The 211,873-nt window shown below is 60.5% G+C and carries 211 protein-coding genes, 7 tRNA genes, 1 other RNA gene and 1 riboswitch; of the genes, 174 read left to right on the forward strand and 45 right to left on the reverse strand.

Features of this window, described 5'->3' with window-relative positions; translation table 11 throughout:
* The 4 genes from JQM68_RS01100 to JQM68_RS01115 all read left to right on the forward strand — a co-directional run.
* On the forward strand, positions 1-539 hold a 539-nt coding region (locus JQM68_RS01100), incomplete at its 5' end, for an electron transfer flavoprotein subunit alpha/FixB family protein (protein ID WP_235221071.1).
* 214 nt (positions 540-753) lie between these two features.
* Positions 754-1,896 (forward strand): TRAP transporter substrate-binding protein, encoded by a 1,143-nt coding sequence (locus JQM68_RS01105; RefSeq protein ID WP_235221072.1) that lies wholly within the window; start codon positions 754-756, stop codon positions 1,894-1,896.
* A gap of 44 nt (positions 1,897-1,940) precedes the next feature.
* Complete coding sequence (locus tag JQM68_RS01110) at positions 1,941-2,492, forward strand: TRAP transporter small permease subunit (RefSeq protein ID WP_235221073.1); 552 nt, start codon at positions 1,941-1,943, stop codon at positions 2,490-2,492.
* Entirely contained in the window at positions 2,489-3,865 is a 1,377-nt protein-coding gene (locus tag JQM68_RS01115) for a TRAP transporter large permease (protein WP_235221074.1), read from the forward strand. The genes JQM68_RS01110 and JQM68_RS01115 overlap by 4 nt, the downstream gene beginning before the upstream one ends.
* A 59-nt stretch (positions 3,866-3,924) precedes the next feature.
* On the opposite strand, the gene tsaA is transcribed toward JQM68_RS01115, so the two are convergent.
* Together tsaA and JQM68_RS01125 are read right to left on the reverse strand one after the other, a co-directional pair.
* Positions 3,925-4,617: a tRNA (N6-threonylcarbamoyladenosine(37)-N6)-methyltransferase TrmO gene (gene tsaA, locus JQM68_RS01120; RefSeq protein ID WP_235221075.1), complete on the reverse strand. Its 693-nt coding sequence runs from the start codon at positions 4,615-4,617 to the stop codon at positions 3,925-3,927.
* Between the two features lie 117 nt (positions 4,618-4,734).
* Positions 4,735-5,097 carry a hypothetical protein gene (locus tag JQM68_RS01125; protein WP_235221076.1) on the reverse strand — a complete coding sequence of 121 codons (363 nt, stop codon included), beginning with the start codon at positions 5,095-5,097 and terminating at the stop codon, positions 4,735-4,737.
* Between the two features lie 174 nt (positions 5,098-5,271).
* Between JQM68_RS01125 and JQM68_RS01130 the strand changes: the two genes are divergently transcribed.
* The 6 genes from JQM68_RS01130 to uvrC all read left to right on the forward strand — a co-directional run bounded on the left by JQM68_RS01130 (position 5,272) and on the right by uvrC (position 9,458).
* Positions 5,272-5,664, forward strand: coding sequence for a Fur family transcriptional regulator (locus JQM68_RS01130; RefSeq protein ID WP_268821371.1), 393 nt, complete (start codon positions 5,272-5,274; stop codon positions 5,662-5,664).
* 22 nt (positions 5,665-5,686) lie between these two features.
* Positions 5,687-6,220 (forward strand): rubrerythrin, encoded by a 534-nt coding sequence (gene rbr, locus JQM68_RS01135; RefSeq protein WP_235221078.1) that lies wholly within the window; start codon positions 5,687-5,689, stop codon positions 6,218-6,220.
* A gap of 273 nt (positions 6,221-6,493) precedes the next feature.
* Positions 6,494-6,757: an HPr family phosphocarrier protein gene (locus tag JQM68_RS01140; protein WP_235221079.1), complete on the forward strand. Its 264-nt coding sequence runs from the start codon at positions 6,494-6,496 to the stop codon at positions 6,755-6,757.
* Positions 6,758-6,918: 161 nt separating this feature from the next.
* Positions 6,919-7,266 carry a DUF4234 domain-containing protein gene (locus JQM68_RS01145; protein ID WP_235221080.1) on the forward strand — a complete coding sequence of 116 codons (348 nt, stop codon included), beginning with the start codon at positions 6,919-6,921 and terminating at the stop codon, positions 7,264-7,266.
* Positions 7,256-7,609 carry a DUF2752 domain-containing protein gene (locus tag JQM68_RS01150; RefSeq protein ID WP_235221081.1) on the forward strand — a complete coding sequence of 118 codons (354 nt, stop codon included), beginning with the start codon at positions 7,256-7,258 and terminating at the stop codon, positions 7,607-7,609. The genes JQM68_RS01145 and JQM68_RS01150 overlap by 11 nt, the downstream gene beginning before the upstream one ends.
* Positions 7,610-7,628: 19 nt before the next feature.
* Positions 7,629-9,458, forward strand: coding sequence for an excinuclease ABC subunit UvrC (uvrC, locus tag JQM68_RS01155; RefSeq protein WP_235221082.1), 1,830 nt, complete (start codon positions 7,629-7,631; stop codon positions 9,456-9,458).
* Between the two features lie 33 nt (positions 9,459-9,491).
* On the opposite strand, the gene JQM68_RS01160 is transcribed toward uvrC, so the two are convergent.
* On the reverse strand, positions 9,492-10,007 hold the full coding sequence (locus tag JQM68_RS01160) for a hypothetical protein (protein WP_235221083.1): 516 nt from the start codon (positions 10,005-10,007) through the stop codon (positions 9,492-9,494).
* Positions 10,004-11,872, reverse strand: coding sequence for an LTA synthase family protein (locus JQM68_RS01165; RefSeq protein ID WP_235221084.1), 1,869 nt, complete (start codon positions 11,870-11,872; stop codon positions 10,004-10,006). The genes JQM68_RS01160 and JQM68_RS01165 overlap by 4 nt, the downstream gene beginning before the upstream one ends.
* A gap of 248 nt (positions 11,873-12,120) precedes the next feature.
* Between JQM68_RS01165 and JQM68_RS01170 the strand changes: the two genes are divergently transcribed.
* The 5 genes from JQM68_RS01170 to JQM68_RS01190 all read left to right on the forward strand — a co-directional run bounded on the left by JQM68_RS01170 (position 12,121) and on the right by JQM68_RS01190 (position 18,499).
* A complete protein-coding gene (locus JQM68_RS01170; protein ID WP_235221085.1) occupies positions 12,121-13,395 on the forward strand; it encodes an adenylosuccinate synthase in 1,275 nt (424 codons plus the stop codon).
* 74 nt (positions 13,396-13,469) lie between these two features.
* Positions 13,470-14,888 (forward strand): adenylosuccinate lyase, encoded by a 1,419-nt coding sequence (gene purB / locus JQM68_RS01175; RefSeq protein ID WP_235221086.1) that lies wholly within the window; start codon positions 13,470-13,472, stop codon positions 14,886-14,888.
* Between the two features lie 101 nt (positions 14,889-14,989).
* Positions 14,990-16,330, forward strand: a complete 1,341-nt coding sequence (locus JQM68_RS01180; protein ID WP_235221087.1) for an alanine/glycine:cation symporter family protein — start codon at positions 14,990-14,992, stop codon at positions 16,328-16,330.
* An 83-nt stretch (positions 16,331-16,413) separates the two neighbouring features.
* Positions 16,414-17,541 (forward strand): CobW family GTP-binding protein, encoded by a 1,128-nt coding sequence (locus JQM68_RS01185; RefSeq protein ID WP_235221088.1) that lies wholly within the window; start codon positions 16,414-16,416, stop codon positions 17,539-17,541.
* A gap of 25 nt (positions 17,542-17,566) precedes the next feature.
* On the forward strand, positions 17,567-18,499 hold the full coding sequence (locus JQM68_RS01190) for a TIGR03943 family putative permease subunit (protein ID WP_235221089.1): 933 nt from the start codon (positions 17,567-17,569) through the stop codon (positions 18,497-18,499).
* 100 nt (positions 18,500-18,599) lie between these two features.
* Here the strand turns inward: JQM68_RS01190 and brnQ are convergent, their stop codons facing one another.
* Complete coding sequence (gene brnQ / locus JQM68_RS01195) at positions 18,600-19,874, reverse strand: branched-chain amino acid transport system II carrier protein (protein ID WP_235221090.1); 1,275 nt, start codon at positions 19,872-19,874, stop codon at positions 18,600-18,602.
* A gap of 131 nt (positions 19,875-20,005) precedes the next feature.
* Between brnQ and JQM68_RS01200 the strand changes: the two genes are divergently transcribed.
* Positions 20,006-20,797 (forward strand): DUF4358 domain-containing protein, encoded by a 792-nt coding sequence (locus JQM68_RS01200; protein ID WP_235221091.1) that lies wholly within the window; start codon positions 20,006-20,008, stop codon positions 20,795-20,797.
* 51 nt (positions 20,798-20,848) lie between these two features.
* Here JQM68_RS01200 and JQM68_RS01205 read toward each other — a convergent pair whose 3' ends face one another.
* Positions 20,849-21,970: a DUF362 domain-containing protein gene (locus JQM68_RS01205; RefSeq protein WP_235221092.1), complete on the reverse strand. Its 1,122-nt coding sequence runs from the start codon at positions 21,968-21,970 to the stop codon at positions 20,849-20,851.
* A gap of 29 nt (positions 21,971-21,999) precedes the next feature.
* A complete protein-coding gene (locus JQM68_RS01210) occupies positions 22,000-22,413 on the reverse strand; it encodes a hypothetical protein (protein WP_235221093.1) in 414 nt (137 codons plus the stop codon).
* Positions 22,414-22,623: 210 nt separating this feature from the next.
* Between JQM68_RS01210 and murI the strand changes: the two genes are divergently transcribed.
* The 6 genes from murI (at position 22,624) to JQM68_RS01240 (ending at position 27,389) form a co-directional block, all read left to right on the forward strand.
* Positions 22,624-23,439, forward strand: coding sequence for a glutamate racemase (gene murI / locus JQM68_RS01215; protein WP_235221094.1), 816 nt, complete (start codon positions 22,624-22,626; stop codon positions 23,437-23,439).
* Entirely contained in the window at positions 23,426-23,869 is a 444-nt protein-coding gene (locus JQM68_RS01220) for a YwiB family protein (protein ID WP_235221095.1), read from the forward strand. The genes murI and JQM68_RS01220 overlap by 14 nt, the downstream gene beginning before the upstream one ends.
* 31 nt (positions 23,870-23,900) lie before the next feature.
* Positions 23,901-25,646 carry an arginine--tRNA ligase gene (gene argS / locus JQM68_RS01225; RefSeq protein ID WP_235221096.1) on the forward strand — a complete coding sequence of 582 codons (1,746 nt, stop codon included), beginning with the start codon at positions 23,901-23,903 and terminating at the stop codon, positions 25,644-25,646.
* A gap of 178 nt (positions 25,647-25,824) precedes the next feature.
* On the forward strand, positions 25,825-26,457 hold the full coding sequence (locus JQM68_RS01230) for an AzlC family ABC transporter permease (protein WP_268821379.1): 633 nt from the start codon (positions 25,825-25,827) through the stop codon (positions 26,455-26,457).
* Positions 26,448-26,783: a branched-chain amino acid transporter permease gene (locus tag JQM68_RS01235; protein WP_235221098.1), complete on the forward strand. Its 336-nt coding sequence runs from the start codon at positions 26,448-26,450 to the stop codon at positions 26,781-26,783. The genes JQM68_RS01230 and JQM68_RS01235 overlap by 10 nt, the downstream gene beginning before the upstream one ends.
* Positions 26,784-26,852: 69 nt before the next feature.
* Positions 26,853-27,389 carry a DUF6512 family protein gene (locus JQM68_RS01240; RefSeq protein WP_235221099.1) on the forward strand — a complete coding sequence of 179 codons (537 nt, stop codon included), beginning with the start codon at positions 26,853-26,855 and terminating at the stop codon, positions 27,387-27,389.
* Between the two features lie 32 nt (positions 27,390-27,421).
* Here the strand turns inward: JQM68_RS01240 and JQM68_RS01245 are convergent, their stop codons facing one another.
* The 6 genes from JQM68_RS01245 to JQM68_RS01270 form a co-directional block, all read right to left on the reverse strand.
* Positions 27,422-27,892, reverse strand: a complete 471-nt coding sequence (locus JQM68_RS01245) for a GNAT family N-acetyltransferase (protein WP_235221100.1) — start codon at positions 27,890-27,892, stop codon at positions 27,422-27,424.
* 1 nt (position 27,893) lies between these two features.
* Positions 27,894-29,474 carry a peptide chain release factor 3 gene (locus JQM68_RS01250; RefSeq protein ID WP_235221101.1) on the reverse strand — a complete coding sequence of 527 codons (1,581 nt, stop codon included), beginning with the start codon at positions 29,472-29,474 and terminating at the stop codon, positions 27,894-27,896.
* A gap of 135 nt (positions 29,475-29,609) precedes the next feature.
* Positions 29,610-31,247: an ABC transporter ATP-binding protein gene (locus JQM68_RS01255; protein ID WP_235221102.1), complete on the reverse strand. Its 1,638-nt coding sequence runs from the start codon at positions 31,245-31,247 to the stop codon at positions 29,610-29,612.
* Complete coding sequence (locus tag JQM68_RS01260; RefSeq protein WP_235221103.1) at positions 31,237-32,967, reverse strand: ABC transporter ATP-binding protein; 1,731 nt, start codon at positions 32,965-32,967, stop codon at positions 31,237-31,239. Before JQM68_RS01260 ends, JQM68_RS01255 begins: the two co-directional genes overlap by 11 nt.
* The gene (locus tag JQM68_RS01265) at positions 32,964-33,437 is read right to left on the reverse strand and encodes a MarR family winged helix-turn-helix transcriptional regulator (RefSeq protein ID WP_235221104.1); all 474 of its coding nucleotides are present in this window, start codon (positions 33,435-33,437) and stop codon (positions 32,964-32,966) included. Before JQM68_RS01265 ends, JQM68_RS01260 begins: the two co-directional genes overlap by 4 nt.
* 96 nt (positions 33,438-33,533) lie before the next feature.
* A complete protein-coding gene (locus JQM68_RS01270; protein ID WP_235221105.1) occupies positions 33,534-34,265 on the reverse strand; it encodes a heparan-alpha-glucosaminide N-acetyltransferase domain-containing protein in 732 nt (243 codons plus the stop codon).
* Positions 34,266-34,411: 146 nt separating this feature from the next.
* On the opposite strand from JQM68_RS01270, the gene JQM68_RS01275 reads away from it, so the two are divergent.
* The 7 genes from JQM68_RS01275 to JQM68_RS01305 all read left to right on the forward strand — a co-directional run bounded on the left by JQM68_RS01275 (position 34,412) and on the right by JQM68_RS01305 (position 41,845).
* The gene (locus tag JQM68_RS01275; protein ID WP_235221106.1) at positions 34,412-37,048 is read left to right on the forward strand and encodes a translation factor GTPase family protein; all 2,637 of its coding nucleotides are present in this window, start codon (positions 34,412-34,414) and stop codon (positions 37,046-37,048) included.
* Positions 37,042-37,458: a signal peptidase II gene (locus JQM68_RS01280; protein WP_235221107.1), complete on the forward strand. Its 417-nt coding sequence runs from the start codon at positions 37,042-37,044 to the stop codon at positions 37,456-37,458. Before JQM68_RS01275 ends, JQM68_RS01280 begins: the two co-directional genes overlap by 7 nt.
* Positions 37,459-37,526: 68 nt before the next feature.
* Positions 37,527-38,006, forward strand: coding sequence for an RNA polymerase sigma factor (locus JQM68_RS01285; RefSeq protein WP_235221108.1), 480 nt, complete (start codon positions 37,527-37,529; stop codon positions 38,004-38,006).
* Positions 38,003-38,845, forward strand: coding sequence for a hypothetical protein (locus JQM68_RS01290; RefSeq protein ID WP_235221109.1), 843 nt, complete (start codon positions 38,003-38,005; stop codon positions 38,843-38,845). The genes JQM68_RS01285 and JQM68_RS01290 overlap by 4 nt, the downstream gene beginning before the upstream one ends.
* Positions 38,846-39,019: 174 nt before the next feature.
* Entirely contained in the window at positions 39,020-40,198 is a 1,179-nt protein-coding gene (locus JQM68_RS01295) for a glycosyltransferase family 4 protein (RefSeq protein WP_235221110.1), read from the forward strand.
* On the forward strand, positions 40,195-40,779 hold the full coding sequence (locus tag JQM68_RS01300; RefSeq protein ID WP_235221111.1) for a TVP38/TMEM64 family protein: 585 nt from the start codon (positions 40,195-40,197) through the stop codon (positions 40,777-40,779). The genes JQM68_RS01295 and JQM68_RS01300 overlap by 4 nt, the downstream gene beginning before the upstream one ends.
* Positions 40,780-40,801: 22 nt before the next feature.
* Positions 40,802-41,845, forward strand: a complete 1,044-nt coding sequence (locus JQM68_RS01305) for a glycosyltransferase family 4 protein (RefSeq protein WP_235221112.1) — start codon at positions 40,802-40,804, stop codon at positions 41,843-41,845.
* Positions 41,846-41,881: 36 nt separating this feature from the next.
* Here the strand turns inward: JQM68_RS01305 and JQM68_RS01310 are convergent, their stop codons facing one another.
* From JQM68_RS01310 to JQM68_RS01320, 3 genes are all read right to left on the reverse strand, one after another.
* Positions 41,882-45,316: a GLUG motif-containing protein gene (locus JQM68_RS01310; RefSeq protein WP_235221113.1), complete on the reverse strand. Its 3,435-nt coding sequence runs from the start codon at positions 45,314-45,316 to the stop codon at positions 41,882-41,884.
* Positions 45,313-47,781: an efflux RND transporter permease subunit gene (locus JQM68_RS01315; protein WP_235221114.1), complete on the reverse strand. Its 2,469-nt coding sequence runs from the start codon at positions 47,779-47,781 to the stop codon at positions 45,313-45,315. Before JQM68_RS01315 ends, JQM68_RS01310 begins: the two co-directional genes overlap by 4 nt.
* Positions 47,782-47,957: 176 nt before the next feature.
* A complete protein-coding gene (locus JQM68_RS01320) occupies positions 47,958-49,382 on the reverse strand; it encodes a DUF1576 domain-containing protein (RefSeq protein ID WP_235221115.1) in 1,425 nt (474 codons plus the stop codon).
* 407 nt (positions 49,383-49,789) lie between these two features.
* On the opposite strand from JQM68_RS01320, the gene JQM68_RS01325 reads away from it, so the two are divergent.
* From JQM68_RS01325 to pyk, 8 genes are all read left to right on the forward strand, one after another.
* Positions 49,790-51,025, forward strand: a complete 1,236-nt coding sequence (locus JQM68_RS01325) for an ABC transporter substrate-binding protein (RefSeq protein ID WP_235221116.1) — start codon at positions 49,790-49,792, stop codon at positions 51,023-51,025.
* 106 nt (positions 51,026-51,131) lie between these two features.
* Positions 51,132-52,028 (forward strand): branched-chain amino acid ABC transporter permease, encoded by an 897-nt coding sequence (locus JQM68_RS01330; RefSeq protein ID WP_235221117.1) that lies wholly within the window; start codon positions 51,132-51,134, stop codon positions 52,026-52,028.
* Entirely contained in the window at positions 52,025-53,176 is a 1,152-nt protein-coding gene (locus tag JQM68_RS01335) for a branched-chain amino acid ABC transporter permease (RefSeq protein ID WP_235221118.1), read from the forward strand. The genes JQM68_RS01330 and JQM68_RS01335 overlap by 4 nt, the downstream gene beginning before the upstream one ends.
* Positions 53,169-53,945 (forward strand): ABC transporter ATP-binding protein, encoded by a 777-nt coding sequence (locus JQM68_RS01340; RefSeq protein ID WP_235221119.1) that lies wholly within the window; start codon positions 53,169-53,171, stop codon positions 53,943-53,945. The genes JQM68_RS01335 and JQM68_RS01340 overlap by 8 nt, the downstream gene beginning before the upstream one ends.
* A gap of 12 nt (positions 53,946-53,957) precedes the next feature.
* A complete protein-coding gene (locus JQM68_RS01345; RefSeq protein WP_235221120.1) occupies positions 53,958-54,662 on the forward strand; it encodes an ABC transporter ATP-binding protein in 705 nt (234 codons plus the stop codon).
* Positions 54,663-54,674: 12 nt separating this feature from the next.
* Entirely contained in the window at positions 54,675-55,298 is a 624-nt protein-coding gene (locus JQM68_RS01350) for a cytidylate kinase-like family protein (protein WP_235221121.1), read from the forward strand.
* An 88-nt stretch (positions 55,299-55,386) separates the two neighbouring features.
* Positions 55,387-55,809: an HIT family protein gene (locus tag JQM68_RS01355; RefSeq protein ID WP_235221122.1), complete on the forward strand. Its 423-nt coding sequence runs from the start codon at positions 55,387-55,389 to the stop codon at positions 55,807-55,809.
* 143 nt (positions 55,810-55,952) lie between these two features.
* The gene (gene pyk / locus JQM68_RS01360) at positions 55,953-57,692 is read left to right on the forward strand and encodes a pyruvate kinase (RefSeq protein WP_235221123.1); all 1,740 of its coding nucleotides are present in this window, start codon (positions 55,953-55,955) and stop codon (positions 57,690-57,692) included.
* A 73-nt stretch (positions 57,693-57,765) separates the two neighbouring features.
* Here pyk and JQM68_RS01365 read toward each other — a convergent pair whose 3' ends face one another.
* From JQM68_RS01365 to JQM68_RS01385, 5 genes are all read right to left on the reverse strand, one after another.
* Positions 57,766-59,439 carry a formate--tetrahydrofolate ligase gene (locus JQM68_RS01365; RefSeq protein WP_235221124.1) on the reverse strand — a complete coding sequence of 558 codons (1,674 nt, stop codon included), beginning with the start codon at positions 59,437-59,439 and terminating at the stop codon, positions 57,766-57,768.
* Between the two features lie 208 nt (positions 59,440-59,647).
* Positions 59,648-61,042, reverse strand: a complete 1,395-nt coding sequence (gene asnS / locus JQM68_RS01370; RefSeq protein WP_235221125.1) for an asparagine--tRNA ligase — start codon at positions 61,040-61,042, stop codon at positions 59,648-59,650.
* Positions 61,043-61,166: 124 nt separating this feature from the next.
* Complete coding sequence (locus JQM68_RS01375; protein WP_235221126.1) at positions 61,167-61,952, reverse strand: hypothetical protein; 786 nt, start codon at positions 61,950-61,952, stop codon at positions 61,167-61,169.
* Between the two features lie 53 nt (positions 61,953-62,005).
* The gene (locus JQM68_RS01380) at positions 62,006-62,836 is read right to left on the reverse strand and encodes a DUF3021 family protein (protein ID WP_235221127.1); all 831 of its coding nucleotides are present in this window, start codon (positions 62,834-62,836) and stop codon (positions 62,006-62,008) included.
* Positions 62,833-63,273 (reverse strand): LytTR family DNA-binding domain-containing protein, encoded by a 441-nt coding sequence (locus JQM68_RS01385; RefSeq protein WP_235221128.1) that lies wholly within the window; start codon positions 63,271-63,273, stop codon positions 62,833-62,835. Before JQM68_RS01385 ends, JQM68_RS01380 begins: the two co-directional genes overlap by 4 nt.
* A gap of 186 nt (positions 63,274-63,459) precedes the next feature.
* Here JQM68_RS01385 and JQM68_RS01390 point away from each other — a divergent pair, with 186 nt between their 5' ends.
* The 10 genes from JQM68_RS01390 (at position 63,460) to JQM68_RS01435 (ending at position 73,015) form a co-directional block, all read left to right on the forward strand.
* Positions 63,460-64,542 (forward strand): PfkB family carbohydrate kinase, encoded by a 1,083-nt coding sequence (locus JQM68_RS01390; protein WP_235221129.1) that lies wholly within the window; start codon positions 63,460-63,462, stop codon positions 64,540-64,542.
* A gap of 44 nt (positions 64,543-64,586) precedes the next feature.
* Positions 64,587-65,111, forward strand: coding sequence for a YgjV family protein (locus JQM68_RS01395; RefSeq protein ID WP_235221130.1), 525 nt, complete (start codon positions 64,587-64,589; stop codon positions 65,109-65,111).
* A 14-nt stretch (positions 65,112-65,125) separates the two neighbouring features.
* Complete coding sequence (locus JQM68_RS01400; protein WP_235221131.1) at positions 65,126-66,049, forward strand: pseudouridine-5'-phosphate glycosidase; 924 nt, start codon at positions 65,126-65,128, stop codon at positions 66,047-66,049.
* A gap of 62 nt (positions 66,050-66,111) precedes the next feature.
* Complete coding sequence (locus tag JQM68_RS01405) at positions 66,112-66,471, forward strand: DUF1294 domain-containing protein (RefSeq protein WP_235221132.1); 360 nt, start codon at positions 66,112-66,114, stop codon at positions 66,469-66,471.
* A gap of 12 nt (positions 66,472-66,483) precedes the next feature.
* Complete coding sequence (locus JQM68_RS01410) at positions 66,484-67,278, forward strand: ZIP family metal transporter (protein ID WP_235221133.1); 795 nt, start codon at positions 66,484-66,486, stop codon at positions 67,276-67,278.
* A gap of 14 nt (positions 67,279-67,292) precedes the next feature.
* Positions 67,293-68,570: an L-cysteine desulfidase family protein gene (locus tag JQM68_RS01415; RefSeq protein WP_235221134.1), complete on the forward strand. Its 1,278-nt coding sequence runs from the start codon at positions 67,293-67,295 to the stop codon at positions 68,568-68,570.
* Positions 68,571-68,765: 195 nt separating this feature from the next.
* A complete protein-coding gene (locus JQM68_RS01420) occupies positions 68,766-69,578 on the forward strand; it encodes an MgtC/SapB family protein (protein ID WP_235221135.1) in 813 nt (270 codons plus the stop codon).
* Between the two features lie 14 nt (positions 69,579-69,592).
* Positions 69,593-70,285, forward strand: a complete 693-nt coding sequence (locus JQM68_RS01425) for an MgtC/SapB family protein (protein ID WP_235221136.1) — start codon at positions 69,593-69,595, stop codon at positions 70,283-70,285.
* A gap of 27 nt (positions 70,286-70,312) precedes the next feature.
* Positions 70,313-71,194: a PfkB family carbohydrate kinase gene (locus JQM68_RS01430; RefSeq protein ID WP_235221137.1), complete on the forward strand. Its 882-nt coding sequence runs from the start codon at positions 70,313-70,315 to the stop codon at positions 71,192-71,194.
* Positions 71,195-71,429: 235 nt separating this feature from the next.
* Positions 71,430-71,522: riboswitch (glycine riboswitch) on the forward strand.
* Positions 71,523-71,617: 95 nt separating this feature from the next.
* Positions 71,618-73,015 (forward strand): alanine/glycine:cation symporter family protein, encoded by a 1,398-nt coding sequence (locus JQM68_RS01435; protein ID WP_235221138.1) that lies wholly within the window; start codon positions 71,618-71,620, stop codon positions 73,013-73,015.
* Between the two features lie 46 nt (positions 73,016-73,061).
* On the opposite strand, the gene JQM68_RS01440 is transcribed toward JQM68_RS01435, so the two are convergent.
* The gene (locus JQM68_RS01440; RefSeq protein ID WP_235221139.1) at positions 73,062-73,751 is read right to left on the reverse strand and encodes a DUF3298 domain-containing protein; all 690 of its coding nucleotides are present in this window, start codon (positions 73,749-73,751) and stop codon (positions 73,062-73,064) included.
* A gap of 185 nt (positions 73,752-73,936) precedes the next feature.
* Between JQM68_RS01440 and JQM68_RS01445 the strand changes: the two genes are divergently transcribed.
* From JQM68_RS01445 to JQM68_RS01480, 8 genes are all read left to right on the forward strand, one after another.
* Positions 73,937-74,227 carry a YerC/YecD family TrpR-related protein gene (locus JQM68_RS01445; RefSeq protein ID WP_235221140.1) on the forward strand — a complete coding sequence of 97 codons (291 nt, stop codon included), beginning with the start codon at positions 73,937-73,939 and terminating at the stop codon, positions 74,225-74,227.
* Positions 74,224-74,973, forward strand: coding sequence for a class I SAM-dependent DNA methyltransferase (locus tag JQM68_RS01450; protein ID WP_235221141.1), 750 nt, complete (start codon positions 74,224-74,226; stop codon positions 74,971-74,973). Before JQM68_RS01445 ends, JQM68_RS01450 begins: the two co-directional genes overlap by 4 nt.
* A gap of 4 nt (positions 74,974-74,977) precedes the next feature.
* Complete coding sequence (gene hslO, locus JQM68_RS01455; protein ID WP_235221142.1) at positions 74,978-75,868, forward strand: Hsp33 family molecular chaperone HslO; 891 nt, start codon at positions 74,978-74,980, stop codon at positions 75,866-75,868.
* A gap of 78 nt (positions 75,869-75,946) precedes the next feature.
* Positions 75,947-76,023, forward strand: a tRNA-Val gene (locus tag JQM68_RS01460).
* An 11-nt stretch (positions 76,024-76,034) separates the two neighbouring features.
* A tRNA-Asp gene (locus JQM68_RS01465) sits at positions 76,035-76,111 on the forward strand.
* Positions 76,112-76,196: 85 nt separating this feature from the next.
* Positions 76,197-76,272 (forward strand) — tRNA-Phe (locus JQM68_RS01470).
* 3 nt (positions 76,273-76,275) lie between these two features.
* Positions 76,276-76,351: transfer RNA gene (locus JQM68_RS01475), tRNA-Gly, on the forward strand.
* 91 nt (positions 76,352-76,442) lie between these two features.
* Positions 76,443-76,517, forward strand: a tRNA-Cys gene (locus JQM68_RS01480).
* A 133-nt stretch (positions 76,518-76,650) separates the two neighbouring features.
* Here JQM68_RS01480 and JQM68_RS01485 read toward each other — a convergent pair.
* The 3 genes from JQM68_RS01485 to JQM68_RS01495 form a co-directional block, all read right to left on the reverse strand.
* Positions 76,651-77,865 carry a tyrosine-type recombinase/integrase gene (locus JQM68_RS01485; RefSeq protein WP_235221143.1) on the reverse strand — a complete coding sequence of 405 codons (1,215 nt, stop codon included), beginning with the start codon at positions 77,863-77,865 and terminating at the stop codon, positions 76,651-76,653.
* 63 nt (positions 77,866-77,928) lie between these two features.
* Positions 77,929-78,123, reverse strand: coding sequence for a helix-turn-helix domain-containing protein (locus tag JQM68_RS01490; RefSeq protein ID WP_235221144.1), 195 nt, complete (start codon positions 78,121-78,123; stop codon positions 77,929-77,931).
* Complete coding sequence (locus JQM68_RS01495; protein WP_235221145.1) at positions 78,113-79,030, reverse strand: tyrosine-type recombinase/integrase; 918 nt, start codon at positions 79,028-79,030, stop codon at positions 78,113-78,115. Before JQM68_RS01495 ends, JQM68_RS01490 begins: the two co-directional genes overlap by 11 nt.
* 2,096 nt (positions 79,031-81,126) lie before the next feature.
* Between JQM68_RS01495 and JQM68_RS01500 the strand changes: the two genes are divergently transcribed.
* The 8 genes from JQM68_RS01500 to JQM68_RS01535 all read left to right on the forward strand — a co-directional run bounded on the left by JQM68_RS01500 (position 81,127) and on the right by JQM68_RS01535 (position 91,200).
* Complete coding sequence (locus tag JQM68_RS01500; protein WP_235221146.1) at positions 81,127-83,874, forward strand: leucine-rich repeat domain-containing protein; 2,748 nt, start codon at positions 81,127-81,129, stop codon at positions 83,872-83,874.
* Between the two features lie 22 nt (positions 83,875-83,896).
* Positions 83,897-84,646 (forward strand): FHA domain-containing protein, encoded by a 750-nt coding sequence (locus tag JQM68_RS01505; protein WP_235221147.1) that lies wholly within the window; start codon positions 83,897-83,899, stop codon positions 84,644-84,646.
* A complete protein-coding gene (locus JQM68_RS01510; protein ID WP_235221148.1) occupies positions 84,633-85,469 on the forward strand; it encodes a PP2C family protein-serine/threonine phosphatase in 837 nt (278 codons plus the stop codon). The genes JQM68_RS01505 and JQM68_RS01510 overlap by 14 nt, the downstream gene beginning before the upstream one ends.
* Positions 85,470-85,496: 27 nt before the next feature.
* Entirely contained in the window at positions 85,497-86,699 is a 1,203-nt protein-coding gene (locus JQM68_RS01515) for a trypsin-like peptidase domain-containing protein (RefSeq protein ID WP_235221149.1), read from the forward strand.
* Between the two features lie 3 nt (positions 86,700-86,702).
* The gene (locus JQM68_RS01520; protein ID WP_235221150.1) at positions 86,703-87,428 is read left to right on the forward strand and encodes a PP2C family protein-serine/threonine phosphatase; all 726 of its coding nucleotides are present in this window, start codon (positions 86,703-86,705) and stop codon (positions 87,426-87,428) included.
* Positions 87,425-88,927, forward strand: a complete 1,503-nt coding sequence (locus JQM68_RS01525; protein WP_235221151.1) for a VWA domain-containing protein — start codon at positions 87,425-87,427, stop codon at positions 88,925-88,927. Before JQM68_RS01520 ends, JQM68_RS01525 begins: the two co-directional genes overlap by 4 nt.
* Positions 88,928-89,456: 529 nt before the next feature.
* A complete protein-coding gene (locus JQM68_RS01530) occupies positions 89,457-90,497 on the forward strand; it encodes a hypothetical protein (protein ID WP_235221152.1) in 1,041 nt (346 codons plus the stop codon).
* A gap of 22 nt (positions 90,498-90,519) precedes the next feature.
* Positions 90,520-91,200, forward strand: a complete 681-nt coding sequence (locus JQM68_RS01535; protein ID WP_235221153.1) for a PspA/IM30 family protein — start codon at positions 90,520-90,522, stop codon at positions 91,198-91,200.
* A 62-nt stretch (positions 91,201-91,262) separates the two neighbouring features.
* On the opposite strand, the gene JQM68_RS01540 is transcribed toward JQM68_RS01535, so the two are convergent.
* Together JQM68_RS01540 and JQM68_RS01545 are read right to left on the reverse strand one after the other, a co-directional pair.
* On the reverse strand, positions 91,263-92,486 hold the full coding sequence (locus tag JQM68_RS01540) for a M20 metallopeptidase family protein (protein ID WP_235221154.1): 1,224 nt from the start codon (positions 92,484-92,486) through the stop codon (positions 91,263-91,265).
* Positions 92,487-92,600: 114 nt separating this feature from the next.
* Positions 92,601-92,676: transfer RNA gene (locus JQM68_RS01545), tRNA-Ala, on the reverse strand.
* 157 nt (positions 92,677-92,833) lie between these two features.
* Here JQM68_RS01545 and ffs point away from each other — a divergent pair.
* From ffs to JQM68_RS01565, 4 genes are all read left to right on the forward strand, one after another.
* An RNA gene (ffs, locus tag JQM68_RS01550) (signal recognition particle sRNA small type) lies at positions 92,834-92,933 on the forward strand.
* Positions 92,934-92,976: 43 nt separating this feature from the next.
* Complete coding sequence (dnaX, locus tag JQM68_RS01555) at positions 92,977-94,677, forward strand: DNA polymerase III subunit gamma/tau (protein ID WP_235221155.1); 1,701 nt, start codon at positions 92,977-92,979, stop codon at positions 94,675-94,677.
* A 14-nt stretch (positions 94,678-94,691) separates the two neighbouring features.
* Positions 94,692-95,054, forward strand: a complete 363-nt coding sequence (locus JQM68_RS01560) for a YbaB/EbfC family nucleoid-associated protein (protein WP_235221156.1) — start codon at positions 94,692-94,694, stop codon at positions 95,052-95,054.
* A 55-nt stretch (positions 95,055-95,109) separates the two neighbouring features.
* A complete protein-coding gene (locus JQM68_RS01565; protein ID WP_235221157.1) occupies positions 95,110-96,876 on the forward strand; it encodes a DUF4127 family protein in 1,767 nt (588 codons plus the stop codon).
* A gap of 50 nt (positions 96,877-96,926) precedes the next feature.
* Here the strand turns inward: JQM68_RS01565 and JQM68_RS01570 are convergent, their stop codons facing one another.
* Positions 96,927-97,664, reverse strand: a complete 738-nt coding sequence (locus tag JQM68_RS01570; RefSeq protein WP_235221158.1) for a hypothetical protein — start codon at positions 97,662-97,664, stop codon at positions 96,927-96,929.
* Between the two features lie 262 nt (positions 97,665-97,926).
* Here JQM68_RS01570 and JQM68_RS01575 point away from each other — a divergent pair, with 262 nt between their 5' ends.
* From JQM68_RS01575 to JQM68_RS01595, 5 genes are read left to right on the forward strand one after another with little or no spacing between them, the layout of a single operon-like run.
* Positions 97,927-99,003: an FAD:protein FMN transferase gene (locus JQM68_RS01575; protein ID WP_235221159.1), complete on the forward strand. Its 1,077-nt coding sequence runs from the start codon at positions 97,927-97,929 to the stop codon at positions 99,001-99,003.
* Positions 98,987-99,397, forward strand: a complete 411-nt coding sequence (locus JQM68_RS01580) for a NusG domain II-containing protein (protein WP_235221160.1) — start codon at positions 98,987-98,989, stop codon at positions 99,395-99,397. Before JQM68_RS01575 ends, JQM68_RS01580 begins: the two co-directional genes overlap by 17 nt.
* 9 nt (positions 99,398-99,406) lie before the next feature.
* Positions 99,407-99,922: a Gx transporter family protein gene (locus tag JQM68_RS01585; RefSeq protein WP_235221161.1), complete on the forward strand. Its 516-nt coding sequence runs from the start codon at positions 99,407-99,409 to the stop codon at positions 99,920-99,922.
* A 7-nt stretch (positions 99,923-99,929) separates the two neighbouring features.
* A complete protein-coding gene (locus JQM68_RS01590; RefSeq protein WP_235221162.1) occupies positions 99,930-100,922 on the forward strand; it encodes a 2-hydroxyacid dehydrogenase in 993 nt (330 codons plus the stop codon).
* Positions 100,923-100,935: 13 nt separating this feature from the next.
* On the forward strand, positions 100,936-101,556 hold the full coding sequence (locus JQM68_RS01595; protein WP_235221163.1) for a formate/nitrite transporter family protein: 621 nt from the start codon (positions 100,936-100,938) through the stop codon (positions 101,554-101,556).
* Between the two features lie 39 nt (positions 101,557-101,595).
* Here the strand turns inward: JQM68_RS01595 and JQM68_RS01600 are convergent, their stop codons facing one another.
* A complete protein-coding gene (locus JQM68_RS01600; RefSeq protein WP_235221164.1) occupies positions 101,596-102,870 on the reverse strand; it encodes a LysM peptidoglycan-binding domain-containing protein in 1,275 nt (424 codons plus the stop codon).
* Positions 102,871-102,997: 127 nt separating this feature from the next.
* Between JQM68_RS01600 and JQM68_RS01605 the strand changes: the two genes are divergently transcribed.
* Both JQM68_RS01605 and JQM68_RS01610 read left to right on the forward strand, forming a co-directional pair.
* Positions 102,998-103,897, forward strand: a complete 900-nt coding sequence (locus JQM68_RS01605) for a LysR family transcriptional regulator (protein ID WP_235221165.1) — start codon at positions 102,998-103,000, stop codon at positions 103,895-103,897.
* A gap of 109 nt (positions 103,898-104,006) precedes the next feature.
* Positions 104,007-104,741 carry a ZIP family metal transporter gene (locus JQM68_RS01610; RefSeq protein WP_235221166.1) on the forward strand — a complete coding sequence of 245 codons (735 nt, stop codon included), beginning with the start codon at positions 104,007-104,009 and terminating at the stop codon, positions 104,739-104,741.
* A 76-nt stretch (positions 104,742-104,817) separates the two neighbouring features.
* Here JQM68_RS01610 and JQM68_RS01615 read toward each other — a convergent pair whose 3' ends face one another.
* The 3 genes from JQM68_RS01615 to JQM68_RS01625 all read right to left on the reverse strand — a co-directional run bounded on the left by JQM68_RS01615 (position 104,818) and on the right by JQM68_RS01625 (position 108,413).
* Positions 104,818-106,323, reverse strand: coding sequence for a carbon starvation CstA family protein (locus tag JQM68_RS01615; RefSeq protein ID WP_235221167.1), 1,506 nt, complete (start codon positions 106,321-106,323; stop codon positions 104,818-104,820).
* Between the two features lie 306 nt (positions 106,324-106,629).
* On the reverse strand, positions 106,630-107,337 hold the full coding sequence (locus JQM68_RS01620) for a response regulator (protein ID WP_235221168.1): 708 nt from the start codon (positions 107,335-107,337) through the stop codon (positions 106,630-106,632).
* Positions 107,334-108,413, reverse strand: a complete 1,080-nt coding sequence (locus JQM68_RS01625; protein WP_235221169.1) for a sensor histidine kinase — start codon at positions 108,411-108,413, stop codon at positions 107,334-107,336. The genes JQM68_RS01620 and JQM68_RS01625 overlap by 4 nt, the downstream gene beginning before the upstream one ends.
* Before the next feature lie 203 nt (positions 108,414-108,616).
* On the opposite strand from JQM68_RS01625, the gene JQM68_RS01630 reads away from it, so the two are divergent.
* The 20 genes from JQM68_RS01630 to JQM68_RS01725 all read left to right on the forward strand — a co-directional run bounded on the left by JQM68_RS01630 (position 108,617) and on the right by JQM68_RS01725 (position 122,151).
* Positions 108,617-109,207: a hypothetical protein gene (locus JQM68_RS01630; protein WP_235221170.1), complete on the forward strand. Its 591-nt coding sequence runs from the start codon at positions 108,617-108,619 to the stop codon at positions 109,205-109,207.
* A 156-nt stretch (positions 109,208-109,363) separates the two neighbouring features.
* A complete protein-coding gene (locus JQM68_RS01635; RefSeq protein WP_235221171.1) occupies positions 109,364-109,819 on the forward strand; it encodes a terminase small subunit in 456 nt (151 codons plus the stop codon).
* Positions 109,812-111,056: a PBSX family phage terminase large subunit gene (locus JQM68_RS01640; RefSeq protein ID WP_235221172.1), complete on the forward strand. Its 1,245-nt coding sequence runs from the start codon at positions 109,812-109,814 to the stop codon at positions 111,054-111,056. Before JQM68_RS01635 ends, JQM68_RS01640 begins: the two co-directional genes overlap by 8 nt.
* A gap of 33 nt (positions 111,057-111,089) precedes the next feature.
* A complete protein-coding gene (locus JQM68_RS01645; RefSeq protein ID WP_235221173.1) occupies positions 111,090-112,229 on the forward strand; it encodes a phage portal protein in 1,140 nt (379 codons plus the stop codon).
* Between the two features lie 11 nt (positions 112,230-112,240).
* A complete protein-coding gene (locus tag JQM68_RS01650; RefSeq protein WP_235221174.1) occupies positions 112,241-113,083 on the forward strand; it encodes a hypothetical protein in 843 nt (280 codons plus the stop codon).
* 189 nt (positions 113,084-113,272) lie between these two features.
* Positions 113,273-113,617, forward strand: coding sequence for a hypothetical protein (locus tag JQM68_RS01655; protein ID WP_235221175.1), 345 nt, complete (start codon positions 113,273-113,275; stop codon positions 113,615-113,617).
* Between the two features lie 14 nt (positions 113,618-113,631).
* Positions 113,632-114,663, forward strand: coding sequence for a phage major capsid protein (locus JQM68_RS01660; protein ID WP_235221176.1), 1,032 nt, complete (start codon positions 113,632-113,634; stop codon positions 114,661-114,663).
* 67 nt (positions 114,664-114,730) lie between these two features.
* Entirely contained in the window at positions 114,731-115,093 is a 363-nt protein-coding gene (locus JQM68_RS01665) for a hypothetical protein (protein ID WP_235221177.1), read from the forward strand.
* Positions 115,090-115,410 (forward strand): hypothetical protein, encoded by a 321-nt coding sequence (locus JQM68_RS01670; protein WP_235221178.1) that lies wholly within the window; start codon positions 115,090-115,092, stop codon positions 115,408-115,410. Before JQM68_RS01665 ends, JQM68_RS01670 begins: the two co-directional genes overlap by 4 nt.
* The gene (locus JQM68_RS01675; RefSeq protein ID WP_235221179.1) at positions 115,407-115,901 is read left to right on the forward strand and encodes a hypothetical protein; all 495 of its coding nucleotides are present in this window, start codon (positions 115,407-115,409) and stop codon (positions 115,899-115,901) included. The genes JQM68_RS01670 and JQM68_RS01675 overlap by 4 nt, the downstream gene beginning before the upstream one ends.
* Complete coding sequence (locus tag JQM68_RS01680) at positions 115,898-116,959, forward strand: phage tail sheath C-terminal domain-containing protein (RefSeq protein WP_268821374.1); 1,062 nt, start codon at positions 115,898-115,900, stop codon at positions 116,957-116,959. Before JQM68_RS01675 ends, JQM68_RS01680 begins: the two co-directional genes overlap by 4 nt.
* 19 nt (positions 116,960-116,978) lie before the next feature.
* On the forward strand, positions 116,979-117,368 hold the full coding sequence (locus tag JQM68_RS01685; protein ID WP_235221180.1) for a hypothetical protein: 390 nt from the start codon (positions 116,979-116,981) through the stop codon (positions 117,366-117,368).
* On the forward strand, positions 117,365-117,664 hold the full coding sequence (locus JQM68_RS01690; RefSeq protein ID WP_235221181.1) for a hypothetical protein: 300 nt from the start codon (positions 117,365-117,367) through the stop codon (positions 117,662-117,664). The genes JQM68_RS01685 and JQM68_RS01690 overlap by 4 nt, the downstream gene beginning before the upstream one ends.
* A gap of 2 nt (positions 117,665-117,666) precedes the next feature.
* A complete protein-coding gene (locus tag JQM68_RS01695) occupies positions 117,667-118,194 on the forward strand; it encodes a hypothetical protein (RefSeq protein ID WP_235221182.1) in 528 nt (175 codons plus the stop codon).
* Between the two features lie 14 nt (positions 118,195-118,208).
* The gene (gene safA / locus JQM68_RS01700; RefSeq protein WP_235221183.1) at positions 118,209-118,793 is read left to right on the forward strand and encodes a SafA/ExsA family spore coat assembly protein; all 585 of its coding nucleotides are present in this window, start codon (positions 118,209-118,211) and stop codon (positions 118,791-118,793) included.
* Positions 118,790-119,737: a hypothetical protein gene (locus JQM68_RS01705; RefSeq protein WP_235221184.1), complete on the forward strand. Its 948-nt coding sequence runs from the start codon at positions 118,790-118,792 to the stop codon at positions 119,735-119,737. The genes safA and JQM68_RS01705 overlap by 4 nt, the downstream gene beginning before the upstream one ends.
* Position 119,738: 1 nt before the next feature.
* On the forward strand, positions 119,739-120,152 hold the full coding sequence (locus JQM68_RS01710) for a hypothetical protein (RefSeq protein WP_235221185.1): 414 nt from the start codon (positions 119,739-119,741) through the stop codon (positions 120,150-120,152).
* Positions 120,152-120,505, forward strand: coding sequence for a GPW/gp25 family protein (locus JQM68_RS01715; protein WP_235221186.1), 354 nt, complete (start codon positions 120,152-120,154; stop codon positions 120,503-120,505). The genes JQM68_RS01710 and JQM68_RS01715 overlap by 1 nt, the downstream gene beginning before the upstream one ends.
* A 13-nt stretch (positions 120,506-120,518) precedes the next feature.
* On the forward strand, positions 120,519-121,577 hold the full coding sequence (locus JQM68_RS01720; RefSeq protein WP_235221187.1) for a baseplate J/gp47 family protein: 1,059 nt from the start codon (positions 120,519-120,521) through the stop codon (positions 121,575-121,577).
* A 1-nt stretch (position 121,578) separates the two neighbouring features.
* Positions 121,579-122,151, forward strand: coding sequence for a hypothetical protein (locus JQM68_RS01725; protein WP_235221188.1), 573 nt, complete (start codon positions 121,579-121,581; stop codon positions 122,149-122,151).
* 275 nt (positions 122,152-122,426) lie between these two features.
* On the opposite strand, the gene JQM68_RS01730 is transcribed toward JQM68_RS01725, so the two are convergent.
* Positions 122,427-122,513, reverse strand: a tRNA-Leu gene (locus JQM68_RS01730).
* 194 nt (positions 122,514-122,707) lie between these two features.
* On the opposite strand from JQM68_RS01730, the gene JQM68_RS01735 reads away from it, so the two are divergent.
* The 17 genes from JQM68_RS01735 (at position 122,708) to JQM68_RS01815 (ending at position 147,515) form a co-directional block, all read left to right on the forward strand.
* Complete coding sequence (locus tag JQM68_RS01735) at positions 122,708-124,066, forward strand: FG-GAP repeat domain-containing protein (RefSeq protein WP_235221189.1); 1,359 nt, start codon at positions 122,708-122,710, stop codon at positions 124,064-124,066.
* 22 nt (positions 124,067-124,088) lie between these two features.
* Positions 124,089-124,775 (forward strand): response regulator transcription factor, encoded by a 687-nt coding sequence (locus JQM68_RS01740; RefSeq protein WP_235221190.1) that lies wholly within the window; start codon positions 124,089-124,091, stop codon positions 124,773-124,775.
* 355 nt (positions 124,776-125,130) lie between these two features.
* Entirely contained in the window at positions 125,131-126,573 is a 1,443-nt protein-coding gene (locus JQM68_RS01745; protein WP_235221191.1) for a sensor histidine kinase, read from the forward strand.
* A 67-nt stretch (positions 126,574-126,640) separates the two neighbouring features.
* A complete protein-coding gene (locus JQM68_RS01750) occupies positions 126,641-127,615 on the forward strand; it encodes a DUF1385 domain-containing protein (RefSeq protein WP_235221192.1) in 975 nt (324 codons plus the stop codon).
* 38 nt (positions 127,616-127,653) lie between these two features.
* Positions 127,654-128,520 carry a peptide chain release factor N(5)-glutamine methyltransferase gene (gene prmC / locus JQM68_RS01755; RefSeq protein ID WP_235221193.1) on the forward strand — a complete coding sequence of 289 codons (867 nt, stop codon included), beginning with the start codon at positions 127,654-127,656 and terminating at the stop codon, positions 128,518-128,520.
* Between the two features lie 40 nt (positions 128,521-128,560).
* Complete coding sequence (gene recA / locus JQM68_RS01760; protein WP_235221194.1) at positions 128,561-129,667, forward strand: recombinase RecA; 1,107 nt, start codon at positions 128,561-128,563, stop codon at positions 129,665-129,667.
* Complete coding sequence (locus JQM68_RS01765) at positions 129,657-130,277, forward strand: regulatory protein RecX (protein ID WP_235221195.1); 621 nt, start codon at positions 129,657-129,659, stop codon at positions 130,275-130,277. The genes recA and JQM68_RS01765 overlap by 11 nt, the downstream gene beginning before the upstream one ends.
* 38 nt (positions 130,278-130,315) lie before the next feature.
* Positions 130,316-131,638: a 30S ribosomal protein S12 methylthiotransferase RimO gene (rimO, locus tag JQM68_RS01770; RefSeq protein ID WP_235221196.1), complete on the forward strand. Its 1,323-nt coding sequence runs from the start codon at positions 130,316-130,318 to the stop codon at positions 131,636-131,638.
* A gap of 12 nt (positions 131,639-131,650) precedes the next feature.
* Positions 131,651-132,172: a CDP-diacylglycerol--glycerol-3-phosphate 3-phosphatidyltransferase gene (gene pgsA, locus JQM68_RS01775; RefSeq protein WP_235221197.1), complete on the forward strand. Its 522-nt coding sequence runs from the start codon at positions 131,651-131,653 to the stop codon at positions 132,170-132,172.
* 349 nt (positions 132,173-132,521) lie between these two features.
* Positions 132,522-134,315: a threonine--tRNA ligase gene (thrS, locus tag JQM68_RS01780; RefSeq protein ID WP_235221198.1), complete on the forward strand. Its 1,794-nt coding sequence runs from the start codon at positions 132,522-132,524 to the stop codon at positions 134,313-134,315.
* Positions 134,316-134,580: 265 nt separating this feature from the next.
* Positions 134,581-137,997 (forward strand): pyruvate carboxylase, encoded by a 3,417-nt coding sequence (locus JQM68_RS01785; RefSeq protein ID WP_235221199.1) that lies wholly within the window; start codon positions 134,581-134,583, stop codon positions 137,995-137,997.
* A gap of 252 nt (positions 137,998-138,249) precedes the next feature.
* The gene (locus tag JQM68_RS01790; RefSeq protein WP_235221200.1) at positions 138,250-139,275 is read left to right on the forward strand and encodes a TAXI family TRAP transporter solute-binding subunit; all 1,026 of its coding nucleotides are present in this window, start codon (positions 138,250-138,252) and stop codon (positions 139,273-139,275) included.
* 166 nt (positions 139,276-139,441) lie between these two features.
* Positions 139,442-141,457 (forward strand): TRAP transporter permease, encoded by a 2,016-nt coding sequence (locus tag JQM68_RS01795; RefSeq protein WP_235221201.1) that lies wholly within the window; start codon positions 139,442-139,444, stop codon positions 141,455-141,457.
* A gap of 206 nt (positions 141,458-141,663) precedes the next feature.
* Complete coding sequence (locus tag JQM68_RS01800; protein WP_235221202.1) at positions 141,664-143,334, forward strand: HlyD family efflux transporter periplasmic adaptor subunit; 1,671 nt, start codon at positions 141,664-141,666, stop codon at positions 143,332-143,334.
* 4 nt (positions 143,335-143,338) lie between these two features.
* Complete coding sequence (locus JQM68_RS01805; RefSeq protein WP_328283706.1) at positions 143,339-144,040, forward strand: ABC transporter ATP-binding protein; 702 nt, start codon at positions 143,339-143,341, stop codon at positions 144,038-144,040.
* A complete protein-coding gene (locus tag JQM68_RS01810; protein WP_235221203.1) occupies positions 144,037-145,290 on the forward strand; it encodes an ABC transporter permease in 1,254 nt (417 codons plus the stop codon). Before JQM68_RS01805 ends, JQM68_RS01810 begins: the two co-directional genes overlap by 4 nt.
* 14 nt (positions 145,291-145,304) lie before the next feature.
* Positions 145,305-147,515 (forward strand): S-layer homology domain-containing protein, encoded by a 2,211-nt coding sequence (locus JQM68_RS01815; protein WP_235221204.1) that lies wholly within the window; start codon positions 145,305-145,307, stop codon positions 147,513-147,515.
* 39 nt (positions 147,516-147,554) lie between these two features.
* Here the strand turns inward: JQM68_RS01815 and JQM68_RS01820 are convergent, their stop codons facing one another.
* Positions 147,555-148,493, reverse strand: a complete 939-nt coding sequence (locus tag JQM68_RS01820; protein ID WP_235221205.1) for an alpha/beta hydrolase — start codon at positions 148,491-148,493, stop codon at positions 147,555-147,557.
* A 76-nt stretch (positions 148,494-148,569) separates the two neighbouring features.
* On the opposite strand from JQM68_RS01820, the gene glpK reads away from it, so the two are divergent.
* The 4 genes from glpK (at position 148,570) to JQM68_RS01840 (ending at position 152,246) form a co-directional block, all read left to right on the forward strand.
* Positions 148,570-150,081: a glycerol kinase GlpK gene (gene glpK, locus JQM68_RS01825; RefSeq protein ID WP_235221206.1), complete on the forward strand. Its 1,512-nt coding sequence runs from the start codon at positions 148,570-148,572 to the stop codon at positions 150,079-150,081.
* Positions 150,082-150,195: 114 nt separating this feature from the next.
* A complete protein-coding gene (locus tag JQM68_RS01830) occupies positions 150,196-150,573 on the forward strand; it encodes a zinc ribbon domain-containing protein (RefSeq protein WP_235221207.1) in 378 nt (125 codons plus the stop codon).
* A gap of 108 nt (positions 150,574-150,681) precedes the next feature.
* Positions 150,682-151,788 carry an SLC13 family permease gene (locus JQM68_RS01835; protein WP_235221208.1) on the forward strand — a complete coding sequence of 369 codons (1,107 nt, stop codon included), beginning with the start codon at positions 150,682-150,684 and terminating at the stop codon, positions 151,786-151,788.
* An 80-nt stretch (positions 151,789-151,868) separates the two neighbouring features.
* Entirely contained in the window at positions 151,869-152,246 is a 378-nt protein-coding gene (locus tag JQM68_RS01840; RefSeq protein WP_235221209.1) for a hypothetical protein, read from the forward strand.
* Positions 152,247-152,283: 37 nt separating this feature from the next.
* On the opposite strand, the gene JQM68_RS01845 is transcribed toward JQM68_RS01840, so the two are convergent.
* Both JQM68_RS01845 and JQM68_RS01850 read right to left on the reverse strand, forming a co-directional pair.
* Complete coding sequence (locus JQM68_RS01845; protein ID WP_235221210.1) at positions 152,284-152,988, reverse strand: IMP cyclohydrolase; 705 nt, start codon at positions 152,986-152,988, stop codon at positions 152,284-152,286.
* A 12-nt stretch (positions 152,989-153,000) separates the two neighbouring features.
* Positions 153,001-153,516, reverse strand: coding sequence for a M48 family metallopeptidase (locus JQM68_RS01850; protein WP_235221211.1), 516 nt, complete (start codon positions 153,514-153,516; stop codon positions 153,001-153,003).
* Positions 153,517-153,690: 174 nt separating this feature from the next.
* Here JQM68_RS01850 and proS point away from each other — a divergent pair, with 174 nt between their 5' ends.
* The 35 genes from proS (at position 153,691) to JQM68_RS02025 (ending at position 173,337) form a co-directional block, all read left to right on the forward strand.
* Positions 153,691-155,130, forward strand: coding sequence for a proline--tRNA ligase (gene proS / locus JQM68_RS01855; RefSeq protein WP_235221212.1), 1,440 nt, complete (start codon positions 153,691-153,693; stop codon positions 155,128-155,130).
* 506 nt (positions 155,131-155,636) lie between these two features.
* Positions 155,637-155,948, forward strand: coding sequence for a 30S ribosomal protein S10 (rpsJ, locus tag JQM68_RS01860; protein ID WP_235221213.1), 312 nt, complete (start codon positions 155,637-155,639; stop codon positions 155,946-155,948).
* 263 nt (positions 155,949-156,211) lie between these two features.
* Positions 156,212-156,931, forward strand: a complete 720-nt coding sequence (gene rplC, locus JQM68_RS01865) for a 50S ribosomal protein L3 (protein WP_235221214.1) — start codon at positions 156,212-156,214, stop codon at positions 156,929-156,931.
* 18 nt (positions 156,932-156,949) lie between these two features.
* Complete coding sequence (gene rplD / locus JQM68_RS01870; protein WP_235221215.1) at positions 156,950-157,573, forward strand: 50S ribosomal protein L4; 624 nt, start codon at positions 156,950-156,952, stop codon at positions 157,571-157,573.
* Entirely contained in the window at positions 157,573-157,866 is a 294-nt protein-coding gene (rplW, locus tag JQM68_RS01875) for a 50S ribosomal protein L23 (RefSeq protein WP_235221216.1), read from the forward strand. Before rplD ends, rplW begins: the two co-directional genes overlap by 1 nt.
* Before the next feature lie 23 nt (positions 157,867-157,889).
* On the forward strand, positions 157,890-158,723 hold the full coding sequence (gene rplB, locus JQM68_RS01880; protein ID WP_235221217.1) for a 50S ribosomal protein L2: 834 nt from the start codon (positions 157,890-157,892) through the stop codon (positions 158,721-158,723).
* A gap of 14 nt (positions 158,724-158,737) precedes the next feature.
* Positions 158,738-159,001 (forward strand): 30S ribosomal protein S19, encoded by a 264-nt coding sequence (gene rpsS, locus JQM68_RS01885; RefSeq protein ID WP_235221218.1) that lies wholly within the window; start codon positions 158,738-158,740, stop codon positions 158,999-159,001.
* Between the two features lie 19 nt (positions 159,002-159,020).
* Positions 159,021-159,365 (forward strand): 50S ribosomal protein L22, encoded by a 345-nt coding sequence (gene rplV / locus JQM68_RS01890; RefSeq protein WP_235221219.1) that lies wholly within the window; start codon positions 159,021-159,023, stop codon positions 159,363-159,365.
* Between the two features lie 18 nt (positions 159,366-159,383).
* Positions 159,384-160,268: a 30S ribosomal protein S3 gene (gene rpsC, locus JQM68_RS01895; protein WP_235221220.1), complete on the forward strand. Its 885-nt coding sequence runs from the start codon at positions 159,384-159,386 to the stop codon at positions 160,266-160,268.
* On the forward strand, positions 160,268-160,690 hold the full coding sequence (rplP, locus tag JQM68_RS01900; protein WP_235221221.1) for a 50S ribosomal protein L16: 423 nt from the start codon (positions 160,268-160,270) through the stop codon (positions 160,688-160,690). Before rpsC ends, rplP begins: the two co-directional genes overlap by 1 nt.
* Before the next feature lies 1 nt (position 160,691).
* Entirely contained in the window at positions 160,692-160,895 is a 204-nt protein-coding gene (rpmC, locus tag JQM68_RS01905) for a 50S ribosomal protein L29 (RefSeq protein WP_235221222.1), read from the forward strand.
* Between the two features lie 17 nt (positions 160,896-160,912).
* A complete protein-coding gene (gene rpsQ / locus JQM68_RS01910) occupies positions 160,913-161,179 on the forward strand; it encodes a 30S ribosomal protein S17 (RefSeq protein WP_213039397.1) in 267 nt (88 codons plus the stop codon).
* A gap of 14 nt (positions 161,180-161,193) precedes the next feature.
* A complete protein-coding gene (gene rplN / locus JQM68_RS01915) occupies positions 161,194-161,562 on the forward strand; it encodes a 50S ribosomal protein L14 (protein WP_235221223.1) in 369 nt (122 codons plus the stop codon).
* 13 nt (positions 161,563-161,575) lie between these two features.
* Complete coding sequence (rplX, locus tag JQM68_RS01920) at positions 161,576-161,887, forward strand: 50S ribosomal protein L24 (protein ID WP_412758444.1); 312 nt, start codon at positions 161,576-161,578, stop codon at positions 161,885-161,887.
* A gap of 17 nt (positions 161,888-161,904) precedes the next feature.
* A complete protein-coding gene (rplE, locus tag JQM68_RS01925) occupies positions 161,905-162,444 on the forward strand; it encodes a 50S ribosomal protein L5 (RefSeq protein WP_235221224.1) in 540 nt (179 codons plus the stop codon).
* Between the two features lie 14 nt (positions 162,445-162,458).
* Positions 162,459-162,644: a type Z 30S ribosomal protein S14 gene (locus tag JQM68_RS01930; protein WP_235221225.1), complete on the forward strand. Its 186-nt coding sequence runs from the start codon at positions 162,459-162,461 to the stop codon at positions 162,642-162,644.
* Between the two features lie 310 nt (positions 162,645-162,954).
* Complete coding sequence (rpsH, locus tag JQM68_RS01935) at positions 162,955-163,353, forward strand: 30S ribosomal protein S8 (protein WP_235221226.1); 399 nt, start codon at positions 162,955-162,957, stop codon at positions 163,351-163,353.
* Positions 163,354-163,369: 16 nt separating this feature from the next.
* On the forward strand, positions 163,370-163,915 hold the full coding sequence (gene rplF, locus JQM68_RS01940) for a 50S ribosomal protein L6 (protein ID WP_235221227.1): 546 nt from the start codon (positions 163,370-163,372) through the stop codon (positions 163,913-163,915).
* A gap of 14 nt (positions 163,916-163,929) precedes the next feature.
* The gene (rplR, locus tag JQM68_RS01945; protein ID WP_235221228.1) at positions 163,930-164,289 is read left to right on the forward strand and encodes a 50S ribosomal protein L18; all 360 of its coding nucleotides are present in this window, start codon (positions 163,930-163,932) and stop codon (positions 164,287-164,289) included.
* Positions 164,290-164,307: 18 nt separating this feature from the next.
* Positions 164,308-164,808, forward strand: a complete 501-nt coding sequence (gene rpsE / locus JQM68_RS01950; RefSeq protein WP_235221229.1) for a 30S ribosomal protein S5 — start codon at positions 164,308-164,310, stop codon at positions 164,806-164,808.
* A gap of 13 nt (positions 164,809-164,821) precedes the next feature.
* Complete coding sequence (gene rpmD / locus JQM68_RS01955) at positions 164,822-165,004, forward strand: 50S ribosomal protein L30 (RefSeq protein ID WP_235221230.1); 183 nt, start codon at positions 164,822-164,824, stop codon at positions 165,002-165,004.
* 14 nt (positions 165,005-165,018) lie between these two features.
* Positions 165,019-165,459: a 50S ribosomal protein L15 gene (gene rplO / locus JQM68_RS01960; RefSeq protein WP_235221231.1), complete on the forward strand. Its 441-nt coding sequence runs from the start codon at positions 165,019-165,021 to the stop codon at positions 165,457-165,459.
* A gap of 1 nt (position 165,460) precedes the next feature.
* Complete coding sequence (secY, locus tag JQM68_RS01965) at positions 165,461-166,831, forward strand: preprotein translocase subunit SecY (protein ID WP_235221232.1); 1,371 nt, start codon at positions 165,461-165,463, stop codon at positions 166,829-166,831.
* 18 nt (positions 166,832-166,849) lie between these two features.
* Positions 166,850-167,482 carry an adenylate kinase gene (locus JQM68_RS01970; protein WP_235221233.1) on the forward strand — a complete coding sequence of 211 codons (633 nt, stop codon included), beginning with the start codon at positions 166,850-166,852 and terminating at the stop codon, positions 167,480-167,482.
* A 4-nt stretch (positions 167,483-167,486) separates the two neighbouring features.
* The gene (gene map, locus JQM68_RS01975; protein WP_235221234.1) at positions 167,487-168,239 is read left to right on the forward strand and encodes a type I methionyl aminopeptidase; all 753 of its coding nucleotides are present in this window, start codon (positions 167,487-167,489) and stop codon (positions 168,237-168,239) included.
* A gap of 16 nt (positions 168,240-168,255) precedes the next feature.
* Positions 168,256-168,540: a KOW domain-containing RNA-binding protein gene (locus JQM68_RS01980; protein ID WP_235221235.1), complete on the forward strand. Its 285-nt coding sequence runs from the start codon at positions 168,256-168,258 to the stop codon at positions 168,538-168,540.
* Positions 168,541-168,543: 3 nt separating this feature from the next.
* Positions 168,544-168,762 (forward strand): translation initiation factor IF-1, encoded by a 219-nt coding sequence (gene infA / locus JQM68_RS01985; RefSeq protein WP_091127896.1) that lies wholly within the window; start codon positions 168,544-168,546, stop codon positions 168,760-168,762.
* 51 nt (positions 168,763-168,813) lie between these two features.
* Positions 168,814-168,927: a 50S ribosomal protein L36 gene (rpmJ, locus tag JQM68_RS01990; protein WP_014116882.1), complete on the forward strand. Its 114-nt coding sequence runs from the start codon at positions 168,814-168,816 to the stop codon at positions 168,925-168,927.
* A 26-nt stretch (positions 168,928-168,953) separates the two neighbouring features.
* On the forward strand, positions 168,954-169,319 hold the full coding sequence (gene rpsM / locus JQM68_RS01995) for a 30S ribosomal protein S13 (protein ID WP_235221236.1): 366 nt from the start codon (positions 168,954-168,956) through the stop codon (positions 169,317-169,319).
* A 15-nt stretch (positions 169,320-169,334) separates the two neighbouring features.
* Entirely contained in the window at positions 169,335-169,742 is a 408-nt protein-coding gene (rpsK, locus tag JQM68_RS02000; protein WP_235221237.1) for a 30S ribosomal protein S11, read from the forward strand.
* 24 nt (positions 169,743-169,766) lie between these two features.
* A complete protein-coding gene (gene rpsD / locus JQM68_RS02005) occupies positions 169,767-170,393 on the forward strand; it encodes a 30S ribosomal protein S4 (RefSeq protein WP_235221238.1) in 627 nt (208 codons plus the stop codon).
* 87 nt (positions 170,394-170,480) lie between these two features.
* Entirely contained in the window at positions 170,481-171,431 is a 951-nt protein-coding gene (locus JQM68_RS02010; protein ID WP_235221239.1) for a DNA-directed RNA polymerase subunit alpha, read from the forward strand.
* A gap of 52 nt (positions 171,432-171,483) precedes the next feature.
* Positions 171,484-171,828, forward strand: coding sequence for a 50S ribosomal protein L17 (gene rplQ, locus JQM68_RS02015; RefSeq protein WP_235221240.1), 345 nt, complete (start codon positions 171,484-171,486; stop codon positions 171,826-171,828).
* Between the two features lie 141 nt (positions 171,829-171,969).
* On the forward strand, positions 171,970-172,353 hold the full coding sequence (locus JQM68_RS02020) for a hypothetical protein (RefSeq protein WP_235221241.1): 384 nt from the start codon (positions 171,970-171,972) through the stop codon (positions 172,351-172,353).
* Between the two features lie 267 nt (positions 172,354-172,620).
* Positions 172,621-173,337, forward strand: a complete 717-nt coding sequence (locus JQM68_RS02025; protein WP_235221242.1) for a polysaccharide deacetylase family protein — start codon at positions 172,621-172,623, stop codon at positions 173,335-173,337.
* A 36-nt stretch (positions 173,338-173,373) separates the two neighbouring features.
* Here the strand turns inward: JQM68_RS02025 and secG are convergent, their stop codons facing one another.
* On the reverse strand, positions 173,374-173,613 hold the full coding sequence (gene secG, locus JQM68_RS02030; RefSeq protein ID WP_235221243.1) for a preprotein translocase subunit SecG: 240 nt from the start codon (positions 173,611-173,613) through the stop codon (positions 173,374-173,376).
* A 234-nt stretch (positions 173,614-173,847) separates the two neighbouring features.
* On the opposite strand from secG, the gene lexA reads away from it, so the two are divergent.
* Positions 173,848-174,438 (forward strand): transcriptional repressor LexA, encoded by a 591-nt coding sequence (gene lexA / locus JQM68_RS02035; protein ID WP_235221244.1) that lies wholly within the window; start codon positions 173,848-173,850, stop codon positions 174,436-174,438.
* 26 nt (positions 174,439-174,464) lie between these two features.
* Here the strand turns inward: lexA and sigK are convergent, their stop codons facing one another.
* Positions 174,465-175,169: an RNA polymerase sporulation sigma factor SigK gene (sigK, locus tag JQM68_RS02040; protein ID WP_235221245.1), complete on the reverse strand. Its 705-nt coding sequence runs from the start codon at positions 175,167-175,169 to the stop codon at positions 174,465-174,467.
* Between the two features lie 112 nt (positions 175,170-175,281).
* On the opposite strand from sigK, the gene JQM68_RS13835 reads away from it, so the two are divergent.
* Complete coding sequence (locus JQM68_RS13835; protein ID WP_235221246.1) at positions 175,282-176,001, forward strand: pyridoxamine 5'-phosphate oxidase family protein; 720 nt, start codon at positions 175,282-175,284, stop codon at positions 175,999-176,001.
* A gap of 53 nt (positions 176,002-176,054) precedes the next feature.
* Here the strand turns inward: JQM68_RS13835 and JQM68_RS02050 are convergent, their stop codons facing one another.
* From JQM68_RS02050 to JQM68_RS13715, 5 genes are all read right to left on the reverse strand, one after another.
* A complete protein-coding gene (locus JQM68_RS02050; protein WP_235221247.1) occupies positions 176,055-177,581 on the reverse strand; it encodes an ABC transporter substrate-binding protein in 1,527 nt (508 codons plus the stop codon).
* Positions 177,582-177,604: 23 nt separating this feature from the next.
* Positions 177,605-178,405, reverse strand: a complete 801-nt coding sequence (gene pgeF / locus JQM68_RS02055; protein WP_235221248.1) for a peptidoglycan editing factor PgeF — start codon at positions 178,403-178,405, stop codon at positions 177,605-177,607.
* A 12-nt stretch (positions 178,406-178,417) separates the two neighbouring features.
* Complete coding sequence (locus tag JQM68_RS02060; RefSeq protein WP_235221249.1) at positions 178,418-178,639, reverse strand: hypothetical protein; 222 nt, start codon at positions 178,637-178,639, stop codon at positions 178,418-178,420.
* A gap of 268 nt (positions 178,640-178,907) precedes the next feature.
* Entirely contained in the window at positions 178,908-181,661 is a 2,754-nt protein-coding gene (secA, locus tag JQM68_RS02065) for a preprotein translocase subunit SecA (RefSeq protein ID WP_235221250.1), read from the reverse strand.
* Positions 181,662-181,871: 210 nt separating this feature from the next.
* Positions 181,872-182,003: a hypothetical protein gene (locus tag JQM68_RS13715; RefSeq protein WP_268821375.1), complete on the reverse strand. Its 132-nt coding sequence runs from the start codon at positions 182,001-182,003 to the stop codon at positions 181,872-181,874.
* Between the two features lie 172 nt (positions 182,004-182,175).
* Between JQM68_RS13715 and JQM68_RS02070 the strand changes: the two genes are divergently transcribed.
* The 13 genes from JQM68_RS02070 to tuf all read left to right on the forward strand — a co-directional run bounded on the left by JQM68_RS02070 (position 182,176) and on the right by tuf (position 201,739).
* Positions 182,176-183,777: an MBL fold metallo-hydrolase RNA specificity domain-containing protein gene (locus JQM68_RS02070; protein WP_235221251.1), complete on the forward strand. Its 1,602-nt coding sequence runs from the start codon at positions 182,176-182,178 to the stop codon at positions 183,775-183,777.
* 66 nt (positions 183,778-183,843) lie between these two features.
* Entirely contained in the window at positions 183,844-185,205 is a 1,362-nt protein-coding gene (rlmD, locus tag JQM68_RS02075) for a 23S rRNA (uracil(1939)-C(5))-methyltransferase RlmD (RefSeq protein WP_235221252.1), read from the forward strand.
* 68 nt (positions 185,206-185,273) lie between these two features.
* The gene (locus JQM68_RS02080; RefSeq protein ID WP_235221253.1) at positions 185,274-186,419 is read left to right on the forward strand and encodes a GGDEF domain-containing protein; all 1,146 of its coding nucleotides are present in this window, start codon (positions 185,274-185,276) and stop codon (positions 186,417-186,419) included.
* A gap of 215 nt (positions 186,420-186,634) precedes the next feature.
* Entirely contained in the window at positions 186,635-188,257 is a 1,623-nt protein-coding gene (locus tag JQM68_RS02085) for a sensor domain-containing diguanylate cyclase (protein ID WP_235221254.1), read from the forward strand.
* A 32-nt stretch (positions 188,258-188,289) separates the two neighbouring features.
* On the forward strand, positions 188,290-188,547 hold the full coding sequence (locus tag JQM68_RS02090) for a permease of phosphate ABC transporter (protein ID WP_235221255.1): 258 nt from the start codon (positions 188,290-188,292) through the stop codon (positions 188,545-188,547).
* Positions 188,548-188,611: 64 nt separating this feature from the next.
* Complete coding sequence (locus JQM68_RS02095) at positions 188,612-188,797, forward strand: hypothetical protein (protein ID WP_235221256.1); 186 nt, start codon at positions 188,612-188,614, stop codon at positions 188,795-188,797.
* Between the two features lie 305 nt (positions 188,798-189,102).
* Positions 189,103-192,804 carry a DNA-directed RNA polymerase subunit beta gene (gene rpoB, locus JQM68_RS02100; RefSeq protein ID WP_235221257.1) on the forward strand — a complete coding sequence of 1,234 codons (3,702 nt, stop codon included), beginning with the start codon at positions 189,103-189,105 and terminating at the stop codon, positions 192,802-192,804.
* Positions 192,805-192,860: 56 nt separating this feature from the next.
* Positions 192,861-196,646: a DNA-directed RNA polymerase subunit beta' gene (gene rpoC, locus JQM68_RS02105; RefSeq protein ID WP_235221258.1), complete on the forward strand. Its 3,786-nt coding sequence runs from the start codon at positions 192,861-192,863 to the stop codon at positions 196,644-196,646.
* 273 nt (positions 196,647-196,919) lie between these two features.
* The gene (locus JQM68_RS02110; RefSeq protein ID WP_235221259.1) at positions 196,920-197,159 is read left to right on the forward strand and encodes a ribosomal L7Ae/L30e/S12e/Gadd45 family protein; all 240 of its coding nucleotides are present in this window, start codon (positions 196,920-196,922) and stop codon (positions 197,157-197,159) included.
* Positions 197,160-197,257: 98 nt separating this feature from the next.
* On the forward strand, positions 197,258-197,674 hold the full coding sequence (rpsL, locus tag JQM68_RS02115; RefSeq protein WP_235221260.1) for a 30S ribosomal protein S12: 417 nt from the start codon (positions 197,258-197,260) through the stop codon (positions 197,672-197,674).
* A 143-nt stretch (positions 197,675-197,817) separates the two neighbouring features.
* The gene (rpsG, locus tag JQM68_RS02120; protein ID WP_235221261.1) at positions 197,818-198,288 is read left to right on the forward strand and encodes a 30S ribosomal protein S7; all 471 of its coding nucleotides are present in this window, start codon (positions 197,818-197,820) and stop codon (positions 198,286-198,288) included.
* Between the two features lie 15 nt (positions 198,289-198,303).
* Positions 198,304-200,433, forward strand: coding sequence for an elongation factor G (fusA, locus tag JQM68_RS02125; RefSeq protein WP_235221262.1), 2,130 nt, complete (start codon positions 198,304-198,306; stop codon positions 200,431-200,433).
* Between the two features lie 103 nt (positions 200,434-200,536).
* Positions 200,537-201,739, forward strand: a complete 1,203-nt coding sequence (tuf, locus tag JQM68_RS02130) for an elongation factor Tu (RefSeq protein ID WP_235221263.1) — start codon at positions 200,537-200,539, stop codon at positions 201,737-201,739.
* Positions 201,740-201,785: 46 nt separating this feature from the next.
* Here tuf and JQM68_RS02135 read toward each other — a convergent pair whose 3' ends face one another.
* Entirely contained in the window at positions 201,786-202,259 is a 474-nt protein-coding gene (locus JQM68_RS02135) for a DUF4830 domain-containing protein (RefSeq protein WP_235221264.1), read from the reverse strand.
* Between the two features lie 81 nt (positions 202,260-202,340).
* Here JQM68_RS02135 and JQM68_RS02140 point away from each other — a divergent pair, with 81 nt between their 5' ends.
* The 8 genes from JQM68_RS02140 (at position 202,341) to JQM68_RS02175 (ending at position 209,082) form a co-directional block, all read left to right on the forward strand.
* On the forward strand, positions 202,341-203,054 hold the full coding sequence (locus JQM68_RS02140) for a pseudouridine synthase (protein WP_235221277.1): 714 nt from the start codon (positions 202,341-202,343) through the stop codon (positions 203,052-203,054).
* Positions 203,055-203,215: 161 nt separating this feature from the next.
* Positions 203,216-204,307, forward strand: a complete 1,092-nt coding sequence (locus JQM68_RS02145) for a PucR family transcriptional regulator (RefSeq protein ID WP_235221265.1) — start codon at positions 203,216-203,218, stop codon at positions 204,305-204,307.
* Between the two features lie 338 nt (positions 204,308-204,645).
* Positions 204,646-205,338: a cell division ATP-binding protein FtsE gene (gene ftsE / locus JQM68_RS02150; protein WP_235221266.1), complete on the forward strand. Its 693-nt coding sequence runs from the start codon at positions 204,646-204,648 to the stop codon at positions 205,336-205,338.
* The gene (gene ftsX, locus JQM68_RS02155) at positions 205,331-206,218 is read left to right on the forward strand and encodes a permease-like cell division protein FtsX (protein ID WP_235221267.1); all 888 of its coding nucleotides are present in this window, start codon (positions 205,331-205,333) and stop codon (positions 206,216-206,218) included. Before ftsE ends, ftsX begins: the two co-directional genes overlap by 8 nt.
* A 10-nt stretch (positions 206,219-206,228) precedes the next feature.
* A complete protein-coding gene (locus JQM68_RS02160; RefSeq protein WP_235221268.1) occupies positions 206,229-207,452 on the forward strand; it encodes a murein hydrolase activator EnvC family protein in 1,224 nt (407 codons plus the stop codon).
* 50 nt (positions 207,453-207,502) lie between these two features.
* The gene (locus tag JQM68_RS02165; RefSeq protein ID WP_235221269.1) at positions 207,503-208,252 is read left to right on the forward strand and encodes a hypothetical protein; all 750 of its coding nucleotides are present in this window, start codon (positions 207,503-207,505) and stop codon (positions 208,250-208,252) included.
* Positions 208,253-208,399: 147 nt separating this feature from the next.
* On the forward strand, positions 208,400-208,717 hold the full coding sequence (locus JQM68_RS02170; RefSeq protein WP_235221270.1) for a hypothetical protein: 318 nt from the start codon (positions 208,400-208,402) through the stop codon (positions 208,715-208,717).
* Positions 208,717-209,082 (forward strand): hypothetical protein, encoded by a 366-nt coding sequence (locus JQM68_RS02175; protein ID WP_235221271.1) that lies wholly within the window; start codon positions 208,717-208,719, stop codon positions 209,080-209,082. The genes JQM68_RS02170 and JQM68_RS02175 overlap by 1 nt, the downstream gene beginning before the upstream one ends.
* 50 nt (positions 209,083-209,132) lie before the next feature.
* On the opposite strand, the gene JQM68_RS02180 is transcribed toward JQM68_RS02175, so the two are convergent.
* Positions 209,133-210,683: an ISL3 family transposase gene (locus JQM68_RS02180; protein ID WP_235221272.1), complete on the reverse strand. Its 1,551-nt coding sequence runs from the start codon at positions 210,681-210,683 to the stop codon at positions 209,133-209,135.
* A 207-nt stretch (positions 210,684-210,890) separates the two neighbouring features.
* Here JQM68_RS02180 and JQM68_RS02185 point away from each other — a divergent pair, with 207 nt between their 5' ends.
* Entirely contained in the window at positions 210,891-211,700 is an 810-nt protein-coding gene (locus JQM68_RS02185) for a hypothetical protein (RefSeq protein ID WP_235221273.1), read from the forward strand.
* Positions 211,701-211,873: the final 173 nt, after the last annotated feature.

Raw genomic sequence — 211,873 nt, forward strand, 5'->3', positions numbered from 1 at the left:
CCACCGTGCGTCCCGGCGTTATGAAGAAGAACGCCTTCGACCAGGCCAAGGCTGACGCCTGCGAGATCGTGAAGCCCGCTTTCTCCCTGACCGAGTCCGATATGAAGACCGAGGTCGTGGAGGTCGTGAAGGCCGCCAAGAAGCTGGTCGACCTGATCGGCGCCGACTACATCGTCTCCGTCGGACGTGGCATCAGCAAGGACGTCGAGGGCGGCATCAAGCTGGCTGAGGAGCTGGCTGAGGTCCTGGGCGGCGTTGTGGGCGGCTCCCGTGCCACCATCGACAGCGGCTGGCTGTCCGCTGACCATCAGGTCGGTCAGACCGGCAAGACCGTGCATCCCAAGGTGTATGTTGCTCTGGGCATCTCCGGCGCCATCCAGCACAAGGCCGGTATGCAGGATTCCGAGTGCATCATCGCGGTGAACAAGAACGACACCGCTCCCATCTTCGAGATCGCCGACTACGGCATCTGCGGCGACCTGTTCAAGGTCACCCCGCTGCTGATCGAGGCTATCAAGGCTGCCAAGGCCGCGAAGTAAGAACGGTCCTCGCAAAATTCTCCGAAATACTTTGTTCTTCAGCAAAATGTTACCTGTTTTATCCTCCCCGCGTCGGCGGGGAGGACAAAACGGGTTCGCTCAAAGCCCCGGCGATCTTGCGTTTGCCGGGCCATATTATAGCGGTAAATGCCGTTTTTTTCACAAACTTTTGTAAAAAACGGAATTTATAGAAAAAAGAAGAGGAGAAAGAAAAATGAAAAAGAAAATTTTCGCAATGCTGCTCTGCATCGCAATGGTTCTCTCCCTGGCTGCCTGCGGCGGTTCCTCCAGCTCCAGCTCCGGCGGCGCTCTGGATCAGGCTGCGGCCTCCAACAGCGGCTCCACCTCCAGCGGTACCAGCGACCTGCCTACCGTTAACTGGAAGATGGGTTCCACCTGGGGCGCCGGCAACGTGCACTTCACCGTTGACAAGCGTTTCGCCGAGATCCTGAGCCAGCTGACCAACGGCGGCTTCACCGTTACCAACTATGCCGAGGGCGAGCTGTGCTCTGCTTCCCAGCTGTTTGACTACGTACAGGATGGCACCATCCAGTGCGGCGGCGACTGGGGCGGCTACTGGTCCGGCAAGGACAGCGCTTTCGAGCTGCTGTCTACCATCATGGACGACTTCACCGGTCTGGACTACTACATCTGGATCTATGAGGCCGACGGCCTGCAGTGCTACAAGGACATGTACGGCCAGTACAACATGAACTACTTCCCCCTGGTCACCAACCCCTCTGAGTCCGGTATCCGTTCCGTGTCCCCCATCACCTCCATCGCTGACATGCAGAAGATGAAGATCCGTCTGGGCGGCATGATGGCTGGCAAGGCTGCTCAGAAGCTGGGCATCAACATCACTGCTGTTCCCGCTGCTGAGCTGTATGAGTCCCTGCAGCGCGGCGTTATCGACGGCGGCGAGTTCTCCGGCCCCAAGGCTGACGACTCCCTGAAGCTGCAGGAAGTGGCCAAGTACTGGTGCGCTCCCGCTTGGTATCAGTCCGCTGGTGTCAATGGCGTCATGGTGAACATGGACGCTTGGAATTCTCTGCCCGAGGAGTATCAGACCGCTTTTGAGATGGCCGCCCGTCTGTGCTGCGGTGAGCAGCTGGCCCGCTATTATCACAACGATATGGTCGTCACCAATCAGATGATCGACGAGCAGGGCATCACCGTTACCCACCTGAACGACGAAGACTGGCAGATCATCCGTGATACCTGCAAGCAGACCTACCTGGAAGAGTGCGAGATCAACCCCAACTTCAAGATGGTCTATGACTCCATGCAGGCTTACCGCGAGTCCGCTACCAACTATCGTGACTGGACCGCTGATTACGGCTTCGGCTTCAACAAGTAATTCCTCTTTCAACGACCCTGAAAAAACGTTAAAGAGGTGTATCGATGAAAATTGTCAAAGGTATCTGCAAAGGTATCGACAAGGTAAATGACGTTCTGGGCAACATCTTTTCTGTTCTGGTGCTGGGTATCCTTGCCGTTATCATTTGCGAGGTCGTTCTGCGCCGCCTGTTCAACAGCCCTCAGATTTGGACCCAGGACCTGATCGTGATGCTGTTCGCTGCGTATATCATTCTGATCAGTGCCTATGGTTTCCAGAAGAAGGCTTTCGTGGCGGTGGATGTGGTGTTTGCCATGCTTCCCAAGCTGGTGCAGCATATCCTGCATGTGGTGACCTATGTGTGCTTTCTGGTGCCCTTCGTGTTTTGGATCCTGCCCAAGACTTGGGCGTTCTTCCTGAAGGCCTATACAACCAAGGAACTGACCTATTCCGTGTGGGCCGCACCCACTTGGCCTGTGAAGCTCTGCTTCTTTGTGGGCATGCTGCTGCTGGCTGTCCAGTCTGTGTCTGAGATCCTGAAGGAGATCGTGGCAGCCGTCGAGACTGTCCAGAGCAGAAAAGCCCTCCCCAGTGACGGAAAGGAGGACCAGGCATGATCGGCATTTTGCAAAATCTGGTGGTCGCTCTGTCCGCCAATGCTGACATCAAAGTTGTTCTGATTGCACTGCTCTTCGGCCTGATGGTCGTGGGTCTGGTGTTGGGCCAGGAACTGGCCTTTGTGCTGGGCGGTGCCGGTGTTCTGATCGGTGCCATTGCGATGGGTGATTCCGGTGTTACCATCGCCATGACAAAGATCTACGACCAGATGCAAAGCTACTCCATGGTAGCTATCCCAATGTTCGTACTGATGGCAAACTTCCTGACACATTCGAAGGTAGCCGACGGCCTGTTCGAGTCCGTCCGTTACCTGTTCGGACCTGTCAAGGGCGGTTTGGGCCTGGCGGTTATCCTGGTCTCCACCGTGTTCGCCGCTACCACAGGTATCGTCGGCGCTTCCGTGGTCACCATGGGCATGCTGTCCCTGCCCATCCTGCTGCGCAGCGGCTATAAGCCCTCTCTGGCCTGCGGCATGGTGTGTGCCGGCGGTTCTCTGGGTATCCTGATCCCGCCTTCTATCATGCTGGTGTCCATGGGCTCCTATGCTGAGGTCTCCGTCGGCAAGATCTTCTTTGCCGCTATCGTCCCCGGCCTGATGCTGTCCCTGGGCTACATCATCTACATCATGGTCGTTACCCGCATCCATCCTGATTGGGGTCCGGCCATGAGTGCCGAGGAACTGGCGGAGATGCCGCTGAAGAAGCGCATCACCGGCTCTCTCATCAACTTGATCCCGCCCCTGATCCTGATCTTTGCTGTGTTGGGTTCCATCTTCGGCGGCATTGCCACCCCCACAGAGGCTGCTGGCGTGGGCGCCCTGTTCGCGCTGATCCTGGCTATCTGCTACAAGCAGTTCAGCCTGAAGATGCTGTATGAGTCTCTGATCGACACGGCCAAGACTACCGCTATGGTGTTCATCATCCTGTTCGGTGCTGCGGCTTTCACTGGCGTGTTCATGTCTCTGGACGGCGATGAGATCATCGCCAACTGGGTCATGAGCATTGGCATTGGCAAGTGGGGCGCTTTCGCAATTATGATGGTGATCGTGTTCATCCTGGGCATGTTTATCGACTGGCTGGGCATCGTTATGATCGTGTTCCCCATCTTCCTGCCCATTATGGACCAATTTGGCTTTGACCGCCTGTGGCTGGTGGCCATCACCGCTACCCTGCTGCAGACCTGCTTCATGACTCCGCCTTTCGGCTTCGCCCTGTTCTATGTCAAGGGCATCCTGCCGCCGGAAGTCAAGATACAGGAGGTCTACAAGGGCGTCATACCCTTCATTATCATTATTTGCATCGTGACCGTACTGTGCGCGGTGTTCCCGCAGCTGGTGACCTGGCTGCCGACCACCATGGCCGCAGGTGCTTGACCCCTATCTCAAGCAAAAAAAACTCCCCGAAGGACAAAAGTCCTTCGGGGAGTTCTGTTTTAGGGAGAAGGAAAGATATCTCTCACTGTCAGCAGATCTCCGTTTACGGCAAATTTAACTTCCATCCCGGCAAATCCAAATCCGTATATCCGCTCCGGGTCATCCTGATAGTGGGGCCGGGGATCCTGGGCCAGCACGCCCCGCAGGGCTTCCCTGCGGTCCTCCGGCACTTTTTCCAGCAGCTCGGGGGGAATGACGACCTTCAGCGTTTCCCCCGCCGGGACAGCGGCGAAGCCCCCCAGGGCTTCCGGGTGGCTGTCGGCGTAGGGAACGTAGGGCTTGATGTCCAGAATGGGCGTTCCGTCCATCAAATCGGCGCCCAGGACCCGCAGCACGGTGCCCCGGTCCGCCGTCTGCTCCATTCCCGCCAGCTTCACGCAGGAGAGGGCAATGGGATTGGGCCGGAAGGGAGAGCGGGTGGCGAACACGCCCATCCGGGTGTTTCCGCCCAGCCGGGGAGGGCGGACGGTGGGGGACCAGTCCTTCCGCACCGCCTGGTCGAAGACCCACACCAGCCAGATGTGGGAAAAGCCCTCCAGCCCCCGAAGGGCGTCCTCATTTTGAAATTCGGGCTCAAACACAATGGTGGACTCCAGAGCGTCTACCAACCCGCTCTGCCGGGGAACGCCGAATTTTGTGGAAAAATCGCTGTGGATGCGGGCGATGGGCCGCATGGTGAATTCCTGAGGCATACTGCACCCCGATTCTCATAATATAGAAGCATTATACAGGATTTTTCCGCAAAAGGAAATAAAAAAGCGAGGGGCCCCAGCATTTGCCGGAGCCCCTTACTGGCTTGCGAAGGGCGGTCAATACGCGCCGTTGGCAGAGCGGTTAACGGTACCGTTATTGCCGGTCAAAGCCCGGCCGGTATCGTCCAGAACATCTCTGGTGCCGTTTCCAATATCCTCCAGGACATCGCCGGTGTCATCAATCAGGCCGCCGTTGTGGTTGTCAGTGCCGTTGTTTGCGGTCTCATTGTTGGTGGTGCCGTTGTTAGCGGTTCCGTTGTTTGCATTCTCGCCGGCGCCGTAAGTCTCGTTGGTTCCGGCGGTGCCGTTCGTCGTGGCGTTGCCGTTTTGGTCGTTGCTGTTCTGGTTACTGCGGCCGCATGCGGTCAGAGAGAACACCAGAAACAGGGAGGCCAGCAAGAGCGTCAGACTTCTTTTCATGTCTTCTCCTCCTTTGCGCAGGTCTTTGCAAGCGCGATACCCGAATCCTATTGTGCCCGGAAGTGTGGGGAGAAGTCCTGAAAAAATTTTCCTGTTTTTCTAAAATCATGCTTGCGTTTTCGGAGAGAATATGCTATATAAATAATAGTAATTATTATTGATAAGGAGAGGGCCATGAAAGAGCAGCGGTTTTCGCAGCAGAGAGTGCGGATCTACCAGGCGGTCCAAAGCTCGATGGAACATCCCTCCGCCCAGATGGTATATGACGCCCTGCGGCCGGAAATGCCCCGGCTGAGCCTGGGAACGGTTTACCGGAACCTCCACCAGATGGCGCAGGAGGGCCGCCTGCGGGAGCTGGAGGGCCCTGTCGCCCGGTTTGACGCCGTGCTGCCGCCCCACACCCACATCCGGTGCGTCCGGTGCGGACAGGTGGCGGACCTGGCGGTGCCCTACGACCCGGCGCTGGACCGGGAGGCCGGCGAAAGCGGCTGGGCGGTAAATGGGCATGATTTGGTATTCAGCGGACTTTGTCCTGCCTGCAGGACGGAGCAGCCGTTAGAAAATTAAAGCGTATGAAAGGGGTATTTTTATGGAATTGAAGGGAAGCAAGACGGAGGCCAATCTGTGGATCGCCTTTGCGGGTGAGTCCCAGGCCCGGAACAAGTACGACTATTTTGCCAGCAAGGCCAAGAAGGAGGGCTACGAGCAGATCGCGGCCATCTTCCAGGAGACCGCTCTGAATGAGAAGGAGCACGCCAAACTGTGGTTCAAGGCCCTGAGCGGCATCGGCTCCACCGAGGAGAACCTGGCGGCTGCCGCCGCCGGCGAGAACGAGGAGTGGACCAAGATGTACGCTGACATGGCCCGCACCGCTGAGGAGGAGGGTTTTCTCGCTCTGGCCGCCCAGTTTGAGGGCGTGGCCAAGATCGAAAAGACCCATGAGGAGCGCTACCTGAAGCTGCTGGACAACCTGAAGAAGGGCGAGGTCTTCAAGAAGGGCGAGAAGGTCATGTGGTTCTGCCGCAACTGCGGTCATGTGGAGGTCGCCGAGAGTGCGCCCGCGGTCTGCCCCGTGTGCAATCATCCCCAGGCCTATTTCCAGGTAAAGGCCACCAACTATTGATCGCAGGCCAAGCTGCCTGATAAAAAACCGCCGCGTTTGCGGCGGTTTTTTCTGAATATCCCTGAAAGATGCGGGATTTTTGGCGTATGGTGTGGCACAAGTGGGCTAAACTACCAAAAAGCTGTTTTTCAATACCACAGTTTTCCCCAAACATTTGTGAAAAACGCCGTTGACGGAATGGGAAAAACCAGTTATGATGATACTAGTATCAAAAAATGACTTGCTATGCGAAGCTGTTGAGAATAACTTGGTATAGAAAAGGAGAGCTGTATCATGTATACACAGGAGATCACTGTCAACAACGAGGTTGGCCTGCACGCAAGACCCGCTACTTTTTTCATTCAGAAGGCCAATGAGTTCAAGAGCGGCATCTGGGTGGAGAAGGAAGACCGCCGCGTCAATGCCAAGAGCCTGCTGGGTGTTCTGTCTCTGGGCATCGTGAAGGGCACCACCATCACCCTGATCGCGGACGGCTCCGATGAAAAAGAGGCCGTGGCCGCTCTGGTCGATCTGGTGAACGACAATTTCGGCGAGTAAGACATACGGGAATCCACTGTGCGGCTCTGCGTTTGCGGGGCCGCATCTTTTATTGCACCGGGGACGCGGGTATGATATAATCAAATCCACAAAGGCGCATATGATAAGACAGAAAGGAACTCCGCGGCTTTGAAAAGACGCGGCGGAGGTGGGTAACGTTTATGCTGGAAAAGAAAAACATCGCGCTTTGTATCGTGTTTTCCGTTTTATCCTGCGGTCTGTACAGTCTGTACTGGCTGTACTGCCTGGCCGAGGATGTGAACCGGCTCACCGGCCGGGAGGGGGCTATGTCCGGCGGCATGGTGCTGCTGCTGTCCATTGTGACCTGCGGCATCTACGGCTGGTATTGGCTCTATGTCTCCGGCGAGGCACTGGATCAGTACAGCGTCAGCCGCGGCGAAATGGGCGGCGGACACCTGGGCATTTTGTATCTGCTGCTGGGCATCTTCGGCTTTGGCATCATCTCCTATGCGCTGATGCAGTCCGAGCTGAACAAGTATGCCGCGTAAGCGGTCAACGCTGTATCAAACCGGCGCGGGGATTCTCTGCGCCGGTTTGCTTTACGGATTCGTGCTGATCCCCCTGGGCGTGCGCATCCCCTGCCTGTTTTACCGCTTCACCGGCCTGCGCTGCCCTGGCTGCGGCGTGACGGACCTGTGTCTGGCCCTGCTCCACGGGCACTTTGCCCCCGGCTATAACTGGGGACTGGTGCTGGCGTCCCCGGCGCTGGTGTGGCTGCTGGTCCGGCTGTGGAAAAACGGCGATTGCGGGAAGGCGGAAAAGGCCGTCAGCGCCGCCCTGCTGGTATTTTTGCTGGCCTGGGGCGTGGCGCGGAATCTCTGGGGAATATAAACGAAAGGAGGCGTGTTCCGTGACAAAGAACGAGCTGAAGGAAAAGGCAAACGACCTGCCCCTCAGCCCCGGCGTCTATCTGATGATGGACAAGACCGGGAAGGTCATCTATGTGGGCAAGGCGAAAAAACTGAAAAACCGGGTCAGCCAGTACTTTCAGGACAGCGCCTCCCACACTGTTAAGACGCGGCAGATGGTGAGCCAGGTGGACCACTTCGACACCATCTTTGTCTCCAGCGAGTTCGAGGCTTTGGTGCTGGAGAATTCCCTCATCAAGCGCCATATGCCCCGCTACAACATCCTGCTGAAGGACGACAAGGGCTATCCTTTTGTCCGCCTGTCCCGGGAGGCCTACCCCCGGTTCACCATGACGAACCGGGTCGCCAATGACGGCGCCCGGTACTTCGGACCTTTCGGCGGGCGGTTTGAGACCCGGCAGGCCCTGGACGCGGTGCTGTCCGCCCTGCGGCTGCCCACCTGCAGCCGGAAATTCCCCAAGGACATCGGCGCGGAGCGGCCCTGCCTGAATTTCCACATGGGCCGGTGCGACGGCTTCTGCCGTCCCGACATGACGGCGGAGGAGTACAACCGCCGTATCCATCAGGCCTGTCAGCTGTTGGAGGGCAAGTCGAAGCAGCTTCTGCGGGAGATGACAGAGGAGATGGAGGCGGAGGCCGAGGCCCTGCGGTTCGAGCAGGCGGCGGCGCTCCGGGACCGCATCAACGCCATCAGCGCCCTTTCCAAAAAGCAGACGGTCATCGCGGGCCTGTGCGCCGACACGGACATCTGGGGCCTGTACCGGGGCAGCGGCAAGTGCTGCTACGCGGTGCTGCACATGGAAAACGGCAACCTGGCGGGCCGGGAGACGGAGCTGTTCACCGCCCCCATGGAGGAGGGCGAGGCGGAGATGCTCTCCGCCCTGACGGCCCAGTATTACCTGCCCCGGGCCATCCTGCCCCATGAGATTCTGCTGCCCTTTGAGACGGAGGGGTACTGCGACGACCTGTCCGAGGTCCTGACAAAGCGGGCGGGCCATAAGGTCTGGGTCCATGTCCCCCAGCGGGGCGAAAAGGCGGAGCTGCGGGCCATGGCCCAGCGGAACGCGGCGGAGGAGGCGGAGCGGGCCACCACCGCCGAGGAGCGCACCGCCCACACCCTGGAGCTGCTGGGCAAGCTGCTGGATTTGCCCACGCCGCCGAAGCGGATGGAGTCTTTCGACATTTCCAATACCGGAAAAAGTGACATCGTGGCCTCCATGGTGGTGTACAGCGGCGTCCGGCCGCTGAAATCCGCCTACCGCCGGTTCCGCATCCAGTCCTTGGAGGGGCATCCCGATGACTATGCCTCCATGCAGGAGGTGCTGACGAGGCGGCTCCAGCGGGCGGCGGACGGGGATGAAAAGTTCCTGCCCCTGCCGGATGTGTTCCTCATCGACGGCGGCGAGACCCACGCCCGGGCCGCTTTGGAGGTGGCAAGGAGATTTGATGTACACATCCCTATTTTCGGCATGGTGAAGGACGACCGCCACCGCACCCGGGCCCTGGTGACGCCGGACGGCCGGGAGATCGGCATCGGCAACTACCAGCCGGTCTTTACCCTCATCGGGCAAATTCAGGAGGAGACCCACCGCTTCGCCATCACCTACCACCATGAGAGCCACACGAAAAGCACCATGAAGTCGGCGCTGGACGGCATCCCCGGCGTGGGCCCCAAGCGGCGGGAGGACTTGCGGAAGCGATTTGGCACCATGAAAGCCATCAAGGAGGCGGATGTGGAGACCCTGGCCGCCGTGGTGCCCCGGAGCGCCGCAGAGGCGGTGTGGAAGCACTTCCACGAAAAAGAGCAGTAAAAAATTCCTGTCTGGAATCCAGACAGGAATTTTTTATCGAAAGAACCGCTTCCGCAGCTTGCGGTGCCACAGAAATGTCAGCCGTTCCAAGGCCCGGTCCATCACCAGAAACGTGACGTTGGCAAGGAGCAGCAACAGCAGATTCATCCAGCGGACGGCGTCCAGCAGGTCTGCCGTCAGGCCCATCAGCCGCAGGACGAGGCCGTACAGCACGGCGATGATGGTGTTGCACACCGCCAGCTTCACCAAAAGCCGCACCGGGCGGGAATGGATGCGATCCAGCCGGGGCCGCAGCAGGGGATACCAGCCGAAGAACGCGAATACCAGGGCGGTCTCCCGGTCCGGCACCAGCAGCACCGCCAGAATCGCGGTGGCGCCGTAGGCGACGGCGGCGGTCTTTGTGCCGTACTCCTCTAAAATGGGCAGGAGGACGGCCATGGCGAGAATGGGCCCGGCAAACATGCCGATGCCCAGCATGCCGCCCAGGAGCAGCATCGTCACCGCCAGGGCGCACAGCAGGCCACAGAGGGCAATTTGCTTGCTTTTCATCCGTGGATCTCCTTGTACCGCAGCTTGTAGTAGCTCCACTGCCGCCACTGCCGGATGGCGGCGGACAGGGATTCATCGGCGGTCTGGGTCAGTGTGCCGTCAGAGAGCAGGCAGGACTGCTTCTGCACCACCGGCGCCTCCCGGCGCAGGTCGTTCAGGAAGGAGAACCAGGCGGTGTCGTCGCCCCGGCCCGTCAGCTCCAACACGGCGGCCCCCAGGAAAGAAGCGGAAATTTGCTCCGGCAGCTCCAGGGCGGCGACGGCGTTCTCCCAGTCCAGGGCTTCCGCCGCCGCGTCGTTGGCCCAGATGACGTAGGGGGTCTCAAAGGAGGTCAGCTCCGCCCATCCCTCTTGCTCCGTGTAGCCCAGCTCGGCGTAGCCCTTCTGGTTGTCCCCCAGGTAGGGCAGGTGGTCGCCGAAGTACACCAGCACCACCGGCTCGTTCCGGGCGGCAAAATAATCCCACAGGCTGCCCAGCATCTCGTCGGCGTCCCGGACGCCCTCGGTGTAGACCCGCAGCATGGTCTCCACATCCTCGGACACGGAGATGTTCAGGTCTACCGGGGGAAAGTCGTAGCCCTCGCCGTACTTGGCGGTGGTGTAGGACATGTGGTTCTGGATGGTGGTGGTGAAGTGGAACAGGGATTCGCCGGACGCCATGGTCTCCTCGAATTCGTCCTGAATGAGGCCGATGAGGTACTCGTCCGCCACCCAGGTGCCCTTGTACACCGGGTCGGCCATCTGGTCGATGAACACCGTCTTTTCCGCGCCGAACCAGCGGTAGACGTTTTCCCGGTTGTAGAACCAGTCGTTGCCGGGGTGGAAGAAAGATGTGCGGTAGCCGTCAGCGTTAAACACCCGGAACAGGCTGTCCAGATTCCGGTTGATGACCCGCATGGCGGAGGTGGTGGTGGCGGACAGGGCGTTGGTCTGCATGCCTGTCAGCACGTCGAACTCCGTGTTGGCGGTGCCGCCCGCGAAGCCCGGCACCACCACATGGCCGGAGACGGCGTGGGGGTCGGCCTGCAGGGCATGGAAGTTCGCCAGGGGGTCGTTTTCGGCGGTAAAGGCAAAAGCGGGGCTGTCGGTGATGTCGGAGAAAGCCTCGTTCATCACCATGATGACGTTCACCGGCTTGCCGGGGACGCTGTCGGTCTCCTGGGCGTCCCAGCTTTCCGCGTCGGCCCTGCGGAAGCCCTCCGGCTTGTCCACGGGGTAGGTGGTGAACTGGTGGCAGAAGCAGTAGGGAAAGCCCAGCTCGTTGAACACCGAGGGGATATAGTAAGCATTGGTGACCCGGAAGGAGTTGTAGAGGTCATTGGAGGCGTAGACCGTCAAAATCAGCACCACCAGCACGGCGAAGCTGGCGGCGGCGCCCAGGAGACTGCCCAGCCAGCCCCGGAGCTTTTTCACGGGGAAGGGCTTGCAGCCGATAAAAATGCCCAGGGCAGCCAGCAGCAGGGTCGTGACCACCACCACGGCGATGACGCCCACGGGGAAATGAATGTCATAGGCGCCCATGGCGCTGCCGACTTCCTTCAACAGCCCGAAATCCCGGGGGAACACCGGCTCGTCCCGGACCTCCAGCTTGATGCGGTTGGCGATGGACAGGGCACAGACGCCGAAATTCACCAGCGCCGCGCCGAAAAAGACATTGCGGAACAGGCAGGTGAACAGCAGCAGGAGCAGGCCGATAGGCATGGCATTCAGTACGATCAGCAGGGGCTGGGCCTTGAAATGGGCCAGCACCACCCGCAGGGCGTTGGGCTGGCACCACAGGGCCAGCAGGGTGATGCAGCCCGCCAGCAAGACTGCCGCCAAAAGGGTCAGCGGCAGGGGGAGGCGGTATTTTTGAAAACGTTTCAATGCGGTAAGTCCTTTCACGATAATGTTTTTATTATAATGTCCGAAATGAAAAGCCGCAAGAGTGTTTTTGAGAGAAGGGGCCCCGCGAAAACCCAGCGATGCCGAAAGGTTGACCTATTAGCAAAATTTATCCTCGATATAACAAGTTTGTTCTTTACTTATGGGAAAAGTGCCGATATAATATCTTAGGTTGGGCTGTCATGCCCACGGACTGCAAAAGCAAAATAAAACCGGGAGGTTTTTTGATTATGTCGAATTGCGCCATCGTAGGCATCAACTGGGGCGACGAGGGCAAGGGCCGCATGGTGGACCTGCTGACCAGCGACTATGATGTGGTCGTCCGCTATCAGGGCGGCGGCAACGCCGGCCATACCGTCGTCAATGACAAGGGCAAGTTCGCTCTGCACCTGCTGCCCTCCGGCATTTTCCGTGACGGCGTGGTGAACGTCCTGGGCAACGGCGTGGCTCTGGACTGCGAGAACCTGTGGACCGAGATGACAGACGTCATTTCCAAGGGCGTGTCCATCACTCCTGACAACCTGAAGATCAGCGACCGCGCCTCCCTGCTGCTGCCCTGGCACCGGGATCTGGACGGCCTGGAGGAGGCCCGTCTGGCGGACAAGAAGTACGGCTCCACCAAGCAGGGCATCGCGCCTTTCTACTCCGACAAGTACCAGAAGAAGACCGTCATGGCCGGCGAACTGCTGTATCCCGACAAGCTGTGGGACCACCTGGAGGGCATTCTGGAGTGGAAGAACCTGACGCTGGAGCGGGTCTACGGCGCCAAGCCCTATACCATGGATGACCTGAAGGCCTGGGTAGCGGACTTCGGCGAGAAGATCAAGCCCTTTATCTGCGATACCGGCGCCTTCCTGCGCCAGGCCAACAAGGAGGGCAAGAGCATCCTGTTCGAGGCCCAGCTGGGCTCCCTCCGGGACCTGGACTACGGCATCTATCCCATGACCACCTCCTCCAACCCCATCGCCGCCTACGCTCCCGTTGGCTCCGGCTATCCCGAGGCCAAGATCGACAAGATCGTGGGCGTGGTGAAGGCCTACTCCTCCTGCGTGGGCGAGGGCCCCTTTACCTGCGAGTGGTTCGGCGAGGAGGCTGAGAAGCTCCGGGAGGCCGGCGGCGAGTACGGCGCCAAGACCGGACGGCCCCGCCGGGTGGGCCCCATCGACATCGTGGCCACCCGCTACGGCATCCAGTGCCAGGGCGCTACCGACATCGCCCTGACCAAGCTGGATGTGCTGAGCTATCTGGACGAGATCCCCATCTGCGCCCGTTATGAACTGAACGGCGAGCAGATCGACTATTTCCCCTTCCCCGCCGTTCTGCCCGACGCCAAGCCCGTCATGACCTCCATGCCCGGCTGGAAGTGCGACATCTCTGGCGTCCGCAAGTGGGAGGACCTGCCTGAGGCCGCCCGGAACTATGTGGAGTATGTGGAACAGCAGGTCGGCTGCCACATCACCTATGTCTCTGTCGGTCCCGAGCGCGATTCCATCATCATCCGATAATGAACCACCGCAAGAGGAGACGGCAGTCTCCTCTTGCGCCGTCTCACAACAAAATCAAGAAAGGTTGACCTCCTATGTCCAAAGACCGTTATGAATCCCCTCTGGCGTCCCGGTACGCCTCCCAGTTCATGCTGCACCTGTTCTCCGCCGATATGCGCATCCAGACTTGGCGCCGCCTGTGGGTGGCTCTGGCCCGGGCGGAGCACAATCTGGGCCTCCCCGTCACCGCCGAGCAGGTGGCGGAGCTGGAAGCCCACATCACCGACATTGACTACGACTGCGCCGCCGCGCGGGAGAAGGAAGTCCGCCACGATGTCATGGCCCATGTGTACACCTACGGCAAGGCGGCCCCTTCCGCCGCCGGCATCATCCACCTGGGCGCCACCAGCTGCTACGTCACCGACAACGCCGACCTCATCATCTATCGGGAGGGCCTGCGGTATCTCCGTGGCGAGCTGATCGCGGTGCTGGCGAACCTCAGCAAGTTTGCGGAGCAGTATAAGGCCACCCCCACCCTGGGCTACACCCACTACCAGCCCGCACAGCTGGTCACCGTGGGCAAGCGGGCCACCCTCTGGATGCAGGACCTGCTGGCCGACCTGGAGGAGCTGGACTTCGTGCTGGACAACATGAAGTTCCTGGGCTGCCGGGGCACCACCGGCACCGAGGCCAGCTTCATGGACCTGTTCGAGGGCGACGGTGAGAAGATCGACGAGATGAACCGCCAGATCTCCGCCGAGTTCGGCTTTGACAAGTGCTTCCCCGTCTGCGGTCAGACCTATCCCCGCAAGGTGGACAGCCGCATCCTGAACTGCCTGTCCTCCATCGCCCAGAGTTGCTACCGGATGGCCAACGACATCCGCCTGCTCCAGCATGACCGCCAGGTGGAGGAGCCTTTCGAGAAGAACCAGATCGGTTCCAGCGCCATGGCCTACAAGCGCAACCCCATGCGCTCCGAGCGCATCTGTTCCCTCAGCCGTTATCTCATGGCCGACGCCATGAACGCCCCCATGACCGCCTCCGTCCAGTGGCTGGAGCGGACATTGGACGACTCCGCCAACCGCCGCATCTCCATGCCCGAGGGCTTCCTCTGCGCCGACGCCATCCTGCGGCTGGCCCAGAACGTCACCGATGGCCTCCACGTCAACGAGAAGGTGGTGGACGCCACCGTCCGGGAGTACCTGCCCTTCATCGCCACGGAGAATCTGATGATGGAGGCCGTGAAGCGGGGCGGCAACCGCCAGGAGCTCCACGAGATCATCCGCACCTGCTCCATGGCTGCCACGGCGAAGATGAAGGAGGGCGAGAAGTGCGACCTTCTCAGCCGTCTGGCCGCCGAGCCCGCCTTCGGCATGACTGAGGCGGAGATGGAGGCCGTCCTGACTCCCAGCGCCTACATCGGCCGCTGCCCGGACCAGGTGGACGCTTTCCTGGCCCAGGTGAAGCCTCTGCTGAGCCAGGCCAGCGACGAAAAGCCCGAGATCAACCTGTAAGATGTTTTCCCCAGCCGGGGCCGCGTCAGCGGCCCCGGCTTTTGCATTTCCGCTCTTTTGCCCGCATACCTTGTCTATAACGGAAAAGGAGGGGACAGGGGATGCTGAACGCCGTCAATGAATTGCTGTGGGGCCCCGGCACCCTGGCGCTGCTGCTGGGCACCGGGGTATTTCTGACCGTGCGGATGCGGCTGCTGCCCTGGCGGCGGCTGGGCTTTGCCCTGCGCTCCGCCCTGGGCCGGGAGGCCCGGCGGACTGGTCGGGACGGCGTATCGCCCTTTTCCGCCCTGATGACGGCCCTTGCCGCCAGCATCGGCACCGGAAACATCGTGGGGGTCGCTACGGCTCTGGCGGCGGGCGGGCCGGGAGCGTTGGTGTGGATGGAGCTGTCGGCCCTGTTCGGCATGGCCACCATCTTTGCCGAGAGCTTTCTGGCGGTGCGGTACCGGCGGCGGGACCGGCAGGGCCAGTGGGTGGGCGGACCCATGTATGCGCTGGAGGCCGCTTTCGGGCGGAAGCACGGCGGAAGGCTTGGCGCCGTGTTTGCCCTGTTTGCCGTGGGAGCGTCCCTTGGCATCGGCAGTATGACCCAGTCCAATTCCATCGCCGGGGCGCTGGAAAGCACGTTTGGCCTGCCCGTGTGGACGGTGGGGGCGGTGACGGCGGGGCTGGCGCTGGTCATTATCCTGGGCGGCATCCGCAGCATTTCCAAAGTGGCCGCCGTCCTGGTGCCGGTGATGGGGGTTATCTACCTGGCGGCGGGGCTGGCGGTGATCATCGGCAATCTGGGCAGTCTGCCCGGCAGCGTGGCGGAGATCATCCGGTGCGCCTTTTCACCACGGGCGGCGGCAGGCGGTACTGCCGGATGGCTGGTGGCCGCCCGGTGGGGCGTGGCCCGGGGCGTGTTCTCCAACGAGGCGGGGCTTGGCTCCGCAGGTATTGCCGCCTCCGCCGCCGACAACGCCGACCCGCTGCGGCAGGGCTACATCAGCATGACGGGCGCTTTTTTCGACACCATCGTCATCTGCACCGTCACCGGCCTTGCCATCTGCTGCTCCGGGGTGCTGGGGACCGTGGACAGCGCTGGAGTGCCGCTGGACGGAGCGGCCCTGACCATTCGGGCATTTCAGACAGTGCTGGGGCCCTGGGGGGCCCGGTTCGTGTCGCTGTCCATCGTGCTGTTCGCCTTTGCTACCATCGTGGGCTGGGAGTATCAGGGAGAGGTGACCTTCACTTACCTCACCCGGGGCCGGGGACGGCTTTTTTACCGGCTGATGTACGTCCTGGCAGCCTTCCTGGGAGCGGGACTGGGATTGGAGACGGTGTTTGCCTTTGCCGACATCTGCAACGCCCTCATGTGCGGGCCGAATCTGCTGTGCCTTGTGGCGATGAGCGGTGAGGCATGTAGGGGCATTCGGAAAAAGACAGTGGAAAAGCTGTAAATTTTTTGTGATTTAGTTGCATTTTCCCGCTTTCGTGGTATGATAAGTTCTGCTATGAAATTTTGTGAAAAGGACTTGATACCATGACGAAAATTGACATTATCTCCGGCTTTTTGGGTGCCGGCAAGACCACGCTTATCAAAAAGCTGCTGGCGGAGGCGTTCCCCGGCGAAAAGCTGGTGCTCATCGAGAATGAATTCGGCGAGATCAGCATCGATGGCGGCTTTTTGAAGGAATCCGGCGTCCAGATCAGCGAGATGTCCTCCGGCTGCATCTGCTGCTCCCTGGTGGGCGACTTCAACAAGGCGCTGAAAGAGGTGGAAGCTCAGTTCCATCCCGACCGCATCCTGATCGAGCCCTCCGGCGTGGGCAAGCTCAGCGACGTCATCGTGGCGGTGGAGAACACCGTGGCCGACGTGCCCGAGATGAAGCTGAACAGCTTCGTCACGGTGGCCGACGCCACCAAGGTGAAGGTCTATATGAAGAACTTCGGCGAGTTCTACAACAACCAGATCGAGGCTGCCGGCGCCATCATCCTCTCCCGGACCCAGAAGCTGACCCAGGAGAAGCTGGAGGCCGCCGTCGCCCTGCTGCGGGAGAAGAACCCCGACGCCGCCATCCTGACCACCCCCTGGGACGCGCTGGACGGCAAGGTGATCCTCTCCGCCATGGAGAAGGTGTCCCTGGCGGACGAGCTGCTGGCGAAGATGCGGGAGGAGCATGAGGCCGAGGAAGCCGAGCATGAGCACGAGCATCATCACCACGACCATGACGAGGATGAGCACGAGCATCACCACCATGACCACGACGATGACGATGACGAGGATGAGCATGAGCATCATCATCACGACCACGAGGAGCATGAGCACCATCACGACCATGACCATGAGTGTGACGACCCCAACTGCTCCTGCCACCATCACCACCATCACCACGCCGACGAGGTGTTCACCTCCTGGGGCAAGGAGACGCCCAAGCCCTTTACCCAGGCTGACATCCAGCGCATCCTGACCGCCCTGGACTCCGGCGAGTACGGCAAGATCCTGCGGGCCAAGGGCATCGTCAGCGGCGAGAACGGCCAGTGGATCGAATTCGACTACGTGCCCGAGGAGCACGACGTCCGGACGGGCCATCCCGACTACACCGGGCGGCTGTGCGTCATTGGCGCGGAGCTGAAGGAGGACAAGCTGGCGGAACTCTTTGGGCTCTAATACCGGAAAGGGAACGAACTTTACTATGGCTGATATTCCTGTTTACTTGGTCGCCGGTTTTCTGGACGGCGGCAAGACCAATTTCATCAACGGCATCCTGGAGGACGGCTTCGCCCGCCAGGATAAGACCCTGCTGATCTGCTGCGAGGAGGGCGAGGAGGAGTACAACCCGAAGGCCATGGACAACGTGACCGTTGTCACCGTGGAGGAGGAAGAGGACTTGAAGTGCTCCCAGCTCAAGGCGTGGGAGAAGCAGTACAAGCCCAAGCAGGTGCTCATTGAGTACAACGGCATGTGGCAGATGGAACGCCTTTACAGGGAAGTCCTGCCCGCCAACTGGGTGCTTTATCAGATCATGACCTTTGTTCAGGCGTCCACCTTCGAGATGTACGCCAAGAACATGGGCCAGCTGATGATGGAGAAGATCACCAATGCCGATCTGCTGGTGTTCAACCGCTGTACGCCGGAGCTGCGGGACGCTCTGCGGAAGCGGAACCTCCGCATGGTGAACCGCCGGGCGGACATCTACCTGGAGATGGAGGACGGCACCAGCGAGGACTACCTCACCGGCGACGAGTGCCCCTTCGACCTGGACCAGGAGGTCATCGACATTCCTGATGACGATTTCGGCGTCTGGTATGTGGACGTCATGGACCATCCGGACCGGTACGACGGCAAGATGGTGCACATGAAGCTCATCATGTGCCACTCCAAGAAGTATCCCGGCATCCACTGCCCCGGCCGCTTCGCCATGGTTTGCTGCGAGAACGACGTGCAATTCCTGGGCCTCATCGCCAAGGGCGACACTCTGGACCAGTATGAGAACCGGGACTGGATCGAAGTGACCGCCAGAATGACGGTGGAGAAGCACAAGGCATACAAGGGCAAGGGCCCGGTGATGAACATTCTGTCCATCGCCCCCTGCGAAAAACCCGCCCAGGAAGTTGTCACATTCTGATACAAAACGTTATATTGCGGCACAAAAATACGAATTGCAATCAAATGACGCGCAAAAAAGAGGACCGGGAACTTTCCCGGCCCTCTTTTTGACGGCGCATTTATGCTGTTTTTCGACCTATCAGACCGCCGATAACGCCGAATATGGCAGCGGGCAGTACCCAGCCGAAGCCGTAGGCCGACAGGGGGAGGGCGTTCAGGAAAGGCATGGACGCTCCGAAGTCCGCCGTGGTCAGGAGGCTGGTGAGCAGAGCGCCCAGGGCCGCCATGCGGAAGACCCAGTCGGAGTGGATGTGCCTGTCAAAAAAGGACAGGAAGATCAGGACCAGCGTGGGCGGGTAGACGATGTTCAGAATAGGGGCCGCGATGGAGACGATCTGGTCCAGGCCGATGCAGGAGAAAACCGCGCTGAACAGGCAGATGGCGGCAGCCAGCCAGGAGTAGCGGAGCCGCCCGCCGGAGAGCGTGGAGAAGTACCCGGCGGCGGAGCTGACCAGGGCTACGGCTGTGGTGACGCAGGCCAGAGCAACCACTATGGAGAACAGCACGATGCCCGCGTAGCCCATGAGGTTGCGGACGATGGCCACCACCAGATACGTCCGCAGGACGGAGAGGTCAAAGAACCGGGACATGGTGACGCCCAGGTACGTCAGCCCCAGATAGACCACCAACAGGGCGGCGCCAGCCACTGCGCCCGCGCCCGCCACCACCCGGAACAAGGATTGCGGGTCCTCGTGGCCCTTGGCTTTGGCACTTTTCAGCACGATGATGCCGAACACCATGGCCGCCAGCACGTCCATGGTCTGGTAGCCCGCCTCGATGCCGGTCATGGGCACGTTGTCCACCAGCACCCGGTCGGGCACCGGGCCGATGGGGTCCATGACGCCCTTGACGATGAGGACGAGAAGCCCGATGAGAAGGGCAGGAGTCAGGACTTTGCCCACGATGTCCACCACAGCGGACTCCCTGACGCAGAGGAACAAAATGAGCAGGAAAAACAGGGCGGAGAACAGCGCCGGGCTGAAGCCGGAGACCAGCGGCGCCAGGGACATCTCATAGGTGGTGGCTGCCGTCCGGGGGATGGCCAGCATGGGGCCGATGCACAGCACGATGGCGCTCATCAAAATCGCGGCGGGGACCTTTCCCAGACGCCGGGTGATGCCCTCCGGCCCGCCCCGGCGCAGAATGGCGAACAGGGCCAGCAGTGCCAGGCCGATGTCCGCCAGATAGTAACAGACAAAGCCCAGAAACCACTGCTTTCCGCAGCCCAGGCCCAGGTAGGGCGGGAAAATGACGTTGCCTGCTCCGAAAAACATGGAAAACAGGGCAAAGCCAATGACAAAAATGTCCAGAATGTCTTTGCGGGTGCGCTTCATAGGGGGCTCCTTTCGTATATCTGAAAAAATATAAAAAACCGGGAACTTTCCGGGAAAGAATTCCGTCAGTAGAAGCGAGAGATGAAGGGCCGGGCCCTTCCGAAAATACGCATAAGAGGAGAACATACGCGATGAAGAAAAAACTGCTTGCCCTGCTGCTGGCCCTGTCCATGCTGGCGGCGCTGACCGCCTGCGGCGGAAAGAAGGATGACGCCGGGACACCGGAACAGGAAGTGACCGCCGGAGATGTGGACGGCACTGTTGACCAGCCCCAGGAAACTCCGGAAGCCGGGGAGGAGGCCAGCGAGATCCAGAACGCAGATGGCAGCACGGAAGACGGCGCGGTGGAAACCCTCCCCGCAGACCCGGCGGAAAAGGCGGAGGGCGGCAGCCTGCCCGCCGACACCACCCAGAAGCCGGAGAGCAAGCCGGTGGAAAAGCCCGTCCAGAAACCAGCGGAAAAGCCTGCTGAAAAACCCGCCCAAAAGCCCGCTGAAAAGCCCGCGGAGAGCAAGAGCGTGGACCTGGCGGCTTTCTTTGAGACGTTTGCCTCCGGTGAAAACCGCCCCGCCATGATGCAGGCGGACGGCGAGGTGCTGGACGCCTTCTATCCCGGCCTGACCGCCATCAAGACGAAGCAGTGCGGCGTGTACACCGCCATGATCTCCGCCGCCGTGGGCGAGCTGGCCCTGGTGGAGGTGGAGAACAGCGCCGACGTCCAGGCGGTGAAGGACATTTTTCAGGCCCGGATCAACTATCAAGTGGGTGACGACGAGAATCCCGGCGGCGCCTGGTATCCCCAGACCATCGAGGGCTGGAAGAACGGCTCCCGTATTGTCTCCAACGGCAATTATGTCATGCTGATTGCCCTGAGCGAGGGCGCGGACGATGTGGTGAACAGCTTCAACGCTTTGTTCGCATAAACAATATGTGCAAAAAGGGACTTCCGCCGGCAGGCGGAAGTCCTTTTTTGATTAGATCGTTACCAGCTCGTATGCCCGGGTGCCCAGGCCCAGCTTTTCGGCGTGCTCCAGACAGACCTCCCATTCGGTGTCGGGGTGGGCCTTCTGGAAATAGTCGCCCTCGTTGCAGGCGCAGTCCTTGTCAAACAGCACGGAGTTGGGGACAGCCGTCTGCGCCAGCACCGCGTCGGCACAGGCCTGGTCCAAAGCCACGGGGTCAAAGGAGGCGAACATGCCTACGTTGGGGACGATGGGCACATCGTTTTCCCCGTGGCAGTCGCAGTTGGGGGAAACGTCCATCACCAGGGATACATGGAAGCAGGGGCGGCCGTCCACCACGGCCTTCGTGTACTCGGCGATCTTCTTGTTCAGAATGGCCGGGGCCTCGTCGTACAAGCATTGGATGGCGTCCTTGGGGCAGATGGCCAGGCACCGGGCGCAGCCCACGCACTTGTCGGTGTCGATGCTGGCCTTGCCGTCCTCGCCGAACTGGGGCGCACCGTGGGCGCAGATCTTGGCGCAGGCACGGCAGCCCACGCACTTCTTCTGCTTGACGAAGGGCTTGCCGGAGTTGTGCTGCTCCATCTTGCCCGCCCGGGAGCCGCAGCCCATGCCGATGTTTTTCAGGGTGCCGCCCATGCCCGCCTGCTCATGGCCCTTGAAATGGGTCAGGGAGACGAACACGTCGGCGTCCATCACAGCCCGGCCGATCTTGGCGGATTTCACATACTCGCCGCCCTCCACGGGCACCTCCACCTCGTCGGTGCCCTTCAGACCGTCGGCGATGATGATGTGGCAGCCGGTGGAGTAGGGCGTGAAGCCGTTGACGTAGGCGGACTCGATGTGGTCCAGGGCGTTTTTCCGGCCGCCGACATACAGCGTGTTGCAGTCGGTGAGGAAGGGCTTGCCGCCTTGACTCTTGACCAGATCCGCTACCACCTTGGCCCAGTTGGGCCGCAGGTAGGCCAGATTCCCCGGCTCGCCGAAGTGCATCTTGATGGCGACGTATTTGTCCTCCATGTCGATGTCGCCGAAACCGGCGGTCATCATCAGGCGGGCCAGCTTCTGGGGCAGGTTTTCCCGCCAGCTGGGACAGCGGAAGTCGGCAAAGTAAACTTTGGATTTCTCAGACATTTCGTTCTCCTTTTCTTTCTCTTACGGGATTATTCGTCCAAGTCAACAGAGATGTTATCTGTTCCGTGCTGGTCAAATTCAGAGAGGTACGCGTCGATGCGGTCCATGAGGGCACCGTAATTCTCCCGGGTCAGGGGCTCGCCGTCCATATCCCGGAGGGCCAGCTCCTCCGCCAGTATTTCGTAGAACACCACGTCCTCATAGCTCTCGATGGCTTCATGGATGCCGCCGTCTGCAAAGGCCCGGGAGGGGATCAGCTCGCCATGGTACAGTTCCACCAGCTTGCTCATCTTGTGCTGAAGGCAGTGGGAGAAGACCAGACTCTCCACCTCGTCGTATTCCTTGATGCGGTCATCTTCCCGGGTGGAATTCATCACCCAGTTTCCTATGTAAACCAGATCCAGCAGATAGCGGTACTGCTGTTCTGTCAGTTCAATTTTCACGGATAGACACCTCCCCAAACGGGCAACAACAGTGTGATGCGGATGTTAGTATGATTATAGCAGAGTAGTAAGTAAAATTCTATATAAAAAACAGGGTAAAAAGGCTAAAATCTGTCTTGCGGCAAATCCTTGCTCATAGTATAATATATAATCCTGGTGTGATTCCGGTGCGGTTTGTGCCGGAACAGTATGGAGAAGGGAGGAGCGGACATGGATGCACGGCCCATTGGCGTATTTGACTCCGGTTTGGGCGGCCTGACGGCGGTCCACTCCCTCTGGAAGATATTGCCGGAGGAAAACCTGATTTATTTCGGGGACACCGCCCGGGTGCCCTACGGCGGGCGCTCCAAGGAGACCATTTTGAAATATGCCCGGCAGGATGTGCGGTTCCTGCGTTCCTTTGACCTCAAGGCCATCCTGATCGCCTGCGGCACTGTGACGACAACCTCCCTGGACACCCTCCAGGCGGAGAACGACCTGCCCATCGTGGGCGTGGTGGAGCCCACCTGCCGCCGGGCGCTGCTGGTGACCAAGACGAAAAAAGTGGGCATGATCGCTACCCTGGCCTCCGTCCGCTCCGGCGCTTACGAGGCCACCCTCCGGCGGCTGGACCCCACGGTGGAGGTCATCTGCAAGCCCTGTCCGCTGTTCGTGCCGCTGGTGGAGAACGGACGGTTCCGGCGGGGAGACATCGTTATTGAGACGGTGGCACGGGAGTATCTGGAGCCGCTGAAGGACACCGGCATTGACACCCTGATTTTAGGCTGCACCCACTATCCCCTGCTGACGGACATCATCGGAGACATCATGGGCCCCGGCGTGACCCTGGTTTCCGCCGGAGAGGAATCGGCTTTTGAATTGAAGCGGATGCTGAAAGCGGATGGCCTCCGGGCGGATGAGAGCCGCCAGGGGGAATCGGAGTTCTATGTCAGTGACCGGGCGGAGGATTTTGAAAACATCGCCTCGGTATTCCTGCAGGAAAACCTGCGCCACACGGCACGGAGGATTGACATTGACAACTATTGAATCGAAGAAGCTGCCGGTTCTGCTGTCCATCCGGGGCGAGCAGTATTTTGACGGCATCGACCCCGATGAAACGGAATTGATGACGGAGGGGACCATGGAACTGGCGGAGGACGGCATCGTGCTGTCCTACGAGGAAAGCGAGCTCACCGGCATGGAGGGGACCACGACGACCTTTGAGGTAAAAGGTCCCCGGGTCACCCTGACCCGCAGCGGTACGGTGAATTCCCAGATGGTGTTTGAAGAGGGACGGCAGCATACGTCCCTGTATGAGACGCCTTTCGGGGAGCTGTCGGTGGATATTCAGACCAGCATTTTGAAGCACAACCTGTCCGAGCGGGGCGGACTGTTGGAGATTAAGTATTCCATCGCCGTTGAGCATACTGTAACGGGCCGGAATTGTTTTAAAATTCGGGTCAGACGGAAACATTGAGACAGATTATGAACAGAAGAGGTATTTTGATATGATCAACATGGTACAAAACGCGAAGGACCAGGCGGCGGCCCTGGCGATGAACGCTTACCAGGCGGCGGTGGCTGACGGCACCCTGCCCGCGGCGGAGGTCAAGACCGCCCCGGTGGAGATCCCCAAGGATACCGCCAACGGCGACTTTACCACCACCTTTGCCCTGGCTGCCTCCAAGGCCCTGCGGCAGCCGCCCCGGAACATCGCCCAGGCTCTGCTGGACCACATGGACCTGAACGGCTCCTATTTCGCCTCCGCCGAGATCGCCGGCCCCGGCTTTCTGAACTTCCGTCTGAACGACAGCTGGTACGAGGGCGTCTGCGCCGCCGTGGAAGCCGAGGGCGACGCCTACGGTACCAACGACGGTCTGAAAGGCAAGAAGTATATGGTGGAGTTCGTCTCCGCCAACCCCACCGGCCCTATGCACATGGGCAACGCCCGTGGCGGCGTGCTGGGCGACACCCTGGCCTCCGTGCTGACGGCCTGCGGCGCCAACGTGACGAGAGAGTTTTATGTGAATGACGCCGGCCACCAGATCGACAAGTTTGCCCACTCCATCGAGGCCCGGTATCTCCAGATCATCCAGGGCGAGGAGAACGTGCCCTTCCCGGAGGACGGCTACCAGGGCGGCGACATCCGTGAGCTGGCCCAGGCTTATTATGACGCCAACGGCGACAAGCTGCTGAACGTCCCCGCCGCGGAGCGGCAGGAGGCCCTGGCCCAGTTCGGCCTTTCCGTGAACCTGCCCAAGATGAAGACCGACCTCCAGCGGTATAAAATTGAGTACGACAACTGGTTCTACGAGTCCACCCTCCATGAGAGCGGGTATGTGGCCGAGACGGTGGACATGCTCACCGAAAAGGGCTGGACCTATGAGAAGGACGGCGCGTTGTGGCTCAAGACCGCTGACATCATGCGGGAGAACCTGCTGAAGAGTGGCAAGAAGGAGAAGGACATTGAGAAGCTGGAGCTGAAGGACGACGTGCTGCGCCGGGCCAACGGCTTCTACACCTACTTCGCCGCCGACATCGCCTACCACCGCAACAAGTTTGCCGTCCGGGGCTTTGACAAGGTCATCAACATCTGGGGCGCCGACCACCACGGCCATGTGGCCCGGTTGAAGGGCGCGCTGGACGCCCTGGGTCTGAACGGCAGCGAGAAGCTGGACATCGTGCTGATGCAGCTGGTGAAGCTGCTGCGGGACGGCGAGCTGGTCCGCATGTCCAAGCGCACCGGCAAGGCCATCAGCCTTTCCGACCTGCTGGACGAGGTATCCGTGGACGCCGCCCGGTGGTATTTCAATGCCAAGCCCGACACCCAGATGGAATTCGACCTGGGCCTGGCGGTCCGGGAGGACAGCGAGAACCCCATCTACTATGTGGAGTACGCCCACGCCCGCATCTGCTCCCTGCTGCGGGCCCTGGCCGAGGAGGGCGTCACCGTTCCCAAGCAGGCGGATGTGGACATGTCCATCCTGAACGGCGAGACCGAGCAGGCGCTTATCAAGCAGATCGCCCAGTTCTGCGAGGAAGTGAAGCTGGCGGCCCGGGATTACGACCCCAGCCACATCAACCGCTATCTCCAGGAGCTGGCGGCCTGCTTCCACCGCTTCTACAACGCCTGCCGCATCAAGGGCGAGGAGCCCGCGGTCCAGGCAGCCCGCCTGAAACTGGCGGACGACACCCGCGTGGTGCTGAAAAACGGCCTGAAACTCATCGGTGTGGACGCACCGGAGAAAATGTGATGCTCGGAGCCGCGCCGGAAGGCGCGGCTCTTTCTCTTGACACCGGGCAATATTGGCGGTATACTTGCAAATACCCATAAATGCAATAGGAAATTGGAGAACGCAATGGAGCCGTCTGGGAGAAAAACCGAACCAACTGGCGGCGCTGAAAGCCGCCTTTCCCGCCACTGTCCCGGTGATGACGGGGTACTTCTGCCTGGGGATGGCTTACGGATTGCTGATGGAGGCCAACGGCTACGGCCCCCTGTGGTCCACGCTGATGAGCGCCATCGGCTTCGGCGGCAGTATGCAGTATGTGGCCATTACCCTGCTGGTCACGGCCTTTGACCCCTTGCAGGCGTTTTTACTGGCTATTATGGTGAACGCGCGGCACATTTTTTACGGCCTCAGTATGCTGGATAAATACAAGGGCCTGGGCAAAGTCCGGCCGTTCCTGATCTACGTTCTCAGCGACGAGACCTTTTCCCTGGTCTCCACCCTGGAGCCGCCGAAGGGTGTGGCACGGAAGGATTTTTACTTCTGGATCTCCCTCCTGGATTACAGCTATTGGGTGGGGGCCACGGCTCTGGGCGGTCTGCTGGGGAAATTCATCACCTTTGATACTACGGGGTTGGATTTTGCTTTGACGGCGCTGTTTGTGGTACTGTTTCTGGAGCAGTGGAAGAAGAAGGAGAACCGGCCAGCCGGGATCATTGGAATTGCCTGCGCCGCCGCAAGTCTGGCGGTGTTCGGAGCGGAGAACCTGGTCATCTCCGCCATGGTGCTGATTTTAGCGGTGCTGCTGGGAGGGAGGAAGCGCTTATGTACCTGACGCCTTTGCAGACGCTTGCAATCATTTTGGCGGTGGCTGCCGGGACACAGATCACCCGCTGGCTGCCCTTCTGGATGTTTCCGGAAAACAAGGAGCCGCCTGCGGTGGTGACATACCTGGGCCGGGTACTGCCCGCGGCGGTGATGGGGCTGCTGGTGGTGTACTGCCTGAAAAACGTGACCTGGACGGCGGCACCCCACGGCATTCCGGAACTGCTGGCGATACTCGCCGTTGTGCTGCTCCACCGCTGGCGGGGCAATGTGCTCCTCTCCATCGCCGGAGGCACGGCACTGTACATGGCGCTGGTGCAGCTGGTGTTCGCATGATTTCCCGGAAACTGCATACACTGAAACCGCGGCCGCAGGCCGCGGTTTCTTTTGCCGGGAGGGTGAGCGATGCGGAAACGGCTGTTTTTCTGGGAGTTGGGCGGCTTTTTGTTTGCCGCCGCAGCGGGCGTTCTGCTCCACTTCACCTACGATTGGAGCGGCGGCAATGTGCTGGCAGCGGTCTTTTCCGCCGTGAACGAATCCACCTGGGAGCATATGAAGCTGCTGTTTTTCCCTCTGTTTCTGTGCGCCCTGGTGGAAATGTGCGTTTTGGGAAAGAATTACCCGAACTTTCCGGCGGTGCGGGCGGTGAGCACGCTGGCTGGCCTGGCGCTGATCCCGGTGCTGTACTATACCTACACGGGCGTTCTGGGCCGTCATCTGCTCTGGGCGGATATTGCCGTGTTTTTTCTGGCGGACCTGGGGGCCTTCTGGCTGGATTTCTGCCTGCTGCGGCGGGGGAGGCTTTCCGAGCCGTGGCAGCAGGTGGCGGGGCTGGCGGTGCTGTGGGCGCTGGCGTTCTGCTTCGTGTGGTGCACCTTCCGCCCGCCCTATGTTGCCCTGTGGCAGGACCCGGTGACCGGGCTTTACGGAATTTCATCATAAAAAAATGTCTCTGCCGCAGGCAGAGACATTTTTTATCCGTTTTTTCGCTTTTCCATGGTCAAAAGGCCGTCGTCGCCCCGGGCGCGGTAGCCGTTTGGATTCACATAGCCCCGCTTTTCATAAAAATCCAGGGCGTTTACAGAGGAGGTCAGCCACACGCGGTCCGCCTCCCGGCACCACTCATCTGCTTCCAATGCGTCAAACAACTGGGTGCCCAGGCCCCGGCCGATGGCCTCCGGCAGCAGGAACGCGGCGATGATCTCGCACTCCCGCTCCCCGGTCATGGTGACGGTGCCGGTGCCGACAATGGCGTTTTTTTCTGTCATCACGTAGGTGTGGTTCTCCGCGGCGATCTGGGCTACTGTCTCCGGCGTGTAGCGGTCATACAGCCAGTCGATCTCTTCCTTGGGGCAGGAGAGGGCGTTGACCTCCAGCAGCGTCCGGCGCAGGAGAATGGAGAGGGTGGTTTCGTCGCCGGGTAAATATCGTCTGATCTCCGCCATATCACACCGACAGGGAATCGGCCAACTCCAGGCCGGGATTGTGTTTCGTCAAAAAGCCCACGGACCACTCGCCGCCAAAGGCCACCAGCAGCCGGTCCCGGAAATCCTCCAGAATGGCGGAGCCGGTGCAGAGCACCAGGTCCTCGGGATTGCAGGGGCAGTTGGTGATGAGCCGCAGGTGGTCGTAGGGCAGGCCGGTCATATACAGGTCCACGCCGTACTCGGACTTCATCCGGTACTCGAACACGTCGAACTGCAGGGTGCCCACGACGCCCACGATGACTTCCTCCAGGCCTGCGCCGGGAATTTTGAAGATCTGGATGGCGCCCTCCTGGGCGATCTGCTCCGTGCCCTTGATGAACTGCTTGCGCTTCATGGTGTCCTTGGGGCTGACCCGCATAAAGTGTTCCGGCTCAAAGGTGGGGATGCCGGAGTATTTGAATTTCTTGCCGGGAACGGTGATGGTGTCGCCGATGGAGAACAGGCCGGGGTCGAACACGCCGATGATGTCGCCGGCGTAGGCCTCCTCCACGATCTCCCGCTCGGCGGCCATCATCTGCTGGGGCTGGCTCAGCCGCAGCTTCTTGCCGCTCTGGACGTGGTAATACTCCGTGTCCCGCTGGAACTTGCCGGAGCAAATGCGCATGAAGGCCAGGCGGTCCCGGTGGGCCTTGTTCATGTTTGCCTGAATTTTGAAGACAAAGGCGGAGAAATCCGGGGAGAACACGTCCACCTCGCCCTGGTCGCTGACCCGGGGCAGGGGGGCGGTGGTCATGCGGAGGAACTCCTCCAGGAAGGGCTCCACGCCGAAGTTGGTCAGTGCGGAGCCGAAGAACACGGGGGAAAGAGTGCCGTTCCGTACGGCCTCCATGTCGAACTCCCGGCCCGCGCCCAGCAGCTCCACTTCCTCCCGCAGGGCACCCGCTTTTTTCTCACCGATCAGCTCTTCCAACTGGGGGTCGTCCAACTCCACCTCGGTGACGGCAGCCTTTTTTGCGTGGCCCTCGCCCTCGAAGAACAGGATGCGCTTCTTCTCCCGGTCATAGACGCCCTGGAATTCCTTGCCGCAGCCGATGGGCCAGTTGACGGCGTAAGTGTCGATGCCCAGCTCCCGCTCCACTTCCTCGCACAGGTCGAGGGGGTCCCGGGTCTCCCGGTCCATCTTGTTGATGAAGGTGAAGATGGGGATGTGCCGCAGGGCGCAGACCTTGAACAGCTTCCGGGTCTGGGGCTCTACGCCCTTGGCGCCGTCGATGACCATGACGGCGGAGTCCGCGGCCATCAGGGTGCGGTAGGTGTCCTCGGAGAAGTCCTGGTGGCCGGGGGTGTCCAGAATGTTGATGCAGAAGCCGTCGTGCTGGAACTGCATGACGGAGGAGGTGACGGAGATGCCGCGCTGCTTCTCAATCTCCATCCAGTCGGAGGTGGCGGCACGGGCCCGCTTGCCCTTGACCTCGCCGGCCTGGGCGATGGCGCCGCCGTAGAGCAGGAATTTTTCCGTCAGGGTCGTTTTACCGGCGTCGGGGTGGGAGATGATGGCAAAGGTCCGCCGCCGGGTGATCTCTTCTTGCAGAGTAGGCATGAAACTGCCTCCTTTTGTTCGTAAGTGTACAGACCTAATAACTTTACCACAAGGTTTCCCCGTTTGCAAGGAGAAGAGGGACGGGATTTCCCGTAATTTGCGGCGTTTTTACATGCAGGGCCTGTTGTAAACGCGTTATATGGCGATCTGCCGCCCGCCGGTCCGACGGTAGAGCCGGTGGGAGATGGAGACCACCGTCCGGCGCGCCGCCGCCCGCTCCAGGGCGGTGAGGACCGTCTGCTCCGTGTCGCTGTCCAGATTGGCGGTGATCTCGTCCAGCAGCAAAATGGCCGGGTCCGCCGCCACCGCCCGGGCGATGGCCAGGAGCTGGAACTGCCCCTGGGAGAACAGGCCCTCTCCGCAGGGCGTGTCGTAGCCCTGTTCCAAATTGCAAATCGTTTCGTGGAGGCCAACCAGCCGGGCGGCCTCCTCCGCTTTTTCACGGGTGATGGTATCGTCCCAGAGGGTGATCTGGTCCAGCACCGTCCCCGGCACCAGATGGAAAGCCTGCTCCACATAGCCGAACAGGTGCCGCCGGAGGTGCGGGGGAACAGAGGCGGCGTCGGCGCCGTAAATGCGGACGCTGCCGCCCTGGGATCGGTACAGGCCCAGCAGCAGCTTGAACACCGTGCTCTTGCCCGCCCCGGTGCGGCCCGTCAGGGTCACGCTCTCGGCCTCTTTCACAGTAAAGGCGCAGTTTTCCAGAACATTCCGCTCTCCGTCATAACTGAAGGTCACGTTCGTCACCTCCACGGCGGGCTTTCCGCTGCGGCGCAGGGCGTCCAGGGTCAGGGACGCGTCCGTCGGCTTCTCCTCCGGCTCGCTCAAAAACTCCCGGATGCGGCGGACGCCCGCCACGGCGGACTGGACGCTCTGAATTTCCATGCCGATGCTCTCCAGCGGGCCGAATACCTTGCCCACGTAGGCGATGACCGCCACGGCGGTGCCCACGGACATGCCGAACAGCTTCTGCATCCCGCCGCCGAGAGAGGCGCACACCATCATCACCGCCACCACCAGGGCGCTGATGATGAGGATGATGGGGGAGTAGATGGAATCGTAAAAGTTGGATTTCTCCATGGCCTGGTAGCTGTCCTGAATGGTTCCGTCATAGCGATGGGCCATATAGCGTTCTTTCCGCAGGGTGTGGATCATGCGGATGTTGCGGATCGTCTCCGGCACATGGTGGCTCACCCGGCTCACCGCCGCCCGGTTCTGGAGCTGGGAGGCCAGCATCCGCTTCTGGAACACCCGGGTCATCCACAGCAGCAGAGGCGTTACCAGCACCATCAGGACGCCGAGGCCCCGGCTCTTTACGAAGATGACCGCCAGGATGCTCAGCACCTTGCACACGTCCACCGCCATGCTGACGATGCCGGAGGAAAACAGGGATTCTACCGTGTCCACATCTCCCACGAACCGGGAGGCCACAGCCCCCGGCTCCCGCCCGGCGAACCAGGAGGCGGGCAGGCGGGACAGCTTGGCGCACATGGCGCTCCGCAGGGCGCGGGTCAGCTTCTGGCCCAGTACGGTCAGCAAAAACTCCTTGCCGGAGTCGAAGATGCCCGACAGGGCCAGGGCTGCGAAATACAGCAGCGCCAGGGAGAGGGGGATGCCCGCGCCGGATGTCAGGGTGTTTACCGCCCGCTCCAGCACCAGGGGCGGCGTCAGGCCCAGCAGCACCGCTCCGGCCACCGCCGCCAGCAGCGCCAGGGTCAGGGGCCATGCCCGCCGCAGCTCCCGGAGAAAAATGCGGGAAATTTTATTCTCCACGTCCGGCTCCTCCCTTCTGGGCGTTGTACAAACTGGTATAGGCCGGGCAGGTCTCCATCAATTCCTGATGGCTGCCCGCCAGGACGGTGCCCTGCTCCATCCACAGCACGCCGTCCAGTTCCGGGAAGCGGTCCAGCCGGTGGGACAACAGCAGGATGATGCTGTCCCCGGCCAGGGCCCGCAGATGCTCCATGATCTCTCCCTCCGTGGTCATGTCCACGGCGGAGAAGGGGTCGTCCAGAATCAGCAGAGGGCGCTTGTGCCGCAGCGTCCGGGCAAGCGCCAGCCGCGCCTGCTGCCCGCCGGAGAGCCGGACGCCGCCGCTGCCCACCGCCGTGTCCTCGCCCTGGGGCATGGCGGCCACTTCCTCCGTCAGGCAGGATGCCGCCAGCCAGGGCGATGCCGGGCCGTCGGTGCCCAGCAGCACGTTTTCCTTGACCGTGGCGCTGAGCAGCTCCGGCTGGTGGCCCAGATACCCCACCACGGAAGCCCGCTCCGCCTCCGTCATGTCCCGCAGCTCCCGTCCGCCGAAGCGGATGCTGCCGGTATAGGGCAGCTCGCAGAGAAATGCCTTGCCCAGAGTGGACTTGCCGCAGGCCACCGGGCCGGTAACGCCGATGATCTGCCCCGGCCGGGCTGTAAAGCTGATGTGCTTGAGCACCTCACTGCCGCCGGGATAGGCGAAGCCCAGGCCGGACACCTCCAGGTCTGCCGCCGGGGCGGGGGGCAGCTCCGGGGCCTCCTCCACATCCTTCAGCAGCGGCTTGATGCGCTTCCAGGAGACCTGGGCCTTCTGGACGGAGTTGAACAGCTTGGCCGCCTTGGAGGTCTTGACGGACAGCTTGGTAAAGCAGGTCAGAAACGCCGTAAACGCGGCGATGTCCCAGCTGGCCCAGCCTGTTCCGGCCACGTTTTTGCCGCCCAGCCACAGGATAAGCACCGCACCCAGCATGGACACCACCTGGTACAGCGGCGGCAGGGTGTTCTCCCAGAGGTTGGCTGCCGCGGCTTTCCGCTCATAGTCCGCCAGGCAGTCCTCGTAGGCCCGGTCCCGGTTTTCCTCCAGGCCGAACACCCGGTAGGTCACGGCGCCGGAGATACGCTCCAGGGTGGCGCCGTTCAGCCGCCCCGCGCTCTCCTTGTACACCGCCGCGCACCGGGAGACGGGCTTTTTCATCCGCTCCGCCAGGAAGAAGGCCACCGGCGGAAACAGTCCCGTCAGCAGGGCCAGCCGCCAGTCGTAGACCAGCAGCAGCACAAAGTACGCCGCCAGAGCCACGCCGGTGTCGAACACCTCCGTGGTGAATTTCCGCATGCCCTCCACGCAGGCGTCCACGTCGGAGATGGCACGGGTCATCAGGTTGCCCGTGCCCGCCCGTTCCAGCTCCTCCCGGGAGGTGTGGAGCAGGTTACCGTACAGCACCCGCTTCATGCTGCGATTCACGTTGTTGGCGAAGCGGCGGACGTAAAAGCGCTTGAAATACCGGGCGGCCTGGACGAGCACCGTCACGCCCACATACACTGCCGCCAGATACACCATGGCGGGCCACCGGGCCGTGCCGCCCATGATGTCCAGCAGGCATTGGGCCAGCTTGCCCTCCAGCACCGGGCCGAAGGCCAGGCCGATGTTGTACACCAGTCCCGTCACCGTCACCACGGCCAGCGGCCAGGTCTCCGCCTTGAAATATGTCAGCAGACGGTCCGGCTGTTGCCCCTTCATACCTCTCCCTCCGTTTCTTCCAGCCGTGCGATGACGTGGGGGAAGCCCTCCCGCCGCTCCTGCTTGGACCGGGCGTACAGCCGGTGCAGCAGCAGGGCAAAGGTCTGCTGTTCCTCCTCCGTCAGCCCCTCCAGCAGCCATTCGTAAAACACGGTCTCGATTTGTGTTTTGGAGCGTTTCAGATCCTCCGCCGACTCCGTGGCATAGAGCATCTGGCCCCGGCCGTCCTCCGGGTTTTTGCGGCGGGTCAGGTAGCCCTTGGCCTCCAGACTGGCCACCCGACGGGCCACGGCGCCTTTGTCCATGTTGAGCTGCTGGCAGACCTCGCTCTGGGAGATGCCCGGCGAGTGGCGGACGGCGTGGATGAGGTCAAATTCCCCGCTGCCGATGCCTGTCTCCTTCATCATCCGGACGGTGAGTTTCCCCGACTCCCGGGCGATTTTCGTGATTTGCCGTCTGGTTTTGTCCATACCGTGCCTCCAATTAGTTGTACTATCAACTAATTGAAAGCATACGCCCTATACTCCTATTAGTCAATAGAAACCGGAGGGCGAAAGCCCTCCGGTTCAGGTAAATGCAAAAAGAACCCACAGCAGGCCGTAGATCACCGGCTGGTGCAGCAGATATACGACCAAAGAGTGCCGTCCCAGGGCCGTCACAACAGGCAGCCGCAGGTTTGACGGCTCCCGCTCCGGCCGCAGGCGGTAGAGGAAATACCCCGTCAGGAACAGGAACAGCCAGGGCAGCAGGGGGAAGTAATCCGTGGAGAAGAAGTCCGCCGGGGGAAAGCCCAGGATGGCGGTGAAGTGGTTTCGGTACAGACACTCCGGCAGGCGGCAGAGATAGGCCCCTTCAAAGCCCAGAGCGCCCCGGTCCGCGTCCCGCAGGAGCAGGAACAGGAGAAAGTTGCCCGCCAGTCCCGCCCGGGGGGGAATGCGCCGCAGCAGCGGGTCCAGGGGGATTGTCAGCAGCACGGCGGCGCCCAGCAGAGACAATACGCCCCAGAATACCAGGTCCTCCGGCATGAAGAAGAATGTCACAGCGGACACCAGCGCCCCGCCGCCAAAGGCCAGCAATCCCCGCCGCAGGCGGTGGCGGCCCAGCTGGACACAGTAGCCGGAGAGGAGGATGAATGTCCAGCAGATGCTCTGCTGCCAGAGGTAAGCGCCGAAAGAGCCGTACCAGTCCCAGTCCATGCCGAAGATATACACCAGGTCCCAGCAGGCATGGTAGGCCATCATGCTGACCAGGGTAACGCCCCGCAGGGTGTCCAGCCCGGCATACCGGACTTTTGCCATAACAGCCCCTCCTTTCTGGGAATCCAAATGATGGTCTATTGTAGCACAGGGCGTCGCTGCTTGCAAGGACGCGGAGGCTGTCTTTCTCTTGCGTGGCGGGTGGGAAAATGATATGATGACACATATCATTGTACGGGAGCGAGACCATGAAGAAACTGGTCGTGGGCATTCTGGCCCACGTGGACGCTGGAAAAACCACATTGTCCGAAGCGCTGCTCTACCGGAGCGGCGCTCTGCGGAAGCTGGGGCGGGTGGACCACCGGGACGCCTTCCTGGACACCGACGCCATCGAGCGGGAGCGGGGCATCACCATCTTCTCCAAGCAGGCGGTGCTGTCCCTGGGAGACACGGAAGTGACCCTGCTGGACACCCCCGGCCATGTGGACTTTTCCGCCGAGGCGGAGCGGACCCTCCGGGTGCTGGACTGCGCCATTCTGGTCATCAGCGGCACCGACGGCGTCCAGGCCCACACCCGGACGCTGTGGCGGCTGCTGGAGCGGTACGGCGTGCCCACGTTCCTCTTTGTGAACAAAATGGACCTGGCGGGCGCGGACCGGGACGCCGTGCTGACGGAGCTGAAGCGGCGGCTGGACGGCGGCTGCGTGGACTTTTCCGCTCCGCCGGAGGCGTGGGCGGAGGAAGCCGCCGTCTGCGACGAAGGGGTGCTGGAGCGGTATCTGGACACCGGGAGCGTCACGGACAGAGACGTTACCGCCATGATTCGTCAGCGGAAGCTGTTTCCCTGCTTTTTCGGCTCCGCGCTGAAAGTGGAGGGCGTGGACGACTTCCTGACCGCCCTGGCCCGGTATGCACCGGTGCCGGACTATCCGGCGGACTTCGGCGCCCGGGTGTTCAAGGTGGCACGGGACGCGCAGGGCGCCCGGCTGACCTATCTGAAAGTCACCGGCGGCACCCTGCGGGTGAAAGCCGTCCTCACGGAGGACGGCGAAAAGGCCGACCAGCTCCGCGTCTATTCCGGGGCCAAATTCAAAACGGTGGAGGAGGCCCCCGCCGGGACGGTCTGCGCCGTGACGGGCCTGAGCCATACCCTGCCGGGAGACGGCCTGGGCTTTGAGACAAACTGGTCAGGCCCTATCCTGGAGCCGGTACTGACCTATCAGGTGGAGCTGACCGACGGCACCGACCCGCAGACGGCCCTCCAGCGTCTGCGGCAGCTGGAGGAGGAAGACCCCCAGCTCCATGTGGTGTGGAACGAGCAATCAAGGCAAATTCACATCCAGCTCATGGGCGAGGTGCAGATGGAGATCCTGCGCCGCCGCCTGCGGGAGCGGTTCGGCATGGAGGTGGAGTTCGGCGAGGGCGCCATCTGCTACCGGGAGACCATCGCGAATGCCGTGGAGGGTATCGGCCACTTTGAGCCCCTGCGCCACTACGCGGAGGTGCATCTGCTGCTGGAGCCCGCCCCCCGGGGCAGCGGCTTGATGTTGGCCGCCGATTGTCCCACTGACGAACTGGACTTGAACTGGCAGCGGTTGATTTTGACCCATCTGGCGGAAAAGCCTCACCTGGGCGTGCTGACCGGGTCGCCCATCACCGATATGAAAATCACCCTGGTGGCGGGCCGGGCCCATGTGAAGCACACCGAGGGCGGCGACTTCCGCCAGGCTACCTACCGGGCGGTGCGCCAGGGCCTCATGCAGGCGGAGAGCGTGCTGCTGGAGCCGTGGTACGACTTCAGGCTGGAGCTGCCCGCCGAGCAGGTGGGCCGGGCCATGAGCGACCTCCAGCGGATGAACGGCGAGACGGCCCCGCCGGAGACTTTTGGAGAGGAGACGGTCCTTACAGGCTCCGCTCCGGTGGCGGCCCTCCGGGGCTATGCCGCCGAGGTGACGGCCTACACCCGGGGCCGGGGACGGCTGCTGTGCACCCCGGCGGGCTACCGCCCCTGCGCCAACCAGACGGAGGTGGTGGAGGCCGTGGGCTACGACCCGGAGCGGGACGTGGACAACACGCCGGACTCCGTGTTCTGCGGCCACGGCGCGGGCTATACGGTGAAGTGGAACGAGGTGCCCGCCCACGCACACGTGGACAGCGGATTGCGGCTTGGCGCTGAGCGGGAGGAAGAAGCAGCCGAGCCTCAGCCCCGGCGGAGCGGGAGCTATGCCGGGACGCTTCAGCAGGACAAGGAGCTGCAGGCCATCTTTGAACGAACCTACGGTCCCGTGAAGCAGCGCTCCTTCGTTCAGCCCCGGGCGCCCAAGAGGCCTGTTTCCTCAGAGGATGAGGCGGAAAAGCGGACCATCCGGGAACAGTTCCGGGGAGAAGAATACCTGCTGGTGGATGGCTACAACATCATTTTCGCCTGGGACGAGCTGAAAGCCATTGCCAAAGACAGTCTGGACAGCGCCCGAAAGTCCCTGTGCGACCTGCTGTGCGACTATCAGGGCTACCGCAAGTGCCATGTCATCGCCGTATTCGACGCCTACAAGGTCAAGGGCGGCCTTGGAAGCGTGGAGAAGTACCACAACATCCATGTGGTCTACACGAAAGAGGCGGAGACGGCGGACGCCTACATCGAAAAGGCCACCTATGAGATCGGGAAGAAGCACCGGGTGAAGGTCGCCACGTCCGACGGCCCGGAGCAGCTCATCATTCTGGGCCACGGCGCCCTGCGGCTCTCGGCATCCAATTTCCATGAGGAGATGGAGCAGGTGCAGGGGCAGATCGCGGACGTTCTGGCCCGGAACAATCAAAAGCACAAGACCGGGGCGCTGCGCTCCGCCATGGAGAAGGCGCAGAAAAAGGAGGACAAGCCATGCTGACCATATTGACCGCGCTGACCACGCTGGGCGGCTGCACCGCCGCCCGGTGGTATCTGAACAGGACCAGCCGCCGGGACGGCGAATACGCCGGGGGCCGGGTGAAGCTGCGCGCCCTCTGGAACGAGGGGGCGGCCTTTGGACTGGGCATCCGCTTCGAGGCGGTGGTGGCCGCGTCCTTTGCCGCCCTGGGCGCCCTGTGGACCCAGCGGAAGCGTTCACCGGTGGGCGTGGGCCTCATTTTGGGCGGCGGCATCAGCAACCTGCTGGAGCGGCTGCGGCAGGGAAAGGTCTACGATTACATCCAGTTCCCCAAAGCGCCGGGACGGATCAAGCAGTACATTTTCAACCTGGCGGACTTCGCCATCCTGCTGGGCGGGCTGTGCCTGTCGGCGCGGAAGAAAAAAAGATGATGCAGCCAGCCGGACGGTGAAAAATACCGTCCGGCTGTTTCGTGTTTAGGGTGAAGGGAGTGAGGAACATGGCTTCATATGCTAGCGATGAGACCATCAGCCGTATCGTGGAGACGTATAGTTCCATGCTGCTTCGGCTGGCCTGCACCCGGCTGGACGACCCCGCCGATGCGGAGGACGTCGTTCAGGAGGTATTCCTGAAGCTGCTCACCGCCCGGCCCTCGTTCCGGGACAGCGAGCACGAGAAAGCATGGCTGATCCGAACCACCCTTCACCGCGCCAGCGACCTCCGCCGCTCCGCCGCCCGGCGGAACGTCCCCCTGGAGGAAGCGGCCCAGGCCGCCGCATCGCAGGCGGGGAGCGAGCTGCTCACCGCCGTCCGTGCCCTGCCGGAGCCGTACAGCGCGGTCATCCACCTCTATTATTACGAGGGCTATTCCATCAAAGAGATCGCAAAGCTGCTGGGCGTGCCCGCTCCCACCGTGGGCACCCGCCTGGCCCGTGGCCGGGAGCGGCTGCGGCGGCTGCTGAAGGAGGATGACGCATGAACCGAGAGGAATACAAAGCGGCCTTTGACCAGATTTCCTTTTCCCCGGACTTCCAGGCGCGCACCCAGGCGCTGCTGCGGGACTGCCTCCGGGAATCTGAAAAGGAGACGCAAAAAATGAACTTTTCCAAACCGAAAAAACTGGCGGTGCTGCTGGCTGCCGCGGTGGCCCTGCTGGCGGTGTCCGTGTCCGCAGCACTGTTTCTGACGCCCGCTGACGTGGCGGCACGGCTGGAGGATGACCCGCTGGCCGCCGCTTTCCAAAGTGATGACGCGGTGGCTCTGAATGAGACTGCCGCCAGCGGAGACTACACCTTTACCCTGCTGGGGATGGTGTCCGGGGAGGACCTGTCCGCCCTGCCTGCCGAATATAACGGCGAGACTGTCCGTGACCGCACCTATGCCGTGTTCACCGTGGCCCGGACCGACGGCACGCCTCTGACAGAGCAGCCAAATCTGAGCTATTCGCCGCTGGTGGCTGGGTATCATGTCAGCGCGGTGAACGGCTGGACGCTGGGCGCCACCTGCCAGTCCTTTGTGGAGGACGGCGTGGCCTACTACCTCTTTGACACCCAGAATCTGGAGATGTTCGCTGACCATACGGTGTACTTTGCCATCTATGAAGGGTCGGTCCCCGATCCGGCTTTGTTCCCCACGGCGGAGGACGGCACCATCTCCCTGGCGGAGGGCGTCACCGGGGCATTGTTTACCCTGCCGCTGGATGCGGAGAAAGCCGACCCCGCGGCGGCGGAGGCGTTTGTGCAGTCAACCGGGCTGGAGTTTATCTCCGACGGAGAAGCGGTGGGGCCGGAGAATGATGCCGCTTTACGTGAAAACTGACCCCGCAGGGAAGGAGCGCTTCGGCGCTCCTTCCCTGATTTTCCCCTATTGACAAATCACACCAGCTGTATTACTATTACTAATACGCTAGTACAATCATACAAAAAGCGGTGAAGAAAAAGCTGCCGCTGTGCCGTATAGAGAGTATACGGCGGTAAAAATGAGGTGTGACGCATGAAAATTTTGATAACCTCCGACTGGTATAGCCCGGCTGTGAACGGTGTGGTGACCTCGGTGAAAAATCTGCGCCGGGGACTGGAGGAGCGGGGCCATGAGGTGCGGATCCTGACGCTGTCCCAGACCACCCGGTCCTGGGAAGAGGACGGCGTGACGTATATCGGTTCCGTGGCGGCGGGGCTGGTCTATCCCGGCGCCCGCCTGCGGACGGCTCTGGCGGGGAAGTACGTCCGGGAGCTGGTGGACTGGCACCCCGATGTGGTCCACTCCCAATGCGAATTCTCTACATTCTTCCTGGCCCGCCGCATCGCGGAGGAGCTGAACATCCCCCTGGTCCATACGTACCACACGGTATACGAGGATTACACCCATTACTTTTCCCCCAGCGTCCGCTTCGGCAAAAAGGCGGCGGCGGTATTCTCCCGCTGGGCAGCGGCCCAGACGGACTGCATGATCGTCCCCACGGGCAAAGTCCGGCTGCTGCTCCAAAGCTATGGCGTGGACAGGCCGGTGTTTGTGGTGCCCTCCGGCATCGACCTGGGCCGCTTCCGCCAGGAGCCGGACCCCTGGCGGATGGCGGTGCTGCGGTCCAGCCTGGATATTCCCCCGGAGAATTTGGTGCTGGTGTCGGTGGGCCGCCTGGCGGAGGAGAAGAATCTTGATGAACTGCTGGCTCTCCGGGCGGAGCTGGGGAACGCGCCTGTGACGCTGCTGCTGGTGGGGGACGGCCCTGACCGTGTCCGGTTGGAGGGAGCGGCCGCCGGATTGGGCCTGACGGCGCCGGACGTGGTGTTCGCGGGCATGGTGCCGGCGGAGCAGGTGGCGGACTGGTATCAGCTGGGCGACCTGTTTGTCAGCGCCTCCACCAGCGAGACCCAGGGGCTGACCTATGTGGAGGCCCTGGCGGCGGGCGTCCCGGTCCTGTGCCGGGCGGACCCCTGTCTGGAGGGCGTCATCCGGGAGGGAGAAAACGGCTGGACTTACCGGGACAGCGCGGAGTTTCAGCGGAAGCTGGCCCTGTTCCAGTCCCAGCCCCATCATCACGCGAAAATGGCGGAGCTGGCCCGGCGGAGCGCCGGGGAGTTCTCCCTCCAGCGGTTCGCGGAGCGGGCAGAGGCAATTTACCGCCTTCAGATCGCCCGCCGGGGAAACGGGGCGGAGGAGGCCGGCGCATGACCCGGCCCGCGGAAAAGACCGCTTTCCGGGCGGTTTCCCTGACAGGCTTTGTCCTGTGCCTGCTGGCGGCCCTCTGGGGCTGGCGGACAGGCGTTCTGACCTCCCAGGAGCGGCTCCACGCTTTTGTTGCCAGCTGCGGCATGGCGGGAGCCCTGCTGTTCACGGTGTTTCAGGCGGTGCAGGTGGTGGTGCCCATTCTCCCCGGCGGCCTGGGGTGCCTGGCGGGTGTGCTGCTGTTCGGCCCGGGATGGGGCTTCGTGTATAACTATGTGGGCATCTGCGCTGGCTCGCTGCTGGCCTTCGCCGTGGCCCGGAACTGCGGCAAGCCGCTGCTGCACCTGCTGTTTTCGGAAAAGACCATCGTCCGGTACAGCCGCTGGACGGAGGAGAAAAACCGTTTTGCCCGCCTGTTCGCCCTGGCCATCTTTCTGCCGGTGGCGCCGGACGACTTTCTGTGCTATCTGGCAGGCACCACGGAGATGAGCTGGCGGCGGTACACCGCCATTATCCTGCTGTGCAAGCCCTTTGCCATCGCCCTGTACAGCCTGGGGCTGACATTGCTGTGGCAGGCGTTGGCCTAAGGACTGTGTAAAGGAGAGACCCATGTCAATTTACCTGTATCGCGGCGGTGAAAAGCTGGTGGGCCGCAGCGGTGTGGGACAGGCCATCCGCCACCAGGCGGAATGCCTGTCCCGGTGCGGACTGCCCGTCACCGACCGCTTTGCGCCGGACACCGACGCCGTCCACATCAACACCGTTCTGCCGGACGCCGTGGTGACGGCACTGCTGGCCCGCCTCCGGGGAAGGAAGGTGGTCTGGTACGGCCACTCCACCATGGAGGACTTTCGCGGCTCTTTCCGGGGCAGCGACTTGCTGGCGCCCCTGTTCCGGCGGTGGCTCACCTTCTGCTACGGCCTGGGAGATGTGGTACTGACGCCCACGCCCTATTCCCGCCGCCTGCTGGCGGGATACGGCCTGCGCAAGCCGGTGTACAGCCTGTCCAACGGCGTAGATGTTGACTTTTTCCACCCTGACGCCGCCGCGAAAGACACGTTTCGGAAACGGTATCACTTGGGCGCGAATGAAAAAACAGTGATTTCCGTGGGCCATACCATCGCCCGGAAGGGGCTGCCGGAGTTTCTGGAGCTGGCCCGGCGGATGCCGGATGTCCGCTTTCTCTGGTTCGGCTGGACGGACCCCCGGCTCGTCCCGGCTGCGATCACGAGAGCCATCCGCAATGCCCCGCCCAACGTGCTGTTCCCCGGCTTTGTGGACCGGGAACGGCTGCGGGAGGCGTACCAGGGGGCGGATGTGTTTGCCTTTCTCAGCCATGAGGAGACAGAGGGCATCGTGGTGCTGGAGGCCCTGGCCTGCGGCATCCCCACGGTGCTGCGGGACATCCCGGTGTATGACGGCTGGCTGGAGGACAGGAAAACGGTATACAAAGCGTCGAATCCGGGAGAATTTCAACGAATCGTAATGGATCTGCTGGCCGGAACCCTCCCGGACCTCACCGCCGCCGGGCGGCAGGCGGCGGAGGAACGGAGCCTGGAGGCGGTAGGAGAGCGCCTGAAAGACATCTACCGGAAGGAACGCATCCTGCCGCCGCTGCCGGCGCCGCTGAAGCACCGGCGGGCGAGGGCATAAAGAGAGCACGCACAGCCTGAGGCTGTGCGTGCCGCTTTATTTGGCTGCCTTTTTGACGGCTTTTTTCTTTTTCCTGCGGCGGATGAGCAGGATCAACAGCAGAAGGACCAGCGCTGCCGCCGCCAGCAGAAGAATCAGAACCAAGGGACTGCCCGGAGCGGAGCGGATACAGAAGATGCCGGAGGTGCCGGTCATCGTCAGCATCAGGTAGTGGCCGTTGGCGGTGGCCTCCACCTCATGCCACTGGCCGCCCGTCAGCTGCCAGACGGTGGCTTTGCCGCCGCCCCGGTTCAGCAGGCGGATGGGAACAGTGTCTCCTTCCGCCACATCGGTACCGGTGAGCGTCAGCTCCCATACATCGGTGGTCTGCTTGCCGCTGCCCCCCGCCGGAGGCGTCTGGGCGCTGCTCGACACCTGGAGCGAGGAGTCCTCGGTAAAGCGCCCCTCGGCCAGGGCCAAAGACAGCGTGCCCTCTCTGGCTTCGCTGGCGATCAGCGTGACCCAGGGGGTGTAGACCGCTTCCAGGGTGATGTCGGAGTGAAGCCCGGAGGTGTCGAACGCCGGCCAGACGCCGTAGCCGTCCTCCCGTTCCGGAACCTCCGGCAGCTTCACCAGGCTCAGGTCCTCGCCGTAGTAGAAGGGGATGGCGGCTACGACGGCGTCGTTTGCCATGAGGGTCAGCGTGAAGGAGACAAACTCCGTGGGGATGCCGGGCATGGCGCGCAGCGTCTCAAAATCAACGGGTTCGGCAATGCCGGCATAGCTGATGCCGTCCACGCCGGCGGTCCCGGTGTCCACGAAGAAGTTGTCGTGCAGATCGCCGGCTTTCAGGTCCGCGTCCCCGGCGATGGCGCCCACCCACTCGGTGCCCTCGCCGATGGTGACGATGGCGGCGCAGTTCCGCAGGCGGCTGGCCCAGCCAGCGATGCCGCCCACATAGCTCGCGCCGGAGAGAACGCATTTGGAGCAGCTGTTCCGGATGGTGCCGTCGGCGTATCCGGCCACGCCGCCCACGTAATTGCCGTTGGTGCTGGTGACGCTGCCGTAATTCTGGCACTCCAGGGCGGTGCCCAGGTCCATGCGGCCCGCCAGACCGCCGGCGCAGTCCTTTTTGGCGGTGACGGTGCCCTGGTTCAGGCAGTTTTGCAGGACCGCTTTCGTCTCATACGTATTTCCCAGAGAGAACCGCTCGGTGTCGTCCTCCGGGTCCAGGTCGTACTCGATGGCCATGGCGCCCACGGCGCCGCCCACGTTGCGGTCGCCTTCCACGGCGCCGGTGTTGCGGCAGCCGGTGACTTTGCCCTGGCGGGTGGTGGAGATGTCCTCGTCGGAGGTGTCCTCGATCAGCTCCCGGTCTTGCTCCGTCACGTCCTGGAGGTCGGAGAAGGCGTCCAGCATCAGGTTCAGGACCTTGTTCATCTGGCGGCTGACGGCCCGCAGGTCGGCGGCCAGGGTGTCTCCGGCGCTGTCCACGGTGGTCCGCAGCTCCTCCATGCCGTCGGACAGGTCCGACAGGGAGGCGTAGAGGTCGTCGCCGGCATCCCGGGCCTCCTGCCCCAGGGGTGACAGCTCCAGGGGGCCGTCCTCGGCCAGACGGTCCACGGCTTTGCTCATGGCGGAAAAGGCGCTTTCCAGCTTCCGGCTGACCGCGCCGCCGATGGCGGACACGTCCGCCAGCTCCTCCAGCGCCGTGCTCAGCTTGCCGGAGGTGTCCTCCAGCTTGCCCAGGGCGGCGTTCAGGTCAGTAGAAGCGTCGTTCAGATGTCCGGCGGCGTACTCCAGATATTGAAACGCTTCACCCATTTGACGCAGGCCTTCCTGGAGACTGTCCCAGTCCAGGGAGGTGTTGTCCGCAATGGTCCCCAGGGCTGTGCCGATTTGTTCCAGAGCGTTACCGATGCCCCCCGAAGCACCATTTTCCCCGGCACCGGAAAGGCCCAGGGCTTCCTGCAGGGTGTTCCCGGCTCCTCCAGCCTGGTTCAGGGCACTGCCCAGGGCCCGGATCGCGTCCGCCAAATCCCGGAGGGCGCCCCGGACTTTATCCTCATCCTTAATAATGACAGCACGCTGCAGAGCTTCGAAAGCATCCTGCATGGCGTCCATGGCGTCAGACATATCATCTGCCGCAAGACCCAGGTCCTTCGCCGCGTTTTGCGCGTCCTTCATGGCGGACTGGCTCAGTGTACCAGCTTCGGCCAGGGTGTCCAGCGCGTCTTCCAATTTGCCGGAGAGGGTATCCAGATACCCGGCGGCGTCGGACAGGTCGTCCAGTGCCGGTTCCATTTTATCCAGCGCGGCGGTGACGGTCACGCTGAAGGAATTCAGGGACGTCACATTGTCGTCCACAAAATCGGAGGCGTGGTCCAGCAGACGCTTGGAGCTGTCCCGGGCGGCGTCGGCGGAGAGGCCGATGCGCTCCAGACGGGCGGAGATGTCGTCTCCGCTGAGCTGGGTATGGTCAATGGCCGCCTGCACCAGACCGTCCAGAGTGTCCAGCTCCCGCCGCAGCCGGGTCAGGGTGTCGCTGTCGGCGCCCAGGGTCAGGTAGGGCTCCGCCTGTCCGGCGATGCCGCCCACGTCCTTCCGGCCCAGGATGTTTCCGTTGTTGACGCAGTCCGCCAGATACCCGGTCTGGCGGCCCGCGATGCCGCCCACGTTGTAGCCCACATGGGGATAGCCCACGGCGCCGTTGTTGACGCAGCTCTGGATGACGCCGCTGGAGTAGCCCGCCACGCCGCCGGTGTCGGTGTGGCTGTTCAGCAGGGCGTCGCCCTCCTCCCGCTGATTGCCGGAGAGCTGGTTCAAGCCGCCGCTGATGTCTTCCAGGTCCGGGGAGGTATCATGCTGGATGGTGTTCACCTCGGCATCGTTTTCGCATTTCAGCAGGAGGCCCAGGTTCCGCCCGGCGATGCCGCCGGTACAGTCCAGTCCCTGCACGGTGCCGGAAGCGGTGCAGCCGGCAATTTCTCCTGTCTCGTCGTTCCGGCCCACGATGCCGCCCACGGCCTCGTCGCCTTTGACGATGCCCCGGAAGGAGCAGCTTTGGATGGCGCCCGCGTTGACGCCTGCGATGCCGCCTACAAAGGCGCGGCTGCCGTCGGGGGTCACAGTGCCGGAGACATGGAGATCCCGCACCACCGCGCCCTTCTGGATATAGCGGAACAGGCCCAGGTTGGAGCCGCTGGCCTCTATCTGGAAGCCGGAGATGGTGTGACCGTCTCCTAGGAACGTGCCGCCGAAGGTAGGGATGGAAGTGAAATTCATTGCGGACAGGTTGATGTCGGCGGTCAGACGGAAGGTCTTGCCCTGGGACCAGGTGTCCAGGGAGCAGTTTTTGGAGAATTCGGCAAACTCTTCAGAGGAAGAGATGGTGACCTCATCGGCGGTCGCCCAGGCCGTGGGCTGGGCCAGACCAACCAGCAGCCATACCGCCAAAAGGAGGGCGGTCCATTTACGCGCGGTCTCTTTCATCGCTGTCCGCCTCCTTTCGTGTCCTCCGGAAGCTCCGGGGGGCCGTCCTGCTGGACGGCTCCGGCCTCCACAGCCGCGTTGATGGTGCCGTGTACGGTGCCGTTGAAGTCGGCGTCCACCACGCCGGAAATATAGCCCCGGACATGGCCGCTGACCCGCATGGTGCCGCTGTGGGTCTGGATGGGCAGCCGGGATTTCAGGGTGAAGGCGGTCTTTTCGATGATGATGTCGCCCAGCAGCAGGATTTGCGGCAGGATGCCCATAACCAGGAAAATAGAGATGACCGTGCCCCGGCCCAGGCAGATGCCGATGGAGGAGACCGCCGGGTTCGAGGACAAAAAGCCGATCAGCACGCCGGCGGAGGCCAGGATCGTGCCGGAGGTGATGATGGTGGGGAAGGCCTCGTTCAGGGACTCCACTACCGCCTCCTTCAGCGGCATGATCTGCTTGAGCTCCATGTATCGGTTGGCGATGACGATGGCGTAGTCGATGTTGGCGCCCATCTGAATGGAACTGACCACCAGGTAGCTGAGGAAGAACAGGTTTTGCTTCATCAGATAGGGGAAGGAGAAGTTGATCCACACACTGCCCTGGATGACCAAGATCAACAGGATGGGCAGGCCGGAGGACTTGAAGGTGAACACCAGCACCAGAATGACGAACACGATGGTCAGGATGCTGATGAGCAGGTTGTCATTGCTGAAAGAGGAGGACAGGTCGTAATCACTGGTGGTGTTGCCCACCAGCAGGCAGTCGTCATAGTATTTTGCCGCGGTGGTGTGGAGCGTGTTCAGGAACTGGAACGTCTCCTTGCTCTCCTCCGGCAGGGCCAGCTGGAGCACCAGGCGGCTGTAATGCTCACCTTTCAGCTGCAGCTGGGCGTCGGTGAGCTGGGTGTGCAGGTCCTCCAGCGTCTCCGTCATGTCGTCATCCAGGGTGACGTAGCCGTCGTCGATCAGGTCGTAGACAAAAAGGAACATATCGATGAGGGGGACGCTGTAATTGTCCACGCCGCCCACCACCCGGCCGTAGCTCTCCTCGTCCACGGCGTAGGAGGCGTACAGCAGCCGGGCCACTTCGATGTCCAGGTCTGTCAGCTCCGCGAATTGCCGGGGGTTCAGACGGTCGGTCAGCACATAGCCGTCCATGGCCTCCACATTGGCGAGGCCCAGCACGGAGTCCACCTCCGGCATGGCCTCCAGGTCCCGCAGCAGGCGGCCCTCCCGCTCATAGTCTCCCGTGGGCACCAGAACGGCCAGGGTGTTCTCCTGACCAAATGTGCCGTCCACTTTCTGCTGGGCGATCTGGGACTCATTCTGGGTATAGGTGGAGAGGGTGCTCATGCCGAACACGTAGGGGCACTTGTTGGAAAAGAGGAAGCCTGCCACCAGAAGCACCGCGAAAATGGGGGGCATGATGAAGCGGGATTTTACCGCCAGGCGGCCCAATGCGGAGATCTTGGGCACGAAGCTGCGGTGGTGGGTGCGGTCGATGAGGGAGCTGAAGCTCATCAGCAGACCCGGCATCAGCGTGAACACGGACAGCAGGCTCAGCACGATGGATTTCATCAGCACCAGTCCCAGGTCACGGCCGATGCCGAACTGCATGAAGCACATGGCACCCAGGCCGGAAAGGGTGGTCAGGGAGCTGCCGGCGATCTCCGGAATGGCCTTGCTCAATGCGGTGATGGTGGCCTCCCGGGCGTCCATATGGGTGCGCTCCTCCGTGTAGCGGTGGCAGAGGATGATGGCGTAGTCGATGGCCAGGGCCAGCTGCAGCACCACGGCTACGGAGTTGGAGACAAAGGAGATCTCGCCGAACATGAAATTGGTGCCTTTGTTCAGCAGCGCCGCCATGCCGAAGGTGGCCAGCAGCACCGGGATCTCCATGTACGTCTGGGAGGTAAACAGCAGCACCAGCAGAATGATGACCACGGCGATGAGCATGACCACCTGCATTTCCTGATCCAGGCTGTCGGACATGGACGAGCCGGTGTCGCCGGTGACGTACACATCGTAACCGGACAGGACCTCCTTGACCTGGGCCAGGGCGTCCAGGCTCACCTGGTCCTCGGCCTCGCCGTCATAGGTGACGGAAAACAGGGCGGCGCCGTCCTTGTAGTGCTCCTCGGTGTCGTCAAATTCCACGGACTTGACCCCGTCAATTTCCTCAAGCTGGGAGACAAGTTCCTCCGCCCGGGAAAAGGGGATGTTGTCCACCATGATGCGGTTGGTGCCGAAGGTGACAAATTCCTCGTCCATGACGGTGAGGCCCCGGCGGGTCTCGGTCTCATCCGGCAGGTAATCCGTCAGCTCGTTGTCGACCTGTACCCATCCGCTGGAGAACACGCAGAAGATCGCCAGTCCAATGTAGAGTAAGTAAAAAGCCTTCCGCTTATCCACGATGAAAGCGGCCAGGCGTTCAATAGGGCTTTGCTTTTTATCGCTCTGTTCCGTGCTGTTCAAAACCGAAGCTCCTTTCTGTACCATAGTCCTATATGAGCGGTCATGTTTGTTCCATATCGGTAAAAACCCATTTTATCATATCCTTTTTCAAAGCGCGGCACAACCGACAAATGAGGCCGGGTGTCAGAAAAAAACCGCCGCGAAAAGCGGCGGTTTTTTGGCAATTTGTTTTGTTTTCAATGAGTCTCGGAGTAATCGTCCTCGTCCTCCGGCATTTCGGGATAGCTGCTGACGTGGGCGTGCTCCGGCGCCGGAGCGTCGGCGGCGGTGTGGTCCTTGCTGTGGGTGCGCCAGCGGGAGGTGTCGATGGGCTCGCTCTCCTCAAACAGGTCGTAGTAGTCCTCGTCCCGCAGCTTGGGCCGGCGGTGCCGGGCGATGGCGGTGATGGTGGGGTAGAGGACGATGGCGATGAGGCCGCCGGAAAAGCCGTTGTTGTAAAGGTTCAGACCGGCCACCGGGCCGCCGGTCTGGAGGACCAGGGCGGAGTGGATAAAGCCCGCCAGAATGCCGAAGGGCCATCCGAAATGGCCCGCGATGGGCGCCAGGGTGGTGCCGAACAGCCCTGCCAGCTGGAGGGAGGGATAATCCGGCGTGTAGTGCATCCCGTAAGCACCCAGGGCCACGCCGACCATGACAGGCAGGATGTTGAACGCGTGCTTGCCGAAGGCGGAAAAGCCCATGATGGTAAAAATGCCGCCCAGGGTGGGGCCGTTCAGGTCGCCGCCCACGGCGAAGATGTACAGCATCCCCAGCAGGCCGTTGACGCCCATGTTGACAAATACCGGCCCCGCGCCGAACATGCGCAGGTAGTCGCTGGGCGCCCGGCCGGTGGTGGACAGCAGGCGGCGGTATCCGGCCCACACCGCCCAGGCCGGCGCTCCGGTGCCGAACAAGCCCGTCAGAATGGAGAGGGAGCACAGCACGATCAGCACGATGGCAAAGGTGCGGTTATACCCCTCCGCCCAGTACAGCGCCGAATCCGGGTGGTCGCCGAAGGCGGTGAGGATGGGCACGATCATCATGGCGAACAGGCCGCAGGCGAAGCCCATGTTGTAGAGGTTCATGCCGTTTTGGATCTTATACGTGTAGGCCGACAGGGAGGGCAGCACGAAGCCGATGATGATGCCGGTCAGGATGCCCAGGGGGATGCTGGCGTGGATGCTGCCCAGTGCCATGTAGCTCACCAGCGGGGCGAGGGAGGTGGCAAGCAGGCCCACGGAGGCATATTTGGCGAAGGGCTCCTTTTGGTATTTGGCGTACAGCCAGGTGCCCAGGATGATAGGCCAGATGTTCAGCACGTTTTTGCCGAACAGGGAAAAGCCCGCCATCAGGCCCATTTCCACCATGGTGAAACCGTTGAAGGGGTCCCCGGAGAGCTTGATGATGAGGATGGAGATGATGGTCACAAGACCGGAGTTGATGAGGGTGGCCCCCACGCCGGCAATGTACACATAGTCCGTGATCAGCAGATCCTGCATGGTGACGATACGGTACAGCCCCGGCAGGATATTGGCGGGATCGTCCAGCGCAACGCCCAGGAGCATCAGCAGGACGGAAGCCACAATGGTGCCGGGGAAAATCTTTTCATAGCGGTTGTGCAAGACAGCTCCTCCTTTTTTTACTGCTTTATCACTTCTGATTGTTATTATAGGGGCAGAAAGGGCACAGGGCAAGAAAAATATGCGCCGCCGGAACAGGAAGGTTCGCGCAATCGTACCAGAAAGTGCTGTTTGATAGCAGCCTCTCCCGGTTTGCCTTTTTCAGCATATGCGAAAGGAGCACCCGGTGAAATGCAAAAAAAGAATGACAAAACGTAATATCTGCCATAAATGTGTTTCATATGACGAAATTGAGGCGAAAGAGGCCCGTTTTTTTGTGTGTTTATCGTGATTGACAAATGGCAAAAACCCTCGTATGATGATTGCAACGCAAAGGCGCGTGGATGATTATATCCACGCGCTTTCTTCGTTTTTCAGGAGAAAACAGCGTGTTTTAAGGAGGATTTGTTATGAAAAGAAAACGCTTGTTAAGCATTCTGCTGGCCCTGTGCCTGACCTTTTCCCTGACTGCCTGCGGCGGCGGCAGTGCCAGCAGCAGTGCCCCTGCTGCTGGCGGCGATGCCGCTGAGAGCAGCGACGAACCCATTCTGATCGGCACCATCTCCCCCAACACCGGCAACCTGGCCGCCTACGGCACCGCCGTCACCACCGGCGTAGCGCTGGCCGTGGAGGAGATCAATGAGGCCGGCGGACTGCTGGGCCGCCAGGTGGAAGTCATCAACGCCGATGACCAGTATGACCCCACTGAGTGCCTGAACGCGTTCAACTCTCTGGTGTCCCAGGGCGTGGGACTGATCGTGGGCTCCGTGACCTCCGGCTGCACCAGCGCCATCACCGGTGCCGCCAACGAGGAGGAGGTCTGCCTGATCACCCCCACCTCCACCGCCGACTCCATCACCACCGAGGATGACTTCGTCTTCCGTTCCTGCTACGCCGACAGCTTCCAGGGCGCCATCGCCGCCGCCTATGCCAAGCAGGCCGGCTATGACAAGGTGGGCATGGTCTACTGCGCCGCCGATACGTACTCCAAGGGCCTGTATGACTCCTTCTCCGCCGCCTGCGAGAAGTACGGCGTGGAAGTTGCCGCCGTGGAGTCCACCGCTTCCATGGATGTCCAGGACTACACCAACCAGTTCGCCGCCATGGTGAACGCCGGCGTGCAGTTCGTCTACGCTCCCTTCTACTATGACGTCATCGGCCCCTACCTGGTCACCCAGGCCCGCGCTGCTGGCTACACCGGTGTTATCATGGGCGCTGACGGCTATGACACCACTCCCGACTACGTGGTGGACGGCGCCGACCTGACCGCTTTCGATAACGTTTACTGGACCAACCACTACGACCCCGCCGACACCTCCGAAAAGAGCGTGGCCTTCGTCTCCGCATATGAGGCGAAGTACGGCAACACCCCCAGCGCTTTCGCAGCTCTGGCCTATGACTGCGTGATGATGTACAAGACCGCTATCGAGGCCGCCGGCTCCGCCGATCCCGTGGAGGTCCGGGACGCCCTGGCCGCCGACGGCGTGGTCTACGACTGCATCACCGGCACCTACTCTCTGGATGAGACCGGCACTCCCGTCAAGGGCGCTTCCATCATCGCTTTCGAGGCCGGCACCGGCGCCGACGGCAAGCCCGCCGTGGTGTCTACGCTTCTGGATGTCGTCACGGAACTGCCCGAGGCATAATCAATCTGACAGACTCTGCAATGCGGCAGGGGAGGCCTCCTGCGGGAGCCTCCCCCGCCGCTTCCATTTATAAACGACCTCCGCAGAAAGAAAGGGGAGAACCCGCATGAGCACTTTCATCCAGACCTTGTTCGTGGGCCTGCGGCTGGGCAGCATCTACGCCCTGGTGGCGCTGGGCTACACCATGGTCTACGGCATTATCCGCCTCATCAACTTTGCCCACGGCGACTTCATCATGGTGGGCGGCTATACCATGATCTTCACTGTTCCCGCCGCTCTGGCCCTGGGCCTGCCCGCCTGGACCGCCGTCCTCGCCGCCATCGCCGTGTGCGCGCTGGTCGGTATGGGCACGGAGCTGATCGCCTACCGCCCCGTGCGGAAAAAGGGCACCAATATGACCGCCCTCATCACCGCCATCGCCATGAGCCTGCTGCTGGAGAATCTGGCCCAGGCTATCCCGGCCATCGGCCCCAACCCCAAGGTCGCCAGCCAGATCTTCACCGCCGGCGGCATCTCCTTCGCGGGCGTGACGCTGGAGTACACCACCCTGCTGACCATCGTCATCAGCGCCATCGTCATGGTGGTGCTGTTCCAGTTCACCCAGCGGACCAAGCTGGGCCGGGCCATGCGCTGCGTCTCCGAGGATAAGGAGGCCGCTACCCTCATGGGCATCAACGTCAACCACACCATTCTGGCCACCTTCGCCATCGGCTCCGGCCTGGCGGCTGTGGCGGCGCTGATGTATATGGCCCAGTACCCGAAGATCTACACCACCATGGGATCCCTGCTGGGCCTGAAAGCCTTCGTCTCCGCCGTGCTGGGCGGCATCGGCATCATCCCCGGCGCGGTGCTGGGCGGCATCGTCATCGGTCTGGTGGAGTCTTTTACCACCAGCTACGTTTCTTCCAGCATGGCGGACGCCTTTGTGTTCCTGATTTTGATTGTGGTGCTGGTGCTCAAGCCCGCCGGCATCCTGGGCAAGAATGTGGGTGAGAAGGTATGAAACAGAACAAGACCATGCAGGGCTACCTGCTCAATACCATTGTTATCGTGGTACTGTTCGCCGCTTTTCAGATGCTCACCGCCGCCTTCGGCGGCAGCGGCTCCTTCAAGCTGGTGATCGCCCCCTGCCTGTGGCAGTGCTGCTACCTCATCATTCTGGCGGCGTCGCTGAACCTGGTGCTGGGCTTTCTGGGACAGCTCTCTCTGGGCCACTGCGGATTTATGGCCATCGGCGCCTATACGGCGGCACTGCTGAGTCTGGCCTGTGAGCGGGCCGGGGTGTTCAAGAACGCCAACGACCCCGTTTATCTCGTCATCATTTTCGCCTGTATTCTGGCGGCGGGCATCCTGTCCGCGCTGGTGGGCCTGCTGGTGGGCATCCCCGCCCTGCGGCTGAAGGGCGACTATCTGGCCATCATCACCCTGGGCTTCGGCATGATCATTGTGAACATCATCAACAACCTGCCTTTCTGCGGACAGGACGGTCTGTCCCAGGGCTCCGCCTCCGCGTCTTTGTATAAAAACGGCCTGGGCTTTGGCTCCAAGAGCAAGGTGACGTTTCTGTGGGTGGCCATTTTGACCACCATCGTCTGCATGACCATGATGTTCATGTTCATCCGCTCCAAGTATGGCCGCTGCATCCGGGCCATCCGGGACGACGAGATCGCAGCCTCCGCCTCCGGCATCAACACCTCTTTTTATAAGGTGATGACCTTCGCCTACTCCGCGTTCTTCGCGGGCGTGGCCGGCGCGCTGTACGCCTGCGCCAACGCCACGCTGTCCACCTCCTCCTTTGCCTTTACCAACGGCGGCATCCTGAACTCCACGTTTATCGTGGTCATGGTGGTGCTGGGCGGCATGGGTTCCCTCACCGGCTCCGTGGTGGCGGCGGTGGTCATGTTCCTGGTGAACTATCAGATCAAAAACGGCGCTTGGGTGGCGCTGCTGCCCGCCTCCGTCCAGGGCATATTCCAGTATCCCATGCTGGTCTACGCCATCCTGCTCATTATCATCATCGTGTTCCGGCCCAAGGGCATCTTCGGCGCCTATGAGTTCTCCCTGCGGAACCTGCCCGCCGACCTGAAAGCGTCCCGGGCCAGAAAAGCCGCCGAAAAGGCGGAGAGAAAGGAGGCCGGCGCCCATGTCTGAAGCGGTAAAGACTCCCGTTCTGGAGACGAAGAAGCTGGGTATCACCTTCGGCGGATTGAAAGCCGTCCAGGATTTCAATATTCAAATCTACCAGGGTGAACTGGTGGGCCTCATCGGACCCAACGGCGCGGGCAAGACCACGGTCTTCAACCTCCTCACCGGCGTTTACGTCCCCACGGAGGGCACGGTCCTGCTGAACGGCGTGCCCCTGAACGGCAAAAAGACCCACCAGTTCGTGGCGGCTGGCGTGGCCCGGACCTTCCAGAACATCCGCCTGTTCAAGCAGATGTCCGTCATCGACAACGTGAAGGCGGCTTTCACCAAGGATATTTCCTATAACCTTCTGGACGCTACTCTCCGCACGCCGAAGTTCTGGAAAACGGAGAAGGCCATGACGGAAAAGGCCATGGACCTGCTTGCCATCTGCCACCTGGAGGACAAGGCCGACATTCTGGCCTCCAGCCTGCCCTATGGCCAGCAGCGGAAGCTGGAAATCGCCCGGGCCCTGGCGACGGACATGAAGGTCCTGCTGCTGGATGAGCCTGCCGCCGGCATGAACCCCACGGAGACGGCGGAGCTGCTGGAGTGCATCAACACCATCCGGGACCGCTTTGGCGTCGCCATCCTGCTCATCGAGCACGATATGTCCCTGGTGATGAACGTCTGCGAGCGCATCCAGGTCATCGACTACGGTCAGACCATCGCTTCCGGCCTGCCGGAGGAGATCGCCAACAATCCCAAGGTCATCGCGGCCTATCTGGGCGAGTAAGGGGGGAACATCATGCTGGAAATCAAAGACCTGAACGTCTTTTACGGGGCCATCCACGCCCTGAAGGGTATCTCCCTGACCGTCGGCGACGGCGAGCTGGTGTCCCTGATCGGCGCCAACGGCGCAGGCAAGACCACCACGCTGCATACCATCTCCGGCCTGCTGCATGCCGCCTCCGGTTCTATCACGCTGGACGGCAAGGACCTGCAGAAGGTCCCGGCCAATACCATCATCAACATGGGCCTGGCCCATGTGCCGGAGGGCCGTCATGTGTTCGCCCGCATGACGGTGGAGGAAAACCTCCGCATGGGCGCTTACATCCTGAAGGACCAGAAGAAGGTCTCCGAGAATCTGGAAAAGGTCTACGGCCATTTCCCCCGGCTGAAGGAGCGGTATAAGCAGCTGGCGGGCACACTCTCCGGCGGCGAGCAGCAGATGCTGGCCACCGGCCGGGCGCTGATGACCGACCCGAAGATCGTGCTGATGGATGAGCCCTCCATGGGCCTCAGCCCCCTGCTGGTCAAGGAGATCTTCGCCATCATCGAGGAGCTGCACAAGAGCGGCATTACGATTTTGCTGGTGGAGCAGAACGCTAAAATGGCCCTGGCGGTCAGCGACCGGGCCTACGTGCTGGAGACCGGCACTATTTCCATGGAGGGCCGCGCCGCCGACCTGGCCGCCGACGACCGGGTCCGCAAGGCCTATCTGGGCGCCTGAGGAGGGGATCGTATGGAAAAATTCGTCATCACCGTGGCCCGTGAGACCGGCAGCGGCGGCCACAACATTACCCGCAAGCTGTCCGACGCCCTGGGCATTCCCTACTATGACCGGGACCTGCTGCGGAAGGCCTCGGAGGTCAGCGGCATCCACGAGCGGCTCTTCGGCGCCGCCGACGAGCGCATCGGATTGAAGGAGATGCTCTCCGCCGCCGAGAAGGTCTACACCGGCGAAATCCTGCCGCCGGACAGCGACGACTACGTGTCCACCCGGAACCTGTTCAGCTTCCAGGCCAAAATCATCAAGGAACTGGCGGACACGGAGAGCTGCATCATCCTGGGCCGCTGCGCCAACTACCTGCTGGCGGGCCGTCCCAATGTCCTGCGGGTGTTCATCCACGCCCCCATCGAGGCCCGACAGGAGCGGGTGGCGTCCTACTCCCTGGCCTGGAGCCAGCGGGAGGTGTCCAAGCACATCCGGGTGGAGGATAAACGCCGCTCCGCCTACTACCGCTACTATACCGGCGAGGAGTGGCGGGACGCCGCGGCCTACGACCTGAGCCTGGACTCCGACGCGCTGGGCGAGGACGGCTGCGTGGAATTCATCAAAAAGGCCCTGCCCCTGTTCTGCAAATAAACAAAGCCCGGCGGCGGAATTTTCAGTTGACGAAAGATGTCGGCGGGTGTAGGGTAAAAGTACCAACATAAACAGGAGGAAATTACCCATGGGCTGCTTTTACTGTGATGAACACCACGAAGGCCGGGAGGCCATTATGTTCAAGGTCGGCGAGATGAAGGCCGGCGTGCTGTACCTCTTCAAGGACCAGGCCCACAAGGGCCGCTGCGTGCTGGCTCTGAAAAACCACAAGAAGGAGCTGTGCGAGTGCGAGCCCCAGGAGCTGGCGGACTTTGCCGACGATCTGGCCCGCGCCTCCGGCGCCGTCAAGGAGCTGTGGGGCTGCACCAAGCTGAACCTGGCTTCCTTCGGCGACGCCAATCCCCACCTGCATTTCCACATCGTCCCCAAGTACGAGGGCGGCTTTGAGTTCGGCGGCAACTTCCAGATCACCAATCCCGAGCCCGTCCTGCTGAGCGACGCGGAGTATCAGGAGATGATCGCTGCCCTGAAAGCCAAGCTGGGCCTGTAAATGGTGAAAAACAGCAAAGCGGAGAGGAAATTGTTTCTCTCCGCTTTACTTATTTTTTACGGTTTTCCTCTTTCCTGGGCGGGAAGAATATGATAAAATATCATCGGAAGGAAATCGATTACCTTAAGGAAAGGTGGAACTATATGAGAAAAACCAAGATTGTCTGCACCCTTGGCCCTGCCACGGACAGGGAGGGCGTCCTGCGGGAGATGCTGCTGGCGGGTATGAACGTGGCCCGGTTCAATTTCTCCCACGGCAGCCATGAAGAGCACAAGGCCCGGCTGGACCAGCTCAAAGCCCTGCGGGAGGAACTGAATCTGCCGGTGGCCGCCATGCTGGACACGAAGGGCCCGGAGATCCGCCTGAAAAACTTCAAAAATGATTCCGTCCGGCTGAAGACCGGCCAGGAGTTTACGCTGACCACCGAGGACATCGAGGGTGACGAGAAACGCTGCGCCATCACATACGCCGAGCTGCCCGACGATGTGAAGGAGGGCGACACGATCCTGCTGGATGACGGTCTGGTCCGCCTGACGGTGCTGGAGAGCGGGAACGGTTCCATCCGCTGCCGGGTGGAGAACGACGGCACCATGAAGAGCAAAAAAGGCGTCAACGTGCCCAATGTCCGGCTGTCCATGCCCTACATGAGCCAGCGGGACCGGGACGACATCCTGTTCGGCGTGGAGCAGGGCTTTGACTATATTGCCGCCAGCTTCGTCCGCACGGCTGCCGACGTGCGGGAGCTGCGGAATCTGCTGGACCAGCACCACTCCAACATCCGCATCATCGCCAAGATCGAGAACCAGGAGGGCGTCAGCAACCTGCCGGACATTCTGGCGGTGGCCGACGGCGTCATGGTGGCCCGGGGCGACATGGGCGTGGAGATCGACTTCACGGAGATCCCCCTCATCCAGAAGAATATGATCAGCCAGTGCGTGGCCAGCGGCAAACCGGTCATCACCGCCACCCAGATGCTGGACTCCATGATGGAAAATCCCCGGCCCACCCGGGCGGAGATCACCGACGTGGCCAATGCCATCTATGACGGCACCAGCGCCATCATGCTCTCCGGCGAGACTGCCGCGGGCAAGTACCCGGTGGACGCCGTCCGCACCATGGACGCCATCGCCCGCAAGACCGAGGCCAATATCGACTGCTCCAAGCGGGTGAAGAATATCGGCAAGAGCCGCCTGTCCGTCACCGCCGCCACAGCTCACGCCGCCTGCACTACCGCCCTGGACATCGGCGCCGACGCCATCCTGACGGTGAGTCAGCGGGGCGTCACTGCCCAGATGGTCAGCCGCTTCCGGCCCCAGACGACGGTGGTGGCCCTGCTGCTGGACGAACAGGTCCGCCGCCAGATGGCGCTGTACTGGGGCGTGGAGCCCCTGACCATGCCCTACGCCAGCAACACCGACGAGCTGGTGGATTTCGCCGTGAAGGCGGCGGAGGACGCCGGCATCATCAAACGGGGCGACCTGGTGGTGGTCACCGCCGGCGTGCCAGTGGGCGTCGCGGGCACTACCAACATGATCCGGGTCTGTCAGGTGGGCGGCGCGCTGATCAACGGCGTGGGCGTGGGCACGGGGAAGGCCTCCGGCCCCCTGTGCGTCTGCCGCACACTGGACGAGGTGGAGGAGAAGTTCCACCCCGGCGACATTCTGGTGGTGCCCTATACCACCAACGCCCTGCTGCCCTATATCCGGCAGGCAGCCGCCGTCATCAGCGAGGAGGCCAGCACGGAGAGCCACTCCGCCACCGTGGGATTGACCCTGGATAAGCCCGTCATCGTGGCGGCCCCCAACGCCACCCGGCGGCTGACCGACGGCACGGTGGTGTCCGTGGACTGCGCCCGGGGCGTGGTGCAGACACTGCCGCAGTAAAGAATAGATGAAGTGATAAAAAGAGGACGCTCCGCTGCGGAGCGTCCTCTTTTTGTGAGATGGATGGAAAGTATCAGAACAATCCGGTGATTTTGCCGTTCTCGTCCACGTCGATCTTCTCGGCGGCAGGCACCTTGGGCAAGCCCGGCATCGTCATAATGTCGCCGGTCAGGGCCACCAGGAACCCGGCGCCGGCGGAGACCTTCAGGTTCCGCACCGTAATGGTGAAGTCCCGGGGGGCGCCCAGCTTGGCCGCGTCGTCGGAGAAGGAATACTGGGTCTTCGCCATGCAGATAGGCAGCTTGTCGAAGCCCAGGGCCTCCAGCTCCTTCATCTGCTTCCGGGCACCTGCGGTCAGCTCTACGCCGTTGGCGTGGTAGACCTTCCGGGCGATGTCGTTCAGCTTCTGCTCAATGCTGTCTTCGGTGTCGTAGGCAAAGCGGAAGTCGTTGGGTTGCTCGCACAGGCGGACGACCTCCTCGGCCAGAGCGATACCGCCCTCGCCGCCCTTGGCCCAGACTTCGCTGAGGGCCACGTTGACGCCCAGTTCCTTGCACTTGTCCTCCACCAGTTTCAGCTCGGCGGCGGTGTCGGTGGGGAAGGCGTTGATGGCCACCACGCAGGGCAGGCCGAACACCTTGGTGATGTTCTCCACATGCTGCAGCAGGTTGGGCAGGCCCTTTTCCAGAGCGGGCAGGTTCTCCTCGTTCAGCTCCGCCTTGGGTACGCCGCCGTGGTTTTTCAGCGCCCGGACGGTGGCGACCACCACCACGGCGGAGGGCTTGAGGCCCGCCAGACGGCACTTGATGTCCAGGAACTTTTCGGCGCCCAGGTCCGCACCGAAGCCGGCCTCGGTGACGGCGTAGTCCGCCAGCCGCATGGCCATCCTGGTGGCCATGACGGAGTTGCAGCCGTGGGCGATGTTGGCGAAGGGACCGCCGTGGATGAAGGCGGGGGTGCCTTCCAGGGTCTGGACCAGGTTGGGCTTCAGAGCATCTTTCAGCAGGGCGGCCATGGCGCCCTCGGCCTTCAGGTCGTGAGCGGTGACGGGCTTGCCGTCGTAGGTGTAGGCCACCACCATGCGGCCCAGCCGGGCCTTCAGGTCGGGAATGTCGGCGGAGAGGCACAGCACTGCCATAATTTCGGAGGCCACGGTGATGTCGAAGCCGTCCTCCCGGGGCACGCCCTGCATCCGGCCGCCCAGACCGTCCACGATGTTGCGGAGCTGGCGGTCGTTCATGTCCACGCACCGCTTCCAGGTGATGCGCTTGACGTCGATACCCAGGGCGTTGCCCTGCTGGATGTGGTTGTCCAGCATGGCGGCGCACAGGTTGTTGGCGGCGCCGATGGCGTGGAAGTCGCCGGTGAAGTGGAGGTTGATGTCCTCCATGGGCACCACCTGGGCGTAGCCGCCGCCGGCGGCGCCGCCCTTGACACCGAACACGGGGCCCAGGGAGGGCTCCCGCAGGGCTACCAGGGTGTTCTTGCCCAAGCGCCGCATGGCGTCGGCCAGACCCACGGTGGTAGTGGTCTTGCCCTCGCCGGCGGGGGTGGGATTGATGGCGGTGACCAGGATCAGCTTGCCGTCGGGACGCTTGCTCTCCCGCAGCAGGCGGTAGTCCACCTTGGCTTTGTAGTTGCCGTACAGCTCCAGGTACTGGCTGTCCACTCCGGCGGTCTCGGCAATCTCGGTGATGGGCTTCATGGCGCAGGACTGGGCGATCTCAATATCAGACAGAATCTTCATGCAGCGGCCTCCGTATATCTTGAAATATCAAAAAATAGGTACTACTTTTGCGTGCCTGAAAAATATACCACGAAATTTAAAGAAATGGAAGAGTCTTTTCAAAAGAAGTGCAGATATATTTTTACAACTTTAATATAAGAAATACTAATGTCCGGACAAATAAGAGTGCCTGGTCCACACTGGACCAGGCACTGTTTTGATTGAACGATCAGAATTCCGCGTTGCCGACAGTTCTCGGATGGGGCAGGACGTCCCGGATGTTGGACACGCCGGTGAGGTACATGACCAGGCGCTCGAAGCCCAAACCGAAGCCCGCGTGCTTGCAGGAGCCGTAGCGCCGCAGGTCGCAGTACCACCAGTAGTCCTCGGGCTTCATGCCCAGCTCGGCAATGCGGCCCTCCAGCAGCTCCAGCCGCTCCTCACGCTGGCTGCCGCCGATGATCTCGCCGATGCCGGGGACCAGGCAGTCCGCGGCGGCCACGGTCTTGCCGTCGTCATTCATGCGCATGTAGAAGGCCTTGATCTCCTTGGGGTAGTCGGTGACGAACACGGGCTTCTTGTACACCTGCTCGGTGAGATACCGCTCATGCTCGGTCTGGAGGTCGCAGCCCCAGAACACCTTGTAGTCGAACTTGTCGTTGTTCTTCTCCAGGATCTCCACGGCCTCGGTGTAGCTCACCCGGCCGAAGTCGGAAGAAGCAACGTGTTCCAGACGCTCGATGAGGCCCTTGTCCACAAAGCTGTTGAAGAAGGCCAGCTCGTCGGGGCACTTGGCCATGACTTCCTTGATGACGAACTTGATCATGGCCTCGGCCACATCCATGTCGCCCTTCAGGTCGGTGAAGGCCATCTCCGGCTCGATCATCCAGAACTCGGCGGCGTGGCGCTGGGTATTGGAATTCTCCGCCCGGAAGGTGGGGCCGAAGGTGTACACGTCGCCGAAGGCCATGGCGAAGTTCTCGGCGTTGAGCTGGCCGGAGACCGTCAGGTTGGCGGGCTTGCCGAAGAAGTCCTGGGTGTAGTCGATGGTGCCGTCCTCGTTGCGGGGCGGATTCTCGGGGTCCAGGGTGGTGACCCGGAACATCTCACCGGCGCCCTCGCAGTCGCTGGCGGTGATGATGGGGGTGTGGACGTAGACGAAGCCCCGCTCCTGGAAGAACTGGTGGATGGCGTAGGCCGCCACGCTCCGCACCCGGAAGGTGGCGGAGAACAGGTTCGTCCGGGGACGCAGGTGCTGGATGGTCCGCAGGAACTCCACGCTGTGGCGCTTCTTCTGCAGGGGATAGTCAGGAGAGGAGGTGCCCTCCACTTCGATTTTACTGGCTTTCACCTCCAGAGGCTGCTTGGCATCGGGGGTCAGCACCACGGTGCCGGTGACGATGAGGGCCGCGCCCACGTTCTGGGCAGCGATGTCCTTGTAATTCTCCAAAGAGCCGGCCTCCATGACCACCTGGAGGTTCTTGAAGCAGGAGCCGTCGTTCAGCTCAATGAAGCCGAAGTTCTTCATGTCCCGGATGGTGCGGGCCCAGCCGCCCACGGTGACCTCCTTGCCGGACAGGGTCTCCTGGTCGGCAAAGATCGCTGCGATTTTCGTATAACTCATTGAAATTCACCCGTTTTCTTGTTTTTGGTGGGATCATCACACAATAATGAGGTATTGTACTCCATTCCCGCCGATTTTACAAGAGGAAACGAAAGATTTTGACAGCCGCCCCGCTGCGCCTGCCTCACGAAATGGCCTCGCTGCCCACACTGTATCCGTCCCAATGGCCGTCGGCGGACTGGACGGAGGTGCAGTCGCAGAAGAAGTAGGCCCCCAGGCCGGAGCGCCACTTCTCCGCGTCGAAGGTGACGGCCGCCATGCCCTCCGGCATGAAATACACCGGCTCCTCCTTCTCCGTGATGGTAAACAGGATGCCGTCCTCCCAGTACAGGTTTTCCCGGTCGATGTAGCCCTGATCCGCCAACTCCTCCCAGGTGCCGGTGACCAGCTCGCCGCCGTGACGCCCGGCAAAAGCCCAGGCCACGGCGGAGCGCTCGCTTTCGGACAAACTTGTCTCCGACAGGTCCACGCCGATATAGGTCAGCTCACCGTTCAACCCGGAGTCCACTTCCCACAGGTCCTCCAGGACCTGCAAATACAGGGCGCAGCGGTCGTCAAAGCCGTCCTCCGCAGTCTTCACGGCGGTGACGCCGCCAAGCTGGGCGGGCCAGGTCTCCAGGATGGTGCCGTCGTAGGTGACTTCCACCAGCGTTCCGGCAGCCGGATTCGCGGCGTCCTCCAGGGTCAGGATGTAGATATTCGGGTCGCCGTCCGTACCCGCCAGCAGGAGCGAACCGTCGTTGGAGACCACCCGGCAGACAGCTGTGACCGACACGGGTTGGGCGCTTTCGCCACCGGTCTGCTGCTCATTGGAGGGCGTACCGCCGGATACGGGGCTGCCGCCGGCCGCACAGGACGCCAACAGGCAGACGCAGAAATAAAGCGCCAGAAACAAAGACCATTTTTTCACGGAAAACCGCCTCCTTTATCCGCTTAGTCGGAAAAGGAGGCGGTTTGGTTCCATTATTTTCTGCTTTTTTTCCAAAGGGCGCCGAAGAGCCCGCCCGTCAGGGCGGCGATGGCCGAGACCCAGACCTGAAACAGGGCGCTGGCGTTGTACAGCAGGAACACGCAGGGCAGGGTCAGCAGGGCGCAGAGAACGGGATAGACCAGCCACAGCCGGCGGCACCGCTTTGCCAGAGACCAACTGCTGAAAAAGCAGAACAGAGGCAGGATGAGAAAGGGGTAGAAGATGCCGGTCAGCACCGGTACGTCCCGGGCATCCAGCAGCCGCAGCAGCCAGGGGAGAAGCAGCTCCACTGCCGCCGCAAGAAGGGCGTAGGGCGCGGCCTTCCGACAGTCGGGCTGCTCCGGCTCCTCCGGCAGACCCACGCCTTTTCGGATGGCCCGGACGTCCTGCCGCCAGCCCACATACCGCACCGCCCACATCAGCAGATAGCACAGCAGGAGCAGCCCCAGCAGGCACAGCCAGGTCTCCCGGTAGGGGAACCATCGGCACTGCCAGCCCGCCAGGGAGAAGACCGCCGCCGTCAGCAGAAAGTGGACGCCGGACCAGAGCGCCGTCCGCCGTTCCAGGCGGAAGGGCACCTCCGCCGTTTCCAGCACCGCCCCCAGCAGGCCGGACCAGAAAAACTGCACCAGCGCCGCTGTAATGGGGCTGCCCCAGCGCTCCGCCATGGCCGCTGTCACAACGGGAACGGCAGTTCCCTCCGGCGCCGGGAAACCGAACAGGCCGCCCAGCAGAAACACCAGGTATACAAGCGCCGCGCCAAAGGGAAAGCCGATGGCGGCCCGGCGGACCAGTTCCCGGGAAATTTCCCCGCGCTCCGTCATAAGCCCAGCACCTCCTTGATTTTCTTCACATACCGCCGGGAGACATAGACCGTCACGCCCCCGGTGAGGGTCATGCGGATGGTGCCTGTCAGACGCAGGTCCAGAGCCGTCACCCGCTTCAGATTCACGATCTCCGAGTGAGAGACCCGGGCAAAGGGACGGCCCGCCAGCCGCCGCTCCAGCTCATAGAGCCGCTCCCGGACGGTGTAAACGCTGCCAGCGGTCTGCACCCGGACGTCCTTGTCCTCGCCGTAAAAGCGGAGAACAGTATCCAGGTCCAGGGGAACGGCGGTGCCGTCTTCCCGGAAACCCAGCAGAGGCGTGTCTGCCGCTGCCAGACGGCCCAGCAGGGCATCTACTTCCGGCGTTTGGGCCGGGGCGCGGACGGTCACAGTCACCTCCGGCAGCGCCGGGTCGATCTGCAGCTCCAGCTTCACGGACGTCCCTCCCTCCATGTTTCTGCATTCAGTATAGCGGAGAAAGATGCCGCCGTCCAGCGGAACGGGACAGACGGTAACATAGATGGGATAAACGGCAAAATAACCGTTGACATTGGCATGGAATCTGATATTATAAACAATAGATTAGACAAGCAAACTTTTGCTTAGAACGGAGGCAGGGCCATGACCCAGCGGGAACGGCAGCTTTTGAACTGGATCGAGGAAAATCCCCTCATCTCCCAGCAGGAGTTGGCGGATAAGGCGGGCATCACCCGGTCCTCCGTGGCGGTGCACATCTCCAACCTGATGAAAAAGGGCTACATCACCGGCAAGGGCTACATCGTCCACACCGCGCCTTACGTGACCGTGGTGGGGGGCGTGAATGTGGACATCGGCGGGCAGCCCGCCGGGGCGCTGGTGCCCCAGGACTCCAACCCCGGCACCGTGGGCATGAGTCTCGGCGGCGTGGGGCGGAACATTGCCCACAACATGAGCCTGCTGGGGCTGGATGTGCGGATGGTGACGGCCTTCGGCGACGATCTGAACGCCCAGAAGATCGCCGCCAGCTGCGGGGAGCTTGGCATCGACATCTCCCGGTCTCCCATTATCCCCGGCGGGCGGACCAGCACCTACCTTTTTATCAATGACGAGAAGGGCGACATGGTGCTGGCCGTCAGCGACATGGATATCTACCGCCACCTGACGCCGCAAGTGCTCTCCCAGCGGCAGAAGCTGCTCTGCGGCAGCCAGGTGGTGGTCATCGACACCAACATCCCCGCGGAGAGCATCGCGTGGCTGGCGGAGAACTGCCCGGTGCCCATTTTTGCCGACCCGGTGTCCACCGCCAAGGCGGTGAAGCTGAAGCCGGTGCTGGGAAAACTCCACACCATCAAGCCCAACCGCATTGAGGCGGAGCTGCTGTCCGGCGTGGCCATCACGGACGAGGAGAGCCTGCACAAAGCCGCCGACGCCCTGCTTGATACCGGCCTCCACCGGGTGTTCATCTCCCTTGGCAGCGGCGGTGTGTTTGCCGCCGACCGCTCCGGAGGACGGCTCCGCCTGCCGGTGCTGCCTGCCGACATGGTCAACACCACCGGCTGCGGCGACGCTTTCATGGCTGCCATCGCCTGGGCCTACCTCCAGGGCACGGACCTGGAGGACACCGCCAAAGCGGGCCTTGCCGCCAGCGCCATCGCCATAGAGAGCGGCGAGACCATCAATCCCTCTATGAGCGCCGAGGCCCTGCGGAAGCGGGCCGGCCTTTGATGCGGCGCGGCAATTTTTAAAATTTGTAAAAGAGGTTTCCATTTATGTCCGTTCCTTTTTGGCTCATCCAGCTCATCGGCCTGACGGGTTCCGTCATTGCCATCACAGCGCTGCAAAGCGGCAGCCGGAAGAAGATCCTGTCCCTTCAGGTGCTGTGCTGTGTGCTGTGGGTCGTCCATTACAGCCTGCTGGGGGCCTGGACCGGCGCGCTCATCAACTGCCTGGGCCTGGGCCGGGCCGTGGTCTGCTCCTACAATGACCGCAGGTGGGCGAAAAGCCCCCTGTGGCTGGCGTTCTTCCTGGTGTGCTACGCCGTGTCCCCGCTGCTGACCTGGGACGGCCCCTACTGCTTGCTGCTGGGCGGCGCCATGATGCTGACCACCGTGGCCCTGTGGGTCCACGACATGCGGCTGACCCGGCTGCTGTTCCTGCTGAATTCTCCCCTGGTGCTGCTGTATAACCTGATCGCCCAGTCCTATTCCTGCGCCGCCATCGAAGTAGTGGCCCTGGCATCCTTCGCCCTGGCCGTCTGGCGGTTTGATATTCGTAAACGACCCTGTAAAACTTAATGGAGGTATCATATATGAATCGCTATCTGGATATTGCCCCTGAAGTGCAGCAGGCCCTGGCCGAGGGCCGCCCAGTGGTGGCCTTGGAGTCCACCATCATCTCCCACGGCATGCCCTATCCCCAGAACGTGGAGACCGCGCTGAACGTGGAGAAGATCATCCGCGAGAACGGCGCGGTGCCCGCCACCATCGCCGTTATCAAGGGCCGCCTGAAGGCGGGATTGTCCCCGGAGGAGATCGACTACCTGGGCAAGACCGGCACCGCTGTTGCCAAGGCCAGCCGCCGGGACCTGCCCGTGCTGGTGGCCGAGGGGAAGGACGGCGCCACCACCGTCACCACCACCATGATCATTGCCCACATGGCGGGCATCCAGGTCTTTGCCACCGGCGGCATCGGCGGCGTCCACCGGGGCGCCCAGCAGACCTTTGACATCTCCGCCGACCTGGAGGAGCTGGCCCACACCCCCGTCATGGTGGTCTGCGCCGGCGCCAAGTCCATCCTGGACCTGGGGCTGACACTGGAGTATCTGGAGACCCACGGCGTGCCCGTCATCGGCTACGGCACCGAGGAGCTGCCCGCCTTCTACACCCGGAAGTCCGGCTTCAAGGTGGACTATCGCATCGACACCCCTGCTGACCTGGCGAAGGCGTTCTTCGTCAAGCAGGATATGGGCCTGGGCGGTGGTATGCTGGTGACGAATCCCATCCCCGAGGAGTTCTCTATGGATGCGGACGTCATCAACAAGGCCATCGACGAGGCCGTGGCCGAGGCGGGGCGCCTGGGCATCCACGGCAAGGAGACCACGCCCTTCCTGCTGGCGAAGATCAAGGACCTGACCGGCGGCGACTCCCTGGCCTCCAACATCCAACTGGTGTACAACAATGCCCGCCTGGCTGCCCGGACCGCCGGCGAGCTGTGCAAGCTTGCCAAGGGCTGAGAAATATGGTAAAATGAACTGGACGGAAGAGACCGTCCAGTTCATTTTTTCGGAGGCTGCGAATGGACAAAATAGTTTACCGGCCGGAGGCCACCACAGCCACGCTGTTTGCTGTGGTGGGAAACCCCTGGGCGCTGCTGGGCTGTTATCTGCTGGTGATCAATCTCATCACCTTTTTCATATTTGGCCTGGACAAGTGGAAGGCAAAATACAAGGAGACCCACGAAAAGACCCGGCGGGTGCCGGAGAAGACGCTGTTTCTGCTCTCCGCCCTGGGCGGCAGCGTGGGCGCGCTGCTGGGAATGCGGGTGTGGCACCACAAGACGCTGCACAAGAGCTTCCGCTTCGGCATTCCGGCAATTTTGGCATTGCAGATCATCATTCCGGCGGGGCTGTGGCTGTACTGGAATGTGATCCGGTGAGGAGGAACAAAAATGCTGCAGCGTGAACTGCTTTACGCCGCCCTGGGTACCGGCTTTACCTGTCTTGCTACGGTGCTGGGCGCGGGGATGGTGTTCTTTTTTAAAAAGGACATGTCCCATACCATGCAGAAGGTGTTTCTGGGCTTCGCGGCAGGCGTCATGATCGCCGCGTCGGTGTGGTCGCTGCTGATCCCCGCCATGGACATGGCGGAGAGCCGGGGACAGAACGTGCTGCTGCCGGTGGGCGGCGGCTTCCTGCTGGGTGGATTGTTTCTCATGGCGCTGGACCGCCTGCTGCCCCACCTGCACATCGGCAGCGACGAGGCGGAGGGCCTGCCCGCCCACTGGAAGCGGACCACCATGATCGTGCTGGCCGTGACCCTCCACAATATTCCGGAGGGCATGGCGGTGGGTCTCAGCTTTTCCGTGGCGGCCCAGGATACCGCCTCCGGCGCCCTGGCGGCGGCGCTGGCTCTTGCCATCGGCATGGGACTGCAGAACTTCCCGGAGGGCGCCGCCGTATCCCTGCCCATGCGCTCCCAGGGGGTGGACCGCTGGAAAGCCTTCGCCTGCGGCGCGGCCTCCGGCATCGTGGAGCCCATCTTCGGCCTGCTGACGGTGCTGGTGGCGGGCAGTATCACGGGCGTGATGCCCTGGGTGCTGGCCTTTGCCGCGGGCGCCATGATCTATGTAGTGGTAGAGGAGCTGATCCCCGAGGCGCAGCTGGGCGAGCATTCCCACACGGGCACCGTCAGCGTGATGCTGGGCTTTTTGGTGATGATGCTGCTGGACGTGGTACTGGGATGAAGGAGGAGAACGGAATGAACAAGACGCCCCATTATGACAGCTATGTGAAGATTTTGGAGGAAGAGCTGATCCCCGCCATGGGCTGTACGGAGCCCATTGCCATCGCTTTGGCGGCGGCCAAGGCCCGGATGGCGTTGGGCACTGTGCCGGAGCGCTGCCGGGTAGAGGTCAGCGGCAATATCATCAAGAATGTGAAGGCTGTGACGGTGCCCAATACCGGCGGGCTGAAGGGCATCGAGGCCGCGGCAGCCGCGGGCCTTGCCGCCGGACGGGCGGACCTGGAGCTGGAGGTGCTGTCCCAGGTAACGGCGGAGGACATCCAGGCCATGCACCGCCTGCTGGAGACCTGCGAGTTCCACGTGGTGCCCGCCGAGGGGGACCGGGTGTTCTATATCAACATCACCGTCATGGCGGGAGAGCACTCCGCCTGCTGCGAGATCGTGGATTTCCACACGAATATCACCCGCATCCAGAAGGACGAGAAGGTACTGTTCCAGGCTGATGCCGGTGACAGGGGCGGTGAGGAACAGACAGACCGCTCCGTGCTGTCCGTCAGGGAGATCATCGAATTTGCGGACTGCCTGGATGTGGCCGATGTGAAGGAGCTCCTGGACCGCCAGGTGGCGTACAACAGCGCCATTTCCGCCGAGGGACTGAAGGGCGGCTGGGGCGCCGAGGTGGGCAAGACCCTCCGGGGCCTGTACGGGGACGATGTGGCTGTCCGGGCCAAGGCCGCTGCCGCCGCCGGGTCCGACGCCCGGATGAGCGGCTGCGAGATGCCTGTTGTGATCGTCTCCGGCAGCGGCAACCAGGGCATGACCACCTCTCTGCCCGTCATCGAGTACGCACGGGACATGGGCGCCTCCGAGGAGGAGCTGTACCGGGCGCTGGCGGTGGCTGATCTGGTGACCATCCACCAGAAGACCGGCATCGGGCGGCTGTCCGCCTTCTGCGGAGCCGTCAGCGCCGGCTGCGGCGCCGCCGCCGGCATCGCATACCTGCGGGGCGGACGGTACGACGTGGTGGCCCATACCATCGCCAACACGCTGGCCATCTGCTCCGGTATGATCTGTGACGGAGCCAAGCCCTCCTGCGCGGCGAAGATCGCCTCCGCCGTGGACGCGGGGCTGATGGGCTATTACATGTACGTCAACGGCGGCCATCAGTTTGTGGGCGGCGAGGGCATCATCCAGAAGGGCGTGGAAAATACCATCGGCAATGTGGGCCGCCTGGCCCGCCTTGGAATGCGGGGCACCGACGAGGAGATCCTGGACATCATGGTAGGTCATTGACCGGGAGCCGGCCGTTTTGGGCGGAGTGTGCAGAAAACCCCAGGATAATTGGGCAATACAGCCAAAAACGGCCGGATAATTCGGAAATAGATTGACAAAAACGCAAAAAGATGGTAAATGTAATAGGCAATAAGAAAGGCGTGAGTGGGGGAGCGCAAACGTTTGCTGACGCGCCTCTGAGGGAAGCAGAGAATTATGATACGGAGGAAGAAGCGGCGAAACGCCGGTTCTTCCTCCCGACTTTATCATGGGGCGGTGCCCCTGGCGAGGGAGGAACTTTTTTTGATCGAGGCGTTGGACTGTCTGCGGGGGTTGAATACGGGCGCCGTGCTGCTGCGCCTGGTGCTGGCCATGCTGTTCGGCGGCATGATCGGCCTGGAGCGGGGCAGAAAGGGCCGGGCGGCAGGTTTCCGCACGTATATGCTGGTATGCCTGGGGGCGGCGCTGACCATGCTGCTGAGCCAGTATGAGTACTACATGATCACCCATGACTGGGCAGAGCTGGCGGCGGAGATCGGCCTGCGGACGGATGTGAGCCGGTTCGGTGCCCAGGTGGTCAACGGCATTGGTTTTCTGGGCGCAGGTACCATCATTGTGACCGGACACCAGGAGGTCAAGGGCATGACCACCGCGGCGGGACTGTGGGCCTCCGCCTGCACGGGCCTGGCCATCGGCGCCGGGTTCTATGAGTGTGTGCTGCTGGCCTTCTTGCTCATCTCCTTAGTCATCCGGGTGCTGCCCCATGTGGAGAACTACATCGTGGAAAATGCCCGGAACATGAATATCTATGTGGAGTTCAACTCCCTGGACGATGTGGGAGATATTCTGAACCGCATCAAATCCCAGGATGTGCAGATCTACGATGTGGAGATCGACCATGGCCGGGAGGAGAAATCCCGGCACCCCAGCGCGGTGTTCTCCATCCATCTGAACCATAAGCAGATGCATACCCAGGTGCTGGCGGCTATCTCCGAGCTGGAATCCGTCCGCATCATTGATGAGATTTAAGGAGGTGGGGAAGCATGTTGTCCATGTTTGACGGGCTGCGGGATGTGACCATTGCGTCCGTCACCGTGCGGATGGTGCTGGCGGTGGTCTGCGGCGGCATCATCGGCATTGAACGGGAGTATAAGCGCCGCCCGGCGGGGTTCCGCACCCATATCCTGATCTGCCTGGGCGCGGCGATGACGACGCTGACCAGCCAGTTCCTCTACCTGAATATGCACTATTATACCGATATGGCCCGCCTGGGCGCCCAGGTGGTGGCGGGCATGGGCTTCATCGGTGCGGGCACCATCATCGTCACCCGCCGCCAGCGGGTGAAGGGCCTGACCACCGCGGCGGGCCTGTGGACCGCGGCCATCGTCGGCCTGGCGCTGGGCGGCGGCTTTTACGAGGGCGGTATTGCCGCCACAGGGCTGATTTTGCTGGCGGAGCTGCTGTTTTCCAAGCTGGAGTACCGGATGCTGGATAACGCGCCGGAGGTCAATCTGTTCATGGAGTACAGCGGCAAGCCCTGCCTGGAAAAAGTGCTGAAGCTCTACCGGGAGCGGGAGCTGAAAGTCATCAACATGGAGATCACCCGCTCCACGGAGAGCGAGACCCACAACGCCTGCGCCATCTTCACGCTGCGGCTGAACAGACGGTGCGGTGTGGAAAGGCTGCTGACGGAGATGAACGCCGTTCCCGGCGTCGTTTCCGTGGAAGAACTGTAACGCCTCGATCAGGAAGGAGAAAAAATCATGGGAAAGACATACGATGTGCTGGTCATCGGCCCGGTGTCCCTGGATCACAACATCGACTATCAGGGCAACGAGCGCAAGGAGCTGGGCGGCGCTGTGGTGGCCTCCGGCTTCGCGGCGGCCAAAAGCGGCAACAAGACGGCTCTGTTCACCAAGCTGAACCCCGCCGACGCCGACGTGGAGGCCCGGTTCAAGGACTCCGGCGCGGACCTTTTCTGGAAGGAATCCAGGGCCACCTGCTCCATCCGCAACCAGTATTTCACCGCCGACAAGGAGAAGCGTGCCTGCACCTCCATGGGCGTGTGCGACCCCTTCAAATTTGAGGAGCTGCCGGACATCGAGACGAAGATTTACCACTTCGCCGGACTGGTGTACGGCGACTTTGACGGCGCCCTGTTCGCCGAGGCCGCCAAGCACGGCAAGGTGGCGGTGGACGTCCAGTGTTTGCTGCGGCACGTGGAGGCGGATAAGACCATGGCCTTCCACGACTGGGCGGAGAAGATGGAATACCTTCCCTGCATCGACTACCTCAAGACCGACGCCGCCGAGGCGGAGATCATGACCGGCCTCACGGACCGGGCGGAGGCGGCCAAGCTGCTGCACAGCTGGGGCGCGAAGGAAGTGCTCATCACCCACAACACCGAGGTGCTGGCCTATGACGGCAAGGACGTCTACACCTGCCCCATCAAGGCCCGGAACCTGTCCGGCCGCACGGGACGGGGCGACACCACCTTTGCCGGCTACATCACCGAGCGCCAGCGGGCGTCTGTCCGTGATGCCCTCCAGTATTGCACCGCGCTGGTGTCACTGAAAATGGAGACGCCCGGCCCCTTCCAGGGCACTCGGCAGGATGTGCTGGACTATATCCGGGAGTTTTACTGATGATAAGGAGACCGTCCGCGGAGAACGTGGACGGTCTTTTTGTCCACAAAACACGAATACACGTCGCTGCGAGACGGACAAATTGGCGAAAAATGGTGTTGACAACCATGCGGGGGCGTGGTATGGTAATACCACAATTTAAAAAACGGCAAACGAAGTTCTTAGGGAAGCGGCGAAAGCCCGCCGAAGGAGTGAAACTCTCAGGCGCCCGGCGCACCGGGTGGGGACTAAGAATGGATGTGGCTCTGGAGAAGCCCGATGACGGGTACCGAAGGTGCAAGGCGGCGCGGCCGCTGAATCTCTCAGGTAAAAGGACAGAGTAGGGAAACGCGGATGGGAGCATCCGTGGGCTTCTGTGCTTTCTTTTCCGGGGCGGCTGGGTCACCAGCCGGCCCGTTTTATTTTGCAGGAGGGAAACAAATTATGTTCGCATCTGTGGAATCCGCGCTGCTTGACATCGTTGTCAACATCAACACGTACCTGTCCAACTACATCCTGGTGTTCCTGCTGGTGGCCGTCGGCCTCTGGTACTCCATCAAGACCCGCTTCGTCCAGATCCGCTGCTTCGGTGAGGGCATGAAGAAGGTGTTCGGCAACCTGACCCTGCGGGGCGGGAAGCAGGAGAGCGGTATGAGTTCCTTCCAGGCCCTGGCCACCGCCATCGCCGCCCAGGTGGGCACCGGCAACATCGTGGGCGCCTCCGGCGCCATCCTCACCGGCGGCCCCGGCGCCATCTTCTGGATGTGGATCATCGCCTTCTTCGGCATGGCCACCATCTATGCGGAGGCTACCCTGGCCCTCAAGACCCGGGTCGTGGACAAGGACGGCACCATCCACGGCGGCCCCGTCTACTACATCACCACCGCCTTCAAGGGCGCCTTCGGCAAGTTCCTGGCCGGCTTCTTCGCCGTCGCCATCATCCTGGCCCTGGGCTTCATGGGCTGCATGGTCCAGTCCAACTCCATCGGCTCTACCTTCCAGACCGCTTTTGGCATCCCCTCCTGGATCGTGGGCGCCGTGCTGGTCATCATCTGCGGCATCATCTTCCTGGGCGGCGTCCAGCGTCTGGCCTCCGTCACGGAGAAGATCGTCCCCGTCATGGCGGGCATCTTCCTGCTGGGCGGCCTAGTCATCCTCATTGCCCGCATCAAGTACATCCCCGCAACCTTCGGCATGATCTTCAAGTACGCCTTCCAGCCCCAGGCCATTATCGGCGGCAGCTTTGGCTATGCCATCAAGACCGCTGTCAGCCAGGGCGCCAAGCGCGGCCTGTTCTCCAATGAGGCCGGCATGGGCTCCACCCCCCACGCCCACGCCCAGGCCAATGTCGCCGACCCCCATGACCAGGGCGTCGTGGCCATGATCGGCGTGTTCATCGACACCTTCGTGGTGCTGACCCTGAACGCCTTGGTGATCATCTCCACCCTGTACACCTCCGACGGCATCCTGGCCTCCGGTGTCATCCCCGAGGGCATCGGCAAGGCTAACCTGGCCCAGACCGCCTTCGGCACCGTGTTCGGCTCTAATCTGGGCGCTATGTTCGTGGCCATCTGCCTGTTCTTCTTCGCCTTCTCCACCGTGCTGAGCTGGAACCTGTTCGGCAAGATCAACGTCATCTACTTGTTCGGCAAGAAGTCCGCCAAGATCTACTCCGTCATCGCCCTGGTGTTCATCTTCCTGGGCACGGTGATGAGCAACGACCTGGTGTGGGAGCTGACCGATATGTTCAACAACCTCATGGTCATCCCCAACGCCATCGCCCTGTTCGCCCTGACCGGCATGGTGGTGAAGTCCACCCACGGCGTCGGCGCCGGGAAATAAGCCAAACGCACCAAGCGGGCCTGCTGAAAAGCAGGCCCGCTTTTCCTTATGTTCTGTGTTCGGCAGGAGGGAGAAGGGCCCTCTCGCCATACGGCAGCGTGAAAGCGGGGATCGCTTCCGCCGCCGGGGCGATGGCGTACATGGGGAAGAAGTATGTCAGGCCCTCCTCTGTGAGATAATAGTTCCGGGAGTTGAAGCGGCGGCGGAGTTTTTTCCGCCAGTCGGGATCATAGCGGGAGATCCCGGCCCGTTCCTGCCGCTGGATCTCCTCTGCCGCCAGGGACAGGAGCTGCTTTCGCCAGGAGCTTCGGACGGGGAAAAAAGCGGAGAGCGGAACGGGATAACCGGTGGTCAGATCCCAGGTATCCCCCCGGCGGGTAAGCAGCGCGGGGCCGGGGAGCGTGTGCTCCCGGGACTGTGTGTACAGGCTCCAGAGGCCGCCCTCGTTGTAGGTCACCCGGTAGCCCAGCTCCGCCCGAAAACAGGGCAGGGGGGCGCTGGCCGCCAGAGCGGACCGGTATTCCGCCTCCGCCTGGGGCAGCAGCCAGCGTTCGCAGTATTTCAGAAAGGAGCGGCACTGGGTTTGATAATAGCGCCGGATACGGCGGGAGACAATATCCGTCCCCTGGGGCTGAGGGACCTCCACGGAAGCAGTCAGCACCGGGATGCCCTCCACTGTCCACTCCCGCTCCGCCGCAAAGGGCTCTGTGCGCAGTTCTGTCAGACACACTCTCATGGATGCCGCTCCCCTCCCTGGTCATTCCTTGCTCCAGCCTATGCCGGGAGGGACCGGGAGGTGATACCCATACTTTAAAGCATGAAAAAATTTTGCGGAGGACCCCTTTACTTTCGCACTCTACAATGCTAAAATATATAAAACTGCGTGCGGAGCGATCAGCGCGCCGAAAAGGGGTGTTTGCTATGGTCAAAATCGGCAAAAAGGAAAAGAGTGACCAGCTTTACAAGGCAATCCTCCAATTGAAGGATGAGCAGGAGTGCTACGACTTTTTTCAGGATCTTTGCACCGTATCCGAGCTGCGTTCCATGGAGCAGCGGTTCGAGGTGGCGTCCCTTCTGGACGACGGCATGATCTATAACGATATTTTGGAGCGCACCGGTGCTTCCAGCGCGACGATCAGCCGGGTGAACCGGTCCCTGAGCTATGGTACGGGCGCCTATGAAAAACTCTTTGCCCGGATGAAGAAGAAATGAGCAGCTATGACGCCCTGGCCTCCAGCTATGACGGTCTCATGGCGGACGGCAGCTACCGCAAGCGGGCGGACTGGCTGGAGCGGCTGTTCCGCAAGAGCCGTATTCCGGTCCACTCCGTGCTGGACCTGGCCTGCGGCACGGGAACCATCGCCTGCCTGCTGGCCCAGCGGGGATACGAGGTCATTGCCACGGACGCTTCGGAGGAAATGCTGACCCAGGCATCAGGAAAAGCGGCGGCCCTTGACGGGCGGCCGCCTTTGTTCCTGCGCCAGTCCATGCCCCGCCTGCGGCTGCTGGAGCCGGTGGACACAGTGGTATCCACCCTGGACTCCCTGAACTACCTGACCAGGGAGAAGGACATCCGGGAGACTTTCCGGCGGGTATACCGCTGGCTGAAGCCCGGCGGACAGTTTATTTTCGACGTCAATTCGCCCTACAAGCTGGAGCGGATGGACTGCCAGATGTATATGGATGAGACGGAGGACAGCTTCTGCGTGTGGCGGACCTTCTTCTCCCGGCGGACCCAGGTGTGCACCTATCAGGTGGACCTGTTCCGGCTGAACGGAGAGGGGACCTGGGACCGGGATTTTGAGGAGCACCGGGAGCGGGCCTGGAGCGAGGAGCAGCTGCGGCTGTTTCTGACGGAGGCGGGCTTTCAGAACATCACCGTTACCGGCGACTTGACGATGAAGCCGCCCCGGGCGGACGAGGACCGCTGGATCTTCCGTGCGGAAAAAGGAGAATGAGGCAATGAGTGACCAGTTGGTACGCGCCATCAGCAAGGATGGCTTTGTAAAAGCGGTGGCGGTGTCCACCAGGGACCTGACGGAGCGGGCCCGGCAGATCCACCGGATGACGCCCGTGGCGACGGCCGCGCTGGGCCGGACTCTGGCGGCGGCGTCCATGATGGGCAACGCCCTGAAGGGCGAGGGCTCCAGCGTGACGCTGCAGATCAAGGGCGGCGGGCCCCTGGGCACCGTTCTGGCGGTGTCCGATAACGAGGGCAACGTCCGGGGCACGGTGGACGACCCGTCCGTGGACCTGCCCCTGCGACCAGACGGAAAGCTGGACGTAGGCTCCGCCGTGGGCTGTGACGGCACGCTGACCGTGATCCGGGACCTGAACATGAAGGAACCTTACGTGGGCAGCGTGGGGCTGCTGGGCGGCGAGATCGCCGAAGACCTGGCGGCCTATTTCGTGGAGTCAGAGCAGATCCCCACCGCCTGCGGCCTGGGCGTCCTGGTGGACCGGGACCGGAGCGTGCTGGCGGCGGGCGGCTACCTGATCCAGCTGATGCCCGGCGCCGGAGAGGACGTCATTGCAAAAGTGGAGGGCGGCATCATGGCGGCCGGGGCGGTGACCGGGCTGCTGCATGAGGACAGCGACGCCGAGTCTCTGCTGCGGCGGGTCATGTCCGACTTTGACCTGGAAATATTGGAGAAATCGCCTATCGAATACCGCTGCTACTGCAGCCGGGACCGGATGGAGCGGGCGCTCATCAGCCTGGGACCGGAGGAACTGAAGGCGATGATCGACGAACAGGGCGGCGCGGAGCTGCGCTGCCAGTTCTGCGATAACGTGCAGACCTTCACGAAGGCGGATTTGGAGGAACTGCTGAAAAGGATGAAGAAAAAAATCTGATTTTTTTCAGGATTTGGGTTGACAGACCGGGCTTCTTTGCGTATAATAGCTTTTGCCGTCTGACGAGTGCGGCAGCTCGGGAGCATAGCTCAGCTGGTTAGAGCACCTGCCTTACAAGCAGGGGGTCACTGGTTCGAGTCCAGTTGTTCCCACCACTATCATACATGGCCCGGTAGTTCAGTTGGTTAGAACGCTAGCCTGTCACGCTAGAGGTCGACGGTTCGAGCCCGTTCCGGGTCGCCATCTCCCACGAGATGGAATTCCCATCTCGTGGGTCCCTTTGGGGTTGAAATTCCCCACGCCGCGCCGCATGGCGCGGAAAAGATTTGCCCAGATAGCTCAGTTGGTAGAGCAGTGGACTGAAAATCCACGTGTCGCTGGTTCGATTCCGGCTCTGGGCACCACCTGCGGGCATAGCTCATCTGGTAGAGCGCCACCTTGCCAAGGTGGAGGTAGCGAGTTCGAGCCTCGTTGCCCGCTCCAGATGATGCCCACACGAAAGTGTGGGCATCAAAATCTAAAAATAAGTGTGGACTTTTTCGATTCGTCTGCATATAATATAGATGTATCCGATGGTGACATAGCCAAGTGGTAAGGCAAGGGTCTGCAAAACCCTGATTCCCCGGTTCAAATCCGGGTGTCACCTCCAAATGAATCCCTAGAGCCGCAACGGTTCTAGGGATTTTCTTTACCCTGAAACACGTTTTTATCCTTATTTTTAGCCTTACCAGCGTCTCGAAGAACTGCGCGGCAATCGCTGCGGGGATATGAAAACGTGCGAGTTAACCACCAGAGACGCTTTTGATATACTCCTCCATGCGAGCTGCGCTGGCCTGCTTCATCTGCATGGTGACATGACCGTAAACGTCCAGCGTGAAAGATGCAGTAGCATGGCCCAGATTGCCTTGTACGGTTTTGATATCGTCCCCGGAGCGGATCGAAGCAACGGCGTAAGAATGCCGCAAATCATGGAACCTGGCATCGGGGCGGCCAATGGCGGCAGCAAGCTTCTTGAATTCCCGATAGACTGTCGGTTTGGTCAACGGGCAGCCTAACGGGTCAGTAAATACCAGATTGTCGGTATTCCCCCATGCAGAACCAGCCATTAACTTTTGCTGTGCCTGAATCATACGATGGCGTTTCAGGAGCGTCATGACAGTCGGAGCGGCAACAATGGAGCGAGCCTTGTCGTTCTTTGTGGGAACCAGATGATAGGCCTTGCAGCCTTTTTCCTGATGGAGCTGCATCTGCTTGTCGATGGTGATGATGCTGCGATTAAAATCAACGCAGTCCCACGTCAGCCCAAGAATCTCACCTTCACGGACGCCTGTGAACAAAGTGACAACCAAAAGTGTCTCAAAGCGATTTCCTTGTGCTTCTTTCAAAAAGGCTGTGATCTGTTCGTCATCAAAGGGCGTGATTTTTGCCTTCTCGATACGCGGCAGGATGCAGGCATCAGATGGGTTAAAACGGATATACCCAATCAGAACAGCCTGCTGCAAAGCCTTGTGAAGGACACCGTGGACGTTTTTAATCGTCTTAGGGGAAAGACCCTTGGGATGCTCTTTGGAGGGCCTCAGAAGCTTGATATAGGCTGCTTGGATGGTTGGAGCATCCAAAGCGTCCAGACGTACAGCACCCAAAAGGGGTTTGATGTGCAGCCGGATGTCGGACTTGTAGATATCAAGGGTGCGAGGCTTGATATTCAGCAGATAAGTATCCATCCAAGTGTCCAGCCACTGGCCAAGGGTTTGCTTGTTCGGCTCAATATAGGAGCCGCAATCAATCGCTGTGGTAGTGGCTTTTAGCTTTTCGGCAACTTCCTTCTGCGTTTTCCCCGAAATGGAACGCTGGATTTGCTTCCCTGTACCAGGATCATATCCAACGGTGTACCGGGCTTGCCAATATGTGTACTGCTTCCCGTTTCTGGTGGTCGTAATTTTTCGAATCGAGCCGGTGCCGCTGGCACCTTTGCTCGTTGTGCTCTTGCGTGGCATAATAACCTCCTTCCGCCACGCAGGACATACCTGCTATTATGATATGCCCTGCATAGCTTCCGGTCAATGGGTATCCTCAAGAAACGCAATCAATGCATCCCTGGGAATTCTGATCTGTTTTCCAATGCGGACACATTTGATTTTCCCGCTGTGAACCAACGCATAGGCGGAATTTCGGCCAATATGAAGAATGGGCATCAAGTCCTCCACAGTCATTACGGTGGGGAGATCATCATAGGAGTGATATTTAGTTTCCATCGTGATGCCCTCCCTTAACAGAGGCCAGATAGATGTTGGTCACATCCGGCCGCTCATGACCTAACAGACGGGAGACTTCAAAATGGGCATCCAGAGCGCTCTTGCCGCTGTTGACCAGCTCCTGGTACTTCTCCGCCGCGTAGGTATGGCGAAGCCCATGGAAGGTCATCGGACGGTCAGAATCCACATCCCGCACTTCGTCCCGGTGCTTCATAATGAAAAATTGCAGATGGTTGATGGCCCGGTCTGTGGGCATCTCATCCGGCACCAGCAGCTTATGCCCCCGTGGCGTGCGCTCCAGCTGCTTCCGCATGGCAATGGCGATCTGCTCATTGATAGGGACAGTCCGCACCTTGCCGCCCTTGCCCTTGATGGTGATGGCATTCTCCCGGAGTGCCCGCTCCGCCGTGGCGGTGTCGATGCGGAAGCACTCATGGATACGAAGGCCCGCATACCGGGCCAGGTACATCGCGAGGATGAAGTCATAGCGGTCAATGGCCAACGCCTTACCCAGCATCTTGTTGAACTCCGTATTGCTCCAGGTACGGTCATCCTGTCCGAACCGGCGGCGTTCCAGCGTGATACCCAACTCGTCGTTGGAAGGCAGCGTGTACTTGTGGTCCATCTTGTCATGGAAAAACCGGATGGCGGCCAGATCTGTTTTGATGGTACTGGCCGATTTACCGGTGTCCTGCAGATAGATCGCATAACTGACCAGATGCTTTCCGCTGATGTTGGACAGCTTCTGCAGATGGTACACATCGGCCAAGTAGGCACAGAATCGCTTCATGGCCTCATAATAGCGACGCTTCGTATGAAAGCTGCCTTGCCGATTGTGACGGAAAATACGATCCAACTGAGATACCAGCGTTTCGTAAATACCGACTTGTTGAATCTTGATCCTCATATGAAAAGGTTCCTCCTGTGTTCTGAAATGCCCAATGGACGCAGTACACCCGTTGGCACAAACATCCTGTTTCCGGATGATCTCCGCAGAAACAGGAACCGATCACTTGAGGAAACCTTGCTGTATCAGCACTTAGGAACTCTGTTCCGTTCTCTGTCTCTGTTTATGAAATTGGCTGTTTAGTATCAACGCCGCATAGAGATGGAAACTCCCCGTCTGGTGAGACTGCGGCGAACACGACCGTTGGGAACGGCTGCAGCATACATGCCGCTGGTGTTCTTCGACCTTCCGGTGCAGCTCTGATTTGCTGGGGATGCTTTGTATGACCGGCCGGACACTCTGACTGCCCGGATACAAAGCCCAGCCGCTGGCACAGCTGGATGACATGATAAAAGGACCTCACGCTTTGCCAGAAGCGGGAGTGACCGGCAGTCCAGACCGGTCTGAAATCATTTCCTCTGGTAATAAAAAGCTTCAACATACAAAAACCTCCTCGCCCGCAACAGTTCAGAGAGACTGATCCTGAACTGGAACCGGGCTTTCATCATCTAAAAATGGATACAAAAAGGCCTGAAAACGGCTTTCGCCTTTTTCAGACCTCTAGTAAGCAATATTCATCCTAAAAATGGGATTGCACAATCAAACGAAGCAGCGCTTTCCCCAGTACCTACAATCCCTGCAAAAGCAGGTAAAACCAAAACCGATCCTATTCACGCAATATTCCTGCACACGATCATGTAAGCAGGTGCTGAAGTCCTATGGGTACAAAGCCACAGGAACCATCAGACGGGCGGAAACAGATCCCAATACCCCTGAGGGGAAATCAAAGCTGCACAAGGGTGCAGAGTCATAGCGACCACATCTAGGGTTCGCTTCACAACTTAGCAATCTCCACTGGCCGGGAGTGGGCATATCTAATAAAAACAAGATTATATTAGCACAAGATATCGAAGATGTCAAACTTTTTGATGGTTTATCTGGTGTTATTTCGTGTTAATCCGTGCCTAATTTGAAATTATTTTTGGCATTTTACAGAAAGAGAATAACGCACAACGTTGCCGTTCGAGAACGCAAGCGCATTCCTGACAAAAGCCGTTCAACCTGCCGGGATGCTCCGCATCCTCAGCTCACTGCATAACAAGGCCCGTTCCGGGGAAGCTCATTGAATAAATACGGTATCAGTTTACCATGAGATAAACGGATTGGCTATCATACCAAAATCTACATGGCATTTCTGTGGAAGCACCATTCGTTACGCATAACGTAGCCGATCGTCAACATATCTTTTTGTTTACGTTATGCGTAGCCGTTATGTAATCGTTCCGGCACCTGCGTTCTCAATCGTCTACGTTATACGTTGAGTATCCTCTCCTGTAGATTTGTCGACAGTCAGACAACCCCCTATCATTGTTCGGTATAAGCTTGTAAATTGCGGCAGTTGCAGAAACCCAACGGTGCAAGCAAAACGTCTAAAATATGGAAATCATTTTGCATTTTTCGCGTCCCACGGAGAATCGGAAAGAAAGGATCCCGGAACCCATTGCGGCGCAATGGGTTCCGGGGTGTTTTTACATCGTTTTTTGAAAGCGAGTTGCCTTAATCTTCTATAGGGATATAGACTGCCAGAGTATTATAGGAGTATATAGGTGATTTCCATTGTGTGCCAGTCCTTTCACGGGCCTAAATTTGACCCTTATTATGACCCTTTCGCGGGTCATCTTTAATAAAACAATCGGACTGGCTGGTACAGGATTTTATAATTTCAGAACTGAAGATCAGATGTTTGGATAAAAAAGCAATAGAAAATTGTAATTTGCGAATTCGAGACCTGTATCGTCTGGTAAAACTCGTAGAGGCACAATGCTTTGGGAGTTTTTGTTTTTGCTGAGAATGAGGAAAATAGCTGCGACAACGTGCGATGGATCAAGTGCAAAAGAGTATTTATAATCTTTAAGTCCCGAAAGAAAGCGGCAGATGTTCCCTTTTTTACAAAAAAGGGAACTGTAACTATATGGAATAGTTGACGAAAGAAAAAACTGAGAGTAAACTGAAACTGTCTAAAAAAGAGACAATATGGGAAATAAGGAGTAATTGCCATGGCAGTGATGAGCGAAACAGAGCAGCTTTGCTATAACTGTTTCCAGCCTTACGAAGGAGGGGAAACCTGCCCATACTGCGGGTTTGACCCGGTACAAAACGCGGAAAAATACCCCATTGCCTTGCCAGTTGGGACAGTGCTGAATGGACGATATATCGTTGGACGGGTGCTGGGTCAGGGCGGCTTTGGCATTACATATTTGGCTTTGGATACGCAGCTGAATGCCCGGGTGGCTATTAAGGAGTTTTTGCCCAGTGAGATTGCCAGCCGTATTCAGGAAACTACGGTGTCTGTAGTATCTGGCGATAAAGCGGATGAGTTTACTTACGGTGCGGAGCGGTTCCTGGAAGAGGCCCAGACATTGGCTAAGTTCATCGGCCATCCCAATATTGCCGGTGTTTCCAGCTACTTTGACGAGAACGGTACGTCCTACTTCGTTATGGACTATATCGAGGGCGTCAGTTTTAAAAGCTATATTGCCAATCAGGGTGGCCGGGTCAGCGTGCAGGAGACGCTGGATGTGATGATCCCGGTCCTGCGGGCGTTGACAGCCGTTCATCAGGAGGGTTTCATCCACCGTGATGTTACGCCTGACAATATTTATATTTCCAAGGATGGCAATGTGAAGCTGCTGGATTTCGGCTCTGCCCGATACAGCATTGGCGATAAAAGCAAAAGCCTGGATGTTATCCTGAAGGTTGGATACGCTCCCAAGGAGCAGTACATCCGCCGCGGTCGTCAGGGCCCTTACACAGACGTGTATTCCTGCGCAGCCTGTATGTACGCAGCGATTACCGGCTATCTGCCGCCGGAATCTCTGGAACGGCTGGACAAGGACGATATCGTCAGCATCACCGACAGCGGTATTGAGATCCCGGCCTGGCTGGACTACGCCATCATGAAGGGCCTTGCTGTGCAGCCGGAGGACCGGTTCCAGAGCGCGGAGGAGTTCCTGCGCGCTATTGAGGAGCAGTCTATGACCGAGGCGGCGGTGCCTGCCGCTGTAGCAGCGGAAAAGGCCGCAGCAGCTACCGCCAAGAAAAACAACACCAGGATGATCGCGGGTATCGCGGCTGCCTGCCTTGCAGTTGCAGTTGGCGCTGTGGCATTGCTGGGCGGCGGAAGTAAGCCGGCCGCTTCCAGCAGCGGCAACACCAGCGGGCCGCCGCTGATCAAATCGGAGGTTCCGAGCATCACAATTGCGGGTCAGGAATACAGCACAGATCTGCGGAATTTAAACCTGCATGAGATGGGTCTGACGGATGCAGACATCGAGCCTTTGAAGTACATGGTGAATCTGCAGTCTCTGAACCTGCAGAAAAATAATATTACGGATATCTCCTGTCTGGAAGGGCTGACGCAGCTGAGGGATCTGTACCTGCGGGAAAACGACATCACCGATCTTTCCCCCCTGGCGGGCATGACAGAGATGATGTATCTTAATTTGGCGGAAAATACCAATATTTCTGATCTTTCGCCCTTGGCCGGCATGACCAAGATGAAAGAACTGAATCTCCCATTCAAGAATACGATTTCTGACCTTTCTCCACTCTCCGGTATGACGGAATTGGAATATCTTGGTATGGACGGCTACTGGGGTACCGGCAATACCATCTCGGACCTAAGCCCGCTGGAGAATCTGACCAATCTGAAGCAACTCGCTTTGGGAGTGGACCAGTTGGAGGATCTGAAACCTCTGGCAGGGCTGCATAAACTGCAGGAACTGACGCTGTACGGAGAAATGAATATCTCCAGCCTGAACGCGCTGAGTGGGTTGACCAGTCTCAAAACTTTGCGCCTGAGTACAAATACGGGCAACTCTACATGCGTGTTTGTGGAAGACCTCAGCGGCCTTTCCAACCTGACGCAGATGGAAACTCTGGAACTCTACTGCAGCGGTCTGAAGTCTTTTAAGGGACTGGAAGGGATGACCTCTCTGAAAAAGCTCCAGATGTATGTTGACTCCGGCCTGCAGGACGTCAGTGCGCTGAAGGGGCTGACGGCCATGGAGGAACTGAATATATGGAACAGTAGCAGCAACAACCCCTGGCTGAAGAACCTGGATGCGTTTTCCAATATGACGAGACTGCAGACGCTTCAATTCAGTGCGGATGGCCTGGAAAATCTGGATGGTATTGCAAATCTGACCAATCTGCAGACGCTTCGCCTTTATGGCAGCGATGCTACCTATTCCGACGTCAATGCCCTGTCCAAGCTGACAAAGGTGAAGGAACTGTATCTTCCCGGCACAAAGGACTATCAGATGGTGGACTTCAGCGGCATTGAAAATATGACGGAGCTAACAAGCTTTTCTACATCTGCCGGAGTGAAGAGCTATCAGCCCTTTGGAAAGCTGACAAAGCTCAAAACATTGGCCTTGTATGCATATTACCAGGATGGAAGCCGTCCTGCTGATCTGGAGGCGCTGGGCAATCTGAGCCAGCTGACCAGCCTTCGGATCAGCCTGGGTGATGGTGAAACAGACATTACCGCACTGGGTAAGCTAACGAATTTGCGGGAACTGAATCTGTATGACTACACTTTAAAAAATGGTTTACAGGATATCAGCCCGCTGGGGAAGCTCACCAATCTGCAGACCCTGTCACTGTCTGCCCGAAATGTCCGGGACATTTCGCCGTTGGCCAATCTGCGGAATCTGAAAAGTGTGGAAATCCGCAAGTATAAGGATAATCAAATCGCCGATCTGTCTCCGCTGGACCATGTGCCCAGTGTGACCATCAACTAAACGAACAGAGGAGGATTCTTCCATGGCACAGATCGAATGTGGGCGGGGACATTTGTATGATCCCGAGGTACATCCCACCTGTCCTTACTGCAATGGAAACCAAAGAATTACAGTGGCTGCGGCCGGACGTACGGCTCCCCTCCGCACGGTGGACATGAACCGGACAGCACCTGTTTCTGTGACGGCACCCCAGCCTACCGCACCGCTGAACCGCGTGCCCGTGGCAGAAGGCGGAAAGACCATGCCGCCCAAGGGCTACGGGATGAGTGTTACAGATGCCAATAAGACCATGCCTCCCAGAGGATACGGCGGGGCTTCTGTGCCGGAGCGGACGGCTGCTCCGGCCGGTTATGGAACCAGTGTGACTGCTGCCGGCAAAACAGTGGGTGTTATGCAGGCTAAAATGGGACTTGATCCGGTAGTTGGCTGGTTGGTTTGCGTGGAAGGTCCCAGCCGCGGCAAGAGTTATACCATTCGCGGCGGCATCAACTCCATTGGTCGCAGTGACCGTATGGATATCGTGATTACCGGGGACATGAAGATCTCGGCGGAAAATCATGCCAAGGTCAGTTACAGCGACAAAAACAACAGGTTCAATCTGATTCCCGGCGACGGGCGGAATATCGTGTATCTCAATGATGATGAGGTCTTTTCCGCTATGCCGCTGAAGGCCTACGACATCATTGATTTCGGTGAGACCAAGCTGATGTTTGTGCCCTTGTGCGGAGAGCATTTTACCTGGAAAATGGGAGCGGAAAATGGGATTGTTTGACAGGATTTTTGGGCGGAATGCTTCCGCACCGGATAAACCTGCCGCACCTGGGGCGCCTGTGCGGCGAGAGCCGTCCAATACCATCCGCATAGCAAACCTGCAGGGTATTGGCTGCCGGGAAGACCAGGAGGATTCCTTCGGAATCGCCAATGCTGCCGACGTGACGGAGATGTCCCGCCGCGGACTGTTTGCCGTAGTGGCAGACGGTATGGGCGGCATGGAAGACGGGAAGATGGCCAGCGAACTCGCAGTAGAGAACTTTCTGGAACTTTTTCGTTCAATGCCGGAGGACGCAGAGGTCTCGCAGTATTTGATGGAGGGCACCCATGCTGTCAGTCAGCACATTTTCAACCAGTGCGCGGGGCGCAGCGGGACAACACTGGTAGCGGTGCACATCCTGGGAGATGCGCTGAACTGGATCAGTGTGGGTGACAGCGCCATCTTTTTGGGGCGCAATGGCGGTGTGTTCCAGGTGAACCGGGAGCATACCTGCCTGAATGACCTTTATCTGGATGCGCTGGAAGAAGAAATCATTGACCGTGCGCGAGCGGAGGAAGATCCGGACGGTCGAAGACTAACGGCATTTCTGGGCATTGATGAATTGAAGATGATCGACAGGAGCCGACAGCCGCTGCACCTCCTTCCCGGAGACCGGCTGCTGCTGTGTTCTGACGGTATCAGTGGTATCCTGACGCCGCCCGAACTGCTGGAGGCAATGACCGTGGAGCCTGAAGAAGGCTGCAGGCTGCTGGAAACTTTTGTGGCTGAAAAGGCGCTTCCGCAGCAGGATAACTATACGGCGATCATGATTGCCTACAAATAAGAAAAATCAGGACAGAGGAGAAACGATATGAAAAAACTTCGCATTCTTGGTGTAACTTTACTGACGATTCTAATGGTGGGATTGACTGCAGTGCCTGCAATGGCGGCATTTGACAGAACTGTGCTGGACAGTATCATTCTGATTTATGCCGGTGCCCCGGATAAGGACGGCCTGATGAACTATTGGCGCGGCACGGGCTTCTTTGTGGGCAAAGAGGGAGAAAAGCCCCAATATATCATCACGAACTGCCATGTGGTGGAAGATTTCATCCTGGCCGGCAAAGCGTCCGGCGGCGGGGAACTGAAGGTCATGTATGGCAAGGATGATGAGGAAGAGGCTTATCTGGTGGATTATGACTATGAAAAGGATGTGGCTGTGCTGCGTCTGGCTGAGCCAACCGATAAGCGGGTCGCCCTTATGATGCAGGAACCGTCTGAAGATATGCTGGGCACGACTGTTCATGCCGTGGGATTCCCCCAGGCGGCAGATCTGACTGTGGAAGCAGTGACCTCTTTCAGCAGCAGTGACGCCAGTGTCACTACCGGCAGTGTCAGCCGCTTTCTGACGGAGAGCGGTACCGGCCGTAAGCTGATTCAAACGGATGCCGCCCTGAGCGGCGGAAATTCCGGCGGCCCGCTGACCACGGAGAACGGCACTGTCATCGGTATCAATACCGCCGGCTCTGCATTGGATCAGAACCTGTTTTATGCGGTCAGCGTCAGCGAGGTCATGCCGCTTCTGACCCGCAATGATATTGCATACGGCGTTTACAGTGAAAAGGGAAGTTCCAACATGACAATGATCATTGCGATCGCTGCCGTAGTGATCCTTGCTGTAGTGGCTGTCGTCATTGTGATGAGTAAGAAGAAAAAGCCTGCCAAAGCACAGGAGGCTGCGGGAAAGAAACCTATTCCTGTGGTGCGTTCCATGGCGGCCCAACATAACGGACAGACCGTCCAACTGCACAATCAGCCTATCCAAATCGGCCGTGACCCGGCTGTTTGCCGCATTGCTTACCGTGATGGTACGCCTGGCGTCAGTTCCAAGCACTGCCAGGTGTATTACAGCGAGGGTGACAATGCATTTGTGGTGACGGATCTGAACTCTACGTACGGCACGTTCCTGTCCAATGGACAGCGCATTGCTCCCAATGTGCCCACCAAGATGGCGCCCAAGAGCTCTTTCTATCTGGGCGATGCCGAAAACACCATCTATCTGGACTTGGAGTGATCTATGAGAATAACCGCCTATTCCTACACCAACCAGGGCGGCCGGGAGCATAACGAGGACAGCGTCCGCTGTGCTTTCGGCGAGGCGGGAAGTGTTTTTCTCCTGGCAGACGGTCTTGGCGGACACGGCTGCGGAGAAGTGGCTTCCCGGATGGCTGTGGATAGCATATATGAGGGGTGTACCACACTGAAGACGGCCTCTGCGGAAATGCTCCTGACTTTGATGAACGACGCCAACAACAGGATTTTGAATGCACAGAGCAGTCCGGAGCAGTCCGATATGCGTACGACTGCGGTGGCATTGCATATCACGGATCAGCGGGCGGCCTGGGCCTATGCGGGCGATTCCCGCCTGTACCATTTCAGCGGCGGTCAGATAGCCCATGTGACGAAGGATCACTCTGTCACTTACCGTAAATATATGGGCGGGGAGATTTCCTACATGGATATTTATCATGATGATGACCGGACTCGCCTGATGCGGGTTCTGGGCAAGGAAAACTGTCGTCCGGAGGGAGAAGAAACAGAAGTTGCGCCGGGAGATGCGTTCTTGCTCTGCTCGGATGGTTTCTGGGAGTATGTATATGATGAGGAAATCCTGATTGATTTCCTGAAATCCGAGAGCCCTGCACAGTGGGCCAGGAATATGCTGCTGCGGCATATCCGCCGTGCCGCACCGGGAAATGACAATTTTTCACTGATCACTGTGTTTGTGGAGGAAGAAACATGAGACATTTAAAAATCCTGCTTTCCCTCTGCCTTGCAATGCTGTTGGTGCCGGTTTCTGCCTATGCGGCAGGAGAGGTGGATGTGGTGCAGACATTGGTGCAGGATGACACTCTTTACCTGTGGATGGATACCTCTGCGCTGAGCGATCCTGTGACACAGGTGAATGCAGAGACAAACGGGGTCATACTGCCGGTTGCAGGGACTTTGCAAACGGTTGCCCAGGTGGACGGCGGCAGCTATTGTATTTTTTTGCTGGACCGATCCGGCTCCATGCCCAAGCACAAACAGGAGATCCTGAACTTTATGGATGCCTATACGGCCACCTGCCCGGATGACAGCAAATATGCGCTGGCTACCTTCGGTGATGAGTTTGAACTGGTAGCTGATGATCTGGATGGGGAGGATTTGGCTGCGGCTCTGGATCAGGTCAGCTACAGCACACAGAACACCAGGCTGTATGAAGGTACGGCAAAAGCGTTGGATCATCTGGCGAAGCGGCAGCGCCGCGGCGGAGAAATACACAGCCTTGTATTGCTGACAGACGGTGTGGAGGATGCGCCAAGTTCTGCAGTGACATTTGAGGAATTGCTGGAGCTTGCTAGTGAAGCAGGTGTACTGTTGCATGCAGTAGGCTTTGGCGATGATCAGGCATCCCTTGAGAAGCTGCAAGCCATTGCAGAAGCGGGCGGAGGACGCTGCGGTGTTCCCGGAGCAGAGCTTAGGCCTGCTGCGTTGGCAGAACAAATGACAGCAGAGATGAATCTGCTGCGGATGGCTACATTTGACCTGTCCGGCTATACTGGTCCCAAAGGCCCGCAGAGCGTAAAACTGACGTTGGCTGCCGGGGCGCAATTGCTGGGCAAAACCGAGGCGGTGGTAAATTTATCCGGTGGTACAGGCAGCGGCATGGAAACGCAGACAGTGCTGCCTGACGAGGGCTCGGAAGAGAAAGATCATATCCCTCCGACGGCTGAGGAAAGAGAGCCGGAAGCTCCTTCGGCAGAAGGAGCGCTCCCTGAAGTGAATGCAGAACTGCAGGATGCGGCAGCTGCAGAGAAAGAGACGCCCGCTGTGAGCAGTATCGTAATCGCCGGAGCTGTGGCGGCTGTGGCGGCAGTCGTTCTGGCAGTTGTAGCGTTTATGAAACGCAAAAAGCGGGATCAGCCCGAACAGTCTTCTGAGGAACCTGTTTCACCAGACAATGACCCCAATCAGGGAATTTATATGCGTCTGGAGGTAGAGCAAGGCACTTATATCGGAAAACAGACTGATTTTGGCTTGGAAGATGAGTTGCTGGTTGGATTGGGCGGGCACATTGCTTTCTCCCAATTACCGGCTCGCAGTGCCCGTATCTTTGCGGCAGATGGCGTCGTGTATATTGAACCGCTAGAGTTTGTTCAGGAAGTGTGTGTGAATGGCTTGCCGATAGCCATGCCCAATATTCTGCGAAGTGGGGATATCATTACGATTGGAGAAACGCAATTTTGCCTCAAATTTTGATAAGTTGAGCGGCTTGCGTACGTTGGAGAGTTGCTTTCGAGTTTATTCATAATGGATGAAAACGGGAATTCCCATTCTTTAACTGAGTAGGCATGCCCTGCGTGGCTCAAAAATTTAGCCTTATTTTTAGCCTTAGGGGAATAACATCGGGCGGCTTTAGACGGGACAAGCTAAAAAGTTGAAATCAAGAAAACCATTGCGGCGCAACACTTTCCGGCATTTGCCAAAACCGGCTAAAACCCGGCTTGCTCGATTCAAATCCGGGTGTCACCTCCAGAAAGAGACAGGTTTGTGCCTGTCTCTTTTTTACTTTCGATGATAGAATTCTGGAGCAAGGTCTGGCTGAAAAGTGAAAGTGCATGCGGCGCTTTGCGGTATTCGATTTTGACGACGGGGCGCAGTGCATCAACGGAGCTGGTTGTAAAAAATTTTTAAATCTTCTCCCGCAAGGCTTGACGGCGGGTGGAAAAACCTGCATGATAGAGCATAGAAACCGCCCCGGACGGGCGGTCTGAGAGAGGAGAGAACTATGGGCAGATCAGGCGGTGGAGGCGGCCATGGCGGCGGCTTTTCCGGCGGGGGATTCTCCGGCGGCGGTCGCTCTTCCGGAGGCTTTTCCGGCGGCCGCAGCAGCGGGCGTTCCGGCGGTTACGGCGGGGGCCGGCCCAGCGGCGGCCCTGGGTTTGGGCCGGGACCCGGCGGCTTCCGTCCCGGCTTCGGCGGCGTCCGGACAGGACCGATCATCATTCACAACGCACCCAGGTATGGCGGCGGCTCAAACAGCGGCGGAAACCGCAATGGCCGGAAGAACAGCGGCTGCGGGACGGCACTTTTGATCGTCTGCGTTGTATTGGTACTGCTTGCGGTGCTTTCCGCGGTGATGGGAGCGGCTTCTTCCGGAGGCAATATTCAGAAGTCTACATACCAGCGGGAAAAGCTGCCCGCTTCGGCGGTCGTGGAGACCGGATATTATACGGACGAGGGCGGCTGGTTCTCCAACTGGAATGAACTGGAAGCAGGCATGAAGTCCTTCTACCGGGAGACCGGCGTGCAGCCTTACCTGTACCTTCTGCCGAATGGAACGACGACCTCCGTCAGCGAGCTGACCGGGTTCGCGGAGGAGCTGTACGGAGAGCTGTTCCAGGACGAGGGACATTTCCTCCTGGTGTTCTGCGACGATAACAACGGCAGCTATAACTGCGGCTACACCGTGGGCAGCCAGGCCAAGACCGTCATGGATGATGAGGCCATCGCTATCCTGGCGGACTATCTGGACCGATATTATAACGACTACTCCATCAGCGAGGAGGAGATCTTCTCCAAGACTTTTGAAGATACCGGGGAGCGCATTATGACGGTGACGAAATCCCCCGCGGGAACCATTGCGGTGTGCGTGGCTGTCATCATTGTGGCGGCGCTGGTGTTCGTCACCCTGAAAAAGCGCCGGGAACAGAAGGAGAAGGAACAGCGGCAGATGGAGGACATCCTGAAAACACCGCTGGAGAAATTCGGCGACCAGGATGTGGAAAACCTGGCAAAGAAATACGAACAAGACAGCAAATCTGAATAAACATATCGAGAGGAGAAACGACATGGCGATTTTGGAACGTTTCGGAGACATTATCAAGGCGAATATCAACGACCTGCTGGACAAGTGCGAGGACCCGGCGAAGATGATCGACCAGTATCTGCGGGACCTGACGGAGAGCCTGGCCGAGGTGAAGAAGGAGACCGCCGGCGTCATGGCGGAGGAGACCCGGGCCAAGCGGATGCTGGACGAAAACGCCGCTGAGATCGAAAAGTACGACGGCCTGGCCCGGAAGGCCCTGACTGCCGGCAACGAGGGCGACGCCAAGGTGTTCCTGAGCAAGAAGCAGTCCCTGGTGGAGAAGTCCGTCAGCCTGCAGGCCACCTATGATGCGGCTCACGCCAATGCCCAGAAGATGCGCCAGATGCACGACAAGCTGGTGAGCGACATCGAGGAGCTGAACGGCCGCCGGGAGATGGTCAAGGCCAAGATGGCCGTGGCCAAGACCCAGGAGAAGGTGAACAAGGTGGCCTCCAGCACCGACAAGGCCGCCGGAGCCATGGACGCTTTCGCCCGCATGGAGCGCAAAGCCGACCAGATGCTGGACCAGGCCAACGCCATGGCCGAGCTGTCCGCCGCACCCAAGGACGAGGCCGCTGAGCTGGAGGCGAAGTACGCCGCCCAGGGCAGCTCCTCCGCCGTGGACGCCGAGCTTGCCAAGCTGAAGGCCGAGATGGGACTGTAAAGCTCAGATACCGAGTGAAAAAAGGAAGCGCCCGCGGGCGCTTCCTTTTTTGCTCGAAACAGTCAGTTTTTGTGCTCCTCCAGCCAGCGCAGGGCGGCATAAGCGTACACCGCGCTGCCGCCGGGAAGAACGCTCTCATCGAATTTCGCCATGGGATGGTGCTGGGGATAGCGGTAGCCCTTCTCCGGCTGTCCGGCGGCCAGAGCCAGCATAACAGAGGGTACCTCCTGGCTGACATAGGCGAAGTCCTCGGACCCGGCGGATTTGGAGGAGCCGCCGCCCATGGCGCTCAGCTCCGCAACGGAAAAGGCCTTTTCCTGACCCAGCAGCTCTTTCATATACTTTCCGCAGCAGAGGGACAGGTCCTTGTCATTGACCAGGGTGGGGCAGCCACTGCCGTAGGTCACGGAGGCTTCGGCCCGGAAGGATTTGGCGGTGCCCTCGGCGATCTCCGTCATCCGCTGCTTGATGAAAGCGCGGGTCTCCTCGTCAAAGGTGCGGATGCTTCCGCCCATGGTGACGGTGTCCGGGATGACGTTGGCGGCGGTGCCGGCGTTCATGGTGCCGATGGTCAGCACGGCTTGGTCTTGCATGGCCAGCTCCCGGGCGTGGATCTCCTGGAGGGCGATGAGAATGTGGGCGGCGGCGGTCAGGGGGTCCACGCCGGTGTTGGGCATGGAGCCGTGGCAGCCCTTGCCCTGGACCTTGATCTCAAAATAGTCCGCCGCCGGGGCGCTGACGCCGGGGGCGGAGACGATGACCGTGCCCGCCGGGAAGGGCATGCCCGCCATGACGTGGATCATCAGCGCCGCGTCCACCTTGGGGTTTTCCAGCAGGCCCGCTTCGATCATGTCGTGGGAGCCCTCGAAAATCTCCTCGGCGGGCTGGAACATCAGCTTCACGGTGCCGTCGATCTCGTTCTCATGGGCCTTCAGCAGACGGGCGGCGCCCAGCAGCATGGCGGTGTGCAGATCGTGGCCGCAGGCGTGCATTCTGCCGTTTTGGGACGCGAAGTCCACATCGGCTTCCTCACGGATGGGCAGGGCGTCCATGTCCGCCCGCAGCAAAAACACCTTTCCCGGACGTTTGCCGCCCACCAGGGCGACTACACCGGCGCGGCCGCAGTCCACCGGCTGAAGGCCCATGTCCGCCAGCTCTTTTTTGACAAAAGCAAGAGTCTCACCGATGTCGAAGTCAGTCCCCGGGCACTGGTGCAGGGTACGGCGTTCCGATAAAATTTGGCTTTGGATCTCATTCGCTTCGCGGAGCAGCGTTTCGGGTTTCATACCTATGACCTCCCAACAGTCTTTTGTATTGCTTCTAGTATATTACAATTTCAGCGATATTTCCATGGTTATACGGGGAAAATGAAAAACCACCTGCCGAAGACAGGTGGTTTTTGGTGGAGACGAAGAGGATCGAACTCTCGACCTTACGGATGCGAACCGTACGCTCTCCCAGCTGAGCTACGCCCCCATTTGCCGCCGGGATTCCAGCGGCAAATGATATTATACCATATTTTCCGGACTTGTAAAGACTGATTTTTGGAAATGTGAAAATTTCAGTTGATAATTCCGGAAGAGTATAGTACAATAAATAAACGATTTGAACAAGTCCTCCGCAAGCAGCTGCGGAGCCGGTCTCGCGCAATGGGACCCTGTGAATCATGTCAGGCGGGGAACCGAGCAGCATTAAGCGGGATGTTCCATGTGCCGCGAGGGTGCCGGATCCGCAGCTGCTTACGGAGGACTTTTTTGTTTGCTTTGGAGGAACTTCATGTATCAGGCCCTGTATCGCAAATGGCGGCCAAAGGTGTTTTCCGACGTCATTGGCCAGTCCCATATCACCCAGACCCTGCAAAAGCAGGTGGCCGAGGGCCGGACCTCCCACGCCTACCTGTTCACCGGGACCCGGGGCACCGGCAAGACCACCTGCGCCAAGATCCTGGCCAAGGCCGTCAACTGTGAGCATCCGGTGAACGGCGACCCCTGCTGCCAGTGTCCTAGCTGCCTGGGCATCGAGAGCGGCAGCTTCCTGGATGTGCTGGAGCTGGACGCCGCGTCCAACAACGGCGTGGACCAGGTGCGGGCCCTGCGGGACGAGGCCATTTACTCCCCCGCCAATGTGAAGAAGCGGGTGTACATCGTGGACGAGGTCCACATGCTGTCCACCCCCGCTTTCAACGCACTGCTGAAGATCCTGGAGGAGCCGCCGGAGCATCTGATGTTCATTCTGGCCACCACGGAGCTGCACAAGGTGCCTGCCACCATCCTCTCCCGGTGCCAGCGGTTCTCCTTCAAGCGCATCACCCCGGCGGATATTGCCGCGAGGCTTTCCTATGTGGCCGGGCAGGAGGGCATCGACCTGCGGCCCGACGGCGCGGAGATCCTGTCCCGGCTGGCGGACGGCGCCCTGCGGGACGGCCTGAGCCTGCTGGACCAGTGTGCCGCCGCCGGAGGCGCCATCGACAGCGCCGCGGTGCTGGATGTGCTGGGCCTGGCGGGGAACCTCCAGACCGCGCAGCTGCTGGAGTGCGTGCTGCGGCGGGACGCTAAGGCGGCACTGCTGCTGCTGAACCAGCTCTATGCCGGAGGCAAGGATGTGGGCGCCGTGCTGGGGGAGCTTTCCACCCTGGTGCGGGATCTGCTGCTGCGGCGGACCGCCCCGGAGGGCGGCGCGGCGCTGCTGTCCGGCGGGTACGATACCGCGACGCTGGACCGGCTGGGGAAGGATGTCCCCGCCGCCCGGTTCTTATATCTGGCCACTACGCTGCAGAAGGTGACGGCGGAGCTGTACGCCAGCTCCAACCGCCGCACGGACGCGGAGCTGTGCCTCATCCGGCTGTGCGATGAGAGCCTCTCCGGTGACTTGACGGCTCTGGAGAGCCGTATCCAGCGGCTGGAGGACGCCGCCGCCCGGGGCGAGGTCGTTCGGACCGCCGTGCGGGAGAGCGTGAAGAAAAAGGAACAGCCGGCGCCAAAAGCGGAGGACGCGCCTCCCTGGGAGGAGCCGCCGCTGCCAGAGGAGCCGCCTCTGCCCGACGAGCCGGGCTCCCGGACCTATGACGTGCCGGAGGAACCGGAGCCTGTGGCTCCGCCCCCGCCGCCGAAGCGGGAGCCGGTTCAGGAAGCGCCCGGCCCGGCGCCGTCTGCAGCTCCTGTGAGCGGCAACTGGTGGCGGGCCCTGGCGGAGGGCTGCAAGGGCCGCCTGCCGCCCATGTACCGGGTATTTCTCGACATGTGCGTGGGTACGCTGGACGGCGACCAGCTGACCGTCTATGCCCCCGATGACATCACGCTGGGACGGCTGGACAATGACCGGGTACGGGGCGTTCTGGGAGAGGAGGCCCTCAGGGTTTCCGGGACACCTGTGCGGCTGGTGCTCAGGGTCGGCGAGCCGCCTAAGACATCCACAAAGGAAAATTTACAGAATCTGCTGAAATTCGGCAGCCAGTTCGACAATATTGAGATCAAATAAAGGAGATAACAGATATGGGTTACAGTGCGCGCCGTGGATTTACCAACGGCAAGGCGTCCGGCGCTCAGCGCCAGGCGGAGATGCAGCAGAGGATCGCGGAAATGCAGGCGGCTATGACTTCCGCCCAGGAGAATGTGGAGGCCCAGGAGTTCACCGCCAGCGTGGGCGGCGGCGTCGTGGAGGCCAAGGTCAACGGCAAGAAGGAAGTCCTGTCCGTGACCATCAAGCCCGAGGCCGTGGACCCCGATGACGTGGAGATGCTCCAGGACCTGGTGGTGACCGCCGTGAACGAGGCCCTGCGGCAGGCGGGCGACGCCATGGAGAAGGGCATGGAGAGCGTGACCGGCAGCCTGAATCTGGGCGCGTTTGGACTGTGAGACAGAAAATGAGCGGAGCCTCCGGCTCCGCTCATTTTGGAATTGGAGAACTTCTATGAAGAAACGGATATTGGCGGCGGCGCTGGCCTGCCTGCTGCTGGCGGGCTGCGGTGTGCAGCGGACGGAGCCGGAGGCGGAAGAGCCTGCCGCCGGAGGAGCGGAGATCGCCTACGTGCCCCTGGACGACCGGCCCGACAACGTGGAGCGGGTGGTGTATCTGGCGGAGTCTTTGGGATACCGGCTGGTCATGCCGGAGGAGGTCCTCTATCGGACGGCACTGGACGGCCAGCCGAAAAACTTCGATAGCCTCCAGCGGGGGGAACCCTGGTCCCTCTACACCTGGGTGCTGGACCAGGAGGCCGCGGGCTGTGACCGCTACATCCTCTCCCTGGACCAGCTGCACTCCGGCGGATTGGTCAGCTCCCGGAGCATGACGGGGGACGAAATACCCATTCCCGGCGGCGGCACCACTTCCGCAACGGAGCTGATGGATTCCCTGCTGTCGGCTCTGGCCCGGGATGAGAACAACGTGGTCTGGCTGCTGGACAGCGTGATGCGCCTGGCTCCCACGGTGGGCTATGAGGGCGGCACGCTGGAGGATTACGACGCCCTGCGCGCCTACGGCGCGGAGCCCCGTCCGGAACTGGACGGCAGCGGTTTCACGGTGGAAAACATCGAGGCAGACTACCGGCGGAGCGGCAGCGGGGAGCCGCTGAACCCGACGGCCTTTGGACTGACGGAGGCGCGGGTGGACGAATACCTGGCCGCCCGGAGCCGGAAGCTGAGGCTCTCCGACCGGATGCTGGAGACCGTGCGGGGCGATGGGTACGAGAATTTCCGGGTACTCATCGGCATCGATGATTCCTCCGCCGAAGAGTGTATCCAGAAAAATGAGATCGCCTATCTGCGCAGCCTGCTGCGCCAAGGGGACGCGCTCCTCTCCGGTGTGGACGATCTGGCGTTCAAGGCGGTGGTGAAGCTGTACCTGGAGGAGACCGGCTGGACAGGGGCCAATGTTGCGGTGCGCTATTACGGCGGCACTGAGGACCAGCCCGCCTGCATCTATGATTTCCAGCCCTTGACGAGTATTATTGCAGAGCATCTGGAATTTTTCGGACTGACGGAGACGGCGGATGCCGAATTGCAGCTCCTGGTGCTGACGCAGCCTGCCGACGAGACGAAAATGGCTGCTTATTACGGCGCGCTGATTGACGATTTGAACGACTGCCGGAAACAGAACCGGCCCGTCATCCTCATTGACGCGGGCAACAACCGCTACGGCACGGCCTTCCACGACGCGCTGACGAAGGAGACGGAGCTGGGCTGGCTTTTGAGCTACGCCGGCTTTTTGGACATGGCCATCGTCACCGGCACGGCGCTGAGCCACGGCGTGGCCCGGTACGCCTTCCTGCAAAACGGCGGGCAGACAGACGCTACGGAGCGGGCGTTTGCCCGGACTCTGGCGGACAGCGTCATTAAGGACTTCTGCTACCGGAATGTGGTGCGGGAGGATGTGGCGGCCTACGTGCGGGATAACCTGGGGGGCAACGCCAACAATTTCTGGCAGCCCGATATTGACCGGGAGAGCGTGACGGCCCTGCTGGAGCGGCGGATGACAGAGGAAACGGCGGATGTGGTGAAAAACCTGGAGCGGAGCAACCTGATCTCGTCCTTGGCGCCTTATGAGGAACGGGGCTGGGGCGGCATCCGCCTGGAGAATTACCGCTTCCCCTGGGACCGCGCCTTTGAGATCGGCATGGACATTCAGCTGGGAGATTTTACGGAACCCCATGAAAAGGTGCTGGGGCTGTATATCAGGTGAATCATAAAAAACAGGCCCGTCCGAAAGGACGGGCCTGAACATTATGTGCATTACAGCTGCTTGACAGTGTAGTACACGGCCAGAGCAAAGACCACGATGGCCAGGATCCACATGACATAGTAGGCAATCGTGGCGCTGACCAGCCCCGCAGCAATGGCTGCCACAGACAGGCCGCAGGCAATGTATACCGGAAGGGTATCGGCATTGGCGGGCAGCAGTTTGCGGAGCTTGCCCTGCTTTGTCAGCAGAGCGACGGCGGCTGCCGCCACCAGGTAGATCACGGCAACGGCTTTCACATAGATGCCGTAATACTGGCTGGAGCCCGCACGACGGCAGATCCAAAGGATGACCAGTGTGATGCCCAGAATGGTCAGGGCCAGGGCGCATTCCCGGTCATACAGGCTCCAGAGGATGCCCAGCAGCATCACCACGGGGACGACCACGGTGAACAGCGTCAGAGTGGCCATGTTCCAGCGGATCAGCACGGCGGACAGCGCCAGGAACGCACCGGCCGCGGCCACAGACAGCGCGGGGACCAGCTTCTTTTTATCGGCCCGCCAGAGGGCGGCGCACACCGCACCGATGACCAGCAGGACCGCGCCGGCACCCATCAGGTAAAACAGGTAATGATCAAACCAGGCAATCTGCTGCACAGCGGTGCCGTTGGCATAAAAACGGCGGACGATTAGCAGATACAGCTCTGCTACACATCCGGCCAGGAAGAATTTCATGGCGCCGGTCATGGGTTCGTCCCGCTTGACGGGCTTATTATTGCTTTTTTTCGGCATATTATATTAGACCTCCGGGGTTGTTTTCTCAAAAATGGAAAGCGGCATAAAAAGCGCCGCCGACATACTTTGATAGTATAACAGGTTTTGGAGGCGTTTGCAAGGGTAAAGCCATATGCTTTTTTCCTTTTGCCGTTTTTGGCGTTCCTATTTCTGATTTCAGAAGGATTTTCGGTTGAGAAGCACACCGGAGCGTGATATACTACTTAAATATGACACCAACGAATTCCTTTCGGAAATCCAGAACATACGGAGGAAACCTATGAAACGTTTTGCGGCGGCCGCACTGGCCGCGCTGATGGCGGCCGGACTCAGCGGCTGCGGCTGGCAGACGGTGGACCCGGACGAGGCGCGGGAGAGCATCCAGGTCATCGCCATGGATACGGTCATGATCTTTACAACTTACGGGGAAAAAAGCACCCACGCCGACTACCTGTCGGAGGACGAGGTGCGGCGGCTGGAGAGCCTGCTGTCCCGGACGGACAGCGAGAGCGTGGTCTCTCAGCTCAACAACGCCGGCGGCCTGGGCATTTCCGTGGGTGAGGAGGTCGGCGGCCTGCTGGCCGCGGCAGAGGAATACTCCCTGGCGACGGGCGGGGCCTTCGACATCACCATCGCCCCGGTGGTCTCCGCCTGGGGCTTTACGGAGGAGGAAAACCGGGTGCCCTCTCAGGAAGAGCTGGACGGGCTGCTGGCCCTGGTGGGGCCGGAGCATGTGACGTTGGACGCTGATGCCGCGGCGCTGACCCCCGGCACCCAGATCGACCTGGGCGGCATTGCCAAGGGCTACGCCTCCGACCGCGTGGCGGAGATTTTGAAGGAAAACAACATCCCGCGGGCCACGATCAGCCTGGGAGGAAACGTGCTGGCCTGGGGGGACCGTCCCGACGGGACGCCCTGGCGGGTAGGCATTCAGGACCCTCAAAACGCGGACAGGGCCGACGCCTACGCGGGAATGCTGAAGCTGGAAAACGCCTTTGCGGTCACCTCCGGCGGATACCAGCGCTTTTTTGAGGCGGACGGTAGGACCTACCACCACATCATCGACCCCGCCACCGGGTATCCGGCGGACAGCGGCCTCACCTCCGTCACCGTGGTGGCGGACTGCGACTGGGATGAAGTGGACGGCAGGCCCGGCGTGGGGACCATGTGTGACGCTCTGTCCACCGCCTTGTTCGTGATGGGCGAGGAAAAGGCGCTGGACTTCTGGCGCAGCGGCGTCTATGACTTTGACCTGGTGCTGGTGACGGAGGACGGCCGGGTGGTCGTCACCGACGGTATCGCCAATGAATTTGAGGCGAGTGAGGAGAGCGGATACAGCTATGAAGTCGTCTCCTAAACTGCGGCCCTGCCTTTGGGACGCTCTGGTGGTATTGCTGGTCGCGGCCCTGGCGGCGGCCTGCGCGCTGGCGGTCTGGGGCGGTCACAGCGGCTCCGGGCCTCTGACGGCGGTGGTGACCGTGGACGGGGCGGAGGCGGAGCGCGTGGAGCTGGACCGGCTGAAGGGCACCGCTGAACGCACGTATTCCGGCGGCGGATATACGCTGCGGGTATCCATGGAGCCCCACGGAGGCGTTCGGGTGGAGGAGGCGGACTGCCCCACCCAGGACTGCGTCCACACGGGCACCATCACCCGGGCGGGACAGAGCATCGTGTGCCTGCCCGCACGCATCATCATCCGGCTGGAGGGCGGCCCGGTGGACAAGGACGCCCCGGATGTCGTCATCGGATAGGAGGCGGCCATGAAGCTGACGACCAAACAGCTGACGCTGTGCGCGGTATTGACCGCCATGGCGCTGGCCCTGAGCTATCTGGAGAACTTTTTTCCCCTGTCCCTGGCCATCCCCATCCCCGGCGTGAAGCTGGGCCTTGCCAACATCGTGACGGTGTTTGCCCTGTATGTGCTGGGGCCGGGACAGGCCATGCTGATTTTGCTTGCCCGGTGCCTGCTGGGAGCGGTGTTCGCCGGGAATATGAACGCCCTCATCTTTTCCCTGCTGGGCGGCGTGTCTGCCATGCTGGTGATGATAGGCTTATCCCGGTGGCGGCGGCTGTCGGTCTACGGCGTGTCCGTGGGCGGCGCGGCGGCCCACAACTGCGGCCAGGTGGCCGCGGCGGTGCTGACCCTGGGCAACACGGCACCCCTCTATTATCTGCCGATCCTGCTGGGAGTATCCCTGTTTACCGGGGCGCTTACTGGCCTGGTCACCGCCTGCCTGTTCCGGGCGCTGGCCCATACAAATCTGATGCGGGAGTGAACTGCCCATGAAAGTTCTGGTATTGACCATGAAAAAGCGGTATGACCGCTTTGCACCGAAGAATTCTCCGGCCTATCAGACGGCGGAGCTGATCTTCTGCGACCGGGAGGCCTCCGAGGAGGAGTGGCTGGCTGCCGGCGGCGACGCCGAGGTCATCTTCGTCACCCCGGTGACCTGGGTGCGGGAGAGTTTGATCGCCCGGATGCCCAATTTGAAGATGATCCACAGCGAGGGCGTGGGCTTTGACCGCATCGACCTGGAGGCGGCGAGGCGCCGGGGCGTCTATGTGTGCAACAACGCCGGGTGCAACGCGGGACCTGTGGCGGAGCAGGCGGTGATGCTGATGACCATGCTGCTCCACCATACCCTGTGGGGCCACCGCATGGTGCTGGAGGGCCATCAGGGTGAGGCAGTACGGGAGATCGAGGGCAATGTGCCCCTGGACCTCACCGCCGCCAAGGTGGGACTGGTGGGCTTCGGCGCCATCGGCCAGGAAACGGCGGCGCGGCTGCGGCCCAACGGCACGGAGGTCTATTACTATGCCCGCCACCGCAGGGACGAGGAGACGGAGAAGCGGCTGGGCGTGACATACCTGCCCCTGGAGGAGCTGACCGCCCGGTGCGACATCGTGAGCCTCCACCTGCCCGCCACCGCCGAGAGCACCCATCTGGTGGACCGGGACTTTCTGGCCCGGATGAAGCCGGGGGCCTTCCTGGTCAACACCGCCCGGGGGGCCATCATCGACGACGAGGCGCTATGCGAGGCCATCCGTTCCGGCCATCTGGGGGGAGCGGGGCTGGACGCCTATGCCCCGGAGCCCGTCCCGGCGGACCATCCGCTGGTGAAGCTGGCCCATGAGTGCCCGGACAAGCTGATTTTGTGCCCCCACCAGGCGGGCATCTCCCTGTCCTCCTTCCACAATGTGTACCGGATGCTGTTCGAGGACCTGGGACGCGTTATGGCGGGACAGCGGCCGGAAAACATCGTCAACGGATTATAAGGAGGGCTGCGCCATGAGAGAGAAAGCGGCGTTATTTTTAAATTCCGTGCTGGGCGGCGTGTGCATCGGCATCGGCGGTGTGGTGTTTTTGTCCTGCGAGAACAAGGTGACCGGGGCGGTGTTCTTCTGCCTGGGCCTGTTTGCCATCTGCACCTTTGGGTTTAACCTGTTCACCGGGAAGGTGGGATACATCTTTGAGCAGCCGCCCCGCTACGCGGCCTTTGTAGCGTCGGTATGGCTGGGGAACCTGGTGGGCACCGGGCTGGTGGGCTACGGCATCCGCCTGACCCGCATCGCGGGTATCACGGAGAAGGCGGCGGCTATGTGCCGGACGAAGCTGGATGACAGCCTGCTGTCCATCTTCATTCTGTCCGTGCTGTGCAACATTCTGATGTTCATTGCCGTGGACGGTTTCAAGAACAACCCCCATGAGGTGGGAAAGTACATCGGCATTTTCCTGGGGGTGACGGTGTTTATCCTGTGCGGCTTTGAGCACTGTGTGGCCAATATGTTCTATTTCTCCGCCGCCAATGTGTGGGGCGGCAGGGCGCTGGGGTACATGCTGGTGATGACCCTGGGCAATGCCTGCGGCGGCGTCATCATCCCGCTGTGCCGGAGATTGCGGACGAAATAAATGGAAAATCCCTCTGCGGTTCCGCAGAGGGATTTTTTATCACCGGATGTCGTACAGGGAATCCAGCACCAGCCAGGTCTGGGAAAAGGGGCGCATGAGGTTCCAGAACCCGGCGCCCAGGAAGCCGTATTCCGCGATGAGGCGCAGCTTGGCGTCCATGCTGCGGGCGTCCTCGAACCAGACCTCGTGGACGGTGCCGCTTTCGTCGGTATAGTGGAAGAAGGGGGACTGGGCGGTCTCGTCGTACTGGATGGCGATGCGGTGCTCCACCGCCAGCTCGATGGCCCGCTGGTTCGAGATGGACTGGGCCCGGGTGACGCCCTGGACAAAGGGCAGGGGCCAGTCATAGCCGTAGTTGGGGACGCCCAGGAGAATTTTCTCCGGGGGGATCTCCGTCACGGCGTAGTCCAGCACCGCCCGGACGTTGGGAATGGGGGCGACTGCCATGGGCGGGCCGTAGGTATAGCCCCACTCATAGGTCATCAGGAGGACGGCGTCGGCGGCGAGGCCCACGGCGGCGTAGTCGTGGCCCTCGTACAGCAATCCCCGCTGCCCGGCGCTGGTCTTGGGGGCCAGAGCCGCCCAGAGAAATAATCCCTGGGGGTGGAGCATCCGCCGCAGGCGGGTGAGAAATTCGGCGTAGGCCGACGCCAGGTCCCCGGGCAGATACTCGAAATCCACATCCAGCCCGGCGTAGCCCCGGCGGAGGATGGTCTGGAACACCTCCTCCGCCAGCCGGTCCTGGACGGCTTCGTCGGTCAGCACCAGCTGGGCCCGCTGGGTGTCGAACTGGCCGGATTCCGTCAGGGTGGACAGGTGCATCACGGGACGGGTCCAGTGCTGCCGGGCGGCCGCCAGCAGGGCGTCGTCCTCCAGGGGCAGCAGGCCGCCGTCGGCGGTGATGCCGTAGGTGAAGGGGGTCAGGTAGGTCACATAGGGGAGCTGCGCCGAGAGCAGGGCGCGGTCGATATAGGGATAGGCGTAGCCGTTGAACGAAGCGGCACCCAGCTTTTCATCAAAATAGGAGATCACCAGGTCCTGGCCGGGATACAGGTTTTCCGGGCCGCCTAAATACCAGTTGTTCCGCCAGAGCTGCCGCACGGTGATGCCGTAGCGGGCGGCGATGGAGTACAGCGTCTCGCCGGGGGAGACGGCATGGACCTGCCGGGGAAAGCGGACCACCAGCGTCTGGCCTACCGCCAGAGCCAGATCGGAGGGGACCGCGTTATCAGCGGTCAGACGGGCGGGGTCCACCCCGTAATAGGCCGCGATGGAATCCACACTTTCGCCGGGGCGCACTACATGGATCGTCATTTCAACATCACCTCCCCAAAACCTATGCGGTTTTTTGCACGGTATGCGAAAAAGACTTGCCTTTTTGAAAAAGCCGCGATACCATGACGATAGGTATATGAAATGGGAATGCCTATGAGAAAACAGCATGGCAAAGAAAGAGGGAGAGCACGTGAATATCCGTAAGTACGAGGCGTTCGTGCGGGCTGTGGAGCTGGGAAGCCTTTCCAAGGCGGCGGAGGAACTGGGCTATACCCAGTCCGGCATCAGCCACATGATGCAGTCTCTGGAGGAGGAAGTGGGATTTCCGCTGATGGTGCGCACCTCCTCCGGCATCCAGGCCAACAGCGAGGGCGAGATGCTGCTGCCGGTCATCCGTCAGCTGCTGAATACCAACGAATCGCTGGAGCAGTATATCGCAAAGATCAAAGGGGCCGACACCGGGCGCATCCGCATCGCCGCCTATCCCAGCGTGGCGACCTACTGGCTGCCGGGGATCATCCGGGATTTCCAGAAGGACTACCCCCATGTGGAGATCCAGATCTTTGAGGGCGGCTCCGATACCATTGAGGAGATCATGGACAACCGGCAGGCGGAGCTTTGCCTCTACGCCGGCGGCGAGGGGAAGAGTTTTGAATGGCTGCCCCTGTGCCGGGACCGGCTGCTGGTCCTGGTGCCGCCGGGACATCCGCTGAGCCGGGAGAAGTCCGTGCCGCTGGAAGCCCTTTTGGACGAGGAGTTTATCATGCCTATGCCGGGATATGACGGCGAGGTGCGGTTCATTCTGGACAAGCTGCCCCACTGGCCCCACATCCTGTTTTCCGCCTGCAGTGATTATGCCATCATCAACATCGTTACCGAGGGGCTGGGCGTGTCCATCCTGCCGGAGCTGCTGCTGAAGAATTACAGCCACAAGGCCGTGGCGCTGCCCATGGAGCCGCTGCAGGAGCGGATGCTGGGCCTGGGAGTCCCGCAGATGAAGACCGCGTCTCCGGTGACGCTGACCTTTATTCAATATGTAAAACGGTACGTGGAGGGCATGAAATAGCCGGGGGAAGAATACCCTGGAATGAGCCTGGTCACACATGAAAATCGGGAAGAAAATCGAGCGGGAAGCCGGGAGGCTTCCTGCTCGGTGTTTTTAAGGAGGATACAGGATGGGAATGCTGGGACAGGTGCTGCTGGTGACGGCGGCGGCAGGCATCGGCGGGACGGGACTGGGAGGCGGAGCGGCCTGCCTGTTCCGCCGGGATTCCAGCCGGACGGTGAGCCTGCTTTTGAGTTTCGCCGCCGGCGTCATGGTGGCGGTGGTGTGCTTTGACCTGCTGGCGGAGGCGGCGCCGGGACGGATGCCGGTGACGACAGTGGGCATCCTGGCGGGCTACGGCGTGACGGCGGGGCTGAACCGCGCTTTGGAGCGAAGGGAACGGACGGAGGAGCGGAGCAGCCTCCTGCTGGCGGGGGTGGTGATGGCGGCGGCCATCGCCCTCCACAATGTGCCGGAGGGCATGGTCATCGGGACGGCTTTCGCCGGTGGGGAAGCGGGCAGCGGATGGCTGCTGGCGGCGGTCATCGGCCTGCACAACATCCCGGAGGGGATGGCGGTAGCGGTGCCTATGGCGGCGGGGGGAGAGCGGCGGTGGAAGGCCGCCGCGACAGCGGCCCTTACCGGGGCTCCTACCATACTGGGAGCGGCGCTGGGGTACGCCGTGGGGACGCTGAGTCCGGCGGCGCTGGCGGCGGTGCTGAGCCTGGCGTCCGGGGCGATGCTGTATGTGGTGTTCGCGGAGCTGCTGCCGGAGGCGGCGGGGCTGTGGCAGAGCAAGCTGCCGGCCCTGGCAGCGGTGCTGGGCATGATCGTGGGAATGGCCATTACGCTGGGGCATGGATAGAAAAAAGAGAGCCCGCCGCGGGAAACGCGGCGGGCTGAGAGAAGGGAGAAAACGAGGTGACCTCGTTATCCGCGGATCATTTTGCCAGGACCCGGGCGGAGCGCTTCTTGCCGTACCAGACAATGACGCCCACATAAGCCGCGGCAGCACAGGCACCGATGAGGTAGGCGATGGCCCAGGGAATGTGGAAGCCGATCTTGGCGTTCATAATGAAGGTGACGGTGACGAAGCAGTAGAACGCTCCGGGGATCAGGGGGATCCAGACAAATTTGCTCTTGCCGTTTTCAAACATCCAGACGGAGATGGCAAGGAACGCGAACAGGGACAGCGTCTGGTTGGACCAGGCGAAGTAACGCCACAGAATGTTGAAGCCGTTGGGATTCGTCTTGGCGAACACCAGGATCACAGCCACCAGGGCGAAGATGACGGCGGACAGGCTCAGGCGCTTGGCGTTGGAGCTCTGGTCGATGTGGAATGCCTCGGAGATGGACAGGCGCAAGCCCCGCAGCGCGGTATCGCCGGAGGTGATGGGCAGGACGATGATGCCGAGTAATGCGACGATGCCGCCTACATTGCCCAGAACGTCGCGGCAGACGATGCCGACCGTGCCGGTGGCGAGGCCGGCGTTGGCCTCCTGCATACCCAGGTTGTACACGCCCATGGCGGCGGCGGCCCAGACCATGGCGATGAAGCCCTCCAGGACCATCATGTTGTAGAAGGTCATGCGGCCCTGCTTCTCGCTCTTCATGGTGCGGGAGATGATGGCCGTCTGGGTGGAGTGGAAGCCGGAGAGGATGCCGCAGGCCACGGTGATGAAGAAAATGGGAATGAAGTGGTTGGCGGTGAAGTAGTCCTGATAGCTGAAGGCGGCCTTCGCGCCGTCCTGCATGACGTAAGCGGCGGGAGCGACCCACTCGTCCCAGAGGTCGAGCAGGGGATAGCCCTTGGCAAACAGACCGATGAACACGCCCAGGGCGGAGAACAGCAGGATGGCGCCGAAGACGGGGTAGATCTTACCGATGATGGCGTCGATGGGGAACACGGTGGCGATCAGGTAATAGGCAAAGATAACGCCGTAGATGACCCAGGTGGAGACAGAGGTGGCCTTGCCGTCAAAGCCGAAGACCTGGGTGGCGGCGATGTCGCCGGGGGTGTAGATGAACACGGCGCCCACCAGCAGCAGAAGCAGGGAGCAGAACACCTGATACACGGTGTAGACGCCCTTGTTGCTGTACCGGCGGATCATGGTGGGCATCTGGGTGCCGCCGTCCCGGAGACAGATCATGCCGGAGAAATAGTCATGCATGGCGCCGCCGATGATATTGCCGATGGGGATGGTGATGAACGCGATGGGCCCGAACAGAATGCCCTGGATGGGCCCGAAGATGGGGCCTGTACCTGCGATGTTCAGCAAATTGATGAGGCCGTTTTTCCAACCTCTCATGGGGATGTAATCCACGCCGTCCTGCTTCGAGTAGGCGGGGGTCTCCCGGTCGTCGGGGCCGAAGACCTTTTCACAGAATTTGCCGTACAGGGCGGCTCCGCCGAAAAGGATCACGAGGCCGATGATAAATGTTGTCATTTACACACACTCCTTTTCCTGTTTTTGCGGTTTCCCCGTGGGAGAGAAAATCCGGGGAACCACAAGCTCTGTTATTACCATAGCAGATTTTGAAGGGACTGTGCGTTAAGGAAGAGGAGGGAGAAATACAGACCCTGTGAGGGATGACAGGCGGCGTGTTAAAAAACTGCCAATTTGAAAAAAATGGAAGAAATAGCTGACCGGGATACTGCTCCTGATTTGAAAAAAGACCCCCTGTTTGTCAGAAAATGCGGTTCTGACAAGCAGGGGGGATTTTTTCAGGAAAGCATGGTTTTGCTGGCTGAATTACTCACATTCCGCCAGGCGGTAGCCTACGCCGACCTCTGTGAAGAGGTATTCCGGCTCCGCGGGATTTTTCTCAATTTTCCGCCGGATGTTGGCCATGTTTACCCGCAGGATCTGGTTGTCGCCGCCGGCGCGGGGACCCCACAGCTCTTTCATAATGAAGTCGTAGGTCAGGACTTTGCCGGCGTATTTTCCCAGGAGGGCCACGATGCGGAATTCGCTTAGGGTCAGCCGGACATTCCGGCCGTTTTTCAGGACCTGGTGCTTGTTGTAGTCGATGGTCAACTCACCCACGGTATAGGTGCCCTTCTGCGCGATCTCGTCGTTGCCGCTGGCGGTGCGGGTATGGCGGATGGCGGTGCGGACCCGGGCCAGCAGCTCGTCGGTGCCGAAGGGCTTGGTCAGGTAGTCGTCGGCGCCCAGGTCCAGGGCGGTCACCTTGTCCTTTTCGTGGGAACGGGCGGAGACGACCACCACCGGCAGGCTGGACCAGCTTCTGAGCTGGCGGAGAATTTCCAGGCCGTCCATGTCCGGCAGCCCCAGGTCCAGAATGATGAGGTCCGGACAGTGGGAGGAGATCATGGACAGGGCCTCCGAGCCGCTGCGGGCCTGCATAGACTCATAGCCGTTGGCGGACAGGACGGAGGAAATAAAGTGGGCAATGCTTTTTTCGTCTTCAACGACCAAAATCTTTTCCCGGATATTCATGGATGTACCTCCTCTTGCAAGGGCAGACGGAACAGAAATTCCGCGCCGGTTTCCAGATTGCGGGCCTCCATCGTGCCGCCGTGGGCCCGGACGATGGCCAGGCACACGGACAGCCCCAGGCCCATGTTGCGTTTGCCGTCTCCGGCGGGGGTCTCGCTGTGCTTCAGAGAGCCGTCAAACAGGGCGGGGAGCGCTTTCGGGGGAATGCCGCGGCCGTTATCCCGGACGGAGAAACAGGCAAAATTGTCTTCTTTGCGGACGGAGAGACTGATCGCGGTGGTCGTTTCGCCGTGGAGCACGGCGTTTTCTAGCAGATTGGACAGCACCTGGGCGATCAGAATGGGGTCCATGGGGACCAGAAGAAGCTCTTCCGGGGCGGACACGGAGACGGCTATCTGGGGGAAGCGGCGGCGGAATTTTTGGGCGGTTTCGCCCAGGACCTCCTCGGCCGCTTCCGGGGATTTCGTGATGCTGGTCTGGTCGCCGCCGATGCGGGTGATGGACAGCAGATTCTCCACCACCCGGATCAGCCACTGGGCGTCGTCCCGGGCGTCCTCCAGCAGGATGCTGCGGTCCTCTATGGACATCTCCGGGTTTTCCAGGACGGCGGAGGTGGCGCCCAGTATGGCGGTGAGCGGCGTGCGGATGTCATGGGAGACGGAGCGGAGCAGGTTGGCCCGCATCTTCTCCTTTTCGTTTTCCGCCCGCAGACGCTCCTGCTGCTTGGCCTGGGCGGTGAGGGTGCCGGTGATGATGGAGACCATCAGAAAGGTCAGAAAGGTCAGGGGATAACCGGAAATCGTGAAGTTGACCGCCCAATAGGGATATGTAAAGACGAAGTTGACGCAGATCACGCCCAGCACGGAGGCGATGAGACCGAAGAGATAGCCGGTGGTCAGGCGGGAGATCAAAAGGACCGCCAGAACAAATACCGGCGAGGCAAAGCCATCGCTGCTGTCCGCCAGGCGCAGAAGGCTGCACAGGCCGATGGCACAGGAGAGAATGACGGCGGAGACCAGCAGGTCCTTCCAGGAAAAGGGAAACAGCCGCGCCGCCAGAGAACGTTTTGAGGTCAAGGGAAAGCCTCCTTTAAAATCTTAGGAAAGCAGTACCGGATACTAGGACCATTATATCAGATATGCCGTTAAATTGCCGCTAAAAAACTTGGCGCCTTCTTAACAGTTTGGAAAAACCTATTGACAGCGGCTGAACAAAAATGGGCGTATCATAATAAACAGGCGGGAGACCGCCGGAATCTTGCAAAGGAGCGTGGACAGAGATGGGAGAAAAACGAAGCACCGAACAGGCATTTCAGAACTATTTGCGCAGCGGCGAACAGGTGCGCTGGCACGGCGTGACGAAGCCTTTCCCACTGCTGGAGCGGGACGCCAAGTTTTTGATTTTGGGAAAATGGATCGGCACTGGGGCCGTCACCGCGGTCCTTCTGCGGCTGTACATCGGAAACAGTCCGGATTGGAGCTTAAAGGCGGTGATCGCCGTGCTGCTGGTCGCGGCACTGCTGATCGTATCCCCGTTTGTGGAGAAATGGAACGTGCTGGGACAGCAATATTGGATCACCGACCAGCGGGTGATCTTCATGAGCCGGGACAGGACGTTTTACTATATGGAGCTGGCCGACATTGATGACATCCGGCTGGTGGAAGGTCAGACGGAGGAGGGAACGCTGGTGGTGGGAAGCCGCGTTTTTGAGGACATCAAACGGCAGCTCCGGTGGCGGGCATGCCATCCCAAGACCAATGTGCAGAGCGACGGCCCTATGGATAAGGCGGAGGGACTTGTGCTTTTTTCAGTCAGTGACAGCAAAAAAGCGGCGGACTGCCTGCGGCAGCAGTTGGGCTGGGCCGCCTGAAACAATGGACAATGGCGCTGTGGGAAACCACAGCGCTATTTCTTTTTTGAAAATTCCGCCGGCGGCGCCAGCGGAATATTTTTTTCGGCGACGCACAGAAATGTGCAACTTTTCCGACAGGGCGGCCTTGAGTGTGAGACGGTGAGGAGGGGACGAATGGAGAAGAAACAGAATGAGGACGCCTTTTGCAGGGCCTATCTGCGGACGATGGATCCGGAACGGGCGGCTGCGGAGAGCGGATGCCGGAATGGATTTTCCATGCTGCGGCGCAGGACTGTCCGGGAGCGGCTGGAGCGGATGCGGGAGGCCGCGGCGGGACAGCTGCGGCGGGAGGATGTGCTCCGGCGGCTGGCGGAGCTGGCTTTCGGACGGGCCAATGACGGGGCTGGACTGGCGCTGCGGCCCGGAGAGACCGACCCGGAGGGACTGGACCTGTCCGCTGTGTCGGAGCTGAAGGTGACGGACAAGGGTGTGGAAGTGAAATTCGTGGACCGGGTGCGGGCGCTGGAGACGCTGTGGAACCTGCTGGAGAGCGGCGGCGACGGCGGCGCGGAGGAGCTGTACCGCGCCCTGGAGGACATCGCCGGACAGATGGAGGACATGAATGGCTAGACCGCTGCGGTTTTCCGCAAAACAGAGGAAAGTGCTGTCCTGGTGGTACCGGGATGAGTGGGAGGCCATCATCTGCGACGGCGCCGTCCGAAGCGGCAAGACCTTTTCCATGGGGCTGTCGTTCTTCCTGTGGGCCCAGAGCCGGTTCGACGGCCAGCAGTTCGGCCTTTGCGGAAAGACCATCGGGTCCCTGCGGCGGAATCTCCTGGCGGAGCTGATACCCTATCTGCGGCGGCTGGGCATGACTGTGGGGGAAAAGCGGACGGAGAATCTGCTGACCGTCCGCTATCACGGGCGGGAGAACCGCTTTTTGCTGTTCGGCGGCAAGGATGAATCCAGCGCGGCGCTGATCCAGGGCAGCACCCTGGCGGGGGTGTTTCTGGATGAGGCGGCGCTGATGCCCCGGTCCTTTGTGGAGCAGGCCATCGCCCGGTGCAGCGTGCCCGGGAGCCGGCTGTGGTTCAACTGCAATCCGGAGGGACCCCAGCACTGGTTTTACCAGGAGTGGATCCTGAAGGCGGAGGAGCGGCGGGCGCTGCGGCTGCACTTTACCATGGAGGACAATCCGGGGCTCTCGGCCCGCATCCGGGCCAGGTACCAAAACGCGTGCTCCGGCGTGTTTTACCGGCGGTTCGTCCTGGGAGAATGGACCGCCGCCCAGGGGCTCATCTACGACTTTTTCGATTCGGAGCGGGATGCCGTGGAGACGCCGGAGGGGCCGTTCTCCCAGTGGCGTATCTCCGTGGACTACGGAACGGCCAATCCAGCGTCCTTCGGCCTGTGGGGAAAGAAGGACGGCGTGTGGTACCGGACGGAGGAGTATTACTACGATTCCCACAAGGCGGGCCGGCAGCGGACGGACGCGGAATACGCCGACGACCTGACACGGCTGGCGGCGGGACGGGACATCGAACGGGTGGTGGTGGACCCGTCGGCGGCCAGCTTCATCGAAGTTTTGCGGCGGCGGGGGTTCCGGGTCATCCGGGCGGACAATGCCGTGGCGGACGGCATCCGCACCACGGCGGACATGCTGCGGAGCGGGAAACTGGCGCTGTGCCGGGGATGCGCGGACTGCCTGCGGGAGATCGGACTGTACTGCTGGGATGAGCGCAGCGGCCGGGATGTGCCCCGAAAAGAACATGACCACGCCATGGACGAGATGAGATACTTTGCGATGGACCTGGCGGGGGAACAGGAGTGCGGCTTCGCGGCGGTGGCGGTGGAGCGGCGGCCATGAGCGAATAAAAATCACAGGAGAGGAGTGCTGCGGTTGAAGTGGCGGAAACAAAAGGAGGCGCTGGCGGTTCCGGCGGTGCAGATCCGGAACGGTAGCCATCATCCTTTCGGAATGCTGGGGGATTATGTGCCCCTGCGAAATGGGGAAGTCCGGCTGTACAGGGCCGTCCGGGAGGCCGTTCCCGTGGTGGACGCGGCCATCTACAAGCTCATCCGTATGAGCGGGGGCGTGACGGTGTCCTGCGGGAGCCGGAGGGCGGAAGCGGCGCTGGCTGAGTTCTTAAGGACGGTTCCTGTGGGGCGTGGACAATTCGGCATCAACGCGTTTCTGGACTGCTACCTGGATTCCCTGCTGACCTGCGGACAGGCTGTCGGCGAGATCGTGCCCGCGGCGGGAAACCGGGAGATCGCCGCGCTGCTGTGCGGCCGGGTGGAGGACATCGAGGTCAGGGAGGGGGAGAATCCCCTGACGTTTTCCATCTGGGGACCGGATGAGGGGGGACGGATGGCGGAGCTGCCTTACCAGGACCTGCTGCTGTTCACACCGCTGAATCCCGAGGCGGACAGTCCCTATGGCGTGTCGCTGCTGCGCTCCCTGCCGTTTCTGGCGGATATTCTTATGAAAATCTATCACGCCACCGGCGTCAACTGGGAGCGGTGCGGCAACGTGCGCTTCGCTGTGACCTGCCGGAACGGAGACGGCACCGGCGCCGCGGAAAAGGGACGCGTTCTGGCGGAAGAATGGAGCAGGGCCATGCGGGACGGCGACGCTGTCCGGGATTTCGTGGCGGTGGGCGATGTGGACATCCGGGTCATCGGCGGCGACGCGCCTATCCTGGACAGCCAGGTGCCGGTGCGACAGATCACGGAGCAGATCGTGGCGAAGACCGGTATCCCGCCTTTCATGCTGGGGCTGAGCTGGAACTCCACGGAGCGGATGAGCAGCCAGCAGGCCGACATGCTGACCACGGAGATCACGGCCATCCGCCGGACACTGACACCGACAGTAGAGCGCATCTGCCGCCTGTGGCTGCGGATGCACGGCTACACCTGCGGCTTTGAGGTGGTTTGGAACGACATCAATCTGCAGGATGAGGTGGAGGAGGCCAGGGCGTTCCTCTACCGGGAGCAGGCGCGGAAGCTGCAGATTGAGAATGACGCGGCGAAAAAATAAAGGGGGTTTGTATGGACATCAGGGAGGAACTGGCGTGCATCAATCAGTTCGCCAAGACGGAGCTGACGGAGGAACAGGTCTACGTGTTCAGCGTGCGGCTGTGCGACAACGAGGTGGACCGGGACTTCGAGCGGTTCGACACGGCCGCCCTGGAGCGGCTGGGTGAGCTGTTCGTAGGCAAGAGCGGTATTTTCGACCACCAGTGGTCTGCCAAGGGCCAGACGGCCCGTATCTACCGCACTGAGGTGGTGCGGGAAGAGGCCATGGTGACGGCCGCGGGAGACGGGTACTGCTGGCTGAAGGGCTGGGCATACCTGCTGCGGACAGAGAAAAACCGGGATCTGATCGCGGAGATCGAGGGCGGCATCAAGAAAGAGGTCAGCGTGGGGTGCAGCATGGCGCGAAGTGTCTGCTCCATCTGCGGCGCGGAAAACGGCGCCTGCGGCCATGTGCGGGGTGAGACGTACGATGGGCGGCTGTGCTTCACGGAGCTGCGGGAGCCGCAGGACGCCTACGAATGGTCCTTCGTGGCGGTACCCGCCCAGCGGAACGCAGGCGTTTTGAAGCGGTTTGAACAAAGCGGCGGCGGTTCGGCGGTCCTGGAAAAACAGGCGGCGCTGGGGCGTAAGTACCTGACGGAGCTGCGGCGTGAGGTGACACGCCTTGCCATGCTGACGGACGGCGACCTGGACGGCCAGGTGTTTGCTAAGGCGATGGATCGCCTGGAGGAGCCGGAACTGGTGGAATTGAAAAAGGCCTATGAGGTCCGGGCGGCAAAGAAGTTCCCGTCAGCCCCGCAGCTGCGCCGGAAAGACGCGGCGGAGCGGAGCGACGAAACGGTGTTCCTGGTATGATACTGTTTTTGGGTCAGACGATGAAATCGTTTGACAGGGCCGCGTTTGCGGCCCAGCCGCAAAAAATGTTGTTCCAGACTGCCTTTACCGCCTTTGGCGGCGCGGCGGATCACGACGCACGCAAAACATTCCCAATGTTTTGCGTAAAGGGCAGTATGACGGGAACGAAGAATATAAAGGAGGATGGATATGGGTATTTCTTTCGAGGGCATCGGCCAGTGGGCGGCTACCTTCGCCTGCGGTGAGACTGCCGTGGGCCAGGTGGTGAAGGTCAGCGGCAGCGGCGAGGTGGCGGCCTGCGCCGACGGCGACAGCTTCTGCGGCGTGGTGGTATTCGTCGCCAGAGACGGAGAGGCCTGCTCCGTGGCCCTGGGCGGCATGGTGCGGGTGCCCTACACCGGAACCGCGCCCGCTCTGGGCTGGACCGGCCTGGCCGCCGACGGCAGCGGCGGCGTCAAGGCCCTGACCACGGGCCGCAGCTACCTGGTGGCGGATGTGGATGAGGCCGCCAAGACCGTTACCTTTGCACTGTAAGGAGGAGAGTGGATATGGCTTATCATTTTGAAAACGTCAAGCTGGAAAAAGGCATGTACGGACGCAGCGACCGCAGCTTCAGCCAGACGCTGGAGGAGCTGGACCCCAGCGAGCATTACCGCGGCACGCCCCTGGAGGGCATGGACGCTTTCCAGCGCCAGCTCAAGCGCTTTGACATCAAGGTCAAGGGCATTGGCAGCGACTGCGTGGAGAAGTTTTTCCTCAACACGGAGTCTGCCGTGCTGTTCCCGGAATTCGTTTCCCGTGTGGTGCGCCAGGGTATGGAGGAGGAGAGCATCCTGCCCGACATCACCGCCACCGTGACCCGCTTTGACGGCATGGACTACCGCTCCATCGCCGCCATCCCCACGGAGGAGCAGAAGACCCTGAAGCGCGTGGAGGAGGGCGCGGAGATCCCCAAGACCCAGATCCGCACCCAGGAGAATCTGGTGCGCCTGCACAAGCGGGGCCGGATGCTGGTGGCCTCCTATGAGGCCATCCGCTTCCAGCGGCTGGACCTGTTCTCCGTGACATTGCGACAGATCGGCGCCTACATCGGCCGGATGCATCTGGAGGACGCCATCAAGGTCCTCTGTGACGGAGACGGCAACAAGAACCCCGCCCAGGTGTTCAGCGTGGGCACCAAGCCTATCTCCGGCACCGCCGGCACCCTGAGCTATGAGGCGCTGGTAGACTTCTGGAGCCAGTTCGACCCCTATACCATGAACACCCTGCTGGTCAGCAGCGACATGATGCTGGCCATGCTGAAGCTCAGCGAGTTCCAGAATCCCCTGACGGGCCTGAATTTCCAGGGCACCGGTACCCTGACCACGCCTCTCGGCGCCAAGCTGCTGCGCACCAGCGCCCTGCCTGCCGGCACCCTGGTGGGCCTGGACAAGAACTACGCCCTGGAGCAGATCTGCGCCAGCGAGATCACGGTGGAGTACGACAAGCTCATCGACCGCCAGCTGGAGCGGGCGGCCATCACCTCCATCTCCGGCTTTGCCAAGCTGTTCGGCGAGGCGTCCAAGGTGCTGAAGGTCTGATGACCTGCTGAGAACGGTGGGGGCGGCACAGGCCGCCCCGCCGCGGAACAAGAGAGGGGGATGGAGGATGCAGGAGAAGATCCTGACCCTGGCGCTGGCGGTATCCGGTGTCGGGGAGGAACAGCAGCCGCTGCTGGAGACGCTGTGCGTCGCGGCGGAGACCTACTGGAAGGGCCGCCTGCGGGACAGCGTGACGGCGGAGGACTGCATGGAGAGCTTTTGCTGCGCGGCGGCCTTCACCGCGGCGGCAGATCTGGCGGCGGGACAGGGCGGAGACGTGTCTTCCTTTACAGCCGGAGCGGTCACCGTCAAGGGCTGCGGCAGCGGGGAGCGCGCGGCAAGGGCAAACGCTTTGCGGGAGACGGCGGAGCGGCTGATGGAGTCTTATGCCGCCGTGGATGGTTTCTGCTTCAAAGGGGTGCGGGCATGACGGACTGGTTCCGGGAGATCTTATCCCGCTATGGGCAGGAGGTGACCGTCCGGACGGCGGATGGAGAAGTGCCCGCCCGGGCGTTCCTGCAGCCCGTGACGGCAAAAGAGGAGCAGGTGCCGGACGCTGTGACAGGTATTGGATGGATCGACGGGCGGCTGTGGCTCTACTTGGGAAAGATGCCCGTCGGACTGCTGGACCGGGTGCTGTGGAACGGAACGACGTTTCGGGTGCGGAGCAGCAGACCCTATTATATCGGGGAGACGCTGACGTACTGGTGGGCGTCCCTGGAGGCGGAGAGGGAGGCTGCGGTATGAAGGAACTGGCACAGGTGCGCCGGGCGGTGATCGACGCCCTGAACGCGGGCGGCGTGACGGCGATGGAGGCGTTTCCCGCGGACAGGGCAAAACGCTGGCCGGGGGCTGTGGCGGCTGTGGCCGTGGGCGCCGCCGAAGGGAAAATGTTGGGATTCTGCAACTACCTGGGCGAGATGTACGACCAGGAGGCCGGGACGGTGCGGGAGCTTTACGGCAAGCAGCTGGAGGGCGGCATCACCGTGGAGCTCCGGGCGGAGCGGGCGGCGGACTGCGAGGCGGGCTGCGAAGCGGCGGCGGACATCCTGCTGGGAAAGCTGCCGTCCGGCATCCGGCCCGGGGAGCTCAGCTGGGAAGCGCTGGCCTGGGAGAAAACCACCGGAATGTTTCTGCGGCGGGGCTCTCTGCGGTGCCAGGCGGTGTTTACCGCCCAGGCGGATGAGGAGGGGGAGACCTTCCTGGACTTTATTTTGAAGGGAGTCATAAAAGCTTGAGCGAGACAAGACATGAGCGGCCGGGGGTCTACTCGGCCTATGACGCGGCGGCGGTGGTCTCCGCCGCCAAGGGAAGCAAGACCATCGGCGTAGCGGCGAAGGCCGTGAGAGGAACTGTTGGGGAAGTGGTGACCCTCACCGGTTATGCCGCCGGTGTGACGGCCTTCGGCGAGGATGCAGACCCCGGTATGAGTACACTGCTGCGGCTGCTGTTTTTGGGCGGCGCGGGCAAGGTGGTGGCTGTCCGGGTGGCGGATGAGGGCACCCTGGAGGACTACCAGGCGGCGTTTGACGCTCTGGCAAAGCAGGATGTGCAGGTGGTGCTGTGCGACAGCGCCGAACTGACGGTGCAGCAGGCGCTGCGGTCGGCGGTGGAGGCGGCTTCCGCCCAGCGCCGGGAGCGCATCGCCGTGGTGGGCGGCGACGGCGACACCGTGGCGGAGCTGGTGGAGCGGGCGGCTGGACTGAACAGCGAGCGCATGGTGCTGGTGGGGCCTGACGCCCTGAACAGCAGCGGTGGCCGTCTCCCCGGTGTATTTGCCGCCGCAGCTGTGGCCGCGGCCATTGCCGCGGGGAAAGACCCCGCCGTGCCGCTGAACGGCACCGAACTCTATGGCCTGGGCGGTCTGGTGGAGGAGTACGGCGACAACGACATTGACCTGCTGGTGCGGGGCGGCGTCACGCCGCTGGAGAGCGTGGGCGGCGTCATCTCCCCTGTGCGGGGCATCACCACCCGCACCACCACCGGCGGGGCGGCGGACGCCACCTGGCGGGAGCTGACTACCATCCTGGTAGTGGACGACCTTATCCCCACCGTGCGGGCGGCGCTGCGCAGCAAGTTCAGCAGGGCCAAGAACAACGCCAGGAGCCGGGGGGCCATCCGCTCCCAGACGATCGTGGAGCTGGAGAAAAAGGTGGCGGCGGAGATCATCGACAGCTACGGCGAGGTGACGGTCACCGCCGACGCGGAAGACCCCACCGTCTGCCTGGTGGAGTTCAGCTTTGCCGTGGCCCACGGCCTGAACCAGATCTATCTGACGGTGCATATCACCGTCTGACGCGTGAGAGGAGAACACGATGGAAATGAAGGGATTTCCCACCAGCGCCGACATCTATCTGGAGCTGGACGGTAAAAAGGTGGCCGTGGTCCAGGGCTACACGGCCAAGGCCAGCAAGAGCTCCAAAAATGTAGAGGCCTTCGGCGAGAGCGAGCCGGTGGCCACCATCGAGGGCCAGCGCAAGTATACCCTGGAGCTGACCCGGCTGTACGCCACCGACGACGCGGTTTCCGACGGCATCAACTTCTATGACCTGCGGGATTTCTCCCTGGTCATCTGCAAGCCGGACCGGAAGATCATTTACAGCGGCTGTGAGTGGAGCACCATTCAGGAGGAGGGCCAGCTCAACGCCATGGTGGCGGAAAAGATCACAGTGGTGGCCTCCAAACGCATCGAGACCACGGTATGAGGGATGTCGATGAGCTGCGGCCCCTGACGGCGGGGCGGCTGCTGACCCTGTGGCGGGAGCACCGGGAGGAGGAGCCGCTGGAACGGGCGCTGCTATGCAATGCCCGGGTGCTGGCGGAGAGCTGCTTTTACCGGGGAGAACCTGCGTTCGGAAGCAGCGAAGAAGTACAGGAGGAACTGACCGGGCGGCAGATGGAGTCCCTGCTGCGTGCGCTGGCGGAAGGCGGACAGCCCCGGCACGCCGGAGAGAATCCCTCCTTTGACCAGGGGCGGTTTCTGCGCCTGAGGGGGGAGTAAACGTGGAGTACATTTTGGAGGAGCTGCTGCGGCAGAGAAGGGCCCTGGCGGCGCTGATGACCGGAGAAATGCCGGAGGAACAGGAGAGCGGCGGGACCGGGACGGGGAATGGCCCGGATACGGCTCTGCCCGGGAAGAACGGATGGACGGATACAGCCGCCGACCGGTATCGGGACGCGGTGTTTCGGGGCGGCGAAGCAGCGCCCGGTTGGACATTGCGAATGGCTTCGGAAGAGGATGGCACAGCCATCCTCTTCCGGGGAAGCAATCCGGATGAGCCGGGCGCGGCGATGTTTGAACAAGGAAAAACCGCCGGTGAAACTGCCCGGGAATGGACCCGGGTGGCTTCTGAGACAGGAGAACTTCCCTGGGCTGCTAAAGTTTCCGCAGGTGCCGGGATAACAGAGACAGTATCCGAACGGATGGATGTACATTGGAATAGCGGGACGGCGGAGATGGACGCCAGGGCGCTGTCCAGAGCCGTCCAGCGGGACGCCCGGCGCTATGACGGGGGCTTCAACGCCCGCTGAAAGGAGGAGAAGTCATGCGGCTGACGCCGATGCGGTATAAGGATTACACCTGGCCCCACAATCCGGAGGTCTACACGGTGGAATACCAGCGCCGGATCGCGGCGCATCAGGTGCCCTGCGGCGGAAGCGTGCTCCAGGACCTGGGGTGCAGCTACCGGGTGCTGCGGGGAGAGGGCGTCTTTGCGGGAGAAGGCGCCTATCAGCAGTTTCAGAAGCTGGCGGAGGTTTTCCGGGACAGCGGGCCGGGACTTCTGGTACACCCTGTCTGGCAGGCGGAGCGGGCCTGGTTCGTTTCCCTGACGGTGAAGGAGGAGCCGCTGCCGGATTACGTGCGGTACAGCTTCGCGTTCTGGGAGGACTGGAGCGGCTATGACGGCGGATTGACGGAGGTGGATGTGGGGAACAGCCAGACCTCCGGCGGCGGAACGGCCGGCAGCGCCGGAAGAGAATATTCCGCTGTTTATACCGTGAAGAAAGGAGATACCCTGTGGGGCATCGCGGGGCGTTACGGCGTACCGCTGACAACGCTGATCGCCGCCAATCCCCAGATCAAGAATCCCAACCTGATCTACCCGGGGGACAGGGTGAATATTCCATGACGGGAAGAATTTTTACCGCGGATCACCATGTATACGAGCTGCCGGCCCTGCTGAGCTGGAATGTGACCCATACGGGAACGGTGCCCTGCGACAGCTATACCGTCACCTTTGTATATCAAAAGGAGATGGCACCGGTTTTGAAAATGGCGGCGGGTTTTACTGCCTTTCAGGACGGTGTGACCATGCTGCGGGCCACGGTGGACGAGTACGCGGTGGAGCTGGGAGCGGGTGGCATGACGGCTACTGTTTCCGGCCGGGGCTTTGCGGCCCGGCTGCTGGACAACGAATCCCGGCCTGTCACCTATCAGGACGCCACACTGGCGGAGATCATCCGGCGCCATGTGACGCCTTACGGCATCCAGTGCGGCGAGGCGGCGGATGTGCGGGCTGGCTCCGTATTCACTGTGGCCGCGGGCGTCAGCCAGTGGCGGGCGCTGGAGGATTTCTGCCTGATCTACGGCGGTTTTTCTCCCCGGTTTGCCAGAGACGGCAAGCTGCTGGCGGCACCGGAGCGGGACAGCGGCAAGGTGCTGACCATCGGGGACGATGATCCGGTGCTGTCCTGCACCCTGCGGGAGGACCACTACGGCGTGCTGACGGAGGCGCTCATCATCGACAAGACCCGGAACCTGTCGTACAGCGTGAAAAATCCGGACATGATCGCCAAGGGCGGCCAGTGCCGCCGGGTCATTTATACGCCGGGGAACCGCACCTGGGCGGCTATCCGCTACACGGGGGAGTATCAGATCAAAAAATCCCGCGAGGACGAAAAGACTGTGACGGTGACCCTGCCGGGGAATTTCCTGGCGTTTCCCGGAGACCGGGTGTCTCTGAACCTGGAGCGAATGGGGATCTCCGGCGATTTCCGTGTGGCGGAGGCGGAGAACACGTTTTCCGCCCGAAAAGGGGCGACAGCTGCTTTGACACTGAAGGAGCGTGGGTGATATGTGGCTATCAAAACAGATGCGGCCCACTCCGCCCACGGCGGACGCGGACATGGGAATGACCACCATCGGCGGTGAACAGACCGGCGTGGTGACCCGGGGCGAGGTCCGGGACCTGCCGGTGTATGGGCCGGGCGGCTATGTCTGGCTTCCGGAAAACGGAAAAGCGGTGCTGGTCATCAAAGGCGGACCCGGCGGCGAGGAGCAGTGCGTGGCCGGGATGCGGCAGAGGGAAGCACCCAAGGGAATGAAGCCGGGGGAAATCTATCTTTACGGCCCGGAGGGAAACTCTGTTTACCTGAAAGCGGATGGGACAGTGGAACTGCGGGGAGGCCGGATAGACATTTGGGGCAGCCTGATGGTCAATGGGAAACCGTATAAGCCCTGTACCTGCGGAGAAGAAGGGAGCATCTGATGGAACTGGAACTGCGGAACGGAGACTATGTTTCCGACGGAGCCGGCGGATTGAGACGCCTGGAAGGAGATCAGGCGCTGCTGCAGCGGGTGCTGTTCCGCCTGAAAGCGCACCGGGGGAGCTTCCCCTTCTGGGACGGCCTGGGGAGCCGCCTGTGGCAGCTTGGCTGCCTGCCTGCCCGGGAGCGGCAGGCGGCGGCAAAGCAATATGTGACGGAAGCACTGGCGGAAGAGACAGGCCTGCAGGTGGAGTCAACAGAATTGACGGAGCGTGGAGACGGCAGCGGGCTCCTGACGGTGGAGCTGACCTATCAGGAAGAGCCGCTGACGGTCACACTGGAAATAGGCGAATGAGAGGTGGCTCGCGGTGAGAAATATTGAAGAGATCTACCAGGAACTGCTGGCGTCCTTTTCCGAACGGGCTGGGTTTGCGCCGGAGGAGGGCTGCGACCTGGCGGTGCGTCTGTGGGCCGCGGCAGCCCAGATCCAGGGATTGGAGTATCAGGCGGATTGGGTGCTGGACCAGAGCTTTCCCCAGACGGCCCGGGGAATCTATCTGGACCGCCACGGCATGATGCGGGGCATCTCCCGCACACCGGCCGCAAAAGCGGTGGGAACACTGCGGTTTTCCGCGGAGATGGTGCCGGCGGCGGATATGACGATCCCCGCGGGAACGGTGTGCATGACCGCCGGCGAGGTCCGCTTTCAGACCACACAGGCGGCGGTGCTTCAGGCGGGACAGCTGTCCGTCGATGCGCCGGCGGAAGCGCTGGAGGGAGGCAGCGGCGGCAATGTAACAGCCGGAACGGTGTGCATTCTGACCGCCTGCCCCACAGCCGTAACGACCTGCACGAACCCCACCGCCTTTTCCGGAGGCAGCGACGCGGAAACGGACGAGGCGTTCCGGGAGCGCATTCTGGAGAGCTACCGGCGGCTGCCTAACGGTGCCAATGCCGCATGGTATGAGCAGACTGCCATGAACTATCCCGGCACCGCGGCCGCCAGGGCAGTGGGGCGGGCCAGAGGTATCGGCACCGTGGACGTCTATGTAGCGGCGGAAAACGGCCTGCCTCCGGCGGAGCTGCTGGAAGGGCTGCAGGCGGTCCTGCAGGAAAAACGGGAGATCGCCGTGGATGTGCAGGTCAAGGCGCCTGCCGTGCGGACGGTGGATGTGCAGGTGGAGATCGCCCTGAAAAACGGCGCGGACTACGCTGATATGAAGCGGGCGGTGGAAGGGTGCGCCGCTCAGTTTTTCACTGGGCGTCTACTGGGCCAGCCGGTGCTGCTGGCGGAACTGGGCAGCCGGATCTACGCGCTGGAGGGCGTGGAGAACTATCACCTTCTGGCTCCCACGGAAGACCTGGCGGCGGACGATACCGTACTGCCGGTGTTGGGTACATTGACGGTGACGGAGATGGAGGCGTGAGATGTACGAGGGATACCTGCGGACGCTGCTGGAGCCTCTGGGCGTCTACGATCTGACGGCAGGGACGATCAACGGCGCGGAATTGTACGCGCTGGGCGGCAGCTTGGACGCGGTCAGCGAAATGCTGGACACCGTGGAGCGGGAGAGCCTGACTGCTACGGCGGAGGATGAGGGCCTGCACCGCCGGGAGGCGCTGTTTGCCCGCCGGAGCGCGGCTGTCACGCCGGAGGCCCGGCGGGCCGCCATTGCCGCCCTGCTGCAGATCGACGGAGACAGCCTGACGCCCGCGGACATCAACAAGACCATGCGGGGATGCGGCATCAAAGCCCGGGCGGAGGAACTGGGAGACGGAAAGCTGCGGGTCGTTTTTCCGGAGGTGGCCGGGATACCGGAGGAGTTTGAGCAGATCCGGGATATGATCCTGGACATCCTGCCGTGCCATCTGGGGGTGGAGTTTTACTTCCGTTACCTGACATGGGAGGAGTGCCACAAGGTGGGATTTACCTGGCAGATGGTGGAGGAGGCGGAACATACCTGGGAGAGCTTTCAGGTGGCGATCCCGCCGGAAGAATAGAGGCAAACCAAAAGGAGTGAAAGAGGCGGAAGCCCTTTCACTCCTTTTGATTTGTATAGCTGGATGTGCGGTTTATAAAAGAACGTGGTCGCAAAGCGGACTTTGAGACCACGTGTCAGATGGCTTCAATCCGGATATTTTCGTTTTCCAACCCAAATCGAAGCCCAGCGCAGCGGGTTCGATTTGGAAAGGAGGAGCAAGGGAGCGGGCGGATGACGTTCTTTTGTTCCAAGGGAATAAAAGAACGTCGGAGCAAAGCGGACTTTGCTCCGACGTGGTGCCGGTGGCGGGACTCGAACCCGCACGCCATCGCTGGCAATGGATTTTGAGTCCACCTCGTCTACCAATTCCAACACACCGGCGTTCAGCGTTTTTTTATTATACAGGAGATCCATGCAAAATTCAAGAGGGACTTTTGCATACTTCCTGTGCGTCCGAAAAAAATGAACAGACCGTAAAAAACCGGGAAAATCGGAAGAAAGGCTACCCAAGGCAGGAGAAACGTGCTATCATATATAAGTTAAATTATGCGTATCGGCAGAAAGGGGAGAGGGAAATGAAGCGGATATGGAGATATTTGGGATTGACGCTGACGGTGGCTTTCGCAGTCATGCTGCTGTCCGGCTGCGGCGAGCTCAAGCTGTCATTCAGCCCTCAGGACCTCTACTGTCTGCCGGCCCTGCCAGCCAAATACACGGAACTGAACAGCCGGATCAATGAGATCCTGAATAGCGGCGCGGAGTATGCCGCACCCACTTCCGGCGCCAACATCCAGTCCGTCCAGTTGGTGGACCTGAACGGAGACGGCCGGGAGGAAGCACTGGCGTTTTTCCGGAACTCCGGTGATGAAAAACCCATGAAGATCTATATTTTCGGAGCCAGGGGCGATACCTATGAGCAGATCGACCTGATCGAGGGCAGCGGCACCGCCATTTACAGCATCGATTACCAGGACCTGGACGGCGATGGGCAAAAGGAGATCGCCGTGGGCTGGAAGGCTGCCACGGAATTGCAGGTGCTGGAGGTCTATGCCCTGGGAGACAACAGCGCGGAGATGCTGCTGCGGACAAACTATGTCCGCTATACCATTCAGGATATGAACCGGGACCAGCGGAGGGAATTGATCGTTCTGCAGTCGGACGAGGAGGGCGGCATTGCCGATTATTACGGCTGGCAGGCGGACGGCGGCCTGGTGAAGCAATCCTCTGCCCGGCTCTCTGTTACCATGGCGGAGCTGAGCCAGCAGGGGCGGGTGACCAAGGGCTGCCTGCGGGACGATGTGCCGGCGGTTTTCGTGACCGGCGTGACGGAGCTCTCCGGGACAGTGACCGATGTGCTGGCGCTGCGGAATGGAGAACTGAGCAATATCGTGCTTTCGGAGCAGACGGGCGTTTCCAAGCTGGTGCATCCGTTCTGCGGCCTGTACCCCATGGACATCAACAACGACGGCCTGATGGAAGTGCCCAGCCCTGCCCGCCTGCCGACGGTATCCGATGAGGACGCGCCCGCCCAGCGGATCGACTGGCTTTCTTACGATGAGTCGGGCGGCGGCGAGGTGGCCCTCTGCACCTACCACTGTGTGGAGGACGGCTGGTATCTCCAGATACCGGAGCCTTGGACAGACCACATCTATATTACCCGTTCCACTTCCCAGAATGAGTCCGGCGTGACGTTCTATACCTGGGAAGCCGGGGAGACCCCGGCACCCATCCTGCGCATTACCGCCGTTACCGGCGCCAACCGGGAGATCAACGCCGTCCGGGGGAACCGCTTTTTGCTGAGCCGCCAGACCAAGACCCTGTATACCGCCGAGCTGCTGGAGGGAAACGACACCTGGCAGTACGGCGTGACGGCGGACGAGGTGCGGGCCGCGTTCAGCCTGATCCAGACGGAGTGGATCGCCGGAGACAATTAACGATGATGGAGAGGATCGAACCATGAAAAAAGTATTGGTTTTGGAGGATGAGTCCAGCATCCGCAGTTTTATCGTCATCAATCTGCGCCGGGCCGGGTACGACGTCATCGAGGCGGAGACTGGCGAGGAGGCGCTGGAGCGCCTGAAGGAGAATCCAGACACCAAGGTGGCCCTGCTGGACATTATGCTGCCCGGCATCGACGGCTTTGAGGTCTGCCGCCGCATCCGGGCCACCAACACCCGCATCGGCATTATCATGCTCACCGCCCGCTCCCAGGAGATGGATAAGGTGACGGGCCTGATGACCGGTGCCGACGACTATGTGACCAAGCCCTTCTCCCCGGCGGAGCTGACTGCCCGGGTGGACGCCCTGTTCCGCCGTACCGGTGGAGAGGAGCCGGTGCAGTCCGGCGAGATCTGGCAGGCGCCGTTTCTGCTGAACACCCGGAACCGGACGCTGGAGAAAAACGGCCAGCGCATCAAGCTGACCCAGGTGGAATATTCCATCATGCGGGTATTCATGGAAAACCCCGGCAAGGCCCTGTCCCGGGAGGAGATCCTGGACATGGTGTGGGGCCGGGACTACTTCGGCGAGCTGAAGATCGTGGACGTCAATGTCCGCCGCCTGCGGCTGAAAATCGAGGACAATGTGCAGAACCCCGCCTACATCACGACGGTGTGGGGCTATGGTTATAAATGGGGGCTGTAAAGGCACTGGGCGTGCACATTGTCCGGGGCCCCGCACGGCGGGGCGCGCCGTAAGGCGCGTACAAGCGTTTTCGTCAGGGACGAAAACCTTGGCGCAAGGCGGAATTCATTTCCGCCGCGCAAGATCAGACAAAAGGGCTCCCGCAGAGCGAAGCTCTGTGGGAAAGCAATGTGCAGAACCCCGCCTACATCACGACGGTGTGGGGCTACGGCTATAAATGGGGACTGTAAAGGCGGTCCGGTGCCTGGGAAAAGGAGTTCCGGGCGGTCTGGCGGCGGTATGCCGCTGCCGAATGTGAAAAACGGTTCCCGCTCCGGCGGAGGCCGGAGCGGAAGTAAAAGAGAGGAGGGGCACTGTGGCTGAAAAGAAAAATTTCAAATTAAAAGCGCTTCAGCTGCGGGGCCTGCGGCAGCGGTGGATCTTCAACTCCGTCATGCCGGCATTTATTCTGGTGCTGCTGATCGTGGTGCTGTTTTCCACCGGCGTGTCCAGCTACTATTACGGCACCATGCGGAAGGGACTGGAGACCCGGGCCCAGGCCATGGCCAACTCCTTCAACGAGTATTTTATGGATAACGGCTACATGGGCTTCTATCCCAAGGCAGTGCAGGCGGCGGACAGCTTTGAGGACAAGAACAGCATTGAGCTGCAGTTCATCAGCAGCAGCGGCCGCATCCAGGTCTCGACCTCCGGCCTGACGGCCGGCACCTCCCCCGGCACCAGCGACATCACCCAGGCCATCGAGACGGCGGAGATGGCGCCTTTCCAGGGCCGGGACCCGGAGACAGGGGAGAACATCATGGCGGTGTCCCATCCGCTGGTGTTCCACGGCAACGTGGTGGGGGTCATGCGGCTGGTGACCTCCCTGCGCCTGGTGAGCCGGCAGGTGATGCTGGCGGTGCTCACCATCTGCCTCATTGCCCTGCTGTGCATGGCGCTGATCATCATTTCCAACCTCCTGTTCATCAACAACGTGGTGGAGCCGGTGGCGGTGGTGTCGGAGGCGGCCAAGCGCATTGCCGCCGGCGGCTATGGCTTCCAGATCGAGAAAAAATATACCGACGAGCTGGGGGAGCTGGTGGACAACATCAACGACATGTCCCTGCAGATCGGCCAGAATGAGAAGATGAAGAGTGAGTTCATCTCCTCCGTGTCCCATGAGCTGCGGACGCCCCTCACGGCCATCAACGGCTGGGGAGAGACGATCCTGGAGGACCCCACCGGCGATCCGGTGCAGATGCGCCGGGGAATCCGCATCATCCTCAACGAGTCCCGACGCCTCTCTACCATGGTGGAGGAGCTGCTGGAGTTTTCCAAAATGGAGGACGGCCGCTTCACCCTCCGCATCGAGCAGGTGGACCTCCAGGCGGAGTTTGAGGACGCCATCTTCACCTACCGGGAGCTGTTCCGACAGGAGGGCATTGAGCTTCACTATCAGGCGGGAGACGAGGAACTGGCGCCCATTCCCGGCGATCCGGAGCGGCTGAAGCAGGTGTTCTGCAATGTGCTGGACAACGCCGCCAAGCACGGCGGCGCCGGACGGCGCATCGACGCCTCCATCGGCCCGGAGGGCGGCGAGCAGGTCATCCGCATCCGGGATTACGGACCCGGCGTGCCGGAGGAGGAACTGCCCTACGTGAAGCAGAAATTCTACAAGGGCTCCTCCAAGGCCCGGGGCAGCGGCATCGGGCTGGCTGTGTGCGATGAGATCATAAAACTCCACGGCGGCACCTTTGAGATCGGCAACGCCGAGGGCGGCGGTGCCGTGGTGACCATCCGGCTTCCGGCCGGCGAATAAAAATAGAACATACGTTTGACTTTTGAAAGACGTTGTGATATACTTTAACATCAAGAAAGGAATTCCCATGGCAGAAGAGAAAAAGTCCTGCGCCTTCCGCACCAGCATCGGCGGACAGGCGCTCATTGAAGGCATTTTGATGCGCGGGCCGGAAAAACAGGCCATTGTCGTCCGGGACCAGGATGGGAACCTGGTGGAAAAGGTCGAGGAGCTGAAGCTCATCAAGGACCGCTACCCCATCCTGGGCCTGCCTCTGGTGCGCGGCACCGTTAATTTTCTGGATTCCATGGTCAAGGGCGTGAAAGCCCTTATGTACTCCGCGGATTTCTACCCGGAGGAAGAGGCGGCCAAGCCCTCCAAATTTGAGCTGTGGCTGGAGAAGCACCTCTCCAGCAAGAAGCTGGAGAGCGCGGTGGTGGCCCTGGCGGTGGCGCTGGGCGTGGGACTGAGCATTTTCCTGTTCCTGATTTTGCCTACCTTCCTCACCGGCGGCCTGCTCCACTTTTTCCCCAATTTCCCCCTGTGGGGACGGAACCTGGTGGAGGGCATTCTGAAGATCGCCATTTTCCTGGTGTACCTCATCGTCTGCTCCAAACAGAAGGACATCTACCGGGTGTTCCAGTACCACGGCGCGGAGCATAAGACCATCTTCTGCTACGAGGCGGGCCTGCCCCTGACGGTGGAGAATGTCCGCTTTCAGCCCCGGCACCATCCCCGCTGCGGCACCAGCTTTTTGTTCGTGGTCATCTTTGTGTCCATCCTGTTCTCCAGCGTGGTGTTCGGCATCTGGCCCATCACCAACGTGTGGCTGCGAAGCCTGGTGCATCTGCTGCTCCTGCCCCTGGTGGTGGGCGTGACCTACGAGTTCAACCGCTGGGTGGGCCGCCATGTGCAGGACAGCGGCCTTGCCAAGGTTTTGACCGCCCCCGGCATGTGGATGCAGAACTTTACCACCAACGAGCCGGACGACGGCATGATCGAGTGCGCCATCCGCTCCCTGGAACTGGTGCTGCCCAGCGAAAAGGGCAAGGACGAGTGGTGAGCGCCGGATTTCTCTAAAAACCGACAACGAGGCGTATTATGGCTATCACATATAACAATTTGTATTTGGATATTCGCCAGCAGCTCCGCAAGGCGGGCATCGAGGCCGCTACGCTGGAGGCCCGGGAACTGGTGTGCTTCGGCACCGGCAAGAGCCGGGAGGAGCTGGCCCGGGACGGCGGCCTGTACGCTTCCCCGGAGCTGGAGCGGCAGGTGCGGAGCCTGGTGGACCGCCATCTGGCGGGAGAGCCGGTGGCGTACCTCATCGGCGAGTGGGAGTTCTACGGCCTGCCGCTGGACATCTCCCCCGATGTGCTGATCCCCCGGCCGGACACGGAAGTTTTGGCGGGACAGGCCATCGAATACATCCAGACTTTAGGCGAGTGCCGGGTGCTGGACCTGTGCGCCGGAAGCGGCTGCATCGGACTGGCGGTGGCCTCTCAGGTGCCCCAGGCGCGGGTGGTGCTGGGGGAATATTCCGACGCGGCGCTCAAAGTCTGCCGCCAGAATATCCGCCGCAGCGGACTGTCAGGCCGGGTGGTGCCCATACAGGCGGACGCCCGGGAAAAGCCGGAGCGGGCCCTGGGGGAGTTCCAGTGCATCGTCTCCAACCCGCCCTATATTCCCCATGACGATATTGCCGGGCTGGATACCTCTGTGAAAGATTACGAGCCCCATCTGGCCCTGGACGGCGGCGAGGACGGCCTGGACTTTTACCAGACTATCTCCGGCAAGTGGAAAGACGCCCTGGTCCCCGGCGGACGGCTGTACTTTGAGGTCGGCATCGGCCAGGCGGACAGCGTACTGCGCATCATGCGGGCCCAGGGCTTCGGCGACATCCAGGTGGTGAAAGACCTCCACGGTATTCCGAGAGTGGTGTTCGGCACTCTCTGTACGGAAATTTGAACATTTTGATGGTTATATAGAGATTTAGGAGGACGAGATTATGGCAAGAGACAAGGCACCCCTGCCCACCGCGGCACCGGCGGACGACAAGAAGCGGGCCATCGACACCGCCATGGCCCAGATCGAGAAAATGTACGGCAAGGGCTCCATCATGCGCCTGGGCGACCAGACGAATCTGGCCGTGGACTATATCCCCACCGGCTCCCTGGCCCTGGATGTGGCGCTGGGCATCGGCGGCCTGCCCAAGGGCCGTATCGTGGAGATCTACGGACCGGAGTCCTCCGGTAAGACCACCCTGGCTCTCCATGTGGTGGCCGAGGCCCAGAAGCGGGGCGGCGAGGTGGCCTTCGTGGACGCCGAGCACGCCCTGGACCCCACCTATGCCCGGGCGCTGGGCGTGAAGGTGGAGGATATGCTGATCTCCCAGCCGGATACCGGCGAGCAGGCCCTTGAAATCACCGAGGCATTGGTCCGCTCCGGCGCCATTGACGTCATCGTGGTGGACTCCGTGGCCGCCCTGGTGCCCCGGGCGGAGATCGAGGGCGAGATGGGCGACAGCTATGTGGGCCTCCACGCCCGGCTGATGAGCCAGGCCCTGCGTAAGCTCACCGGCGCCATCGGCAAGACCAACACCATCGTCATCTTCATCAACCAGCTCCGCGAGAAGGTGGGCGTCATGTACGGCAACCCGGAGGTCACCACCGGCGGCCGGGCCTTGAAGTTCTACGCCTCCGTCCGCATCGACGTGCGCCGCATCGAGGCGCTGAAGAACGGCAGCGAGGTGGTGGGCAGCCGCACCCGTGCCAAGGTGGTCAAGAACAAGGTGGCACCCCCCTTCCGGGAGGCGGAGTTCGACATCATGTATGGCGAGGGCATTGCCCATGAGGGCGAGCTCATCGACCTGGGTGTGAAGCTGGACCTGGTGCAGAAGGCCGGTTCCTGGTTCTCCATGGGCGAGACCCGCATCGGCCAGGGCCGGGACGCAGCCAAGAAATATCTGCAGGAAAATCCCGACGTGGCCGCCAAGCTGGAGGCCGACATCCGGGCCAACTTCGACAAGCTGATGACGGGCCAGTCCCGCATTGCAGCCAAGGCCGCCGGCCGGGCGGTGGACGTCAGTGCCGACGACTTCAAGGATGAGGATTGAGCGCTTAGAGGCGTCCAAGCATAAGCGGGGCCGGGTGCTGGTATTTCTGGCCGACGGCGCCTGCCTGAAGATCACGGAGCAGGAGCTGCTGGACTTCGGCCTCCGGGCCGGGGACGAGCTGGATGAAACAACGCTGGCCCGTCTGAAAGAAGCGGCGGGCGTCTCCAATGTGAAAGCCACGGCTGCGGACCTCATCGGCAAGCGGGCCATGAGCCGCGCTTCTCTGGAGAAGAAGCTGAAAGAAAAGGGCGCCAGCGAGGCGGAGGCCCGCTACGCCGCCGAGTGGCTGGAGGCCATCGGCGCCATCAACGACGCCGACTACGCCGCTCTGCTGGTGCGGCACTGCGCCGATTTGGGCTATGGCCCCGCTCGCACCCGGGAAAAACTCTACGAAAAGGGCGTGCCCCGGGAGCTGTGGGACGAGGCCCTGGACCAGCTTCCGGACAATGGCGAACAGATCGACCGCTTTCTGCAAAGCAAGCTGCGGGGCCGGATGCCGGACGAGAAGGAAAAGAAACGGCTGACGGACGCGCTGCTCCGCCGGGGCTACTCCTGGGGCGATGTGAAGGCGGCCTGGAACCGGCTGGGGTCCGAAACCCGGGAGGACTGAGCGCCCACCTAAATATCAATGTATCGGAGGATACAAGCTTGAGTTACAACGTGTCATTTATCTCCCTGGGCTGTGCCAAGAACCAGGTGAACTGCGAGCAGATGATGGCTGTCTGCCAGGCTGCCGGCTACAACATCCAGGCGGCGCCCGAGGGGGCTGATGTGGTGGTGGTGAACACCTGCGGCTTCCTGGCCTCCGCCTGCGAGGAGGCCATCGACAACATTCTGGAGATGGCCGAGCTGAAAAAGGCGGGCCAGGTGAAGAAGATCCTGGTCACCGGCTGCATGGCCCAGCGGTACAAGGAAGATGTTTTAAAGGAGCTTCCGGAGGTGGACGGCATCCTGGGCACCGGCAGCTACGGCGATATTGCCGGTGCCATTGCCGAAGTCATGGAAAAGGGCCTGCGGCCCTGCCACATCGGGAATATCCACACCGCCAATCAGAGCGGCGAGCGCATTTTGTCCACTCCCCCCTGGTATGCCTACCTCCGTATCGCCGAGGGCTGCGACAACCACTGTGCCTACTGCGTCATCCCCTCCCTCCGGGGCAAGTACCGCAGCCGACCCATGGGCGAGCTGCTGGACGAGGCTGCCGAGCTTGCCTCCGCCGGAGTGAAGGAACTGCTGGTCATTGCACAGGACATCACCCGGTACGGCACGGACCTGAACGGCGAGCACCAGCTGGCAACGCTGCTGCGGGAGCTGTGCAAGCTGGACTTCCACTGGATCCGGCTCCACTACCTGTATCCCGACGAGATCACCGACGAGCTCATCGACACCATCGCGGCGGAGCCCAAGATCGTCAAGTACCTGGATATTCCCATCCAGCACTGCAACGATACCATTTTGAAGGCCATGAACCGCCGGGACACCAAGGCGTCCCTGACGGAGATGTTCGGCAAGCTCCGCGCCCGCATCCCCGGTCTGGTGCTGCGGACCAGCATCATCACCGGCCTGCCCTACGAGAACGAGGCCGCCCTGGAGGAGCTGTGCGCTTTCCTGCGCCAGACCCACATCGAGCGGGCGGGCGTGTTCCCCTTCTCCCCGGAGGAGGGCACCCGCGCCGCCCTGATGGACCATGTGGACACCGAGGAGGCCCGGCGGCGGGCGGAACTGGTGGTGGACGTGCAGTCCGACATCATCGACGATTACAACGAGTCCGTGCTTGGCACCGAGCGGGAGGTCCTGTGCGAAGGCTTCGACGGCCAGGCTCAGATGTTCTTCGGCCGCAGCTACGCCGAGTCCCCGGACATCGACGGCCGCATTTACTTCACCGCCGAGGAAGAAGTGGCGCCCGGCACTTTTGTAAATGTGCGCCTGACTGGTACCATGGACGGCGAACTCACCGGAGAAATGGCTTGAGGAGAGAAAACTATGAATCTGCCTAATAAACTGACGCTTCTGCGCATCATTCTGATCCCCGTATTCATGGTGGTGCTGTACTGGGGCTTTCCCGGCGCAACCTGGGTGGCCCTGGCAATCTTTATCATCGCAAGCCTGACGGATATGCTGGACGGGAAGATCGCGCGGAAATATAACCTGGTGACGGACTTCGGCAAATTCGCGGACCCCCTGGCGGACAAAATGCTGGTGACGGCGGCCATGCTGTGGTTCGTGGAAAATGGCCAGATGGCGGCGTGGATGCTGCTGATCGTCATCTGCCGGGAATTCGCCGTCAGCGGCCTGCGGATGATCGCCAGCGACAAGGGCCGGGTCATCGCCGCCGGCTGGTCCGGCAAGGTGAAGACCGCCTCCACCATGGTGTGCATCGTGCTGATGTTCCTGCCCATTCCGGCTGTTTTGAACACCGTATGCTGCTGGGTCATCACCCTGACCACCCTCTACTCCGGCGTGGAGTATTTTGTGAAGAACAAGGATGTCATCCAGTCCATCTGAGGAAAACAAAAAAGCCAGGTACTGTCACTTGACAACCGCAAATTCCGGTGATATGATGACTTCCGATATGAAAAGGCATCGAAAAGGACACTGCCCGGCAGAGACAGCAGAGAGGGACCGCCATTGGCTGTAAGCGGTACTTGCCGAACCCGGGACCAGTTACCACCTTGGAGCCGCCCACCGATATGTAGGCTGGGACGGGACCTCCCGTTACAGAGGACACGAGCGACGGCCAACAGCCGTAAGCAGGGTGGAACCGTGGAATACGTTTTTCGTATCTCACCCCTGATTTCCGTCAGGGGTGGGATTTTTCTTTATTTTCACCCCTCAACAAAAGGAGGAACTTATTATGAGCGAAGAAAACCTGTATACCTTTGAAAACGAGCAGTACCGCCGGACCTACTGGCACACCTGCTCCCATGTGCTGGCCCAGGCCATCAAGCGCCTGTGGCCTGAGACCAAGCTGGCCATCGGCCCCAGCATTGACAACGGCTTCTACTATGACCTGGACAGCGACGAGACCTTCACCGCCGAGGATCTGGAGAAGATCGAGGCCGAGATGCGGAAGATCTGCAAGGAGAAGCTGAAGCTGGAGCGCTTTGAACTGCCCCGGGAAGAGGCCGTCAAGTTCATGGAGGAGAAGGGCGAGCCCTACAAGGTGGAGCTCATCAACGACCTGCCGGAGGACGCCGTCATCAGCTTCTACAAGCAGGGCGAGTTCACCGACCTGTGCGCCGGCCCCCACCTGGACTCCACCGGCCGCATCAAGGGCAACGGCATCAAGCTGACCGCCTGCAACGCCGCCTACTGGCGGGGCGATTCTTCCCGCAAGCAGCTCCAGCGCATCTACGGCATCGCCTTCCCCAAGAAGGAGGAGCTGGACGAGTACCTGGCTAAGCAGGCCGAGGCCCTGAAGCGGGACCATAACAAGCTGGGCCGCGAGCTGGAGTATTTCACCACCGTGGACTCTATCGGCCAGGGCCTGCCCATTCTGCTGCCCAAGGGCGCCCGTGTCATCCAGCTCCTGCAGCGCTGGGTGGAGGACACCGAGCAGAAGGCCGGGTACCTGCTGACCAAGACCCCCCTGATGGCCAAGCGGGACCTGTACCGCATCTCCGGCCACTGGGACCACTATCTGGACGGCATGTTCATCCTGGGCGACCCCTATGACGAGACCAAGGAGTGCTTCGCCCTCCGTCCCATGACCTGCCCCTTCCAGTATCAGGTCTATCTGAACCGCCAGCGCAGCTACCGCGACCTGCCCATGCGTCTGGGCGAGACTTCCACCCTGTTCCGCAACGAGGACTCCGGCGAGATGCACGGCCTCATCCGCGTCCGCCAGTTCACCATTTCCGAGGGCCACCTGGTGCTCCGTCCCGACCAGCTGGAGGAGGAGTTCAAGGGCTGCCTGGACCTGGCGAAATACTGCCTGGGCACCGTGGGCCTGCTGGACAAGTGCACCTTCCGGTTCTCCCAGTGGGACCCCGCCAACCCCAACAACAAGTATGAGGGCACCGCCGAGCAGTGGGAGGAGGCCCAGCGGGTCATGGCCCAGATCCTGGACGACCTGGACGTGAAGTACACCATCGGCATCGACGAAGCCGCCTTCTACGGCCCCAAGCTGGACATTCAGTACAAGAACGTCTACGGCAAGGAGGACACCCTGGTCACCATCCAGATCGACATGCTGCTGGCCGAGCGGTTCGGCATGTACTATATCGACGAGAACGGCGAAAAGAAGCTGCCCTATATCATCCACCGCACCTCTCTGGGCTGCTACGAGCGCACCCTGGCCTACCTCATTGAGGAGTACGCCGGCGCCCTGCCCACCTGGATGGCCCCCGAGCAGGTCCGCTTCCTGCCCGTCACCGACCGCGCCAGCGACTACTGCGCTGAGCAGGCGAAGAAGCTGGAGGCCCTGGGCTTCCGCGTGGAGGTGGACTACCGCAACGAGAAGATCGGCAAGAAGATCCGCGAGGCCCAGCTGGAGAAGATCCCCTACATGGTGGTGGTCGGCGACCGGGATATGGAAAACGGCACCGTTTCTCCCCGTCACCGTGCCGACGGCGACCTGGGCGCTATGAGCATGGAGGACTTCACCGCCCTGCTGAAGGACGTTGTGGATTCCAAGGCCAAGAAGTAAAAAGCCGCTGCCTGAAGCGCAAACAGGAACGATGCCCCCGGGCAAATGCCCGGGGGCATTTTTACGCCAAAATGTCCGCAATACAAATACAATAGTCCTGTGTAAATAGACAAATAAATTAGGTAACCTTGCGTAAAAATATGGAATTTTTTCCGAAAATGCGCGTCTGCGGTAAAAAGCCATTGCAACTGCCAAAATCAGAAGCGTATACTGGTAAAAAATCAGGGTTACCATGGGCGGTTTATATGAAAGAGGAGGAAACTTTATGAGCAGAATGTTCAAAAAGGTGTTGGTCGCGAACCGCGGCGAGATCGCTATGCGCATTTTCCGGGCCTGCCATGATCTGGACCTGCAGACCATTGCCATTTACTCCAATGAAGATACATACAGCCTGTTCCGCACGGCTGCTGACGAGTCGTATCCCATTGGGGAGAATGAGAGCCCGCTGGGTGCGTATCTGAATATTGACCGCATCATCCGCCTGGCCAAAAAGCACGGCGCCGACGCCATCCATCCCGGCTACGGCTTCCTGTCCGAGAACGGCGACTTCGCCCGGGCCTGCGAGGAGGCGGGCATCCAGTTCATCGGCCCCAGCTCCCGCATTCTGGATATGATGGGCGACAAGCTCTCCGCCAAGCAGATGGCGGTGGAGTGCGGCGTGCCCACCACACCCGGCACCACGGAGCCGCTGAAAAGCCGGCAGGAGGCCCAGAAGCTGGCCATGGAGTTCGGCTTCCCCGTCATTCTGAAGGCTGCGGCAGGCGGCGGCGGCCGTGGCATGCGCCGGTGCGACACCGTGGAGGAGGTCGGCGTCAACTTTGACCTGGTAAAGGCAGAGGCGAAGAAGGCCTTCGGCAACGACGACATCTTCATGGAGAAATTCCTGGTGGAGCCCAAGCACATCGAGGTCCAGATTTTGGGCGATGAGTTCGGCAATGTGGTCCATCTCTACGAGCGGGACTGCTCCCTCCAGCGGCGGTATCAGAAGGTGGTGGAGTTCACCCCGGCCTTCTCCGTGGCGCCGGAGGTGCGGCAGGCCCTTTACGACGACGCGGTCAAAATTGCCAAGCACGTCGGCTACGTCAACGCGGGCACCCTGGAGTTCCTGGTGGATAAGGAAGGCCACCACTATTTCATCGAGATGAACCCCCGCATCCAGGTGGAGCACACCGTCACGGAGATGGTGACGGGCATCGACCTAGTGCGCTCCCAGATCCTGATCGCCGAGGGCCGTCCCCTCAGCGACCCGGAGATCGGCATTACCAGCCAGGCGGACGTCCACCAGAACGGCTATGCCATCCAGTGCCGCGTCACCACCGAGGACCCCGCCAACAACTTCGCTCCCGATACCGGCAAGATCACGGCCTACCGCTCCGCCGGCGGCTTCGGCATCCGGCTGGACGGCGGCAACGCCTATACCGGCGCGGTCATCTCCCCCTACTATGACTCCCTGTTGGTGAAGATCACCACCTGGGACAACACCTTTGAGGGCGTGTGCCGCAAGGCGGTCCGGGCCATCAACGAGGTCCACGTCCGGGGCGTCAAGACCAACATCGCCTTTATCACCAATATTCTGAAAAACCCAACCTTTATGGCGGGCAAGTGCCACACGAAGTTCATCGACGAGACGCCGGAGCTGTTCCAGATCGACGAGAGCCAGGACCGGGCCACCAAGATGCTGAAATACATCGGCAATATCGTGGTGAAGGAGCAGGACGGCCACAAGTTCTACGATGCGCCCCGGTTCCCGCCGGTCACCGGAAACCGCCCCGACGGCCTGAAGCAGATGCTGGACGCCAAGGGCCCCAAGGCCGTTGCGGACTGGGTGCTGGACCAGAAGAAGCTGCTCATCACCGACACCACCTGCCGCGACGCCCACCAGTCCCTGCTGGCCACCCGGGTCCGTACCCGCGATATTGTGAAGGGCATGGAGGGCACCAGCGAGATCCTGGCGGACGCCTTCTCCCTGGAGTGCTGGGGCGGCGCCACCTTTGATGTGGCCTACCGCTTCCTCCACGAATCCCCCTGGGAGCGGCTGGACCTCATCCGCCAGAAGGCACCCAACCTGCTGCTGCAGATGCTCCTCCGGGGCGCCAACGCCGTAGGCTACACCAACTACCCCGACAACGTCATTCGGGAGTTCATCAAGGAGGCCGCCCGCTCCGGCGTGGATGTGTTCCGGGTGTTCGACTCCCTGAACTGGCTCCCCGGCATGGAAGTCGCCATGGACGAGGTGCTGAACCAGGATAAAATTTGCCAGGCCACCATCTGCTATACCGGCGACATCCTGGACCCCAAGCGGGATAAATATACGCTGGACTACTATGTGAAGCTGGCGAAGGAATTGGAGCACCGTGGTGCCCATATGCTGGCCATCAAGGATATGTCCGGCATCCTGAAGCCCTACGCCGCAAAGAAGCTGGTCTCCACACTGAAGCAGGAGATCGGCATCCCCATCCAGCTCCATACCCACGACACCTCCGGCAACCAGGTGGCCACCTGCCTGCTGGCGGCGGAGGCCGGCGTGGACGTGGTGGACCTGGCCATCAGCTCCATGGCCGGCATGACCAGCCAGCCCTCTCTGAACGCCGTGGTTGCGGCCCTCCAGGGCACCGAGCGGGATACCGGATTGGACCTAGACCGTCTCCAGTACCTGACCGACTACTGGGAGGATGTACGCAAGCGCTACGATTCCTTCGAGGGCGGCATCAAGTGCAACAGCACCGACATCTACCGCTATGAGATCCCCGGCGGCCAGTACACGAACCTGAAGCCCCAGGTGGAATCCCTGGGCCTGGGCAGCCGGTTCACGGAGGTCAAGGAGAACTACCGGAAGGTCAACGAGATGCTGGGCGACATCGTAAAGGTGACGCCCTCCAGCAAGATGGTGGGCGACATGGCCATTTTTATGACCCAGAACGGCCTGACGCCGGAGAATATCGTGGAAAAGGGCGAGGGCCTGGCCTTCCCGGACAGCGCTGTCAGCTACTTCTCCGGCATGATGGGCCAGCCCGCCGGCGGTTTCCCCAAGGATCTGCAGAAGGTGGTGCTGAAGGGCAAGGAGCCGATCACCTGCCGCCCCGGCGAGCTGCTGCCGCCTGTTGATTTTGAGGCCAAGAAGAAAGAGATGCAGTCCTTTGACCCGAATCCCAGCTGGCGCGCCGTCCTCAGCTACTGCCTGTATCCCAAGGTAGTTGAGGACTACGTGAAGCAGCAGAAGGAGTACGGCTACATCATGCGCCTTGGCAGCCATGTGTTCTTCCACGGCCTGGCGGTGGGCGAGACCAACAAGGTCAACATCGCCGACGGCAAGACCCTGGTCATCAAGTATCTGGGCCTGGGCGAGGTCGACAAGGAGGGCATGCGCACCGTCAGCTTTGAGCTCAACGGCATCCGCCGGGACGTGCAGGTGCCGGACGAAGCGGCCCAGAAGAGCATCGTCAAGGTGCCCATGGCGGACCCGGAGGACAAGAGTCAGGTGGGTGCTTCCATCCCCGGCGCGGTGAGCAAGGTCAGCGTCAAGGTGGGCGACCGGGTGGAGAAAAACCAGACCCTGGTCACCATCGAGGCTATGAAGATGGAGACCGCCATCACCGCCCGCATGGACGGTACCGTCGCATCCATTGAGATCAAGGAGGGCGACACCGTGAAGGGCGGCCAGCTGCTGCTGACGATCCAATAACAGATGCTCCGCCTGGGCGGGCGTTCTGTATAAAAGGTGGATGCATATTCTACCGGCTTTTATGTAAAATGACGTCCTTCGCAGGAGGCCCGTCAAAAAATGCAGAACGGAACCCCCGAAATGCAAGGCGAATGTCAACAACTTGCATATAAACCAAAGGAATTCGAAAAAATGCTTGAAAAATGAATTGATATGCGGTATGATATGCAAGGTATTACAAGCCCCATACCAAATATGAAAAGAGGATTTATGATGAAAAAGTTTCTGTCTTTGCTGATGGCCGTCATGATGATGGCTACCGTCCTGGCCGGCTGCGGCGGCGGTAAGACTGCTGAGCAGCCTGCCGACACCAAGGAGCCCGCTCAGGAAGAGACCCAGGCTCCCGCCGCCACCGGCAGCGACCTGACCTTTACCACCGGCGGTTCCTCCGGCACTTACTACGCCTTTGGTTCCGTGCTGGCCGGCCAGATCAGCGACTGCACCGGCTCCAAGATCACCGCTGTCGAGGGCAAGGGCTCTCAGGGCAACATTGAGCTGATGGATATGAACGGCGCCCAGCTGGGCCTGGTTCAGTCCGACGTTATGAGCTACGCGTACAGCGGCACCAACCTGTTCGCCGAGACCGGCAAGGTTGACTGCTTCTCCACCGTGGCAGCCCTGTACATGGAGCAGGTCCAGATCGTCACCTGCGATCCCAGCATCAAGACCGTGGCTGACCTGAAGGGCAAGAACGTGTCCATCGGTGACTCCGGCTCCGGCGTGTACTACAACGCCATCGACGTTCTGGGCGCTTACGGCCTGACCGAGCAGGACATCAACCCCACCTACCAGGGCTTCGGCGACAGCGCTGACGCTCTGAAGGACGGCAAGATCGACGCGGCCTTCGTGGTTGCCGGCGCTCCCACCACCGCTGTTACCGAGCTGGCCAGCGCCAAGGACGTCTATCTGGTGAGCCTGGACGACGAGCACATCGACGCCCTGCTGGCCAAGTCCCCCTATTACAGCAAGTATGTGATCCCCGCTGATACTTACGGCCTGGATTCCGACACGACCACCGTGGCCGTCGGCGCCGTGGTCATCGCCCGTGACGACGTCTCCGAGGACGACATCTACAACTTCTGCTCCGGCGTGTTTGAGCATATCGACGAGATCACCGCTGTCCATGCCAAGGGCGCTGAGCTGAGCCTGGACTTCGCCACCTCTGTCACCTCCGTTCCCTATCATCCCGGCGCTGCCAAGTACTTTGCCGAGAAGGGCATCGACGTTCCTACCAAGTAAGACGTTTAGGAACTGTTAAAAATCGATAAAACCCTCCGAGAGGCTGCGGCGGGCTATGCCCGCCGCAGTCCCTTGTCGGTTTTACGAGGCGGATGAGTTTCCGCGGAAAACGGCGGAAAGTCATGCGTTTCGTAAAAGAATCTGGTGAGAAAGTGAGGAAAGCAGCATGAGCTTTTGGAAAAAAAGTGAAAAAGCTCCCGTAAACACTGCTCCGGCGGAGGACGCCTCCACCGGTACGGCCGCCGATGTGGAAGCGGTTATGAAAAAATACGACAGGGAGTCCAATACCCGCGTGTGGGAGGGAAAGCCTAAGCTGGTGGTTCGTACCTTCATGGTGTTCTTCTCCCTGTGGAGCATCTATGTCACGCTGTTCAGCACCGCCCTGCCGGAGGTTCGGCTGAGCCTGTTCCTGGGCATGGTGCTGCTGATGGGCTACCTGAATTTCCCGGCCCGGAAGAACCATGTGAAAGTGAACTCCATGCCCTGGTACGACATCCTCATTATGGTGCTGGGCTCCGGTGCGTTTTTCTATTACGCCATTAACGCGCAGAAGATCATCAAGCTGTCCCTGCGGGCGGCCAAGGACCCGCTGCTGCTGGTTTTGGGCGTGGTGGGCATCATCGCGCTGATCGAGCTGTGCCGCCGCAGTGTGGGCCTGCCCATTTTGTGCGTGGTGGGCGCCCTGCTGGTGTACACCTTCACGAAGGTGCAGCCCCAGCTGGTGATTTATAACCTGTTCTACACCACCTCCGGCGTGATGAACACGCCCATCAATGTCTGCGCCAAGTACATCGTGGTGTTCATCATCTTCGGCGCGTTCCTGGAGCGGACCGGCATCGCCCAGTTCTTCATTGACCTTGCCAACTCCGTTGCAGGCGCCTCCGCCGGCGGCCCCGCCAAGGTGGCCGTCATCTCCTCCGCCCTGTGCGGCATGGTGTCCGGCTCCTCCGTGGGCAACACCGTCACCACCGGCTCCGTCACCATCCCCATGATGAAAAAGACGGGCTATAAGGGCGAGTTCGCCGGCGCTGTGGAGGCCGCCGCCTCCACCGGCGGCCAGATCATGCCCCCCATCATGGGCGCCGCCGCGTTCCTGATGGCGGAGTATATGGGCATCAGCTACGCCACGGTGGCCGTGAAGGCCATCCTGCCCGCGGTTTTGTATTTCACCGGCATTTACATCGCCGTCCATCTGGAGGCCAAGAAGCTGGGATTGAAGGGCATCCCCAAGGATCAGCTCCCCAAGTTCAGCATTTTGATTCGGAAGATCTATCTGCTGGCTCCTCTGGTGGTCCTGGTGGGCATGGTGGCCACCAATATGAGAACGATGCAGTTCTCCGCCGCCATCGCGATCCTTGTGGCGATCCTGGTCAGCCTGCCGGATACCATTCGGGACAGCCGTCCCCAGGCAGGGGAGGAGGGCGGCTTCCTCAAGCACGCCCGGAATGCCTTGAAGAAGCTGTTCTTTATGTGCTTCAACGCTCTGGAGGCCGGCGGCAAGGGCACCATCACCGTTGCCGTGGCCTGCGCCATGGCCGGTATCGTGGCCGGCTGCATCACCGTTACCGGCCTCGCCTCCAAGCTGATCACCGCCATCGTGACGATCTCCGGCGGCCACGCCATGATCGCCCTGGTGCTGACCATGCTGTGCTGCATCGTGCTGGGCATGGGCGTGCCTACCACCGCCAACTACTGCATCATGGCGGCTACCTGCGCGCCCATCCTGATCAAGATCGGCATCCCCACCGTGGCGGCCCACTTCTTCGTGTTCTACTTCGGCATCGTGGCGGACATCACCCCGCCCGTGGCTCTGGCAGCCTACGCCGGCAGCGCCATCGCCAAGGCCGACCCCATGAAGACGGGCTTCAACGCCACGAAGCTGGCTATCGCGGCCTTTATCGTGCCGTACATCTTCGCGCTGAACCCCGCCATGCTGTTTATCGACACCAATGCCTTCCAGGTGGTGCAGATCGTCATCAGCTCCCTCATCGGTCTGTTCGGTGTGGCTTCCGCCCTCAACGGCTTCCTGTACTGCAAGATCAACCCGCTGTTCCGCATCCTGCTGGTGGTCGGCGGTTTGGGTATGATGATCCCCGGCACGCTGACCGATGTGACGGGCCTCGTCATCGTGGTCGGCATCGTGCTCTATCAGCGGATGTCCGCCAAGCGCCTGGCTGCGTGATTTTACCCCGGCATCAGGACCGCTCCCAATCGGGAGCGGTCTTTTTGCGTAAATATGAAAAATTCCGGAACCATTTCGTCTCCTGAACCGTCTATATCCATATACAGGCTTTTGCGGAAACTGTAACCATTTTGTTGTTGTTTTGCAGAATAGACTGTACTACCATGAATCATACAGTTGTAACGACATATGAAGGAGAAACGGATATGGCAGAGATCATGGAAAGAGAGGAACTGGCCCCGGACACGGCGGAGACCGCGCCCAAAGCGGCTGAAAAGCCCAAGGACGGAAAATGGAAGAATATGCCCCGGAAAAAGCGCCGCCGCATCATTCGCTGGTGTGTGATATTGGTGGTCCTGGCGCTCATCGGGGCGTTGCTGCTGAAGATGTTCGGCGGGAAACAGGAAGCGGAAAAGCAGGTGGTGACGGACTACGTGCAGTACGGCGCCATCACCGCCACGGTAGAGGGCAGCGGCATCGTCAAGGCCAAGAGCAGCGAGAGCATTTCCATCACCACCACCGGCACGGTCATGGACGTTCTGGTCACAGAGGGCCAGGAGGTCACCGCCGGCACGCCGCTGTTCACCGTGGATTCTCCCGCCGCCCAGGCGGCGGTACAGAAGGCCCGGAGCCAGGTGGAGGGCTATGAAAAGCAGCTTTCCACCGCCCTGAAGGACATTGCGGGGCTGAATCTGGCGGCGCCGTATTCCGGCAAGCTGATGGAAGTCGCCGCCCTGAACCCCGGCGATACCATCTCCAGGGGCCAGGTGGTGGCGAAGCTCAACGACGATACCCATTTGCGGCTGGAACAGTATTACAGCTACGCCTATGCCGGTGAGCTGAAAGCGGGCCAGACCGTGGATGTGTCCATCCCCGCCCTGATGACCACCATCCCCGGCACGGTGGAGACGGTCCATATGGTCAGCCGCATCACCCCGGAGGGCTCCAAGCTGTTCTCCGCCGAGATCGTGGTGGAGAACGAGGGCGCCCTGACAGCGGACATGGCGGCTTCCGCCACCGCCGTAGTGAACGGCGAGACCGTCTACCCCTATGAGCCGGGCAAGCTGGAGTACTGCCGCACCGGGGAGCTGAAGTCCACCGTGGACGGCACCGTGCTCTCCAGCGACCTTGTGAACTATCTCCAGGTCTCCGCCGGGCAGGTACTGGTGCGTATCGACGGCGAGGAGAGCGAGAGCGAGATCTTCACCATTGAGCAGAGTTTGGAGGAGGCCCGGGAGGAGCTGGAAAAGGCGGAGAAGAACCTGGCCAACTGCAATGCCGTGGCGCCCATCGACGGCAAGGTCATCGGCCTGTCCATCCAGTCCGGCGACGAGATCAACACCCAGCAGCCCATTTTGACCATTTCCGATACCCGCTCCCTCATCGTCAACGCCACGGTGGACGAGCGGAACATCAGCTACATCAAGCCCGGCATGATGGTGGACCTGGACCAGTGGGGCAACGCGGCCATGGGCACGGTGGAGAGCGTCAGCCTGTCCAGCACCGTCAGCAATGGCGTGGCCACCTATCCCATGGTGGTGTCCATGGACAACAGCGAGGGGGCCATCCAGGTCAACAGCAACATCCAGTATTCCCTGGTCGCCAGCCAGAACGACAACTGCCTCGTCCTGCCCATCCAGGCGGTGCGGACGGTGTCCCTGGAGGACGGTTCCACCGCCACGGTGGTCTATGTCTCCGGAGACCGGCCGGACAACGCCCTGGACGGCGTCATGGCGGACGAGGAGATCCCCGATGGCTTCTGGGCCGTGCCGGTGGAGATCGGCATTTCCGATAACTACAATGTGGAGATCAAGTCCGGTGTGGAGGAGGGGACCGAGGTGTTCACCCAGATCCAGACCATGGAAGCCTGGGGTTGATGCCATGGCGAAGCTGATCACACTGCGGGACGTGTATAAGATCTACGGCGAGGGCCTGGAAAGCGAGGTCCGTGCCCTGGACGGCGTGTCCCTGGATATTGAGCGGGGCGAGTTCGTGGCCGTGGTGGGCCAGTCCGGTTCCGGCAAGTCCACCATGATGAATGTGCTGGGCTGCCTGGACATCCCCACCCGGGGAGAGTACTTTCTGGACGGCACCGATGTCCAGGAGCTGACGGACAAGGAGCTCAGCCGCATCCGCAACAAGCAGATCGGATTCATTTTCCAGCAGTATAATCTGATCCAGTCCCTGACGGTGCTGGAAAACGTGGAGCTGCCCCTGATTTATCAGGGCATCAACGCCGATGACCGCTACGACATGGCCATGGCCGCCCTGGAGCGGGTGGGACTGGCGGGCCGGGTCAAGCACAAGCCGGCGGAGATGTCCGGCGGCCAGCAGCAGCGGGTGGCCATCGCAAGGGCCATCGCCACGAAACCGCCCATCATCATGGCCGACGAACCCACCGGCGCGCTGGACTCCCGGACGGGCCAGGAGGTGCTGAAGTTCCTCCAGCAGCTCAACAGGGAGGGCAGCACCGTCATCCTCATTACCCACGACAACGGCATTGCCGCCACCGCCCGCCGCGTCGTGCGGCTTCAGGACGGCAAAATCGTGGAGGACCATGGCCAGGAGGTGGATTGGCTGTGAATATCCAACAGGCCGTGAAAATGGCGTGGAAGTCCATCTGGGGCAAGAAAGGCCGCTCCGCCCTGACGATTTTGGGCATCTTTATCGGCATCGCCGCCGTCATGACCATCGTCTCGGTGATGGAGGGCATGAAGCAGAAGACCATGGAGCAGTTTGAGGCCATGGGCAGCAACCGCATCACCGTCAGCATTTACAGCTGGATGTACGACGAGGACGGCAACGATATTTCCAAGGATTACTTCCCGGACCTGTACGATTACTGCAACGGCATGAAGGAGTATGTCATGGGTATTACACCCACGGGCTACTGCAATGCCACGGTATCCTACGGCACGAAATCCACCGCCAATATGCAGTACAGCTGGGACGAAATGGGCAATCCCGTGGGCGACATTCCGCCCAGCCTGTATTACGGCAGTGACCAGTACGCCGCCTGCAATAATCTCACCATTGCCAAGGGCCGGGACCTGGCCCAGCTGGACATTGAGAAGTACAACCAGGTCTGCGTCATGGGCGCTCAGGCGGCCAAGATCTTTTTTGGTTCCGCCAATCCCGTGAACCAGACCGTGCAGGTCAACGGCCAGAATTTCCTGGTGGTGGGCGTGTATGCCTCCCGCCTCAGCGAGGAGAGCGCCGGCGCTAGCACCCTGGATAATTTCATCGTGTTCCCCTATACGGCCAGACGGGTGCTGGGCGGCGAGAAGCCCACGGAATTCCTGGTGAAGGCCCGCAGCAGCGAGGACATGACCGAGGCCATCTCCCGGCTCAGCGGCTTTTTGCGGGGCCTGGTGGACCAGAATACCGGCGGCTACAACGTCTATTCCGAGAGCCAGTGGCAGCAGTCCAATGAGTACCTGACCATGATCGGCATGGTGCTGGCGGGCATCGCGGCCATCAGCCTGCTGGTGGGCGGCATCGGCATTATGAATATCATGCTGGTGACGGTGACGGAGCGGACCCGGGAAATTGGCATCCGCCGGGCCATCGGCGCCCAGCGGGGGAGCATCGTGGCCCAGTTCCTCATCGAGGCGGCCATGCTCTGCGGCATCGGCGGCATCGTGGGCATCGCTTTCGGAACCTTAGGCAGCATGGCATTGAGCACGCTGATGTTCCAGATGACGATCTACCCGTCGCCCGCCGTGACGATCGGTTCCTTCTCCCTGTCGGTGGTGCTGGGCGTGATCTTCGGCAGCTACCCGGCGGTGAAGGCGTCCAAACTCCAGCCTGTGGAAGCCCTGCGGGCGGAATAAGGAGGAAAACAGATATGAAACAACGAATTTTCGCGCTGCTGCTGGCGGTGTGCATGGCATCGTCCCTGCTGGCTGTGCCCGCCGCGGCGGCGGATACCGTCCGCTTTTCCGACGTCAGCGACCAGGATACCGCCGTGGCGGTGGAGACCCTGCGGCTGATGGGTGTGCTGGACGGCTACGGCGACGGCAGCTTCCGCCCCTCCGCCCAGCTGAACCGGGCGCAGTTCTGCAAAATGGCGGTCTACGCCATGAATGGCGAGAGCGAGCTGGGCCTGTACCGCACCGTCACGGTGTTCCCGGATGTGAAGCCCTCCCACTGGGCCTCCGCCTACATCAATATGGCGGCCAAGGGGAAGAACGTCATTTCCGGCTATCCTGACGGCAAATTCCACCCGGAGCGCACCGTCACCCTGGGCCAGGCGGCCACCATCCTGCTGCGGCTGCTGGGCTACAAGGATGAGAACGTGGGCGGCGTGTGGCCGGACAGCTACATGGCCGTAGCCGCCACCATCGGACTCACCGACGGCGTGGGGGACAACGGCAACGCCCCCCTGACCCGGAGCCAGGCGGCGAAGCTGTTTTTGAACCTGCTCCGGGCGGAGAAGCAGGACGGCTCCAAGTATCTTGCGTCCCTCGGCACCGCCAGGGACACCGTGCTGGCGTCCTCCGCCGCCGGAAATGACGGCAAGTCCTTCAAGACGGCCGACGGCAGCGAGTTTGCGCTGGCCTCCGGCAAGACGCCCAGCGGCATCCTGAACGGACGGAAGGGCACCCTGCTGCTGAACAAGAACGGCAAGGCCGTGACCTTTGTGCCGGACGCCGCCGGCTCCAACCGGACGGTCACCATCGCCTCCTGCACCGCGACGCAGATCACAGACACCAGCGGCGTCAAGTACACGCTGAAAAGTGACACCGCTACCTATTACAACGGCACAGAGACTACCTGGGCGGCGGTCTTCGCGTGGCTCCACGCCGGGAATACCGTCACGCTGAGCCTGGACAGCTCCGGCGCCGTGACCTATGTGTTCGTGGGCGGCGGCAGCAAGGCTGAGGCGGCGGTCATCATCTATGAGAACGGCTCCTCCGTGGGCTTTGACGCCATCACCGGCGGCGTGACCGGATACAGCATCTACAAAAACGGCTCCTCCGCCGGACTGGGCGACCTGCGGAAGTACGATGTGGCGACCTATTCCAGCGCCACCAATTCCATCCGGGTCTGCGACACCCGGGTGACGGTGTACTACGAGGGCTGCGAGCCCAGCCCCAGGGAACCCTCCAGCATCACGGTCCTGGGCGGCATGAAGCTGACGGCGCTGCCCACGGCCGCGGAGAGCCTCTCCAAGTTCAAGCCCGGCGACCAGATGACGCTGCTGCTGACGGAGGACGGCCAGGTGGCCGGGGCCGTGGAAGCCAGCGGCACCAGTGCCCGGGGCAATGCCGTGGGCATCGTCCGGGACGGAACCGTCCAGTTCCTGTGCGGCACCGCCAAGCTGGAGGTCAGGAGCAGTCAGGCGGCGGAGCTTGATGGCCAGATCGTCCGCATTTCTTCCAATCAGAGCGGCGTTACGCTGTCCCGCCTCATCGGCGGCACCGGCGGCGACCTGGATGTGGACGCGAAAAAGCTGGGCGGCAAGGCTCTGGCGGAGAGCGTCCTGATCTTCGAGAACGGCAAAGAGACCACGCTGGACCAACTCACCAGCGGCGTCATCCCCTCCAATGAGATCCTCTACGCCCGGACCAACTGGGCCGGGAAGGTGGACCTGATCGTGCTGGGCAGCACCAGCGGCGACACGGTGTACTATGGAAAGGCTGATGTTACTGAGTCCACAAAGACAGGCGAATTGGGAACCTATAAAGTCAGAACCCTTCAGGTAATTTGCGGAGACGGAAAAACGGTAGGCCCCTATGAAATAGGCTCTGGAATCAACACCGGCGATTATGTAGCTGTCACTATTGGAACTCGAAAGATAGAGGATGGCACAGAGAAGTATGTCTCCAGTCTGACGAAGCTGACAGAGCTGAAGAACATTCCCAACAGCGCCTGGAGCGGCAGCTCCGCCGTTACCGTGGGCGGACGGACCTACCGGGTGAGCGCCGACGTGCCCTGCTACAACAAGGACACCGGCACCTGGATGACCCTCTCCGAGGCCCATGCCTACGCCAGTGTTTCCAACCTCTATGTGAAGGACGGCACCGTCCGGGTCGTGGAAGTCAAACACGGGTAAAATAAGAAGGAACGGACCGTTCAGGTCCGTTCCTTTTCTTTATACCCTTGCGGGGATACGGCTGTTCAGCCATTGGAGGATGTCGCCGTACACCGCCTCCCGGCAGTCCTCGTTCAGGATCTCGTGCCGCAGCTCCGGGTAGAGCTTCAGGGAGACACTGCGTACCCCAGCCTTGCGGAAGCTCTCGTAAGCCCGCTTCACACCCTTGCCGCACTCGCCCACCGGGTCCATCTCGCCGGAGATGAACAGAATGGGCGTGTTCAGGTTCATCTTTCGCAGATTCTCCGGCTTCGCGATGAACCGCATGCCGCCCAGCATTTCCCGGAACAGGCCAATGGTGGGGTTTCCCGCGCACAGGGGGTCGGCGATGTACCGGTCCACATTGTCGGTGTTGATGCTGATCCAGTCGAACCCGGTGCGGTTCGGGGCGAAGAGCTTGTTGTAGGTGCCGAAGGCCAGCTTCTGCACGAGGGGACTGGACCGGTCTTCTCCCACCCGGCGGGCTTCCTCGGTGGCCACGGCCCTGCCGCCGGCGATGACCGCCGGGGGCATCTGACCGGTGCCCATGAGGATAGCGCCGTCCACGGTGCCGGGATAACGGATGAGGTAGGTCCGGGCCAGGAAAGAGCCCATGGAGTGGCCCAGCAGGAAATAGGGCACGCCGGGGAACCGCCTGCCCGCCAGCTGGCGGCGGGTGTAGATGTCATTTACCACCCAGTTCCAGCTGCCCTTGGGACCGAAGTACAGCCGTGGGGCACCCTCCGCCACGGACTGGCCGTGGCCCAGGTGGTCATGGCCCACCACGGCGAAACCGTGAGTGGTCAGATACTCCGCAAAGGGCTCATACCGCAGGATGTACTCCGCCACGCCGTGGGAAATCTGCAGAACGGCCCGGACTTCTCCCTCAGGGACCCACTCCACCGCATGGATGGCGGTATGTCCGTCGGCGGACGGGAAAGTAAATTCGTTTCTGACCATGGAAAAACCCGCCTCCTTGTGTTATATTGGAACCATCATATCATATGTTTTCAACAATTACCAGAGGAGGCCGCCAATGGAAACTTATATTGCCGCCATGGACCAGGGGACCACCAGCTCCCGGGCCATTCTGTTCAACCGGGCGGGGGAGATCGTCTCCCGTGCCCAGTATCCCTTCCGGCAGATCTATCCCCAGCCCGGCTGGGTGGAGCACGATCCGGTGGAGCTTTGGAACATGGAGAAGAAAGCCCTGGCGGAGGCGGTGGACGCCGCCCACATCGACCCCAAGCAGATCGCGGCCCTGGGCATCACCAACCAGCGGGAGACCACGGTCCTTTGGGAGCGGGCCACCGGGCAGCCGGTGTATAACGCCATTGTGTGGCAGTGCCGCCGCACCGCCGCCATCTGCGACCGGCTGAAAGCCGACGGTTGGTCGGAGGCGGTGACGGACAAGACCGGATTGCTGATCGACGCCTACTTTTCCGGCACGAAGATCAAATGGATCCTGGACAATGTCCCCGGCGTCCGGCAGCGGGCGGAGCGGGGCGAGCTGTGCGCCGGCACGGTGGATTCCTGGCTCATCTGGAATCTGACCGCCGGGAAGGTCCATGTGACGGACTACTCCAACGCCTCCCGGACCATGCTGTTCAACATCCATACGCTGCAATGGGACGAGGACCTGTGCCGCGCCCTGGACATTCCCATGTCCCTGCTGCCCCAGCCCCGGCCCAACAGTGAGGTCTACGGCACGGTGGCGGGGGGGATCCCCGGCCTGGAGTCTCTTGCGGGCATTCCTATCTGCGGCAGCGCCGGAGACCAGCCCGCCGCCCTGTTCGGCCAGGCCTGCTACCTGCCGGGCCAGGCGAAAAATACATACGGCACCGGCTGCTTTACCCTGATGAACGTGGGCGGACAGGCGGTGCGCTCCCGGGCGGGGCTGGTGACCTCCGTGGGCTGGTCCGTGGGCGGAAAGCTGACTTACGCTCTGGAGGGCAGCGTGTTCAACGCCGGCAGCACCATCCAGTGGCTGCGGGATGAGCTGGGGCTTATCCGGTCGGCGCCGGAGTGCGACCGGCTGGCGGAGAGCGTGCCCACCTCCGGCGGCGTGTATGTGGTGCCCGCCTTTACCGGCCTGGGCGCGCCCTATTGGGATATGTACGCCCGGGGCACCATCGTGGGTCTGACCCGGGGCACCACCCGGGCCCATATCGCCCGGGCGGTGCTGGACTCCATCGCCTTCCAGGTGACGGACCTGGTGCGGGCCATGAACGACGACGCTCCCTGTCCCCTCACCACGCTGCGGGTGGATGGCGGCGCGTCGGTCAGCGACATCCTGATGCAGACCCAGGCGGACCTGCTGCGCCTGCCGGTAGACCGTCCCGCCCAGGTGGAGACCACCGCCTTCGGCGCGGCGGCGCTGGCGGGGCTGGCCGCGGGCGTATGGAGCGGCCTGGAGGAGCTGGCGGGCCTGCGCCGCAGCCAGCACGTGTTCCTGCCCCTGCGGGAGGAGGACGCCTGTGCCGCCGATTACCGCCAGTGGCGCAGGGCGGTGGAGCGGTCCCGCATGTGGATTGAAAACGAATTGTAAATAAACAAAAAATGGATTGCGTTTGCCGAAAAAGCAGGGTATACTGATTTCGATAAGCAAGATCATGCTTTGAAAGGACAGGCCGAAAGGCCTTAGTGAAAGGAGTTTTTCAGGATGGCGTTTTCTTTTGATGAACTGACGAAAAAGGCGAAGGATATGGCGAATCTGGCAGCTGATAAGGCCAAGGATGCCGCGGAGCTGACCAAGATCAGCGTGGCGATCGCCGGAGAGCAGAAGGAGATCGACAAGAACTACCGTACCATCGGCGAGTGGTTCGTCAATGAGTACGAGGGCGAGATCCCCGATGCCGTCCGGGAAATGGTGGAGGCCGTGGCCGCTTCCAAGGCGAAGATCGCCGAGCTGGAGGCCAGCAAGCCCACCAAGGAAGAGCCTGTGGCGGAGGCGGCGCCTGCCGCCAAGAAGTGCCCCATCTGCGGCGCGGAGTCCGACAGCAAGTTCTGCCCCAAGTGCGGCGCCCCCATGGGTGAATAAACGGAAAAGTAATCAGTTTGAGAGCACCCCGGCAAAGCCGGGGCGCTCTTGCGTTTTCTGACAGAATATGTTATCCTGTGGCCGGATTTTGAAGCGGAGGAAACGGCCATGGCGAGGATTTGGAGATTTGTCAAAAAAGAAGCGGTGCTTTGCATCGCGGCAATGTGCGCGGTGCTGACCATGTTTTTGGTGCCGCCGGACGGCGGCTATCCCGGCTACATCGACCTGCGGGTGCTGTGCCTGCTGCTGTGCCTGATGGCGGTGGTGGCGGGATTTCGCTCCTGCGGCGCCTTTCAATGGCTGGCCTGTCAATTACTGTCCTGGGGCGGCAGAGGCCGTGGGTTGGCGGTGACGCTGGTGCTACTGCCCTTTTTCAGCGCCATGCTGGTGACCAACGATGTGGCGCTGCTGACCTTCGTTCCCTTTACGCTGCTGCTGTTGGAGACCCTGGACTGCCGGGAAGCGGCTATCCCGCTGCTGGTATTACAGACCATCGCGGCGAACCTGGGAAGCATGGCCACCCCGGTGGGGAACCCCCAAAACCTCTTCCTGTACGCCGCCTACAGCCTGTCTGCCGGGGAGTTCTTCTCCGTGATGCTGCCGCTGACCGCGATCAGCCTGGTGTGTTTGACGGCAGCGTCCCTGCCGGTGCTGCCGAAGGAGCTGGCGGTGCCGGAGCTGGCTCCGGCGGTCATTCGAAACGCCAAGCGGCTGGCACTATACGGTATCCTGTTCCTGCTGTGTCTGTTGACGGTGTTCCGGGTGTTGCCCTACGGTATCCTGACGGTACTGGTGCTGGCGGCCGTTGCCGCCGTGGAACCAAAACTGCTGAAAACGCTGGACTACGGCCTGCTGGCGACCTTCGTGTGCTTTTTCATCGTCTCCGGGAACCTGGGGCGGGTGGAGGCGGTGCGGGCCTTCCTGCAAGCGCTGCTGGAGCGCAGCACCCTGCTGACGGCTACACTCACCAGCCAGGTCATCAGCAACGTTCCGGCGGCGGTGCTGCTGTCCGGTTTCACGGACAACTGGCGGCCGTTGCTGGAGGGCGTGAATATCGGCGGCCTGGGGACTCCAGTGGCGTCTCTTGCCAGCCTCATCACCCTGAAGCTCTATCTGCGCTGGCCCGGAGCGAAGCCGGGGCGGTATCTGGCGGTATTTACCCTGGCAAATCTGGCGGGACTGGCGGTCCTGCTGGCGGCAGCATATTTCCTGTAAAGCTGTTGCATTTGCTATTTTGAAATTCCAACTGATTTGGTATGATACTGCCAAGAAATCATAAAGAGGGAGGTCTTTCCGTGCCGTTGTTTGAATTGAAGTCCCTGTCCCAGACCTGCGTTTTGGAGAACGCCACCGACGATTACCGCTCCGCCCGCAAGGTGGGCCAGTTCCGCATCGGAGAAAAAGCGGCCTATCTGCCCGGCTTTCCCGGCACCCGGTATGTGCCCTACGACGCCGTGTCCCACGCCTGGACGAAAAAGACCTCCATCACGGTGAAGGGCTGTTGCGGCAAGGCGCTGCCCATGGTCCGCTTCCGGATGTTCTACGACGGGGAGTTCTACCAGGATTTCATGTTTGACAAGCTGGAGGATGCCAATACTGCCCTGGACATCCTCCACACCGCCCGGCCGGACATCCCGCTGGAGCGGGAGAGCACTGAGTGGCGGGCTGTCTGAGAAAAACACCGTTGGGAACTTCCCAACGGTGTTTTTCTCAGAACTTATTTTTGATGACCTGGGTGTATTCGCCGCTTTTCAGGTCGATGTACCGCACGAACAGGGACACCTTGTTGTCCGGGTTCAGCGCATCCCACATCCGGTCCGCCAGGACTTCGGCACTGGGCGCGTCCAGGATGACCCGCTCCGGCTCGCCCTCGAAGGAGGGGAGGGGACTGCCGTCACCCATGTAGGTGTGGATGAAGCGGCCCTCACCGGCCAGAGGATGGTCGTAGGTATAGAAGTACCGCAGGCAGCAGGAGGGGTCGCCGTCGGCGGACTTCAGGATGGACAGCTTGAAGCTGCCGTCGGGGGAAATCAGGCCGGAGATGCGGGGGGTGTAGTTGGGGCCGTCGGGCTCAAACTCCCGGCTGTGCAGGGCGGAGGCAAAGGTCTTGCCCGCCAGCAGGCCGTCCCGGACGGTGTCGGTCTGGTCGCCGTTGGTGACCACCAGGCTGTCACCCACCTGACGGACGGGGTGGTAGATGATGAGGCTGGGGTCCGTCATCTTGGAGGGGTCGTGGGCCTCGGTGCGGATGCCGTCCCCGGTGACGGTGAACACCCGGTTCCGGGAGTTCTCGCTGCGGCCCATGATGAAGTAGGCGGCCACGGCGTATTGGTTGTCGGCGCTGCGGCCCAGGACAATGCCCCGGCCGGGGTAGGGGGTGCTGCTCAGCAGCTGCATGAGATCCAGTTTGTTCATGTTGCGGCTCCTTTATCTCAAAAGTTTTTTGCGTTCCTTGTAGTCCGGGAGGTATTGGCCCAGCAGGGCGTAGAACCGGGGGCCGTGATTTTTCTCCCGGATGTGGCACAGCTCATGGACCACCACCAGGTCGATGGCCTCCTCCGGGCAGTCCATGAGAAAGCAGGAAAAGCACAGGCTGTTTTTCCCGCTGCAGCTCCCATACCGCTTCCGGGCGGCGGTGATCTTCAGCCCGGTGGGGCGGATGCCCATTTTTTCGCTCCAATACGCCACTTTCCCCGGCAGAATGGCCCGGGCCTTCGCTTTCAGGGCGGTAATATCTGCCTCCGTGGGGGGCGGTGGGGCGGAGGTCATCCGCTGCCGCTGCTGCTCCAGATGGGCCTGTATCCAGACGGTATGGCTTTCCACGAAAGCGTCGATTTTGGCCTGGGACAGCCGCAGGGGTGCCCGGACCAGCACCCGGCAGTCCCGGGTGATCTCCAGCGCCAGGGTCCTCCGGCGGGAGCGGATCAGTTCGTAAGATTCCATGGGACTAAGAATATCACGGGAAACCGGAAAACACAAGAGAAAATCGAAAAAAGGTAGTACCATATTCAAAGCAGGGAAGGTTGACATTTCTGCCCGGAATGGATACAATAATACCTTAGTGAAAACCGCGTGTGCGATACATTATCATAATATAGCAGCAAAGGATTTGAGATTATGGCACAGGATAAGAGACAAGTGGACGCCATCACTGCCCGGGACGTGGATTTCGCCCAGTGGTACACCGACGTCTGCAAAAAAGCCGAGCTGATCGACTATACCTCCGTGAAGGGTATGTTCATCTACCGCCCCTATGGCTACGCCATCTGGGAGAACATCCAGAAGGAGCTGGACAAGCGGTTCAAGGAGACGGGACATGAGAACGTGTATCTGCCCGTTCTGATCCCCGAGTCCCTGCTCCAGAAGGAGAAGGACCACGTGGAGGGATTTGCCCCTGAGTGCGCCTGGGTCACCATGGGCGGCAGCGAGAAGCTGGAGGACCGCCTCTGCGTCCGCCCCACCTCCGAGACTCTGTTCTGCGAGCATTACGCTAACATCATCCACTCCTGGCGGGACCTGCCCAAGAAGTACAACCAGTGGTGCTCCGTCCTGCGGTGGGAGAAGACCAGCCGTCCTTTCCTGCGCCACCGGGAGTTCCTGTGGCAGGAGGGCCACACCATGCATGCCACCGAGGAAGAGGCCCGGGAAGAGACCATGCAGATGCTGAACATCTACGCCGACTTCATGGAGAACTTCCTGGCCATGCCCGTCATCCGGGGCCGCAAGACCGAGAAGGAGAAGTTCAAGGGCGCTGAGGAGACCTACACCGTGGAGTGCATGATGCACGACCACAAGGCTCTCCAGGCCGGCACCAGCCACTATTTCGGCGACGGCTTTGCCAAGGCCTTCGACATCACCTTCGCCGGCAAGGACAACCAGCCCCACCATCCCCATCAGACGAGCTGGGGCGTGTCCACCCGCATGATCGGCGGCATCATCATGACCCACGGCGACGACAACGGCCTGGTGCTGCCTCCCCGGGTGGCCCCCATCCAGGCGGTGGTCATCCCCGTGGCCCAGCACAAGCCCGGCGTTCTGGACGCCGCCGCCGCCCTGCGTGACCGTCTGACCGCGGCGGGTATCCGTGCCAAGATGGACGATTCCGACAACTCTCCCGGCTGGAAGTTTGCCGAGTATGAGATGAAGGGCGTGCCCCTGCGGGTGGAGATCGGTCCTAAGGACATGGAGAAGGAGCAGTGCGTCATCGCCCGCCGGGATACCGGCGAGAAGGTGATGGTGCCTCTGGCGGAGCTGGAGGACAGGGTGGCGGAGCTGCTGGACGCCGTCCACGACAATATGTACGCCATGGCGCTGAAGAACCGTGAGGACAACACCTTCGACATCAAGACCCCCGAGGAGGCCAAAGCCATCGCCGACGGCAAGGGCGGCTTCCTGCGGTCCAAGTGGTGCGGCTCTCTGGAGTGCGAAATGGCCATGAAGGAGCGGGCGGGCGTTTCCTCCCGCTGCATGCCTCTGGCACAGTCCGGCACCGAGGGCGTGTGCCCCGTGTGCGGCAAGAAGTGCACCACTGATATTTACTGGGGTGTAGCATATTAAAGAGGGGACTTCGTCCCCCCCCCTTTAGATTCCCCCTCACCAGTGAAGCGTTCTTCACTGGTGTCGCCGCCCAAGGCGGCTGGGTCAATGTATTTTTGTCAGGCGCATGTCCTGACAAAAATGATTGAAATGCAAAAAGGAATTACCTCCAAAAATTTCTGAAAAATTTCATCAAAAACGGAGAAAATCCTCTTGACATCAAGGGGATTTTCTTTTATTATATAGAGGCTGTGCGGCAGGGGATGCCCTGTCCGCGGCACTGCGATGAACCGGGAGATTGCTCCGAGAGGAGGTAACTTCCGGGGAGTATGTCCGATAATCGGGCGGCTGAGAAGTTCTGTGCGTCGCGTAGATCGCCACGCCATGAACAGAGTACCGGCCTGCTTTGTGCCGGTATTTTTCATGAGCTGGAATGATACGCACGGATAAGCGTATAGAAAATCTCTCGCCGTAGGTCGTCGAGACTGCGTGACAAAACGACGTACGAAATCAGGAGGAAACAAACCATGGCACAGAAAGAAATGATCCGCATTCGTCTGAAGGCCTATGACCACCAGGTCATCGACCAGAGCGCAGAGAAGATCGTCGAGACTGCCAAGCGCACCGGCGCCGAGGTCTCCGGCCCCATCCCTCTGCCCACCAAGAAGGAAGTCGTCACCATCCTGCGGGCCGTGCACAAGTACAAGGACAGCCGCGAGCAGTTCGAGCGCCGCACCCACAAGAGACTGATCGACATCACCAAGTCCACTCCCAAGACCGTCGAGGCTCTGATGGCCCTCGAGCTGCCTGCCGGCGTGGAGATCGAGATCAAGCTGTAAAGCTGGTTTCGTACGCACTCCCTCATTTAAATAGTTTGCTGTCCCAAGTCCGTGCCACAGGGTTCCCGTCGCAAACCAGCGCAGCATTTGCAACGGGAAAAGGAAAAAGGAACTAAGCGAGCGGAATTTTTCGCAAAGCGGAAAATGAAGCGGAGCGGAGTTTCTTTTGACGCGGACGGGTCATGTCGGCAGAGCAATGCGGCGGGGACCCAACCCCGGATGTATCTAAGCCGACCAATAACCTATCAGGAGGAGAATACACAATGAAAGCTATCATCGGCAAAAAAGTGGGCATGTCCCAGATTTTTGACGAGAACGGCCATGTGATCCCCGTCACCGTCATCGAGGCGGGTCCCTGCACGGTCGTTCAGAAGAAGACTTCCAAAAAGGAAGGCTACCAGGCTGTTCAGCTGGGCTTCGAGGATGTCCCCGAGCGTAAGCTGACCAAGCCCGAGATGGGCCACCTGAACAAGGCTGGCGTGTCTCCCAAGAAGTACCTGCGCGAGTTCGACCTGGAGAACGCCGCCGAGCTGAACATCGGCGACATCGTTAAGGCCGACACCTTCAAGGCCGGCGACTTCGTCGACGTCACCGGTATCAGCAAGGGCCATGGCTATCAGGGCGTTATCAAGCGTCACGGCGCTCACCGCCTGAAGGAGACCCACGGTTCCGGTCCTGTCCACCGTCACGCCGGCTCCATGGGCTCTTCCACCGATCCCTCCCGGATCTTCAAGGGCAAGATCGGCGCCGGACACATGGGTGTTGACCAGGTCACCGTCCAGAACCTGTCCGTCGTGAAGGTCGATCCCGAGCTGAACATGCTGGTCGTCTGCGGCGCCGTTCCCGGCCCCAAGGGCGGTCTGGTGACCATCAAGTCCACCGTCAAGGTCCACAAGGTCAAGCAGGCCGGCGCTGACATCAGCAAGAACCCGCAGAAGGCTTCCGGCCGCAACCCGCAGAAGGCTTCCGCCAGAAACAAGTAAGAAAGGGGTGCTTGAGTAATGTCTACTATGAAGGTTTTGAACATGGCCGGCGCAGAAGTCGGCACTGTGGAACTGAACGACGCGATCTTTGGTATCGAGCCCAACGAAGCCGTTGTGCATGAAGTCGTCAAGAACCACCTGGCTAATTGCAGACAGGGCACCCAGAGCGCCCTCACCCGCGCCGAGGTTTCCGGCGGCGGCAAGAAGCCCTGGCGTCAGAAGGGCACCGGCCACGCCCGTCAGGGCAGCACCCGTGCTCCCCAGTGGACCCACGGCGGCATCGTGTTCGCTCCCAAGCCCCGGGATTACAGCTACGTGCTGAACAAGAAGGTCAAGCGCCTGGCGCTGAAGTCCGTCCTGTCCGCCAAGGCTGCCGAGGGCAAGCTGGTCGTGATCGACTCTATCAAGATGGACGCCATCAAGACCGCTGACTTCCGCAAGTTCCTGACCGCTGTCGGCGTGGACGGCAAGGCCGTCGTCGCCACTCCCGCTGTTGACACCGTCATCGTCAAGAGCGCCCGGAACATCCCCGGCGTGCTGACCACCCCCGCCGCGCAGCTGAATGTCTATGACATCCTCAACGCGCAGTATCTGGTCGTGGATCAGGCCGCCCTCGCAAAAATCGAGGAGGTGTACGCATAATGACTGCTTACGATATCATTATCCGTCCCATCATCACCGAGCGTGCCATGTCCGGCGCCGCCGACAAGAAGTATGTCTTCGAGGTCGCCAAGGACGCCGGCAAGATCGAGATCAAGAAGGCTGTTGAGGAGATTTTCGGCGTGAAGGTCGCTTCCGTCAACACCCTGACTGTCCCCGGCAAGGAAAAGCGCATGGGCGCCGGCCGTCCCGGTATGACCAAGACCTGGAAAAAGGCCTATGTCCAGCTGACTGCCGATTCCAAGACCATCGAGTTCTTCGAAGGCATGGTCTGATAACGGAAGGAGAGTAAAGCGATATGTCTATCAAAACTTTTAAGCCGACGACTCCCTCCCGCCGTCAGATGACGGTCTCCGGTTTCGACGGCATCGACAAGAAGGCCAAGCCCGAGCCCAGCCTGACCGAGACTCTGAAGAAGAGCTCCGGCCGCAACAGCTACGGCCGCATCACCGTCCGTCATCGCGGTGGCGGCAACAAGCGCAAGTACCGCGTTATCGACTTCAAGCGCGACAAGGTCGGCTCCGCCACCGTGCTGCGTCTGGAGTATGACCCCAACCGCAGCGCCAACATCGCCCTGATCGAGTATGAGGACGGCGAGAAGCGCTACATTCTGGCTCCTGTCGGCCTGAAGGCCGGTCACAAGATCATGACCGGTCCCGACGCCGATATTCTGCCCGGCAACGCTCTGCCCATCGCCAACATCCCCGTTGGTACCATCATCCACAACATCGAGCTGCATCCCGGCAACGGCGCCCAGCTGGTGCGCTCCGCCGGTACCGCCGCTCAGCTGATGGCCAAGGAAGGCAGCGACGCCCAGATCCGTATGCCCTCCGGCGAGGTTCGCATCGTGCGTACCAACTGCTACGCCACCATCGGTCAGGTGGGCAACATCGAGCACGAGAACATCAACATCGGCAAGGCCGGCCGTAAGCGTCACATGGGTTGGCGGCCCACCGTCCGCGGCTCCGTCATGAACCCCAATGACCACCCCCACGGCGGCGGCGAGGGCCGTGCGCCCGTCGGTCGTCCCGGCCCTGTCACTCCCTGGGGCAAGCCTGCTATGGGTTACAAGACCCGTAAGGGCAAGAATCCCACCAATAAGTTCATCGTGAAGCGTCGCAACGAGAAGTAAGGAGGCAAGTCAATATGAGCAGATCCATTAAAAAAGGCCCGTATGTTGCCCCTGAGCTTCTGAAGCGGGTCGAGGAAATGAACGCCAAGAACGAGAAGAAGGTCCTGAAGACCTGGAGCCGCAGCTCCACCATCTTCCCCGCCTTCGTCGGTCACACCATCGCCGTCCATGATGGCCGCAAGCACGTGCCCGTCTATGTCCAGGAGGACATGGTCGGCCACAAGCTGGGTGAGTTCGCTCCCACCCGCACCTTCCGCGGCCACCGGAAAGACAACTAAGTAAAGGAGGATGCAGAACATGGATAAGAAAGAAGCCAAAGCCTACCTGCGCTATGTCCGCATTTCTCCCCGCAAGGTCCAGATCGTCTGCGACCTGATCCGCGGCAAGGATGCCGGCACCGCCATGGCCATCCTGATGCAGACCCCCAAGGCCGCCTCCGAGCCTCTGATGAAGCTCCTGAAGAGCGCCTGCGCCAACGCCGAGAACAACTTCGGCATGGACCCCGCTAAGCTGGTGGTGTCCGAGGTCTTCGCCACTCCCGGCCCCATCCTGAAGCGGATGATGCCCCGGGCTCAGGGCCGTGCCTATCGTATCAACAAGCGCACTTCTCACGTCACCCTGGCTGTGACGGAAAAGGCATAAGAGGGAGGAGAACAGTTTATGGGACAGAAAGTTAATCCCCACGGCCTGCGCGTGGGCGTCATCAAAGACTGGGATTCCCGTTGGTATGCCAGTGATGAGAAGGTCGGCGATCTGATCGTCGAGGATCAGAAGATCCGTAAGTTCCTGAAGAAGACCCTGTACGGTGCCGGCGTGCCCAAGATCGAGATCGAGCGCAGCGCCGATGTCGTCACCATCTACCTGCACTGCGCCCGTCCCGGTGTTGTCATCGGCAAGGGCGGCGAGCAGATCGAGCAGTACCGTCTGGCCGTCGAGAAGATGATCGGCAAGAAGGTGAAGCTGAACATCGTCGAGGTCAAGAACCCCGACATGAACGCTCAGCTGGTGGCTGAGAACATCGCTCAGCAGCTGGAGAAGCGTATCTCCCACCGCCGCGCCATGAAGAACGCCATGGCCCGCGCCATGCGCGCCGGCGCCAAGGGCATCAAGACCTGCTGCTCCGGCCGTCTGGGTGGCCGCGAGATCGCTGGCGTTGAGCACTATCACGAGGGCACCATCCCCCTGCAGACCATCCGCGCCGACATCGAGTACGGCTTCGCGGAGGCCGCCACCACCTTCGGCCGCATCGGTGTGAAGGTGTGGATCTACAAGGGTGAGGTCCTGAGCCAGACCCTGCGCACCACTCCCCGCACCATGGACACCTCCAAGCCCTATCAGGAGCGTCGTGAGCGTCGTCCCCGCCGTGATGGTGACCGTCGTCCCGGCGGCTTCAACCGCGGCGGCCAGGGCGGTTTCAACCGTGACCGTCAGAACGGCGGCATGGGCCGCAACGGCCAGGGCCGTCCCCAGGGCGGTTTCAACCGCAACAACAACGCTCGCCCGGCTGCTCCCGCAGCCCCCGCTAAGGAAGGAGGAGCCCAGTAATGTTAATGCCCAAGAGAGTCAAATACCGCCGCATGCAGCGCGGCCGTATGACTGGTAAGGCCACCCGCGGCAACACCGTCGCTTACGGCGAGTATGGCCTGGTGGCCGAGGAGCCCGGCTGGATCAAGAGCAACCAGATCGAGGCTGCCCGTATTGCCATGACCCGTTACACCAAGCGTGGTGGTCAGGTCTGGATCAAGATTTTCCCCGATAAGTCCGTTACCATGAGAGCCGCCGACTCCCGTATGGGTTCCGGTAAAGGTAACCCCGAGTACTGGGTCGCCGTCGTGAAGCCCGGCCGTGTCATGTTCGAGATTGCCGGCGTGTCCGAAGATGTTGCCCGCGAGGCGCTGCGTCTGGCCAGCCACAAGCTGCCCATCAAGACGAAGATCGTCGCCCGCACCGAGGAAGCAGGTGAGTAAGATGAAGGCAAGTGAAATCCGTAAGATGACCCCCGAGCAGCTGAATGAGAAGCTGGCTGGCCTGAAGAAGGACCTCTTCTATCTGCGTATGCAGCACGCCACTAATCAGCTGGATAACCCCGTGAAGATCCGGGAGACCAAGCACGACATTGCCCGAGTCAAGACCGCGCTGGCGGAACTCGCCGCGGCTGACCAGAAGCAGTGAGAAGGAGGTAAGCGAACATGAACGAAGAGAAGAGAACTTCCTCCCGGAAGACCCGCGTTGGCAAGGTCGTTTCCGACAAGATGGACAAGACCGTGGTCGTCGCCATCGAGGACCGCGTGGCCCATCCTCTGTATAAGAAGATCGTTGGCCGTACCTACAAGCTGAAGGCTCATGACGAGCAGAACGCCTGCGGCGTCGGCGATAAGGTCAAGGTGATGGAGACCCGCCCCCTGTCCAAGGACAAGCGCTGGCGCGTGGTCGAGATCATTGAGAAAGCGAAGTAAGGAGGTGCCGAAGTATGATTCAGCAGGAAACTTTTCTGAAAGTCGCCGATAATACCGGCGCCAAAGAGATCAAGTGCATCCGCGTTCTGGGCGGCTCCAGCCGGAAGTTCGGCAACATCGGTGATGTGATCGTGGCTTCCGTCCGTAAGTCCACCCCCGGCGGCACTGTGAAGAAGGGCGAGGTCGTGAAGGCTGTTATCGTCCGCAGCGCCAAGGGCGTCCGCCGCAACGACGGCACCTATGTCCGCTTCGACGACAACGCTGCCGTCCTGATCAAGGACGACCACAACCCCAGAGGTACCCGTATCTTTGGGCCTGTGGCTCGCGAGCTGCGTGACAAGGATTATATGAAGATCCTGTCCCTCGCTCCCGAAGTGATTTGAGGAGGGCAGCGAAATGGCTATGAACGTTAAGAAGGGCGATACCGTTGTCGTCCTGTCCGGCAAGGACAAGGGCAAGCAGGGCAAGGTGCTGGGCACCGTTCCCGGCTCCCTGAAAGTTGTCGTGGAGGGCATCAACATGGTGACCTGCCACATCAAGCCCCGCCGTCAGGGCGAGGAGGGCGGCATCGTCAAGCGCGAGGCTGCCATCGCCGCCTGCAAGGTGCAGGTTGTGTGCCCCAAGTGCAAGAAGGCCACCCGCGTCGCCCACAAGGTCGAGGATGGCAAGAAGACCCGCGTGTGCAAGCACTGCGGCGCTGAGCTGTAAGAAAGGAGCGAGAACAAATGGCTAGACTGAAAGAGAAATACAATGCCGAAGTCGCTCCCGCTCTGATGAAGCAGTTCGGCTACAAGAGCGTCATGCAGATCCCCAAGATCGACAAGGTCGTCGTGAACGTGGGCTGCGGCGAGGCTCGTGAGAACTCCAAGGTCCTTGAGAACGTTGTCGGCGACCTGGCCCAGATCACCGGCCAGAAGCCCATCATCACCAAGGCCCGTAAGTCCATCGCTAACTTCAAGCTGCGTGAGGATATGCCCATCGGCGCCAAGGTCACCCTGCGGGGCGACAAGATGTGGGAGTTCCTGGACCGTCTGTTCAACGTGGCTCTGCCCCGTGTCCGTGACTTCCAGGGCATCAACCCCAACTCCTTCGACGGCCGCGGCAACTATGCCCTGGGCATCAAGGAGCAGCTGATCTTCCCCGAGATCGAGTACGACAAGATCGACAAGATCCGCGGCATGGATGTGGTCATCTGCACCACCGCTCACACCGATGAAGAGGCCCGCGCTCTGCTGGAGCAGGTCGGCGCTCCCTTCGCCCGCTAAGGAGGAAGAGACAAATGGCTAAGAAATCTATGATCCTGAAGCAGCAGGGCCCTGCGAAGTTCTCCACTCGCAAGTACAATCGCTGCAAGCTGTGCGGCCGCCCCCACGCTTACCTGCGTGACTACGGTGTCTGCCGTATCTGCTTCCGGGAGCTGGCCTACAAGGGCGAGATCCCCGGCGTGCGCAAGGCTTCTTTCTAAGAAAAAAATGGATTTGGCGCAGCGAAAAATACTTGACGAACCTCGGTTCTTCTGGTACGCTAGAAAAGTGGGACATTTCTACGGAAATGTGCCCACTGCGCCATGTTCAGATATAATTTCTTAAAAAACCGAGCCTGGCACAATTACTTTTTTGTAACCAGGGCCTATGATATGGGGGCCTGGCGATATACGGATGGCGAAAGGTCATGACTAATTGGGCACGAGCGTCAGCGGACTGCTCCATTAGCCATGATACCTCGCTGCCGGAGCGGTTCATCGAACCGCAACTCTATAAATAGGAGGATTTACCATGCATATCACCGATCCTGTTGCGGATATGCTGACCCGTATCCGCAACGCCAACAGTGCAAAGCACGACACCGTTGATGTCCCCGCTTCCAACATGAAGAAGAGCATCGCTCAGATCCTGCTGGATGAGGGCTACATCAAGAGCTTCACCGTGGTGGACGACGGCCTCCAGGGCATGATCCACATCACGCTGAAGTACAACGCGGGCAAAGAGAAGGTCATCACTGGCCTGCGCCGCGTTTCCAAGCCCGGCCTGCGCGTCTATGTGGGCGCCGATGAGCTCCCCCGCGTGCTGCGTGGCCTGGGTATCGCCATCATCTCTACGTCCAAGGGCGTCATGACCGACAAGAAGGCCCGCGAGCTGCATGTCGGCGGCGAAGTCCTGGCATTCGTCTGGTAAGGAGGGCAAACGAACAATGTCTAGAATTGGCAGAATGCCCATTACCGTTCCCGCCGGCGTCACCGTGAATGTCGCCGAGGGTAATGTGGTTACCGTCAAGGGACCCAAGGGCGAGCTGACTCGCGCGCTGCGCCCCGAGATGATCATTAAGCAGGAAGGCAATACGATCACCGTAGAGCGTCCTTCCGATGACAAGCTGCACCGCAGCGTGCACGGCCTGACCCGTACTCTGCTCCACAACATGGTCGTCGGCGTGACCGATGGCTTCAAGAAGGAGCTGGAGGTCAACGGTGTTGGTTACCGTGTGGCCAAGGAGGGCAAGAACCTGGTCATGAACCTGGGCTTCTCTCATCAGGTGATCGTTCCTGAGATCGAGGGCATTACCATTGATGTCCCCGCTCCCAATAAAATCGTCATCAGCGGCTGCGACAAGCAGGCCGTCGGCCAGTTCGCCGCTGAAGTCCGCGAGAAGCGTCCTCCCGAGCCTTATAAGGGCAAGGGCATCAAGTACGCTGACGAAGTTATCCGCCGCAAGGTGGGTAAGACCGGCGCTAAGAAGTAAGGAGGTGTGCCGATATGATTAAGAGACCCAATACCAACGCCCAGCGTCTGAAGCGCCACAAGAGAGTGCGCGCCAAGATCTCCGGCACCCCTGAGATGCCGCGTCTGAATGTGTTCCGCAGCGAGGCCAACATTTACGCCCAGGTCATCGACGATGTCAACGGCGTGACCCTGGCTTCCGCTTCCTCCCTGGATAAGGCCATCGAGGGTTACGGCGGCAATATCGCCGCTGCCACCGCCGTTGGCAAGCTGGTCGCCGAGCGCGCCAAGGCCAAGGGTATCGAGACGGTTGTTTTTGACCGCGGCGGTTACCTGTATCACGGCCGCGTGCAGGCCCTGGCTGAGGGCGCCCGTGAAGGCGGCCTGAAATTCTAAGGAAGGAGGAACGATACAATGCCTAGATTTGAAAGAGAGCAGAGCGAGTATATCGAGAAGGTCGTATACCTGAACCGCGTTTCCAAGACGGTGAAGGGCGGCCGCGTTATGAAATTCTCCGCCCTGGTCGTCGTTGGCGACGGTAAGGGCAAAGTGGGTTACGGCCTGGGCAAGGCCGCCGAAGTCCCCGAGGCTATCCGCAAGGGCATCGAGGCTGCCAAGAAGAACATGATCACCGTGACCCTGTCTGGCACCACCGTTCCCCACGAGACCATCGGTGAGGCTGGTGCCGGCCGCGTGCTGATGAAGCCCGCTGCCCCCGGTACCGGCGTGATCGCCGGCGGCGCTGTCCGTGCCGTCGTCGAGGCCGCAGGCATCAAGGACATCCGTACCAAGTGCCTGCGTTCCAACAACCCCAACAATGTCGTCGCCGCCGCTTTCCAGGGCCTGAAGAACATGCGTGGCCCCGAGGAGGTCGCCCGCATCCGCGGTAAGAGCGTCGAAGAGATCGTGGGTTAAGGAGGCGCTGAACATGGCAAACTTAAATATTAAGCTCGTCAAGAGTCTGAACGGCCGCCTGGAAAAGCAGGTTGCCACCGCACATTCCCTGGGCCTGCGCAAGATCGGTGACGTCACCGTGCAGCCCGACAACGATTCCACCCGCGGCAAGATCGCCAAGATCGGCTACATGCTGCAGGTCACTGAAGAGAAGTAAGGAGGCACGGAATTATGAAACTGAGCGAACTGTCTCCCGCCGAGGGCTCTGTCCGTCAGGCCTACCGCAAGGGCCGGGGCGCCGGCTCCGGCAACGGCAAGACCGGCGGCCGCGGTCACAAGGGTCAGAAGGCCCGCAGCGGCGGCAAGATCCGCGTGGGCTTCGAAGGCGGCCAGATGCCTCTGGCCCGCCGCATCCCCAAGCGCGGCTTCAACAACATCTTTGCAAAGCCCCTGGAGATCATCAACCTGAATGCTCTGAACGCCTTTGAGGACGGCGAGACCGTCACCGCCGAGGCGCTGTTGGCCAAGGGCATCCTCTCCAAGTGTGAGTATGGCTACAAGGTTCTGGGCAACGGTAAGGTTACCAAGAAGGTCAACGTGGAGGCTTCTGCTTTCTCCGCTTCTGCCAAGGAGGCTATCGAGGCAGCAGGCGGAAAGGCAGAGGTGAAGTAACGTGATCCAGACGATTCGCAAGGCATGGGGCATTCCCGAGCTGCGGAAAAAGATCATCTTCACACTCCTCATCCTGCTGATCTTCCGGATCGGTAATGCCATCACGGTGCCTTATATCAATGTCTCCGCGCTGAAGAGCCAGTTGGACATGATGGGTACCACCTATTTCGGACTGCTGAACGCCATGAGCGGCGGCGCCTTCGCGATGGCCACCGTTTTCGCCCTGAGCATCCAGCCCTATATCAACAGCTCCATTATTATCCAGCTGCTGACCGTCGCCATCCCCTATCTGGAGCGGCTGGCGAAGGACGGCGGCGAAGAGGGCAAGAAGAAGATCCAGTCCATCACCCGCTACACCACCGTGGCGATCGCCATCCTGCAGGCTGTGGGTTACTACTTCATGATGAAGCGGTACGACCTGCTGGCTGCCGATGGCATCTGGCCCGCCCTGGTCATCATCGTGACCTTGATCGCAGGTTCTTCCTTCGTCATGTGGATGGGTGAGCAGGTCACCGAATTTGGCGTCGGCAACGGTATTTCCATCATCCTGTTCGCCGGCATCATCTCCCGCGTGCCCAACATGATCAGCGGTATGATCGACGGTGTCAAGACCTGGTCCAGCGTGCGCAGCGGCACTCTGACTCTGGAGACCCTGACCTCCGCCGGTTACAGCGCTGAGCGGGCCCAGCAGGTGCTGGATTCCGCCATCGCCCCCTGGGGCGTGGTGCTGCTGATCGTCGGTATGCTGGCCCTGATCGTTTTCATCGTGTTCATCAACGACGCCGAGCGCCGCATTCCCGTGCAGTACGCCAAGCGTCAGGTGGGCCGCAAGATGTACGGCGGCCAGAGCACCAACCTGCCCATGAAGGTGAGCATGGCCGGCGTTCTGCCCATCATCTTCGCCCAGAGCATCGCTTCTCTGCCCATCACGGTGTGGAGCTTCATCGGTGTTCCTGCGGACGGCACGGTCTCCCGTGCGATCTACGATGCCATTGATACCAAGTCCGTCATCTACATGGTGGTGTACTTCATCATGATCATTGGCTTCAGCTACTTCTATTCCAGCATCCAGTTCAACCCCGTTGAGATCGCCAACAACCTGAAGAAGCAGGGCGGCTTCATTCCGGGCTTCCGTCCCGGCAAGCCCACTGTGGACTTCATCAAGAAGGTCCTGAACAAGATCACCCTGTTTGGCGCCATCTACCTGGGCGTTGTGGCGATCTGCCCCCTGATCGTGGGCAAGATCATCGGTAATTCCTCCGTGTCCATCGGCGGTACCTCTGTGATCATCGTCGTGGGCGTCGCGCTGGAGACCGTTAAGGCTCTGGAGTCCCAGATGCTGATGCGTCAGTACAAGGGCTTCCTGGAATAAGAGAGAAGGCGTTTCGATATGAAACTCATTCTGCTGGGCGCCCCCGGCGCCGGCAAGGGCACACAGGCCGACATCCTGTGTAAAGAGCTGGACATCCCCACCATCTCCACCGGCAACATCCTCCGCGCCGCCATCAAGAACGGAACTCCCACCGGCATGAAGGCCAAGGCCTACATGGACGCGGGCAAGCTGGTGCCTGATGACGTGATCATCGGCATCATCACCGAGCGGGTGGCCGAGGAGGACTGTGCCAACGGCTACATCCTGGACGGCGTGCCCCGCACCATCGCCCAGGCTGAGGCCATGGAGAAGGCCGGGATCGTGTTTGACGCCGTTGTTTCCATTGAGATCTCTGACGAGACTATTATGGAGCGCATGAGCGGCCGCCGGGTCTGCGAATCCTGCGGCGCCAGCTACCATCTGGTGGCTGTGCCTCCCAAGCAGGAAGGCATCTGCGATAAGTGCGGCGGCAAGCTGGTCCAGCGGAAAGATGATGCCCCCGAGACCGTGAAAGCGCGTCTTGAGGTCTATCATAAGGAGACTGAACCGCTGAAGGCGTTCTACGCCCAGCGGGGACTCCTGAAATCTGTGGAAAATCAGCCCTCTGTGGCGGAGACCTCTCAGGCCATCCTCCACGCGCTGGGGAGATGAGCGCATGATCACGCTCAAGTCCTCCCATGAGATCGAACTGATGCGCCGTGCCGGAAAAATTACCGCGGCTGCCCGTGCTTATGCAGGGGAATTGGTAAGACCCGGCGTAACAACCCAGGAGATCGACAGCGAAGTGGAGCATTTCATCCGCAAACAGGGCGCCGTCCCTTCGTTCCTCCACTATAACGGCTATCCGGCCAGCGCCTGCATCAGCGTCAACGATGAGATCATCCACGGCATTCCCGGCAAGCGGGTGCTGCAGGAGGGTGACATCGTCAGCATCGATGTGGGTGCCTATATCGGAGGATTCCACGGGGACTGCGCGGCGACCTTCGCCTGCGGCAGGATCTCTCCCGAGGCTCAGGATCTGATCGACGTGACCAGACAGAGCTTTTTCGAGGGGATCAGGTTCGCGAAGGAAGGCCACCGGTTGTTGGATATTTCCGCAGCCATTCAAACTTATGTGGAAAGCCACGGTTACTCCATCGTCCGGGAATACGTCGGCCACGGCGTCGGCGCCCAGATGCATGAGTCGCCGGAGATCCCCAACTACGGTCATCCCGGCCGGGGACCGCGGCTTCTGCGAGGCATGACCCTTGCAATCGAACCCATGGTGAACGCCGGCACGGCGGCCATCCAGCAGATGAGCGACGGCTGGACCGTCAAAACGCTGGACGGCAAGTGGGCGGCACACTATGAGAATACGGTCCTGATTACCGACGGTGAGCCCGAGATCTTAACGGTCCCCGTCATCTGAACGTAAGAAGAAACGTATGGAAATTGCAAAATCAGATATTGTTCGGTCTGACGCCGGCAGGGACAAGGGAAAACTCTTTGTCGTACTTGCGGCGGAGGGGGAGTACCTTCTGCTGGCGGACGGAAAAGGCCGGAAGGTGGAATCACCGAAGCGCAAAAAGCGCAGGCATGTGCTGTTTGTGGCCGCGGATTCGACCCGGCTCTCCGAGAAGATCAAAAGCGATGAGAAGATCACGAACAGTGAGATTCGCAGGACTCTGGCGGGCTACCGCACGGAAGTCCAACCGGACCAGGAGGGATAACGTTTGGCAAAATCCGATATGATTGAAGTGGAAGGTGTTGTGGTGGAAGCCCTGCCCAACACGACGTTCCAGGTTGACATTGGAAATGGACACACGATCTTAGCGCATATTTCCGGAAAACTCAGAATGAATTTCATCAGGATTCTGCCCGGCGATAAGGTCACGGTGGAGATGTCCCCGTATGACCTGACCCGCGGCCGGATCACCTGGCGCAGCAAGTAAGCCAGGCGAAAGTAAAAGACTTGAAACCGCTGAAAGGAATGGTTTAAAACTATGAAAGTAAGACCGTCCGTGAAGCCCATGTGCGAAAAGTGCAAGGTCATTCGCCGCAAAGGCCGTGTCATGGTCATTTGCGAGAACCCCAAGCATAAGCAGAGACAGGGCTAACATTTAATTGGAGGTGCTTTAAGAGTATGGCACGTATTGCCGGTATTGACCTGCCGAAGGATAAGCGTATCGAAATCGGCCTCACCTATATCTACGGCATTGGCAGAAAGAGCGCCAAGGACATCCTGGCGCAGACGGGCATCAACCCCGACACCCGCGTCAAGGATCTGACCGACGCCGAGGAGCAGCAGCTCCGTGACGCCATCGACGCCTATACCGTCGAGGGCGACCTGCGCCGCCAGACCGCACTGGACATCAAGCGCCTGACCGAGATCGGCTGCTATCGCGGCATCCGTCACCGCAAGGGCCTGCCTGTCCGCGGCCAGCGCAGCAAGACCAACGCAAGAACCCGCAAGGGTCCCAAGAAGACCATTGCGAACAAGAAGAAGTAAGGAGGGAGAACGAAAATGGCAACTGCAAAGGCTTCCGGCGGCAAGAAAGTCATCCGCCGCCGTCGTGAGAAGAAGAACATTGAGCGTGGCCAGGTCCATATCCGTTCTTCTTTCAACAACACCATGGTGACTGTCACTGATACGCAGGGCAACGCCATTTCCTGGGCCTCCTCCGGTGGCCTGGGCTTCCGCGGCAGCAAGAAGTCCACTCCTTTCGCTGCCCAGACCGCGGCTGAGACTGCCGCCCGCGCCGCTATGGAGCACGGCCTGAAGACCGTCGAGGTCTTCGTCAAGGGCCCCGGCCAGGGCCGTGAAGCCGCTATCCGCGCGCTGCAGGCTGTGGGCCTGGAAGTGACCATGATCAAGGACGTCACACCCATCCCCCACAATGGCTGCCGTCCCCCCAAGCGTCGTCGCGTGTAATCAAAAGAGGAGGTAACAAGCAATATGGCAAGATATACCGGCGCAGTCTGCCGCCTTTGCCGCAGAGAGGGCCAGAAGCTCTTCCTGAAGGGCGACCGCTGCTACACGGACAAGTGCTCCATCGAGCGTCGTGGTTACGCTCCCGGCATGCACGGCAATGCAAGAAACAAGAAGCTCAGCGAGTATGGCATGCAGCTGCGTGAGAAGCAGAAGGCCAAGCGCTACTATGGCGTTCTGGAGAACCAGTTCCATGACTACTTCGAGATGGCCAACAAGAAGGTCGGCATGACCGGCGAGAACCTGCTCAGCATCCTGGAGACCCGTCTGGACAACGTGGCTTACCGCCTGGGCTTCGCCATGAGCCGCGCCGAGGCCCGTCAGCTGGTGCTGCACGGCCACTTCACCGTCAACGGCAAGAAGGTCAACATCCCCTCTTACCTCGTGAAGGTGGGCGATGTGGTGGAGCTGAAGGAAGGCTCCCGCAGCCTGGATAAGTTCAAGGGCTCCCTGGAGGCCAACGCTTCCCGCGTGGTTCCCAAGTGGCTTGAAATGGACAAGAACAATGTGGCCAAAGTCGTCGCAGAACCCGCCCGCGAGGACATCGATCTTCCCATCGAGGAGCACCTCATCGTCGAGTTGTACTCCAAGTAATCGGAGGATACCCTCGAAGATGATACGAACTGTCTGCGGTATGCAGCTTTGCATGGCCGCAATGAGAAGATGAAGGAGGGTAACTGCATGATCGAAATTGAAAAGCCCCAGATCGAGTGTATCGAGACCCCGGGCGACGCGACGTACGGCAAGTATGTCGTGGAACCGCTGGAGCGCGGATACGGCACGACTCTGGGCAACGCGCTTCGCCGCATTATGCTGTCCTCTCTGCCTGGCACCGCTCCCACCACCATCAAGATCGCCGGTGTCCAGCATGAGTTTTCCACGATCCCCGGCGTGAAGGAAGATGTGACGGAGATCGTCCTGAACATCAAGGGTCTTCTGACCAAGCTGCACAGCGAGACTGTGAAGACGGTCTATATCGAGGCGGTGGGCCCCTGCAAGGTCACCGCCGGCGACATCAAGGCCGACGGCGAGGTGGAGATCCTGAATCCCGATATGCACATCGCCACCCTGGACAACGGTGCGACCCTGAACATGGAGATCACCCTGTCTCACGGCCGGGGCTATGTGCCCGCTGACCGCAACAAGCCCCAGCAGAACGTCATCGGCACCATCGCCGTAGACTCCATCTACACCCCCGTGTACAAGGTGAACTACACCGTGGAGCCTACCCGCGTGGGTACTTCCAGCGACTTCGACAAGCTGACCCTGGAGGTCTGGACCGACGGCACCATCTCCGCCCGGGACGCTGTGTCTCTGGGCGCCAAGATCCTGTGCGACCACTTCACCCTCTTCACCGACCTCTCTGAGAACGTGGGCAGCAAGCCTACCGTGGTGGAGAAGGCCGAGGCCCAGCGGGATAAGGTGCTGGAAATGACCATCGAGGAACTGGACCTTTCCGTCCGCAGCTTCAACTGCCTCAAGCGCGCCAACATCAACACCGTCGAGGACTTGATCTCCAAGACCGAGGACGAAATGATGAAGGTCCGCAACCTGGGCCGCAAGTCCCTGGAAGAGGTCATCAACAAGCTGGCCATGATGGGTCTGCACCTGGCTGACGAAGAAAACAACTGATTTTATGCCGCGTGTACGCGGCTGACCAAATCCTAACAAGGAGGAAACCGAAATGCCCGGAACTCGGAAACTTGGCAAGACCACTGACCAGCGCATGGCGATGCTGCGTCAGCAGGTCACGGATTTCCTGGACAACGGGAAGATGGAGACCACCGTCACCCGTGCCAAGGAGATCAAGCCCCTGGCTGAGAAGATGATCACCCTCGGCAAGAAGAGCGACCTGGCCGCTTACCGCCAGGCCATGAGCTTCATCACCCGTGAGGACGTCTGCAAGAAGCTGTTCAAGGAGATCGCTCCCACCTATGCGGAGCGCAACGGCGGCTATACCCGCATCATCCGCACCGGCGTGCGCCGCGGCGACGCTGCGGAGACCGCCATCATCGAGCTGGTAAAATAATTATCACTCCCTGACTCAAAAGCCCTTTGCAATGTGTACCTAGGCACATTGCAAAGGGCTTTTTGAACTGCGGCGGATTTTTCTTCCCAAATCAGCGGCAGTGTGTTATGATGGGCATAGAGAAAGGGAGGAGGCGGTTTCATGCGGCGGGTGCGGTGCTATGAATGTGGGAAACGCTACGATTTTGATGTGGATGATTTTTGCCCGAAATGCGGTGCGTTCAACCAGCCTGACAGGGCGTCCCGGATCGATGCCGATGGAAATGTTGTCCGGGTGGATGGCCTGAATGAGTCGAACCACCGTGGCTCTTTCGTCCATTCGGAACTCCATGAGGAGAATAAAGAGCGCCGGGCCTCCGGATTGTCCAAGGGCACCAAGCGGAGTTCCCGGAAAACGGCACAGCCTGCCCTCCACCAAAGGCAAAAACAGGCAGGCTCACAGAGTATTGGGGCGGTCATCAAATGGGTCATTTTCGCGATCATTGGCCTGAATATCCTCTCCAGTGTCCTCTCCGGATTGTTCTGATACTACTCTCCCATTAAAATAAGATATTTTAATGGAACCGCCGCGCTTTGCGGGTCGGTGCGTCTCATAAGAATCCAACGCGCCGTTGGCGCTATAAAAACAAGACCATTGTCTTGTTTTTAATGGATTCTAGTATGAATACATAAAATCATGCCCGTGCCGAAAAGCACGGGCTTTTTTTGATTTTAATTACATTTTTTTGCACCGGTATTTTTCGTCGAACTGCGTAAACTACCTCTGGATTTTTTGGGCGGGGAGATGTTGCCGATGCGAAAACAAAAGCTGTCTGCGGCTGTATTCGCCGTTTTGACGGCGCTGAGCTGCTGCGGATGCGGAGGATCCGTACCCTCGGACGCACCAGCGGAGATCCCCGCGTGCGCCTGTTACGTCGCCTTGACATTTGATGACGGCCCCCGGCAGGGAACGACCGGCCGCCTGCTGGATGGCCTGCGGGAGCGGGGCGCCAGCGCCACTTTTTTTCTGGTAGGGGAAGAAGCGGAAGCAAATCCGGAGCTGGTGAAGCGAATGAAGGCGGAGGGCCACCAGATCGGCAACCACACCTGGAGCCATGTGCGGCTGGATGACGCCGCGCCGGATACCATTCGGCAGGAAGTGGGGAAGACAGATGCCCTTTTGACAGATCTGCTGGGCCCCGGCTCTTATTGGCTGCGCCCGCCCTACGGATTCATTACGCCGGGAACGGAGAAAGAGATCACGGTGCCCATGGTCAAATGGTCGGTGGACCCCAGGGACTGGGAGAGCCGGGACACGGCGAAGGTGGTACAGGCGGTCCTGCGGGATGTAAAGCCCAACAGCATCATCCTGCTCCACGACATCTATCCTACCTCGGTGGACGCCGCTTTGCAAATTGTGGATACGCTGCAAGCGCAGGGCTATTGTTTTGTGACAGTGGAAGAGCTGCTCTGCTTGAACAGCATCACGCCGGAGGCGGGACAGATGTACCGCAGCGGCGATCCGGCATAAAAAAAGAGACGACCCGCAGGCGTCTCTTTTCATACATCAACCCAGGATCAGCAGGATCAAGGTGAGAATCAGGAACACAGCGCCGATCCACTTGGTCGCGCGGGCCAGCTTAGCGTCCATGGTCTTAGCCTTGTTCTTGGCCAGGAAAGAATCAGCCACGCCGCCGATGGCACCGGACAGGCCAGCGCTCTTGCCGGACTGAACCAGAACAGCCACAATAATAGCGAGGCCGCAAATCAACTGCAGGATCGTAATGATAAGCTTCAAAGCACCCATAGGGAAAACCTCCAACATTCACTTGTGTCAAAGCACAAAAAGTCGTTTCACAGGTAGCTATCATATCATAGTTATGCGGTGTTTTCAAGGGGAATTTACAAAAAAGCAGAGAATTTCCTGAATTGTATGCTGTAGTGCTCCAGTTAAAAAAATGAGAAAATGTGGAACAAATGTTTGCAATCCGCAAACAGCTATGATATAATAATGCCGAATTATAAGGCGAGGAGGTCAGTTATGGCGGAGCTTTCTCATATGCAGCAGAAAATTTACGATTATATTGCCTCCTGTATCCGGGAGCAGGGGTATCCTCCTTCCGTTCGGGAGATCGGAGAGGCGGTGGGCCTGAAATCGCCTTCCACGGTCCATTTTCATCTGAAACACCTGGAGGAAGCCGGCGTGATCGAGAAAGGCGCCGGGAAAGGCCGCGCCATTGCGCTGACCGAGCCTGAACCGCTGAAGAATCAAGTGCCCATTGTGGGCAATGTGGCGGCGGGCAGCCCGATCCTCGCGCAGGAGTGCATTGAGGACTACCTGACTTTCGATACAGATGGCCCCAATAATGAGTATTTTGCCCTGCGGGTGCGGGGAGAGTCTATGCTGAACGCCGGTATCCTGCCGGGCGATCTGGTGGTCGTCCACCGGCGGCAGACGGCCAATAACGGTGAGATCGTGGTTGCCATGATCGACGATGAAGCCACCGTAAAGCGGTTTTCCAGGCAGAACGGCCACATCTGGCTTTTGCCGGAAAATGAGGCGTATTCTCCCATTGACGGAACTTACGCGCAAATTCTTGGAAAAGTGGTCGCCGTTGTACGGCGGTATTGATAAAAGCGGGAGCGAAGCTCCCGCTTTTATTTGTGGTGGGTATCGGGCGTATCATCCAGTTCTGCCCGCAGCTTTTCCAGCGCCCGCTTTTCAATGCGGGATACATAGCTCCGCGAGATGCCGAACGTGGCGGCGACCTCCCGCTGTGTCAGAGGAATGGTGCCTCCCAGACCGTAGCGCAGGCGGATGATCTCCGCTTCCCGGGCGGTCAGCCGTTCCTGCACCAGCCTGCGGACCTTCTCGGCGCTGTCCCGATCGTGGAGGTCCTCCAGCATGGTGTCGTCCACACCCACCACATCCATCAGCTGCAAAGCGTTGCCCTCCTTGTCCATGTCAATTGAATCGGACAGAGAAACCTCGCCCTGCAGCTTTTTCTGCGCCCGGAAATACATTAAGATCTCATTTTCAATACACCGGGCGGCGTAAGTGGCCAGCTTAGCACCCTTGGAGGGGTCAAAGCTGGAGATGCCTTTGATGAGCCCGATGGTCCCAATGGAGATCAGATCCTCCTGGTCGGCGCTCTGTACGTAATATTTTTTGATGATATGGGACACCAGACGCAAATTGTGCTCGATCAGAACGTTCCGGGCCTCCTGGTCGCCCCGGGCATAGCGCTCCAGCCACATCCGTTCCTCGGCGGCGGAAAGAGGCTTTGGGAATGACCCGCCCCCGGACAGACGCAGGGAAAACAGCAAGGAATTGGCGAATATCAGCAGCGCGGCAGACAGCATAGAATCCCCCCTCTCGACAATCTATGCGGCGGAGGGAAGTCCCTATGCCGCCTCTTTGCGTTTCCGGCGGAAGTGTGCTATACTGTTCCGGAGACAGGAAGGGGGCGGTGAAGTGGCCTGGTATGTGTATATGCTCCGGTGCGGGGATGGCTCCCTATATACCGGCTGCACCGACAATGTGGCCCGGCGGCTGGCGGCGCACCAGAGCGGCAAGGGCGCCAAATACACCCGCAGCCGCCCGCCGGTCTCCCTGGCATATCAGGAGGAGCTGCCGGACAAACCGGCGGCCCTGCGGCGGGAGGCGGCCATCAAGCGGCTGACCCGCCCGCAGAAGCTAAAGCTGATCGCGGGAAAGGAACGGTGCGCAATGCGGGAAATGCGGAGAAAAGAGCGGCAGATCACGGAAGAGGAAGCCTGGGCGGTGGTGGACAAGTGTGAATACGCCTTCCTGGCCATGACGGCGGAGGACGGCACGCCCTACGGCCTGCCGGTGACCATCGTCCGGGAGGGGCGGAATGTTTACTTTCACAGCGCCATGGAGGGCCGGAAGGTGGAGTGCCTGCGGCGGCAGCCCCGGGTGTGCCTCACCTGCGTGGGAGACACCGCCATCCAGCAGGACCGGTTCACGACCCTGTATGAGTCTGCTGTGGCCTTTGGAACGGCCTCTGAGGTGACAGAGGACCAGGATAAGGTCCGTGCCCTGCGGCTCCTGTGCCAGCGGCATACGCCGGACAATATGGCGGATTTTGACCGTGCCGTTCAGACCAGCCTGGCGCGGACAGGCATCTGGAAAATAACCGTGGAGGAAATGACGGGCAAGGCAAAACGGTAATAGCAAAAATGGAACGCCCCCGGCAGAATTGCCGGGGGCGTTTTGCGCGATCTTTACGTTTCCCGCAGATGGACGGTGCAGTCCGTTAGACCGTAAAACGGCTGGGAGGCGGTGGAAACGAGATTTTCCAGCACGCCGGACTGGGTGAGGACAGAGGTGGACTTGAAGCACACGGGGATGATGGGCGCTTGCTCCTGCAAATGGCGGCACAGGGTTTCCATAGCGGCGGCCCGGTCGCCTGCGCCGGCGTAGGCTGCCAGGAGGCGGTCCGTCGTCTCATTGGACCAGCCGCCGTAATTCAAAGCGCCGCCGGTGGACAGCAGGGCGGACAGGTCCCAGTCGGCGGAGAGCCGGACCTCGCCGTAGTACAGGTCGAAATTCCCGGCGGCCAGGGCCGCGGTGTATTCCTCCCAGGGCAGGACCCGGACAGAAATGGCAATGCCGGCGTCGGCAAAAGATTCCGCCAGCTCGTTCGCCACAGAGGTCTTAAAGCTGTTTTCCTCGTTCACCAGCAGGGTGAGGGTACGGCTGCCCGTGTAGCTGCTCAGGTTCAGCGCGGCGGTGAGGTCGTCCCGGGAGTAGGAGCGCTCCAGGCCTGAGGGATACAGCGGGGAAGCGGGGGAGACGGGGAATTGAGTTGCGTCTCCGTGGCCGGAGAGAAAGGCGCTGACGATGCGGTTACGGTTGGTGCCGATCCAGAGGGCACGGCGGAAGGCCGGGTCATCCAGCGGCTGCCGGGTCACATTGCAGCCGATATACTGGAAAACGGTGGTATCTGTGTCCGTATAGCTGATGTCGCCGGTCACACTGATGGGGGACGTGCCGGTAAGGTCGGCGGTAATGAGCTGCACATCCCGGGAGGTGAAGCGGTAGAGCATGGTATCCAGGTCGGCGGCCTCGACTAAGGCGATGCGGTCCGTGGGCTGCCGGGTGCCCTGCCACCAGGTCTGATTGGCCACCAGACAGGCCCCGGCCTCCGTCTGGGACAGAAGATAGGGCCCTGTGCCGATGGGCAAGGCTTCCGAACCGGCTTTGACAATGGGAATATCCAGCAGGGCGGGCAGGCCGCTGTTGGGGGAGCTGAGGATGACTGTCACGGAGCCCTCCCCGGCGGAGACGGCGGTGATGCCGGAGAGCCGGGCCTGATAGCGCTCGGACGTCCTGGCACGGTTCAGCGCGGAGCGGACGTCGGCGGCGGTGAGGGGGGAACCGTCGGAAAAGGTGACGCCCTCCCGGAGGACAAAGGTATAGGAGGTGAAGTCCTCACTGGCGGTATAGTCGGCGCACAGCCAGGGCTGGGGCTCGAAATCCGGCCCCAGGCGGAACAGCCCCTCACAGATCAGGGAGGAGACCACCTGCTGCATCCCGTCGGGGCAGGTCACCGGGTCCAGGGACTGGTCCGGCGCGTAGGGCAGGGCCAGCTGCTCCGGCAAAAGGGAGCGCTTGCCGTCCTCCTCCCGGATCTCGCCGGGCTGGAGCAGCTCCGGACTTTCCTCCTCCAGAGGTTCCACCTGCCAGCAGCCGGACAGCAGGCCCACACAGGCCAGGGCGCATAGGATCAAAACCAGACGCTTTTTCATAGCGAAAAGACTCCTTTTGAGGCTCAGGGGCGGACGATTACAGCGGCCTGGACGCCCCGGGCGTCGCCCATCTTCCGATGGGACCAGAACAGGTCCGGGCGGCAGGCGGTACAGAGGCCGCAGACGTCGATGTGCTCCGGGAGTACACCCGCGCGCAGCAGCCATTGGCGGTTCAGTCCCGCCAGATCCACGTGGTACTTGGGAGAGCGCCAGGTGAGGTACGGCTCCGCGTCGGTGCCCAGAGCATCCCTCATGGCGTCGGCCACGTCGCTGTCCGTCTCAAAGCAGCACGAGCCGATACAAGGGCCGATGGCGGCCAGAATATGTTCCGGCTTTGCACCGTATGCGGCGGCCATGGCCGCCACCGCTTTTTCCACGATGCCCCCGGCGCAGCCCCGCCATCCGGCGTGGACGCCGCCCACGGCCCCGGTCACCGGGTCGTGGAGGAGCAGGATGCCGCAGTCGGCGGAGAACACTACTAACGGGAGATTCGGCTCGTTGGTGATAAGGGCGTCGGCGGTGTAGTCCCGCTCCCGCCAGAGGCCCTTGCCCGCGTCGTCGGCGGTGCAGACCCGGACGGTGGTCTCATGGACCTGCTTGGAAAGTACCACCCGTTTTTCATCCAGCCCCACGGCGCCGCAGAAGCGGCGGTAGTTCTCCGCCACGGCGGCGGGGTCGTCACCCCGGCTGGGGCCCAGGTTCAGACTGTCCCAGGGCGGGACGGACACGCCGCCCTTCCGGGTGGAAAAGGCGTGGCGGATGCCGGAGAGCAGGGGAGAGGTCAAAAAGACGAGGCCGTTTTGTTCGCGTGTTTCAAAAGGCATGGGAACCTCCGTTCAGTCCTGTTTTTCTTCTACTGTATGATGGTGATAGCCCTGGTAGGCATTGTTCAGCCCGGCCAACAGGACAAAAAAGCCAATGGCGGACAGCAGGATGCCCCATCCGCCCAGCAGAATGCCTGCCATGCACAACAGACCACCTGCCAGCAGCAGGGCGATGCCATAAAGGATGTCCTTGATGTCCTGCAAAAGAGCCAGGACACCGTCATTGTCTTTCATGGAAAACTCCTTTCTGGGTAGCAAAGCGCCCCCTGCCCTCCGGCAGGAGAACAGGGGGCGTGATCAGACAGAGGAAAGGGGCTAGGGGAAACCTACGGTTTCCCCAGTTCATTCGCCAAAGGCAAATGAAGAAATTTCAATCATTTTCGCCGCGGCGTGTACGTGGCGAAAATACCTCGACCCGTGCGCCCTTGGGACGCACACACCAGTGGCCAATGTCACTGGTGGTGGGGGAGGTCGAGGGGGAGCCTGCTCCCCCTCGAAAGCGTCAGTCAGGATGATACTCCTTACAAGTACATTTCTTCCACTTCAACCCGCTGCCGCAGGGGCAGGGGTCGTTGCGGCCGATCTTGACGGCCTTCTTCACGGGCTGCTTCTTCGGCGCGGTGCCGTCGCCGCCCACGTTTTCCACCATGCCCTTAGCCACCCGCTCCCGCTTGACCTCCTCGTCCTTCTTCAGGCGGACGGAGTACAGGCGGCGGACGGTCTCGTCCTGGATGGCGGAGACCATTTCCTCAAACATGCTGAGAGACTCCCGCTTGTAGACGTCCACGGGGTTGTTGTTGCCGTAGGCCTGGAGCCGGATGCCCTGCTTCAGGTCGTCCATGGCGTCGATGTGGTCCATCCAGTATTCGTCCACCACCCGGAGCATGATGACCCGCTCCAGCTCCCGCATGATGGGAGTGGTGATCTCCTTCTCCTTGGCCTCGTAGGTGGCCTCGGCAGCCTGGATGCACAGGTCGGTCAGCTCCTCCTGGGTCTTGGAGGGCACCTCGCCGGCGGGAACGGTGACGGCGGAGGGCAGGAAGTAGATACCCTCCAGACCGCGCATCATATCTTTGTAACCGGCGGCGTCCAGGTGCTGGTTTTCGCCAAAGGCCAGAGCAACATGGTTGGCGATGGAGGTGTGCATCATGTTCAGCACGGTGTCCTTGATGTCCATGCCGTCCAGCACCTGGCGGCGCTGGGCGTAGATGATCTCCCGCTGCTTGTTCATCACGTCGTCGTATTCCAGCACGGATTTACGGGACTGGAAGTTCCGGCTCTCCACGGTGGTCTGGGCGTTTTCGATGGCCTTGGTCAGCATCTTGTTCTCGATGGGGGTGTCCTCGTCCAGGTCGAACCGCTCCATCATGTTGTTGATGCGCTCACCACCGAACAGGCGCATCAGGTCATCCTCCAGGGAGATATAGAATCGGGTCTCACCGGGGTCGCCCTGACGGCCGGCACGGCCGCGGAGCTGGTTGTCGATGCGGCGGGACTCATGGCGCTCGGTGCCGATGATGAACAGGCCGCCGGCGGCCCGGACCTTCTCCGCCTCCTGGGCGATGACGGCCTTGTGGGCGGCCAGCCGCTCGGCGAACAACTTCCTGGCGGAGAGGATCTCCTCATTGTCGGTGTCGGCGTAGCCGGTGGCGTCCACGATGACCTCCTCCGTGTACCCTGCCTTCACCAGGTCGGCCCGGGCCAGATACTCGGCGTTACCGCCCAGCATAATATCGGTACCACGGCCGGCCATGTTGGTAGCCACGGTGACGGCGCCCAGCTTGCCGGCCTGGGCCACGATCTCGGCTTCCTTCTCATGGTTCTTGGCGTTCAGCAGGTTGTGGTGGATGCCCTCCCGGGAGAGCAGCTTGGAAAGAAGTTCGTTCTTCTCAATGGACACAGTGCCCACCAGCACCGGCTGGCCCTTTTCGTGACATTCCTTCACCTGCTGGATGACGGCCCGGAACTTGCCTGCCTCGGTCTTGTAGACCACATCGTGGTGGTCGGTGCGCTGGTTGGGCTTGTTGGTGGGGATCTCGATGATGTCCAGGTTGTAGATGGTGCCGAACTCCTCCTGCTCGGTCATGGCGGTACCGGTCATACCGGACAGCTTGTCATACAGGCGGAAGTAGTTCTGGAAGGTGATGGTGGCAAGGGTCTTGTTCTCGCTGTTGACGTTGACATGCTCCTTGGCCTCGATAGCCTGGTGCAGGCCGTTGGAGTACCGACGGCCGAACATCAGACGGCCGGTGAACTCGTCGACGATGATGACCTCGCCGTCCTTCACCACGTAGTCGATGTCCTTCTTCATGGTGCCGTGGGCCTTCAGCGCCTGGTTGATGTGGTGGTTCAGCGTGGCGTTGGAGGGGTCGGACAGGTTCTCCACATGGAAGAACTCCTCCGCCTTGGCAATGCCCCGGGCGGTGAGGGTGGCGGTCTTGGCTTTCTCGTCCACGATATAGTCGGCGTCCACGGAGGTGTCCTCTTCCTCCTTGTCATCCACCTGGACCACCACCTGCTTTTTCAGCCGGGAGACGAACATCTCGGCCATGTCATAGAGCTGGGTGGATTTTTCGCCCTGGCCGGAGATAATGAGGGGGGTGCGGGCCTCGTCGATGAGGATGGAGTCCACCTCGTCCACGATGGCGAAGGCGTGGCCCCGCTGCACCAGCTCGGAGGAGTAGATGCACATATTGTCGCGGAGGTAGTCGAAGCCCATCTCGTTGTTGGTGCCGTAGGTGATGTCGGCGGCGTAGGCGGCCTGCCGCTCCTTGCTGGTGAGGCCGTGGACGATGAGACCCACCTTCAGCCCCAGGAAGCGGTGGACCTTGCCCATCCACTCGGAGTCGCGCTTGGCCAGATAGTCGTTGACGGTGACGATGTGGACGCCCCGGCCCGTCAGGGCGTTCAGGTAGGCGGGGAGGGTGGCCACCAGGGTCTTGCCTTCACCGGTCTTCATCTCGGCGATGCGGCCCTGGTGCAGGACCACGCCGCCCACCAGCTGCACCCGGTAGGGACGCATCCCCAGCACCCGGTCGGCGGCCTCCCGCACGGTGGCGAAAGCCTCCGGCAGGATGTCGTCCAGCGTCTCGCCGTTTGCAAGGCGCTCCTTGAACTCCGGCGTTTTCGCCTGGAGCTGGGCGTCGGTCATGGCCTTGTACTCGTCGGCCATGGCCTCGATCTTATCCACGATGGGATAGATGGCTTTCAGCTCCCGGGAGCTGTAATCGCCAAACAATGCTTTCATCAGACCCATAGTATTTGAAACATCCTTTCCAAATCCCGCTTGTAAAAGAAGCGGGAAGAAAAATACATACTTTTATTAAATAAGAGAAGCGTGCCCATAAAAAAGCAAGAGTAGCATACCACAAATGCCCAGGGATTGCAAAGAAAAATGAGGATTTCCGAAAAAAGTTCACAAACAGGCGGCGGTTTTCCCCAAAACCGCCGCCTGTTCCCTCACTTTTTATGAAAAACAAAGCTCCTCGTCCAGCAGCACCGGCTGCCGGCTGCCTGACGCGAAGGCGTATTGCGGCAGGGGGAACCAGTCGTCCGGCAGGGACGGGAACCGCAGCGTTCCGGCGGCCACGGCGCTCACCTCTCTTTCCTGTCAGCATAGCGGCATTTTACGCGAAAAACAAGGCGGTTTCGGTTATAGAACAAAAACCGGACATTTTACCGCAAACGTTCATTGTGCTTTTGAGTGGGATATGCTACAATCATGGCAAGAAAAGAAGAACCCCTACAAAATCCAACAAGGAGGAACTCTTATGAAGCTCAGCTTTTTCGGCGCCGATCAATGCGTGACCGGCAGCTGTCACTGTCTGGAAGTGAACGGTAAGCGCATCCTGGTGGACTGCGGTTTGCAGCAGGGACGGGACGAGGTCTCCAACGCCGAGTTCCCCTTCGCGGCGAACAGCATCGACTGCGTGCTGGTCACCCACGCCCACATTGACCACTCCGGCCGCATCCCCATGCTCATCAAGCAGGGCTTTCAGGGCCGTATCCTCACCACCCGGCTGACGGCGGACCTGCTGGACATCATGCTGCTGGACTCCGCCCACATCCAGGAGCAGGACGCCGAGTGGAAGAACCGCAAGGGCGAGCGCTCCGGCGCGCCCCATGTGGAGCCGCTGTACACCATCGAGGACGCCTCCCGGGTCCGGGAGTTCATGACCACCTGCGAGTACGGCGAAAAGATCGACCTGTGCGAGGGCGTGACGGTGGAATTCGTGGACGCCGGCCACCTGCTGGGCTCCGCCAGCATCATCGTGGACGCCACCGAGGGCGGCGTGACGAAGCGGCTGGTGTTCTCCGGCGACCTGGGCAACATCAACCAGCCCATCATCCGGGACCCGGTCCACATCCACGGCGCCGACTATGTGGTCATGGAGTCCACCTACGGCGACCGCAACCACACCGAGGTCTGGAGCTACACCGACGACCTGGCGGAGATCATCGACAAGACCATCGCCCGGGGCGGCAACGTCATCATCCCCTCCTTCGCCGTGGGCCGCACCCAGGAGCTGCTGTACTTCATCCGGGAGATCAAGGACGCGGGCCTTGTGAAGTCCAACCCGGATTTCCCCGTCTATATCGACTCGCCCCTGGCGAAAAAGGCCACTACCATCTTCACCGGGAACCTCCACGGCTATCTGGATGAGGACGCTCTGGCCCTGGTGCAGGACGGCACCCACATGTTCAACTTCACAAATCTGCGGATGACGGAGACTTCCGAGGAGTCCAAGGCCCTGAACGAGGAGCCCACCCCCAAGGTCATTATTTCCGCCTCCGGCATGTGCGACGCGGGCCGTATCCGCCACCACCTGAAGCACAACCTCTGGCGGAAGGAGTGCACCGTGGCGTTCGTGGGCTACCAGGGTGAGGGCACCCTGGGCCGCAGCCTGCTGGAGGGCACCAAGAGCGTGAAGATGTTCGGCGAGGAGATCGCCGTCAACGCGGAGATCGTGAACTTCCAGGGCCTTTCCTCCCACGCCGACCGGGACCATCTGCTGAGCTGGATCGCGGACTTCAAGGAGCCCAAGCCCCAGCACGTCTTTGTGGTCCACGGCGACCGGGAGGTGGCGCCCTTCTTCGCCCAGAGCATCCAGGGCATGGGCTTTACCGCCCACGCGCCCCAGTACACCGAGGTCTACGACCTGATCGCCGACAAGATGCTCTCGCCCGGCTACCTGCCCGAGCGGAAGGCCAAGGCCGTCGCCGGCGGCAAGACCAGCTCCGCCTACGAGCGCCTGGTGGCCGTGGGCGAGATGCTCATGGCGTCCATCAAGCGCTCCAAGGGCCGGGACAACAAGAGCCTTGCCCGTTTCGCCGACCAGCTCCGCCAGCTGCTGGAGAAGTGGGAGGCGTAACGCGCTCCCGTCCTCCGCTGCGAGGACATATTTCCGCAGGTTCAGCCTGCGTACCCGGAGGCCACTATGGAACAACTGAAAGAAAACCACATCTATTCCAGCACCGTGGAGGGCTACTCCAGCGAGGGCCTTGGTATCGTGCGGCTGGACGGAGCCGTGGTGTTCGTGCCCCAGGCCATCCGGGGCGAGGAGATCGACCTGCGCATCACGAAAGTGATGAAGACCTGCGCGGCGGGAGAAGTTGTTCAGATACACAAGCCGTCCCCGGAGCGGACAAAGCCGGAGTGCCCGTATTTCGGCAAATGCGGCGGCTGCGACTTCCAGCACATGAGCTACACCGAGGAGCTGTGGGCCAAGCGGCAGCGGGTGCAGGACGCCCTGACCCGTCTGGGCGGCACGGGCCTCCAGGTGGAGGAAATTCTGGGGGCCAAAGATCCGGCCCATTACCGCAACAAGAGCCAGTACCCCGTGGGGGCTGACGGCGCCATCGGCTTTTTCCAGGCCCGGACCCACCGGGTGGTCCCCATCGACCGCTGCCTCATCCAGTCGGAGGCTTCCGACAAAACAGCCAAAGCCGTGGGAGACTGGATGAAAAAATACAAGATTTCCGCCTACGACGAGCGCACCGGCAAGGGCCTCATCCGGCACATCTACGTCCGGGTGAACAAAAAGGGCGAGAGTCTGTGCTGCGTCGTCGCCAACGGCAAGCAGGTCCCCCGGGAGCCGGAGCTGGCGGCCTTTGTCCGGGCCGCCGCGCCCCGGACGGTAGGCGTGGTGCTGAACACCAACACGAAAAAGGGCAACGTCATTCTGGGGGACAAGTACCGCACCATCTGGGGCCAGGACTTTTTGATGGACACCCTCTGCGGCCTCCGGTTCAAGCTGTCCGTGCCGTCCTTTTACCAGGTGAACCGGGACCAGGCGGAGGTGCTGTACGGCAAGGCGTTGGAGTTTGCCGGGCTGACGGGAGAGGAGACGGTCCTCGACCTGTACTGCGGCACCGGCACCATCACCCTCTGCCTTGCTAAGCGGGCAAAACGGGCCATCGGCGCGGAGATCGTGCCCCCGGCCATTGAGGACGCCAAGGAGAACGCCGCCCGGAACGGCATCGAAAACGCGGAATTCTTCTGCGGCGACGCGGCGGACATCGCGGCAAAGCTGGAGGCGGAGGGCCTGCGGCCGGACGTCATCACCGTGGACCCGCCCCGGAAGGGCCTGGCCCCGGAGGTCATCGCCTCCGTAGCGGGCATGGAGCCGAAGCGGGTGGTGTATGTCTCCTGCGACCCCGCCACCCTTGGCCGGGATGTGAAGATCTTCCGGGAGCTGGGCTATCAGCCCGTCCGGGCCTGCGCCGTGGATATGTTCCCGGGCACGCGGCATGTGGAGAGCGTCGTATTGCTGTCACACAGCGGTGCTGAAACACGCTGAGGCGGGGCAAACATATGCCGCCCCCTGCCTCTGAACGCAAATGATGATGGCAGGAGGGGAATATGCAAATGGATCCCTACTTTTTGATCATCACGGTCATCGATGTCTTTGTCCTGGGAATCATGTGCATTCTTACAAAGCATAATGAAACATTGAGTAAACAGAAAAGACTCTGGTTTATCAGGTCGTTTGTATTGATCATTGCGATTTCTGTCTTAGAGGCAGTTACCGTCGTTGTGGATCAAGGGCCGCCATCACTCCGATGGATCAATATTTTTGCAAATTACCTGGGATTTGGATTGACACCCGCAGTTCCGATTTTTCTTGCTTCCGCTCTGGAGAACAACCGGAGCACAAGATATGCCCTTCTGCTTGAGGCTGTATATCTGCTGTTATTGGCGATCTCGTATCCGTATAAGATCGTTTTTTACATCGACCGGAACAATCAATATATGCGGGGAGACTTTTTCGGAATATACATTGCGGCCTATTTTGCCGGCATACTTTATCTGCTTGCCATCACGGTTCAGGTTGTCAAAATGTACCAGAATAAAAGCAAACATCATATTTATTTGATTACCGCATTCCTGTTAGTGGGTACGATGGTACAGGTGGCCTTTCCGCAAATTCATGTAACCTGGCTGTGCGTAACGCTTCTGGCGATCCTTTTCTTTACATATTGCAACGGAATGTGGCAGCAATTGGATGAACTGACCGGACTGCTGAACCAGAACAGTTACCTGAATAAGACGGATGCATTATCACAAAGCGGGACGCTGGTGGTTTTTGACGTCGATGATTTTAAACAAGTCAATGATCATTACGGTCACTTGACGGGAGACCAATGCCTGAAAGAGATCGCCGACTGCATCAAAAAGGCGTATTCGAAAGACGGCTTTTGCTACCGGATCGGCGGGGATGAATTCTGCGTTTTGCTCAATGAAAACGCGGATACGGAAGCATGTTACAGAAACCTGATCAAGGAATTGAATATCAGGAGAAAAACGCGGAAGATTCTTCCCCGCGTGTCTGTCGGTGCAGCGCCGTTTGCGGCAGATGATGACATTCTGACGGTCAAAGAAGCTGCCGATCAAAATATGTATCAATTCAAGAGAAAGCAAAAAGCAGGTGACACAGAAAGCGGGGGAGAGCATCAGGACACGATCCCGCCTCCCCATCCCGCACAGGCGCCTCGTATTGCTTCCGAGGGTTGACAGGTCCGGATACGCCTGAATTTGCAGCCCCGGATATACACCCGGCGGATGGAGTTTCATGGAAATCAACGGCGCTGTTTTTTGGGGGCCGGGTCTGCCGCATAAAAACGCACAAAAAATATAAAATTTATTTGGCCCCTCGTTTTTTACTGAAATTTATGATATGATGGCCCAAAAGAACAGAAGCCCAAAGGAGCAGCAAGGAAAATTTTGCCATGAGATTCTGGAATAAGAGAGAAAACATCATACCGGTGCTGTACGGGATATTGGCTTTCGTATCCGTTATTTTGCTGCTGTTCGTTTCTCAAACAGAGAATATAGAAACATTCGCGGCACGGAATGAGCAGGGACAGCAGACCATAGAAAATGTGGACTTCCGGGAGACGGAGGACGCTTCCGCGCCGGTGGGCCTGCGCCAGACGTATCGCTGGCCCCTGCCGGACAGCATTGAAGAAAACTGCTGCCTGGCGTTTTATACGGTACACCAGTATGCGGAGGTCTATTTCGACGGAGAGCTGATGTACAGCCTGATGCCCCAGGCGGGGAACCGGATCGGACGGACCAGCGGCAGCAACTGGATCTTCGTGCCCCTGTATCCGGAGGACGCGGACAAGGAGGTCCGGGTGGAGATCACTCCGGTCTATGAAAGCGCCCGCGGCAGGACGATCACATTTTATATGGGAACGCACCTGCAGATCTATCTGAACCAGCTGAAAAAGGACCTTCCCCAGATCGTCCTCAGCATCCTGGCAATCACCATCGGCGCTGCGTTTGCCTTGGTGTCGCTGTATAACCGCCTGAAACGCGGAAACAGGCAGGGGGGAGAGCTGCTCTACTTAGCGATCTTCTCTGTGATCATCGGCCTCTGGAAACTGTCTGACACCCGGTTTTCGCCCCTGATGTTCCCACGGAACCCGCTGCTGCTGTCTTATATTTCTCTGGCGATGCTGATGCTGGCGCCGGTGCCGCTGATGCTGTTCGTCCGCAGCTGCTCCAGAGGGACATCCTACCGCATGCTGGATGGAGCCTGCCTTGCTTCTGTGGCGTCCGGTGCGGCACTGATCATCCTCCAGACCGCTAATATCATGGATTTCCGGGAGAGTCTGCCTGTCACTCATGTGATCATCGTGCTGACGGGAGTTTCCATCACAGTCAATGAGATCCGGGAATGGAAGCGGGGGAAGCGGACGAGCCAATCCCGCATTATGGCGGTGGGCTTCCTGCTGTGCACGGTGGGGGCGCTTCTGGATCTGTTCCTTTACTATGAGCGCGGAAATTCCGCCGGCGTGCTGTATACGCTGACAGCATTCCTGGTGTGTATCGTCCTCACGGGCGCCGAGTCCAACCGGGAGCTGAATTACAGAGCCCATGTTGACATGCATACCGGCCTGTACAATAAGAGCTCCTGCAACGAGCAGTTCAGCGGCAATGAGGCGGTGCAGGAGCCGACGGCGGTGTTCATGTTCGACCTCAACGGATTGAAGCAGGTCAATGATACCATGGGACACGATGCCGGCGACACGCTGATCTTCCAGTTTGCCGATATTCTGCGGAAGAATCTGCCCGCCCGGACCTTTGTGGGCCGCTACGGAGGAGATGAGTTCATCGCTATCCTGCGCCCGGCGGACGATGAGGCCATCCGCAAGGCATTGGAAGATGTGGCCGGAGCGGTGGAGCGCTATAACCGGGGAGATGTCCAGGTCCCCATCAGCTATGCCGTGGGCAGCGCCATGTCCACGGACTATCCGGGAGAGCCTATGCGGACACTGCTGGAAAAAGCGGATACGGATATGTACGGGGATAAACGCCTGAAGCACGCCTCCCAGGAGAACATTTGAAAGGATTTTTCAACGGGCAAGGAGGAACGGCGATGCACAGATTGACTGACGCGGCGGATCGCTATCTGAAGGACTGCACCTGGAGGGACATCTCCGTCCTGAAATTCTGCCTGATCGCACTGGGGGCCCTGCTGGGCATCGCGGTGCCCGCCCGGAAAAAGAAGGCGGCCGCCTGGGTATCATCCCTGGTGTTCGTGGCCGCGTATGTCCCGCTGATGGCCGAATTCCTGCCCTATCTGCTTGGAAAACGGGCAGGCGCCGGGGATATTTCCGGTGAAAAGCAGTTGTAAAATGCGGGGTGTTGGTGTATCATAATCCCGTGAACCTGGATCACATCTGAACAGGAGGTTATTTATGAGCAAGACCGCGAGAATGGTAATGAAGATCATTGGCGCAAGCCTGGCGTTTGCCGCGTTCGTCTGCCTGCTGATCGGCGGCTGGCATGACCTGAGCGTGGGCTGCTGCGGCATGAAGAAGCGCCTGTGCCAGAAATTCGGCTCTGAGTACGATGATTACGCCGACGAGGAACTGTACGACTGACAGAAGATAAGAAAAGGGCCTCATCCCGTGGGATGAGGCCCTTTTTTGCCCGAAAAACAGAAAAATCCCTTGACAAGCAAGAGACAAAATGGTAAAATGAATCGCTTATATGATGAAGTGGGATAGAACCCCATCTTCATTACCTGGATTTAAGATAGCATATTTCCCATGACAATGCAAGAGAGGAACGAAGTATTTTTAACAACTGCTCCTTGTGTGTCGTTCAAACCCGCTGCTTTCCAGAATAACAACTTGCTTTTCCCGCCGGACAGGGCGGGGGCGGCAGAAGAAAGGTGAATGAGAAGATGGCCAAAGACAAGTATTACGGAAAGACCCTTCGTAAGAACTTTGCCCGGTATGAGGAAGTCGTTCCCATGCCGAACCTTCTGGAGATCCAGAAGACGTCTTATCAGGAGTTTTTGGACACCGGCCTGCGCGAGGTTTTCGCGGATGTGGGCGCGATCACGGACTTTCAGGGCAAGCTGGAGCTGACCTTCATCGACTACAAGATGGACGAGGCCCCCAAGTACGACGTGGAGGAGTGCAAGGCCCGTGACGCCACGTACGCCGCCCCCCTGAAGGTGAAGGTCCGCCTGCGCAACAAGGAGACCGAGGAGATCAAGGAGCAGGAGATCTTCATGGGCGACTTCCCCCTGATGACCCACTCCGGCACCTTCGTCATCAACGGCGCCGAGCGCGTGGTGGTCTCCCAGATCGTCCGCTCCCCCGGCGTGTACTACGGCAAGGAGATCGACCTCAAGACCGACCTGCCCATCCTGACCTCCACCGTCATCCCCTACCGGGGCGCCTGGCTGGAGTATGAGACCGACACCAACGAGGTGTTCTGGGTCCGTATCGACAAGAACCGCAAGATCCCCATCACCTGCCTGATCCGCGCCCTGGGCCTGAAGACCGACGCGGAGATCCTGGACCGCTTCGGCGACGATCCCCGCATCGTCACCACCCTGGAGAAGGACCCCTGCAAGACCTATGAGGACGCCATGCTGGAGATCTACCGCAAGCTGCGTCCCGGCGAGCCCCCCACGGTGGAGGCCGCCGAAACATTGATGAACAACCTGTTCTTCGACCCCCGGCGCTACGATCTGTCCATCGTGGGCCGCTACAAGTTTAACAAGAAGCTGTCCCTGTGGCAGCGGGTCACCGGCTACAAGCTGGTCTACCCCGTGGCGGACCCCGCCACCGGCGAGATCCTGTTCGAGGACGGCCACCTGCTGAGCAAGGAGGACGCCCGTCTGCTGGACACCGTGGGCGTGGCCGAGGTCACTATCGACGTGGACGGCACCCCCCTGCGGGTCATGTCCAACAAGATGTGCGACCTGAAGCACTATGTGGACTTCGACCCCCTGGCCGAGTGCGGCATCAAGGAGCGGGTCCGGTTCGAGGTGCTGCAGGAGCTGCTGGGCCAGTATTCCGGCGAGGAGCTGAAGGAGCAGATCAGACTGCACAAGGATGATCTGGTGCCCAAGCACATCATCATCGACGACATCCTGACCTCCATCAACTATATGAACGGCCTGGCCATGGGCATCTCCGTGAAGGACGACATCGACCATCTGGGCAACCGCCGTCTGCGCTGCGTGGGCGAGCTGCTGCAGAACCAGTTCCGCATCGGCTTCTCCCGCATGGAGCGTGTCATCCGGGAGCGCATGAGCATCCAGGACCTGGCCATCGTCACGCCCCAGAGCCTCATCAACATCCGGCCCGTTACCGCCGCCATCAAGGAGTTCTTCGGCTCCAGCCCCCTGAGCCAGTTCATGGACCAGACCAACCCCCTGGCCGAGCTGACCCACAAGCGCCGCCTGTCCGCTCTGGGCCCCGGCGGTCTGAGCCGTGAGCGCGCCAACATGGAGGTCCGTGACGTCCATTACAGTCACTATGGCCGCATGTGCCCCATCGAGACCCCCGAAGGTCCCAACATCGGCCTGATCTCCTACCTGGCCACCTATGCCCGCATCAACGAGTACGGCTTCATCGAGGCCCCCTACCGCGCTGTGGACAAGGAGACCGGCAAGGTTGCCAACACCATCACCTATATGACCGCCGACGAGGAGGACAACTACATCGTCGGCCAGGCCGCCGAGCCCCTGGACGAGAACGGCTGCCTCATCAACGCCCGTATCACCGCCCGTCACCGTGACGAGATCGTGGAAGTGGATAAGGAGCTGGTGGACTATATCGACGTCAGCCCCCGTATGATGGTCTCCATCGCCACCGCCATGATCCCCTTCCTGCCCAACGACGACGCCAACCGTGCCCTGATGGGCGCCAACATGCAGCGCCAGGCCGTGCCTCTGCTGCGGCCCGAGGCCCCCATCGTCGGCACCGGCATGGAGCACAAGATCTGCATCGACTCCGAGATCGTGGTGCTGGCCGAGGGCGACGGTGTGGTCACCTCCGTGGACGCCCGCCATGTCACCGTCAAGTACGACAGCGGCGAGACCAAGGATTATAAACTCACTAAGTTCCTGCGTTCCAACCACACCACCTGCATCAACCAGCATCCCATTGTCGATGTGGGCGAGCGGGTCCATGGCAAGCGCCTGAATGAGAAGGGCGAGTGGGAGGACCCCACCGTCCTGGCCGACGGCCCCGCCACCGATCAGGGCGAGATCGCCCTGGGCCGCAACATCCTGGTGGGCTTCATGACCTGGGAAGGCTACAACTACGAGGACGCCGTTCTGCTGAACGAGCGCCTGGTGCGGGAGGACCTGTATACCTCCATCCACATCGAGGAGTTCGAGATCGACTCCCGTGACACCAAGCTGGGCCCCGAGGAGATCACCCGGGACATCCCCAACGTGGGCGAGGACGCCCTGAAGGACCTGGACGAGAACGGCATCATCCGCGTGGGCGCCGAGGTCAAGTCCGGCGACATCCTGGTGGGCAAGGTCACCCCCAAGGGCGAGACCGACCTCACCGCCGAGGAGCGTCTGCTGCGGGCCATCTTCGGTGAGAAGGCCCGCGAGGTCCGCGACACCTCTTTGAAAGTGCCCCACGGCGAGAGCGGCATCGTGCTGGACACCAAGGTCTTTACCCGTGAGAACGGCGACGAGCTGGGCCCCGGCGTAAACCAGGTGGTCCGCGTGTATATCGCCCAGCGCCGCAAGATCCAGGTGGGCGACAAGATGGCAGGCCGCCACGGTAACAAGGGCGTCGTGTCCCGGGTCCTGCCCCAGGAGGATATGCCCTTCCTGCCCGACGGCACCCCGCTGGACATCGTGCTGAACCCCCTGGGCGTGCCTTCCCGTATGAACATCGGCCAGGTGCTGGAGGTCCATCTGGGCTACGCTGCCCACGCCCTGGGCTGCAAGGTCGCCACCCCCATTTTCGACGGTGCCCGGGAAGAGGACATCAAGGGAATGCTGGAAGAGGCCGGCCTGGACCCCGAGGGCAAGAGCGTGCTGTACGACGGCCGCACCGGAGAGCCCTTCGACAACAAAGTCACCGTCGGCTATGTGTACTTCCTCAAGCTGCACCATCTGGTCGACGATAAGATCCACGCCCGTTCCACCGGCCCCTACTCCCTGGTCACCCAGCAGCCTCTGGGCGGCAAGGCCCAGTTCGGCGGCCAGCGCTTCGGCGAGATGGAAGTCTGGGCCCTGGAGGCCTACGGCGCGGCTTACACCCTGCAGGAGATCCTGACCGTCAAGTCCGACGATGTGACGGGCCGTGTCCGCACCTACGAGGCCATCGTCAAGGGCCACAATGTGCCCCAGCCCGGCGTGCCCGAGTCCTTCAAGGTTTTGGTGAAGGAGCTGCAGTCCCTGTGCCTGGACATCCAGGTGCTGGACGAGAACGGCAACCCCATCGAGCTGAAGGAAGACGAGGACGCCATGGATACCTTCAACCTGGCCCGGATGGACGCGGACGACGACCGTCACCGCGCCTTCGCCGAGGACGCGGACTTCCAGGAGTCCGGCTTTGACATCGAGGACGCCCCGGAGGACGCCGGCGCGGACATCGACGTCGATTTCGACGACGAATGATCCAGAACCATTCGTCACACTGAACATTCTGGATCATTGAAGGAGGAAATCGCAATATGATGGATAACAATACCGGCAACAACATTGCCTTTGACGCGATCAAGATCGGCATGGCCTCTCCCGAGCAGATCCTGGCCTGGTCCTACGGCGAGGTGAAGAAGCCCGAGACCATCAACTACCGCACCCTGAAGCCGGAGCGGGACGGCCTGTTCTGCGAGCGCATCTTCGGACCCACCAAGGACTGGGAGTGCCACTGCGGAAAGTACAAGAAGATCCGCTACAAGGGTAAGATCTGCGACCGCTGCGGCGTGGAGGTCACCCGCGCCAAGGTGCGCCGTGAGCGCATGGGCCACATCGAGCTGGCCACCCCCGTCTCCCACATCTGGTATTTCAAGGGCATTCCCTCCCGGATGGGCCTGCTGCTGGACATCAGCCCCCGCATCCTGGAGAAGGTGCTGTACTTTGCCAACTATATCGTCACCGACCCCGGCGAGACCCCGCTGACCAAGAATCAGATCCTCTCCGAGAAGGAGTACCGTGACTACCGCGAGAAGTATGAGGACGATTTCCAGGCCGGCATGGGCGCCGAGGCCGTGAAGAAGCTGCTGCAGGACGTGGACCTGGAGGCTCTGTCTGCCCAGCTCCACGCCGAGCTGAAGGATTCTTCCGGCCAGAAGAAGGCCCGTATCGTCAAGCGGCTGGAGGTCGTGGACGCCTTCCGCATCTCCGGCAACAAGCCCGAGTGGATGGTCATTGACGTTCTGCCCGTCATTCCCCCCGAGCTGCGCCCCATGGTGCAGCTGGACGGCGGCCGGTTCGCCACCTCTGACCTGAACGACCTGTACCGCCGGGTCATCAACCGCAACAACCGCCTCAAGCGGCTCATCCAGCTCAACGCCCCCGACATCATCGTCCGCAACGAGAAGCGGATGCTGCAGGAGGCTGTGGACGCCCTGATCGACAACGGCCGCCGGGGCCGTGCCGTTACCGGCGCCAACAACCGTGCGCTGAAGTCCCTCAGCGACCTGCTGAAGGGCAAGCAGGGCCGCTTCCGCCAGAACCTGCTGGGCAAGCGTGTGGACTACTCCGGCCGCAGCGTTATCGTCGTCGGCCCCGAGCTGAAAATTTATCAGTGCGGCGTGCCCAAGGAGATGGCCGTGGAGCTGTTCCGCCCCTTCATTATGAAGAAGCTGGTGGAGGACGGCACCGCCAACAACATCAAGTCCGCCAAGAAGATGGTGGATAAGGGCGTCACCGAGGTCTGGGATGCGCTGGACGTCATCATCAAGGACCACCCCGTCATGCTGAACCGCGCCCCGACCCTGCACCGCCTGGGCATCCAGGCCTTCGAGCCCGTGCTGGTGGACGGCCGCGCGCTGAAGCTGCATCCCCTGAACTGCACCGCCTTCAACGCCGACTTCGACGGCGACCAGATGGCAATTCACGTGCCCCTGTCCGCTGAGGCCCAGGCCGAGGCCCGCATCCTGATGCTCTCCGCCAACAACCTGCTGCGTCCCCAGGACGGCGGCCCCGTCACCGTTCCCACCCAGGACATGGTGCTGGGCTCCTACTACCTGACCATGGACCGCATGGGCAAGGCGGAGAAGGGCGCCGAGACCATCTGGTGCGACGACCCCGGCGACACCGGCCTGCCCGCCCAGTCCGTGGTGGACGCCGACGAGTTCCTGGCCGCCAACGAAGCCCTGTCCAAGGAGCAAAAGAAGGCCACTTACAAGCCCCTGCACTTCTACGCCAGCGAGGACGAGGCTCTGATGGCCTACAATGAACACGCCATCGGCCCCCACTGCCCCATCCTGGTGCGCCGCACCCTGAATGTGGAGGGCGTGGACTACACCCGCGTGGTGGAGGTCACCCCGGGCCGCATCATCTTCAACCACAACATCCCCCAGGACCTGGGCTTTGTGGACCGCTCCGATCCCGCCCATATCTGTGACTATGAGGTCACCTTCACCTGCGGCAAGAAACAGCTGGGCCAGATCGTGGACCGCACCATCAACAAGCACGGCTTTACCGTGGCTGCCGAGGTGCTGGACGCTATCAAGGCCACCGGCTACCATCACTCCACCCTGGCCGCCATCACCGTCTCCATCGCGGATATGACCATTCCTCCCAAGAAGTACGAGATGGTCGCCGCCTCCGAGCAGGCGGTGCTGGACATTGAAAACCAGTACAAGATGGGCTTCATGACCGACCATGAGCGCTACAAGCAGGTGGTGACGGTCTGGGAGAAGACCACCAACGACGTCTCCGACGCCCTGCAGAAGAACCTGGACCGCTACAACCCCATCTTTATGATGGCGGACTCCGGCGCCCGTGGCTCCATGAAGCAGATCCGTCAGCTGGCCGGTATGCGCGGCCTGATCGCCAATACCGCCGGTAAGACCATCGAAATTCCCATCAAGGCCAACTACCGCGAGGGCCTGACCGCCCTGGAGTACTTCATCTCCAGCCGCGGCGCCCGTAAGGGCCTGGCCGATACCGCTCTGCGTACCGCCGACTCCGGTTACCTGACCCGCCGCATGGTGGACGTCTCCCAGGATGTCATCATCCGCGAGGAGGACTGCCATGTGACCCACGGCATCAAGGTCTCCGAGATCAGCGAGAACGGCCAGGTCATCGAGAAGTTCTCCGACCGTCTGCGGGGCCGCTTCCTGGTGGGCGACATCGTGGACGCCGAGACCGGCGAGGTGCTGGTGCCCAACACGAAGATGATGGACGAGAAGGACGCCAAGATCCTTGAGACCCACAAGTGGGTCCAGAAGAATCCCCGCGCCGGCGACGAGTGCAGCTATGACCCCTCTGTGGACGAGAGCAAGCCCACCGTCATGATCCGCACCGTCCTGACCTGCAAGGCCCACAGCGGCGTGTGCGCCAAGTGCTACGGCATGAACCTGGCCACCCAGCAGCCCGTCGGCCCCGGCGAGGCGGTCGGCATCATCGCCGCCCAGTCCATCGGCGAGCCCGGCACCCAGCTGACCATGCGTACCTTCCACACCGGCGGTCTGGCCGGCGGCGACATCACCCAGGGTCTTCCCCGTGTTGAGGAGCTGTTCGAGGCCCGCAAGCCTAAGCGGATGGCCACCCTGTCCGAGATCGGCGGCAAGGTCCGCTTCGAGGAGGCCAGCAAGGGCAGCCTGCTGAACATCATCGTCACCGCCGACGACGGCGATACCCGCACCTACGCGGTGCCCCACACCGGACTGCAGGTGAAGGACGGCGACACCATCGAGGCCGGCACCCAGCTGACCTACGGCGCCCTGAACCCCCACGACGTGCTCCGCATCCGCGGCGCCGACGCTGTGTACAACTACCTGATCCAGGAAGTTCTGCGCGTGTACCGTCAGCAGGGCGTTGACATCAACGATAAGCACATCGAGATCATCGTCCGCCAGATGATGCGCAAGGTGCGTCTGGAGGACGCCGGCGACACGAAGCTGCTGGACGGCTCCATGGTGGACGTTCTGGAGCTGGACGACGCCAACGAGGAGATCGACCGCCGCAACGCCGCCGGTGAGACCCAGGAGAACGGCGAGCCCCTGCGCCACGCTGTGGGCACCCAGCTGCTGATGGGCATCACCAAGGCGTCTCTGGCAACCGATTCCTTCCTGTCCGCCGCCTCCTTCCAGGAGACCACCAAGGTCCTGACCGAGGCTGCCATCAAGGGCAAGGTGGACCACCTGGTGGGCCTGAAGGAGAACGTCATCATCGGCAAGCTGATCCCCGCCGGTACGGGCCTCCAGGCTTACCACTCCTTCGCCGAGGAGCTGGTGCCCGAGGAAGCGCCGGACCAGAGCGAGGAAGTGCCTGTGTTCGAGGACTGATTTCCCGATTAAAAAAGGAGGACCGCAAGCTGCGGTCCTCCTTTTTCCATGGTTCCCGGATGCGCACCAACAGGGGACTGCGGCAGGGTAGGAGCGCATATGTGCATCAAAAAATGAAAAAAAGGCGGATAAAACGGGCATGATTTGTGAAAGAGGAAAAATAAAAATCCATTTTGCAGAAATGCTTGACGATTGACGAAGGCCATGCTATAATTTTCAACTGCGCGGATGTATTCTGCGAATTTTGCCATGCAATACAGGAGGAAAATCCCCGTGTTGACGGAACTTGCTTCTCAGGAAAAGGTCATCGGCGTGAAGCAGTCCCGTAAAGCGGTCCGGGAAGGACGTGCCAAGCGGGTCTATCTCGCCTGTGACGCGGATCCCGCCATCACCGAACCGGTGGCTGTCAGCTGCGAAGCGGCCGGTATCCCGGTGGAGACGGAGCACACCATGGCCCAGCTGGGCCGCGCCTGCCGTATCACGGTGGGAGCCTCCGTGGTGGCGGTCCTGTGATTTTGGTTTTTTCGGAATAACCCCAGGGTTTTCCGCAAAAAATAAAGGCTGTCCGTAAAAAGCGGGCTGCCAAAAATATGTAAGAAAGGAGAAAATCAATGCCTACTTTTAACCAGCTGGTCCGTAAAGGAAGAGAACAGGCTACCTACAAGTCCACTTCTCCCGCCCTGCAGTTCGGTCTGAACACCCTGAAGACCAAGACCACCGATCTGCCTTCTCCCCAGAAGAGAGGCGTCTGCACCGCCGTGAGAACCGCGACCCCCAAGAAGCCCAACTCCGCTCTGCGTAAGATCGCCCGTGTGCGTCTGACCAATGGCTACGAGGTCACCGCTTATATCCCCGGCGTGGGTCACTCCCTGCAGGAGCACTCCGTCGTCATGATCCGCGGCGGCCGTGTCAAGGACCTCCCCGGCGTCCGTTACCACATCATCCGCGGTACTCTGGATACCCAGGGTGTTTCCGGCCGTATGCAGAGCCGTTCCAAGTACGGCGCCAAGCGTCCCAAGCAGAAGTAAGTTCTGCCAAATTCTGAAAGTTTGCCGAATAGGTTTATATATATAAGTATGTTACCGCTTCGGCAGGCATTCTACGGAAGGCTGAAATATCGCCTTTTGAGTACCTATGAGATCATAGAATTATTATGAAGGAGGGAAGCATAGTGCCCAGAAGAGGTAATGTTCCCAAGAGAGAAGTTCTGCCCGATCCCGTATACGGCTCCGTCCTGGTGACCAAGCTGGTCAACAGCGTCATGCTGGACGGCAAGAAGGGCGTCGCGCAGAAGGTGGTCTACGCGGCCTTCGACCAGATCAAGGAGAAGACCGAGAAGGACCCCGTTGAAGTATTCACCCAGGCTATGGAAAACATCATGCCCAGCCTGGAAGTCAAGGCCCGCCGCGTGGGCGGTGCCAACTATCAGGTGCCCATGGAAGTGCGCCCCGCCCGCCGTCAGACCCTGGGTCTGCGCTGGCTGACCGCTTACGCCCGCGCCCGCAGCGAGCGCACCATGGCCGAGCGGCTGGCCGGCGAGATCATGGACGCCGCCAACAACACCGGCGCCGCCGTGAAGAAGCGCGAGGAAGTCCACAAGGCTGCCGAGGCCAACAAAGCCTTCGCACACTTCCGCTGGTAAGTTAGGAGATACAGTATGCCGAGAAAAACACCTCTTGAAAATACCAGAAATATCGGCATTATGGCTCACATCGATGCTGGTAAGACGACGACTACCGAGCGTATTCTGTACTACACCGGCGTGAACTATAAGATCGGTGAGACCCATGATGGTACCGCTACCATGGACTGGATGGCGCAGGAGCAGGAGCGTGGTATTACCATCACCTCTGCCGCCACCACTTGCTACTGGGAGGGCTCCGCGAAGTTCTTCCCCGAGGGCAAGGGCCGGAAGTTCCCCAAGACCCGTATCAACATTATTGATACCCCGGGCCATGTGGACTTCACGGTGGAGGTCCAGCGCTCCCTGCGCGTGCTGGACGGCAGCGTGACCGTTCTGTGCGCCAAGGGCGGCGTGGAGCCCCAGTCCGAGACCGTGTGGCGCCAGGCCGATAACTACAAGGTCCCCCGCATGATCTACGTCAACAAAATGGACATCATGGGCGCGGACTTCTACAACGTTCTGCGGATGATCGACGATCGTCTGAAGTGCAACGCTGTGCCCATCCAGCTGCCCATCGGCAGCGAGGATACCTTCCGCGGCATCGTGGACCTGATCGAAATGGATGCTGACATCTATTATGACGATCTGGGCAATGATATGCGCGTGGAGCCTATCCCCGAGGACATGGTGGATCTGGCCAACGAGTACCATGAGAAGCTGATGGATGCCGTTTCCATGTTCGATGACGAGATCATGGAGATGTATCTGGGCGGTGAGGAAGTTCCTCAGGAAAAGATCCGGGCCGCTATCCGTAAGGCCACCATCGCAAACGAAATGGTTCCCGTCGTCTGCGGCACCTCTTACAAGAACAAGGGTGTCCAGAAGATGCTGGACGCTGTGGTCGACTATATGCCCTCTCCTCTGGATATCCCCCCCATCAAGGGTGTGAATCCCAAGACCGATGAAGAGGAGGAGCGTCCTTCTGACGACAACGCTCCCTTCGCCGCACTGGCGTTCAAGATCATGACCGACCCCTATGTGGGCCGTCTGAGCTTCTTCCGCGTGTACTCCGGCCACCTGACCACTGGCTCCACCGTGCTCAACAGCGTGAAGAACCAGAAGGAGCGCATGGGCCGCATCCTGCAGATGCACGCCAATCACCGGGAGGATATTGAAGAGGTCTACGCCGGCGACATCGAAGCCGCTGTCGGCCTGAAGAACACCACCACCGGCGATACCCTGTGCGATGAGAAGCACCCTATCATCCTGGAGTCCATGGAGTTCCCAGAGCCCGTTATCCGCGTGGCTATCGAGCCCAAGACCAAGGCCGGTCAGGAAAAAATGACCATGGGCCTGATCAAGCTGGCCGAGGAGGACCCCACCTTCAAGACCTACACCGACGAGGAGACCGGCCAGACCATCATCGCTGGCATGGGCGAGCTGCACCTGGAGATCATCGTGGACCGTCTGCTCCGCGAGTTCAAGGTGGAGGCCAACGTCGGCGCTCCCCAGGTCGCCTACAAGGAGACCATCAAGAAGGCCGTGGATCAGGAGACCAAGTACAAGCGCCAGAGCGGCGGCAGCGGCCAGTACGGTCACGTCAAGATCAAGGTCGAGCCCAACGAGTCCGGCAAGGGTTACGAGTTTATCAACGCCGTCGTGGGCGGCTCCATTCCCAAGGAGTTCATCCCCGCTGTCGACGCCGGTATCCGCGGCGCCCTGAACGCCGGTGTTGTCGCCGGCTTCCCCGTGGTGGACGTCAAGGTCACCCTGTACGACGGCTCTTATCACGAGGTCGACTCCTCTGAAATGGCGTTCAAGATCGCCGGTTCCATGGCCTTCAAGGAGGCTATGCGCAAGGCCGATCCCGTCCTGCTGGAGCCCATCATGAAGGTCAGCGTCATCGCTCCCGACGATTACCTGGGCACCGTCATCGGCGACCTGACCGCACGCCGCGGCCAGATCCTGGGCCAGGAGGCCCGTCCCGGTGCGCAGCAGGTGGACGCTCTGGTGCCTCTGGCCAACATGTTCGGCTACGCCACCGACCTGCGTTCTTCCACCCAGGGCCGCGGCCAGTACACCATGGAGCCCCACAGCTATTGCGAGCTGCCCAAGAGCCTGCGCGATAAGATCGTGGAGACCCGCACCAAGGGCCAGGAGTAATTCGGGTATTGATTTTCCCCGCGATATACTGTAAAATAAGCAATGCTGATTGAATTTCGCGTTGCTGCAAGTTGATTTTGTAAATTGATAGGAGGATTTTCAAATGGCTAAGCAGAAATTTGAAAGAACCAAGCCCCATGTCAACATCGGCACCATCGGTCACGTCGACCATGGCAAGACCACTCTGACCGCCGCTATCACCAAGTGGCTGTCCTATCAGGGCAAGGCTCAGTTCGAGGCTTATGACAGCATCGATAAGGCTCCCGAGGAGAAGGAGCGCGGCATCACCATCAACACCGCTCACGTCGAGTATGAGACCGAGAAGCGTCACTATGCTCACGTTGACTGCCCGGGCCACGCCGACTATATCAAGAACATGATCACCGGTGCCGCTCAGATGGACGGCGCTATCCTGGTCATCGCCGCTACCGACGGCCCCATGGCTCAGACCCGTGAGCACATCCTGCTGGCCCGTCAGGTGGGCGTGCCCGCCATCGTCGTGTTCCTGAACAAGTGCGATCAGGTCGACGACGAGGAGCTGCTGGAGCTGGTCGAGATGGAAGTCCGCGAGCTGCTGGACAAGTACGAGTTCCCCGGCGACGAGATCCCCATCATCAAGGGCTCCGCTCTGAACGCTCTGATCTCCGAGTCCACCGATCCCGCTGCTCCCGAGTATGCCTGCATCAAGGAACTGATGGACGCTGTTGACGATTATATCCCCACCCCCGACCGCAAGGAGGATATGCCCTTCCTGATGCCCGTCGAGGACGTGTTCACCATCTCCGGCCGCGGCACCGTCGCTACCGGCCGTGTGGAGCGCGGTATCCTGAAGCTCAGCGAGGAAGTCGAGATCGTCGGCCTGGCCGAGGAGAAGAAGAAGACCGTCGTCACCGGCATCGAGATGTTCCACAAGCTGCTGGACTACGCTGAGGCCGGCGATAACATCGGCGCCCTGCTGCGTGGTATCGACCGTACCGGCATCGAGCGCGGCCAGGTTCTGGCCAAGCCCGGCTCCATTCATCCCCACACCAAGTTCAAGGGCCAGGTTTACGTTCTGACCAAGGACGAGGGCGGCCGTCACACCCCCTTCTTCAACAACTATCGTCCTCAGTTCTACTTCCGCACCACCGACGTTACCGGCGTCATCACTCTGCCCGAGGGCACTGAGATGTGCATGCCCGGCGATAACGTCGAGATGAGCGTTGAGCTGATCACCCCCATCGCCATTGAGAAGGGCCTGCGTTTCGCTATCCGTGAGGGTGGCCGTACCGTTGGCTCCGGCGCTGTTACCGAGATCGACGAGTAATATCTGCCTAAAAAAGACTGCCGCGAAAGCGGCAGTCTTTTTTTGCCTATTTTTCTCCGCTGGCGGAACGGATCAGTGCTTCCTGAAAGCCGTCTGCTCCAGGGCAGCAGATGTCTCCCGCCACCGGCAGGTCTTCACAAAGATATAAATTGGCCTGGACGCCTTCCGCACGGTCCGGGTAGTTGGTAACGGTGTACGTATACCGGGATACCTGCTTACCCCGGCAGTCGGCCAGATCAAACCCCTGGGCCTTCTGCAGTTCGTTGTATGTCAGGTATGGCTCCGCCAGGGTTTCCGGCAGAAGAAATTGAAGCGTTTCCACCGGCTCCGGCTCCACCTCCCAGCCCAGAGACTGGAGATAGGCCACCCGCTGGGCGTTGTCGGTCAGCTGGGGGGCATCGGTGGAATCCTCTGTTGTCATGCGGCCCATCAGGATAATGAGCGCGGCTATCACGGCCCCCATGACGATCACGGCGGCAACGGCTTTTTTTCGGGAAAATTTGGCGGTCCAGATCAGCATATCGAATCCCTCCTGCCATTTCCTATTCATTTCCGGGGGAGAATATGATAAAATATCCCCAAAGGAGTGAGTGGCGTGGAAATGCAGCGGCTGGACAAGATCATTGCCTCCACGGGAAAGTGGTCCCGGCGGGAGGTCAAGGCTCTGATTCGCCAGGGCCGGGTGCTGGTGGACGGTATCCCCGCGCGCTCCGCCGAGGACAAAACGGACCCGGAGTCGGCGGAAATCACTGTGAACGGCGAGGCGTTGGTCTACCGACGGTATACCTGGGTCATGCTGAACAAGCCCGCCGGGTATCTCTCCGCCACCGAGGACGGCCGGGGCCCAACTGTCCTGGACCTGCTGCCGCCGGAGCTGAAAAAACAGGGTCTGTTTCCGGTGGGGCGGCTGGATAAGGACACGGAGGGCCTGCTGCTTCTGACCAACGAGGGCGGGCTTGCCCACGACCTGCTGTCGCCCCGGCACCACGTGGAGAAGGTCTACTATGCCCAGGTGGCGGGCCGACTGACGGAGGAGGACTGCCGGGCGTTCGCCTCCGGTATGACGCTGGACGACGGCCTTGTCTGCCAGAGCGCCGGACTGGAGATCTTGTCGGCGGGGGAGGAGAGCGAAGCCCATGTCACCCTGCGGGAGGGAAAGTTCCATCAGGTGAAGCGGATGCTGGCGTTTCGGGGAAAGCCGGTGCTGTATCTGGAGCGGGTGCGGATGGGCAATTTGCCCTTGGACCCGTCACTTTCACGGGGAGATTACCGTTTTTTGACACCAGAGGAATTGGAGAGCCTTCGAAGCCTTTAACACAAACAAAGAAAAAGACGAAACTTCACCAAAAAGAACACGACTTTTTTGGTGAAAAAAGAAAAAACATCTTGCATTTTGCCGAAACTGCCGATATAATATAGTCATTGACAAAATGGACAAAAATTTTGAACGTGTGATGATAGGTGAGGAGGACGACCATGTCTGGGAGAATTTTTCAAAACGTGGTGCTGCAGCTGAAGGAAAACACGGATCGAACTGTCGGTGTGATCGACGGAGAAGGCATCGTCATTGCCTGCAGCGAACTGTCCATGATCGGCCAGCGCTGGGCGGAGTATGTACCGGTGGTCAACAATGCCGCCGGCGCTATGACGTCCTCCGACGGCAAGACATTCAAGGCGCTGAACGGCTGGAGCAACCAGTTTGACTACGCCGCGTTCGCCTTTGGCGACAACGAGGTCAGTAAGACCGTCTGCGCCATGGCGACTGTGGCCCTGAACGCCGCCAAGTCCTATTACGAAGAAAAGCATGACCGCGGCTCCTTTATCAAAGACATCATCTCGGATAACATCATGCTGGGCGACATCTACATGCGGGCCAAGGAACTGCGGGTCACCGCCGACGTGCCCCGGGGCGTGTTTGTGGTCCGCTCCCTGAAAAAGGGTGAGTCCGTCCCTACGGATGTGGTCCAGTCCCTGTTCCCCGACCGGCAGAATGATTTCGTCCTCAGCATCGGCGAGGGCGACGTGGTGCTGATCCACCAGATGCCCGAGGGCTCCGGCATCAAGGAGCTGAACAAGATCGCCGCCTCCATTGAGGAGGCGCTCCGCTCCGGCAGCGAGAGCACGGTGGTCGTGGGCGTGGGCACCATCGCCACCCATCTGCGGGACCTGGCCAAGAGCTATAAGGAGGCCAACATCGCCATCGAGGTCGGCAAGGTGTTCGACACCGAAAAGTATGTCATCAACTACGAGAACCTGGGCATTGGCCGCCTGATCTATCAGCTGCCCACCACCCTGTGCGAGATGTTCCTCCAGGAGGTCTTCAAGAAGAACCCCATCGACGCCCTGGACAAGGAGACCCTGTTCACCATCCACAAGTTCTTTGAGAACAACCTGAACGTGTCCGAGACCGCCCGGAAGCTGTTCGTCCACCGCAACACCCTGGTCTACCGGCTGGAGAAGATCAAGAAGCTCACCGGACTGGACCTGCGGGAGTTTGATGACGCCATCACCTTCAAGGTGGCGCTGATGGTCAAGAAGTACCTGACCAGCCGCGGCATCGACTCCTGAGAAAAACTTGGCAATGAAAAGCTCTGGCTTCGGCCGGAGCTTTTTGCTTGCAAAACAGACGGTATAACAAGGGCCAGGTATTCCGCGGCGTATTGCCGGTTTTGCTTTTTTGGCGCCGGGAAAAAGGAAATTCTTCCAAAAACGGAAACATTTTCAGATAGTGGAGCTTGTATATGGCGCAAAAGTGGCTGTAATCAGGCATTCACTTCCGCAAAATCTTGCAAACAGAGATTGCATTGCGGGGGAAAACCGTATATAATGTGATTTACTTAAGAATTATGTCGACCGGCCGACGGGATGCGGAACCGGAGGCCGCCGTGTCTATAAGAGGTGCCTGTATGATTCGTTTGAAAGATGTGGAGATGGAGTACGAAAACGGGACCAGGGCCATCCGGGGCATCACCCTGACCATTGAGGACGGGGAGTTCGTGTTTCTGGTGGGGCCCTCTGGCTCCGGCAAATCCACCATTATCAAGCTGCTGACCGGCGAGGTGGAGCCCTGTGCCGGCCGCATTATGATCAACGGTTTTTCCGTCAGTAATATTTCCGAGCGGCAGATCCCCCTGATGCGCCGGACCCTGGGGGTCATTTTCCAGGATTTCCGGCTGATCGAAAAGAAAACGGTGTACGACAACCTGGCCTTCGTTATGCGGGCTGTGGGGGCGTCCCCCAGCGAGATCAAAAAGCGCATCCCCTATGTGCTGGAGCTGGTGGGGCTGGGCGGCAAGGCCGACCGCTATCCCACGGAGCTCTCCGGCGGCGAGCAGCAGCGTGTGGCCATTGCCCGGGCGCTGGTGAACAACCCCAACACCATCATTGCAGACGAGCCCACCGGCAACCTGGACCCGGAGCGGTCCCTGGAGCTGATGAGCCTGCTGGTGAAGATCAACGAGCTGGGCACCACCGTGGTGGTGGTGACCCACGAAAAGGATCTGGTGGACCGCTTCGGCAAGCGGGTCATCACCATCGACGCCGGCCATGTGGTCAACGACAGCGTGGGCGGCTATGTGGGAGGACACATCCATGGCTAAGCACGATTTCGGATATTTCGCCCATGAGGGCCTTTCCAATATGTTCAGCCACGGGTTCATGTCCTTTGCCGCCATCGGCATCACGGTGGCCTGCCTGCTGATCATGGGCACCTTTACCCTGGTGGCGGTGAACGCCAACGGCCTTTTGAAGGACCTGGAGCAGGAAAATGAGATCCTGGCCTATGTGGATGACACCTATACCGAGCAGGAGGCCAAGGCCCTGCAAAAGAAGCTGGAGGCCATCCCCAACGTGACCTCCGCCACGTACATCAGCAAGCAGCAGGCGACAGCGGATTTTGCCGCCCGGTATCCTGAGGAGCAGCTGTTCCAGAATCTGGACCCGGAAATATTCCGGGACCGCTACGCCATCAAGGTCGCGGACCTGGAGCAGCAGGGCCAGACTGTGGAGAAGATCGAGAATACCCCCGGCATCGCCAAGGTCAACGCCCATGAGGAGATCGCCGGCGGCTTTGTCACCGTCCGCAATGTGGCCACCGTGGTGTGCGTGGCGCTGATCGCCATTTTGTTCGTGGTGTCGGTGTTTATCATCTCCAACACCATCAAGCTGACCACCTTTGACCGCCGGGAGGAGATCGCCATCATGCGGATGGTGGGCGCCACCAACGGCTTCATCCGCTGGCCCTTCGTGTACGAGGGATTCCTGTTCGGCATCCTGGGCGCGGCGGTGGCCTTCTTCCTCCAGTGGGGGCTGTACGAGGCGGTATCCCGGGGCGTGGCGAACAACGATACCCTCCAGCTCATCCATATCATCCCCTTCCAGCAGCTCTGGATCCCGGTGGCGGTGGTGTTTGCCGCGGCCGGCATCCTGATCGGTGTGGGCGGCAGCCTGTCCGCCATCCGCAAATTCCTGCAGGTGTAAGGAGCGCAGCATGAAGACCATGAAACGAATATGCCGTATGCTGGCGGCGCTGGCATTGGCGGTTTGCCTTGTGGGGGCGGAGATGTCCCCGGTGCTGGCGGTGACCCAGGCGGAGATCGACAGCCTGAAAAACGAGGCCAAGGAGCTTGGCGATCAGAAAAAGGAACTGGAGGCCAAACTGAAGGAGCTGGCAAACGACAAGAGCAAGGCTCTGGAGCAGAAGAAGCTCCTGGACCAGCAGATCGACAACACCTCCGCCCAGATCAAGAATGTGGAGACCCAGATCGCGGATTACGCCGACCTCATCACCCAGACGGAGGCGGAGCTGGCGGACGCCGAGGCGCGGGAGGCGGCCCAGTATGAGCTGTTCTGCCAGCGGGTCCGGGCCATGGAGGAGAGCGGCGAGGTCAGCTACTGGTCCGTCCTCTTCGGCGCGTCCAGCTTCACGGATATGCTGACCCGGCTGAACGATGTGAACGAGGTCATGGACGCCGACCAGAAGGTCATCGACGATTTGAAAGACCTCCAGGCGGAGATCACGGCGAAAAAGGAGCAGCTGGAGGACAGCAAGGCCGAGCGGGAGGCTGCCAAGGCGGAGCTTGTCAACAAAAAGTCCGAGCTGGACAAGCAGCGCCAGCAGGCCATCGCGCTGGTGAATGAGATCAACGACAACGAGGAGGAGAACCAGGCCACGCTGGACGCCCTGGATAAGGAGGAGGAGCGCATCCTGGCGGAGGCCCTCCGCAAATCCCGGGAGCTGGCCGCCCAGCAGGCGGCTGCGGGTAAATCCACCCAGTCCAATCCCGGCGGCTACATCTGGCCGGTGGACAGCCGGTACGTCACCTCCACTGTGGGCGGCCGCGCGTCCCCCGGCGGCATCGGGTCCACCAACCACAAGGGCACCGACATCGGTCGGGTGGGCTATACCTCGCCCATCTACGCCGCCAAATCCGGCACGGTCATCGTGTCCCAGTATTCGAGCTCCTACGGCAACTACGTGGTCATCTCCCACGGCAGCGGTAATACCACGCTGTACGGCCACATGAGCAGCCGGAAGGTGGAGGCAGGCCAGTACGTGAACCAGGGCGACGTCATCGGCATCACCGGCTCCACGGGCCATTCCACCGGCCCCCATCTCCACTTTGAGATCACGGAGAACGGCGTGCGCATCAATCCCCTGAACGACGGCGCGGAGCCCCGCAAGGGCTATCTGACAGGTTATACCCTGGCATAAACACATAATTCTCCCTCCCGCTCCATACCATGGGGCGGGAGGGTTGTTTTATGATCGCTTTGCTGGAATGGACCCCGCCGGAGCGGGGCAAACGGAAGAAGTCCGTCACCGTGAAGGAAGAGAGCGTGCTGCACCTGCGGCTCCTGCGAACCGTCGTGCAGCGGGGACCCCGGACGCCGGAGGCCGTTCTGCGCCGCCGGGTGCTGGCGGCGGGAAAGCGCCTGCGGAAGCTGGGGGTCACCCAGGCGGTGCTGCCGGAGGGCTTTTCCTACGGGCAGGAGCTGGCCCGGAATGGCATCCGCCCGGTGTCTACCCTGTCCCTGCGGCGGGCCCTGGCGGCGGACTGGGTGCGCTGGGCACTGGAGGAGAAGGGCCAGAGCCCAGCGGGGGCCCGGGTGGCGGTGTGCGCCGCCCAGCTCACCGGGGAAGTGGTGCGGACCGTGACGGAGCTGTGCCTCCGGCACCGCTACGTCCTGCTGGACCTGCCCTACGGCGGGGAGGAGCTGTGCCGCCAGCTCCGGCGGGAGTACGGCGTGTCGCTGCTGCTGGGGCCGTCCAAAGAGCAGCTGGAGGGAGCGGAGGCCCTGGTGCTGTTTGACCCCCGGACGGATTTGAAGAATCCGACGTCGCTGACTCTGTACGACGAGAGTCAACCCCTGCCGCCCATGGGACTGCCCCCGGCCATGGAACAGAGCCTGCCGGCGGGAGCCGACCGGGGCCAGCTGCTGGCCGCCCTGCGGGAGGCGGGCGTTCTGCGTCCGGGGCAGATCGCCGTTGGCGGAGGGCTATCCCAAGTTTGATGTGTGTTCGTGAATTTTGCCAACTTTTTTGAAAATAGCAAATAATGTGTGTAATATCGAAAAATGAAGAGTTTCACCTTGAATAAGTTGTGTGCTTGAAAAGGAACGCCTCCCCTCGTAGACTTTATACAGGGGAGGTGTTTCTTTATGGGCAGCGCTCATTTCAACTTCATCAATAAAGACAGCCCAGAATATGAGCCGAGCTACGGCAGGACATACACAGAGCGCCAGTACGCTATTTTGTGTGGAAGTATTCCGCTGGAAGAAGTTCGGGTCAATGAACTTACGCTCCTGTCCCGGAAGGCGTTTCAGAATGGGGACATTGATAATTACGAAATCGCTAAAGAGTTGCTAAACAGTAAGCAGTACCCCAATACATATTCCCCGTCATACACAATAGAAGAAGCGAAAGAAATTCTTCAAGCACTGACTCCATGGAAAATAGATTGGGGGGATTCGTCGTGATGGAGTGGGAGAACCCCTTCGACGGGCAGGAAGAAGAATTTGAATTATTTGTTCCTTATGTTCGAGGAACCTATGCTTATCCGTATGCCTCAAGAATCACAGGGCAGGATTATAGGTTTGGGTTTGTGAGAAAATTTCTCCCCCGAGTACGAGGGGAATTGTGTGATTATGGGCGGGAATACAAAATAATGTTACCTCAAAATGGGATATACGAAATCGGAATCAAACGATGGAGTAAAGAGGACCATATGCTTCAATCGAGAGAAGTTCACTGGTATGTTTTGTTTGATTCAGCTATATATGAAATCGAACGAAATGAAGTTCTCTATTATCTTTCCCACCCTTTGAATCAAATAGCAGAATAGTAAAAGGCCCTGTATGCTCCTCTGACTAAGGAAGCACACAGGGCCTTTTCTTATTCATCTGACTCGTTATGATATTTCTGGTAATAAGAAAGCATGGAAACGGGTGGGCGCTTTGGCTGCTCTTCATCAGATTCAAAAATGCCATAGACCGTTTCGTATTTTTCTATGTTGGATGGCATATGACCATTTCCGGTGTAAAGCCCCAAAACGCGTACTGCCATTTTCTTGGTGGTCATAGAGTATGTAACTCTTGGGGCTGCCAAGTGCCAGTATAAAGCCTTGGCTCTAAGTCTGGAGAAACTATATCCATTTCCGACGCGGTTTATTTGTTCAATGAAATGGTTGAGACCCTCTGAAGTGGCATTGGTTTCTGAACAGCCAGCGTCGAAGTAGTTGAAGATTTCCGTATGCCACCGAAGGATAGTATTTTGGAAGGTGCGGAACTCCGAAAACAACTCAGCACTTACGCCATAATTCTTTTCCCACGCCTCAATCTTTTTGGCGCCAGTAGGCGGGACATATTCCATCCATTGATTGCAGGCGGCCTCTGCTGATGCCCGGTCTGTGCAGCTATATATCAATTCAAAACTTTCTTTGAGCAGGCGCAGATGATTGAATTCCGGGAAAGTCTCGCATATGTTTGCCATGGCAGCAATCCGGGACTGCTTCTCCGCCAACTTCTTCTGCCCGAACTTAAACAGATATGTATTCTTCAGAATCAAATCTCGAACATTGCTCAAATACTGCTTCTTCGCCATATCTGTTTCAGACCCGATTCTTGCGCCGATTACATCCATGATTTTGCTTTTGGTGCGGCTGATTTTTACATATAAGTCCTGATACACATGGTATTTGTCAACTATGATTTTAGCACGAGGAAGGCATTCTTGAACATAGTCACGATAACCATTCGACATATCCATGGTGACAATCTGAATGTTCTTGTCGTAATCCACCATGCTTTCAATCGTTTGAATAATATCGTCCCTTTTATTATTTGCCTTCATCTCAAGGAGCTGCCCGGTTTCGTTATCAACAAAGATGGCTCTCATCGCATTTACGATATGCTTTTCATCAATGCCGAGGACTCTGGGAGCGACGATAGGCCCGCGACGCGATTTCAACTCTGAGACGTATTCATCAAATATGGTAGCAATCGTTGTGTCAGAATACCCGTATGCCGCACCCACTTCTACAAAGGGGCGTACAAAAGAATCTCTTTTGATTTGCTCGTTTAAACGCCGTGTCATCTGACGGTTCGGAAGAATGGAATAAAGGTCTCTGGCAAATGTTACACCGCATTCATTGCAGATGTAGCGTGTAGGGGCAAGCAGGATATCAACTTGGGTAATTCCAACATTAACGTCATGAATCGTACGGTTAGCTGCGTGACCATGAACGTCAACGCTGTTGGATTTACAGCACGGGCAAGTCCTTGCTTTGAGAGGAGCGTCTTCGCAATAAAAAACCAGATAAGGAGAGCCATCTTTGGGCTTGTAGCACTCCTTTTCAATAAGCTCTGGAAGATTCAGAGATGGAGTAGGAGAAACGAGTTCCATCTCTTCTAATGAAAAGTCGATTTTCCGGGTATTATCAGCCACAGAGAGTCACCACCAAATCTTCATTTGTGAGAATGATTGCGCCTTACTACTATATTGTGATTATACCACATTTTGCCGTCATAGTCAAAGAAAATCGAATATTTGTTCGATTTTTTGCGGATGCACGCTAAAATTTGACTAAATCAGAAAATTGGGTAAACTGCAATGCAACCCTAAAAAGGGAAATTTAGAAGGAGGTTTTCCAAAATGAGAAAGCTCATGTCTCTCGCTCTCGCATTGGTGATGTCACTGGCACTGGCAGCACCCGCCGCCGCTGCGGATGTCGGAACTTCAGGAAACGCAGGGACGGTCCCTGTAACCATCTCCGCTGAAGCAACGACCTTCAGTGTCACTGTCCCCACCAACATCCCGCTGAACGTCGATGCCAACGCCGCCGTGACCTGCGCCGACAACCTGAAAATCATCAACAACTCCGCCGGACCCGTGGAGGTCACTGCCATCGCCGTGCAGAACGACGCATGGAGTATTGTCAGCTTCAATGGCGGTAATCGTTCCTCTCTCGCCTCCGAGAAGGTGAACTCCAACAAGCTGGGTCTTGCTCTGAAGCCTTCTGGCGGCACGCAGATTGCTACCTCTGACACAGGCAATCAGAACCTCACCCTGCCGGAAGACCAGTGGGTCATCCCTGCGGGCGGAAATCTGCCTTTCGAGTGCGCTGGCATTGCCACGGCGGTCAGTGCATCTGCATCCAATGTGCAGGCTGCCAAGGTGGTATTTACGCTCGCTTGGAAAACAACTGACGTGCGTACATTGAATATTACTAAGGCAGGTTTGGGAGAGGGGCCTTTTGCTACCATATCTTATCGTAAGGGGATGACGTGGGGTGAGTGGGTTGATAGTAGTTATAACACTTATGGATTTGAGTTGTTTACCACGAATGATGACGAAACAATAATAAGATGGAATACGTACTGTTGGTTAGAATATGAAGTTGGTGGTGTCAGTGTCTCACCCGATGATGTAATGGGTGTTGATATAATTATAATTATGGACTAAGACGATACAAATAGTTGTCTATTTTTCTAAATAAGCGATTCTGTAAAAATCGACAAACAGTATGCTGTCAATCCAATCGACCGAGGTTCCAAAATGAATATTCCAGCCCGAGGGAACCGGGAATCCGGTGAAATGGAAACCACGATTCCGGTAGAACGGGAACCGCTGTTCCG

The sequence above is a fragment of the Oscillibacter valericigenes genome, from assembly GCF_021531435.1.
Taxonomy (GTDB): domain Bacteria; phylum Bacillota; class Clostridia; order Oscillospirales; family Oscillospiraceae; genus Oscillibacter; species Oscillibacter valericigenes_B.

What these genes read in the sequence shown, in the direction of transcription:
- rplN (WP_235221223.1), top strand. Translation starts at nt 161,194, where the DNA reads ATGATTCAGCAGGAAACTTTTCTGAAAGTCGCCGATAATACCGGCGCC.
- recA (WP_235221194.1), top strand. Translation starts at nt 128,561, where the DNA reads ATGGCAAGAGACAAGGCACCCCTGCCCACCGCGGCACCGGCGGACGAC.
- JQM68_RS01250 (WP_235221101.1), bottom strand. Translation starts at nt 29,474, where the DNA reads ATGCCTACTCTGCAAGAAGAGATCACCCGGCGGCGGACCTTTGCCATC.
- rpoC (WP_235221258.1), top strand. Translation starts at nt 192,861, where the DNA reads ATGATGGATAACAATACCGGCAACAACATTGCCTTTGACGCGATCAAG.
- JQM68_RS01420 (WP_235221135.1), top strand. Translation starts at nt 68,766, where the DNA reads ATGATACGGAGGAAGAAGCGGCGAAACGCCGGTTCTTCCTCCCGACTT.
- rplF (WP_235221227.1), top strand. Translation starts at nt 163,370, where the DNA reads ATGTCTAGAATTGGCAGAATGCCCATTACCGTTCCCGCCGGCGTCACC.
- JQM68_RS01285 (WP_235221108.1), top strand. Translation starts at nt 37,527, where the DNA reads ATGGCTTCATATGCTAGCGATGAGACCATCAGCCGTATCGTGGAGACG.
- JQM68_RS01390 (WP_235221129.1), top strand. Translation starts at nt 63,460, where the DNA reads ATGACCCAGCGGGAACGGCAGCTTTTGAACTGGATCGAGGAAAATCCC.
- argS (WP_235221096.1), top strand. Translation starts at nt 23,901, where the DNA reads ATGATCAACATGGTACAAAACGCGAAGGACCAGGCGGCGGCCCTGGCG.
- ftsX (WP_235221267.1), top strand. Translation starts at nt 205,331, where the DNA reads ATGGCTAAGCACGATTTCGGATATTTCGCCCATGAGGGCCTTTCCAAT.
- JQM68_RS01335 (WP_235221118.1), top strand. Translation starts at nt 52,025, where the DNA reads ATGAAACAGAACAAGACCATGCAGGGCTACCTGCTCAATACCATTGTT.
- JQM68_RS01490 (WP_235221144.1), bottom strand. Translation starts at nt 78,123, where the DNA reads ATGGAAACTAAATATCACTCCTATGATGATCTCCCCACCGTAATGACT.
- JQM68_RS01425 (WP_235221136.1), top strand. Translation starts at nt 69,593, where the DNA reads ATGTTGTCCATGTTTGACGGGCTGCGGGATGTGACCATTGCGTCCGTC.
- fusA (WP_235221262.1), top strand. Translation starts at nt 198,304, where the DNA reads ATGCCGAGAAAAACACCTCTTGAAAATACCAGAAATATCGGCATTATG.
- JQM68_RS01980 (WP_235221235.1), top strand. Translation starts at nt 168,256, where the DNA reads ATGGAAATTGCAAAATCAGATATTGTTCGGTCTGACGCCGGCAGGGAC.
- map (WP_235221234.1), top strand. Translation starts at nt 167,487, where the DNA reads ATGATCACGCTCAAGTCCTCCCATGAGATCGAACTGATGCGCCGTGCC.
- JQM68_RS01600 (WP_235221164.1), bottom strand. Translation starts at nt 102,870, where the DNA reads ATGACGATCCATGTAGTGCGCCCCGGCGAAAGTGTGGATTCCATCGCG.
- JQM68_RS01815 (WP_235221204.1), top strand. Translation starts at nt 145,305, where the DNA reads ATGAAACAACGAATTTTCGCGCTGCTGCTGGCGGTGTGCATGGCATCG.
- ftsE (WP_235221266.1), top strand. Translation starts at nt 204,646, where the DNA reads ATGATTCGTTTGAAAGATGTGGAGATGGAGTACGAAAACGGGACCAGG.
- JQM68_RS01310 (WP_235221113.1), bottom strand. Translation starts at nt 45,316, where the DNA reads ATGAAAGAGACCGCGCGTAAATGGACCGCCCTCCTTTTGGCGGTATGG.
- rplR (WP_235221228.1), top strand. Translation starts at nt 163,930, where the DNA reads ATGATTAAGAGACCCAATACCAACGCCCAGCGTCTGAAGCGCCACAAG.
- JQM68_RS01435 (WP_235221138.1), top strand. Translation starts at nt 71,618, where the DNA reads ATGTTCGCATCTGTGGAATCCGCGCTGCTTGACATCGTTGTCAACATC.
- JQM68_RS02165 (WP_235221269.1), top strand. Translation starts at nt 207,503, where the DNA reads ATGATCGCTTTGCTGGAATGGACCCCGCCGGAGCGGGGCAAACGGAAG.
- JQM68_RS02145 (WP_235221265.1), top strand. Translation starts at nt 203,216, where the DNA reads ATGTCTGGGAGAATTTTTCAAAACGTGGTGCTGCAGCTGAAGGAAAAC.
- rpsQ (WP_213039397.1), top strand. Translation starts at nt 160,913, where the DNA reads ATGAACGAAGAGAAGAGAACTTCCTCCCGGAAGACCCGCGTTGGCAAG.
- JQM68_RS01170 (WP_235221085.1), top strand. Translation starts at nt 12,121, where the DNA reads ATGTCGAATTGCGCCATCGTAGGCATCAACTGGGGCGACGAGGGCAAG.
- JQM68_RS01130 (WP_268821371.1), top strand. Translation starts at nt 5,272, where the DNA reads ATGAAAGAGCAGCGGTTTTCGCAGCAGAGAGTGCGGATCTACCAGGCG.
- JQM68_RS01305 (WP_235221112.1), top strand. Translation starts at nt 40,802, where the DNA reads ATGTCAATTTACCTGTATCGCGGCGGTGAAAAGCTGGTGGGCCGCAGC.
- JQM68_RS01205 (WP_235221092.1), bottom strand. Translation starts at nt 21,970, where the DNA reads ATGTCTGAGAAATCCAAAGTTTACTTTGCCGACTTCCGCTGTCCCAGC.
- JQM68_RS01275 (WP_235221106.1), top strand. Translation starts at nt 34,412, where the DNA reads ATGAAGAAACTGGTCGTGGGCATTCTGGCCCACGTGGACGCTGGAAAA.
- secG (WP_235221243.1), bottom strand. Translation starts at nt 173,613, where the DNA reads ATGGGTGCTTTGAAGCTTATCATTACGATCCTGCAGTTGATTTGCGGC.
- JQM68_RS01795 (WP_235221201.1), top strand. Translation starts at nt 139,442, where the DNA reads ATGAGCTTTTGGAAAAAAAGTGAAAAAGCTCCCGTAAACACTGCTCCG.
- JQM68_RS01345 (WP_235221120.1), top strand. Translation starts at nt 53,958, where the DNA reads ATGCTGGAAATCAAAGACCTGAACGTCTTTTACGGGGCCATCCACGCC.
- rpsD (WP_235221238.1), top strand. Translation starts at nt 169,767, where the DNA reads ATGGCAAGATATACCGGCGCAGTCTGCCGCCTTTGCCGCAGAGAGGGC.
- rpsL (WP_235221260.1), top strand. Translation starts at nt 197,258, where the DNA reads ATGCCTACTTTTAACCAGCTGGTCCGTAAAGGAAGAGAACAGGCTACC.
- rbr (WP_235221078.1), top strand. Translation starts at nt 5,687, where the DNA reads ATGGAATTGAAGGGAAGCAAGACGGAGGCCAATCTGTGGATCGCCTTT.
- JQM68_RS01570 (WP_235221158.1), bottom strand. Translation starts at nt 97,664, where the DNA reads ATGCCGAAAAAAAGCAATAATAAGCCCGTCAAGCGGGACGAACCCATG.
- safA (WP_235221183.1), top strand. Translation starts at nt 118,209, where the DNA reads ATGCGGCTGACGCCGATGCGGTATAAGGATTACACCTGGCCCCACAAT.
- pgeF (WP_235221248.1), bottom strand. Translation starts at nt 178,405, where the DNA reads ATGCCTTTTGAAACACGCGAACAAAACGGCCTCGTCTTTTTGACCTCT.
- secA (WP_235221250.1), bottom strand. Translation starts at nt 181,661, where the DNA reads ATGGGTCTGATGAAAGCATTGTTTGGCGATTACAGCTCCCGGGAGCTG.
- JQM68_RS01725 (WP_235221188.1), top strand. Translation starts at nt 121,579, where the DNA reads ATGTACGAGGGATACCTGCGGACGCTGCTGGAGCCTCTGGGCGTCTAC.
- JQM68_RS01835 (WP_235221208.1), top strand. Translation starts at nt 150,682, where the DNA reads ATGGCGAGGATTTGGAGATTTGTCAAAAAAGAAGCGGTGCTTTGCATC.
- JQM68_RS01295 (WP_235221110.1), top strand. Translation starts at nt 39,020, where the DNA reads ATGAAAATTTTGATAACCTCCGACTGGTATAGCCCGGCTGTGAACGGT.
- JQM68_RS01585 (WP_235221161.1), top strand. Translation starts at nt 99,407, where the DNA reads ATGAAGCTGACGACCAAACAGCTGACGCTGTGCGCGGTATTGACCGCC.
- rpsC (WP_235221220.1), top strand. Translation starts at nt 159,384, where the DNA reads ATGGGACAGAAAGTTAATCCCCACGGCCTGCGCGTGGGCGTCATCAAA.
- purB (WP_235221086.1), top strand. Translation starts at nt 13,470, where the DNA reads ATGTCCAAAGACCGTTATGAATCCCCTCTGGCGTCCCGGTACGCCTCC.
- JQM68_RS01200 (WP_235221091.1), top strand. Translation starts at nt 20,006, where the DNA reads ATGAAGAAAAAACTGCTTGCCCTGCTGCTGGCCCTGTCCATGCTGGCG.
- JQM68_RS01785 (WP_235221199.1), top strand. Translation starts at nt 134,581, where the DNA reads ATGAGCAGAATGTTCAAAAAGGTGTTGGTCGCGAACCGCGGCGAGATC.
- JQM68_RS01930 (WP_235221225.1), top strand. Translation starts at nt 162,459, where the DNA reads ATGGCTAAGAAATCTATGATCCTGAAGCAGCAGGGCCCTGCGAAGTTC.
- JQM68_RS01125 (WP_235221076.1), bottom strand. Translation starts at nt 5,097, where the DNA reads ATGAAAAGAAGTCTGACGCTCTTGCTGGCCTCCCTGTTTCTGGTGTTC.
- JQM68_RS01540 (WP_235221154.1), bottom strand. Translation starts at nt 92,486, where the DNA reads ATGAAACCCGAAACGCTGCTCCGCGAAGCGAATGAGATCCAAAGCCAA.
- rplX (WP_412758444.1), top strand. Translation starts at nt 161,576, where the DNA reads ATGGCTATGAACGTTAAGAAGGGCGATACCGTTGTCGTCCTGTCCGGC.
- JQM68_RS01240 (WP_235221099.1), top strand. Translation starts at nt 26,853, where the DNA reads ATGCGGAAACGGCTGTTTTTCTGGGAGTTGGGCGGCTTTTTGTTTGCC.
- JQM68_RS01530 (WP_235221152.1), top strand. Translation starts at nt 89,457, where the DNA reads ATGGGCAGATCAGGCGGTGGAGGCGGCCATGGCGGCGGCTTTTCCGGC.
- JQM68_RS02170 (WP_235221270.1), top strand. Translation starts at nt 208,400, where the DNA reads ATGGGCAGCGCTCATTTCAACTTCATCAATAAAGACAGCCCAGAATAT.
- JQM68_RS01670 (WP_235221178.1), top strand. Translation starts at nt 115,090, where the DNA reads ATGACGGACTGGTTCCGGGAGATCTTATCCCGCTATGGGCAGGAGGTG.
- JQM68_RS01280 (WP_235221107.1), top strand. Translation starts at nt 37,042, where the DNA reads ATGCTGACCATATTGACCGCGCTGACCACGCTGGGCGGCTGCACCGCC.
- JQM68_RS01790 (WP_235221200.1), top strand. Translation starts at nt 138,250, where the DNA reads ATGAAAAAGTTTCTGTCTTTGCTGATGGCCGTCATGATGATGGCTACC.
- JQM68_RS01350 (WP_235221121.1), top strand. Translation starts at nt 54,675, where the DNA reads ATGGAAAAATTCGTCATCACCGTGGCCCGTGAGACCGGCAGCGGCGGC.
- JQM68_RS01380 (WP_235221127.1), bottom strand. Translation starts at nt 62,836, where the DNA reads ATGACGGAGCGCGGGGAAATTTCCCGGGAACTGGTCCGCCGGGCCGCC.
- JQM68_RS02010 (WP_235221239.1), top strand. Translation starts at nt 170,481, where the DNA reads ATGATCGAAATTGAAAAGCCCCAGATCGAGTGTATCGAGACCCCGGGC.
- rplC (WP_235221214.1), top strand. Translation starts at nt 156,212, where the DNA reads ATGAAAGCTATCATCGGCAAAAAAGTGGGCATGTCCCAGATTTTTGAC.
- rplW (WP_235221216.1), top strand. Translation starts at nt 157,573, where the DNA reads ATGACTGCTTACGATATCATTATCCGTCCCATCATCACCGAGCGTGCC.
- JQM68_RS01710 (WP_235221185.1), top strand. Translation starts at nt 119,739, where the DNA reads ATGTGGCTATCAAAACAGATGCGGCCCACTCCGCCCACGGCGGACGCG.
- JQM68_RS01765 (WP_235221195.1), top strand. Translation starts at nt 129,657, where the DNA reads ATGAGGATTGAGCGCTTAGAGGCGTCCAAGCATAAGCGGGGCCGGGTG.
- JQM68_RS01535 (WP_235221153.1), top strand. Translation starts at nt 90,520, where the DNA reads ATGGCGATTTTGGAACGTTTCGGAGACATTATCAAGGCGAATATCAAC.
- hslO (WP_235221142.1), top strand. Translation starts at nt 74,978, where the DNA reads ATGAGTGACCAGTTGGTACGCGCCATCAGCAAGGATGGCTTTGTAAAA.
- JQM68_RS01620 (WP_235221168.1), bottom strand. Translation starts at nt 107,337, where the DNA reads ATGAATATCCGGGAAAAGATTTTGGTCGTTGAAGACGAAAAAAGCATT.
- rpmJ (WP_014116882.1), top strand. Translation starts at nt 168,814, where the DNA reads ATGAAAGTAAGACCGTCCGTGAAGCCCATGTGCGAAAAGTGCAAGGTC.
- JQM68_RS01410 (WP_235221133.1), top strand. Translation starts at nt 66,484, where the DNA reads ATGCTGCAGCGTGAACTGCTTTACGCCGCCCTGGGTACCGGCTTTACC.
- JQM68_RS02175 (WP_235221271.1), top strand. Translation starts at nt 208,717, where the DNA reads ATGGAGTGGGAGAACCCCTTCGACGGGCAGGAAGAAGAATTTGAATTA.
- JQM68_RS01145 (WP_235221080.1), top strand. Translation starts at nt 6,919, where the DNA reads ATGCTGGAAAAGAAAAACATCGCGCTTTGTATCGTGTTTTCCGTTTTA.
- JQM68_RS01590 (WP_235221162.1), top strand. Translation starts at nt 99,930, where the DNA reads ATGAAAGTTCTGGTATTGACCATGAAAAAGCGGTATGACCGCTTTGCA.
- JQM68_RS01325 (WP_235221116.1), top strand. Translation starts at nt 49,790, where the DNA reads ATGAAAAGAAAACGCTTGTTAAGCATTCTGCTGGCCCTGTGCCTGACC.
- JQM68_RS01805 (WP_328283706.1), top strand. Translation starts at nt 143,339, where the DNA reads ATGGCGAAGCTGATCACACTGCGGGACGTGTATAAGATCTACGGCGAG.
- JQM68_RS01525 (WP_235221151.1), top strand. Translation starts at nt 87,425, where the DNA reads ATGAGACATTTAAAAATCCTGCTTTCCCTCTGCCTTGCAATGCTGTTG.
- JQM68_RS01510 (WP_235221148.1), top strand. Translation starts at nt 84,633, where the DNA reads ATGGGATTGTTTGACAGGATTTTTGGGCGGAATGCTTCCGCACCGGAT.
- asnS (WP_235221125.1), bottom strand. Translation starts at nt 61,042, where the DNA reads ATGAGTTATACGAAAATCGCAGCGATCTTTGCCGACCAGGAGACCCTG.
- rpoB (WP_235221257.1), top strand. Translation starts at nt 189,103, where the DNA reads ATGGCCAAAGACAAGTATTACGGAAAGACCCTTCGTAAGAACTTTGCC.
- JQM68_RS01820 (WP_235221205.1), bottom strand. Translation starts at nt 148,493, where the DNA reads ATGGTCAGAAACGAATTTACTTTCCCGTCCGCCGACGGACATACCGCC.
- JQM68_RS02085 (WP_235221254.1), top strand. Translation starts at nt 186,635, where the DNA reads ATGAGATTCTGGAATAAGAGAGAAAACATCATACCGGTGCTGTACGGG.
- rplQ (WP_235221240.1), top strand. Translation starts at nt 171,484, where the DNA reads ATGCCCGGAACTCGGAAACTTGGCAAGACCACTGACCAGCGCATGGCG.
- JQM68_RS01400 (WP_235221131.1), top strand. Translation starts at nt 65,126, where the DNA reads ATGAATCGCTATCTGGATATTGCCCCTGAAGTGCAGCAGGCCCTGGCC.
- JQM68_RS01845 (WP_235221210.1), bottom strand. Translation starts at nt 152,988, where the DNA reads ATGAACAAACTGGATCTCATGCAGCTGCTGAGCAGCACCCCCTACCCC.
- rpsE (WP_235221229.1), top strand. Translation starts at nt 164,308, where the DNA reads ATGCCTAGATTTGAAAGAGAGCAGAGCGAGTATATCGAGAAGGTCGTA.
- JQM68_RS01445 (WP_235221140.1), top strand. Translation starts at nt 73,937, where the DNA reads ATGGTCAAAATCGGCAAAAAGGAAAAGAGTGACCAGCTTTACAAGGCA.
- JQM68_RS01270 (WP_235221105.1), bottom strand. Translation starts at nt 34,265, where the DNA reads ATGGCAAAAGTCCGGTATGCCGGGCTGGACACCCTGCGGGGCGTTACC.
- JQM68_RS01300 (WP_235221111.1), top strand. Translation starts at nt 40,195, where the DNA reads ATGACCCGGCCCGCGGAAAAGACCGCTTTCCGGGCGGTTTCCCTGACA.
- JQM68_RS01355 (WP_235221122.1), top strand. Translation starts at nt 55,387, where the DNA reads ATGGGCTGCTTTTACTGTGATGAACACCACGAAGGCCGGGAGGCCATT.
- JQM68_RS01110 (WP_235221073.1), top strand. Translation starts at nt 1,941, where the DNA reads ATGAAAATTGTCAAAGGTATCTGCAAAGGTATCGACAAGGTAAATGAC.
- JQM68_RS01610 (WP_235221166.1), top strand. Translation starts at nt 104,007, where the DNA reads ATGGGAATGCTGGGACAGGTGCTGCTGGTGACGGCGGCGGCAGGCATC.
- JQM68_RS01330 (WP_235221117.1), top strand. Translation starts at nt 51,132, where the DNA reads ATGAGCACTTTCATCCAGACCTTGTTCGTGGGCCTGCGGCTGGGCAGC.
- JQM68_RS02095 (WP_235221256.1), top strand. Translation starts at nt 188,612, where the DNA reads ATGAGCAAGACCGCGAGAATGGTAATGAAGATCATTGGCGCAAGCCTG.
- brnQ (WP_235221090.1), bottom strand. Translation starts at nt 19,874, where the DNA reads ATGAAGCGCACCCGCAAAGACATTCTGGACATTTTTGTCATTGGCTTT.
- JQM68_RS01580 (WP_235221160.1), top strand. Translation starts at nt 98,987, where the DNA reads ATGAAGTCGTCTCCTAAACTGCGGCCCTGCCTTTGGGACGCTCTGGTG.
- JQM68_RS01635 (WP_235221171.1), top strand. Translation starts at nt 109,364, where the DNA reads ATGGAGAAGAAACAGAATGAGGACGCCTTTTGCAGGGCCTATCTGCGG.
- JQM68_RS01640 (WP_235221172.1), top strand. Translation starts at nt 109,812, where the DNA reads ATGGCTAGACCGCTGCGGTTTTCCGCAAAACAGAGGAAAGTGCTGTCC.
- JQM68_RS01150 (WP_235221081.1), top strand. Translation starts at nt 7,256, where the DNA reads ATGCCGCGTAAGCGGTCAACGCTGTATCAAACCGGCGCGGGGATTCTC.
- JQM68_RS01395 (WP_235221130.1), top strand. Translation starts at nt 64,587, where the DNA reads ATGTCCGTTCCTTTTTGGCTCATCCAGCTCATCGGCCTGACGGGTTCC.
- JQM68_RS01230 (WP_268821379.1), top strand. Translation starts at nt 25,825, where the DNA reads ATGACGGGGTACTTCTGCCTGGGGATGGCTTACGGATTGCTGATGGAG.
- JQM68_RS01605 (WP_235221165.1), top strand. Translation starts at nt 102,998, where the DNA reads ATGGCAAAGAAAGAGGGAGAGCACGTGAATATCCGTAAGTACGAGGCG.
- JQM68_RS01105 (WP_235221072.1), top strand. Translation starts at nt 754, where the DNA reads ATGAAAAAGAAAATTTTCGCAATGCTGCTCTGCATCGCAATGGTTCTC.
- JQM68_RS01740 (WP_235221190.1), top strand. Translation starts at nt 124,089, where the DNA reads ATGAAAAAAGTATTGGTTTTGGAGGATGAGTCCAGCATCCGCAGTTTT.
- rplP (WP_235221221.1), top strand. Translation starts at nt 160,268, where the DNA reads ATGTTAATGCCCAAGAGAGTCAAATACCGCCGCATGCAGCGCGGCCGT.
- JQM68_RS01365 (WP_235221124.1), bottom strand. Translation starts at nt 59,439, where the DNA reads ATGAAGATTCTGTCTGATATTGAGATCGCCCAGTCCTGCGCCATGAAG.
- JQM68_RS01630 (WP_235221170.1), top strand. Translation starts at nt 108,617, where the DNA reads ATGGGAGAAAAACGAAGCACCGAACAGGCATTTCAGAACTATTTGCGC.
- JQM68_RS01675 (WP_235221179.1), top strand. Translation starts at nt 115,407, where the DNA reads ATGAAGGAACTGGCACAGGTGCGCCGGGCGGTGATCGACGCCCTGAAC.
- rplD (WP_235221215.1), top strand. Translation starts at nt 156,950, where the DNA reads ATGTCTACTATGAAGGTTTTGAACATGGCCGGCGCAGAAGTCGGCACT.
- proS (WP_235221212.1), top strand. Translation starts at nt 153,691, where the DNA reads ATGGCACAGGATAAGAGACAAGTGGACGCCATCACTGCCCGGGACGTG.
- JQM68_RS01505 (WP_235221147.1), top strand. Translation starts at nt 83,897, where the DNA reads ATGGCACAGATCGAATGTGGGCGGGGACATTTGTATGATCCCGAGGTA.
- JQM68_RS01830 (WP_235221207.1), top strand. Translation starts at nt 150,196, where the DNA reads ATGGCGTTTTCTTTTGATGAACTGACGAAAAAGGCGAAGGATATGGCG.
- JQM68_RS02050 (WP_235221247.1), bottom strand. Translation starts at nt 177,581, where the DNA reads ATGAAAAAGCGTCTGGTTTTGATCCTATGCGCCCTGGCCTGTGTGGGC.
- glpK (WP_235221206.1), top strand. Translation starts at nt 148,570, where the DNA reads ATGGAAACTTATATTGCCGCCATGGACCAGGGGACCACCAGCTCCCGG.
- JQM68_RS02020 (WP_235221241.1), top strand. Translation starts at nt 171,970, where the DNA reads ATGCGGCGGGTGCGGTGCTATGAATGTGGGAAACGCTACGATTTTGAT.
- JQM68_RS01260 (WP_235221103.1), bottom strand. Translation starts at nt 32,967, where the DNA reads ATGAAGGGGCAACAGCCGGACCGTCTGCTGACATATTTCAAGGCGGAG.
- JQM68_RS01560 (WP_235221156.1), top strand. Translation starts at nt 94,692, where the DNA reads ATGGGTTACAGTGCGCGCCGTGGATTTACCAACGGCAAGGCGTCCGGC.
- JQM68_RS01185 (WP_235221088.1), top strand. Translation starts at nt 16,414, where the DNA reads ATGACGAAAATTGACATTATCTCCGGCTTTTTGGGTGCCGGCAAGACC.
- pyk (WP_235221123.1), top strand. Translation starts at nt 55,953, where the DNA reads ATGAGAAAAACCAAGATTGTCTGCACCCTTGGCCCTGCCACGGACAGG.
- pgsA (WP_235221197.1), top strand. Translation starts at nt 131,651, where the DNA reads ATGAATCTGCCTAATAAACTGACGCTTCTGCGCATCATTCTGATCCCC.
- JQM68_RS02080 (WP_235221253.1), top strand. Translation starts at nt 185,274, where the DNA reads ATGGATCCCTACTTTTTGATCATCACGGTCATCGATGTCTTTGTCCTG.
- rpsH (WP_235221226.1), top strand. Translation starts at nt 162,955, where the DNA reads ATGCATATCACCGATCCTGTTGCGGATATGCTGACCCGTATCCGCAAC.
- JQM68_RS01660 (WP_235221176.1), top strand. Translation starts at nt 113,632, where the DNA reads ATGGCTTATCATTTTGAAAACGTCAAGCTGGAAAAAGGCATGTACGGA.
- rlmD (WP_235221252.1), top strand. Translation starts at nt 183,844, where the DNA reads ATGGAACAACTGAAAGAAAACCACATCTATTCCAGCACCGTGGAGGGC.
- JQM68_RS01715 (WP_235221186.1), top strand. Translation starts at nt 120,152, where the DNA reads ATGGAACTGGAACTGCGGAACGGAGACTATGTTTCCGACGGAGCCGGC.
- JQM68_RS01245 (WP_235221100.1), bottom strand. Translation starts at nt 27,892, where the DNA reads ATGGCGGAGATCAGACGATATTTACCCGGCGACGAAACCACCCTCTCC.
- JQM68_RS01565 (WP_235221157.1), top strand. Translation starts at nt 95,110, where the DNA reads ATGAAGAAACGGATATTGGCGGCGGCGCTGGCCTGCCTGCTGCTGGCG.
- JQM68_RS01405 (WP_235221132.1), top strand. Translation starts at nt 66,112, where the DNA reads ATGGACAAAATAGTTTACCGGCCGGAGGCCACCACAGCCACGCTGTTT.
- JQM68_RS01235 (WP_235221098.1), top strand. Translation starts at nt 26,448, where the DNA reads ATGTACCTGACGCCTTTGCAGACGCTTGCAATCATTTTGGCGGTGGCT.
- lexA (WP_235221244.1), top strand. Translation starts at nt 173,848, where the DNA reads ATGGCGGAGCTTTCTCATATGCAGCAGAAAATTTACGATTATATTGCC.
- rpsJ (WP_235221213.1), top strand. Translation starts at nt 155,637, where the DNA reads ATGGCACAGAAAGAAATGATCCGCATTCGTCTGAAGGCCTATGACCAC.
- sigK (WP_235221245.1), bottom strand. Translation starts at nt 175,169, where the DNA reads ATGCTGTCTGCCGCGCTGCTGATATTCGCCAATTCCTTGCTGTTTTCC.
- JQM68_RS01735 (WP_235221189.1), top strand. Translation starts at nt 122,708, where the DNA reads ATGAAGCGGATATGGAGATATTTGGGATTGACGCTGACGGTGGCTTTC.
- rplO (WP_235221231.1), top strand. Translation starts at nt 165,019, where the DNA reads ATGAAACTGAGCGAACTGTCTCCCGCCGAGGGCTCTGTCCGTCAGGCC.
- JQM68_RS02025 (WP_235221242.1), top strand. Translation starts at nt 172,621, where the DNA reads ATGCGAAAACAAAAGCTGTCTGCGGCTGTATTCGCCGTTTTGACGGCG.
- JQM68_RS02140 (WP_235221277.1), top strand. Translation starts at nt 202,341, where the DNA reads ATGCAGCGGCTGGACAAGATCATTGCCTCCACGGGAAAGTGGTCCCGG.
- JQM68_RS01415 (WP_235221134.1), top strand. Translation starts at nt 67,293, where the DNA reads ATGAACAAGACGCCCCATTATGACAGCTATGTGAAGATTTTGGAGGAA.
- JQM68_RS01180 (WP_235221087.1), top strand. Translation starts at nt 14,990, where the DNA reads ATGCTGAACGCCGTCAATGAATTGCTGTGGGGCCCCGGCACCCTGGCG.
- murI (WP_235221094.1), top strand. Translation starts at nt 22,624, where the DNA reads ATGGATGCACGGCCCATTGGCGTATTTGACTCCGGTTTGGGCGGCCTG.
- JQM68_RS01800 (WP_235221202.1), top strand. Translation starts at nt 141,664, where the DNA reads ATGGCAGAGATCATGGAAAGAGAGGAACTGGCCCCGGACACGGCGGAG.
- JQM68_RS01115 (WP_235221074.1), top strand. Translation starts at nt 2,489, where the DNA reads ATGATCGGCATTTTGCAAAATCTGGTGGTCGCTCTGTCCGCCAATGCT.
- JQM68_RS02135 (WP_235221264.1), bottom strand. Translation starts at nt 202,259, where the DNA reads ATGCTGATCTGGACCGCCAAATTTTCCCGAAAAAAAGCCGTTGCCGCC.
- JQM68_RS01690 (WP_235221181.1), top strand. Translation starts at nt 117,365, where the DNA reads ATGAGGGATGTCGATGAGCTGCGGCCCCTGACGGCGGGGCGGCTGCTG.
- JQM68_RS01685 (WP_235221180.1), top strand. Translation starts at nt 116,979, where the DNA reads ATGGAAATGAAGGGATTTCCCACCAGCGCCGACATCTATCTGGAGCTG.
- dnaX (WP_235221155.1), top strand. Translation starts at nt 92,977, where the DNA reads ATGTATCAGGCCCTGTATCGCAAATGGCGGCCAAAGGTGTTTTCCGAC.
- JQM68_RS01440 (WP_235221139.1), bottom strand. Translation starts at nt 73,751, where the DNA reads ATGAGAGTGTGTCTGACAGAACTGCGCACAGAGCCCTTTGCGGCGGAG.
- JQM68_RS01705 (WP_235221184.1), top strand. Translation starts at nt 118,790, where the DNA reads ATGACGGGAAGAATTTTTACCGCGGATCACCATGTATACGAGCTGCCG.
- JQM68_RS01575 (WP_235221159.1), top strand. Translation starts at nt 97,927, where the DNA reads ATGAAACGTTTTGCGGCGGCCGCACTGGCCGCGCTGATGGCGGCCGGA.
- JQM68_RS01615 (WP_235221167.1), bottom strand. Translation starts at nt 106,323, where the DNA reads ATGACAACATTTATCATCGGCCTCGTGATCCTTTTCGGCGGAGCCGCC.
- prmC (WP_235221193.1), top strand. Translation starts at nt 127,654, where the DNA reads ATGGCTATCACATATAACAATTTGTATTTGGATATTCGCCAGCAGCTC.
- thrS (WP_235221198.1), top strand. Translation starts at nt 132,522, where the DNA reads ATGAGCGAAGAAAACCTGTATACCTTTGAAAACGAGCAGTACCGCCGG.
- JQM68_RS01485 (WP_235221143.1), bottom strand. Translation starts at nt 77,865, where the DNA reads ATGCCACGCAAGAGCACAACGAGCAAAGGTGCCAGCGGCACCGGCTCG.
- JQM68_RS01495 (WP_235221145.1), bottom strand. Translation starts at nt 79,030, where the DNA reads ATGAGGATCAAGATTCAACAAGTCGGTATTTACGAAACGCTGGTATCT.
- JQM68_RS02060 (WP_235221249.1), bottom strand. Translation starts at nt 178,639, where the DNA reads ATGAAAGACAATGACGGTGTCCTGGCTCTTTTGCAGGACATCAAGGAC.
- JQM68_RS01850 (WP_235221211.1), bottom strand. Translation starts at nt 153,516, where the DNA reads ATGGAATCTTACGAACTGATCCGCTCCCGCCGGAGGACCCTGGCGCTG.
- JQM68_RS01160 (WP_235221083.1), bottom strand. Translation starts at nt 10,007, where the DNA reads ATGAAAAGCAAGCAAATTGCCCTCTGTGGCCTGCTGTGCGCCCTGGCG.
- JQM68_RS01665 (WP_235221177.1), top strand. Translation starts at nt 114,731, where the DNA reads ATGCAGGAGAAGATCCTGACCCTGGCGCTGGCGGTATCCGGTGTCGGG.
- JQM68_RS01430 (WP_235221137.1), top strand. Translation starts at nt 70,313, where the DNA reads ATGGGAAAGACATACGATGTGCTGGTCATCGGCCCGGTGTCCCTGGAT.
- JQM68_RS01970 (WP_235221233.1), top strand. Translation starts at nt 166,850, where the DNA reads ATGAAACTCATTCTGCTGGGCGCCCCCGGCGCCGGCAAGGGCACACAG.
- JQM68_RS01500 (WP_235221146.1), top strand. Translation starts at nt 81,127, where the DNA reads ATGGCAGTGATGAGCGAAACAGAGCAGCTTTGCTATAACTGTTTCCAG.
- JQM68_RS01515 (WP_235221149.1), top strand. Translation starts at nt 85,497, where the DNA reads ATGAAAAAACTTCGCATTCTTGGTGTAACTTTACTGACGATTCTAATG.
- JQM68_RS01290 (WP_235221109.1), top strand. Translation starts at nt 38,003, where the DNA reads ATGAACCGAGAGGAATACAAAGCGGCCTTTGACCAGATTTCCTTTTCC.
- rpsM (WP_235221236.1), top strand. Translation starts at nt 168,954, where the DNA reads ATGGCACGTATTGCCGGTATTGACCTGCCGAAGGATAAGCGTATCGAA.
- JQM68_RS01140 (WP_235221079.1), top strand. Translation starts at nt 6,494, where the DNA reads ATGTATACACAGGAGATCACTGTCAACAACGAGGTTGGCCTGCACGCA.
- JQM68_RS01265 (WP_235221104.1), bottom strand. Translation starts at nt 33,437, where the DNA reads ATGGACAAAACCAGACGGCAAATCACGAAAATCGCCCGGGAGTCGGGG.
- JQM68_RS01595 (WP_235221163.1), top strand. Translation starts at nt 100,936, where the DNA reads ATGAGAGAGAAAGCGGCGTTATTTTTAAATTCCGTGCTGGGCGGCGTG.
- JQM68_RS01750 (WP_235221192.1), top strand. Translation starts at nt 126,641, where the DNA reads ATGGCAGAAGAGAAAAAGTCCTGCGCCTTCCGCACCAGCATCGGCGGA.
- rpsK (WP_235221237.1), top strand. Translation starts at nt 169,335, where the DNA reads ATGGCAACTGCAAAGGCTTCCGGCGGCAAGAAAGTCATCCGCCGCCGT.
- JQM68_RS01520 (WP_235221150.1), top strand. Translation starts at nt 86,703, where the DNA reads ATGAGAATAACCGCCTATTCCTACACCAACCAGGGCGGCCGGGAGCAT.
- JQM68_RS01340 (WP_235221119.1), top strand. Translation starts at nt 53,169, where the DNA reads ATGTCTGAAGCGGTAAAGACTCCCGTTCTGGAGACGAAGAAGCTGGGT.
- tuf (WP_235221263.1), top strand. Translation starts at nt 200,537, where the DNA reads ATGGCTAAGCAGAAATTTGAAAGAACCAAGCCCCATGTCAACATCGGC.
- JQM68_RS01450 (WP_235221141.1), top strand. Translation starts at nt 74,224, where the DNA reads ATGAGCAGCTATGACGCCCTGGCCTCCAGCTATGACGGTCTCATGGCG.
- JQM68_RS01655 (WP_235221175.1), top strand. Translation starts at nt 113,273, where the DNA reads ATGGGTATTTCTTTCGAGGGCATCGGCCAGTGGGCGGCTACCTTCGCC.
- JQM68_RS02090 (WP_235221255.1), top strand. Translation starts at nt 188,290, where the DNA reads ATGCACAGATTGACTGACGCGGCGGATCGCTATCTGAAGGACTGCACC.
- rpsS (WP_235221218.1), top strand. Translation starts at nt 158,738, where the DNA reads ATGAGCAGATCCATTAAAAAAGGCCCGTATGTTGCCCCTGAGCTTCTG.
- rplB (WP_235221217.1), top strand. Translation starts at nt 157,890, where the DNA reads ATGTCTATCAAAACTTTTAAGCCGACGACTCCCTCCCGCCGTCAGATG.
- JQM68_RS02070 (WP_235221251.1), top strand. Translation starts at nt 182,176, where the DNA reads ATGAAGCTCAGCTTTTTCGGCGCCGATCAATGCGTGACCGGCAGCTGT.
- JQM68_RS02160 (WP_235221268.1), top strand. Translation starts at nt 206,229, where the DNA reads ATGAAGACCATGAAACGAATATGCCGTATGCTGGCGGCGCTGGCATTG.
- rpmC (WP_235221222.1), top strand. Translation starts at nt 160,692, where the DNA reads ATGAAGGCAAGTGAAATCCGTAAGATGACCCCCGAGCAGCTGAATGAG.
- rplV (WP_235221219.1), top strand. Translation starts at nt 159,021, where the DNA reads ATGGATAAGAAAGAAGCCAAAGCCTACCTGCGCTATGTCCGCATTTCT.
- rplE (WP_235221224.1), top strand. Translation starts at nt 161,905, where the DNA reads ATGGCTAGACTGAAAGAGAAATACAATGCCGAAGTCGCTCCCGCTCTG.
- rpmD (WP_235221230.1), top strand. Translation starts at nt 164,822, where the DNA reads ATGGCAAACTTAAATATTAAGCTCGTCAAGAGTCTGAACGGCCGCCTG.
- JQM68_RS02185 (WP_235221273.1), top strand. Translation starts at nt 210,891, where the DNA reads ATGAGAAAGCTCATGTCTCTCGCTCTCGCATTGGTGATGTCACTGGCA.
- JQM68_RS01650 (WP_235221174.1), top strand. Translation starts at nt 112,241, where the DNA reads ATGGACATCAGGGAGGAACTGGCGTGCATCAATCAGTTCGCCAAGACG.
- tsaA (WP_235221075.1), bottom strand. Translation starts at nt 4,617, where the DNA reads ATGCCTCAGGAATTCACCATGCGGCCCATCGCCCGCATCCACAGCGAT.
- JQM68_RS01190 (WP_235221089.1), top strand. Translation starts at nt 17,567, where the DNA reads ATGGCTGATATTCCTGTTTACTTGGTCGCCGGTTTTCTGGACGGCGGC.